Annotated in this window: 191 protein-coding genes, 3 tRNA genes and 9 pseudogenes (1 of these 203 cut by a window edge); 73 read left to right on the top strand and 130 right to left on the bottom strand. The window is 34.9% G+C overall.

Features of this window, described 5'->3' with window-relative positions; genetic code table 11:
• From AC23MB_RS06215 to AC23MB_RS06200, 4 genes are all read left to right on the top strand, one after another.
• Positions 1-341, top strand: partial view of an AAA family ATPase gene (locus tag AC23MB_RS06215; RefSeq protein WP_487786774.1) — the final stretch only. It extends 1,021 nt beyond the left edge of the window; the window shows 341 of its 1,362 coding nt (coding positions 1,022-1,362); the start codon falls outside the window, past its left edge; its stop codon occupies positions 339-341.
• A gap of 58 nt (positions 342-399) precedes the next feature.
• Positions 400-1,509, top strand: coding sequence for a peptide chain release factor 2 (gene prfB, locus AC23MB_RS06210; RefSeq protein ID WP_409507775.1), 1,110 nt, complete (start codon positions 400-402; stop codon positions 1,507-1,509).
• Positions 1,510-1,594: 85 nt separating this feature from the next.
• Complete coding sequence (locus AC23MB_RS06205; RefSeq protein WP_419309916.1) at positions 1,595-2,281, top strand: VTT domain-containing protein; 687 nt, start codon at positions 1,595-1,597, stop codon at positions 2,279-2,281.
• A gap of 101 nt (positions 2,282-2,382) precedes the next feature.
• Entirely contained in the window at positions 2,383-3,063 is a 681-nt protein-coding gene (locus AC23MB_RS06200) for a Bax inhibitor-1/YccA family protein (protein ID WP_487786773.1), read from the top strand.
• A gap of 35 nt (positions 3,064-3,098) precedes the next feature.
• On the opposite strand, the gene AC23MB_RS06195 is transcribed toward AC23MB_RS06200, so the two are convergent.
• Positions 3,099-3,413, bottom strand: a complete 315-nt coding sequence (locus AC23MB_RS06195; RefSeq protein WP_487786772.1) for a DUF4286 family protein — start codon at positions 3,411-3,413, stop codon at positions 3,099-3,101.
• A 172-nt stretch (positions 3,414-3,585) separates the two neighbouring features.
• On the opposite strand from AC23MB_RS06195, the gene gyrA reads away from it, so the two are divergent.
• From gyrA to fsa, 3 genes are all read left to right on the top strand, one after another.
• A complete protein-coding gene (gene gyrA, locus AC23MB_RS06190; RefSeq protein ID WP_487786771.1) occupies positions 3,586-6,177 on the top strand; it encodes a DNA gyrase subunit A in 2,592 nt (863 codons plus the stop codon).
• Positions 6,178-6,189: 12 nt separating this feature from the next.
• Positions 6,190-7,572, top strand: a complete 1,383-nt coding sequence (locus AC23MB_RS06185) for a tetratricopeptide repeat protein (RefSeq protein ID WP_374329857.1) — start codon at positions 6,190-6,192, stop codon at positions 7,570-7,572.
• Positions 7,573-7,659: 87 nt separating this feature from the next.
• The gene (gene fsa, locus AC23MB_RS06180) at positions 7,660-8,313 is read left to right on the top strand and encodes a fructose-6-phosphate aldolase (RefSeq protein ID WP_312322456.1); all 654 of its coding nucleotides are present in this window, start codon (positions 7,660-7,662) and stop codon (positions 8,311-8,313) included.
• A gap of 62 nt (positions 8,314-8,375) precedes the next feature.
• On the opposite strand, the pseudogene AC23MB_RS06175 reads toward fsa, so the two are convergent.
• From AC23MB_RS06175 to AC23MB_RS06155, 5 genes and pseudogenes are all read right to left on the bottom strand, one after another.
• Positions 8,376-9,206: pseudogene (locus AC23MB_RS06175) on the bottom strand (GLPGLI family protein).
• A gap of 79 nt (positions 9,207-9,285) precedes the next feature.
• Positions 9,286-11,406, bottom strand: a complete 2,121-nt coding sequence (locus AC23MB_RS06170; protein ID WP_487786770.1) for a M56 family metallopeptidase — start codon at positions 11,404-11,406, stop codon at positions 9,286-9,288.
• Positions 11,406-11,765, bottom strand: coding sequence for a BlaI/MecI/CopY family transcriptional regulator (locus AC23MB_RS06165; RefSeq protein WP_079668116.1), 360 nt, complete (start codon positions 11,763-11,765; stop codon positions 11,406-11,408). The genes AC23MB_RS06170 and AC23MB_RS06165 overlap by 1 nt, the downstream gene beginning before the upstream one ends.
• Before the next feature lie 230 nt (positions 11,766-11,995).
• On the bottom strand, positions 11,996-12,223 hold the full coding sequence (locus AC23MB_RS06160) for a hypothetical protein (protein WP_487786769.1): 228 nt from the start codon (positions 12,221-12,223) through the stop codon (positions 11,996-11,998).
• Positions 12,224-12,279: 56 nt separating this feature from the next.
• Positions 12,280-12,352 (bottom strand) — tRNA-Met (locus tag AC23MB_RS06155).
• 227 nt (positions 12,353-12,579) lie between these two features.
• Between AC23MB_RS06155 and AC23MB_RS06150 the strand changes: the two genes are divergently transcribed.
• On the top strand, positions 12,580-13,527 hold the full coding sequence (locus AC23MB_RS06150; protein WP_313028661.1) for a hypothetical protein: 948 nt from the start codon (positions 12,580-12,582) through the stop codon (positions 13,525-13,527).
• A 280-nt stretch (positions 13,528-13,807) separates the two neighbouring features.
• Here AC23MB_RS06150 and AC23MB_RS06145 read toward each other — a convergent pair.
• From AC23MB_RS06145 to AC23MB_RS06135, 3 genes are all read right to left on the bottom strand, one after another.
• A tRNA-Met gene (locus AC23MB_RS06145) sits at positions 13,808-13,880 on the bottom strand.
• 192 nt (positions 13,881-14,072) lie between these two features.
• Positions 14,073-15,224, bottom strand: a complete 1,152-nt coding sequence (locus tag AC23MB_RS06140) for an efflux RND transporter periplasmic adaptor subunit (RefSeq protein WP_487786768.1) — start codon at positions 15,222-15,224, stop codon at positions 14,073-14,075.
• Positions 15,225-15,228: 4 nt separating this feature from the next.
• Positions 15,229-19,563 carry a CusA/CzcA family heavy metal efflux RND transporter gene (locus AC23MB_RS06135; RefSeq protein ID WP_487786767.1) on the bottom strand — a complete coding sequence of 1,445 codons (4,335 nt, stop codon included), beginning with the start codon at positions 19,561-19,563 and terminating at the stop codon, positions 15,229-15,231.
• A gap of 730 nt (positions 19,564-20,293) precedes the next feature.
• On the opposite strand from AC23MB_RS06135, the gene AC23MB_RS06130 reads away from it, so the two are divergent.
• From AC23MB_RS06130 to prmC, 3 genes are all read left to right on the top strand, one after another.
• A complete protein-coding gene (locus tag AC23MB_RS06130) occupies positions 20,294-20,905 on the top strand; it encodes an L-threonylcarbamoyladenylate synthase (RefSeq protein WP_374329502.1) in 612 nt (203 codons plus the stop codon).
• 217 nt (positions 20,906-21,122) lie between these two features.
• Positions 21,123-21,884 carry a peroxide stress protein YaaA gene (gene yaaA, locus AC23MB_RS06125; protein ID WP_313028654.1) on the top strand — a complete coding sequence of 254 codons (762 nt, stop codon included), beginning with the start codon at positions 21,123-21,125 and terminating at the stop codon, positions 21,882-21,884.
• 39 nt (positions 21,885-21,923) lie between these two features.
• Positions 21,924-22,778 carry a peptide chain release factor N(5)-glutamine methyltransferase gene (prmC, locus tag AC23MB_RS06120; RefSeq protein WP_487786766.1) on the top strand — a complete coding sequence of 285 codons (855 nt, stop codon included), beginning with the start codon at positions 21,924-21,926 and terminating at the stop codon, positions 22,776-22,778.
• 33 nt (positions 22,779-22,811) lie between these two features.
• Here the strand turns inward: prmC and AC23MB_RS06115 are convergent, their stop codons facing one another.
• From AC23MB_RS06115 to queA, 10 genes and pseudogenes are all read right to left on the bottom strand, one after another.
• On the bottom strand, positions 22,812-22,967 hold the full coding sequence (locus tag AC23MB_RS06115) for a (4Fe-4S)-binding protein (protein ID WP_312324819.1): 156 nt from the start codon (positions 22,965-22,967) through the stop codon (positions 22,812-22,814).
• Between the two features lie 90 nt (positions 22,968-23,057).
• Complete coding sequence (locus AC23MB_RS06110) at positions 23,058-23,714, bottom strand: rhomboid family intramembrane serine protease (protein ID WP_487786765.1); 657 nt, start codon at positions 23,712-23,714, stop codon at positions 23,058-23,060.
• Positions 23,714-26,329: a DNA gyrase/topoisomerase IV subunit A gene (locus AC23MB_RS06105; RefSeq protein WP_487786764.1), complete on the bottom strand. Its 2,616-nt coding sequence runs from the start codon at positions 26,327-26,329 to the stop codon at positions 23,714-23,716. Before AC23MB_RS06105 ends, AC23MB_RS06110 begins: the two co-directional genes overlap by 1 nt.
• Positions 26,329-26,823, bottom strand: coding sequence for a hypothetical protein (locus AC23MB_RS06100; RefSeq protein ID WP_487786763.1), 495 nt, complete (start codon positions 26,821-26,823; stop codon positions 26,329-26,331). The genes AC23MB_RS06105 and AC23MB_RS06100 overlap by 1 nt, the downstream gene beginning before the upstream one ends.
• A 23-nt stretch (positions 26,824-26,846) precedes the next feature.
• The gene (locus AC23MB_RS06095; RefSeq protein WP_374329506.1) at positions 26,847-28,706 is read right to left on the bottom strand and encodes a DNA topoisomerase IV subunit B; all 1,860 of its coding nucleotides are present in this window, start codon (positions 28,704-28,706) and stop codon (positions 26,847-26,849) included.
• Positions 28,707-28,810: 104 nt separating this feature from the next.
• Entirely contained in the window at positions 28,811-29,458 is a 648-nt protein-coding gene (locus AC23MB_RS06090) for a phospholipase D-like domain-containing protein (RefSeq protein ID WP_312324675.1), read from the bottom strand.
• A 99-nt stretch (positions 29,459-29,557) separates the two neighbouring features.
• Entirely contained in the window at positions 29,558-29,977 is a 420-nt protein-coding gene (locus AC23MB_RS06085) for a hypothetical protein (protein ID WP_487786762.1), read from the bottom strand.
• Between the two features lie 48 nt (positions 29,978-30,025).
• Positions 30,026-30,130, bottom strand: a pseudogene (locus tag AC23MB_RS06080) (PLDc N-terminal domain-containing protein); the annotation flags it as partial.
• Positions 30,131-30,297: 167 nt separating this feature from the next.
• Positions 30,298-31,164: a hypothetical protein gene (locus AC23MB_RS06075; RefSeq protein WP_487786761.1), complete on the bottom strand. Its 867-nt coding sequence runs from the start codon at positions 31,162-31,164 to the stop codon at positions 30,298-30,300.
• Between the two features lie 80 nt (positions 31,165-31,244).
• Positions 31,245-32,294: a tRNA preQ1(34) S-adenosylmethionine ribosyltransferase-isomerase QueA gene (gene queA, locus AC23MB_RS06070; protein ID WP_079665831.1), complete on the bottom strand. Its 1,050-nt coding sequence runs from the start codon at positions 32,292-32,294 to the stop codon at positions 31,245-31,247.
• Between the two features lie 204 nt (positions 32,295-32,498).
• Here queA and AC23MB_RS06065 point away from each other — a divergent pair, with 204 nt between their 5' ends.
• Positions 32,499-32,687: a hypothetical protein gene (locus AC23MB_RS06065; RefSeq protein ID WP_313028634.1), complete on the top strand. Its 189-nt coding sequence runs from the start codon at positions 32,499-32,501 to the stop codon at positions 32,685-32,687.
• Here the strand turns inward: AC23MB_RS06065 and AC23MB_RS06060 are convergent.
• A complete protein-coding gene (locus tag AC23MB_RS06060) occupies positions 32,650-33,159 on the bottom strand; it encodes a DNA-deoxyinosine glycosylase (RefSeq protein ID WP_313028632.1) in 510 nt (169 codons plus the stop codon). The genes AC23MB_RS06065 and AC23MB_RS06060 overlap by 38 nt on opposite strands.
• Entirely contained in the window at positions 33,160-34,533 is a 1,374-nt protein-coding gene (gene dacB, locus AC23MB_RS06055; RefSeq protein WP_487786760.1) for a D-alanyl-D-alanine carboxypeptidase/D-alanyl-D-alanine endopeptidase, read from the bottom strand. It abuts the gene before it with no gap.
• A gap of 198 nt (positions 34,534-34,731) precedes the next feature.
• On the opposite strand from dacB (AC23MB_RS06055), the gene pruA reads away from it, so the two are divergent.
• Positions 34,732-36,357 (top strand): L-glutamate gamma-semialdehyde dehydrogenase, encoded by a 1,626-nt coding sequence (gene pruA / locus AC23MB_RS06050; RefSeq protein WP_313215610.1) that lies wholly within the window; start codon positions 34,732-34,734, stop codon positions 36,355-36,357.
• Positions 36,358-36,434: 77 nt separating this feature from the next.
• Here pruA and AC23MB_RS06045 read toward each other — a convergent pair whose 3' ends face one another.
• Complete coding sequence (locus AC23MB_RS06045; protein ID WP_312323742.1) at positions 36,435-36,713, bottom strand: hypothetical protein; 279 nt, start codon at positions 36,711-36,713, stop codon at positions 36,435-36,437.
• A 242-nt stretch (positions 36,714-36,955) separates the two neighbouring features.
• Entirely contained in the window at positions 36,956-38,551 is a 1,596-nt protein-coding gene (locus AC23MB_RS06040; RefSeq protein WP_487786759.1) for a peptide chain release factor 3, read from the bottom strand.
• Between the two features lie 135 nt (positions 38,552-38,686).
• Between AC23MB_RS06040 and mtgA the strand changes: the two genes are divergently transcribed.
• Positions 38,687-39,334, top strand: coding sequence for a monofunctional biosynthetic peptidoglycan transglycosylase (gene mtgA, locus AC23MB_RS06035; protein ID WP_313028624.1), 648 nt, complete (start codon positions 38,687-38,689; stop codon positions 39,332-39,334).
• Between the two features lie 17 nt (positions 39,335-39,351).
• The gene (locus AC23MB_RS06030; protein ID WP_487786758.1) at positions 39,352-41,388 is read left to right on the top strand and encodes a recombinase; all 2,037 of its coding nucleotides are present in this window, start codon (positions 39,352-39,354) and stop codon (positions 41,386-41,388) included.
• On the opposite strand, the gene AC23MB_RS06025 is transcribed toward AC23MB_RS06030, so the two are convergent.
• Entirely contained in the window at positions 41,366-41,665 is a 300-nt protein-coding gene (locus tag AC23MB_RS06025) for a hypothetical protein (protein ID WP_313028618.1), read from the bottom strand. The two genes, AC23MB_RS06030 and AC23MB_RS06025, sit on opposite strands and share 23 nt — an antisense overlap.
• A 401-nt stretch (positions 41,666-42,066) precedes the next feature.
• On the opposite strand from AC23MB_RS06025, the gene ychF reads away from it, so the two are divergent.
• The gene (ychF, locus tag AC23MB_RS06020) at positions 42,067-43,158 is read left to right on the top strand and encodes a redox-regulated ATPase YchF (protein ID WP_079667096.1); all 1,092 of its coding nucleotides are present in this window, start codon (positions 42,067-42,069) and stop codon (positions 43,156-43,158) included.
• Between the two features lie 92 nt (positions 43,159-43,250).
• Positions 43,251-44,048 carry a T9SS-dependent choice-of-anchor J family protein gene (locus AC23MB_RS06015; RefSeq protein WP_313028617.1) on the top strand — a complete coding sequence of 266 codons (798 nt, stop codon included), beginning with the start codon at positions 43,251-43,253 and terminating at the stop codon, positions 44,046-44,048.
• An 86-nt stretch (positions 44,049-44,134) separates the two neighbouring features.
• Here AC23MB_RS06015 and AC23MB_RS06010 read toward each other — a convergent pair whose 3' ends face one another.
• The 5 genes from AC23MB_RS06010 to AC23MB_RS05990 form a co-directional block, all read right to left on the bottom strand.
• Entirely contained in the window at positions 44,135-46,393 is a 2,259-nt protein-coding gene (locus AC23MB_RS06010; RefSeq protein ID WP_313028615.1) for a zinc-dependent metalloprotease, read from the bottom strand.
• A gap of 22 nt (positions 46,394-46,415) precedes the next feature.
• Positions 46,416-46,877, bottom strand: coding sequence for a hypothetical protein (locus AC23MB_RS06005; protein WP_313028613.1), 462 nt, complete (start codon positions 46,875-46,877; stop codon positions 46,416-46,418).
• A gap of 41 nt (positions 46,878-46,918) precedes the next feature.
• Positions 46,919-47,986 carry a DUF2891 domain-containing protein gene (locus AC23MB_RS06000; RefSeq protein WP_487786757.1) on the bottom strand — a complete coding sequence of 356 codons (1,068 nt, stop codon included), beginning with the start codon at positions 47,984-47,986 and terminating at the stop codon, positions 46,919-46,921.
• A gap of 68 nt (positions 47,987-48,054) precedes the next feature.
• Positions 48,055-48,420 (bottom strand): hypothetical protein, encoded by a 366-nt coding sequence (locus AC23MB_RS05995; RefSeq protein ID WP_312323336.1) that lies wholly within the window; start codon positions 48,418-48,420, stop codon positions 48,055-48,057.
• Between the two features lie 36 nt (positions 48,421-48,456).
• Entirely contained in the window at positions 48,457-49,599 is a 1,143-nt protein-coding gene (locus AC23MB_RS05990; RefSeq protein ID WP_313028609.1) for an acyl-CoA dehydrogenase, read from the bottom strand.
• 164 nt (positions 49,600-49,763) lie between these two features.
• Here AC23MB_RS05990 and AC23MB_RS05985 point away from each other — a divergent pair, with 164 nt between their 5' ends.
• Positions 49,764-51,536 (top strand): AMP-dependent synthetase/ligase, encoded by a 1,773-nt coding sequence (locus AC23MB_RS05985; RefSeq protein WP_313028608.1) that lies wholly within the window; start codon positions 49,764-49,766, stop codon positions 51,534-51,536.
• A gap of 90 nt (positions 51,537-51,626) precedes the next feature.
• Positions 51,627-53,387, top strand: a complete 1,761-nt coding sequence (locus AC23MB_RS05980; RefSeq protein ID WP_313028606.1) for an AMP-dependent synthetase/ligase — start codon at positions 51,627-51,629, stop codon at positions 53,385-53,387.
• 50 nt (positions 53,388-53,437) lie between these two features.
• Here the strand turns inward: AC23MB_RS05980 and AC23MB_RS05975 are convergent, their stop codons facing one another.
• The 3 genes from AC23MB_RS05975 to AC23MB_RS05965 form a co-directional block, all read right to left on the bottom strand.
• Entirely contained in the window at positions 53,438-54,352 is a 915-nt protein-coding gene (locus AC23MB_RS05975) for a TIGR01777 family oxidoreductase (RefSeq protein ID WP_313028605.1), read from the bottom strand.
• Positions 54,353-54,355: 3 nt separating this feature from the next.
• Positions 54,356-55,180 (bottom strand): CvfB family protein, encoded by an 825-nt coding sequence (locus AC23MB_RS05970; protein ID WP_079665622.1) that lies wholly within the window; start codon positions 55,178-55,180, stop codon positions 54,356-54,358.
• 65 nt (positions 55,181-55,245) lie between these two features.
• Positions 55,246-57,042 (bottom strand): TonB-dependent receptor plug domain-containing protein, encoded by a 1,797-nt coding sequence (locus AC23MB_RS05965; protein WP_487786756.1) that lies wholly within the window; start codon positions 57,040-57,042, stop codon positions 55,246-55,248.
• Positions 57,043-57,437: 395 nt separating this feature from the next.
• On the opposite strand from AC23MB_RS05965, the gene uvrA reads away from it, so the two are divergent.
• Positions 57,438-60,224: an excinuclease ABC subunit UvrA gene (gene uvrA / locus AC23MB_RS05960; protein WP_487786755.1), complete on the top strand. Its 2,787-nt coding sequence runs from the start codon at positions 57,438-57,440 to the stop codon at positions 60,222-60,224.
• An 82-nt stretch (positions 60,225-60,306) separates the two neighbouring features.
• Here uvrA and AC23MB_RS05955 read toward each other — a convergent pair whose 3' ends face one another.
• From AC23MB_RS05955 to AC23MB_RS05945, 3 genes are all read right to left on the bottom strand, one after another.
• Complete coding sequence (locus AC23MB_RS05955; protein WP_374329521.1) at positions 60,307-60,588, bottom strand: GNAT family N-acetyltransferase; 282 nt, start codon at positions 60,586-60,588, stop codon at positions 60,307-60,309.
• A gap of 11 nt (positions 60,589-60,599) precedes the next feature.
• The gene (locus AC23MB_RS05950) at positions 60,600-60,998 is read right to left on the bottom strand and encodes an OsmC family protein (RefSeq protein WP_374329522.1); all 399 of its coding nucleotides are present in this window, start codon (positions 60,996-60,998) and stop codon (positions 60,600-60,602) included.
• Positions 60,999-61,295: 297 nt separating this feature from the next.
• Complete coding sequence (locus AC23MB_RS05945; RefSeq protein WP_487786754.1) at positions 61,296-64,532, bottom strand: hypothetical protein; 3,237 nt, start codon at positions 64,530-64,532, stop codon at positions 61,296-61,298.
• 242 nt (positions 64,533-64,774) lie between these two features.
• On the opposite strand from AC23MB_RS05945, the gene AC23MB_RS05940 reads away from it, so the two are divergent.
• Both AC23MB_RS05940 and AC23MB_RS05935 read left to right on the top strand, forming a co-directional pair.
• The gene (locus AC23MB_RS05940) at positions 64,775-65,530 is read left to right on the top strand and encodes a T9SS-dependent surface endonuclease, AS87_RS02955 family (RefSeq protein WP_431411984.1); all 756 of its coding nucleotides are present in this window, start codon (positions 64,775-64,777) and stop codon (positions 65,528-65,530) included.
• A gap of 293 nt (positions 65,531-65,823) precedes the next feature.
• Positions 65,824-66,612: a T9SS type A sorting domain-containing protein gene (locus tag AC23MB_RS05935; protein ID WP_487786753.1), complete on the top strand. Its 789-nt coding sequence runs from the start codon at positions 65,824-65,826 to the stop codon at positions 66,610-66,612.
• Between the two features lie 66 nt (positions 66,613-66,678).
• Here AC23MB_RS05935 and AC23MB_RS05930 read toward each other — a convergent pair whose 3' ends face one another.
• Together AC23MB_RS05930 and pyrF are read right to left on the bottom strand one after the other, a co-directional pair.
• Positions 66,679-69,498, bottom strand: coding sequence for an aminopeptidase (locus AC23MB_RS05930; RefSeq protein ID WP_487786752.1), 2,820 nt, complete (start codon positions 69,496-69,498; stop codon positions 66,679-66,681).
• 165 nt (positions 69,499-69,663) lie between these two features.
• Positions 69,664-71,022 (bottom strand): orotidine-5'-phosphate decarboxylase, encoded by a 1,359-nt coding sequence (gene pyrF / locus AC23MB_RS05925; protein WP_487786751.1) that lies wholly within the window; start codon positions 71,020-71,022, stop codon positions 69,664-69,666.
• Positions 71,023-71,207: 185 nt separating this feature from the next.
• Here pyrF and AC23MB_RS05920 point away from each other — a divergent pair, with 185 nt between their 5' ends.
• Positions 71,208-71,984: a TIGR02757 family protein gene (locus tag AC23MB_RS05920; protein WP_487786750.1), complete on the top strand. Its 777-nt coding sequence runs from the start codon at positions 71,208-71,210 to the stop codon at positions 71,982-71,984.
• A 245-nt stretch (positions 71,985-72,229) separates the two neighbouring features.
• Here the strand turns inward: AC23MB_RS05920 and clpP are convergent, their stop codons facing one another.
• Complete coding sequence (gene clpP / locus AC23MB_RS05915; RefSeq protein ID WP_313216248.1) at positions 72,230-72,913, bottom strand: ATP-dependent Clp endopeptidase proteolytic subunit ClpP; 684 nt, start codon at positions 72,911-72,913, stop codon at positions 72,230-72,232.
• A 67-nt stretch (positions 72,914-72,980) separates the two neighbouring features.
• A complete protein-coding gene (dnaG, locus tag AC23MB_RS05910) occupies positions 72,981-74,903 on the bottom strand; it encodes a DNA primase (protein ID WP_487786749.1) in 1,923 nt (640 codons plus the stop codon).
• 110 nt (positions 74,904-75,013) lie between these two features.
• On the opposite strand from dnaG, the gene tsaE reads away from it, so the two are divergent.
• The 4 genes from tsaE (at position 75,014) to AC23MB_RS05890 (ending at position 78,053) form a co-directional block, all read left to right on the top strand.
• Positions 75,014-75,421, top strand: a complete 408-nt coding sequence (gene tsaE / locus AC23MB_RS05905; protein WP_409506892.1) for a tRNA (adenosine(37)-N6)-threonylcarbamoyltransferase complex ATPase subunit type 1 TsaE — start codon at positions 75,014-75,016, stop codon at positions 75,419-75,421.
• A 60-nt stretch (positions 75,422-75,481) separates the two neighbouring features.
• Positions 75,482-76,678, top strand: coding sequence for an alanine dehydrogenase (locus tag AC23MB_RS05900; protein WP_487786748.1), 1,197 nt, complete (start codon positions 75,482-75,484; stop codon positions 76,676-76,678).
• Positions 76,679-76,687: 9 nt separating this feature from the next.
• Entirely contained in the window at positions 76,688-77,059 is a 372-nt protein-coding gene (locus AC23MB_RS05895; protein ID WP_487786747.1) for a hypothetical protein, read from the top strand.
• Positions 77,060-77,204: 145 nt separating this feature from the next.
• Positions 77,205-78,053 (top strand): prephenate dehydrogenase, encoded by an 849-nt coding sequence (locus tag AC23MB_RS05890; protein ID WP_487786834.1) that lies wholly within the window; start codon positions 77,205-77,207, stop codon positions 78,051-78,053.
• 79 nt (positions 78,054-78,132) lie between these two features.
• Here AC23MB_RS05890 and AC23MB_RS05885 read toward each other — a convergent pair whose 3' ends face one another.
• The 5 genes from AC23MB_RS05885 to AC23MB_RS05865 all read right to left on the bottom strand — a co-directional run bounded on the left by AC23MB_RS05885 (position 78,133) and on the right by AC23MB_RS05865 (position 82,810).
• Positions 78,133-79,551 (bottom strand): L-serine ammonia-lyase, encoded by a 1,419-nt coding sequence (locus AC23MB_RS05885; protein WP_313028579.1) that lies wholly within the window; start codon positions 79,549-79,551, stop codon positions 78,133-78,135.
• Between the two features lie 66 nt (positions 79,552-79,617).
• On the bottom strand, positions 79,618-80,262 hold the full coding sequence (locus AC23MB_RS05880; RefSeq protein WP_312324758.1) for an alpha/beta hydrolase: 645 nt from the start codon (positions 80,260-80,262) through the stop codon (positions 79,618-79,620).
• An 83-nt stretch (positions 80,263-80,345) separates the two neighbouring features.
• On the bottom strand, positions 80,346-80,915 hold the full coding sequence (locus tag AC23MB_RS05875) for a YceI family protein (protein ID WP_374329453.1): 570 nt from the start codon (positions 80,913-80,915) through the stop codon (positions 80,346-80,348).
• A 136-nt stretch (positions 80,916-81,051) separates the two neighbouring features.
• Positions 81,052-81,630: a hypothetical protein gene (locus tag AC23MB_RS05870; protein WP_312323811.1), complete on the bottom strand. Its 579-nt coding sequence runs from the start codon at positions 81,628-81,630 to the stop codon at positions 81,052-81,054.
• A 157-nt stretch (positions 81,631-81,787) separates the two neighbouring features.
• Positions 81,788-82,810 carry a 3-oxoacyl-ACP synthase III family protein gene (locus AC23MB_RS05865; protein WP_487786746.1) on the bottom strand — a complete coding sequence of 341 codons (1,023 nt, stop codon included), beginning with the start codon at positions 82,808-82,810 and terminating at the stop codon, positions 81,788-81,790.
• 222 nt (positions 82,811-83,032) lie between these two features.
• On the opposite strand from AC23MB_RS05865, the gene AC23MB_RS05860 reads away from it, so the two are divergent.
• Positions 83,033-83,941, top strand: a complete 909-nt coding sequence (locus AC23MB_RS05860) for a magnesium transporter CorA family protein (RefSeq protein ID WP_312323812.1) — start codon at positions 83,033-83,035, stop codon at positions 83,939-83,941.
• A gap of 37 nt (positions 83,942-83,978) precedes the next feature.
• On the opposite strand, the gene AC23MB_RS05855 is transcribed toward AC23MB_RS05860, so the two are convergent.
• The 5 genes from AC23MB_RS05855 to AC23MB_RS05835 form a co-directional block, all read right to left on the bottom strand.
• Positions 83,979-85,517, bottom strand: a complete 1,539-nt coding sequence (locus tag AC23MB_RS05855; RefSeq protein WP_374329451.1) for a serine hydrolase — start codon at positions 85,515-85,517, stop codon at positions 83,979-83,981.
• 78 nt (positions 85,518-85,595) lie between these two features.
• Entirely contained in the window at positions 85,596-86,510 is a 915-nt protein-coding gene (locus AC23MB_RS05850) for a ribonuclease Z (RefSeq protein ID WP_487786745.1), read from the bottom strand.
• Positions 86,511-86,519: 9 nt separating this feature from the next.
• Positions 86,520-87,098, bottom strand: a complete 579-nt coding sequence (gene rdgB, locus AC23MB_RS05845; protein ID WP_079665645.1) for an RdgB/HAM1 family non-canonical purine NTP pyrophosphatase — start codon at positions 87,096-87,098, stop codon at positions 86,520-86,522.
• A 10-nt stretch (positions 87,099-87,108) separates the two neighbouring features.
• On the bottom strand, positions 87,109-87,936 hold the full coding sequence (locus AC23MB_RS05840) for a CPBP family intramembrane glutamic endopeptidase (protein WP_487786744.1): 828 nt from the start codon (positions 87,934-87,936) through the stop codon (positions 87,109-87,111).
• Positions 87,936-88,982, bottom strand: a complete 1,047-nt coding sequence (locus AC23MB_RS05835; RefSeq protein ID WP_313028562.1) for an ABC transporter substrate-binding protein — start codon at positions 88,980-88,982, stop codon at positions 87,936-87,938. Before AC23MB_RS05835 ends, AC23MB_RS05840 begins: the two co-directional genes overlap by 1 nt.
• Positions 88,983-89,041: 59 nt before the next feature.
• Here AC23MB_RS05835 and AC23MB_RS05830 point away from each other — a divergent pair.
• The 4 genes from AC23MB_RS05830 to AC23MB_RS05815 all read left to right on the top strand — a co-directional run bounded on the left by AC23MB_RS05830 (position 89,042) and on the right by AC23MB_RS05815 (position 93,932).
• Positions 89,042-89,115: transfer RNA gene (locus AC23MB_RS05830), tRNA-Arg, on the top strand.
• A 320-nt stretch (positions 89,116-89,435) separates the two neighbouring features.
• Complete coding sequence (locus AC23MB_RS05825; protein ID WP_487786743.1) at positions 89,436-91,151, top strand: sensor histidine kinase; 1,716 nt, start codon at positions 89,436-89,438, stop codon at positions 91,149-91,151.
• Between the two features lie 3 nt (positions 91,152-91,154).
• The gene (locus AC23MB_RS05820; RefSeq protein ID WP_312323529.1) at positions 91,155-91,808 is read left to right on the top strand and encodes a LytR/AlgR family response regulator transcription factor; all 654 of its coding nucleotides are present in this window, start codon (positions 91,155-91,157) and stop codon (positions 91,806-91,808) included.
• A gap of 108 nt (positions 91,809-91,916) precedes the next feature.
• Complete coding sequence (locus tag AC23MB_RS05815; protein WP_487786742.1) at positions 91,917-93,932, top strand: LamG-like jellyroll fold domain-containing protein; 2,016 nt, start codon at positions 91,917-91,919, stop codon at positions 93,930-93,932.
• 387 nt (positions 93,933-94,319) lie between these two features.
• Here AC23MB_RS05815 and AC23MB_RS05810 read toward each other — a convergent pair whose 3' ends face one another.
• Entirely contained in the window at positions 94,320-95,870 is a 1,551-nt protein-coding gene (locus tag AC23MB_RS05810) for a recombinase family protein (protein WP_313028554.1), read from the bottom strand.
• An 8-nt stretch (positions 95,871-95,878) separates the two neighbouring features.
• Positions 95,879-96,757 (bottom strand): IS982 family transposase, encoded by an 879-nt coding sequence (locus AC23MB_RS05805; RefSeq protein ID WP_487786741.1) that lies wholly within the window; start codon positions 96,755-96,757, stop codon positions 95,879-95,881.
• Between the two features lie 510 nt (positions 96,758-97,267).
• Between AC23MB_RS05805 and AC23MB_RS05800 the strand changes: the two are divergent.
• The 5 genes and pseudogenes from AC23MB_RS05800 to AC23MB_RS05780 all read left to right on the top strand — a co-directional run.
• Positions 97,268-97,345: pseudogene (locus AC23MB_RS05800) on the top strand (TetR/AcrR family transcriptional regulator); the annotation flags it as partial.
• Positions 97,346-97,363: 18 nt separating this feature from the next.
• Complete coding sequence (locus AC23MB_RS05795) at positions 97,364-97,738, top strand: hypothetical protein (protein ID WP_374329096.1); 375 nt, start codon at positions 97,364-97,366, stop codon at positions 97,736-97,738.
• Positions 97,739-97,778: 40 nt separating this feature from the next.
• Entirely contained in the window at positions 97,779-98,636 is an 858-nt protein-coding gene (locus AC23MB_RS05790; RefSeq protein WP_487786740.1) for a tail fiber domain-containing protein, read from the top strand.
• An 83-nt stretch (positions 98,637-98,719) separates the two neighbouring features.
• On the top strand, positions 98,720-104,158 hold the full coding sequence (locus AC23MB_RS05785; RefSeq protein WP_487786739.1) for a beta strand repeat-containing protein: 5,439 nt from the start codon (positions 98,720-98,722) through the stop codon (positions 104,156-104,158).
• Positions 104,159-104,481: 323 nt separating this feature from the next.
• Positions 104,482-104,736, top strand: a complete 255-nt coding sequence (locus tag AC23MB_RS05780; protein WP_313029790.1) for a hypothetical protein — start codon at positions 104,482-104,484, stop codon at positions 104,734-104,736.
• A 52-nt stretch (positions 104,737-104,788) separates the two neighbouring features.
• On the opposite strand, the gene AC23MB_RS05775 is transcribed toward AC23MB_RS05780, so the two are convergent.
• From AC23MB_RS05775 to AC23MB_RS05740, 8 genes are all read right to left on the bottom strand, one after another.
• Positions 104,789-105,280: a cupin domain-containing protein gene (locus tag AC23MB_RS05775; protein WP_312323414.1), complete on the bottom strand. Its 492-nt coding sequence runs from the start codon at positions 105,278-105,280 to the stop codon at positions 104,789-104,791.
• 19 nt (positions 105,281-105,299) lie between these two features.
• Complete coding sequence (locus AC23MB_RS05770; RefSeq protein ID WP_487786738.1) at positions 105,300-107,570, bottom strand: GH92 family glycosyl hydrolase; 2,271 nt, start codon at positions 107,568-107,570, stop codon at positions 105,300-105,302.
• A gap of 13 nt (positions 107,571-107,583) precedes the next feature.
• A complete protein-coding gene (locus tag AC23MB_RS05765; protein WP_487786737.1) occupies positions 107,584-108,450 on the bottom strand; it encodes an ROK family protein in 867 nt (288 codons plus the stop codon).
• Between the two features lie 108 nt (positions 108,451-108,558).
• Positions 108,559-109,104, bottom strand: a complete 546-nt coding sequence (locus AC23MB_RS05760; protein WP_312323411.1) for a T9SS type A sorting domain-containing protein — start codon at positions 109,102-109,104, stop codon at positions 108,559-108,561.
• Positions 109,070-109,168 (bottom strand): hypothetical protein, encoded by a 99-nt coding sequence (locus tag AC23MB_RS05755; protein ID WP_409456520.1) that lies wholly within the window; start codon positions 109,166-109,168, stop codon positions 109,070-109,072. Before AC23MB_RS05755 ends, AC23MB_RS05760 begins: the two co-directional genes overlap by 35 nt.
• A gap of 33 nt (positions 109,169-109,201) precedes the next feature.
• A complete protein-coding gene (locus AC23MB_RS05750; RefSeq protein WP_312323410.1) occupies positions 109,202-109,393 on the bottom strand; it encodes a hypothetical protein in 192 nt (63 codons plus the stop codon).
• 591 nt (positions 109,394-109,984) lie between these two features.
• A complete protein-coding gene (locus AC23MB_RS05745) occupies positions 109,985-110,668 on the bottom strand; it encodes a glycoside hydrolase family 18 protein (RefSeq protein WP_374329097.1) in 684 nt (227 codons plus the stop codon).
• A 75-nt stretch (positions 110,669-110,743) separates the two neighbouring features.
• Complete coding sequence (locus tag AC23MB_RS05740; protein ID WP_312323409.1) at positions 110,744-110,944, bottom strand: hypothetical protein; 201 nt, start codon at positions 110,942-110,944, stop codon at positions 110,744-110,746.
• Between the two features lie 432 nt (positions 110,945-111,376).
• Here AC23MB_RS05740 and AC23MB_RS05735 point away from each other — a divergent pair, with 432 nt between their 5' ends.
• Entirely contained in the window at positions 111,377-111,517 is a 141-nt protein-coding gene (locus AC23MB_RS05735; RefSeq protein WP_374329089.1) for a hypothetical protein, read from the top strand.
• Positions 111,518-111,686: 169 nt separating this feature from the next.
• On the opposite strand, the gene AC23MB_RS05730 is transcribed toward AC23MB_RS05735, so the two are convergent.
• On the bottom strand, positions 111,687-112,424 hold the full coding sequence (locus AC23MB_RS05730) for an AraC family transcriptional regulator (protein WP_487786736.1): 738 nt from the start codon (positions 112,422-112,424) through the stop codon (positions 111,687-111,689).
• A 317-nt stretch (positions 112,425-112,741) separates the two neighbouring features.
• Between AC23MB_RS05730 and AC23MB_RS05725 the strand changes: the two genes are divergently transcribed.
• Positions 112,742-113,218: a SixA phosphatase family protein gene (locus tag AC23MB_RS05725; RefSeq protein WP_312323373.1), complete on the top strand. Its 477-nt coding sequence runs from the start codon at positions 112,742-112,744 to the stop codon at positions 113,216-113,218.
• A 52-nt stretch (positions 113,219-113,270) separates the two neighbouring features.
• Here AC23MB_RS05725 and AC23MB_RS05720 read toward each other — a convergent pair whose 3' ends face one another.
• The 4 genes from AC23MB_RS05720 to AC23MB_RS05705 all read right to left on the bottom strand — a co-directional run bounded on the left by AC23MB_RS05720 (position 113,271) and on the right by AC23MB_RS05705 (position 114,631).
• On the bottom strand, positions 113,271-113,561 hold the full coding sequence (locus tag AC23MB_RS05720) for a T9SS type A sorting domain-containing protein (RefSeq protein ID WP_312323375.1): 291 nt from the start codon (positions 113,559-113,561) through the stop codon (positions 113,271-113,273).
• 89 nt (positions 113,562-113,650) lie between these two features.
• A complete protein-coding gene (locus AC23MB_RS05715) occupies positions 113,651-113,800 on the bottom strand; it encodes a hypothetical protein (protein ID WP_312323372.1) in 150 nt (49 codons plus the stop codon).
• A gap of 51 nt (positions 113,801-113,851) precedes the next feature.
• Positions 113,852-114,427, bottom strand: a complete 576-nt coding sequence (locus tag AC23MB_RS05710; RefSeq protein WP_487786735.1) for a hypothetical protein — start codon at positions 114,425-114,427, stop codon at positions 113,852-113,854.
• A gap of 12 nt (positions 114,428-114,439) precedes the next feature.
• A complete protein-coding gene (locus AC23MB_RS05705; RefSeq protein WP_487786734.1) occupies positions 114,440-114,631 on the bottom strand; it encodes a hypothetical protein in 192 nt (63 codons plus the stop codon).
• 595 nt (positions 114,632-115,226) lie between these two features.
• Here AC23MB_RS05705 and AC23MB_RS05700 point away from each other — a divergent pair.
• Together AC23MB_RS05700 and AC23MB_RS05695 are read left to right on the top strand one after the other, a co-directional pair.
• The gene (locus tag AC23MB_RS05700; RefSeq protein ID WP_487786733.1) at positions 115,227-118,652 is read left to right on the top strand and encodes a hypothetical protein; all 3,426 of its coding nucleotides are present in this window, start codon (positions 115,227-115,229) and stop codon (positions 118,650-118,652) included.
• Between the two features lie 18 nt (positions 118,653-118,670).
• Positions 118,671-119,816, top strand: coding sequence for a hypothetical protein (locus tag AC23MB_RS05695; protein ID WP_312324512.1), 1,146 nt, complete (start codon positions 118,671-118,673; stop codon positions 119,814-119,816).
• Positions 119,817-120,168: 352 nt separating this feature from the next.
• Here the strand turns inward: AC23MB_RS05695 and alaS are convergent, their stop codons facing one another.
• From alaS to queG, 4 genes are all read right to left on the bottom strand, one after another.
• A complete protein-coding gene (gene alaS, locus AC23MB_RS05690; protein ID WP_487786732.1) occupies positions 120,169-122,772 on the bottom strand; it encodes an alanine--tRNA ligase in 2,604 nt (867 codons plus the stop codon).
• Positions 122,773-123,278: 506 nt separating this feature from the next.
• Positions 123,279-123,851, bottom strand: a complete 573-nt coding sequence (locus AC23MB_RS05685; protein WP_312323456.1) for a murein L,D-transpeptidase catalytic domain-containing protein — start codon at positions 123,849-123,851, stop codon at positions 123,279-123,281.
• Positions 123,852-123,930: 79 nt separating this feature from the next.
• On the bottom strand, positions 123,931-124,608 hold the full coding sequence (locus AC23MB_RS05680) for a TIGR02117 family protein (protein WP_313029835.1): 678 nt from the start codon (positions 124,606-124,608) through the stop codon (positions 123,931-123,933).
• Between the two features lie 204 nt (positions 124,609-124,812).
• Positions 124,813-125,739, bottom strand: a complete 927-nt coding sequence (queG, locus tag AC23MB_RS05675; RefSeq protein ID WP_312323454.1) for a tRNA epoxyqueuosine(34) reductase QueG — start codon at positions 125,737-125,739, stop codon at positions 124,813-124,815.
• A 130-nt stretch (positions 125,740-125,869) separates the two neighbouring features.
• Here queG and AC23MB_RS05670 point away from each other — a divergent pair, with 130 nt between their 5' ends.
• Together AC23MB_RS05670 and AC23MB_RS05665 are read left to right on the top strand one after the other, a co-directional pair.
• The gene (locus tag AC23MB_RS05670; RefSeq protein ID WP_312323453.1) at positions 125,870-126,163 is read left to right on the top strand and encodes a rhodanese-like domain-containing protein; all 294 of its coding nucleotides are present in this window, start codon (positions 125,870-125,872) and stop codon (positions 126,161-126,163) included.
• A gap of 20 nt (positions 126,164-126,183) precedes the next feature.
• Entirely contained in the window at positions 126,184-126,675 is a 492-nt protein-coding gene (locus tag AC23MB_RS05665) for a DinB family protein (RefSeq protein ID WP_312323452.1), read from the top strand.
• Positions 126,676-126,719: 44 nt separating this feature from the next.
• Here the strand turns inward: AC23MB_RS05665 and AC23MB_RS05660 are convergent, their stop codons facing one another.
• The 7 genes from AC23MB_RS05660 to dnaA form a co-directional block, all read right to left on the bottom strand.
• The gene (locus AC23MB_RS05660) at positions 126,720-126,893 is read right to left on the bottom strand and encodes a phosphatidate cytidylyltransferase (protein WP_312323451.1); all 174 of its coding nucleotides are present in this window, start codon (positions 126,891-126,893) and stop codon (positions 126,720-126,722) included.
• A gap of 105 nt (positions 126,894-126,998) precedes the next feature.
• Entirely contained in the window at positions 126,999-128,192 is a 1,194-nt protein-coding gene (kbl, locus tag AC23MB_RS05655) for a glycine C-acetyltransferase (protein ID WP_374329320.1), read from the bottom strand.
• 167 nt (positions 128,193-128,359) lie between these two features.
• Positions 128,360-128,737: a hypothetical protein gene (locus AC23MB_RS05650; protein WP_313029844.1), complete on the bottom strand. Its 378-nt coding sequence runs from the start codon at positions 128,735-128,737 to the stop codon at positions 128,360-128,362.
• 122 nt (positions 128,738-128,859) lie between these two features.
• Positions 128,860-129,927, bottom strand: a complete 1,068-nt coding sequence (locus AC23MB_RS05645; RefSeq protein ID WP_312322584.1) for an AI-2E family transporter — start codon at positions 129,925-129,927, stop codon at positions 128,860-128,862.
• Positions 129,928-129,949: 22 nt separating this feature from the next.
• Positions 129,950-130,648 carry an SAM-dependent methyltransferase gene (locus AC23MB_RS05640; protein WP_487786731.1) on the bottom strand — a complete coding sequence of 233 codons (699 nt, stop codon included), beginning with the start codon at positions 130,646-130,648 and terminating at the stop codon, positions 129,950-129,952.
• A gap of 3 nt (positions 130,649-130,651) precedes the next feature.
• Positions 130,652-131,116 (bottom strand): low molecular weight protein-tyrosine-phosphatase, encoded by a 465-nt coding sequence (locus tag AC23MB_RS05635; protein ID WP_312322588.1) that lies wholly within the window; start codon positions 131,114-131,116, stop codon positions 130,652-130,654.
• 71 nt (positions 131,117-131,187) lie between these two features.
• Complete coding sequence (gene dnaA, locus AC23MB_RS05630; RefSeq protein WP_313215265.1) at positions 131,188-132,639, bottom strand: chromosomal replication initiator protein DnaA; 1,452 nt, start codon at positions 132,637-132,639, stop codon at positions 131,188-131,190.
• A 136-nt stretch (positions 132,640-132,775) separates the two neighbouring features.
• On the opposite strand from dnaA, the gene AC23MB_RS05625 reads away from it, so the two are divergent.
• From AC23MB_RS05625 to AC23MB_RS05610, 4 genes and pseudogenes are all read left to right on the top strand, one after another.
• The gene (locus tag AC23MB_RS05625) at positions 132,776-133,189 is read left to right on the top strand and encodes an acyl-CoA thioesterase (RefSeq protein ID WP_374329239.1); all 414 of its coding nucleotides are present in this window, start codon (positions 132,776-132,778) and stop codon (positions 133,187-133,189) included.
• A 16-nt stretch (positions 133,190-133,205) separates the two neighbouring features.
• Positions 133,206-133,469 carry a hypothetical protein gene (locus AC23MB_RS05620; RefSeq protein ID WP_374329240.1) on the top strand — a complete coding sequence of 88 codons (264 nt, stop codon included), beginning with the start codon at positions 133,206-133,208 and terminating at the stop codon, positions 133,467-133,469.
• 231 nt (positions 133,470-133,700) lie between these two features.
• Positions 133,701-134,550: pseudogene (gene pheA / locus AC23MB_RS05615) on the top strand (prephenate dehydratase).
• 129 nt (positions 134,551-134,679) lie between these two features.
• Positions 134,680-136,935: a DUF2339 domain-containing protein gene (locus AC23MB_RS05610; RefSeq protein WP_487786730.1), complete on the top strand. Its 2,256-nt coding sequence runs from the start codon at positions 134,680-134,682 to the stop codon at positions 136,933-136,935.
• Between the two features lie 97 nt (positions 136,936-137,032).
• On the opposite strand, the gene AC23MB_RS05605 is transcribed toward AC23MB_RS05610, so the two are convergent.
• A complete protein-coding gene (locus tag AC23MB_RS05605; protein ID WP_487786729.1) occupies positions 137,033-138,313 on the bottom strand; it encodes a replication-associated recombination protein A in 1,281 nt (426 codons plus the stop codon).
• 267 nt (positions 138,314-138,580) lie between these two features.
• On the opposite strand from AC23MB_RS05605, the gene AC23MB_RS05600 reads away from it, so the two are divergent.
• The gene (locus tag AC23MB_RS05600) at positions 138,581-139,276 is read left to right on the top strand and encodes a hypothetical protein (protein ID WP_487786728.1); all 696 of its coding nucleotides are present in this window, start codon (positions 138,581-138,583) and stop codon (positions 139,274-139,276) included.
• Between the two features lie 9 nt (positions 139,277-139,285).
• Here AC23MB_RS05600 and AC23MB_RS05595 read toward each other — a convergent pair whose 3' ends face one another.
• The 4 genes from AC23MB_RS05595 to rlmN are packed head-to-tail and all read right to left on the bottom strand — an operon-like array spanning position 139,286 to position 143,217.
• Complete coding sequence (locus tag AC23MB_RS05595) at positions 139,286-140,263, bottom strand: polyprenyl synthetase family protein (protein ID WP_487786727.1); 978 nt, start codon at positions 140,261-140,263, stop codon at positions 139,286-139,288.
• A 60-nt stretch (positions 140,264-140,323) separates the two neighbouring features.
• Entirely contained in the window at positions 140,324-141,199 is an 876-nt protein-coding gene (locus AC23MB_RS05590) for a hypothetical protein (RefSeq protein ID WP_487786726.1), read from the bottom strand.
• A gap of 6 nt (positions 141,200-141,205) precedes the next feature.
• Positions 141,206-142,159, bottom strand: a complete 954-nt coding sequence (locus AC23MB_RS05585; RefSeq protein ID WP_487786725.1) for a sterol desaturase family protein — start codon at positions 142,157-142,159, stop codon at positions 141,206-141,208.
• 23 nt (positions 142,160-142,182) lie between these two features.
• Positions 142,183-143,217, bottom strand: a complete 1,035-nt coding sequence (gene rlmN / locus AC23MB_RS05580; RefSeq protein ID WP_313216256.1) for a dual-specificity RNA methyltransferase RlmN — start codon at positions 143,215-143,217, stop codon at positions 142,183-142,185.
• Between the two features lie 147 nt (positions 143,218-143,364).
• On the opposite strand from rlmN, the gene AC23MB_RS05575 reads away from it, so the two are divergent.
• Complete coding sequence (locus tag AC23MB_RS05575) at positions 143,365-145,698, top strand: GAF domain-containing protein (protein ID WP_487786724.1); 2,334 nt, start codon at positions 143,365-143,367, stop codon at positions 145,696-145,698.
• Between the two features lie 68 nt (positions 145,699-145,766).
• Here AC23MB_RS05575 and AC23MB_RS05570 read toward each other — a convergent pair whose 3' ends face one another.
• On the bottom strand, positions 145,767-146,969 hold the full coding sequence (locus AC23MB_RS05570; protein ID WP_487786723.1) for a Pycsar system effector family protein: 1,203 nt from the start codon (positions 146,967-146,969) through the stop codon (positions 145,767-145,769).
• A 24-nt stretch (positions 146,970-146,993) separates the two neighbouring features.
• Here AC23MB_RS05570 and AC23MB_RS05565 point away from each other — a divergent pair, with 24 nt between their 5' ends.
• The gene (locus tag AC23MB_RS05565) at positions 146,994-150,668 is read left to right on the top strand and encodes a metallophosphoesterase (protein WP_487786722.1); all 3,675 of its coding nucleotides are present in this window, start codon (positions 146,994-146,996) and stop codon (positions 150,666-150,668) included.
• Positions 150,669-150,726: 58 nt separating this feature from the next.
• Here the strand turns inward: AC23MB_RS05565 and AC23MB_RS05560 are convergent, their stop codons facing one another.
• The 20 genes and pseudogenes from AC23MB_RS05560 to AC23MB_RS05465 form a co-directional block, all read right to left on the bottom strand.
• Positions 150,727-152,652: a M1 family metallopeptidase gene (locus tag AC23MB_RS05560; protein WP_374329225.1), complete on the bottom strand. Its 1,926-nt coding sequence runs from the start codon at positions 152,650-152,652 to the stop codon at positions 150,727-150,729.
• A 51-nt stretch (positions 152,653-152,703) separates the two neighbouring features.
• A complete protein-coding gene (dacB, locus tag AC23MB_RS05555; protein WP_487786721.1) occupies positions 152,704-154,155 on the bottom strand; it encodes a D-alanyl-D-alanine carboxypeptidase/D-alanyl-D-alanine endopeptidase in 1,452 nt (483 codons plus the stop codon).
• 152 nt (positions 154,156-154,307) lie between these two features.
• Positions 154,308-156,755, bottom strand: coding sequence for a replication restart helicase PriA (gene priA / locus AC23MB_RS05550; RefSeq protein WP_487786720.1), 2,448 nt, complete (start codon positions 156,753-156,755; stop codon positions 154,308-154,310).
• A 290-nt stretch (positions 156,756-157,045) separates the two neighbouring features.
• Positions 157,046-157,954 carry an AEC family transporter gene (locus AC23MB_RS05545; protein WP_312324231.1) on the bottom strand — a complete coding sequence of 303 codons (909 nt, stop codon included), beginning with the start codon at positions 157,952-157,954 and terminating at the stop codon, positions 157,046-157,048.
• A 279-nt stretch (positions 157,955-158,233) separates the two neighbouring features.
• The gene (locus tag AC23MB_RS05540) at positions 158,234-159,157 is read right to left on the bottom strand and encodes a glycoside hydrolase family 2 protein (RefSeq protein WP_313030494.1); all 924 of its coding nucleotides are present in this window, start codon (positions 159,155-159,157) and stop codon (positions 158,234-158,236) included.
• 201 nt (positions 159,158-159,358) lie between these two features.
• On the bottom strand, positions 159,359-159,877 hold the full coding sequence (locus tag AC23MB_RS05535; RefSeq protein WP_312323770.1) for a glycoside hydrolase family 2 TIM barrel-domain containing protein: 519 nt from the start codon (positions 159,875-159,877) through the stop codon (positions 159,359-159,361).
• Between the two features lie 24 nt (positions 159,878-159,901).
• A pseudogene (locus AC23MB_RS05530) lies at positions 159,902-160,630 on the bottom strand (glycosyl hydrolase 2 galactose-binding domain-containing protein); the annotation flags it as partial.
• A 106-nt stretch (positions 160,631-160,736) separates the two neighbouring features.
• A complete protein-coding gene (locus AC23MB_RS05525; RefSeq protein ID WP_487786719.1) occupies positions 160,737-161,399 on the bottom strand; it encodes a copper homeostasis protein CutC in 663 nt (220 codons plus the stop codon).
• A gap of 60 nt (positions 161,400-161,459) precedes the next feature.
• Positions 161,460-162,008: a hypothetical protein gene (locus AC23MB_RS05520; protein ID WP_312323767.1), complete on the bottom strand. Its 549-nt coding sequence runs from the start codon at positions 162,006-162,008 to the stop codon at positions 161,460-161,462.
• Between the two features lie 53 nt (positions 162,009-162,061).
• The gene (locus AC23MB_RS05515; RefSeq protein WP_312323765.1) at positions 162,062-162,568 is read right to left on the bottom strand and encodes a hypothetical protein; all 507 of its coding nucleotides are present in this window, start codon (positions 162,566-162,568) and stop codon (positions 162,062-162,064) included.
• Positions 162,569-162,579: 11 nt separating this feature from the next.
• The gene (locus tag AC23MB_RS05510) at positions 162,580-163,392 is read right to left on the bottom strand and encodes a hypothetical protein (RefSeq protein WP_313030509.1); all 813 of its coding nucleotides are present in this window, start codon (positions 163,390-163,392) and stop codon (positions 162,580-162,582) included.
• Between the two features lie 13 nt (positions 163,393-163,405).
• A complete protein-coding gene (locus AC23MB_RS05505; RefSeq protein ID WP_313030512.1) occupies positions 163,406-164,101 on the bottom strand; it encodes a hypothetical protein in 696 nt (231 codons plus the stop codon).
• A 3-nt stretch (positions 164,102-164,104) separates the two neighbouring features.
• Entirely contained in the window at positions 164,105-164,758 is a 654-nt protein-coding gene (locus AC23MB_RS05500; protein ID WP_487786718.1) for a hypothetical protein, read from the bottom strand.
• Positions 164,759-164,789: 31 nt separating this feature from the next.
• Complete coding sequence (locus tag AC23MB_RS05495) at positions 164,790-165,332, bottom strand: hypothetical protein (RefSeq protein ID WP_312324568.1); 543 nt, start codon at positions 165,330-165,332, stop codon at positions 164,790-164,792.
• Between the two features lie 165 nt (positions 165,333-165,497).
• Positions 165,498-166,154 (bottom strand): annotated as a pseudogene (locus AC23MB_RS05490) (isoaspartyl peptidase/L-asparaginase family protein); the annotation flags it as partial.
• A 57-nt stretch (positions 166,155-166,211) separates the two neighbouring features.
• Positions 166,212-166,685 (bottom strand): annotated as a pseudogene (locus AC23MB_RS05485) (family 20 glycosylhydrolase); the annotation flags it as partial.
• Between the two features lie 4 nt (positions 166,686-166,689).
• On the bottom strand, positions 166,690-166,893 hold the full coding sequence (locus AC23MB_RS05480; RefSeq protein ID WP_487786833.1) for a glycoside hydrolase family 20 zincin-like fold domain-containing protein: 204 nt from the start codon (positions 166,891-166,893) through the stop codon (positions 166,690-166,692).
• A gap of 37 nt (positions 166,894-166,930) precedes the next feature.
• On the bottom strand, positions 166,931-167,101 hold the full coding sequence (locus tag AC23MB_RS05475; RefSeq protein WP_487786717.1) for a hypothetical protein: 171 nt from the start codon (positions 167,099-167,101) through the stop codon (positions 166,931-166,933).
• Positions 167,102-167,192: 91 nt separating this feature from the next.
• Positions 167,193-168,209: a T9SS type A sorting domain-containing protein gene (locus tag AC23MB_RS05470; RefSeq protein WP_487786716.1), complete on the bottom strand. Its 1,017-nt coding sequence runs from the start codon at positions 168,207-168,209 to the stop codon at positions 167,193-167,195.
• 116 nt (positions 168,210-168,325) lie between these two features.
• A complete protein-coding gene (locus AC23MB_RS05465) occupies positions 168,326-169,495 on the bottom strand; it encodes a proline dehydrogenase family protein (protein WP_487786715.1) in 1,170 nt (389 codons plus the stop codon).
• A gap of 131 nt (positions 169,496-169,626) precedes the next feature.
• Between AC23MB_RS05465 and aroB the strand changes: the two genes are divergently transcribed.
• The 3 genes from aroB to AC23MB_RS05450 all read left to right on the top strand — a co-directional run bounded on the left by aroB (position 169,627) and on the right by AC23MB_RS05450 (position 172,297).
• Positions 169,627-170,670 (top strand): 3-dehydroquinate synthase, encoded by a 1,044-nt coding sequence (gene aroB, locus AC23MB_RS05460; protein ID WP_487786714.1) that lies wholly within the window; start codon positions 169,627-169,629, stop codon positions 170,668-170,670.
• Positions 170,671-170,890: 220 nt separating this feature from the next.
• Positions 170,891-171,520, top strand: coding sequence for a porin family protein (locus tag AC23MB_RS05455; RefSeq protein ID WP_312322934.1), 630 nt, complete (start codon positions 170,891-170,893; stop codon positions 171,518-171,520).
• A gap of 165 nt (positions 171,521-171,685) precedes the next feature.
• Positions 171,686-172,297 carry a porin family protein gene (locus AC23MB_RS05450; RefSeq protein ID WP_312322935.1) on the top strand — a complete coding sequence of 204 codons (612 nt, stop codon included), beginning with the start codon at positions 171,686-171,688 and terminating at the stop codon, positions 172,295-172,297.
• Between the two features lie 48 nt (positions 172,298-172,345).
• Here AC23MB_RS05450 and AC23MB_RS05445 read toward each other — a convergent pair whose 3' ends face one another.
• From AC23MB_RS05445 to rpsA, 3 genes are all read right to left on the bottom strand, one after another.
• Positions 172,346-173,104 carry a T9SS type A sorting domain-containing protein gene (locus AC23MB_RS05445; protein ID WP_312322936.1) on the bottom strand — a complete coding sequence of 253 codons (759 nt, stop codon included), beginning with the start codon at positions 173,102-173,104 and terminating at the stop codon, positions 172,346-172,348.
• A 105-nt stretch (positions 173,105-173,209) separates the two neighbouring features.
• Entirely contained in the window at positions 173,210-174,172 is a 963-nt protein-coding gene (locus AC23MB_RS05440) for an EamA family transporter (RefSeq protein ID WP_312322937.1), read from the bottom strand.
• Positions 174,173-174,314: 142 nt separating this feature from the next.
• On the bottom strand, positions 174,315-176,105 hold the full coding sequence (rpsA, locus tag AC23MB_RS05435; protein ID WP_487786713.1) for a 30S ribosomal protein S1: 1,791 nt from the start codon (positions 176,103-176,105) through the stop codon (positions 174,315-174,317).
• A gap of 518 nt (positions 176,106-176,623) precedes the next feature.
• Here rpsA and AC23MB_RS05430 point away from each other — a divergent pair.
• Positions 176,624-177,931 carry a DEAD/DEAH box helicase gene (locus AC23MB_RS05430; protein WP_487786712.1) on the top strand — a complete coding sequence of 436 codons (1,308 nt, stop codon included), beginning with the start codon at positions 176,624-176,626 and terminating at the stop codon, positions 177,929-177,931.
• 76 nt (positions 177,932-178,007) lie between these two features.
• On the opposite strand, the gene AC23MB_RS05425 is transcribed toward AC23MB_RS05430, so the two are convergent.
• Positions 178,008-180,407, bottom strand: coding sequence for a TonB-dependent receptor plug domain-containing protein (locus AC23MB_RS05425; protein WP_487786711.1), 2,400 nt, complete (start codon positions 180,405-180,407; stop codon positions 178,008-178,010).
• Between the two features lie 91 nt (positions 180,408-180,498).
• On the opposite strand from AC23MB_RS05425, the gene AC23MB_RS05420 reads away from it, so the two are divergent.
• A complete protein-coding gene (locus AC23MB_RS05420) occupies positions 180,499-180,840 on the top strand; it encodes a MerR family transcriptional regulator (RefSeq protein ID WP_487786710.1) in 342 nt (113 codons plus the stop codon).
• A 40-nt stretch (positions 180,841-180,880) separates the two neighbouring features.
• On the opposite strand, the gene AC23MB_RS05415 is transcribed toward AC23MB_RS05420, so the two are convergent.
• Positions 180,881-181,465 carry an OmpA family protein gene (locus AC23MB_RS05415; RefSeq protein ID WP_487786709.1) on the bottom strand — a complete coding sequence of 195 codons (585 nt, stop codon included), beginning with the start codon at positions 181,463-181,465 and terminating at the stop codon, positions 180,881-180,883.
• 2 nt (positions 181,466-181,467) lie between these two features.
• Positions 181,468-182,013, bottom strand: a complete 546-nt coding sequence (locus tag AC23MB_RS05410) for a hypothetical protein (protein ID WP_487786708.1) — start codon at positions 182,011-182,013, stop codon at positions 181,468-181,470.
• A gap of 153 nt (positions 182,014-182,166) precedes the next feature.
• On the opposite strand from AC23MB_RS05410, the gene AC23MB_RS05405 reads away from it, so the two are divergent.
• On the top strand, positions 182,167-183,480 hold the full coding sequence (locus AC23MB_RS05405; RefSeq protein ID WP_487786707.1) for a helix-hairpin-helix domain-containing protein: 1,314 nt from the start codon (positions 182,167-182,169) through the stop codon (positions 183,478-183,480).
• A 108-nt stretch (positions 183,481-183,588) separates the two neighbouring features.
• Here AC23MB_RS05405 and rluF read toward each other — a convergent pair whose 3' ends face one another.
• From rluF to AC23MB_RS05375, 6 genes are all read right to left on the bottom strand, one after another.
• Positions 183,589-184,311, bottom strand: a complete 723-nt coding sequence (gene rluF, locus AC23MB_RS05400) for a 23S rRNA pseudouridine(2604) synthase RluF (RefSeq protein WP_313030547.1) — start codon at positions 184,309-184,311, stop codon at positions 183,589-183,591.
• Position 184,312: 1 nt separating this feature from the next.
• Positions 184,313-184,876 (bottom strand): hypothetical protein, encoded by a 564-nt coding sequence (locus AC23MB_RS05395; protein WP_487786706.1) that lies wholly within the window; start codon positions 184,874-184,876, stop codon positions 184,313-184,315.
• Positions 184,877-185,578, bottom strand: coding sequence for a tRNA pseudouridine(55) synthase TruB (truB, locus tag AC23MB_RS05390; RefSeq protein WP_312324564.1), 702 nt, complete (start codon positions 185,576-185,578; stop codon positions 184,877-184,879). It lies immediately after the preceding gene.
• 318 nt (positions 185,579-185,896) lie between these two features.
• Positions 185,897-186,718, bottom strand: a complete 822-nt coding sequence (locus AC23MB_RS05385; RefSeq protein ID WP_313030551.1) for an undecaprenyl-diphosphate phosphatase — start codon at positions 186,716-186,718, stop codon at positions 185,897-185,899.
• 86 nt (positions 186,719-186,804) lie between these two features.
• Entirely contained in the window at positions 186,805-187,113 is a 309-nt protein-coding gene (locus AC23MB_RS05380) for a DUF3098 domain-containing protein (protein WP_312323269.1), read from the bottom strand.
• A 2-nt stretch (positions 187,114-187,115) separates the two neighbouring features.
• Positions 187,116-188,015: a cell division protein FtsX gene (locus AC23MB_RS05375; RefSeq protein ID WP_487786705.1), complete on the bottom strand. Its 900-nt coding sequence runs from the start codon at positions 188,013-188,015 to the stop codon at positions 187,116-187,118.
• 496 nt (positions 188,016-188,511) lie between these two features.
• Between AC23MB_RS05375 and rsmA the strand changes: the two genes are divergently transcribed.
• The 5 genes from rsmA to AC23MB_RS05350 all read left to right on the top strand — a co-directional run bounded on the left by rsmA (position 188,512) and on the right by AC23MB_RS05350 (position 192,477).
• Positions 188,512-189,282, top strand: coding sequence for a 16S rRNA (adenine(1518)-N(6)/adenine(1519)-N(6))-dimethyltransferase RsmA (rsmA, locus tag AC23MB_RS05370; protein ID WP_312323274.1), 771 nt, complete (start codon positions 188,512-188,514; stop codon positions 189,280-189,282).
• Positions 189,283-189,379: 97 nt separating this feature from the next.
• Positions 189,380-189,631: a hypothetical protein gene (locus AC23MB_RS05365; protein ID WP_312323276.1), complete on the top strand. Its 252-nt coding sequence runs from the start codon at positions 189,380-189,382 to the stop codon at positions 189,629-189,631.
• Between the two features lie 9 nt (positions 189,632-189,640).
• Positions 189,641-189,946 (top strand): hypothetical protein, encoded by a 306-nt coding sequence (locus AC23MB_RS05360; protein ID WP_312323277.1) that lies wholly within the window; start codon positions 189,641-189,643, stop codon positions 189,944-189,946.
• Between the two features lie 284 nt (positions 189,947-190,230).
• Positions 190,231-190,749, top strand: coding sequence for an isopentenyl-diphosphate Delta-isomerase (idi, locus tag AC23MB_RS05355; protein WP_312323278.1), 519 nt, complete (start codon positions 190,231-190,233; stop codon positions 190,747-190,749).
• Positions 190,750-190,830: 81 nt separating this feature from the next.
• Complete coding sequence (locus AC23MB_RS05350) at positions 190,831-192,477, top strand: peptide-N-glycosidase F-related protein (RefSeq protein ID WP_374329411.1); 1,647 nt, start codon at positions 190,831-190,833, stop codon at positions 192,475-192,477.
• A 62-nt stretch (positions 192,478-192,539) separates the two neighbouring features.
• On the opposite strand, the gene galE is transcribed toward AC23MB_RS05350, so the two are convergent.
• Complete coding sequence (gene galE, locus AC23MB_RS05345; RefSeq protein WP_313030575.1) at positions 192,540-193,553, bottom strand: UDP-glucose 4-epimerase GalE; 1,014 nt, start codon at positions 193,551-193,553, stop codon at positions 192,540-192,542.
• Positions 193,554-193,583: 30 nt separating this feature from the next.
• Positions 193,584-194,714 (bottom strand): DegT/DnrJ/EryC1/StrS family aminotransferase, encoded by a 1,131-nt coding sequence (locus tag AC23MB_RS05340; RefSeq protein WP_313030577.1) that lies wholly within the window; start codon positions 194,712-194,714, stop codon positions 193,584-193,586.
• A gap of 67 nt (positions 194,715-194,781) precedes the next feature.
• Here AC23MB_RS05340 and AC23MB_RS05335 point away from each other — a divergent pair, with 67 nt between their 5' ends.
• The gene (locus AC23MB_RS05335) at positions 194,782-196,377 is read left to right on the top strand and encodes a S8/S53 family peptidase (protein WP_312324458.1); all 1,596 of its coding nucleotides are present in this window, start codon (positions 194,782-194,784) and stop codon (positions 196,375-196,377) included.
• Between the two features lie 30 nt (positions 196,378-196,407).
• On the opposite strand, the gene AC23MB_RS05330 is transcribed toward AC23MB_RS05335, so the two are convergent.
• From AC23MB_RS05330 to AC23MB_RS05320, 3 genes are read right to left on the bottom strand one after another with little or no spacing between them, the layout of a single operon-like run.
• Positions 196,408-196,785, bottom strand: a complete 378-nt coding sequence (locus AC23MB_RS05330; protein WP_313030581.1) for a response regulator — start codon at positions 196,783-196,785, stop codon at positions 196,408-196,410.
• A 16-nt stretch (positions 196,786-196,801) separates the two neighbouring features.
• Complete coding sequence (locus AC23MB_RS05325) at positions 196,802-199,027, bottom strand: PAS domain-containing sensor histidine kinase (protein WP_487786704.1); 2,226 nt, start codon at positions 199,025-199,027, stop codon at positions 196,802-196,804.
• Positions 199,028-199,063: 36 nt separating this feature from the next.
• Positions 199,064-201,613 carry a phosphoenolpyruvate carboxylase gene (locus tag AC23MB_RS05320; RefSeq protein WP_487786703.1) on the bottom strand — a complete coding sequence of 850 codons (2,550 nt, stop codon included), beginning with the start codon at positions 201,611-201,613 and terminating at the stop codon, positions 199,064-199,066.
• Positions 201,614-201,712: 99 nt separating this feature from the next.
• On the opposite strand from AC23MB_RS05320, the gene AC23MB_RS05315 reads away from it, so the two are divergent.
• Positions 201,713-202,159 (top strand): DUF1648 domain-containing protein, encoded by a 447-nt coding sequence (locus AC23MB_RS05315; protein WP_313030590.1) that lies wholly within the window; start codon positions 201,713-201,715, stop codon positions 202,157-202,159.
• Here the strand turns inward: AC23MB_RS05315 and AC23MB_RS05310 are convergent.
• A complete protein-coding gene (locus AC23MB_RS05310) occupies positions 202,140-203,627 on the bottom strand; it encodes an NAD(P)H-hydrate dehydratase (protein ID WP_313030593.1) in 1,488 nt (495 codons plus the stop codon). The genes AC23MB_RS05315 and AC23MB_RS05310 overlap by 20 nt on opposite strands.
• A 140-nt stretch (positions 203,628-203,767) precedes the next feature.
• Between AC23MB_RS05310 and mscL the strand changes: the two genes are divergently transcribed.
• Positions 203,768-204,157, top strand: coding sequence for a large conductance mechanosensitive channel protein MscL (gene mscL, locus AC23MB_RS05305; RefSeq protein WP_312322464.1), 390 nt, complete (start codon positions 203,768-203,770; stop codon positions 204,155-204,157).
• A gap of 70 nt (positions 204,158-204,227) precedes the next feature.
• Here the strand turns inward: mscL and AC23MB_RS05300 are convergent, their stop codons facing one another.
• Positions 204,228-206,624, bottom strand: a complete 2,397-nt coding sequence (locus AC23MB_RS05300) for an alpha/beta hydrolase family protein (protein ID WP_313030597.1) — start codon at positions 206,622-206,624, stop codon at positions 204,228-204,230.
• A 338-nt stretch (positions 206,625-206,962) separates the two neighbouring features.
• Here AC23MB_RS05300 and AC23MB_RS05295 point away from each other — a divergent pair, with 338 nt between their 5' ends.
• The 3 genes from AC23MB_RS05295 (at position 206,963) to AC23MB_RS05285 (ending at position 211,352) form a co-directional block, all read left to right on the top strand.
• Positions 206,963-209,101, top strand: a complete 2,139-nt coding sequence (locus AC23MB_RS05295) for a S46 family peptidase (RefSeq protein ID WP_487786702.1) — start codon at positions 206,963-206,965, stop codon at positions 209,099-209,101.
• Positions 209,102-209,224: 123 nt separating this feature from the next.
• Positions 209,225-210,226 (top strand): polysaccharide deacetylase family protein, encoded by a 1,002-nt coding sequence (locus AC23MB_RS05290; protein ID WP_487786701.1) that lies wholly within the window; start codon positions 209,225-209,227, stop codon positions 210,224-210,226.
• A 52-nt stretch (positions 210,227-210,278) separates the two neighbouring features.
• Positions 210,279-211,352 (top strand): GNAT family N-acetyltransferase, encoded by a 1,074-nt coding sequence (locus tag AC23MB_RS05285; protein WP_487786700.1) that lies wholly within the window; start codon positions 210,279-210,281, stop codon positions 211,350-211,352.
• Here the strand turns inward: AC23MB_RS05285 and AC23MB_RS05280 are convergent.
• Positions 211,349-212,794 carry a hypothetical protein gene (locus AC23MB_RS05280; RefSeq protein ID WP_487786699.1) on the bottom strand — a complete coding sequence of 482 codons (1,446 nt, stop codon included), beginning with the start codon at positions 212,792-212,794 and terminating at the stop codon, positions 211,349-211,351. The two genes, AC23MB_RS05285 and AC23MB_RS05280, sit on opposite strands and share 4 nt — an antisense overlap.
• A 328-nt stretch (positions 212,795-213,122) precedes the next feature.
• On the bottom strand, positions 213,123-216,038 hold the full coding sequence (locus AC23MB_RS05275) for a M16 family metallopeptidase (RefSeq protein ID WP_487786698.1): 2,916 nt from the start codon (positions 216,036-216,038) through the stop codon (positions 213,123-213,125).
• 411 nt (positions 216,039-216,449) lie between these two features.
• On the opposite strand from AC23MB_RS05275, the gene AC23MB_RS05270 reads away from it, so the two are divergent.
• From AC23MB_RS05270 to AC23MB_RS05255, 4 genes and pseudogenes are all read left to right on the top strand, one after another.
• Entirely contained in the window at positions 216,450-217,475 is a 1,026-nt protein-coding gene (locus AC23MB_RS05270) for a hypothetical protein (protein WP_487786697.1), read from the top strand.
• Between the two features lie 306 nt (positions 217,476-217,781).
• The gene (locus AC23MB_RS05265; RefSeq protein WP_312324359.1) at positions 217,782-218,255 is read left to right on the top strand and encodes a hypothetical protein; all 474 of its coding nucleotides are present in this window, start codon (positions 217,782-217,784) and stop codon (positions 218,253-218,255) included.
• Between the two features lie 474 nt (positions 218,256-218,729).
• Positions 218,730-219,074, top strand: a complete 345-nt coding sequence (locus AC23MB_RS05260; protein WP_487786696.1) for a transposase — start codon at positions 218,730-218,732, stop codon at positions 219,072-219,074.
• Positions 218,986-219,309: pseudogene (locus AC23MB_RS05255) on the top strand (transposase); the annotation flags it as partial. The gene AC23MB_RS05260 and the pseudogene AC23MB_RS05255, both read left to right, overlap by 89 nt.
• 53 nt (positions 219,310-219,362) lie before the next feature.
• Here AC23MB_RS05255 and AC23MB_RS05250 read toward each other — a convergent pair.
• From AC23MB_RS05250 to AC23MB_RS05230, 5 genes are all read right to left on the bottom strand, one after another.
• Complete coding sequence (locus AC23MB_RS05250) at positions 219,363-219,659, bottom strand: hypothetical protein (RefSeq protein ID WP_312324279.1); 297 nt, start codon at positions 219,657-219,659, stop codon at positions 219,363-219,365.
• Between the two features lie 435 nt (positions 219,660-220,094).
• Positions 220,095-221,339, bottom strand: a complete 1,245-nt coding sequence (locus AC23MB_RS05245) for a DUF1015 domain-containing protein (protein WP_374328985.1) — start codon at positions 221,337-221,339, stop codon at positions 220,095-220,097.
• The gene (locus tag AC23MB_RS05240; RefSeq protein ID WP_313216376.1) at positions 221,339-222,298 is read right to left on the bottom strand and encodes a D-2-hydroxyacid dehydrogenase; all 960 of its coding nucleotides are present in this window, start codon (positions 222,296-222,298) and stop codon (positions 221,339-221,341) included. The genes AC23MB_RS05245 and AC23MB_RS05240 overlap by 1 nt, the downstream gene beginning before the upstream one ends.
• Positions 222,299-222,478: 180 nt before the next feature.
• Entirely contained in the window at positions 222,479-223,537 is a 1,059-nt protein-coding gene (gene serC / locus AC23MB_RS05235; protein ID WP_374328984.1) for a 3-phosphoserine/phosphohydroxythreonine transaminase, read from the bottom strand.
• A 36-nt stretch (positions 223,538-223,573) separates the two neighbouring features.
• Positions 223,574-223,924, bottom strand: coding sequence for a 4Fe-4S dicluster domain-containing protein (locus tag AC23MB_RS05230; protein ID WP_312324298.1), 351 nt, complete (start codon positions 223,922-223,924; stop codon positions 223,574-223,576).
• Between the two features lie 50 nt (positions 223,925-223,974).
• Between AC23MB_RS05230 and AC23MB_RS05225 the strand changes: the two genes are divergently transcribed.
• Positions 223,975-225,009, top strand: coding sequence for an acyl-CoA reductase (locus AC23MB_RS05225; RefSeq protein ID WP_374328983.1), 1,035 nt, complete (start codon positions 223,975-223,977; stop codon positions 225,007-225,009).
• Positions 225,010-225,240: 231 nt separating this feature from the next.
• Here the strand turns inward: AC23MB_RS05225 and AC23MB_RS05220 are convergent, their stop codons facing one another.
• Together AC23MB_RS05220 and AC23MB_RS05215 are read right to left on the bottom strand one after the other, a co-directional pair.
• Entirely contained in the window at positions 225,241-225,861 is a 621-nt protein-coding gene (locus AC23MB_RS05220) for a DUF6266 family protein (RefSeq protein ID WP_374328986.1), read from the bottom strand.
• A 357-nt stretch (positions 225,862-226,218) separates the two neighbouring features.
• On the bottom strand, positions 226,219-226,497 hold the full coding sequence (locus AC23MB_RS05215) for a hypothetical protein (RefSeq protein WP_374328982.1): 279 nt from the start codon (positions 226,495-226,497) through the stop codon (positions 226,219-226,221).
• Positions 226,498-227,098: 601 nt separating this feature from the next.
• Between AC23MB_RS05215 and AC23MB_RS05210 the strand changes: the two genes are divergently transcribed.
• Positions 227,099-229,783, top strand: coding sequence for a T9SS type A sorting domain-containing protein (locus AC23MB_RS05210; protein WP_313032186.1), 2,685 nt, complete (start codon positions 227,099-227,101; stop codon positions 229,781-229,783).
• Between the two features lie 195 nt (positions 229,784-229,978).
• Here the strand turns inward: AC23MB_RS05210 and AC23MB_RS05205 are convergent.
• Positions 229,979-230,608, bottom strand: a pseudogene (locus AC23MB_RS05205) (IS256 family transposase); the annotation flags it as partial.
• Between the last annotated feature and the right edge of the window lie 78 nt (positions 230,609-230,686).

Raw genomic sequence — 230,686 nt, 5'->3', positions numbered from 1 at the left:
CAGCGCAAAAGATGAAAGTTTTTTCCAATACGATGATTATTGACTTTACGCAAAGTCTCAAAAAAAGAATCCGTAATCTTTATCTTAAAAAAGAAGTTATAACTTTAAAAATTAATCAGACAATTTTGGATGCTGCGCTCAAAGAAGCTGCCGGCAAATTAACACAAGAATATCTCAGCAGTATACATTTATTTTTGCAAGAAGTAAGCATTAATTCGGAAGAAGAATTTTATCCAAGAATTTTGACCTTGCAACAAGAGCTTCAATTCTACGTTAGAAAAGAAGAACATGTGCGAAGTATAGGTTTTAATAAAGAAGAAAATCCCGAGAATAATTCATAGAAAATAGCCTTAAATATTTTTGAATGTCTAATTTTGCAAAACTAATTGATAAAAACCCGTGATCAACAACGACCAGATAAAAGACATCAGTGCCAGAATTAAGGATTTGCACAAGTATCTTCAAATCGAAAAAAAGAAAATCGAAATAAGTAATGACGACGAAAAAACGGCGGCTCCAGAATTTTGGGATAATCCAAAAGAAGCCGAAGTTTTCTTAAAACAGCTTCGATCTAAGAAGAAATGGGTGGAAGATTACGAAGATATTTTTAGTGAGTTCGAAGATTTACAAGTTTTGATAGAATTTGCAAAAGAAGATGCAGACAGCGAGAAAGAGTTGGACGAAAACTTCCCAAAACTTGTCGAAAAAATTGAAAACTTAGAATTCAAAAACATGCTTTCTAATGAAGGTGATGAACTTTCTGCAGTGCTTCAGATTACGGCTGGCGCCGGCGGAACCGAAAGCTGCGACTGGGCGGGGATGTTGATGCGTATGTACATCATGTGGGCAGAAAAGCAAAACTATAAAGTTAAGGAGCTTAACTTCCAAGAAGGTGACGTGGCTGGTGTCAAAACGGTGACTTTGGAGATAGAAGGCGAATTTGCTTTCGGTTATCTAAAAGGTGAAAATGGCGTCCATCGTTTGGTGAGAATTTCGCCATTTGATAGTAATGCGAAGCGACATACGAGTTTTGCTTCGGTCTACGTTTATCCTTTGGTGGACGACACCATAGAAATTAATATTAACCCAGCAGATATTAGTTTTGAAACTATGCGTTCGTCAGGCGCTGGTGGACAGAATGTTAACAAAGTAGAAACCGCCGTTAGACTTCGACACGCACCGACTGGCATTATCATAGAAAACTCCGAATCCCGCTCTCAGCTTCAGAATAAAGAAAAAGCCATGCAACTCTTGAAGTCTCGACTTTATGAAATGGAACTTGAAGAAAAAATGCGTGCGCGAAACGAAATTGAAGCTAACAAAATGAAAATTGAATGGGGAAGCCAAATCCGAAATTACGTTATGCATCCTTACAAATTGGTAAAAGATGTACGATCGGGATATGAGACTTCGGATGTCGATGGCGTGATGAATGGCAACATAACCCCTTTCTTAAAATCCTTTCTAATGGCGGAAGGGCAAGCCGAAGCTGATGAAAATCAGTTTTAAAAACCGATAAATTTTAACTAAAATTAACGCCCCTTATCATAGATAAAATTAATCAATTAAGTATATTTGCGACACAAAAATTAATATGGAACACTTTGAAAGCTGGAAAGACTTGTTAAACCCCGAGTTTTACATTAAAATGGGTGGGTTTTGGCTAATATTATTCATCATTTTTGCAGAAACTGGCCTTTTCGTTGGTTTCTTTTTACCGGGAGATTCTCTATTGTTCGTATCGGGAATTTATGCAGTAGAAATTGTTAAAGAATCACTTGGTGGGACGGGCAACGACCTTCTAGACACGAGCATTCTTGCAAGTTGTATTTCTTTAGCTGCAATCATCGGTAACGAAGTTGGATATTATTTCGGCGTTAAAACTGGACCAGCTTTGTACAAACGTCCTGACACAATGCTTTTCAAAAAGAAGTATCTTTATCAAGCACATGATTTTTTCGAAAAACACGGTAGTATGGCTGTAATTATGGCAAGATTTTTACCCGTTGTAAGAACTTTCACCCCGATTGTTGCTGGTATTGTTAAAATGGACAAGAAAAGATTTTTGCTGGACAACATTATTGGTGCAGTGCTTTGGTCATTCAGTTTGGTATTTGCAGGACATTATTTGGATAAAGTTTTTAAAGATCAATTCGGAATCGATCTTAAATCTCACCTAGAATGGATCATTATTATCATTGTTCTTGTTACGACACTTCCTGTCTTAATCAAATTTGTATTTGGAGGTCCAAAAGAAGAACCAAAAGGTCCACAAGAATAATTTTTTCTTAAATTATATACAAAAGAATCTCAAATGAGGTTCTTTTTTTGTTGGAAAGTAATATTTTTCTATATTCGAAAAAGAATAAAAAATAACGCAATATGCAAACATTAGTATCACAAGCTACCGACCTAGAAAAGGCGGAGTTTTACAAGAAAACCTACGGACACGTTGCTCTAGCTATCTTGGCTTTCATCGTTGTCGAAACTGTATTAATTAATATCGTCCCAGAACACTATATTTTTGCAATGTTTCAGCAGAAATTCACTTGGTTATTTATCCTTGGTGCATTTTGGTTGGCATCAACATTAGCCAACAAATGGACACTGGCGCAAAGTCGATCTACACAATATATGGGGCTTGGTTTTTATGTATTATTAGAAGCGATCATCTTCTTACCAATCATGTATATTGCCGTTGGATACACTGGTCTAGATGTCATCTATCAAGCTGCAATTCTTACATTAGCTTTATTTATTGGACTTAGTGCTTACGCTTTCTTTAGTAAAACTGATTTCTCTTTCTTAAGATCCATCATCGTTATTGGAGGATTTGTCGCTTTAGGACTTATTATTGCAGGTGCAATTTTCGGATTCAACTTAGGCCTTTGGTTTTCTGTAGGGATGATTTTGATAGCATCTGCGAGTATCCTTTACCAAACCAATAAACTAAAAGACACTTATACTACAGACCAATATGTAGGGGCATCTTTACAATTATTCTCATCAATTATGTTATTATTCTGGTATATTCTTAGAATCTTGATGAGTAGAAAGGATTAATCAAATCGCTATATAAAAAAGAAAAGGCTCGGATGTTAAAATCTGAGCCTTTTTTGATTTAGCATGGTTGGAAAAATCATCACCTCCTGTCCAAAAACCTTGTCGATGCGTTCAGCAATATTTGGAAGCTCACTTAAGAGAAATCCTTCTCGAAGTTCCTCATTTGCGAAGACCAAAAGAAGATTAGTATTACGACCTTCCCTTACCATGTCCGTACTAACTTCTGACAGAATATATTTGTCCACATCTATTAAGTTTTCGACCATGTTATGAAGCTCATTATCACAATATTGGTCCCATTCTGGGAGGCGATTTTCGGTTGTATGAAAAGTGATACTTAAAATACTCATTTATTTGATTTTAATTAGACAATAAGTTGAATTTGATAGGCAATATTAGGCAAAATTTTCGTATTTTAGCAGATGCGTTTGCTAATGGAAAATTTTAGCAAAAATAGCATTAAAATCAATTTTAAAGAACTAAAAAATAGGGAATTTTCCCGGTTAATTTTAAAGAATATAGATGAGATCAGAAGGAGAAAAGTTAATTCCTATCAACATTGTTGATGAAATGAAGTCCTCTTATATCGATTATTCGATGTCGGTAATTGTGTCCAGAGCCTTACCTGACGTAAGAGACGGATTAAAACCAGTACACAGAAGAGTACTTTACGGGATGTATGGCTTGGGTGTTTTTTCTAATAGAAAATATTTAAAATCTGCCAGAATTGTTGGGGATGTTTTGGGTAAATATCACCCACATGGCGACCGCTCGGTTTACGATGCAATGGTACGTATGGCTCAACCTTGGAGCCTTCGCTACGAGCAGGTAGATGGGCAAGGAAACTTCGGATCTATGGACGGTGACCCGCCAGCAGCAATGCGTTACACCGAAGCTAGACTTAAAAAAATCTCTGACGAAATCCTTGCAGATCTTGACAAAGAAACTGTAGATTTCCAAAATAACTTCGATGACAGCTTAACAGAGCCAACGGTTTTACCAACGAAAATCCCTAACCTATTGGTGAATGGTGCATCTGGTATTGCGGTTGGTATGGCAACTAATATGGCGCCACACAACTTGTCAGAAAGTATTGATGCAATTTGTGCATATATCGATAATCGCGAAATTACGATTGATGAATTGATGAAGCATATTATTGCGCCTGACTTCCCAACTGGTGGTATTATCTACGGTTACGATGGCGTTAGAGATGCTTTCCATACAGGTCGTGGGCGTATTATTTTGAGAGCTAAAGTTGGCTTTGAAGAAATCGGAAACCGTAATGCAATTATCGTTTCAGAAATTCCTTATCAGGTTAACAAAGCTGAAATGATTGCAAGAACTGCAGAGTTGGTTAAGGATGATAAAATCCCTGGAATTTATGAAATCCGTGACGAGTCTGACAGAAACGGTCTTCGTGTTGTTTATGAATTGAAAAACGACGCGATCCCGAATGTTGTACTTAACTTATTGTACAAATATACTGCACTACAAACTTCTTTCAGTGTTAATAATATTGCCTTGGTTAAAGGGCGTCCAGAGCAACTTAATTTAAAAGACATCATTCATCATTTCGTAGATCATCGTCACGTTGTGATCGTTAGACGTACAGAATACGAATTGAGAAAAGCGCGTGAAAGAGCGCATATCTTAGAAGGATTCATGAAGGTAATCGGAACGCAAGAGTCTTTGGACAAAGCGATTTCTATTATTCGTCATAGTGCAAATCCAGCGGAAGCAAAAGAAGGATTAATTGCAGAATTCGATCTTAGCGACATCCAAGCTCAAGCGATTCTTGACCTAAGACTTGCTCGTCTTACAGGAATGGAATTGGACAAAATCCGTGATGAGTACGAGCAAATCATGGCTTTAATCAATGACTTGGAAGATATTTTAGCAAACGAACCGAGAAGATATCAAATTATTAAAGATGAACTTCTTGAAGTTAAAGAAAAATATGGTGACGAAAGACGTTCAGAAATCGATTATTCTGGTGGAGAAATGTCAATCGAAGACCTTATCCCAGATGAGAAAGTTGTATTAACAATTTCGCACGCTGGTTATATTAAAAGAACACTTCTTTCAGAATACAAAGTTCAGTCAAGAGGTGGCGTAGGTAACCGTGGCGCAACAACGCGTGACGAAGATTTCTTAGAATACATCGTTACAGCAACCAACCACGAGTATTTATTATTCTTTACTGAAAAAGGAAAATGTTTCTGGTTAAGAGTATTCGAAGTTCCTGAAGGTTCTAAAACGGCTAAAGGTAGAGCGGTTCAAAACCTTATCAACATCGAACCAGATGATAAAATTAAAGCTTACATCCGTACCAAAGATCTTAAAAACGAAGACTACACAAGCCAAATGAATGTTGTGATGATTACCAAAAACGGAACCATCAAAAAAACATCATTGGCTGCATATTCTAGACCAAGAACTAATGGTGTTAACGCGATCGAAATTCGTGAAGACGATATGCTTTTAGGTGCTAAATTAACGAACGGAAGTTCTGAAATTATGATCGCTTCTAAAGGTGGTAAATGTATTCGTTTCCCAGAAGAAAAAGTACGTGCTGTTGGTAGAACATCAATTGGTGTACGTGGTATCGACCTTGGAGCGGGTGACGAAGTAATAGGTATGATCGTCGTTAATGATTTAGAAAATGATACTGTATTAGTTGTTTCAGAAAAAGGTTACGGAAAACGTACTGCTGTTGAAGATTATCGTATCACAAACCGTGGTGGTAAAGGTGTTATTACACTTAACATTACAGAAAAAACGGGCGATCTTATCGCCATCCAATCAGTTACTGACGAAGATGGATTAATGATTATCAACCGTTCTGGTGTTGCTATTAGAATGAACACTGCCGAACTTCGTGTGATGGGTAGAAATACACAAGGTGTTAAATTGATTAACCTAAAAGGAAATGACGAAATTGCTGCGATTGCAAAAGTAGAAATGGACAAAGAGGTTGAAGATGAAGAATCTGAAAACGGAGAAGCAACAACTAACGAAGATGGTACAACAATTGTAAAGGAAACATCTTCTGAAGAAAATCCAACATCGGAAACTATGGAAGAAAACCAAGACAACAATAACGAAGAATAAATTTTAAAATAAATGAAAAAAATATTTTTAAGCTTAACAATGATTGCGGCTTCGCTGTCATTTGCTCAAAAAAAAGAAATCGCTAATGCAGTAAAGGCTGCAGACCAAGGCGATGTTAACGGAACTGCGGCTGAAGTATCAAAAGCTGAAGCTATTTTCGGAGACAAAATCTATTTATTAGAGCCATCTCTTCAAGAACAATATTATTATGCTAAAGGTCTTGGCCTAGTAAAAGCTGGAAAAATTGCGGAAGGCGCACAAATCCTTTCAAAAATTACAGATTTAGGAAAGTCTACAATCTATTCAGGTAAAGACAATGACAAAAACAAAGTTTACTTTGTTGGAAAAGAACAAGCTGATAAGCTAGGTGCTGGATTATCTTTAAAAGAAGAAAAGTATTCTCCATCTTTAGCTAGTAAATTGGGTAACCAACTCAATGCGTCATACCAAACGATTAACAAAAAAGCTTATGACCTTTATCAGGCTAAAGATTTAGCTGGTGCAGCAAAACAGTTCGAAGAAGCTTACTATTTATCTAAAGCTGCAGGTGCCGAAAACCAAAGTTTGCTTTATTCTTCAGCTGTGTCTTATGCGCAAGGTAACAAGAAAGAAGAATCTGCAAGAGTTTTCGATCAATTAATCGCAATGAATTATACAGGTGTTGAAACCGTATATACTGCTAAAAATAAAAAAACTAATGCTGTTGACAACCTAGATAAAGCGACTTTTGATCTTTATAAAAAGATGGGCGCTTCTAGTGATTATACTGACTTTAAAGAAGAAAAAACACCAAGCAAAGAAGAGGAAATGTACGACATCCAATCTGCTTTGTTAATGGAAATGGAAAAGTATGATCAAGCCATTGATGTTGCACAGAAAGGTCTTAAAAAATTCCCGAACAACGCAAAACTTGGTAATACTTTAGGACTTGCTTATTACAAAGCTGGAAAAACTGAAGAATTTGTAAATTCATTAAAGTCTCAAATTGCTAAAAACCCTAACGATGCAGTTAATTACTACAATTTAGGTGTCGTTTTAAGCAAAGATGCTTCTAAACAAAAAGAAGCTGAAGAGGCGTTCAACAAGTCAATTAGTCTTGATCCTAGCAATAAGAATGCATTAACCAATATGGTATATCTTATCATGGGGGACGACTCAAAAACAGTTGATGAATTCAACGCCCTTAGAAAAGCTAAGAAAATCGATGAAGCTAACAAAGTGATGGAATTACGTCGTGCAAGGTTTGCAAAAGCAATCCCATATGCAGAGAAAGCTTATGCATTAGACCCTAAAGATGCCGACATGGTTTCTTTACTAAAAGGACTTTATAATGCGACGCAAAACACAGCGAAGTACAACGAGTTTAAAGCTAAAGAAGCTGAACTAAAAAAATAAAAAAATTGGAGGCCTTGGCTTCCAATTTTTGTTTAAAGGAAAATAATTAAACTATCTTTGTAATTAAGATTTTAAAACTAAAAAATAATGAAATTTTTCATCGACACTGCTAATTTGGAGCAGATTAAAGAAGCTCAAGACTTAGGAATTTTGGATGGTGTTACAACCAATCCATCGCTAATGGCTAAAGAAGGTATCGCTGGTAAAGAAGCAATCAACAAGCATTATGTTGACATCTGCAACATCGTTGATGGTGACGTTTCTGCAGAAGTTCTTTCAACAACTTATGAAGAAATGATCAAAGAAGGTGAAGAGTTAGCAGCTTTACACGAAAGAATCGTTGTTAAAATCCCAATGATTAAAGACGGTATCAAAGCGCTAAAATACTTCTCTGACAAAGGCATCAAAACCAATTGTACATTAGTATTCTCAGCTGGTCAAGCCTTGTTAGCTGCTAAAGCTGGCGCTACTTATGTTTCGCCGTTTTTAGGAAGATTAGATGATATTTCTGTTGATGGTATCGAGTTAATCCAAGAGATCAGAACAATCTACGATAACTATTTATTTGACACTCAAATTTTAGCAGCGTCTATCAGAAATCCAATGCATATCATCAATTGTGCAAAAATTGGTGCTGATGTTATCACTTCGCCACTTCCATCAATCCTTAACTTGTTAAAACACCCATTAACAGACAGCGGATTAGCACAATTTGTTGCTGATGCTAAAAAAATGAACTAATCATTTTATTTATACATATAAAATCCGAAGTTTTTAGCTTCGGATTTTTTTGTTTTAAAAATTTATTTAAAAGACAATTCTATTTTGTTATTGTCTTTTTTAAGTTCTTCTTTTAACTGAGCTTCGCGCTCCTTCATCCAACGATTATCGCCTTCCGCTGGCATCATGATAATCCCGCCCATAGTTGCTTGTTTGAAGCCTTGTGTGGGATCTTTCGCATAATCATCCAGCAACTTTTGATATTCTTTCATATTTAAAGTCAATTCGTTTTTTGGTTTTTTGAAATTTTTAACCTCTTCAGCAGTTAAGGTTTTAATACCTTTCAGTTCCAAAATATGAGATTGCGTCTTATCTTCAATTTTAACAATTAAACCAGGAAGTCCAGAAAACTTGTAAGGATCGTCCTGCAACGGAATTTCGTTAGCAAACCACGCCGTCCATTCTCTTCCCGAAAAATCTAAAGTTGCTTTTTGCGTCTGCCACTTCCCTATTTGTTATTTATCCGGAAGTATTTTCCAAGTTAGTTTTCTTTCGTCTGCAATTTTATAGCGATTCATTCCGATACGGTTATGCAATTCTGTTTTAAAATCAGGGTAAGTTTTTGAAACCGAATAACGTTCTGCATCGACCTTCATATTAGGTTTAATATTAACCATCCCTGTTGCTTTTAACTCCATTTCTAAAGCTGCACGAACCAACGAATCCGAACGATAAGCCGTATAACTGTAATATTCTGAACCTTCTTTGGATGTATCCAAATACATCATTTCGATACGTTGATTAGCCTTATTTGTGGAATCTTTGACCAATTTGTATTCATAAATGTAACGCTGATTTTGCGCGAAAAGGTTTAAAAAATTTAATGCTAAACAAAAAATAAGTAATAATCTCATAGTCTTAATTTATTAAAAAAACTGCCTCATAATTTAAAATAAAATAGAGGCAGTATGTGTAAATATAACTGTGTGTGGTTTATTTAGTTTCGATTCTTATTTCACCTTTGTCATTGTATTTATTAACATTAACATTTTTGATATCTTTTGGTGCAATTTTATCCATTTCCGCTTTTGTAACTTCTTTACCATTGATGAAAAACTTCATTTGTCCTGAAGAATAATTTCTAAAATCTAATCCATCAATTGTAAAAAGATTATCATTTTTGAATAACGTAATTCCGCTAGAAGGCGCAGCAAAGATTCTTGGCGCAGCAATTGTTTTTGCAGAACTAACAACCCAAGGACGATCAACCATTGATTTTTCGCTTCTCAAATCTTTACGCTTTTCGTTTATTTTTTTCTGAAGCTCTTGGATTTCTTTTTTACGTTTTTCGTACTGACGTTTTTCTTTAGCCGTCATCTCTCTACCAAACCCAATGTCTTCAAAACCAAAATCCTTGAATTCGAAAGTCGGTAAATCCTTCAGTATTTTTTCCAATTCGATATCTGACATTGCAAAATCAGAAAGATTTAAGACGCGATTTAGTTTAGACCCATCATTTGCACTTATATAATCTTTTCCGTTGTAGATATAGACATTGCTACCACTTTTAGCAGCTTCTTCGATTTTCTTTTTCCATTCTGGCGAGTTGAATTTTTCCTCCATTTCTGCAGAACGCTTTTCGATATCAGCCATTTTCTTTTTCCACTCAGGAGAGTTGAATTTTTTCTCCATTTCGGCAGCGCGTTTTTCGATATCAGCCATTTTCTTTTTCCACTCAGGAGAATTATATTTTTTCTCCATTTCTAAAGCACGTTGCTCCATGTCTGCGATTTTCTTTTTCCACTCAGAAGAATTGTATTTTTTCTCAATTTCGGCAGCATTTCTTTCAATTTGCGCTACTTTTTGTTTCCATTCCGCAGAATTGTAATACGCATCAATTTGTTTGGCATAGTCGTCTGATCTTTTTAACATCGCTTGATAACGGTCAGAGTTGATGATTTTATCAGCTTCATTTGCTAAAGCTTCAACTTCTTTCGTTTTTGCAAGATACTCTGGTGAGTCATCTTTTTTTGCTTTTATTAAATCATTGATTGCTTTGTTTTTATCAGAGATTTTTTTATTGATTTCAGAAATCAATTTGTTATCATTACTAATCTGATTGTTAACAGACGAAAGTCCTTCCTGAGCAGACTTAACCGCTTTAGGCATCGAAGACAACGATATTGTATCGACAATCGTAGTATCTTTTTTCATACCTTGGATTGCTTGTTCAATTTCAATATTTGTCTTTTTTATTTTTTGGTTTTTCGCGTTAACGAGGTAGGCGAAAGACAGCATAAACAATAGCGGCAAAGCAAAAATCCTGCGCGCATAACTGTATTTGGTTTTACTTTTAGTAAGCATTTTTAATCTTTTTTTGAGGTTAGATGATAAAAATGGACTTGTCGCTGGCAAAGTCGTCCCCGGAAAGTGACTCTCCAAAAGCATCTGCGCAAATGCCTTGGTGTCAGAACGTTTAACAGCTTTGTTGTCCGCTAAGTATTCGTGTATAAGATTGATTTCTTTATTAATGATATAGAAAATGGGATTCATCCAAAAAACAGACTTCATGATTTGCATAAACAGCTTATCCCAAGTATGTTTTTGCTCGATGTGTACCATCTCGTGCTTTAGGATTTGTTGTCCTACAGCAGATTCCATTTGGATCGATTGCTTCCAAAATAGATTTCTAAAAAACGAAAACGGTGCTTCGTCTAGGTTGGTTTGGTAAAACTTAATACCCTGCAATTCCTCATGAGGAAATAACTTTTTGATGTGATTGATTCTTATTAAACTTATTACTAATTTTGCTATAAGTACGACTGAAACAAGTCCAATAACAGCATAAAAAATTTGATGAATAGTGATGCCATGATTAATAGGATTTTCGGTTGATTGTAAATTTTGAAACAAAAATATAAGCTTCGGATTAACATCTATCGTGAAATACGACAGCTTTAACAATGGCAGACTAACACTTATTATTACCGTTAATAGTAAATAAAACCGGTTATAATGGTGAAAAGTTTTGTCTTTTAAAAACAACAAATAGTAAGCGTACATCACCGCTGAGCAAGTGATCATCTTGAGACAATATAATAGAAAAGCGTCCATTAGTCTTTGTTTTTGAGTTCGTCCAAAAGTTTTTCTAAATCTTCAACGCTGATTTCATTTTTTTCGACTAAAAACGACACCGCATTTTTATAAGAGCCTTCAAAATAGTTTCTTACGAGACTTTTGATGCTTCTACCACTGTAACTTTCTTTAGACACCAACGCAAAATATTCGTGTTGTCTTCCAAAAGTTGTATAGTCGACAAATCCTTTTTCCATAAGGATTTTAAGGATGGTAGATACGGTGTTAGTGTGCGGTTTGGGCTCAGGAAAATGTTCTAAAATATCTTTTAGAAATCCTTTTTCTATTGTCCACAGATACTGCATGACTTGTTCTTCCGCTTTTGTCAACTTGTTCATAATCTTCAGTTTAATATATCAATCAATCTTATATCACTAATTTCTTAGTAATACAAATGTAGACTAATTTTTAATTCGTACAACTATTTTTATAGTTAAAGCATGTTAAAATTTACAACTAACTAAAAATCAATTATTTAAAATTAAAACTAGAACTTAACCAACCAATAAGACACTAATAATAACCACTGAATAGCAATAAGAATCCAGGTTGGCTTAAGAGAAGCGTCTTAAAAATCTTCGATTACACCAAGAATTTTGTACGATATTAACATTTTACGCGTCAAAGTTTTGTCTTGAAAATCCACATCATCGAAACTAATTTTCTTAATTCCAAAAGCGAAAATACGTTTCATCCTCTTATTCTCTGGCTCTTGTTTTAATTGGTTGAGCATTTTCAACTTCCACAGGGCGTAGTCAGCACCTTTGCTCATGAAGATGTTGTCGGGCAAAACCATATTTAGAATTTTATCAATAACAAAAAAAGGAGACTCTTCTTGAATCTCCTTTGTAGTAGCGGGAACCGGACTCGAACCGATGACCTTCGGGTTATGAGCCCGACGAGCTACCTACTGCTCCATCCCGCGATATTGGACTGCAAATATACAACAATATTTTAATACTGCAACTAAAATAGATGAAAATATTATTTTCAATATTAATTGAATTTAAACCATTGAAAATGAACTCTAAATTAGAATATAAAAAAAAGTAATTTTTACTGTTTAGTTTTAAGTCTTTTTTAAAAATTTCAATTACAACCGCAAATAAATTCTGTTTTTTTTTATCTTTTTTTATCTAAGATATCAAATAGATGAGCTTAAAAATTTTTCTTATACTTTTTTTCTCAGCTATATTTTTTAGTTGTGATAGCAAAGACAAAAAATCAGTTCCAACCACAGATTATCCAATCGTAAACAACGAACAACCAGCGAACATTAATAATTATAATGACGATATTAAAAAGATTTTAGAAATACCAACTAATAGGTATTCGCAGAATTTAGATGGCTACAATTTTAACCTTCCATTTAATTTTAGGATCAACGAATTGTCCACAGAAAATAGTCCAAATCATTCTTTCAAAATGCGTGGGAAAGTGAAACCTGATTTTGAAATTGACAGTCAATCCGAGGGTTTTAGACGATTCCAAGTTTATAATTTCATAAACATAATACCCTTTTCGTCTGACCAGGGTGAGTTTAATATCTTCAAGAAAACAAATTCTTCTGTCGTTAAAATTGAAGATTTAATTAAACCTGCTGACAAAGTATTTTACAAAGACGACAACAGCGCAATCTTTAAAATTGATGGTAAATACAAGGCAATATATTTTGATTATTTAGCGGATAAGAAAGAATACATCTTATTTTCTAGCAACTCTCCTTTTTGGAATATCCAGCCAGAATTAAATCCGGAATTAGAGATTAACCAATTGGCTTATCATTTAAGAATGGCAAAACATATCCTAAAGCCTATAACCACTCAAAAAGAAAGTTGGTCGATGTACAAATCTCAACTATCACTTTTAGAAAATAGCTTTTTTGAAAAATTGAATTCTGAAGTGTTGGCTGCTTTCAAATCTGATCCCAACGAAAAAGTTTTCTCTCCTGCCGATAAAGGAAACATCAAATATTATAGCGTCTTCAAATCAAATCCTGAAATTAATGAGGTTTGGAAAAAACTTAGTTCCGTCACCATAAACACAAATCTTAAGATCAACGAAAAGGATTTTCAATATTTGTTTGATAATGATTTCTGACTTTTTTACTCAGAAAATTGTAAACTTATTTCTAAATCCAACAAAAGTCTAATCTTCCCTAGAGGCGATCGACAGATATTATGTTTGTTTAGCAAATCAAAAAGCGGCGATTATTTTATCTTTAAAGATTTCCCAGAGCTTCAACAAATGCATTCTGATTATTATAAAAACGAAATTAACTTCTACAAAGAATTGTTCGAAAATAGTTTTTAAATTATAAAAGATTAAAGCGCTTAAAAAAAGTAAAAAGGAGAATCATTTCTGAATCTCCTTTTCGTAGTAGCGGGAACCGGACTCGAACCGATGACCTTCGGGTTATGAGCCCGACGAGCTACCTACTGCTCCATCCCGCGATATTGTGGTGCAAATATACAACTATTTTTTACAATTACAAATAAAATTTAAAATAATCTAGTATTAATCACTATTTAAATACAACATTAACTAAGAACAAAATTTTAAAAACAATTGATTTTTCTGAAAAAATTGTTTCAATTTACATTGATTATAAATTCAGGTAATTTGCACCCTTAATGACATTACATCTACTCCTCTTCCTCCATATTTTTAAGTTTCATCAAAAGCGTGTATGCATTTTTGGTTACAATTTTTTTCCCGCTAAAATCTGTGGCATTTTGTATTTTCACAAAACCATTTTCCGATTCTCCTAATTGTACTGGAGTCATTTTGTAAGTTTGTTTTTTTAATTCTACAAAAACGAAATCTTTACCTTCAAAACTAACGATACTTTCTTCAGGAATCGCATCAACAAAGGAGTTTTGAGTTTCAATTACAGCATTCATATACATTCCTGGAATTAAACTGTGGTCGTAGTTTTCGAAATGACAATGCACTTCTGCAATACCGTTAGCGCCAACATCTTTACTGGTAAGCAGAATTTCGCCATAGTATTTTTTATTGGGTTCGCTATTGGTAAAAGCAATAAAACGTTGACCAGTTTTTAGAAGTTGCAAATCCTTTTCGTACACCTTTAAATTTAGATGAATATCATTAGGGTTAATCAACTCGAAAAGTATGTCCGATGGCGTTACATATTTACCAATATTAACGTTCACTTTGCTTACATAACCGTTGATACTGCTGTACACAGGAATACTACGTTTAATATTCGAAGAAGTTACAGAAGATGGATTAATATTAATAATCTGAAGTTGTTGTGCTAAAGCATTCATAGCGATTTGTTGATTGCTTACCTCAGATTGTGCTTGCTGTGTTACCTTATCACTACTTGCTTGGCTTTGGTTCAAGGTTTTTTGGCGTTTATAATCCAAATCTGCAAAATGAAGTTTAGATTTTGCCAATAAATAATCTTGTTGAAGTTGTACAAATTGGGGGTTTTCTATAATGGCAATCACCTGACCTTTTTTCACTTGCATACCAGGTAACAGAGACGTGCTACGAAGATAACCGCCCATTGGCGTACTTACAGAAACTAAATTTTGTGGTGGCACATCCACTTTTCCGTTGAGTTTTAAAGTAGTCGAAATACTTTGCTCGCTCAAAATTGCGGTTTCTATTGGGGCATTTTTTAATTGCGCATCGGTTAGGTGGACGATGGTTTCGTCTGTCTTAATTGTAGGTTTTGGGTTAGCTTCTTCGTTTTTGTTACATTGAAAAAATAAGAATAAAGCTATAAAAGCTACAGAAATTTTATAATATTTAAAATAGGTATTCATGAGATTAATTAAGGCTTAAATAGTTCAACAAAATGGCACTTTCATTCAGTTTCCAAACAGCATCAGTATAATTACTTTTCAAAGCAATTGCTTGGTTAACGAGCATTACAAATTCTAGATAATTAATCTCTCCATTTAGAAATTGCTTCTTCGAAGTTTCCGTGATAATATCAGCGTTTTTTAGCTCTGTAGATTGGTATTGTTGAACGATTTTAAGATTAGACTGATACAAGTTGTAGGCTTTTTCTTGTTTGTTTTTTAAATTAAATTCAGCATTCTGAACATCGTTCACCGCAATATTTTGTGCCAATTTAGAAGCATCAATTCTTGCTTTTTGAGCAGATGAAAAAATTGGTAAAGTTATCCCTAACTGCACCGAATGGAATTGAGGAGTTCCTGTGTACAACTTGTCATCTGGACCAAGGCCTTTGAAACTATTTAAATTATAACCGAAAGATAAGCCTGGCAACAACTTTGACTTTTCAACTTCGGTTTGATTTTCAGCCACTATAACTTGCTGCTTAAGAATCGCTAACATGGGATTTTCTGTATCCTGATTACTGTTGATGTAGAAAGCTTCATCTTGTGCATTCCAATTTTGTGAAGAATTAAGAAGATATTGTAACTGCAATTCGCTTTGTCGAATTTCTTCCTGTACTTGTTTTAGTTGAATATCAATTGCTGCCTTTTGATTATCAGCCGTTGTTTTTTCCAAAAGATTACTTTCGCCAACTTTCAATCTCAATTTTGCCTTATCCGAAAACTCCGAATACAATTCATACGCTTCGCGCAATAACTTTTCTTTCTCCTTCCAATAAAGTTGGTTGTAAAATACCAAACTCACTGCTTTTTTAATTTCGAAAACATTTACAGCGACATTTAATTCTGATTTTTTCCATTCTTCGGTCAAAAGATTTCTTTGTTTTTTATAAACACCAGGAAAAGCAAAACCTTGAGACAAACCCAATTTAACATCCTTATAAGCAGAATTTATCTGTCCATAATCGGCAGAAACAGAAGTTTGAGGAACATCCGAAGCCGACTTTATCAAAGCTTTGGAATACTCTGATTTTAATTTTTCATTTTTTAAAATTCGATTGTGCTGCTCTGCCATTTGGATCGCCGATTTCAAATCGATTGTTTGTTGGGCTTGTAAAAGATTAAACCCAGACATCCCCAATAAAATAAGGATTGGAAGACTATGTTTTGAGATTTTATTGTTCATTTTAAAACCTTTTTCGAAATTAATAAATAAGAGAGGAAGTACGAATAATGTAAGGAAAGTTGCGATTACCAAACCGCCAATAACTACTGTTGCTAAAGGTCTTTGTACTTCGGCACCTGCTCCGTTACTCAATGCCATTGGGATAAAACCAAGCGATGCCACAAAAGCCGTCATCAACACTGGGCGTAATCGCGCTTCGCCACCATTTACGACTATTCTCACAAGATTTTTGATACCAGCCTTGCGGAGCCTGTTGAATTCTGAAATCAAAACTATACCGTTAAGTACTGCAACACCAAAAAGTGCGATAAAACCGACACCTGCACTGATGCTAAACGGCATCCCCCGAAGCGCTAAAAAGAAAACACCACCAATAATAGACAACGGAATAGCAGTATATATTAAAATACTTTCCTTAAGAGAGCCAAATGCTAAAAAGAGTAATAAAAATATTAAACCTAATGCAGCTGGAACTGCAATCATTAAACGATTTTTTGCATGGTTCAAATTTTCAAAAGAACCTCCATAGGTAATAGAGTAACCTGGTTGCAACTTTACATTTTTATTTACTTTCTGCTGCAATTCTTCTACAATGCTTTGTACATCTCGGTCCTTGATATTAAAACCAACAACTATTCTACGTTGCGTATTTTCACGCTGAATTTGGTTAGGACCTTGCACAATGTCAACTTGCGCCAATTGTGACAAGGGTATTTGGTTACCAGACGGCGTTGGCACCAAAAGATTGCGAATGTCATTAATGTTTTTTCGACTCGTATCTTTCAAACGAACCACCATATCAAAGCGTTTTTCTCCCTCGAAAACCATACCTGCGCTTTGTCCTGCAAATGCCGCATTTACAATTCTATTAACATCAGAAATCGATAATTTATATTGTGCCATCAAAGGTCGATTGTAATTGATGACCACTTGTGGAAGGCCAGAAATAGGTTCAATATATAGATTTTGAGTACCATCAATTCCTTCAATTATTTTTCCTAATTCTTGTGCTTTTTTAGAAAGTTCATCAAGATCGTGCCCAAAAACTTTCACCACTACATCTTGGCGCGCACCCGTCATCAATTCATTAAATCGCATTTGCACAGGAAACTGAAATCCGACGGTTATCCCAGGAACGTCTTGTAGAGCTTTTGACATTTTCTCGGACAATTCGGGGAAGGTCTTGGCGGAAGTCCATTCTTTTTTATTTTTTAGAATCACCATCATATCTGCAGCATCCATTGGCATTGGATCGGTTGGAACTTCTCCACTTCCGATTTTGGTAACTACTTTTTCTACCTCAGGAAATTGAGATTTTAAAATATGAGCGGCTTTTTGAGTGCTTTCTAAAGTTGTTTTGAGATTAGATCCAGATAATACTCTTGTTTCTACAGCGAAATCGCCTTCTTCCAAAGATGGGATAAACTCACCACCAAGTTGACTCAATATCGCAATAGCTGTTATAAATAATGCCATAACGATAGCAAAAATTGTTTTTGGAATTCGGATAACTTTTAGAAGCATTTTAAGGTACCAAGCCTCTACTTTCTTCATCATTCTATCGGAAAAACTTGGTTTTAAACTTCGTTTTTTTAACAAAATAGAACTCATCATCGGGATGTAAGTCAAGGATAAAATAAATGCGCCTAACAAAGCAAAAGCAACCGTTTGTGCCATTGGTTTGAACATTTTTCCTTCGATACCTTGCAAAGTGAGAATCGGTAGGTAAACAATTAAAATAATTATTTGTCCGAAAACCGCACTGTTCATCATCCTTCCCGCTGAAGAGATGACGATAGGATCCATTTCTTTAGTTTTAATTTTTTGAATGTTATTAAACTTTGTATGATGCGCAAAATAATGCAAAATTGCTTCAACAATAATCACAGCACCATCAATGATTAAGCCAAAATCCAAGGCGCCGAGACTCATCAAATTTCCACTAACACCAAAGAGATTCATCATACAAATTGCAAATAACATAGACAACGGAATGACCGATGCTACCAAAAGCCCCGCCCGGAAATTTCCCAAGAAAATCACCAATACAAAAACTACAATTAAAGCACCTTCTAACAAGTTGGTTTCTACAGTAGTAATAGCATTATTCACCATTTTGGTTCTATCCAGGAAAGCTTCTATTTGTACGCCTTCAGGCAAGTTTTTTTGGATGTCTTCAACTTTTGTTTTAACATCTTTAATCACTTCACTACTATTGGCGCCTTTTAGCATCATCACGATACCACCTGCCACTTCACCATCATCGTTATAAGTTAAAGCGCCATAACGTGTGGCAAAACCCATTTCTACTTTTGCAACATCCCGAATAAATAAAGGTGGCGCATCTTCACTGGTTTTTATGGCAATATTTTCAATGTCTTCGGCATTGGTTACCAAACCCTCGCTACGGATGTAGAGCACAGTCGGTCCTTTTTCGATATATGATCCTCCAGTGTTCTGATTGTTGGCTTCCAAAGCATCAAAAACATCGTTAATGCTGATGCCATAAGCATTGAGTCGATCGGGTTCAACAGCTATTTCGTATTGTTTCAGTTTACCTCCGAAACTGCTGACTTCGGCAACACCTTTTACCCCTAAAAGTTGTCTTCGAACAATCCAATCCTGAATGCTTCGTAGTTCAGTAACATTGTATTTTTGCTCGTAACCTTTCTTGGGGCGAACAACATATTGGTATATTTCCCCCAAGCCCGTGGAAATAGGACCAAGCTCGGGAGTTCCGATTCCTGCAGGAATTTGTGTTCGTACTGTTTGTAGGCGTTCTGCAACTTGCTGTCGCGCCCAATATACATCAACATCATCATCGAAAACAATGGTTACTAAAGACAATCCGAAGCGTGAGAAACTCCGTATCTCTTTTAGTCCAGAAATGTTGCTATTAGCTTGTTCTATCGGGAAAGTTACCAAACGTTCGATGTCTGTTGCACCAAAAGATGGTGCAACTGTAATTACCTGTACTTGATTGTTGGTAATATCTGGGACAGCGTCAATTGGCAGTTTTGTAACTTGATAACTACCAACCAAAATAAGCCCCAATATCATAATGGAAATGATGAGTTTATTCTTTACAGAAAACTCAATAATTCTTGTAAGCATGTGGAATTTTAGTTAAGCTTAAAAAATAGCTATAATATACTTTGTGTACTTCGAAAAACTAGATAGAGAAATCCCGATCAATAATTTTGAATAAACAAAAGTCTATTACAACGGGTAAAAAATTTCAGAATTTTTGTGACTTGTTTAAATTTTAATACTAAAATTATTAAACAAGTGCTTAACTAAATTTGGGGGGGTTGCCAAATGGCATTGAAATAATCTACATCCAAGAACAAGTCATCGTACGCAACGATCTTGTCTTTAGAAAATAAATGTAAATGATGAGACTCTAAATCGAGATGTAATCTGGGTGTGATCGTAAAAACCACGACCATGTGCTCGGAATGCACGATAAATGGCAACTTCTGATCCTTGTCATAATCTGCATCTTTCACAGGGTTTTGATAGTGCATTTTTATAAACTGAAAGAAGCTTATTGTATTATTCTGTGACTTGTGTTCTATGAAATGCTCAATAAGTATCGGTACTTTGAGGAACTGATAAAGCTCCGTCGTAGAAAACAGATACAAACTAAGCATCAATATAGAAAACCATTTCTTCACGGTGCAAAATTACAATATATCTTCGTTAGAATGGTTCTAAATTTCTATTGAATAACAATTAAACAACATTTGATACATGATATTTATTTTATAATTATTCTATTTTCTAAAATAAGTCTGCAATTATAGCTTGTAATTTTTACCTCCTAATTCACTAACTTTGCCTTATGGCAAAAATTCTGAAAATCTATCCAGACAATCCGCAAGAAAACTACATCGACCAAGTCGTGAAAACCTTGCGGGACGGCGGGCTTATCATCTATCCCTCCGACACAATCTATGCGCTAGGCTGCGACATCAACAACCTAAAGGCCATGGAAAAGTTGGCAAGTCTAAAAGGTATAAAGCTAGAGAAAGCAAAGTTTTCGATTATCTGCAACGACCTTAGTCATTTGTCGGAGTTCACCAAGCCTATTGAGACGTCGACTTTCAGATTTCTAAAAAACCATTTGCCAGGGCCATTCACCTTCATTTTGGACGCCAACAAAAATCTGCCTCTAGCTTACAAAGGCGCTAAAACAGTGGGTATCAGAGTACCCGACCACAGCATTCCGCAACTAATTGTGCAGAAGCTTGGCCATCCCATTGCCTCGACATCCATCCGCGATGATGACGAAATTCTCGAATATTCTACCGATCCCGAATTGATCGCCGAAAAGTATGACAACCTCGTAGACATCGTTATTGACAGCGGTTATGGCGACAACGTGGCATCCACCATTGTGGACTTAACCTCTGGCGAACCCGAAATTATCCGTCAAGGAAAAGGCGAAATATAGAATTTCAAAATTATTTTGGGCGCACATTTCCGTCTTCGTCTCCCACTCTTTTGCTCGGCAAAGCCTCTCGCAAAAGGAGTTCCGACTACGTCGGGGCGCAATCCCGCATAGTTGAAATTGACATGGCAGATTTTAGTTTTTATTTAAAATCTTAAAACTAAAGAACATAAAATTTCAAAAGTAAAAATGCAAGCGCATTAGAAAACTTAAAAAAATTATGAAAATACTAAGCTCACCAGCCAAATTGATGAACATCGAAAATCAAACCGATCTACTGCGCTCCACAACGCCAAAATTCATCAAAGAAGCCGAAGAAATACAATCTTACCTCAAACATAAAGACCCCAAATATTTGTCCGAACTTATGGAGATTTCTTCCAAATTAGCGGACGAAAACTGGGAACGTAACCAAAACTGGAAAGCTAATCCAAAACCTAAAGAATCAGCACCAGCAATGTTTGCTTTTGTTGGAGAAGTTTACAGAGGTTTGGATGCCACAACTTTGGACAAGTCAGCCATCGATTATTTACAAAAAAACTACAGAATGTTGTCGGGACTTTATGGTTTGCTAAAACCGTCTGACCGCATTATGTTGTATCGACTAGAAATGGGACGTCCTTTTGCGTTTGACAAAAACAAAAACCTTTACGATTTTTGGACAGAGCGTGTGACAGAGCAACTTAACTCAGAGCTGGAAGCCAAAGATTTAATTCTAAACTTAGCCAGTAACGAATACGTAAAAGTTATCGATCGCAAAAAGATAAAAGCGCCAATCATCGATTTTGAATTCCGACAAATACAACCCGACGGAAAACTAAAAACGATTGTTGTGTACACCAAACATGCGAGAGGATTAATGATTCGCTTTTGTGCCGAAAGCAATGCTAAAACACTTAACGACGTTAAAGCATTCAATTATGAAAATTACTTAATCGACGAAAAACTGTCAACCGACACCAATCTTGTCTTCACAAGATAGTTTTAATTAAATCAAATAATTCATAATTCGTATATCCAATTGACCATTTCAGATCTTAAGAAACGTTTTCAAAATGAACTTTCAGAGCAATATTCAACTTCCGAAAGCATCATTCTATTTTATATTTTTGCGGAAAAAATCTTTGGATTTAAAAGATATGAAGATTATAAGTTTGAAAATCAAGAATTACTAAATGCCGATAAAGAAACATTTAACAGTATTTTAGAAGATTTAAAATCAGGAAAACCTTATCAACAGATTACTGGTGAAACAGAGTTTTATGGTAAATTATTTAAGGTTAACGAACATGTTTTAATACCACGACCTGAGACGGAAGAACTTTTAGAATTGGCTTCGCATTACATCAAAGAGTTTCAAAAAGAAAATGCCATTCAAAATCTAAAAATCCTTGACATCGGAACTGGAAGTGGCATTATTCCTATAATTTTAAAATTAAATTTCCCAGACGCGCAAGTTCATGCATTAGACGTTTCCGAAGAAGCTTTAGAAATAGCTAAGCAAAATGCGGCTTTACATGAAGTTGACATTCAAATTCATAAAAAAGATATTCTTAACGAAAGTCCAGAGGATGTTTACGACATTATCATCAGTAATCCGCCTTACATTGGCATTGAAGAGAATATCAATATCGAAGATTCGGTAAAGTCGTTTGAACCCAATTTAGCTTTATTTTCGCCAACAGAAGATGTGTTGATATTTTATAAAAGAATCGCAGAACTCGGGAAATCTCACCTCAAAGAAAAAGGATTAATCTTCCTGGAAATTAATCAAAAATATGGTCCCGAAACTTTAGAATTATACAGAGAATTTAAAGTTTCAAAACTTATAAAAGACCTCTCAGACAACGACAGAATGATCTACGTCAAAAAATAAAGCGAACCAAAATAGTTCGCTTTTCTTTGTATTTTATTTAGAATTACCTTCTACAACATAACCTAAAGCACCTGACGGACAAGCGTCAATTTGAGCAATAAGTTCTTCTTTTGTTGCGTTTTCTGGAGTTATCCAAGGTATAGCTTTGTGATCATAAACTTTTTGAAGCGTCTTAACAAACTCCCGCATGCTTGCATTTATCGGGTGTTCAAAGCACTGTAATGTCTTTGTTATTGGTTATCTTTTAGTTTCCATATTCTTTGTATTTATAGTTTAAAGTTAACCAATTTTTTTCTTTGTAAAAATTTGATAAGCTAAATAAACCAGCGGTAAAGACATTATTCCTAAATACATCGCATTTTCAAGGACTAAATCTAAATGGAAAACAATCGCATACAACAATCCGAAACCTGCACCACCCAAATGCGCCGCATGACCAAGATTATCCCATTGTTTAGGATTTAACATCATATAAACTGAATAGGCAAAATACAAGGCTCCAAATATGTAACCCGGAATCGGCAACGGAATAAACATAATACCAATACCAATATGGGGATACGCTGCAATTGCTGCAAACAAAATCCCCGAAACTCCTCCACTAGCACCAATTGCCGAATAATAACTTTGATGTTTATAAATATACAAACTGAATAAATTCCCAAGCAAAATTGATCCGAAATACACCACCAAAAATCCGATTTCTCCAAATGCTGACATCACAATCGGCGCAAAGAAATACAGCGTAAACATGTTGAAAAACAAGTGCATAAAGTCGCCATGCAAAAAACCCGCTGACAACAATCGGATATACTCTTTTCGTGATTGGACTGCACCTACATTGAATTTATACTTTTCAAAAAAAGCTTGATTTTGGAATCCGTAAATACTGATTCCGCAAGTGATGACAATTAAAGCTAATAGTAATGGTGGCATTATTCTTCGTTATTTTCAGGTTCTGAGTCTTGATCTACTTCTGGTTCATCAAAAAGGTCTCCAATGGTTCCACCTTCTTCAAACTCTGCCGAATTGACAGCATTTGCATCAAACTCCTCTTCTACTTCTGGTTCTTCAACCGGTTCAGGAATAATGATATTGATGTTTTTAACCTTGTCTTTTATAAACTGATTGCCCATCGCTTTGATGCCTTTAACAGAGATAAATTCGTCAAGGTTGATGCTTTCTGCTTCTTTTTCTTTTCCTGTTTTATCTTTAGCAAAATTAATTTCCGCAATGCAGCCATCGTTAGTCCCAACAAATTCTATAAAAGATTTCGGATGCTCAGACGGCATAAAGGTCTGTACACTTGGCGTATTTTCGAACAAGAAACGCTTGATGAAATAAATTGCTTTTTCTCCATCAAAATAGATACAAGTCACAGGTTGCTCAGGTTTCCATTTTTCTAAAATTAAATATTCATCATCAAAACGATTACTCAGATCAAACGACACCAACTTGGCTTCACCTTGCGTATTAATCGTTAAAATTTTGTCCTCACCTTTAAAACTTCCTAATAAAGTTCCGCGTCCATCAGCATTAAGACGGCGCACACTTTCATCAAACCAAATTTTTCTTGGTGCTAAAGTCGAAACCCCTTCCTCTTTTAAATCAACTTTTTTAACAGCATATTTTGTCACCAAATTTCCACGAGAATCACGACCTTTAATCGCTAACTCAGAAAAATCGACTTCAATTCTATTCTTACGGATACGTGCGTTCGGTTTTAATAATACCGAAACAACTTCAGCTTCACCATTAGGATTTGCTGAAAAATAAAGCACTTCCGAACCTCTTTTATCCGAAGCTAATTTATAATCATTCGCTCTGATAACACCTGTCACCGCAAAACGCTTCATGTAATATGGACCTTCTTTACCTTCACGATAAATCATGTTGTAAACGGTGCGCTTATCATTCTTCTTCCAAATACCAACATGCAAAATATTCTTACCAACGAAAGTTTTACTTTCAACTTTGGTGACTTGCATACCGCCATCTTTTCGGAAAGTGATAATATCGTCAATATCCGAACAATCGAAAACATATTCGTCTTTTTTAAGTGAAGTCCCGATGAAACCTTCTTCCCTATTCACATAGAATTTCTCGTTGGCTACAGCAACTTTCGTCGCATCAATTGTATCAAAAACTCTAAGTTCTGTACGACGTTCTTTGTTCTTCCCAAATTTCTTTTGGATGTTTAAAAAATAGTCAATCGCATAGGACACCAAATTTGCAAGATGATGTTTAACTTGTTCAATTTTACCTTCTAAGGCTGCAATATTTTCCAAAGCTTTATCTTGGTCATAACGCGAAATTCTCATAAATGGCAACTCGGTCAATCGAATAATATCCTCGGTTGTCACCGCTCGCATCAAATGTTTAGTAAAAGGCTTTAAAGCTTTATCAATTGCTGCATAAACTTCTTCTTTGGAAGTTCGGTTTTTAATTTCTTGGTAAATTTCGTTTTCGATGAAGATCTTCTCAAGTGATGCGAAATGCCACTTCTCCTCCAATTCGCCCAACTCAATCTCAAGTTCGAGTTTTAAAAGAGAAACTGTATGATCAGTATTTCTTCGGAGAATTTCTGAAACCGACAAAAACATCGGCTTATCACCAACAATAACGCAAGCATTCGGCGAAATTGCCACTTCACAATCCGTGAAAGCATACAACGCATCAATCATCTTATCCGGCGAAACATCATTCGTCAAATGAATGATAATCTCCACCTTGTCAGATGTATTGTCTTCAATTTTTTTAATTTTAATCTTACCTCTTTCATTAGCTTTGATGATGCTATCAATAAGGTCTCCAGTATTTTTAGAAAAAGGAAGTTCTGTTATGCAAAGCGTATTTTTATCTTTTTGGATAATTCTTGCTCTAGCACGAAGTTTTCCGCCCCGATGTCCATCATTATAATTGCTAACATCGAGCATTCCGCCCGTTAAAAAGTCTGGAAAAATATCGAACTTTTTACCTTTAAGATGAGCTATAGATGCATTGATTAACTCATTAAAATTATGAGGCAAAATCTTTGTCGAAAGACCAACACCAATACCTTCCGCACCTTGTGCCAACAACATCGGGAATTTAACAGGAAGATCGACTGGCTCGTTGTTACGACCATCATAAGATTTTACCCAATCTGTTGTTTTCGGATTAAAAACAACTTCCAGCGCAAAAGGCGTCAAACGTGCTTCGATATAACGCGCAGCAGCCGCAGAATCTCCAGTAAAGATATTCCCCCAGTTACCTTGCGTATCGATCAATAACTCTTTTTGACCAATCTGCACCATTGCATCTGTAATCGACGCATCACCGTGCGGGTGGTACTTCATCGTGTTACCAACGATATTTGCAACCTTATTGTAACGACCATCTTCTAACTCTCGCATCGAGTGTAGAATACGTCTTTGTACTGGTTTGAAGCCATCAAAAACGGATGGAATCGCACGATCCAAAATTACATAAGATGCATAATCTAAAAACCAATCTTTATATAATCCCGAAACTTTTTTCAGGCTTTCTTCTTGATAATTATTCTCTTCCATTATACTGTTTCGGTAACCACTTGGTTTTCTTCTTTATTAGCCTTTAAAACCTTTCGCAATGATATTTTTAAGTCTTTAACTTCTTTATTCCTTAGATAAGAAACATCGTATTTTAAATGTAAATGATGGTTCTTTTTACTATGTATCGTTATAAGAAGTCTTTTAATAATAATCAAATTCACAACTTGAAAATTCTGTAGTTTGTACTTAGGAAATTCGTCTTTTTTTTGATCTTTAAAAAAAGGGACAATACTATAATTGTTGATCGTCAAAGTTTCGCCATCGCTATCATATTCAAAAATCTGCTTGCCTCGAGTCCAGTACAAAATCCCTATAAAAACAGGAATTACAATAAGAAGGTAACTTTCCCAGCCTAAAAAATCAATCTTATAACGCTCGACAAAAAATGCTACCATCCCCAAAATAATCCCCACAAAAAGTATAGTTTGGATAAAATTATATATCGGAGTTCTCTTTTTATTACTTAATCTCATGAAAAACAAAGCCTTTATTAAACCTATTTTTGATCAATATCATCATTTTCTACAACAAGATTATCCAATATGAATAACTGTCTTTCGGGCGTGTTTTTTCCCATATAAAACTCTAAAAGTTGCTCAATTGTTTGGTCTTTACCCAAAACAACTGGCTCCAATCGAATGTCTTTTCCTATAAAATGCTTGAACTCATCAGGCGAAATTTCTCCCAAACCTTTGAATCGTGTGATCTCAGGGTTTTTCCCAAGTTCGTTAAGCGCTCTAACACGCTCTTCTTCTGTATAACAATATCTCGTTTCCTTTTTATTTCTTACCCTAAACAATGGCGTTTGTAAAATAAAAAGATGTCCATTTTTAATAACATCTGGGAAGAATTGCAAGAAAAATGTAATCATCAACAATCGAATGTGCATACCATCGACATCGGCATCGGTTGCGATAATCACGTGATTATAACGCAAATCTTCCATACTTTCTTCGATATTAAGAGCAGCTTGTAACAAGTTGAACTCTTCGTTTTCGTATACAATTTTCTTTGTTAAACCATAAGTATTAAGTGGCTTACCTTTTAATGAAAATACCGCTTGGGTTTCTACATCACGAGATTTTGTAATCGATCCCGAAGCCGAATCTCCCTCGGTAATAAAGATCATTGTTTCAGCCTTACGAGCCGCCTTTTGATCATTGTAATGATGACGACAATCTCTCAGTTTTTTATTATGAAGCGACACTTTTTTTGCACGCTCTCTCGCTAATTTCTGGATACCAGAAAGCTCTTTTCTTTCACGTTCAGAAATTAAAATTTTTCTCTGAATAGCTTCCGCCAATTCTGGATTCTTATGTAAAAAATTATCTAATTTACTTTTTAAGAAATCAATTATAAAAGTACGAACCGTCGGTCCATTTGGTCCAACATCGTTAGAGCCAAGTTTGGTTTTAGTTTGAGATTCAAATACAGGTTCTTCAACATTAATGGAGATAGCTGCAATAATCGATTTTCTAATATCTGACGCATCAAAATTTTTATTGAAAAACTCACGAATGGTTTTAACATAAGCCTCGCGAAAAGCATTAAGGTGCGTCCCTCCTTGCGTTGTATTTTGCCCATTAACAAACGAAAAATAAGTCTCGGTCTGCGACTTGTCAGAATGCGTAATGGCAACTTCTATGTCATTATCTTGCAAATGGATAATTGGATAAAGGATTTCGCCTTCTAGCTCCTCATTCAAAAGGTCTTTCAATCCATTTTCGGAATAAAAAGTTTCACCATTGAAAAGGATTTTCAATCCTGGATTAAGATACGCATAATTGCGAAGCATTCTTTCGATATACTCTTTTCTAAATTTAAAATTTAAGAAAATATCTGCATCAGGAACGAAGGAAATTTCGGTACCGTTTCTGTCCGAAGTTTCTTTTTCTTCATGGTTTTCAGTAATAATTCCACGCGAAAACTCGGCAACTTTCATCTTCCCATCACGGAAAGATCTTACTTTAAAATATCCTGAAAGTGCATTAACCGCCTTTGTACCAACACCGTTAAGACCAACCGATTTTTTAAAAGCTTTGCTGTCGTACTTGCCGCCGGTATTCATTTTAGAAACAGCGTCAACCACCTTCCCCAACGGAATTCCACGTCCAAAATCTCGGATCGAAACCTTGCCTTCATCAACTTTGATTTCGATTCTTTTCCCAGATTTCATACGGAATTCATCGATAGAGTTATCGATAATCTCCTTCAGCAAAATATAAATCCCATCATCCGCCGATGAGCCATCTCCCAACTTCCCGATGTACATCCCAGGACGCAGTCGAATGTGCTCTTGCCAATCGAGGGTTCTGATATTGTCTTCGGAATAATTAACTGCGTTATTTTCTACCATATTATAAGCTCTCGCGCCACTTTTAGTCTTAATTTCTAAAAAATTTTGACGCTCTTTACAAAAATAAAGATTAAGTTTTAGAATTGAAAATTATTGTTAAAAAATCATAATACTGGTGAGAACAAACGTGCCAAATGTTCGAAGAAAGATTTTAGTTTTGGGCGCGCTTTCCAGTCTTTTAAAAATATCTCTTTAGACTGTTTTAAATCTTCAAAATAACTGGCAGCCAATTTTTCTGTAATAATCTTATCATACACCATGGTGTTAACTTCTAAATTGAGTTCTTGACTTCTCACATCCATGTTTGCAGTCCCAACAATTGATAAATCATCGTCAAGAACAATCGTTTTTGCATGTACAAAACCTTTTTCATAAAAATATATTTTAACCCAGGACTCTAATAATTCCTTATAATAAGAATAGGCAGCCGCATTAACAATCATCGAATCGCCCTGCGCAGGTACCAGCAATCTAACATCAACACCAGAAAGAGAAACTTGTTTGATCGCCTGCAACACCGACTCTACAGGAATAAAATATGGCGTGGTAATAAACACCCTTTTGGTTGCAGAATAAATTGCAGAAACTGTAGACATCATAATCGCTGGTTTGGTGTCTGGTCCACTCGCTGCAACTTGGATAATTTGATCCCCCTCAAAATCTGAATAATTAAACGCACCTGTTCCTTTAATATAAAGATGCGTATCGCGCCAAAACAACTTGTCAGGTTTATCATTAACATACTTTTGCAAAACATTGATACCATTTGAGAAAACCTCGCGTCCGTCAACAATAATTATCTTACTGTGATCCCGATAATTAACGCGATTAGTGAAAAGTCGGAACGTAATTTAGTTAAAAGGATAAAGCTCTACGCCTGCAGATTTTAATTCATTTTTAAGTGATTTTGATAATTTACCACTTCCAAGATCATCATAAAGCATCCTTACAACGACATTATTTTTAGCTTTTTCAATTAAAATATTACTAAGTTCTTGCCCAATGTAATCGTCTTCGAAAATGTAATATTCTAAATGGATGTGATGTTTTGCAGATTTTAAAACTTCAAAAACTTTAGGAAATTTTTCTTCACCATTGATTAATAATTCTACAGTGTTGCTATCTGTAAGCGGAGATTGCGTCGCATTGAACAAAAACGAAAAAGTCGAAAAATACTTTTGCAATTCCTTCTGGTGCGATTCCAAAACTTTATGATGAGAGCTTTTAATAAATTTTTTAATATCGTCATAAATCTTCTTATTTCGCTCCACTTTAAAATCATAAAACTTATTCTTGCGGTAATTAACACCGAAGAAAAAGTAAATTAAAATCCCAATAATGGGTAAAAAAATGATTAATAAAAGATAAGCTAAGGTTTTACTCGTACTTTTGGTATCAGTAATAATCTTTGCAGAAAGTAAGATAATACCCGCGAAATAAAGATTTCGAGAATTAATATTAAAATATGATGCAGTTCTAGAAATTCTTTTATAACCGAGATTTGAAATTAAAAGTAAAAAAATTAAGTTTAGAAATAAAAAAAAACGTCATTATCGACGGCTGTATTTTTTTTAGAAAATCAAAGAAGATTTTATTTCAGTTGTAAACGATATAGAAAAGATTTGCCTTTTTTGGCAGCTTCGTCGGTAATCAAAAGACTGTCGTTGCTCTCGAAAGTCAAACCTTCTTTTTGTGTAAAATGATCCAACTCAATCATCTGAGATTTTCCAGAAAAGAAATCATCCCCTTTGAAATCTGTAAAAATCCAAACTTTATCCGAACTCAAAATCGCAACTTTCTTTTTATCAGGACTCATCGCAGCACTTGTCACCGCGCAATGGTTGAAGTTATCGCAAGTCTTAAAACTCGAAATCTTTTTAGCAGGTAATCGTTGCCCAGGTTTGTTATCAACGCGATACAAAGATGTTGTGCCATCAAATTTTGAACTTCTATTTTTTGTAAACAAATAAAATTGATTATTGAAAATAAAAAATGACTCCGCATCGTAAATTCTATCTTTTTTCTTGGCAGGAAATTCGGTTTGCTCTGGATAATAAAATTCGACAATCCCCGAAGCCTCCGTTTGATCTTTCGTCAAATCCAAAGCACTAATTTTATAGATCGCTAGGTTTTGTCTCTTGTTATCGTTGTTTCCAAAATCACCAATGTAGATATTACCAGCGTCATCTGCTGTTAGATCTTCCCAATCATTATTTTCTACATTGTTAATTCGGATTTCTTTTTTTAGTTCTCCATTTTTAGTAAAACCAAATAAGATATTATCATTTTTTTGATCTTCTATCGTCCAAACTAAATTTGGCGACGCTGGTGTAATCTCGGCTGCAGAAGCTTCTTTAATAACTTTTGGCAAGGTCGTTAACACCTCCAACTTGCTGTCTGTTGGCGATTGACAAGAGAAAAGACCAATAGTTGCGACGCTTAATAATATTGCTTTCATAATTTTATTTTTAAAATAGCTAAAACAAAAAATGCACAGCTATTATCAACTGTGCATTTGTATCAAATATGTTACCAATCTTAGATAATCAACATGGCATCACCATAAGAATAGAATTTATACTTTTCTTTAATCGCTTCTTCATAAGCTTCCATGATAAAATCTTTATCAGCAAAAGCTGCAATCATCATAATTAAAGTTGACTTCGGTGTATGGAAGTTAGTAATCATTGCATTAGCAACGCCAAAATCATGAGGCGGATAGATAAATTTGTTAGTCCAACCATTGAAAGGTCCTATCTTACGGTTAGATGACACAGAAGTTTCGATAGCACGCATTGTTGTTGTACCAACGGCACAAATTCTTCTTTTCTCCTCTACAGCTTTGTTGATAATGTCGGCATTATGTTGATCGATAATAACTTCCTCAGATTCCATTTTATGCTTTGACAAATCTTCCACTTCGATTGGATTAAATGTTCCTAAACCAACATGCAACGTGATTTCTGCAAAGTCAACACCTTTTATCTCAAGACGTTTCATCAGATGTTTTGAGAAATGCAGACCTGCAGTGGGTGCTGCAACCGCACCTTCAACTTTGGCGTAGATTGTTTGGTAACGTTCTGCATCTTCTGGTTCAACTTCTCTTTTAATATATTTTGGAAGTGGCGTCTCTCCAAGTTCGTTCAACTTAGCACGGAATTCCTCGTAAGAACCATCGTATAAGAATCTCAACGTTCTACCTCTAGACGTCGTGTTATCGATAACTTCGGCTACCAAAGACTCATCTTCTGTAAAGAACAATTTGTTACCAATTCTTATTTTACGAGCAGGATCAACCAATACGTCCCAAACTCTAGTTTCTTTATCTAATTCTCTCAGCAAGAAAACTTCAATTTTGGCACCAGTTTTTTCTTTGTTTCCGTATAATCTTGCAGGAAAAACTTTAGTGTTGTTAAAAATGAACAAGTCATGCTCATCAAAATAATCAATAACATCTTTAAAAAGTTTGTGCTCGATCGTTCTATCTTTACGGTTAAGAACCATTAGTCTTGCTTCGTCTCTGTGTTCTGATGGATGTTCTGCCAATAACTCTTCTGGCAAGTCGAAATTAAAATCTGAAGTTTTCATTTTTTTTAAATTACGGTTTAAAAATTTGTGAATAATAGAGTTGCAAAGATACGATATTAAAAAGCCTTTGTCAAGCCTTTAAAATTTTATAATTTTTTTTTTCTAAAAAACATCTTTTTTAAGAATAATATTTCTAAATTCAATCCACTTTTACAAAAATTAATATGGCAACTAACAGAAGAGATTTCATAAAAACAGCCAGTCTTGCCGCCACTAGAAATTGAGCACTTCAATTTTGCACCGAAAATTATTGTCCACATCCACGCCATGCGTTTTTTGGTTGACTATATAAGAGGCGATATCTATTACGGTTTGAGTTACGAAGGACAAAATCTTGTCCGTGCAAAAAATCAAATTAATCTTCTGAAAGGCATGATGAAGCATGATCTTTAATCTGTTGCCAAACTTCCAATTTTTTATCAAACGAAATCGTATGTAAAGGGCTTGTAGAAGGCAAAGCAACAACTGGAACTTCAATTTCTTTTCCGAAAGTTTTTATTAAATTTTTGTAAGATTTTTGCCCATTACAAAAGATGACTTTAAGATTAGGATAATCTTTTAAAAGTTTTAAAATGTCATTTTCCTTTTCGTTTTTAATTTCAGAATCGAGACTTCCTTTGCGTTCGCAAGAGTCGATGACATCCCAAAGCGCAATTTTATTCTTCTTTAAAATTTGAAGTTTTCTTTGATAATCTTTAGTGAAATCTTCATTAAATAATTCAAAAATAATCGACCAAAATTTATTCTGAGGATGCGCATAATATTCTTGCATCTCCAAAGACTTAACACCCGGAATTGATCCTAAAATCAAAATTTCGGAATCTTCATGAATAACCGCCGGAAACGAGGAAATACGCTTTGACATTTACTTCAAATTATCCAAAACATTGAACAAAGCTTGGCTGATATCGCCCGATTGATAGTTGTTGAGAATAATCGCGTAGATATATTTTTTACCCGCTTTCGAAGTGTGATAGCCTGCAAAAGATTTGGTATCGCGGATGGTTCCACTTTTCATTTTCATAGCATTTTGCGTTGGAAATCCTTCAAAATAAGCCGAAAACCAAGGCTTCTTTTGCGCATATAACAAAGCTTGAACTTCCGCTTTTGCAGACACATAATTTTGTGGTGATAAGCCGCTTCCATCCGCAAAATTTATCATAGATGCGTTAATCCCTTTTGACTTCCAAAAATCTTTCAAAAACTGAACGCCAACTTTATAAGATGGATTTCCTTTCTTCTCTTTTGCCATTGTTTTCAAAAAAGTTTCGCCATAGAAGTTGATACTCTTTCTTAAAAACCAAAATACCATTTTGTCCAAAGTCGGCGACTGGTATTCGAAAAAATTATTTTTGACAGGATAAGAATTCATTTTTTTACCAGACAGTTGGTTGCCGTAATAGGTTTCCACATTTCCAGAAACACTAATATTTTTAGAATTTAAAAATGATTTTAATTCTGCTCCTAATTGCAAAGGCGGATTGGGAACCGAACCAGAAACCGTCATCGCCTTCCCTGCTGGCAAACTTCCATTAATTAACGCAACATCCGAATGTGGCGCCGTAAAAATCAAACTTTGATCTGAAGAACCTGCAGCTTTTAGCTCATTAATCCATTTTACATTTTCTAAATCGTAAGAAAAATTCTTAAACTGCGTACCGTTGGTATTGATGTCAAACTGATTTTCGCGCCAATTGATTCCCCATGTTCCGGCACCGTAATAATTCCCGATATCGTCCCAAGGCCACCCACCTGGCACCGACTGAAAATCGAAATAAGAATCATCAATTATAATATTTCCTGCAATAGATTTTATGCCTTTTTGTTGTAAAGCATGATAAAGTTTTTCTTTAAACTTTTCGGGTTTGTAATCATCATAGCGCCAACTTCCCAAAGTGGGATCACCGTTAGAACTTACCCAAAGATCGCCTTCCAAATTACCATTCTTGATTTGTCCAGAGTAACTTGCAGTCGTCGTATATCGATAATCTTTTCCTAAAATTTCTAAAGCTGCTGCTGCCGTAAAAATCTTTTGCGTACTTGCCGTAGAAAGACCTTTGTTGGGTTGATATTCGTACACCACATTCCCGTTATCATCAGCAACATAGAAAGATAAATTTGCAGAATATGCTCCCGAAGAATTTAGAAGTTTCTGCGTCGATTTATCCAATTGATCTGCAACATTTTGTGCCATAGCAACTTGCGTTACCAATACCAAACTCAAGAATATCCTTTTCATTTAATAAAAACTTTATGCATTTCAAATATAAGAAATGCAGGATAAATCATGCGGCTAAGAACTTTTTTAATGTCTATATTCTTTTTAAACAATACATTTAAGTTTGTTGTAACAAACATTAGGTATTTTAATTTTTTCTTTCATTAAATATTGGGTAAATTTGTAAGACTTTAATTCGAAAATTAAAAATATTACAATATGTCAAAAGCAATTTCGCAAGTTCCTATTGCGATTAATGAACCTGTAAACTCTTACGAACCAGGATCTTCAGAAGTAAAAAGCTTAATCGCCACTTACAAAAAAATGTGGGCAGAAAAGATCGAAATCCCAATGGTTATCAATGGTAAAGATGTTAAAACTAATAACCACGTTAGATTGCAATCGCCACAAGATCACCAACATGATTTTGGATTTTATCACCAAGGTGATATGTCGCACGTTGACCAAGCAATTGACACAGCCTTAGCTGCGAAAGCAAAATGGAATGCGCTAGGTTGGGAACAACGTGTTTCTATCTTTTTAAAAGCAGCTGATCTTATTGCAGGACCTTATAGAGATATCATCAACGCAGCAACGATGATTGGTCAATCTAAAAACGTTCATCAAGCTGAGATTGATGCTGCTTGTGAGTTTATTGACTTTTTAAGATTCAATGCGGAGTTTATGACAGAAATGTATGCTGAGCAACCAATTTCTGATAACGGAATTTGGAACAGAGTTGAATACAGACCTTTAGAAGGATTCTGTTTTGCGGTGACGCCTTTTAACTTCACAGCAATTTCTGGTAACCTACCAGCTTGTATGGCGATGATGGGTAACGTTGTAGTTTGGAAACCATCTGACAAGCAAATCTACTCTGCAAAAGTTATTATGGACGTCCTAAAAGAAGCTGGTCTTCCTGACGGAGTTATCAATATGATCTTCACTGACGGTAAAGAAACTGCTGAGAAAGTAATGGCTCACAGAGATTTTGCTGGTCTTCACTTTACTGGTTCTACTAAAGTTTTCCAAGGGATGTGGAAAATGATTGGTGATAATATCCACAACTACAGAACTTATCCAAGAATCGTTGGTGAGACAGGTGGTAAAGATTTTGTAATCGCACATCCATCGGCTAATGTAGAAGCTGTTGCAACTGCTTTGGTAAGAGGTGCTTTCGAATACCAAGGTCAAAAATGTTCTGCGGCATCTAGAGCTTATATTCCTCAATCGCTTTGGAACGATGTTAAAAAAGTAATGGAAAACCAAATGTCAACTATTAAAGTTGGTTCTCCAGAAGATCCTTCTAACTTTGTTAATGCTGTTATTGACAAAAATTCTTTCGAAAAATGTAAAGGTTACATCGATAGAGCTAACGCATCTTCTGAAGCAACTGTTGCAATCGGTGGTAAATATGACGATGCTAAAGGTTGGTTCGTACATCCTACAGTTATCGAAACAACAAATCCTCAATACGAAAGTATGGTTGAAGAAATCTTTGGTCCTATCCTATCTGTTTATGTTTACCAAGATGCAGATTGGGCAGAGACATTGAAATTAGTAGATTCTTCGTCTCCATATTCTTTAACTGGATCTGTATTCTCACAATGTCGTTATGCCATTGACGAAGCTTACAAAGCTTTAGAAAATGCATCTGGTAACTTCTACATCAACGACAAGCCAACTGGTGCAGTTGTTGGTCAACAACCTTTCGGTGGTGGTAGAGCATCAGGAACTAATGACAAAGCAGGTTCTAAAATGAATCTTCTACGTTGGGTATCTGTACGATCTATTAAAGAGACTTTTGTATCGCCTAAAGATTATAAATATCCTTATTTAGGTTAATCCTATTTAATTAAAAAAAAATAAAGAAAGCCAGTCCGCAATTAGACTGGCTTTCTTCTTTATTAAAAAAACACAAACTATTCTAGTTTCTTCCTAGAGATTTTTACCTCTTTACCTAGTAATTTAGAATTTACAATAATTTCGTCAGTCGTTGTACTTTTAGTTTGTTTAATCTTCTTTCCATCGCCAAAATCTACTTCGAAATCATCTTTTGTTGTAATGTAGAATTTAACATTAGCGTCATCGGCCAGATTAGTTACAAAACTAATTTTTGGTACCCCTGCGTCATTTGGATTATAAGGATTATCATCATCGTCATCTCGACATGACAAAATTGTAAATCCTAATTCCAACAACAATAGGTAAATAATTTTACTACTTTTTTTTCACTATTTATAATTTTTTTTTAGCTTGTATTAAAACAATATTAATAGTTAATTATTATTTAGTTATTTACAATTTATAATATTTTAAAAGCTTTTATAATATTTTAACAAAGCTTTATTTCTATTTTTTTAGCCTAAAATTCAAAATATATAAACAAAAAAAAGCCAACTTGTTTCCAAATTGGCTTTATATAATTTATCTGAAATAAAATTTAATATTGATTTCTAAACTCACTTATGAAGTGCAATTTAATGTTCGGGAATTTCTCCTGCGTCATGTGGATCGTAAATGAAGAATCTGCCAAAAAGACCAATTGATTGTATTTATCTCTTGCTAAAAAACGTTGTTTAAGTCTCGCAAACTCACGGAATTCCTCCGACTTTTCATCCGCCTCAACCCAACAAGCTTTGTGGATTGACAATGGCTCATAAGAACATTTTGCACCATATTCGTGCTCTAGACGATATTGTATAACTTCAAACTGAAGCGCCCCAACTGTCCCGATAATCTTACGACCATTCATTTCCATGATGAATAACTGCGCAACGCCTTCGTCCATTAATTGATCAATACCTTTGGACAATTGTTTAGCCTTGAGAGGATCATCGTTATTAATGAAACGGAAATGTTCTGGCGAGAAACTCGGAATACCTTTAAAGTTTAGCTTTTCGCCAGCGGTCAAAGTATCACCAATTCTAAAATTCCCCGTATCGTGAAGACCAACAATATCACCTGGGAAACTCTCTTCAACAATTTCCTTTTTGTCAGCGAAGAATGCATTAGGTGACGAAAATTTCATTTTTTTGCCATCTCTTACCAAAAGATAATTTTCATTTCTTTTGAAAGTACCAGAAACGATCTTCACGAAAGCCAAACGGTCACGGTGTTTTGGATCCATATTCGCGTGGATTTTGAAAACAAAGCCAGTAAAGTTTTTCTCTTCTGGTTTTACAATCCTAAGATCTGACTCTTTTGGTTGAGGCATCGGCGCGATTTCAATAAACGCATCCAAAAGCTCACGAACACCAAAATTATTTAATGCCGAACCAAAGAAAACTGGTTGTTGATTACCATTAACATAAGCCTCTCTATCAAATTCTGGATAGACAGATGCAATCAATTCCAATTCTTCACGAAGTTGAGCGGCAGCTTTTTCGCCAATCATTTCATCGATTTTTGGATCGTTGATATCATCAAATTTTATTGAATCTCCAACTTTTTGTTTTTTCTCTTCTAAAAATAATTGAATGTTCTTTTCCCAAATATTATAAATCCCTTGGAAGTCGCTCCCCATACCAATTGGCAAAGAAAGTGGTACAACGCTAAGACCTAATTTTTGTTCAACTTCATCCAAAAGATCAAAGGCGTCCTTCCCTTCTCTATCCAACTTGTTGATGAAAACCAACATTGGAATATTTCTCATCTGACAAACCTGAACCAATTTTTCAGTTTGTTCCTCAACACCTTTTGCAACGTCAACAACCACAATCACCGAGTCAACCGCAGTTAATGTTCTGTAGGTATCTTCCGCAAAGTCCTTGTGACCAGGCGTATCGAGAATATTGATTTTATGATTTTTATATTCGAAAGCCAACACCGACGTCGCTACAGAAATCCCTCTTTGACGTTCGATTTCCATAAAGTCAGACGTTGCACCTTTTTTTATCTTGTTGGATTTAACCGCACCTGCTTCTTGGATCGCTCCACCGAATAGTAGTAACTTCTCCGTCAAAGTCGTTTTACCAGCATCGGGGTGCGCGATGATCCCAAATGTTTTTCTTTTGCTAATTTCTTTTTCTAAAGACATAATAAAATTTCAGATTGCAAAAATCGTGATTTTTATTCAAAAACTAAAATTAGAATTGATATGAATTTTTCTTGATACTTTATCATTTGAAAATTATTAAAATCTAAGTATTTTTGCCCATGAAAACAGTATAAAATGTTTAAATTTTTAAAGAAATTAATTTTAGTAATAATCATTGCTAACATCCTATTCATAGCACTTGGCCTATTTTTTAATCCACCAATAACGTGGACGCAATTGGGTGGTATTATTAAATACGGAAAACTAGAGCGCGATTATATTTCTTATGACGACATGGGAAATAATGTAAAAAAAGCGGTGATAGCGTCCGAAGATCAATTATTTTTTACGCATAACGGTTTCGATACAAAAGCCATACAAAAGGCATTAAAACACAACGAAAAGAAGGGTGAAATCCGTCGTGGCGGAAGTACGATTTCTCAACAGACTGCAAAAAATGTTTTTTTGTGGCAAGGTAGAAGCTGGTTCCGAAAAGGATTGGAAGTTGTTTATACATTTATTATCGAAAAAGTTTGGGGCAAAGACGTTATCCTTGCGCGTTATCTTAACTCTATCGAAATGGGACAAGGCGTTTTTGGTGTAGAAGCAGCATCTAATTATTACTTTGGTAAAAGCGCTAAAGATTTAACAAAAAGCGAAGCCGCTTGGATCGCTGTTGTGTTACCTAATCCAAAAAAATACGATCCAAAAAATCCTACACCTTATTTGCGCAAAAAGCACAATTGGGTAATGCGCCAAATGAATAACATTGTTCTGAAATAATTATCTTTGCAAGACTTATGGCTTTAAGATTAAAAAACAGAGACAATTTTAGTATGGTTCTAAAAAAATATTTTAGTGCCAAAAACGAAACTTTTTCTCTAGATCCGCTTGCTGAACTAATAGCTGCGGTAAAAAAAGAAGACATCGGCGTTTTTGTAGCTTATCTTAAAGATAATCACCATATTACAGAAAACCTTAGTTATTATATTCATAATATTTTTAAAGATAAAACCTTCAATCTATCTTTGACAGAGGCGGATATTTTATCCGAAAACGCTTTCTTCCCTGAACTGAAAAAACGACTTCTAAATAAATTTCTGCCAAGCATCGAAAACGAAGACACTATTTGGTACCTCGTAGATGTTGTTTCGGTTACACCAAAAAAAGATTTAGATTTTTTCATTAATTCGCAAGAAGATAAACTAAGTGAGCTTTTTAGACTTTTGAAAGTTGACCGCTTTGTTGCTAATCCTTATGTGAAACGAGAATTGCTTTTTGCTTTCAATGTTTTAGCATGGCGCGTTATCGGGAATGCGATGGATGTGGAAGTTATGAAGATGGTACCTAAGTATCGTAATCTCGATAATCCATTTTTGGCTTTACAAAACGAATTGGATATTTTAATAACACAATTCAAAGAAGATCCTAACTTCCAACTCAACTCAAAGGATGAAGTTTACAAGCAGATAAAAGTCTATCTACAACAATGTCAAGATTTCGTAAATATCGCTTTTAAGAACAGCGGAAAATATGGAATTTCTAGTAAGATTAATCTTTATCTTTTAAAGATTCGTCAGCAGTTGACGAGGATGTCCGATATCCTACAAATCTTTGTTATTGACACACCTGAAGATTACGTCGTACGATCAAAACAGTTGTTTCTCAATATTCTTCGCTACAAATCTCATAAGAATAATGTACAAGATTTGATCTCTGACAGCACACGATTGATGTCGCACCTAATTACCAACCACACGGCAGAAACAGGAACGCACTATATCACCTCTAACGCTAAAGATTACATGAAAATGTTTTGGAAAGCTAGTGGTGGCGGTGTTATCGTTGGAGCACTTTGTGTTCTCAAAATGTTGTACGGTAGTCTCGAAGGTAGCGATTTTAGTCACGCATTTTTGTATTCGCTTAACTATGCGATGGGTTTTGTGATGATCTACCTCATGCATTTTACACTTGCGACCAAGCAACCTGCAATGACAGCGGCGACTATGGCAAAAGTGCTTGCTGATGGAGAAAGTAGAAAATCAAACTTTACAGATTTTGCGCATTTGGTTTCAAAATTATTTAGAACGCAGTTTATTGCCTTTGTTGGAAACGTCTTGCTGGCATTCCCGATTGCGCTGGCGATTGTATATGGACTCGAAGTTTTATTTAAACAAAATTTTGCCATCGACAAATCGACCAAGTTGCTGACCGATCTCAACCCTTTTGAATCAAAAGCTATTTTCCATGCTTGTATTGCTGGCTTTTTCTTATTTATTTCTGGCATTATTTCTGGTAATATTGGCAACAACTCTATATTTTACAAAATACCTGAACGTATTGCGAAGAATCCATTTATCAACTATTTCTTTGGAAATAAGTTTGCAGAAAGCCTTTCTCAATATTATTCTAAAAACTGGGCGGGGATTGTCTCTAACTTTTGGTTCGGGGTTTTCTTAGGTGCGACGGCGCCTATCGGTTTATTTTTCGGATTAGACCTGGATATTCGACACATTACCTTTGCGGCTGGTAACTTTGCACTAGGACTTTATGGTAAAGACTTTTCTGTAGATTCTTACACGTTTTGGATAGGCTTTGTCACCGTATTTTTAATTGGATTTTTCAACTTTATTGTCAGCTTTGGACTATCGATGATCTTGGCGTTCCGTTCAAGAAAAATGAATACTACAGAAGTGGGCGCCATCTTTAAAGAAATCTTTAATTATTTTATCAAAAATCCTTTGAGATTCTTTATTCCGATACGCTCAAGACTAGACGGAAAAGCGCAAGAATTAATGGAAAAATCAAAATCTTCTACAAAACCAAAAGATCTTTAAAATCGAAATCGTCGCCAAGATTGGTTTTAATTTTATTTAAATAAAAACTTTTTCGAAGTCTAAAATCATTTTTTAACAAAGGTGATTTTATCTTTATTAAAAGTTGATCTGCATCAATATTAACCGATTCTATCTCATTAAAAAGATTAGTAGAAAGATAATCTTGTAAGAAATCTTTAACCTCAAAGGCCCGAAGTTTTGACTCAAATCCGTGGATTCTTGCAAAACTCTTTACCAATTCCGAAGACAAAAACTCTCTTTTCTTTTTCTTTCCCATTATTAAAGCTTTTCAACAATATTTTTTTTCACTTAAATATTAATCACAAAGGAATACGGAGGATATAACCAACATCTTTTCGGGGATAAAACACTTTTTTTATACGAGCTGTCATTTCATAGAAAAATCAACTCGAACTGACGTTAGTTTATACCGAACGAAGCTTAATTATATTAAACTACCAAAACCTTAAAGATGTCATGTAAAGTAGCTCCTTTGATCTAAAATTAAAAAGTATAGCTATTGCGTTTTAATTATTTTTTAGCCAAGCTACAATCGCTTTTCTGCGACGATGTAAAATTAAAATTTAAAAAACAAAATCACTATCTTTGCACGCGATTATTTGAAGCAAATTCAATATTCAAATTATTAAATATTAACTAAATAAACATCGACATATAATGAAATGTGGAATTGTAGGACTACCTAACGTTGGAAAATCAACACTTTTTAACTGTCTTAGTAATGCCAAAGCGCAATCTGCGAACTACCCTTTCTGTACTATCGAGCCTAATTTAGGGACGGTTTCGGTACCAGATCCACGACTTTTCGAACTTGAAAAAATCGTAAATCCTGAGCGTGTTTTGCCAGCAGTTGTTGAGATTGTTGACATCGCAGGACTTGTAAAGGGTGCGAGCAAAGGTGAAGGTCTTGGTAATCAATTTCTGGCTAACATCCGCGAATGTGAAGCGATTATCCATGTTTTGAGATGTTTTGATAATGGTAATATTATCCACGTAGAAGGTTCTGTTGATCCACTTCGTGACAAAGAGATTATCGATATCGAGCTTCAGCTTAAAGATCTTGAAACAATCGGAAAAGCAGTTGACAAAGCAAAAAAATTCATCAAATCTGGTAAAAAGGAAGATATCTTGACGTACGAAACTTTACAAAAGCTTCAACAATTTGTAGAGGACGGAAAAAACGCAAGAGAATTCCCAGTGGATGATTTAACAAAGTCGATTATCGACGAAGTACAGTTGTTGACAAATAAGCCTGTTCTTTACGTTTGTAATGTTGACGAAAACTCAATTAAAAACGGTAACGACTGGATTGCTAAAATCGAAGAAATGGCGAAAAATGAAGGCGCTGAAGTTGTTGTTCTTGCAGCACAAATCGAAGCTGACATCAACGAGCTAGAGTCTTATGAAGAGCGTCAAATGTTCCTAGAAGAGCTAGGTCTAGAAGAGCCAGGCGTTAATAGATTGATTCGTCAAGCCTATGCATTATTGAAACTTCAAACTTACTTTACGGCAGGTGTTAAGGAAGTTAGAGCTTGGACAATCGGGAAAGGTTGGACGGCGCCACAAGCTGCTGGTGTTATCCATACAGACTTTGAGAAAGGCTTTATCCGTGCCGAAGTTATCAAGTACGACGACTACATGACTTACGGTTCTGAAGCTAAAGTAAAAGAGGCTGGAAAGCTTTCTGTAGAAGGTAAAGAATACATCGTACAAGATGGTGATATTATGCACTTTAGATTTAATGTTTAATTAAATTTTTAGTTTAAATAAATTATCAAAACACTTGCTTTTAGGCGAGTGTTTTGTTTTTTAGTACATTTGGTCAACTTAAAATATTATTTATGATTAAAAAACTATCTTTTGCAGCTTTATTTTTAGTAGGCTTTGCAGGTTTCTCACAAACTGTAATTTTCAGTGAAGATTTTGAAACAGAATCTGGGCGTAATTCCTGGATTAATGAAGATCGAGACGGTGATGGCGAAAAATGGGAATTTGACAATTCAGAAGTTGATGCTTTTTCTGGATATTATGCTACATCATGGTCATGGTTCATGGAAGCTTTTACACCCGACAACACATTGACAAGCCCTATTATTAATTTGCCAAACAATGCAGATAAAACATTGTCCTTAAAGTTTGATATTGGCGCTTTTGATGCTGACTACTTTCAAGAGCATTATGCTGTTTATGTGATTCCGGCAAGCTCAAATTTTACAGGAACTGAAACGCCTGTTTTCGAAGAAACGCTTGATGCTGGATATATGCAGGAAGCAAAACACGTTAATGTCGACATTAGCCAATATGCGGGACAAGCTGTACAAGTTGTATTCAGACATTATAATTGTACGGATCTTTTAGTTTTGATATTAGATAATATCCAAGTTATTGAGGAAGCTAAACTTGCTACATCTGATGCAAACAAAATTGGTATTAAAATCTACCCAAATCCAACTTCTGATTTAATAAAAGTTGAAGGTCTTAACAACATCGAAAAAATTCGTGTTTTTGATATGTCTGGAAATATCGTTTTGGAAACAAAAGCTTCTGAAGCCAACATCCAAAACTTAACTTCTGGTCACTATCTTGTTAATATTTATTCTGGTAAAGATGTAATCTCTAGAAAGATTATTAAAAAATAACTTTTCATTAAATTAAGGAAACAAAAAAAAGCTACTCAAAATTGAGTAGCTTTCTTATTATGTGTTTTTGCCTGATTGATTATTTATTATTTAGCGATAACTAATTTCTTAGAAGTCGATTTACCATCGTAATCCACTTTTAAGAAGTAAACTCCAGAACCTAATTGAGATAAATCAATTTTATCCATGCTCTTACCTGAAGATTTTACATCTTTTTTTGATGAAACCAGACGACCTTCTGCAGTGAAGACTCTGTATGATACATTTTTAGCATCAACTTCCATGGTAAAGATACCATTTTTCGAAGGGTTCGGATGGATAACGACCTCTTTAGCAGCATCTACATTACTTGTTGCTAAGTCTGAGTTAATTTTAAATTTAACCTTGTTAACGTTTAAGAATACATTATCAATAGCCTTGATCATGATTCTTGCATTATCGCTTACACCTAATCCTCCAGGGACTGTAAATGTATATGTACCATTATTTGGTGTACTCGCTACCAACTCATGAGGGAAGGTTAAACCACCATCTGTCGATAATAAAATCTGCACATTGGCAGTATTAACTGGGGCAACATTTGTATTTGCAACATCCCAAGTAATTGTTTGTGTTGAACCTAAATTCCAAACGATATCTGCGGCATTTTGAGAAGTTACAAGGAAAGGTCCAGCTTCAACAGATACCGTCAACTTAACATCATCTCTACCAGACTGTCCACCAACCGGATTGTTATCTCTAACTAAAAGTGAGAAATTAAGAGATCTTGCTACGTTAGAAAGTTTTTCCCAAGATCTATAATTAGCTTGGGCATTCATGTTAGGATTATAACCTTCGATAATCGTTGATAATCTTGGGAAGTAACGCTCTGGAGAAACTGTCGCAGTCATTGATCTAAACATTGGGCCTACCGCGTTCGCAGGTCTTGGCGGCATTGTTGCTGCACCAGTATCTATTTGTTCCCAGTTATAAGTAATGGTATCACCATCTTGGTCAGAGCCAATCCCTTTAAGTACAAAAGGTGTTTCTTTAGGGATCGTTCTATCTGGACCTGCATCTGCAGTTGGCGCATTGTTACCTGTGGGTGTATTAACACTACAGCTAGCTGCACCTGTAACATGAGCGTACATCTCTCTTATACTCACCGAGTGGAAGTAAGCATCACTATTACTTTGAACATTTGGCGAACAAATACCAGCATACCCCATAATAGTACTAGCACTACCTGGCTCAATTGATGTTCCATCGTTTCTATTACAGTTATTATTTTGTGTATGGTTAGCACCAAACTGATGCCCCATCTCGTGTGCTACGAAGTCAATAACAAATGGATCGCCCACGGGATTTGCAGAACCCGTTACACCACCTGCTTTCAAATTGCTATTACAAACAGATCGAAGATAAGCTACACCATTGTCATTTCCTTGTTGTGCTTGGAAATATACGTGACCAATATCGTAATTTGGTTTTCCAATTAAGTTATCAACAGCCGTTTGGTTAGTCCCAAGCATAGAAGATGCACTTAATGGATTATAATTATCCGAATCGATAAAGATCAATAAATCGTTATTAGGCACTAATTCTAGTTTAACAGATAGATCGTTACCGTATACTTCGTTAAGTCTATTAACTGTTAAGTTAAGAGCTGCCATAACTGCTGTTTTCTTCTCAGCATCAGTACCATTACCAACTCCAGCTGCATTTGCTGTATATGACGTGTATTCTACAGCAGTAGCCAAAGCGAGTCTATACTTACGCATTTGACCGTCTTTAACTGTTTTGCTTTGGCTAGCATTTTCCATTGTTTGATGGATTTCCTTTTCGCCGTGCTCATCAAAAAGACAGTTAAAATTACGTGCTGAAGACGCATTCTTACGATTATACATCATGTAAATCTTATTATCTTTAGAATAAGAATCAATGTAATAAATTCCTTGCGAATTTCTTACGCTTGCATTAAATCCAAAATATGGATCGTATGTAAATGTAATTCTCGTTAAAGGATCTCCAACTTTAACCCCTGTGAAAGATCTAACATCAGCATATTTTGCTTGTAGATCTGGGTGCATTGTAGAAGATTCTACCACTTCAAAAGTATCTGTAGTACCTTGCTCATTAGGGAACTTCATTAATGTTTTCCCTGAGTTTTTTCCGATAGCTGATAACTGCGCTTCAAACTGAGAATTGTTAAGACTCACTAATTTGTAATCTGTTACAGTAATTGATCTTTCTCTTGCATTAGACACATTCTTTGTAGCAATGTTCATCCAAGAATTTTGTTGAGCGTAGAAAGCTCCAGTAGACATTAGAGTTACCCCTAACCCCAATAATAATTTTGATTTCATTAAAATTTATTTTGCGACTATATTATTTTATTTTTTCTAAAATTAAATTTTTAGGACTACTTTTAATTTTTAAAATTAAAACAGGATGCGTTTGTTTTGCTTCCTTATATTCCCAGTTTTCAATTTTTTTATATTTTACAATAATATTTTTTTCATCATTTTGAATACTTTCGATTTTAATATCTGAGTAATCTGTTGCAGAACTTGCCTTTGGCTTTACAACTAATAGACTTTCACCAGCTTCTATAATAGGAATAGGCGCAGAACGTTTGAATTGTGGATCTTGCAGTTTATTATAGAGATTTGTAACTTCATCCATTGTTGATAATGCAAAAATTTCTTTTGAATCAAAATCTTTGTTCAACCTCCGCTCCTCTGTATATTCTACTTTTTGCATTGTTTTACCTTTTTGCGCATGCATGCTAGAAGTGCCATTACATGACATTAAAGACAATCCAATTGCTATTGTTGTAAATATTTTCATCTTTTTCGGTAAATATAGAAATAATATAGCAAAAAATAAAATTAATCTACATTTGAAATAGCAAAAACGGCAAAACTAGCTAACCAGTGATCACCGCCATAATTACTACTAAAGATTAATGGCATTCCGTTTTTTAAGAAATGTTCCGCCGTATCTTCAAATTGCTTTTTAAGTGGATGACTATTTGATAAAGCTCTGGAAATCCCCTTCATACACCAAGCTTTACTAAAGGACAAGCCCGCCAAATGTACCGTTTGATAATCTGACAAATCGCTTACAATTGGTATTTGAGAAATATTTTCGAGACTTCTTTTATCATAAAATTGATCCAACCAATTTTCAAAATCTTTTTGTGAAAGTACACGACGCATAAGATCATCTATCTCCAAACTTGGTGAGAAAAAGTCCGAACCATCTGGCTCTAAATAGGCAGGCGTTTTTTCATCTTTTAAATAAAAATTTTTAACCTTTTGTACCAATTGATTTTCAAAATCTTTATCGCCAATTTTTCTCGCCCAATCGATGGCAAAGCCTATTGCAAAAGCAGAATTGGGATGAACGCCTGTTCTGTTAGGATAAGTTTGTTTAGGAAGATAATCTTTCCACATTCGCAAAATCTCATCTGTAAGAGGTTTCATATTTTGATGCCAAGTCCTAGCTTGTGGTGTATCCCAAGTTGCTAATTCTTCATCAAGTTTTAGGATCCAAGCCCAACCGTAGGTTCGTTCAAAGTTTTTTGCGAGATCATATTTAGTAAAATATTGTGCTTCCTTTTTTAGAGATTCGGCATTGAAACTTTTGTCTAAAATCTTTGTGATGCGCCAAGATTGTGCAAGATTTGGTTTCTCTTTTAAAATTTTCAATAACATCCAATGTCCATGAACAGAACTATGCCAGTCAAAACAACCATAAAAAGAAGGATGCAGATCTTTTGGTGATAAGCTAACTTCTTGTAAAGAGTTGATAATATGAGCAGTCTTGTTTGGATATTCTTGCTCAATGCATTTCAAAGGCATCTCGGATAACTTAGTTGCTAACGCATCTGTTAATTGAGTTTTTTGTGCAGATAGACTTATCGATGCAAAAGCTAAAAGGCTTAGATATTTCATTAATAATGATTTAATACGAAGTTTAAAAATACAAAAATCCCTTTCATTACTGAAAGGGACTTTTTTTATTATTTCATGCTGATAACTTTATCAACGACATACACTGTATTTCCTCGCCACGGCAAGCTACCATGATATTCTTTGTAATGTAAATCGAAATACTTTCCGCTATTAAGTTCTAATTGTTTGAAAACAGCTTCATCTTCGATAGAAAATTCAAACTGATTGCTTCCAAGTGCACCACCAACTTTGGTAGTACCAAACCCTTCTTGGATCAACTTTCCTTCATAGGTTTTGAAAACATTTCCTTTTTTAACAGCATAGTTTAGATAACCAGATTTAACGCCTTCTCCAAATACAAAATAAAATTTATACCAAATAAAACCACCTAGTAAAAGCACTGCTACCGCCAAAAAAATCCAAAAATATTTCATGATAATTTATGTTTAATTGATAAAGATAACAACAAATTATTTCTTAGCAATACTTCTAGAGATCACAATCTTTTGGATTTCTGAAGTACCTTCGTAGATTTGTGTAATCTTCGCATCACGCATCAATCGTTCTACGTGATATTCTTTAACATAACCATATCCGCCGTGTATTTGTACCGCTTCGATAGTTGTATCCATCGCAACTTGAGACGAATAAAGTTTTGCCATAGCGCCACTTTCTGAGATATCTTTACCAGCATCTTTCTCAACTGCCGCTTTGAAACAAAGCATTCTAGCCGCTGTAATGTTAACGTGCATATCAGCTAATTTGAAAGCAATCGCTTGGTGGTTGATAATCTCTGTACCGAAAGCTTTTCTTTCTTTAGCATATTTAAGCGCCAATTCGTAAGCACCAGAAGCGATACCTAAAGCTTGAGACGCGATACCAATTCTACCACCGTTAAGAACCGCCATTGCAAAGTTGAATCCGAAACCATCTTCGCCAATTCTGTTTTCTTTTGGTACTTTAACATCTGTGAAAAGTAAAGAATGAGTGTCACTTCCTCTAATTCCTAATTTGTCTTCTTTAGGACCAATTTCGAAACCTTCCCAACCTCTCTCTACGATGAAGGCGTTGATACCTTTATGCTTTTTCTCTGGATCTGTCTGCGCAATAACGATATAATAAGCAGCGTTACCACCATTAGTAATCCAGTTTTTAGTACCGTTTAATAAATAATAATCACCTTTATCCTCTGCAGTTGTACGTTGAGATGTTGCGTCAGATCCAGCTTCTGGCTCAGACAATGCGAAAGCTCCGATAACTTCTCCACTTGCAAGAGGTTTTAGATACTTCATTTTTTGCTCTTCGCTAGCAAATTTCTCTAGGCCAGCACATACTAAAGAGTTATTAACTGACATTACTACCGCAGCAGAAGCATCAATTTTTGCAATTTCTTCCATTGCAAGAACGTAAGATACACTATCAAGACCAGCTCCTCCGTATTTTGGGTCAACCATCATACCTAGGAAACCAAGTTCTCCCATTTTCTTAACTTGTTCTGTCGGGAATTTTTGATGTGTATCTCTTTCGATAACACCAGGAAGTAATTCAGTCTGAGCGAAATCTCTAGCTGCCTGCTGAATCATCAGTTGTTCTTCTGATAAATTAAAATCCATATCAATTACTAGTATTAATTGCTCGTAAATTTACGATTTTTACGAAAATTATAACGATATGTATCGAATAAAATACATTTTTGTCATTTAGTTAAAAAAAACTATATTTACGAAAATCTACTTTTTATTAAATTCAATTTAAAAATTATCAAATATTTAACGATATGTCTGTTAAAAGAACGTTTGATTTTGCTCATAAGGCTCTAAATCAATATCCTAAAAATGATGCTTTGGTTACGAAAAAGAATGGGGAATGGAAAAAAACGTCCACCTTAGAGTTTATTAACCAAGCAAACAAAATTTCTCGAGGACTGTTAAAACTAGGGATAAAACCTGGTGACAAAATCGGATTAATTACAAGCAACAACCGTACAGAATGGAGCATTATGGACTTGGGGATTTCTCAAATCGGCGCTATTTCGGTGCCTGTATATCCAACCATTTCGGAGGAAGATTATGTGTATATTTTTAATAATGCCGAAATAAAATATTGCTTCGTATCAGATGTTGATTTATACAAAAAAATGCAGGTTGTAAAGCCTGAGGTGTCATCTTTGGCTGGTGTTTTTTGTTTTGATGATGTCGACGGCGCACCTAATTGGAAAGAAATATTAGATCTTGGAGAAGATGATGCGACACAGCAAGAGGTAGAAGATTTATCAAAAGGCATACAAGAAGATGACGTAGTGACATTAATCTACACTTCTGGTACAACTGGACGTCCTAAAGGCGTGATGCTGACACACCAAAACATCGTGTCAAATGTATTGGGAAGCGACTCTCGAATCCCTAGAGATAAAAGCATTAATTATAAAGACCTTCGTGCATTAAGTTTTTTACCGATTTGTCATATTTTCGAAAGAATGGTTTATTACATTTTCATCAATAATGGATTTTCTATTTATTATGCGGAAAGCATTGAGAAAATCGGAGAAAACGTGAAAGAAGTAAAACCAAATTATATGACAGTTGTTCCGCGTTTGGTAGAAAAAGTTTACGATTCCATCTATAATAAAGGAACTGCAGCTGGTGGTCTTAAATCTAAAATTTTCCTTTGGTCAATTTCGATTGCCGAAAAATACAATCTACAAGCGCCAAAATCTTTTGCGCACATTATTGCTGACAAACTGGTTTTCAAAAAATGGAGAGAAGGCTTGGGCGGAAATTTAATAACATTAGTTTCAGGTTCTGCGGCGCTTTCTTCAAGGTTAAACAGAATGTTTCAAGCTGCGGGAATCCCAGTTTTGGAAGGTTATGGCTTAACAGAAACATCACCAGTTATTTCGGTTAACAGTTTCGAAAAAATGAGATTAGGCTCTGTAGGCGTTCCACTAAGTAATGTCGATGTTAAAATAGCTGCTGATGGGGAAATTACAGTAAAAGGACCTTCTATTTTTGGCGGTTATTATAAGGACGACGAAAAAACGCAGGAAGCCTTCACAGAAGATGGTTATTTCAAAACGGGCGATATTGGACACATTGACGACGATGGATTCTTATTTATCACCGATAGAAAAAAAGAAATGTTCAAAACTTCTGGAGGAAAATTCATTGCACCTCAAGTTATCGAGAATCATGCTAAAGCTTCAAAATTCATTGAGCAAATTATGGTCGTTGGCGATGGTGAAAAAATGCCAACCGCTTTGGTACAACCAGATTTTAATTTTGCGCAAAACTGGGCTAAAATTAAAAATCTCAACATTGGTACTACACTAGAAGAAATGGCAAAGAGCCCAGAACTAAAGGAAAGAATCATGCAAGAAATGGAAACGCTTAATAAAAAATTAGGCAAGTGGGAGCAGATTAAAAAGATTGAACTCACACCAAAAGTATGGTCAATAGATGATGGACTACTAACACCGACTCTTAAACTTAAACGTAAAGCCATCAAAGAAGCTTTCAACGATTTGTATGAAAAGTTGTACGACAGAAAATAGTTAACATAAAAAGCTATCCATTGGATAGCTTTATTTTTTTGAAAAAACTCATAATTGTTATATTTGCATTCAATCTTTGTTACAAGCAACATGACATTAACTCGAATTTTCGATATTCCTTATATTACACTAGAAAAATATCCAAAAAAAGACTACATCAATGACAAAATTGGTGGAAGTTGGAGAAATCTTTCAACTGAAGAATTCATTACAAAAAGCAATCAATTTTCTAGAGGTTTAATAAAATTAGGTTTAAAAAAAGGTGACAAAATAGGACTTATCACCACAACCAACAGAACCGAATGGTGCATTATCGACCAAGCAGCTTTACAACTCGGTATTATCACGGTTCCTATCTATCCATCGATTTCGAAAGCGGATTTCGTCTATAATCTTGACGATTCGGATTCGTTATTTTGTTTTGTATCAGATGAAAAATTATTTAATAAAATTAATGAAATCCGTGATCAACTTCCCTTGATGAAGGAGATTTATACTTTTGATAAAGTTAATGCTGCTAAACATTGGGAAGATATTTTAGAACTTGGGAAAGACGACAGTCTTCAAGCTGAAGTTGACCAAATAAAAAAAGAAATTTATCCAGACGATTTAGTGTCGATTATCTACACTTCTGGAACGACAGGAAAACCAAAAGGTGTGATGTTAACGCACAACAATATCGCCCAAGACATCATTGGTTGCGAAGACAGAATCCCGCGCAGACAGGGCAACGACAGTCGTGCATTAAGTTTTTTACCAATGTGTCACGTCTTCGAAAGGATGATTTTCTACCTTTTCACTTACAATGGTTTTGCTATTTATTTCGCTGAAAGCACAGACAAGCTTAGTGAAAATCTTCAAGAAGTAAAACCGCATTATATGACTGTTGTTCCGCGTGTTATCGAGAAAGTTTATGATTCAATTTATAAAAAAGGAACCGAAGCTGGCGGCATCAAAAAAAGTATTTTCTTATGGTCACTCAAAATTGCCGAAAATTATAAACTTGGAGCACCAAAAAGTTTCTTCCACAAGATTGCTGACAAATTGGTTTTCTCTAAATGGAGAGCTGGTATTGGAGGTAATATTTTAACTTTAGTTTCTGGATCTGCGCCACTTTCTACACGACTTAATATTATGTTTCAGGCAGCTGGCATTCCGATTCAGGAAGGTTATGGTTTGACAGAAACTTCGCCTGTAATTTCGGTTAACAGTTTTGACTTTATGAAAATGGGTTCCATCGGAAAACCTCTTTTTAATGTTAATGTTAAAATAGCCGAAGATGGCGAAATAACGGTTAAAGGACCAACGGTAACCCAAGGTTATTACAAAAATCCAGAACTAAGTAGAGAAGCTTTTGATAATGAAGGCTACTTCAAAACAGGTGATATTGGACATTTAGATAAAGATGGATTCCTTTTTATTACAGATAGAAAGAAGGAAATGTTCAAAACGTCGGGCGGCAAATATGTTGCGCCACAAGTCATCGAAAATCTTGCGAAGGCTTCTTTATTTATTGAACAAATTATGGTTGTTGGCGAAGGTGAAAAAATGCCAACAGCACTTATACAACCCGACTTTGACTATGCTAAAAAATGGGCGAAAGATAACAATGTCAACATCGGGACGACGCCTGAAGAGATTGCGAAAAGTCCAGAACTAAAAGTTGCCATCGAAAAAGAAATGAAAAACATCAACAAGGATCTTGGCCATTGGGAACAAATCAAAAAAATAGAATTAACGCCCGAGATTTGGTCTGAGGAAAACGGTATGTTGACACCAACTTTGAAGTTAAAACGTAAAGTGATTAAAGAACATTTTATGGATCTTTATAACAAACTTTATGATAGATAATATAAATAAAATGGCTACCAAATTTGGTAGCCATTTTTTTTAATAAATTATTATTTCAACAAATTCTTCAAAGCATCTTCTAATTTTGGAAACTTAAATTGAAATCCTTGTTTTAAAATCTTTTCCGAAGAAACGCGACTTCCTTTTAAGATTAAATTCGCCATTTCGCCAAACATTATTTTTAATCCAAAAGCAGGAACATTCGGAAACCACAGTTTCTTTTTAAGTTGTTTCGCGACGGCTTTCGTTAAATCTTTATTGGTGATATGCTCAGGCGCAGCAGCATTGTAAGCGCCAATCATTGTATCGTCCTCGATCGCTTGCAAATACATCGCAGACATATCATCGATATGAATCCATGGTACATATTGCTTTCCACTTCCTAATGGTGCACCCGAATTTTTCTCGATTGGTGTTTTTAATTCTGCTAAAAGTCCTCCTTTGTCAGACAAAACGCCAGAAGTCCGCAACATCACCACTCTATCGGCAACATTCTTAAAATCCAAAGCTTTATTTTCCCAAGCTTGACAAACTTTACCAAGAAAATCCTCGGCAGGCGAATCTGTTTCAACAAAGATTTTATCAGACGTTATTGCACCATAATAGCCAATCGCCGACGCAGAAATAAAAGCTTTAAGTGTTATATTTTGTTTTTCAATTTCAGCTTTGATAATGTCCGCAGAAATTACACGACTATCTACAACTAATTTTTTGTAAGACTTTGTCCAACGCATCGCAATGGGCGCGCCAGCAAGATGTACAACATACTCAACGCCGTCCAAAGCACCATCTTCGATAGAATTATTATCATAATCTAATTTAAAAGCTTTATAAGGACTTTGCTGCTTTTCGTCGTTGAATCTTACCAAAACATGAACGTCGTAACCTTTAGAAACGAGCAATTCACACAATGCAGAACCGATTAAACCTGTAGCGCCAGTGACAAGAACTTTAGATTTCATCATCAATTATAGTAATCTGATTTTATCATCTTCAATTTCGATTATTTTGTCTTTATAAAGACCGCCAATCGCCTTCTTGAAGTTCTTTTTACTCATTTGCAATTCATCTTTTATCTCTTCAGGAGATGATTTATCCGACAAATAAATCAAACCGTAGTTGTCATTTAGTTTATCAATAATTTTTTGTTTGAACTCATCGATATTTTCAAAACCTTCTGGTTGTAGAGACACATCAATCTTACCATCTTCACGAATCGCCTTAATATAACCTTGTTCAGTAGAAAGTGGATATAACTTTTTATAAACGTCAGAAGCGTAGATTAATGCAATATATTTTTTATCAATGATAACATTCCATCCTAATTCGGATTCGCCAATCATTAATAAATCGACTTTATCACCTTTTTTAAATGGTAAATCTGTGTATTGCGGATTACGTTTAAACTTGGTTGTACCCGTAATTCTACCACTCTCTTCATCAATATAGACGTAAACGATATAACGTTTGCTTTCAAGAATTTTCCCTTTTTGTTGTTTATAAGGCACGAACAAATCTTTGATAATTCCCCAGTCCATAAAAGCACCACTCGGCAAACTTTGCACACAAGTCATCACGGCAAATTCGTCGACTTCGCATAAAGGCGTTTCGGTAGTCGCTTTTAATTTGTCATCATCTTGATACACAAAAACGTCAACATCTTGATCAACTTCTAAAGTCGAATTAACTAGAATCTTAGATAAAAAGGCTTTCTCACCTAATTCATCTATCAAAATGTAACCTGAATTATTAACTTCTGAAACCTTTAGCGTCTGGAATTTTCCTACTTGCATTGTAAATATTTGTTGCAAAATTAAGTAAAATAAAAACATCCGCCTTAATGACGGATGTTGTGTTTCTAAAACTTATTTTTAAACGTAAATCCTAGCATAAACCAACGACCTGGCATTGGCACTAGGCTCGTTTCGGTATATTCTGCATTTGTAATATTATTGACTAGAAGATAAATATTAAGCTTATCTGTTTGATAATTTAACTTCGCATCTAGAAGATTATAACTTCCCAAAGCGATTCTCTCATTGTAACGATAGACAACTTCTGTCCCGAATCGCCAATATTTTGCTTGCAATTTTGCATTGAATTGATGACGAAGATTATCTAAAACATACTTGGAAAAGGCTTGATCTTCACGATTAATTTTGTTATCCAAATAAGTATAACCTACAGATAGATTATTAACAATCCAATTAAATTTTTGAGCGACCTCGGTTTCAAAACCAAGTGTTTTTACATTGCTAATATTTTCGGCACGCCAAATAGCAGCCAACGAATCCTTTGTCCAGTCAATGGCGTTATCCGTATTTCTACCGAAACCACTTACTTTCAAAAGAGAATATGCACGTTGATATTGATAGCCAATTTCGTAATTCCATGCATTTTCTGGTTTTAAGTTAGGATTACCAATTTCGGTTTTACTAACATAATAAAGATCTGTGTATGTTGGGATACGGTTGGTTTTAGCAAGATTTCCGTAGATTTTGTTGTGCTCATCTAGATTATATCCGACATCCAAACCTGGATAAAAAAAGTTGCCAGTCCTTGGATAATTCGCCCAACTTACACCTGGGATAATGTTAAGTTTTTGATCTAGCAAACTAATGTGATGTTCAAAAAAAACTTGCGTGATAAAACGCTCTCTTTCGCCTAGATTATTGCTGCGAAGCGCTTCGTTACGGAACTCGACACCCAAGCCAGATTTCCCCAAACTTGACACGTAAGACGTATTCAACTCACCGCCAATATTGTTACCGATGTGCATATTACGGTAGATTTCGGGCTTAACACGGTTAAACAAATACATATCCTGTCCTCTTCTCCAATACACATTGGCGTTGACTCCAAAATTTCCAAAAGACTGATCGTAAGACGCACTCACCAAAGATGTTTGTGTCTCTTCATATTGATCCTTGGCTAGTGGTGAAGAATAAAATCCATTTGCACCAAATTTTTTCTCTGTAAAACCAGCTTGCATTTTGAAGTTTGCATCTTTAATTTTAAACTGATTTTGATACCAAACATTTTGCACATCGGAATCTGTGTTAAAACGATAACCTGCAGATTCTGCTTTACCAACTTGAATAAAATTTCCGAAATTTTCGTTTCCAAAATCAGCAGAAGCACCAAGAGACCAAGTTTTGAAATCCCCACCTGCAGCATTAATTTGATAAGCATTGTCTTTACCAACATTGGTAATAATATTAATAACACCTCCGTAAGCATTCTGTCCAAAACGTCGTGCTGCAGGACCTTTTATAATCTCAACACGATCGATACTCGCCATATCAAAAGGAAGATTAAACGTGTTATGTCCCGTTTGTGCATCATTCATTTTGATACCATTTATCAGAACCAAAACCTGCTCGAAAGAGCTACCACGAATACTAAGATCTGTTTGTACATCATTCATCCCACGGCGACGCATATCCATCCCAGTGAAATATTGTAGCAAATCAGCAACGCTTCGTGCTGGTGATTCTTGAATTTGTTTTTTAGAAATAACCGTAATATTTTCCGCAACTTTAGTAATTGGAGTTGAAAAAAATTTTCCTTTTACGACGACTTCTTCTATGTCTTGCTGTTGTGCCGAAAAAAATGCACAAGACAACGCAAAACCCGTTAACAAAAGCTTTTTCATAGTTTTTTACAATTTTACGGGGGCAAAGCTATGCAATAATTAAAAAAATCAACAACAAAAAATAATTTATTTTAAGATTAAATTAAAAATTTACTTTAAAAAAATATTTTAAAGAAAAAAATATTACTTTTATATTTCAAAACAAAAAAAAATATCAATACCTAGCATTATCCTTTGTTAATATGTTGACAGAAAAACGAAACAATTTTCTTCATAAGCAATTGCTATATTTTAAGTTATCATTTGAGCAGTAATTTATTTTACTGCTCTTTTTCTTTAAGAAACTGTTTATAATTTAAACCTAAAATTTTCAATGGATTTCTAAATAAACATTAACAAAATATCTAGCTGAAAAAAACGCATTTTTTCGTAATTTTGTGGGTCTTAATTTTAATATGGCTACAACTGCAGAAATCGATATAAAAAAACAACTTTTTGTTAAAAACGCACATCTTAACAATCTGAAACACATTGATGTTTTAATACCAAAAAACAAACTCATTGTGATAACGGGCGTTTCGGGAAGCGGAAAATCTTCGCTAGCTTTCGACACGATCTATGCGGAAGGTCAACGTCGCTATGTTGAAAGTTTGAGCTCTTACGCGCGACAATTTTTAGGAAAATTAGAAAAACCAAAAGTTGACGACATCAAAGGTCTTGCGCCCTCGATCGCGATTCAGCAGAAAGTTATTTCGTCAAATCCACGTTCTACAGTTGGTACATCGACTGAAATCTATGATTATCTAAAGTTGTTGTACGCCAGAATTGGCCATACTTTTTCACCAATTTCTGGTGAGGAAGTCAAAAAAGATTCTGTAACTGATGTTATCGATTTTATTAAGGCTTCAAAAAAAGACACGAGTTTTATCTTGATGGCACCTTTGCAATATGAAGTTGACAACTTTACCGAACAACTAAAAACTTTAAAGGTTTCTGGTTTTACACGTTTGGAAGTTGGCGGAAATCTTGCTAATATTGAGGATTTAGAAAGTTTTGGTTTCGTACCAGAAGCTAATACAGAAATATTTTTGGTTATCGACCGTTTCAGTTACGAAGAGGACGAAAACTTCTTGCAACGTTTGGCGGATTCTATCCAAATGGCGTTCTACGAAGGTCACGGACGTTGTCTTTTGAAAAATACAGAGAACAACGAGGTTCGAGATTTCTCTAATAAATTTGAGTTAGATGGCATCGATTTTAATGAACCGAATGTACATTATTTCAGCTTTAACAATCCTTATGGCGCTTGTCCAACTTGTGAAGGTTACGGCAAAATAATTGGCATTGACGAAGATCTTGTCATTCCAAATAAAAATCTGTCTGTTTTTGAAGATGCCATTGCACCTTGGAAGGGCGAAACAATGAGCGAATGGAAACGCTCTTTCATTAAAAAAGCAAAAGACTTCCCTATTCATAAGGCTTACCACCAACTCACAAAAGAACAAAAACAATATTTGTGGCGTGGCGACAAGTCTGCAAGTTTCCCAAGTATTGATAATTTCTTCAAAATGTTGGAGGAGAATCTTTACAAAATTCAATACCGTGTGATGTTGTCACGTTATCGTGGTAAAACGACTTGTCCGACTTGCGAAGGTCTTAGATTGCGTGAAGAAACATCTTGGGTAAAAATTGATGGGCACAACATCCAGTCTTTGATTGAATTGCCTTTGGATGAGCTTTCACCGATTATTGAAAGTTTTAAATTATCAAAATATGATGCCGAAGTTGCGAAACGTCTCCTTTACGAAATAAAATCTCGAATCGGATTTTTACTAAAAGTTGGTTTGGGTTATCTTAATCTTAACAGAACGTCCAACACGCTTTCTGGTGGTGAAAGTCAACGTATTAATTTGGCGACAAGTTTGGGAAGTTCTTTGGTGGGTTCCATTTATATTTTGGACGAACCAAGTATTGGTCTTCACTCTCGCGACACCGAAAATCTCATTGAAGTTCTAAAAAATCTTCGCGATCTTGGCAACACGGTTATCGTTGTAGAGCACGATGAAGACGTGATGCACGCTGCGGATTACATTATCGACATTGGTCCAGAAGCTGGATATCTTGGTGGTGATTTGGTATTTGCTGGAGATTATAAAGATTTGAAAAAAGCAGATACTTTAACGTCTAAATATCTTAACAACGAACTAAATATTGAAGTTCCGAAAAAGCGTCGTGTTCCAAAAGAGTTTATAAAAATAAAAGGTGCTCGTCAAAACAATCTTAAAAATATTGACGTCGATGTCCCATTGGAAGTTTTAACCGTTGTAACGGGCGTTTCCGGAAGTGGAAAATCAACTTTGATGAAGGAAATCCTAACCAATGCGGTGCAAATTCAGTTGGGAATGGGCGGCAAAAAAGCCGATTATGACAGTGTGGAGTTTCCAAAAAAATTGATTAAAAACATTGAGTTAATCGACCAAAATCCCATCGGAAAATCTTCACGTTCTAATCCTGTCACTTATCTAAAAGCTTATGACGACATTCGTGATTTATTTTCGAAACAAAAATCGGCGTCGCTTATGGGACTAAAACCTAAGCATTTCTCTTTCAATGTGGATGGTGGACGTTGCGACGAATGTAAAGGGGAAGGCGTGATTACAGTGTCCATGCAATTTATGGCGGACATCGAATTGGAATGCGAACATTGTCACGGCACACGTTTTAAAAGTGAAATTCTTGAAGTTAAAGTTGACGAGAAAAGCATTTCGGATATTTTAAAAATGACCGTTGACGAAGCAATCAACTTTTTCACAGAATTGCAAGAATCCAAAATTGTACAAAAGCTAAAACCATTACAAGAAGTTGGACTTGGTTATTTACAACTAGGACAATCCTCTTCTACCCTTTCTGGTGGCGAAGCGCAACGTGTAAAACTCGCGTCTTTCCTAGTAAAAGGTGTTACGACGGACAAAACTTTATTTGTTTTTGATGAACCGTCGACAGGATTGCACTTCCATGATATTAATAAATTGATGAAATCGCTGCAAGCTTTGATCGAGCTTGGACATTCGGTGATTGTGATTGAACATCAACCCGACATCATCAAATGCGCTGATTATATTATCGATATTGGTCCAAATGCTGGAAAACATGGTGGCGAAGTGGTTTTCACTGGAACGCCTGAAGATTTAGCAAAGAATAAAATATCGGCAACCGCAAAGTACATCGCTGAAAAACTTTAAGTTTTTTTGAAGTTTTAAAAATAAAAAAGGCTTTCAGAGTTTTGAACTCTGAAAGCCTTTTTATTGATAAATAGTCCTATTTTTACGCTAAAACGTCTTGCAATTCTGTATGTTTTTTGAACATTGCGCTTGCAAAAGGACAAAGCGGAATCACTTTTTTATTTTCTTTTCTAGCGAAATCTACCACTGCATTTAGAAGATTCATTCCGACACCTAGACCGTTGTAAGCTTCTTCTACATCAGTATGATCGATGATAAATTTATCTTCTCCAGCCCAAGTGTAAGTCATTTCGCCAGCATGTCTTCCATCTATAAAAGCTTCGAACATTCCATTTTTTTCGTTGTTTTGTTGTTTGATTTCCATTTTTATATTTTTTATTTGAATTCAGAATTTATTGTAATTGAACCTTCCAAAATCTTGTGAACTGGACAAGCATTCGCAATATGCTGAAAACGCCTCATTTGATCTTGCGGAATATCAGTTTTCGAAAATCGAATATTTCTATTAAGTGTCGTTTTCGTTTTGTCATCGCTATCAACTAAAGTCACATCAACAAAAATTTCGCCAACATCCCAAGTTTTTCTCTCAGCGTACATTTTCAGCGTAATGGCTGTACAACTTGCCAAAGATGCCGCAAGAAGTTCTGTTGGTTTTGGAGCTAAATCTTTTCCACCTTTATCAATTGGTTCATCCACGATAAACTCATGATTTCCTGTTGTGACTTTGGTTAAATAAAGTTCGGTTCCTATTGTTGCAGTTACATTAACATCCATATCGTTTTATTTTTTACAATATTAAGATTATCATTCTATATCCCAATTGATATGAGATAAGAATTAGCTTTTCTATTCCGAAACAAATGCGAGTCCGTTTTTTATGAATATCATTTTTAAAATTAAAAAACTAAAATTTCCCTAATCTTTCGAAAATATAAAATTGGTATCCGAATCTGCGGCCGGGATAGTAAGGGCGCGACTGAAAGAAGCGGTCCGAAGAATAGTTTGGAAAAAGGTTTGGGCTTCTGAGGACGAAACCCCTGAATAGCCCGAAATGCCGCCCAAATAAAAAAACTAAAAGCTCGCACGAATCTGCATACTGCCCGTGTGGATCGTACGTTCGCCAGAGTTACGACCTTCGTAGTTGATGTTAAGTTGTAAAAACGAGTTGAGGCTTTGTTGCCAATAGACGCTCCAGACTTGGTTTTTGCCAGCTTTGAGACCTTCCAACATTTGGTTGCCAACAATGCTGAAACTGTTACCTGTAAAATCGTTCTTGATAAATGAGAAATTGGCTCTGACAGAGGTTTTCTTGTGGTCCCATTGCAAAGTTCCTGACAATTCGTAAGCTTTTAGTTTTTCGTCGCCGTCGGTTCTTTTCTTTTGACGAAGCGCACCGAAAAGTTCAGCTTGAAGACTTTCTGTTAAACGATAAGTGGCTTTGGGCTTGGTTTCCCAGTTTTGAAGAAGATAATTGCGGGTGCTAAACATCTGCGAATGATTGGTGACATTCTGAAGTTGGTTTTCCCAATCGGTGCGGAAATTTTTGTTAAACCAATATCCCAAATTAAAGAAGTGCGAATCTTGGGAACGTCCTTCTACACTGTAATTAGCGTTGAGTAAATTGTCGTTTGCCGTGAAGCGATAATTTGCATTCCATTTAGATTTGTCTGTAGAATTAAACAAAGCCGAAAACAAGATGTTCTGGGTTTTCATAATTTGATCATTTTCTTTAGCAAAAGGATTAAGAACAACAACGCGATCGCCTTTCATAAAAGCGTTTTGCGATAATAATGATACATTGAAATTCCATCTTTTTAGGAAAGCATTTTCGGAACTAAAAATAACTGCTGGATTTACAAACAAAGCCAATTGCAATTTGTTTTTGTTGGATGCCAAATACTTCACAGTGTTGGTGTAGACGCGAATGTATTGCGCCTGATCCATATATTCTGCAACTTCGAACTCGTCCAACTGCTGAATACCATCGCCATTATAATCCGTCCATTTGTAAACGCCTTGCCCATCGGTCACTTTAATATATTGAAACTCTCGTTGCGCTTCTTGGCCATTTCCTAATTCATAAAAAGCTTGCAAACGCATACCGTTTCGGAAAAGTTGTTGGTTGTACATCAAGTTACCAACCACGAAATCTTGGTTTTGATCATTCGTTAAAGTTTGATCTTTATAGAAAAACTTGCGATAATGCAGCAAAGCAGACAACTGAGTTTTTTCGGTTTTAATGATTTGACTTTCCGCCATTATCCCGAGAATGTTGTTCATCTTTTGTAAACGATTATCTCGAATAGAGTCGTTATCTCGAAGATAGAATTTCATCAAAAATTTTGTACGTGTGCTATCTGCGATTTTCTTTTGTAAGAAAATTTCTTTCCAGCTAAAACTCGTGACATCGTAAAGTTGCGTGTCGTTATACTTTTTAAGGTTATGCTCCATCGCGCCACCAACAGACCAACTTCCTTGTGTACCTAGTAATTCGGCAGAAGCATTGGCTCGAATAAACTGCGAGTTAACCAAAGTGGATTTGGTATCCAAATAAGAAGCGCTGGCTTGGGTTATCCATTTATCGTTTTTCCATCCGAAACCTAAATCGTTTTTAATGCCTTTGTACGTTGCTTTTTCGTCAAGATAATTGAATTTATAATTTAAAAATGTAGCATTATTCCAAAGGTTGTCAAAACCAAATACAAATCTGTTTTGAGTAATGTGACTAAATTCTTCCGTTAAATTAAAATCTCGCCAAAAATCAACATTGTTAATTCGGTCTAAGACTTTAAAATTCTTTTGGATGTGTTGATATTCAAACATCGGCGTGCCTTTCCAATTGTTTTTAGTAAAACTTTTATGAGCATAAATTCGAGCGGCGTAACCAATATTTTCATTATTATCTTTTGATGAAAAAAGGTTAAGATCGTTATTGCTAATCGAGGCATCAACGCCAATTACACCATTTTCTAAAGCATATTCTGCATTGGTTGAAAAGACTTGCGTCTTCTCAGGAGCTGGCAATCGTCGAACCGCTTGATAATCGCCCAAACCTTGTCCTACAAATTCGAAAACGCGACCATTATTAGTGGTTTGCTGTATTCTGTAATCGCCTTTTGCAACTCCAAAAAACGTAAAGCTTACTTGATACAATTCATCATCTTTGTTGGTTGAGAATTCGTAATGATAAGCCGAACCGTCAAAGATTTTTTTGTAGAGAATTTTGTTAACGTCGTATTCGGTTTTAACACCAGAAGGCGCATACATCATATCGCCGTTGTTACCTGCATTGATCAGATATTGCTTGTCCTCATCACTTAGATTAAGAGATAAAGGAGCATTTTTATTATCATTTTCCATAAACCACGAAAGCCCAACTTTGAGACGTTCGCGCTGATGTTGGAGATTTCCTGTTACCAAAAATCGGGTGTAATTTCGATTCGTATAATTATAAGTTATGGTAATGAAATTCTGTTTATAAATTGGTCTAAAACTCGTAAATGTGATTTCGCCCGTATTATAATTAATGATATAATCGAGGTTTTCGCCACGCTTCATCAACACACCATCGATGTATACTTGCTCCGAGCCCGAAATAATAGTGATAAATTGTTCGCCGTTTTTTCCTAAAAGTCGATAAGGACCTTGGTTGCCTTCGATGCCTTGAAAGCGCATTCTGTTGAACTCACTTCTCGCAATACCTCCCGAAATATCTAGAAAAGTTTTGTTGCCATTATACTCCCAATTGGTTTTTAATTGCAAGCCCATACTGCGACGTTGGTATCGTCCAAAAAATGTTCGGTTGTCATCTAGATCGAGATGGCCCGCTCGGATAATGCTGTGTTTTTTAATATTTAATTGAACATAAATCTTATCAAACTCTTGTAAAGTCTGCGTATAACCATCCGCCTGTATTGGTAAGTTGTGATCCGAAATGGAGGCTAATACCGAAACATCATCGCTTAATTTCCCCGAGATTTGCATGTCCATTGAGCTTTGTACCGAAGAGCCTTGGTTGTTGCCAAATGTTATCCCTCTTACAATGGAACCTTTTGTATTAAGGTCACCGAGAATACGAGATTTTGTATTTTTTACTAAAACTTCTTCATCATAAACAAGTTGCGGCGATTTTATAATAAAATCTAAAGTATCTTTAACAAAGAAGTCTTTGTTAAGTTTAGCTGAAATTAAGCTGTCTTTTTTGATAGAGTCCTTAGGGAGATTGGGATTTTTCCATGAAAAAATTTGAGCTTGTAAAAGTCCACAAGCTAGGCAACACAACAAAATAGTAAAAATCTGTCGATACAATTTCAAAATTTTTCCAGCCGTAAATCTACGAATAATACAGATGAATAAAAGATTTACAAGTGATTAACGAGAATTTTGAGCAAAAATTTTATAATCAATTTAAAAGTTTATATTTGTAACCCTTTCTTAAAAAAACGAGTTTATATAAATCCTTAACCATTTATTAACCTTTAAAACTTTAAGATTGGGGAACATAACTTTAACTTTGCACAAGATAAACTTAAACTTAAATATTTTTTTTTATGAAAAAACTTTATTCTTTATTAGCAGTTGCGGCAATCGCGACGAGTGTTAATGCACAACAAACAGTTTTCGAAGCAACTTTTGATGATGTTGACGGAACTGGTGGTAACTCTGGCGGTTGGTCTGGTGGTGCAGCTTCTGTAGCATTGGCTACTTACACAACAGGGGGTACATGGACACTTGCTAATGCTTACAAAGGTGATACTTCTGTAAAACTTGGTACTGGTAGCAAATTAGGAGAAATAACGACGCCATCTATTAACGCAACAGGTGTGGCTACATTAACCTTCCGTGCTGGTGCTTGGGATGGTAATGGCGAAAAAACAACACTAAAGATTTCTGCTACAGGTGCTACACTAGATTTAGCGACAGTTACTTTACAAAAAGGTGCTTTCGATACTTATACTGTAAATATTACTGATGCAAGCGGAGATGTAAAAATTAAATTCGAAGGAGAAGTAGCTTCTAAATCTAGATTCTTCATCGATGACATTAGAGTAACTGTCCCTACGCAAGCTGTTGTAGGTACAAATGCAGCTAAAGTTAACTTAGTTAAAAACACAGTTGTTGCTAACGAAATCATCTTCGGTCAAGATGCTAAAGTATCGGTAATCAACATGGCTGGTCAAGTAGTTAAAACTGCTGAGGTTAAAGAAAATGCTAGACTAGATGTTTCTAACTTAGCTAAAGGAACTTATGTAGTAACTGCAATAGTTAACGGTAAAGCGGTATCACAAAAGATCATCAAAAAATAGTTTTTCACGCCGAAAAACAAGCTAGCCTCCTATTTTGGGAGGCTTTTTTTATTAATAGAAACATAATATGAATCATGTTTTTACAAAAGGAATAAGACGTAATTTTGTACCAGAAATAATTGCTTAACTATTTCTGCTGCGATGATATTTTGATTGAATATAAGACTAATGTTATAATGAGAATTTAAATTTCAACATTAAAAAATTGTTAAATTTTAATTCATTTGTTTTTAAATTCAAATAATTTGTAAATTAGCAGTCCAATTTTTAACAAAACTTAAATTTTTTATATTATGAAAAAAATCTTTACAATTTTAGGCGTTTCAGCGGCAATGTTTGCTAGTGCTCAAAGTAATTTATTTGATGGTTCTGACTTTAATGACTGGACAGCTTTCGAATCAAGCTTAGGTTTTACTCTTAAATCAGGCGAGCAAAGTGTAAATGGTGGTATCGGTGGATCAGGTGCTTTAAAAATCATCGACAACTCGACAACACAAAACATCTATGTAATGACTGCTAACAAAAACATGAATGTTGCGGGAGCTAACTTTATTACATTGAAAATGAAAGGTGTTTCTGGTGGTATTTCTTTCAACGCTGGTGATGGTACTAATGCAGGTAGTAAGTATTTTAATGTCCCTGCAGGAACAACTGGTGATATTACTTTAACTGCTAGTGGTTCTAATTCTTATACAGGAACCATCAATGCTAGTGATTGGATTACAATTAAATTAGACCTTGCAGGTGTTAACTGGGGATCGACTCCAAGTTTCTCTATCAAACTTCAAAAAAATTCTACTAATGCATTGTTCGTAGATGATATTAAAACTGATAAGAATCTTAGTGTTGGTAATGTTAACGCTTCTAAAGTTAACTTGGTTAAGAACACAATCGTTGCTAACGAGTTAATCTTCGGTCAAGCTGCTAACGTATCTGTAATCAACATGGCTGGTCAAGTTGTTAAAACTGCTGAAGTTAAAGAAAACACTAGACTAGATGTTTCTAACTTAGCAAAAGGTACTTACGTTGTAACTGCGACTGTTAACGGTCAAGCGGTTTCTCAAAAAGTTATCAAAAAATAATTGAATTAAATTTCAATAAATAATGAAGACCGTTCTTAGGAGCGGTCTTTTTTTTTTTTAAATATCTTAATAAACCCCTCTACGAAGATTACTCAACAGCGAGCCAAGATTAAGGATAAGCGTGTATCGAATTCTGTAGCCATAATCCTTCATCGCAGGTTCGAAACCAAGAGAAGACTGAACAGGGAAATAAACCTCCAAAAAGTCTGGAATAATTTTTAGTTTAACCCCAGAATCCCAAATAAAGTCTGCCCCTTGTCCTTTGCTTTTATAAAGTCCAAAATCTGCATACAAGTTAAACATCTTCCAAATGTGAGAATCGACATTAACACTTGTAATCCATTGGTTAGCTTTGGTTTTAAAATCAGATTTGAAACCGCCTTCCGCCAAAATATATTGTTGAGACAAAATTCCCGTTGTAGCACTTTGTCCTAACAAACCGTAAGAAAAAGCATAGTTTGACACTTTAGAAATCCCGTAATCGAACGTACTATTTTGCGTATTGTTATTGATGAAAACGCCTCCAAAAAATCTAAAACTTATTTTTCGATCCTTCATATATTCCCAACGGTAAAAAGCTTCAGTCGATAATTTCTGAAAATCTTCCATCCATTGGAAACCTGCATTGATGTATTTTTCGTGGATTAAAGCATTATCGCTATACGAGTAACCGACATTCCACAAGTTATATTTTCCGTATTCTTTTGCTAAAATACGTTTCGCGTCCAAATCTTTTTGAAAATGGCCATAACTGAAATACAGATTTCTTCCAATCGCACTTCTAGGATTTTTATTAAATGAAAAATTAGTAAAAAAGCTGTAAGTCTGATATGCCAAATCATAATCGTAATGGAAATACGACGCCGAACCACCAATTTGCCAACTTCTAAAAAAGCTGTCCGCTGGCATAATGTTGTAAGAAACGCCAGCTTTACCAGTCAATTGTCCAGTCCCGGTACTGTAATACGGCGAAACAGAGTAGACAAACTTTTGATCAAAAACGCCTTTATTAACAAGATTAAAACCTAACATCACTTTATCATAAGCATTAAAACTTAGTCGTGGCGAAATGTAAAGCTCATTAAATTCAGGATTTGGAATATCTTTTATCAGTTTTAATTTAAGCCTTTTCATATTAGAAAAAAAACCTTTGGTATAAAGATAATTGTCTCTGAAATTGGTTTCGGGAAAAGAAAAATCGTCATTCACAATAATCTTTTCGGCATCGTTGGCTTTTATTTGATATGTTTTAGATTCAGAATCTGCGTACTGCCATTGCGTTTCTTTTTGTCCAGATTCGGTTTCAGCTTGTAGTTTAAATGGTAGGTTATACTTTCCGAGTTTATTTATTTTAACGTCGAAAGCCTCATCTTTTCGTACAAATTTTTTAAGATTAAAATTGACACGATTTTTTTCTTCAATTAAAGATGATAAAAAACGAGAATTTCCGCCACTTTCCCACTCTAATTTTGACAAAAAATCACTTGCAACAACTGGTTTCTGAAAATGATCTGAGAAATACGAATTTAAAAATGAATTAAATTTCGCAAAACCCATTTGATCAGCAACAAAATAAAACAGAATTCCTGTTTCAAAATGGCTGATTGCAAAAGCATTAAACTTACTTAGATCTTCATAATTTTCGCCGATTTTTTGATCCAGATTTTGTGTCAAAATATATTGATAAGCCAATGGATAACGTTCTGTCAGCTTAAGATCCGACGCATGGAAAATCTTCAAAGGTTTCATCCCAAGTATTTTTGCTTGATTAGGAAGGTCGCCCAAAAGTTTATGCTCTGGATAAAACTCTTTTAAATATTGAAATTCACAATAAGTTTGTAATCCATTTTTTAACCAATGATCTACATTTTTTTCGTTAACAAAAAGATTATTAATGATTTGCTTGGACACAATCCCAAAATAATTTAAATCTATTTTCTCTGGATCTGCAAACAATTTGTAATGAAATTTCCAAAACTTGATATCATCAATTCCCACAAACTTCTCCGCGGAACGGAATTTTTCACTAATAAATATTTTGTCAGGAAGGTGACCAAAACGCTTTTTTAAAAACTTAAGATGAAGCGGCAAATAAAACTCTAGACTTGCTCGATCGTCTTGTGTAATTGGATAACCAAAAACAACATCAATCTTTTGTTCATCAACATTGACAGAGATTTTATTAATATTATCTAATGAAATATAAAACTCTGGATCATTGACAGAAACACCAGCAAATTCGGTTTTTAAGATCCCAGTATGATGAAGATTCGATTCAACTTTAAAAGCCTCGTGAACATCAAAATTAACATCCCAATATGAAGCGCTATTTAAGTTTTGTTCGGTGTCTAGAAAATGTTTTGGATATTGATCTCGATTTTCAAAACTATCGGGAACTATGAAAAAATATTTGAGATTAAGGTCCGTTTTATCAATACCATAACCCGTAAATTTTGCATTTGGAAGTTTGACTTCGTAACGTAATTTGATGGTTTTTGAAGATTGAGGTTCTAGTTTTTGGTCTAAATCTAAATACAAAAATTCTTCTTGAAGTTTCTCAATGTCTTTTGTTTTTCCATCAAATTCAACATGAAGATTGTTGAGTGCGCCAAGTTCTGTAGGTTTTGCAAAATATAAATCCTTTTTTCGATCTTTAAGTTTGCGTTTAAGAAGTGGCGTATTTCGATTTTGATAAGCTGCAACCCAATTAAGAAGTTTGATTTTATCAATCGAAACCTCATGCGGATTATGATATACAATCTGCTGCTCAACAATCAAGTTTTGCACATCAGCAGACAATTTTGCAGAAATCCGAATGCTATCTTGCTGACCATAACACCAAATCCCCTGCATCAAAAACAAGCTACCAAAAAATAATTTATTCATCAAATATTTGCAATACTCAAATTTAGCAAAAAAACTTTCGAAATTCGTTATCAAGTCTGCATTAATTCTAGAAAAAGGAATTACATTTTAAAATTTAACATTAAAACAAAAAAAAAAGTTACCGAAAATTTCGATAACTGTTTCTGTATTTTAAAAAAGATAATTTTACAAAGCGTTTTTGTAAGCTTCCCAACCTGCCATTTTGTATTTAACGGCTTCCTGTTCAGGATTTTCGGCTTTATAAATTCCGCGACCAACGATGATAAAATCCGTATGGTAAATATTAATCACTTTTTCTGGTGTGTTATATTGTTGACCTTTGCTATCTCCGGAATCCGAAAGATTAACGCCTGGCGTCATCAAAATCAAATTATCTGGAATTTCGTTTTGCGCAACACAAGCCATAACGTTAGATTGGTTTTCGATAATTTTCATTGCTTCTTCACGATAATGCGCGTCGGTCAAAGTACCTTTAGAAGACATCCCCAAAATCGCTACAACACCAACATTAAGGAAACCATCTAGACTTGCACTTCCACCAATTACTTGCGCCGTAACAAGGTCTGCCCAGTTAGAAATCTTGTACATTCCGTATGAAAATTGCAATTCTTGCGTGTTACCAATATCAGCAAATTTGCGATCTTCCATAATTAAGAAATTATGTTTTTGCGCTAAATCTTTTAATGGTAAAACCGTAGAATCTGCATCAAAATCTGTCAAAATATCGATATGCGTTTTAAGCGCAACAATGTGTGGACCTACCATATCAGCAAAGTCTAAAAGCTCTTTAGTTGACAAAACATCAGCTGAAGCGATAAGGTTAGAATTTTTTGCAATAGCGATTTCCAAAAGGCGCTTCGCCATCGGATGCTCTACTTTTTCTAATTTATTTTCGTAAGAAATTTTCTTTTTTTCTTGAAACTGAACTTGGTTTCCGTTTAAGAAATCATTTATTCTAGCAACTTCTTCGTCAGTAAGATGTTCAACTTCTTTCAAAATTTTCACAACTTCCGAAATCGTAAACAGCGTATGAACTTTGTAACCTTTGGCTTCTAATTTTTCTTTTCCGCCTTGTTCTCTATCCAAAACAACAACAATATCGGCAACTTTTAAACCTTCATTTTCAACTTCTTCTATAGTTTCGACAAGCGATTTTCCTGATGTAATCACATCTTCCACCAAAAGACAATTGTCGCCTTTTTTATAAATACCTTCAAGAAGTTTTTTTGTACCATAAGTTTTAGCTTCTTTTCTTTTAATAATCAACGGAATGTAACTTTCCAAAGACATCGCTGTTGCCATCGGAAGCGCTGCGTAAGGCACACCGCAAATCACATCAAAATTATCCAAAGGCAACATATCCAAAAGATAGTTGGCAAGATTTTTTAAGATTTTTGGTTCTGATGCCAAAGGACGTAAGTCAACATAAAAAGGACTTTCGATGCCACTTTTCAATGTAAATCTTCCGAATTTGATAATGCCCAATTTGTAGCATTCTAAAAAAAATTCTTTTTTACTTTCCATTTTTACTTTTCACTTTCTACAAAGTTAAAATTTAATTTTCAATATTGTAATTTTGCACCGTCAGAAATTGAATTTTTAAACACAAATTTTCTAATAAGGCTTTCAGAGTTTCAATCTCTGAAAGCCTTAATAAAAGCAACATTTCATATTACAGCCGCTGACAAAAAATTTAATAAAAATAAAAAATGCTTCAACAAGACATTATTGATCTTCTTAACGAAAAAGCTGACTTTTATAATAATACATCATTTATTGAAAACGATCCAATCCAAATTCCGCATCGTTTTGATAATAAGCAAGACATAGAAATTGCAGGTTTTCTGTCAGCTAGTATCGCTTGGGGAAATAGAAAGGCGATTATCAAAAATGCAGATTTGATGATGGAACTTATGGGAAACTCGCCTTATGATTTTGTTTTAAATTTTATAAATTCGGATTTAGAAAAGTTTCCAGACAAAGCGGCGCATCGTACTTTTCATATGGAAGATTTTAAATATTTTCTGAAACAGTTCCAAAGAATTTATCGAGAACACGAAAGTCTGGAAGATTTATTTCTTTTAAAAAATAATGAAACCAACTTTTATCACAGCATCGAACGTTTTAGAAACGAATTTATAAAAGAAGAACATCGTGCTCACAAACATATTAGTTCGCCTTACAAAAACTCGGCATCTAAAAGGATTATGATGTTTTTGCGTTGGATGGTACGCGAAGATAATCGCGGTGTCGATTTTGGAATTTGGAAGAATATTGACCAAGCTTATCTTTCGATTCCGTTGGATGTGCACACGGCTAACATTTCTAGAAAACTCAATATTGTTACACGAAAACAAAACGATTGGAAAACTTTGGAAGAATTGGACTTGGTTTTGAGACAACTTAATTCTAAAGATCCAGCGGTATATGATTACGCTTTATTCGGACTTGGCATTAGTAAAGAGTTGAATAAAAAAAAGAAGTGATTCTTTAGAAACCACTTCAATAGAAAGACATCTCATTTTGTTTTAGTTAGTACCTATAAAAAAAAGAGACGGCTACCCAGCCATCTCAAAATGTATCAAATTAAGTTTAGTAATATCGAAAATATGTCTTGCCAAACGTATCATTTCCATTATTTCTAGACTAAAGATATAAATTAATTCAACAAACAAGATGAATTAAATGTTAAAAAATAAAAAAACTCAGTTCACACCGAGTTTTTTTTATTTTATTTTTCAATTTTTCTTTGCAACACCTCATCGACCATCCCATAGCCTTTAGCTTCTTCGGAGGTCATCCAATAGTCTCTGTCAGAGGCTTTTTCTACCCAATCGTAAGTTTGTCCAGAATGTTGAGAAATAATATCGTAAAGTTCTTTCTTCAACTTCAACATTTCTCTAAGGTTGATTTCCATATCCGAAGCGACACCTTGTGCACCGCCACTCGGTTGATGGATCATCACACGAGAATGCTTAAGCGCCGAACGTTTTCCTTTTTCGCCTGCTACTAACAACACAGCGCCCATTGATGCGGCGATACCTGTACAGATGGTTGCAACATCTGGCTTGATAATCTGCATTGTGTCGTAGATACCTAAACCTGCATAAACACTACCGCCTGGCGAGTTGATATAAATCTGAATATCCTTCGATGGATCAGAACTTTCTAAGAATAACAACTGAGCCGTCACGATATTCGCAACTTGGTCGTCAATCCCTGTTCCTAAAAAGATGATCCTGTCCATCATTAATCTTGAGAAAACGTCCATCTGTGCAACATTCATACGACGCTCTTCCATAATGTACGGCGTCAAATTAGTTGGATTGAACATTCCCATATATTGGTCGGTTGCAAGGCCATTGATACCTTGATGCTTCACCGCGTAATCTCTAAATTCTTTTTTTAAGTCCATATAAATTGGTATTTTTTTCGAGTTTGTATTTGCAATTTCTGTTCCTTTGCTAAAGTACGCCATTCTGTCACAAAATCCTATACAACATGGCGTCTAAGTGGTTACGAAGTTGAGAAAGTTTAACGATTTTAAAATAAATTTCTTCTTTTTCTTCTTCAGTTTCTAAAGCTTTTTTAAGATCCCCAATAATCTTCATGACGTATTCTCGTTTGTAACGCAAAATGGTGTCACTGACCATTTTGGGAACAACTTCTTCTTCACTACTAAAATAAATATTAAACTTCGCCCAATTGCTGGTTTCGTAAGGATTAATCAGGCTATCTGCCATTTTCCCAGAAATGTCTTCGTCCATTAATTTAAAGAAAAATGAACTCGATCGCAGCTCATCTTCTTGAAGTCCAGCTTTTATTTCGTCAACAATTTTTTGGTTGATTTCGGTTTGCAACTGACAATCATCTTCTTCTAAATGTTGAATAATCTCTTCAATAACCGATATTTTGTAAGTTTCACCTTCCGCATCTTTTCGCTCGATAACAACATCCCCAAACTTCATCATCAGCTCAATCAGCTTTTCTTCCAAAACAAAAAGCGGACTGATTTTACTATCAATATTAGGGACAATTTCTAACTTTTGTTCAGGTTGCGCAATTTGAGGTCGAGGACGATGCTCTTTATTTTTGTAATCTTTTTGGAGTTGTAACTCATTAAACAAATTCTGCTCACTAAGTTTAAACTTATTGGCAACTTCTTTAAGGTAAATCTCTTGTTTAAGACCATTGGTCACAAAAGCAACAGACTTTACAATCTCACGAATTGCTTCTGCTTTTCTAATTGGGTCGTTATCGGTATTTTGAAAAAGAATTTCTGCTTTAAAATCGATAAAATCCTGCGCATGTTTCTGAATAAAATCTTCGACATAATCTTGTGGATGCTTTCTCGAAAAACTGTCTGGATCATCACCATCAGGAAATAACAGAACGCGAATATTCATCCCTTCTGACAGCAACATATCAATACTTCGGAAACTCGCTTTAATCCCAGCTGCATCACCGTCAAACAAAATCGTCACATTCTCTGTAAGACGTTTAATCAACTTAATTTGCTCGACTGTTAACGCCGTTCCACTACTTGCGACAACATGCTCAATCCCGGCTTGATGAAGCGCAATAACATCCATATAACCTTCCACCAAAAGACAAAGATTCTGTTTAGAAATCGCTTGCTTGGATTGGAAAAGTCCGTAAAGAACATTGGATTTATGATAAATTTCGGTTTCTGGAGAGTTGAGATACTTCGCCGTTTTGATGGTATTATTAAGAATCCGTCCGCCAAAACCTAGAACACGTCCCGAAAAACTATGTATCGGAAACATCACACGCTCACGAAAACGGTCAACACCTTTTGGTGCATTTTCAGGGAAAACGGAAAGTCCAGACTTTTCGAGAATGTCTTTGTCATAGCCTTTTGCTAAAGCATATTCTGTAAAGGCATCTTTCTTCTCGGGCGAATAACCAAGCTGAAATTTTTTAATGATATCTTGACGAAGCTCTCGCTCTCTAAAGTACGAAAGTCCAATCTGTTGACCTTCTTCTGCGTCCCAAAGTTGCTCGATAAAAAAGTCATTAGCAACCTCATGTATTTTATAAATTAAATCCTTTTGGTCACGTTGTTGCTTTTGCTCCGGCGACATTTCGACAATATCTTCCTCCACAGGAATACCATATTTCTTTGCCAGATGTCGTAAAGCTTCGGGATAAGAAAAGCCTTCTAATTCTTTGAGAAAAGTGATGACACCACCACCTTTTCCGGAAGAAAAATCTTTAAAAATCTGCTTACTTGGTGATACAATAAAACTTGGTGACTTCTCATCCACAAAGGGACTCAGACCTTTTAGGTTAGAGCCAGCGCGCTTTAGTTGTACATATTCGCCGATGATTTCTTCAATGCGGGCTGCAGAGAAAATTTTATCTATAGTTTCTTTAGTAATCACGATGTAAATTTAGTGATTGGTTTAGGATTTAAAAAATAAAAAATATCGGAAACTTTTTGTTTAAATAAAATCAACTTCAAAATCCGTAATTTTACCAAAATTTTTAAAAGATGGAATTCAAGATTCGAAGCATCGAAGAATGGCAAGAAGTTGTTGACTATGTAAAATCTCAGTTGGACAGACCAATCCTTTTATTAAAGGGAAATTTGGGTGCTGGTAAGACAACTTTTTCGCAACAATTGGTTTCCGCATTGGGAAGTGAAGACGAAGTAAGTTCGCCTACCTACTCTATTGTAAACGAATACAATACTCCGAAAGGAAAAATATTTCATTTTGATCTTTATCGTTTAAAAAATATTGAAGAAGCTTATGATTTTGGCATCGAAGAATATCTTGACAATGCTTATCTCTGCATTATCGAGTGGCCAGAAATCTATGAAAGCGAGCTTCTACCCGAAGAATTCCACGAAATGCAAATTACCAACACAGGCGAAGAAAGGATTATTAATTTCAATTAATGATATAATAAGCAAGTTGATTATATTTGTATCTTTAATCTAATAAAAACTGCAGACTGCATGAGTCACACTTCTACCATATTTACGCCCTTTAAAGAGGAAGAACTTATCCCAAAAGAGGAAAAGCTTGAGGTTGTACGCAAAGGAAAAATGCATAGCATTGGCATCCCAAAAGAAATTAGCCTTTCCGAAAAGAGATTATGTTTAATCCCTGATGCGGTACAAGTTCTTGTGCAAGCGGGACACAAAGTTGTCATCGAAAAAGGTGCTGGCGAAGGTGCGCATTACACAGATTTGCAGTATGCAGAAGCTGGTGCCCTCATCGTTGATAATCCGCAAGAGGCTTTTGTACAAGATATTATTCTTAAAATAAACCCTCCTATTAACGAGGAAATTGATTATCTAAAACCACATACTTATCTCATTTCGGCGTTGCAGCTCAATCTTCGAGACAAAGAGTATTTTGTAAAATTATCTGAGAAAAAAATAAATGCCATCGCTTTCGAATTTATCACTGATGAATATGACCAACTATCGCTTGTTAGACTTATTGGTGAGATTGCAGGAAGCGTTTCTATTTTATACGCATCAGAACTTTTGGCATTGTCTAGCGGTTTGATGTTAGGTGGTATCACAGGCGTTCGTCCAACCGAAGTTGTGGTTATCGGCGCTGGTATCGTTGGCGAATTTGCGACTAAAGCTGCAATCGGATTAGGCGCTAATGTTCGCGTGTTTGATAATTCTTTATCTAAACTTAGACGTTTGCATTCTATTGTTGATCATCGTGTACCGACTTCTATTATTGATCCTCGCGAATTAACAAAAGCTGTACGTCGTGCTGATGTTGTAATTGGCGCGTTACCAAGACTTAACCTTCCACCAGTTGTGACAGAAGATATGGTTTTGAAAATGAAAAAAGGTAGCGTTATCATCGATATTACAGTTGACAACGGAAAAGCCATCGAAACTTCTGAATTGACAAGCCTTGAAAAGCCTTTCATTATAAAACATGACGTTGTACATTGCGGACTTCCGAATTTAACAGCGAGAATGCCAAGAAGTACAACTAAAGCGATTAGTAATTTCTTCTTAAGTTACATCCTTGGCTACGACGAAGATGGCGGTTACGAGAATATGCTGCTTAGCAAAAAAGAGGTTAAACAAAGCCTTTACATGTACAAAGGTCGCCACACAAAGTTGGTGATTTGTAAAAAATTCGATTTACCATATCACGACATTAACTTGTTGATTTTCTAAAATTAAATAATGCTCAAAAAACTTAAATTCTATCTTATTGGATTTCTTCCAGGACTTATTATTGTCTTTTTCATTTTAAATAAAAAAGGTGCGAGTTGCTCTTACTTCCCAAACGACAGGGTTATTGGAGAAAGTATGACCAAAGAAGTGTCTATACCAATTGCTTTGAAAGCTCAACTTGCTTCGCAAAATATCGATGCAAAATATCTGAAAGATTCCATTATCGCAAAAGGAGCCATTGACTTTGACAAAAGCCAAGCGCAAAAGCAACCTTTCCCAGAATATTATATGACATCGCCCGAAAAGAATCCGAAATACGAATTGACTTACGAAAAGACAAAAGATTCTGTAGTGATAAAAACTTTTAAAAAATTAAACTAAAATTTGAAAGTCTTTTCATAGCTTTGCAACAATGTTAAACCAAGCAACATATTATTACGAATTAACAACCTAGACTAGGATGGAGATCTCGTATGCAATATAATAACCTCGTCCTAGGACGGGGTTTTTTGTTTTTAAAATTAAAATTATGACAATAGGACTTATTGGTGTCGGACTTATCGGCGGATCGATGGCTTTAAAATTAAAAAATAAAAATTTCGTTGATAAAGTTTTAGCTTTTGATATAAGTGAAGCCCATCTCTTAACAGCAAAAGACCTGAAAATCATTGATGAAATCACGACTTTTGAAAATCTTGTTCAGGATTCGGATTTAATAATCATTGCTTTACCTGTTGAAGCGACAAAAGTTGTTCTGCCAGAAGTTTTGGATAGGATTTCGGATAAAACCGTCGTGATGGACGTTGGATCTACGAAACAAGAAATAATCAACATCGTCGAACAACATCCGAATCGTAAAAACTTTGTGGCAAGTCATCCCATGTGGGGAACCGAAAACAGCGGTCCAAAGGCAGCAACTTCCGAAGCTTTTAGCAATCGCGCCGCTGTTATTTGTAATCACGAAGATTCTTACGATTTCGCAGTGGAATTAGTGAAGCAAGTTTACGAAAATTTAGAAATGAACATCCTTTACATGGATGCTGATAAACATGATGTCCACACCGCTTACATTTCGCATATTTCACATATTACGTCTTATGCTTTAGCAAATACCGTTTTGGAAAAAGAACGGGAGGAAGACACAATTTTCCAGTTGGCGAGTTCTGGATTTTCGAGCACGGTTCGTCTTGCAAAATCGCATCCAGAAATGTGGGTTCCCATTTTTAAACAAAACAAAGAAAATGTTTTAGATGTTTTAAATGAGCATATTTCTCAATTGAAAAAATTCAAATCAGCTTTAGAAAAAGAGAACTTCGACTTTTTAGAAGAACTTATCATTAACGCAAATAGAATACGAGGAATTTTGGATAAATAAAAAAAAACCGCAAATTCGATTTTATAAATATTAAATTAATACTTAAAAAATCAAATTTGCGGCTTCTATATTTTTTATTTTAACATTCTGCAACGTTAACTGCGACAGCCAAACCGCCTTCAGACGTTTCTTTGTATTTAGAATTCATGTCCAAAGCCGTTTCCCACATCGATTTGATAACGTTATCAAGAGAAACACGAGCTTTACTCGGATCACCTTCTAATGCTAAATTGGAAGCCGTAATAGCTTTAATCGCGCCCATCGAATTACGTTCAATACAAGGAATCTGCACGAGACCGCCAATCGGATCACAAGTCAAACCAAGATGATGCTCCATAGCAATTTCTGCAGCCATCAAAACTTGCCCAGGCGTTCCTCCAGAAATCTCGGTTAATGCAGCTGCAGCCATCGCTGACGAAACGCCAACTTCTGCCTGACAACCGCCCATGGCAGCAGAAATGGTTGCATTCTTTTTAAATAAAGTTCCGATTTCGCCCGCCGTTAAAATAAATCTGATAATATCTTCTTCTTTATTAAATTCCGTAAAAGTCTGTGCATACATTAAAACCGCAGGAATAACGCCACTTGCGCCATTAGTAGGAGCCGTGATAATTCTTCCAAAAGCAGCATTTTCTTCATTAACAGCTAACGCAAAACAACTGATCCATTTGGTAATAGAATTGAAAGTTTTTTCCTCCTCGCAAACCATTTGGAACCATTGATCCATATTTTTATAAATTTTGGAACCGAGAAGTTTTTCATTCATTTCGGAAGCGCGACGTGTTACATTAAGTCCACCTGGAAGAATTCCTTTTTTGTTAACGCCTTTGTAGACGCATTCTTTAATATTCTTCCAAATTTCTAAAGCTTGTTGGTTGGTCTCTTCACGAGTTCTCCAAGATTCTTCATTTAGATAAATTAAATCAGAAACTCGTGTTAAATTTAGTTGCTCAATATATTTAATAATGTCGCTTCCGTGATGGCAAGGATACAACGTACGAACACACATTTCGCTGTAAGTGTTGTCTTCTTTAGTCCCAACAAAACCGCCACCAAGCGAATAATAATCTTGACTTAGCTCTTCACCATCGTTGAAAACCACTTTGAAAATCATTCCGTTTGGATGAAAGTCAAGCGTTTTTTCTTTATTTAAAATTAAATGATGACCGTAGATAAAGGTTAATGGATGTTCGCCACCAAGATTAAGAATTTGCGTTTCCTTAATATGTGCAATTTTTTCATCAATTTTTGTTGTATCGATGGTTTTAAAATCTTCACCAGAAAGTCCCAACATCCCAGCAATGTCTGTTCCGTGGCCAATTCCCGTTTTTGCAAGCGAACCAAAGAATTCTACAAAAACTTCTTTAACATCAGAAAGTTTTCTGTCTTTTTTAATAAGGTTCAAAAACATTTCTGCCGCGTTCCAAGGTCCCATTGTATGCGAGCTTGACGGGCCAATTCCAACTTTTATAATTTCAAAAACACTGATCGATTCCATTCAATAAAATTAGGGCTCTAAAGATACTATCAATTTACAAATTAAAAAGTCAATATTCAAAATTTGTTAAGATTTGAAGACTTCTAACAAAATTGCTGACACTTCTTTTGGTTTTGTCGCTGGGAATAAATGGGTTGCATTTTTAATAACGAAATCGGGTTTCGAATTTTTTATCGGAAAAACAATATCTTTATCTGCCATCACTTGGATAATATTGGGCATTTTTTGGAATTTCCACTCCGAAATTTTCTCGATTGACCACTTGAGATAATAAGGATGACGCACTCGGAAATAGTTATTAATATGAGGATTTTTGGGATCGAATAACTTTCTTAAAAAAGAATACACCACCGCCGAGTTTTCATTAAAAAAACGTTCGGGCACCAATCTTGGGATTTTAGTAAAACCTCCTAATTTTATAAGTGGCGACTTTTCTTCATCGCTGCGAATACTTCCAAGAATTACAACTTTTTTGGCAGGTTTAAGACGATGAATTTCTTGTACCATAATGCCTCCAAAGGAATATCCTAAAAGATAAAAATCTTCTGCATCTTCGATTCTGTCCGCCATTCTTTTTACATAATGCGAAAACTCTTCTTGATTTTCGGGAATTAACCAATCTAGAAATTCGACTTCGATATCGTGGTCAAAAGTCAATTTTTCTAAAACGGTAAAATCAGCACCAAGGCCACTCACAACATATAACTTCATAATCAAAACTACTATCAAAAGTAGGAAACAAAAAAAGAACAGACAAGCTGTTCTTTTTTAAATATTCTTAAAATTTTAGCAAATTATTTTGCAGTTACTTTAACTTTCATATCGATATCATCTTTAACCAAAACGTCAGCCATAGATGATTTGTAAGCTACATCAAATTTTTGACGATCAAAGCTAAATTTATCTGTAACGATAGATGCTACACCTTTGCTAACACCAACTTTTGCTGGGAAGCTGATGGCGTTAGTTTTTCCTTTTACAGTTAAATTACCAGTAATTGTAGAATTCCAAAGTTTACCAGAATTCGGTTTAACTGCAGTAATTGTAAATTCAGCTGTTGGGAATTTTTCTACCTCGAAGAAGTCACCATTTTTAAGATGCCCATCCAACTTAGCTTTTGTTTCTGGATCTTTAACATCTGTCGCGCTAATTGTTGTCATGTCTAATACGAAAGTACCACCAACAACTTTATTATCTTTAACAACGATGTTACCTGATTTCACATTAACCGTCCCATCATGAGATGATGCTTGAGATTTTGCGATTTTGTAACCCCACCAATGTACATCAGATGCTACTACTTTTTTAGTTTGTCCAAATGCTAAACCTCCAATCATTAAAGCAACTAAAGCTAATTTTTTCATTTTTTTAATTATTTATAATTTTATAGTGCAAACTTAGCCATAACCATTCAGAATAAAAATTGATTTATGATAAGAAAACATGATTACAACAAAAAGCCCATCCGAAGACAGGCTTAGTAAGATTATAATAGATTGATTATTTCCCTAACGGAATATTGTATGATACACCAACACCTACTGAACCGGCATTAAATTTTTGGTCAGCAACTTGTCCTTTATCACCCGTAAATACTTTTGTATAATGTGCAAAGAAGTTCCAATCTTTATTATGGTAACCGATTTCTGGTTTTAAATAAAATCCACCATCAGGTCTTTTTGCGTTGTACGCCGCATTATCAGTAACATTATCATCGCCAACAATAAAACCGTAACCTAAGTCAGCACCTAGATAAAATCCATATTGCTGAGGATAAATTCTAAATAATGCTGCTACAGGAACTACCCCGAAGTCATTATTATCAACTTTAACATTGTTAATAGTCGCAGACTTTCCAAAGAAGTGGTTATATCCTGTCGCAATACCCAAACCAAACCCTGGCGTTACTAAATTTTGATAAGAAACATCTAATCCTACATTAGCGGATGTGTTACCTCCAGTAGAAATACCACCGTTAACACCGACTTTAAGCATGTTATTCATATCTGAATTTTGTGCGAATGTCATACCTCCTGCTAATACACCTATTGCTAAAATTGCTTGTTTTAAAGATTTCATAATTCAATTTTTTTCGTTTTACGAGAAACAGACTTGAAAAATCTATGCCAAAATAACTTTGCATTGCAAATAAAGCTTTAAACAAAAGATTGTCAACGATTTAAAAAAACAAAAAAAGCGCCCGAAAAGACGCTTTTTTATTGATATTTTTAAAATTTTAGTATTCGAAAAGGACACTTCCCCATGTAAATCCGCTTCCGAAAGCTGACATACATACCAAATCGCCACGCTTCATACGACCTTCTTGGATCGCCTCACTCAACGCAATTGGGATGGAAGCTGCCGTTGTATTACCGTATTTTTGAATATTGATAAACACTTTCTCATCCGGCAAATGCAACAATTGTTGAACATATTGTGCAATACGAATATTCGCTTGATGTGGGATTAAAAGATCAAGATCTTCGATCGTTTTACCAGCTTTAGTCAACGCTTCCATAATACTTTCTGGAAAACGCGTCACCGCATGTTTGAACACGAAATTACCATTCATAACAGGATAAATATCTTCTGGCGTTATCGCTTCTGGTTCTGTTAACAGACGATCTGCCCAACCAAATTTTGATCCAGGGAATTTAACTGCAAGCTCTTCCGCATATTTACCTTCAGAATGCATATTTACAGATAAAATACCTTGTATATTTTTATCTTCTGTCGCTGACAGAACTACCGCACCAGCACCGTCTCCGAAAATAACTGAAACACCGCGACCTCTGTCGCTAAAGTCCAATCCAAAAGAATGAATCTCTGCACCGACAACCAAAATATTTTTGTAAGTCCCTGAAACAATCAGCGCATTCGCAATGCTCATAGCATATACAAATCCAGAACATTGGTTTCTAACATCTAGCGCACCAATCGTATCGCAACCAAGCATCTCTTGTAGCAAAACACCGTTACCAGAGAAGAAATAATCTGGAGACAAAGTTGCAAAAACAATATAATCGATATCTTTACCCGTAAGATTTGCATTTTTAAGCGCCATTTCGGAAGCTTTAAAACCTAAGAAAGCACTTGTCTCTTCGCTGTCATTTCTATCTTTACGATGACGTCTTTCTTTAATACCTGTTCTTTCGGTTATCCATTCGTCATTGGTATTCATCAATTTTGACAAATCATCATTTGTCACTATATTTTCAGGGACGTAATGTCCTACACCTGTAATTTTACTTTTATACATTTTCTAAATTTGTAAATCGCTTTGCAAAAATAATATTTTATTCATTACATAAAACTTTATTTAAGATATTATAATAGAATTTCGAAAACATTAATTAATAAAAAGTTTTTAAATTAATTTAATATTAAAAACAAAAGTGATTAAAGCTTTCATTAAACTATTAGAAAACCTTATTTTTAGCATAAAATACAAATAATTCCAAAAAATATTTAGCTTTGCGCTATGGCAATTGAAAGCATATTAAAAAACGAGCACTGCGAATGGTTGGACGTCGAAATGGCGAGCGAAGATGACCTAGCTTTTCTCCATAATCGTTATCATATTAACAACCTGCTTTTGGAAGATACCATCGATCCCAACCACTTACCAAAATATGAGGAAGTGGACGGGGTCAAATTCTTTCTGATGCGTGAAAACACCGATCTGGAGCGCCAAACACTTAACTCTATAAGTGATGTTAGTACCAAGTTGAGCCTTTTTGTGCTTCCGAAGCTTATCATTACGATCCATCGGATGAAGAGTAAAAGCATCCGCGAGGTGAACGAAGAATTTGAAAAGCACCCAAATTTGAAAGAAAAAATAACTTCAGATCAACTTGCTTTGAAACTTGCTTTACAAGTTATGAAAACTTATGACGATGAAAGCCAGCATCTCATGGAAGTTCTCGACAATATGGAGAACGAAATTTTCTTAAAAAATACCAACCAAACCAACCAAATAAGACGCCTTTATAAACTGAAACGAAAATCTGGACTTAACACCAGAATCCTAAATATCTCGTCGGATTGGATAAATAAATTCCATACTTTAAAGTTGGAAGATGTTGAAGTTATGGACTTAATCGACAAGCAAAAAGATGTTATCGCAGATTTTGATCATCTTAATGCGCAAACAACCAACTTAATATCGATGTTTCTGGCTTTATCCGACCAAAAGGCCAATCAAGTCATGAAGCTTTTAGCGATGTTTTCGGTTTATTTTTTACCGCTAACCTTTATTGCGGGAGTTTACGGTATGAATTTCGACAACATGCCCGAACTAAAATATCCGTATGGCTACTACGGAACTCTAAGTTTTATGGCGCTTATCGTCATTGTGACCTTTATTTATTTCAGAAGAAAAAAATGGTAGCCTTTATAGACTACCATTTTATTTTTAATTAAGATTCTTATTTCACTTTTTTCAAATCCAAATCTCCAAAGTCAAAACTGAAATCCGTAACATCAGAAATAGACTTCATAGTTGCAGATTTTGCTTTCGCATTTTCATCAAAATCAACAACAAAAAATGCGTCTGCATCATAACTTCTGTCGTCCCATTTAACAACAAAAGTATTGTTGTTATAAGGTAAAAGATCACCTTTCAGTCTTGGTGAAGTTTTACAATACAATCTATACTTTTTGCCTTCTTGTTTAATTTCGACATCACCAAACCAAGCATCATTATAAGTTCCGACAAATTGTTCAGCCTTTAGACTAAATGTTTTTTCAGCAGTTTTAATTTGATCATAGACATCTTTCTTTTGTTTGTTAAAACGCTCTTCGTTTTTCGTCATTCTTTCCGAATAAGTTTTTAACCAATTGCGATCTTCGATGCCCAAATAACTGTCTTTAATTGCGTTAGTCACTGTTGTGAAAGCCGCACCAGATTGTTGATTTGTTAAAGCTACAATCCCCAATTTTAATTCAGGAATCATTGTAAACAAAGTTACCGTTCCTATTAATCCACCACTGTGCTGAACTTGTAATTTCCCTTTAATATCGGTCAAAAACCAACCTAAACCATATCCGTAAAAATGAGAATCATAAGGATTTTTTGGCGCCACTTTATCTGAAATTTGTAACGACCAAAGCTCGTGCGCATTCTTTTCAGAAACCAAACGCTTACCTTCTTTATTAACGAAATTATTCATTAAGAAAGTTGCCCAAGTCGTCATGTCTTCAACATTACTCATAATTCCGCCTGCTGCGTTCGCTGTTTCATTCCAATCATGAGGAACAGCAATCGCTTTTCCGTCAACTGGTGCATGTGCATCGATAATATTTGATGAAGATTTAGCACGGTTATAAGAACCAAAACTTGCCGTCATACCAACAGGTTTTAGGATTCTTTGCTCGATAAAATCAGCCCACGACAATCCACTAATTCTCGTAATAACTTCACCTGCGACAATAAACATAATGTTGTTGTATTCCAACTTTGTACGGAACGAATGGTCAGGCTTGAGATAACGAACATTGTGTACAATATCTTTGATTGTTTGCGTTCCGCCTTCTGGGAAAAACATCAAATCGCCTTGTCCTAGACCAAGTCCAGCGCGATGCGTAATCAAATCACGAACCGTCACTTCTTTAGAAACATAAGGATCGTACATTTGGAATTCTGGGATAAATTTTGAAACTTTATCATCCCAATTTAACTTACCGTCATCCACCAACATCGCCAAAGCCGTCGCTGTAAAACCTTTAGAATTGGAAGCAATTCCCACCAAAGTTTTGCTGTCCATAGGAAGATTATTCTTCAATGATCGAACACCGAATCCTTTAGAATAAACCATTTGACCATCTTTAACAATACCAACTGACATCCCTGGTACGTCAAAAGTTTTGATGGTATTTTTGATGAGTTCGTCTAGCTTCGCTTCTGGCATTTGCGCCCAAAAAGTCGAAGTCGCTAAGACCAACGTCAACATTAATCTTTTCTTCATAGTTAACTTATTATGAAGCCAAAGATATTGAATAAATAAGGGAAAACTAAATAATTGTCTTTTTAAAATACCGAATTTCTAAAGCTTAATACATTCTAAAGCCTTTGGGAGATAAGAATTTGGGAAAACTTCACGAGCCTCAGTCGTCATCACTGTCAAATCATCATAACGATTAGAGAAATGCCCCATGATCAATTTACCAACCTCAGCTTTCTTCGCAATAGTTGCAGCTTCTTGCGCTGTTGTGTGACCTGTGTAGTCCGCCATTTCTTTCAGTTCGTGTAAAAAAGTCGACTCGTGATACAATACGTCTACATTTTTTATTAAAGGAATAATATCTTCTTTGTAACGTGTGTCACTACAAAAAGCATAAGAAACCGAAGGTTTTGGATCTGTTGTTAATTCCGCATTTGGGATTGTTGTTCCGTCTTCACAAACGAAATCTTTTCCGTTTCTAAGATTTTGATAATCACAAATTTCGATTTCAGGATATTCAGAAATTGCCGCCATGTTAAGATGACGCTCTTTCGGTTTTTCTTTAAATAAATAACCGTTACAATATATCCTGTGATCCAAAGGAATTGTGAACACCTCTAGCCTTTTGTCCTCATAGATTTTTTCCGAAACTTTCTTATCCAACTCGTGATACACGATTTCGAAACCGCGATGTGTTTCAGTAATTGTAAAAATTGTTTCAAGCATTTTCTTAATGCCTTTTGGACCGTAGACATGCAAAGGTGTCGTCCTACCCAAAAGTCTGAAAGACGCTATTAAACCAGGCAATCCAAAACAATGATCACCATGAAGATGCGAAATAAAAATATGATTAAGCTTAGAAAACCTCGCTTTTGCTTTCCGTAACTGGACCTGAGTTCCTTCTCCACAATCGATCAAAAACATACGTTCTTCCATCTCCAAAAGCTGCGCTGTTGGCGACGAATTAATTGTCGGAATTGCGGAATTAAAACCTAATATGGTCAGATATGTACTCACGAATTTATTTTACAAAGGATTTACTGAAAGATAGTCTAAAAATGTTTTAAGTGCTTTACTTCTGTGCGAAATTTTATTTTTTTCTGAAACTGGCATTTCTGCAAAAGTTGTATTATGATCGTCTGGCATAAAAATCGGATCGTAACCGAAACCACCTTCACCAAAGACTTCTTTAGTTAAATTACCATAAACACGTCCTTCAAAATAATGTTCTCCAGAAGCATCAACCAAGCATAAAACTGTGATAAAATAAGCACGACGATTGGTTTCGTCTTTCATTTCGTCAAGAACTTTCTCGATATTTTTTTTGAAATCGTGATCGCCAGCGTAACGTGCAGAATAAATGCCTGGACGACCATCCAACGCTTCTACAACCAATCCGCTATCATCACCAAGACTTGGTTTTCCTGTTTTTTCGAAACAATATTTAGCCTTTATTAAAGCATTTTCTGCGAAAGAATGTCCATCTTCAACAATTTCTTCGTTTAAGTCATAATCTGTTAAACTTAAAACAAAATAATCTGAGCCTAAAATCTGTTGAATTTCTTCTTTTTTGTGAAGATTGTGTGTCGCAACCAATATTTCCATCGAGCATAATTTATCCTTCAAAGATACTAGCTTTTCTTCGAAAACAGAAAGTAAACGCCAACATAAATATGTTAAAAATCCCTACACCAATCAAAAAACTGTAGATTGGCTCAATCGGAAGAATGCCTTGTGTTGTATCTGGACCATACTTCATCATGATTAAAGCAGAAATCAAATTATTGAAAGCGTGTAAAAGTATTGGTAACACGAGAGATTTTGTTTCTTCGTAAACAATTCCTAAAACTATACCCAATAAAAAAGCTCCGACAAACTGCCATGGATAGACATGAAAGGCACCAAAAATAAAAGCGGAAATAAGAATGCTTATTTTATGATTTAAGCCTGTTTTAATAATCGATTTTTGAATTAAACCTCGGAATAAAAATTCTTCTAAAAGTGGCGCCAAAATCACCGTTAACAAAATCATTGTCATATTATCCACCGCTAATGATGACATTTGATTGGTAAAATTTTTGTACAAATTACCGAAGAAATAACCACTGGTTGGGACCAAAGTCACCAAATATTCGGCAATCAACATCATCCCAAACATTAACGGAAACGCTAATATATAAGTAACGAACGTATTTTTTTTAAAGTCAAATTTTAAATCGAGACCTTTGGGTTTTAAAACAAAAAATTGATAAAAAATAAGTGGCAAAACCATACTTAACATATAGCCAATCAGCATAAACCACGATGACGAAGCATAATCGATATGAAAAACGTAAATGCATAAAGCGGCCGCAAATGCAATAATTGTTTGCCCAGCCATAAGACCGAGAAACAGCATAACTGCCGAGAAAAAATTAAGCGGTTGAACTGTAGATTTCATCATTATTTCAATTCTTTAAGATAATAAAGATTCTCTTTCGGAAATAATTCTGGATGAAAAATTTTGATATAATCTTTTAAAACCAAATCCGCACGCACAGCACCACTTTGGAAATAATCGTTTGCCATCCCAACTTCGCGGTTGTTAATCATGTACAATTTTCCATTTTGGAAAACCTTCATTTTCGAATAATTAGGATTGATATTTAACATCGCTTGCTTCGTTTGATAAGCGCCAATATTCACCCAATATTTTGCATTTTCAGATTTTTTGTAAACTTCTTCAAAACTAAGTGGAATTGCATTAATTTCCGTATTTTCTGCTAAAATATAATTAGCATTCGCGTCTCGAAAATAATTAGCTGCTGCAGATTTTCCGCCTGGTAAAAACCATTGACTTCCGTACATTTCGTTGCAAAGAACAACCGGTTTTTCGGCACTTTTTAATGCTAACTGTTTCAGATATTGATATCCTGTTTCAATAGATTTGTATTTCTGTTCCGCCAAATCTTTAACACCGAATAATTCACCAAACAACAACAAATATTTTGACTTGTTAAGTGGCGTCGTTTCCAAATATTCGTCAAGGAAAATAATTTGAATATTGGTTTTTCTAAGGATCTCATAAGTATTTTCGAAGCTCGGAACATAGTTTGTAAAAATCGCGTCTGGTTTTAAAGAAAGAATTCTTTCGACGTCGTATTTTTGTTCGTTACCGATATTTGCGATTTTGTTAGAAGCTACAGATTTTCTAATATTTTCATCAAAAACATACTCTGGACTAGAAAGTCCAACAATTCTGTCCACCAAATTAAGCTCTGTAAAGAAGCCTAACAACGAAGAATTGAGCAAAACCACTTTTTTGAAGCCTAATTTTGAGGAATTAAAAGAATTTTCGAATTTTCCTGACTTCAGGACAAACTGCTTTCCGTCATTTTTATAACTTAAACGTTCTGAAATAATTACAGCGTTTTCGGCAGTTGGAATTTCTTTTTTCTTACACGATGTTAAACAGAAAAATGAAAATAAAATAAAAAAAAGTGCTTTCATATTTCAAAGAAAAGAAAAAAGTGTTATATTTGCAAACCCTTACGAAACAAGGTAACAACGGCCTCGTGGCGCAACTGAATAGCGCATCTGATTACGGCTCAGAAGGTTATAGGTTTGAATCCTATCGAGGTCACACACATTGCCAAATGGCGCCAACTGATGACAGTTGGCGCAATTTTTTAAAGATGGTTCTTTCGAAGCTATAAATTCTCAGCAGAAATAAAGTGTTTCGTAATTATTCTCTATAATTTTTTTCTAATATTTAAGCAAGGTTTTATTTTAACACCTAGCATTATTTACCATTAAAAATAGATTCGGAACTGTGATATAGCGCTTTATACCTTACAGGAGATATTGAATTAATAATATATTAGAAAAGTCGGTTAAGTTTAGATAAATTTGATATTGTTATAAAATACCTTTATTTTGTAAATTGATTTACAGATTGTCAAAATGAAAAAAATAATTCCAAAAATTTATATAATTCCAAAAATATTCGGATTATGTTTTTTGTTGAGTTTTATTTTTATAGATGCTAATGACAAAAATCCAATTCAATATTCGCACCAGCTCATTCGCCAAAATAAAATTGATTCTGCAATTGTTTACATTAATCAACACATTTCAAAATCAAAATCCGAAATCAGCAAAGCCTTTTTATATGTAGAGCTTGGAAATGCCTACAAGCTGAAGCAAGAGTATGAAAAATCTCCCGAGGCTTATAAAAATGCACTTCGGATTTTCAAACAGAAAAAACTTTTGCAGGAAGAGTTTTATGTTTACACACATCTGGCAGAATTTTACAGATACCGCAGATTGTTCAAAAAAGCTGAAGAATATTTTAGTATCTGTGAAAACATTTTAAGAAACCACAAAATCAAGGATTTGTATCTCATAAAATATTACAACAGGAAGGCCGCTCTTTTTTCAAAATATAAAGTCAATTCCGACAGTGTCCTGATATATTCACAGAAATCTTTGGTCCTTTCAAGAGAATTAAAAGATTCTGAAAACGAACTGATCTCTATGATGGAGATTGCAAATATTTACGAAGGCAGGAAAAATTACCGAAAAGCTATAGAGCAGTTACAACAGGTTATTAACTTGGCGAGAAGAAATTCCAATATCCAGTTGCAATCCGATGCGATGATCAATCTTTCCAGAAATTTGGATTTGACCAAAGATTATGATGAGTCAATCAACGTCGCTATTGCAGGTTATCATCTTTCCGAGGCAAATAAACTCAGCTATAATCAACTTGTTTTTGCGGATCATTTGCAAAACGTCTATGAGAAAACGGGCGATTATGTACAAGCTCACAAATACCTGAGAATCAGATTAAACCTGACAGAAGATTATTATCACAAATTGTATGATGATAAAGTTTTGGAATATGAAGAACGTTTTAAAATTGCCGAAAAGGAAAAAACAATCGAAGAGAATAAAAAGCTTCTTTTGCTAAAGGAAGAAGAAATCAAAAGACAGAATCTTCTAAAATATGCTATTCTTTTTGGATTGATTGCAATTCTGATTTTCACTGTTATCTTGCTTAATTATGTCAAGATTATCACAAAGCAAAATAAGAAATTGACCGTTGTTTCTCAGCAGAATGAGTTCCTGGTTTCCGAAACGCATCATCGCATCAACAATAATCTTCAGCTTGTGAGGATTTTGATTGATAATGAGCTGAAAAAGAATTCTAATGATGATCTGAGTAACAAGAGAATCATTGCGAAAATCGATTCTTTGGGGATTTTGCATCGTCAATTGTATGATAATCAAGACAAGAAAAATCTGAATCTGAAATCGTTTTTATTGGAAATTAAACAAAATCTTGATTTCCTGTTTGTTGAAAATCATATCAAAGTTAAGTTTGATGTGAAAGATTTGGTGATTCCTGTCAATAGCGTGATGTATCTCGGATTGCTGGTTACAGAGCTTTGTATGAATTCTATGAAACACGCTTTTCCGAATCAGGATAATAAAAATATAGATCTCAAAATTGATACTGACGAAAGTAAAATCTATTTTCAATACGAAGATAATGGCGAGGCGAAAAATGAAATCACGAAACTGAATCTCGTGGAAAAACTCTGTCGTCAATTAAAAATAGAATATAGAATCGATTTGGAAAATGGTTTTAAGTTTAGTTTTAATATGAAATTGTAGGTTGTGAATTTTATCAAAATTTTAATTGTTGAAGACGAGGTTCTGATTGCAGATTACATCAAAGATATTTTGGAGAGCAATGGTTGCGAGGCTATTTCTATGGCTCATTCTGTGAAAGAAGCTCAGGAAAAAATGGAAATAATGAAGCCGGATTTGATTTTGATGGACATCAATCTGGAAGGCAATCTGGAAGGTATAGCGCTGAGCCAACAAAAAAGTGAAGATTGCAGTATCATTTTTATTACTGGACAGACTGATTCTAAAACGATAGAAGATGCACTCAAAATCTCTCCAGAATCTTATCTCACAAAACCAATTAGAGAAGTGGATTTGCTGACTGCGATTAAAATCATCATCCAGAAAAAACAAAAGCAATATGTCTTTGTGAAAGATGGTTACAATGATATTAAATTAAAATTGGACGACATTATTTACATCCAATCCGATCGAAATTATCTTGATATTATCACTACAAATTCTAAGTTCACTATCAGAAATACTTTGCTGGAGTTTTCGAAAGAATTGCCTTCAACCTTTAAACAAATCCATCGTTCTATTTTTATAAACTCTTCTTTTTTGGAAAAAATATCATCCGATGAAGTGGTTGTAAAAAGCTTTAGACTACCACTTTCTAGGAATTTCAGACAAAATTTATAGTCAATTTTTTCCTTTCATCTACAAAGTTCTGCATTTCGTCCCAGTTTTATATTATGTCAAATTAGCTGTGATTATTTTTGCTTCAACAATTAGTAAAAATAAACGATTATGAAAACTTTTTTCCAAATGGTTTGTCTGGGAGTTTGCCTATTTTTAGGTATTCCTATCTCAGCTCAAACAATCTTAGTAGATAATCTCAACGCACCTTATGATGTGATTGCAGATCAGGATGGTAGCATTTACATCAGTGATACTGGAAACAGAAGAATTATTAAAACCAATGCCGACGGAAGCAATCCCATTGTATTGAATACTTTTTCAGGCAATGTTTACGGTCTTTTGATCAGTAATAACAAATTGTTTGCTCTGGTTGGCGGAAACCTAATGAAAATGAATCTCGATGGGACTAATCCAGAAATTATTGCACCTGCTCCGGGTGTTTATTATCTAACGTCTGGTAATGATAATCATATCTATTTTATAGGCAATCAGAGTAAAAATCTTCAAAAAGTAAAAGAAGATGGAACTGGCCACACTAACATTGCTAGTTTGATAAGTCCTATGGGTATTACCTATGATCCAAATTTGGATTTGTTATATTACACGGATAATGGTGCAGTCTATTCCATAAAAAAAGATGGTACGGATAGACAATTACTGGTAAACGGATTCTATAATCCTCATAACTTGAGATTAGATTCTTCTGGAAATATATACCTCGCTGTTACAAGCAGTAATTGGATTAGAAAAATATCAGCCGATAGAAAAACAGTGACGACATTTCCAAACACAACCTTGAATGCTCCAACTTCTACATTTGTAACAAAAAACGGAAGGATTTTAGTTGCTGATACTTGGGGTGCAAAAATCCGATATATAGATGCGCCCGCTGCAACTACTCTTAATTTTGACGGGATTAATGATTATATCTCGGGAACAAATTCTTTTCTACCACAAGGTTCGGCAGAAAGAACAATAGAAGCTGTTATAAAAGCGCCATCAGTAAGAACAAGCCCTTATACATCATCCGCGATTTTCAATTATGGAACTTACGCTAACTCCAAAAGATTTTGTTTAATGCTTTCTAATGGCAATTTGGCCTTTGTTGGCGAATTTAATGATACAACTAGTCCATACAATTTACGAGATGATCAATGGCATCATGTGGCGGTAACGCTAAAAAATAGTACAATAAAGTTATATGTGGATGGTGTACTTGTGCAAAGCGCGACGATGAATCTAAATACAACAGGTACTTCATTTCTCATTGGAGGTAGCCAGAGAAACGGTATTGATGAACACTTCGAAGGCGATATAGATGAGGTTCGTATTTGGAACAGAGCACTCAGCGAAAACGAATTGAAAAATAGCAAAAGCTGTGAAGTTGCCAATCCAGTTTCTCAGGATGGATTGGTGAGTTATTTCAAATTCAACCAAGGGAACAATGAAGCTGATAATAGCGCTGTGACCACATTGGTAGATGAAACAGGAAAAAGTAACTCCGTAACATTGAATAACTTTGCATTGGCAGGAACAAAGTCCAACTGGCTATTGGCTTCTCCAATTGTAACAGGTAATTCTTGTCCGCAATATGTTTCGCCACTTTCTTGTGCAACAGTAACACTTCCTTCTAATGGAACATCTCCAAACGGAGTTCCTACTGTGAGTTGGCTAGCAGTAAACGGAGCGACCAGCTACAAAGTTTTCGTAGGAAAATCCTCTGGAAAATATGATTTAGTGTCAGCTTATGTCACATCAACAACTTATCAATTACAAGGTTTAGAAGAAAATACAACTTATTTTGTAAAAATTGTTCCAGATAGTTCTACTGAAACAGCCATTGGTTGTTCGGAATCTTCTTTCACTACAGGTTCATTTTTGTCTATTAATGATTTGAATAAAAAACTGATTAGCATTTATCCAAATCCATTTGTAGATGTTATTAATATATCGAACCTAGATTCTATCGCATCAATTTCTATTAATGATAACTCTGGAAAAACGATTAAGAATCTTAAGCCTGAAAAATCATTAAACCTATCTTCATTATCAAAAGGATTGTATATTATCAATTTAAAAATGATGGATGGAACTACAAAATCTTTCAAAGTCATCAAAAAATAAAACAAAACCATCAGAACCCAAGTTTTGAAAAGGCAGCTCTCGGGCTGTCTTTTTTCATTATTAGATATGTTTAGAGAAAAAAGTAAGATAACATCAAATTTTTGTGAATTAAATTGAATGGACGATCTTGTATGAATTAGAAAATATAATATTATTTTCCAAATGATAATAAGTTTTCGGCAAAAGCATTGTTTTAATTTTTATTTACTCAACAATATACTTCAATGTACCAAGTTTCATCTTTGTATAAACGCTATTAACTATACACAAATTAAATACTGGAGTTAAAATCTTTATGATAAAAAGGGAAAACCAATCGAAGTAAAATGAAGTTAAACGATTCCAATTTCGATTATTTCAAATATATACAATCATCTTGCAAAAAATTTATAACTGTAAAAAATTAAATTCTAAATTAGGAAGAGGTAAATCCTTTTTAATTTGGCTCAAACGAACCAAATCATCCATAAAAGTGTTTGAAGATACGCTCGTCAAGGTCACAAGACCGACATTTGTAGATTTTTTTCTCTTATGTCGGTTTTTTTTATTTCCTAAGCCGTTGTTATACTGATAGATACATTGAGCGACAATATTCATTTTAGGTGTTTGAAAACTTTTTCCGTCAAATTCGACTTTTTGAGGAAATATCAAACACCCTATCGTTCTTTTTGTCTGTAAATCACCCTGTTGATAGAGATTTGCAAGGTTTTCCATTGAGTCGAGAGCATTTTCTATTTTTGTTTTTATATCAAGTATTTTACTCTCTGAAACAATATGCTGGAGCTCTTGTTCCAGCTGTTCAATTTGTGCTTTTGTTATTTTTTTTACCTCTTTGTAATCTTGTTCATCTAATTTATCTGCAAGATATTTATCTCTTGCATTAGCAACTTTCTCATTCAACTCATTAATCTCTTTTGATATGGACTTCCTTTTTGCATCTATATCAAAGGTGAATTGTTTGTAGTTATCTAAAAGTATATCTTTCATCAAATCTTTGATGATAGGATTGTATTCCAATTTCGAAATTTCCAATTCGAATAGTTCATTTAATCGATCTGAATCAAAACGAAATCCGTATTTATAATGGCAATGATAATAGTAATACGTTTTAGACTTTCCTTTAGCCCCACTTGCCGTAAGATTTTTGCCACATCTTGGACAACGCAAAATTCCACGTAATGGAAAACGTTCATTTTCTAATACTCTTCCGCCCGGTCCTTCTACTCTTCTTTTTTTGTCCATAATCTGTTGAACCTGATTAAACAGTCTTTCTCTAATCAGTGGTTCATGTTTTCCATCAATGTAATAGGCCTCTTCCTGTTTATATTCCTCAATATATATTTTACCACAGTAAACCGGATTTCTCATAGCTTTTGCAAATGCACTTCTTGACATTGAAGCACCCTCTCTTTTGTTCATCTGCAATCGAACATGATCTGCGGGAATATGTCCTTTTGCAACCTCGTTAAATGCCCAGGCTATATTAGATCCTTCTGGCTCTTTGATGGCAATATACTTTTTGCCATCTTCATGGCTTCTATTGATATATCCATATGGAGCAATTCCCATCAATCTACCTTCATTTTTTGCTCTCCGCATACCGTGAAACGTGTTGAGTGCCCTTCTGTCATTTTCTACCTCCGGAGTGGATACATAAATCGCAAGCATAAGCTTGTTTTCAGGAACAGACATATCCAATGGCTGTTCAATAGATTGAGGGATAATGTGATTTTTATGAAGTAAACTTATCATTTGATAAGCATCTGCTGTATTACAACTGAATCTGTTCCACTTGGTAAATAAGACTAAGTTGATTTTATGGCTTTTGTCTCTTATTTCAAGAAGGTATTTTTTCCACTCAGGGCGATTAAAACTTTTCGCTGAATGATCTTCATAAATTACTTTGTTGATCGATATATTGTTATTAGCACAACCCATTGTACATTTTAAATGATACTTACTTTTAAGTTGTTAATGTTTCTGTTGAAGTATTCTTTGTTCATAAACTGTACAACTGTTAATGCTGTTATTTTGGCCAAAAGTCTGGTTTTAAATCCTTGAAAAGTTTTAGCATAATTACGTCTAATCATAAATTGGTCGCATTGTTGAGAGAAGAGTGTCTCAATCCTTTTTCTTTGCTTTTTAAATAAATAAAATTGGGGTTTATAGTCTTTTTGATTCACTCTTTTTGGTGTTTCCAACTCTATATTTGCATAGTTGAATAAGTCAATTTGAATTTCGGAAGATAAATAGCCTTTATCACCCAGTAATGTGCAATTGGATAATTGTTCTTTAATGTCTTTTAAATAGTGAATATCATGAACGTATGCAGGGCTAATGTTTATACTTTGAAAAATACCACTAATATAACAAACCGCATGAAGCTTATAGCCATAAAATGAAATTTGCTGAGAAGCACAAAATCCTCTATTTGGATAGCAATATTCCATCTCTTTACATATTTTTGAGGTGTTGCTTCTGGAAAGTTTACAAACTTCTAAAGGCATACTGTCGATGATAAAGTAATTTTCAAACTCATTAAAATATTGAACTAACTTTAAACGAATTTCATTTATACTATCAGAAAGTCTTCTTTTGCGAGGATTATAAACACTTCGTTCTATTTTATTTTTAATTACTTGAGGAATATGACGAAATAGATGATTTTCACTATCAATACCCATATATTCTGTCGTTAATGCGAGACTTATTAATTCTAAATCGCTTAGTTTAGGAATTCTTCTTTGGTAAGATAGAAGAGTTTCATTTGATAATTTTTTCAAAACTTCCAAAATTCTTTCGTAATTTGGAAGTAAGTTGTTCATTGTAAATGTTTTGTAGGTAATTCAATTTACTGATTTTCAATCAAATGAACAACTTTTTACTTTTTAATTCATAATGCACAACGGGTAAGATTGTTTATCTATTTGTATCTTTCATTTTTATGTCATGACGCTTTATACCTTAGAACGATTTTTGCAGATTGACAACAGTGAAAATATCCATAATATGATTTCTGATCCCTCATATTTTAATTGAAATAAAACTTTGAAGGACTATTTTTTTTTTTTTAATCTTAATACTTTTTTGTACAAATTTTATTAATATATTTCTATAACCTGCGTGATCATTGTTTATATTCTAATAAGAAATAAGATCGGATTAAATTAAAAAACAACACCTTGTTATGTAGAAATTTAAAGTTCTAAATGTTTAAAAAAAAAACAGACCAATATGTTCGATTTTTGTTAAATTTGTTAAAAAAAATAATGCAACTTCCACGGGAAAGAATTTTAATAACTGCGAGTGATTTATTTGACTGACAAGGCTTCAGTAATACAGGAATTAACCAGATCATACAGGAAGCTAATGTTTCTAAAGCCACATTTTATGCCCATTTCAAGTCGAAAGACGATTTGTGTATAGAATTTTTGGAGAGAAGATTTGATTACTGGGTTGCAGAGCTTGAAAAATTTACCGACGGATCTCCCAGTCCTAAAATTAAAATTCTCAAGTCTTTTGATTTTCTGATGCATATGAATGAAAAAGAAAATTTCAGAGGTTGCAGCTTTCTAAATATACTTTTTGAAGTCCCCGAAGATAAAACAGAAATTCATTATATTATCAGAGAGCATAAGAGGAGATTAAGAATTTGTTTTGATAATGAAATCAATGATGAACTTCTGTCTGCACATATTTACCTGCTTTTTGAAAGCTGCATCATTACCAGCAAGATTTACCGGTCCAATGAACTCATTGAGAAATCTAAAAGTATCCTTTATGATAGCTTAAAGCATTTAAACTGAAAAAAATAAACTACTAAAAACTACTAAAAACTATTACATTATGAAACACACGATGATTCTGAGCTCATCTCGCAACACATTACTTAATGCACCTTTTTTAGTTGCATTTTTTTCCGGCTCGTTCTTATTTTCCCAAGTAGGAATCAATACTGTAACACCTAAATCCACGTTAGAAGTTGTCGCAAAAACCGATGGTACTGCACAGACCGAAGGCCTTATGATACCAAGACTCACTGGGGATCAAATCAAGACAATGACTAACAACCTGCAATCAGGAACAGAATCTCTGATGATATATGCCACATCAGCCCCTACGGTTTCTAATGCAAGCGTTGCAAAGATTATCCAACCCGGTTACTATTATTGGAATGGAACAATCTGGGAAAACATCGGCGGAGTAAATTCCAATATTTATACAGCTGATGGAACAATTACAACAGCTTTGGCAGCAAGAAATGTTGACTTGAACGGTAAAAATCTAATTTTTTCGGGGATTGGAAGTGTCGGAATCGGAACTAATACTCCCTCTCCTTCTGCTAAGCTAGATGTTGCAGGAACGGTGAAAGCCAGCGCTGTGGACTATAATTCGGATGCAAGATTAAAACAAAACATCACTCCGATTTCTAATGCAGATGAAATAATATTAAAACTAAATCCTGTTTCTTATTTCTGGAACGAGAACGGAAAAAAGAAAGGTGGAAATGCCCAGCTTCAATACGGGCTTATCGCTCAGGAAGTAGAAAAAGTACTTCCCAATATCGTAAACAGCGATTCGGAAACCTATAAATCGGTAAACTATAACGAACTGATTCCTATTTTACTGAAAAACGCTCAGGATCAGAATATCAAAATCAAAGAATTACAAAAAGAAATAGAACTCCTGAAAAAAGGAAAATAATCCAAAATTAATTCTGTACAATCTATTTATTCAGTTGAAGTATAACTATTCTTCAATTCTTTTTATAATGTAATTCTCATCAAATGAAACTAAAACTATATCTCATTTTCTTTCTGGCTCTCTGTCAACAGATCCTTGCACAAAGCGATTATTACTGGGTTGGCGGTGCAGGCTCCTGGAGTGACCTCAACCATTGGCGGATCGGCTCGTCAACGGGACCACAAGCGACTATTATTCCTTCCAGATATGATAATGTTTTTATTACCAATTCTAGTGGGTTTACGGCATCTATGGCTAGTATCTCCAGTTCGTCAGCAATATGTAAAAATTTTACTGTTCAGGATGGCTTTACCGGTAATTTTACACTAACCGCTGGTATTCGTATCTACGGAAATGTACAATGGCGGAAAGGTGCTTATCTATCAGAGAATACTGGTATGACGCTAATGTATGATAATACACAGATCACACCCAATCTTATAGATATACCCTCGGATATCTACTGGATAAATAATACTTCTTACGAATATGGTGGTGGTTGGGGTAATACTAAATCGGCGTATGTTTTTCTCACAGGAAACGGAAAATGGAAACTGATCAATGACCTTGGCGGTGAACATTTCGATATGATATTGACGATACAAGATAACGCTTCGCTGGATACCAATAGTAAAAATATTACTGTAAAGAAATTCAATTACACTTCAAGCACCGTTTCTGATTTCGGAAATATCGTCATTAACACAACCTTTGCCAACATCAACGATAAGGTTAATCTTTCTAATTCCACAATCGATAATACTACGCACAGTTATTATAGTAATTATAATATTAATAGTCCTGGATTGACCTTTACAAAACAACAGACCGTAAAAAAAATTACTTCGAGTTCCAATATGTACAAGCCGGTAATTAGCTCTACAATAGGAGTTTTGAATGTTGATGAAATGGTAATGAACAGTAATGCAACATTTAGTGGTTTGATTTCTGTAAATAATCTTAACCTTAATAATTTGATTTATTCTTTAGACAATACTAATATTAATTACTATCTTCAGATAAACCAAAGCTTTACCGCCAATGTATCTTGTAAAGGAATATCGCCGTCACTTGGGATTTCGAATAATGGCTATATTTATAAAGGAAAAATAATAGCACCGAAAGGCGTGGCAATGGATTTTCCCAATTATACCTTTACCAACATTAATGCAGGCGGAGGGGCTAACTATACTGCCGCAACAGACGGTGGCGGAAATATCGGCAATATTACCTATAACAATTACACTTCCCATACGTACTACTGGATAGGCGGAGCCGGCAACTGGTTCGATCCTTCTCATTGGTCTTTGACCTCTGGAGGTACACCTGCAAATTGCGTCCCGATGAGATGGGATGATGTCTTTTTCGATCAGAATTCCGGGACAGGGCTAATTGTTTCTGCAAGTAATGGTCAAAATGCAGAATTCCGGGATATGAAATGGCTGAATGTTCCTGGAATCCCACAATGGAATGTATATACCGCAACCTCTTATGGCAGTGTTTACCTGCAAAAGAATATGCAAATAAATACAACCAATACCAGTTTTAATTTCTCAGGAACATCTTCATCTGCGAATTATTATATAAGCTTCGAAGGAAACACTATGGCATATATTACTGTTAATGGAGTGGGGAATTATTATCTGGTTGCTCCCAATACAGCTGGTGATTATCATTTAAAATCCATTGGAGCCTTTAATTTCAGTTCCAATGGGGCAGCCAATCTTTTTGCTGATAACAGTAAAATAAGTGTTCAGCAAATGACTTTGGGCGGGAATTCGGTTTCAATAAGCAATTCGGATATTACTGCAACCAATATTACTATTTCCTCTATACAGGCTATTAATGCTCAAAATACTACTGCCCGAGTTGGCGGAGTTACAGTTAATAGTGATACCAATAATCATTTCATTGATACTATTATTTTTAATGGCACTGGAAGCGTAGGTGTTCGGGGAAAAATTTCTGCCAATACGATGCAGGTCGTAAGCGGAACAGATTTTCTTCTTAACGGGTATAATACATCCAATTCTACAATTTCTACCAAAAGCTTTATTCACAATGGAACCGGAGGGATAATTTTCGGTAATTACGGTTACAGTCCCTCTTTCTCTGTTACCGATGTATTTCTTTTTAACAGAAATGCCTGTTCTTCTATGCAGAATATGAGCGGGATCTCATCTGCGCAAAAGGGAAAATTGGTGTTGGGAAGTAATGTCAATGGTAACGGAATTGTTCAGCTCAACAGATTAAATATAACCAATATAACGGCGAGTGGAGCAACTGTATTAGCAGATAATTCTATTGATAATGGGAACAATACAGGAATAACATTTACAGCACCTACCGGAAAAAACCTGTATTGGGTTGGTGGTGCAGGCAATTGGGATGACGAAACGCACTGGTCTTTGGTAAGCGGCAGTACAGATTCTGCCAACCGTTGTGGTACACCTACGATATATGATAATGTCTTTTTTGATGCCAATTCAGGGTTTGCAGGTAATGGTAATACAATTTTACTGAACAGCAACGTTTTTGTAAATGATATGACCTGGACTGTTCCAGCGCCTGCAAGTGTTAGACTTTATATGGGTACTTTCTCTATTAACATCAATGGTAATCTTAGTTTACAGTCTAATTTTGCAGTAGACGGTTATTATGGAGACGGTTACAGGAATTGGAGTTTCATTAACCAGGGAAAACCGGCAGGTATCACAAAAACAATTAATACAGCAGGAATAAGCGGCATCACTTCAATTAATTTTACAGGAAATGCTATCTGGAAAGCTACCAATATAATAAAATCAAATCTCAATCTCCGGCAATATACTGGTGCGACATTAGATTTTACAGGTATTACAGTACAAGCACCGGCTATGTCCTTTGCCGGGGAAAAGCTTATACTGAATAACAGTACAGTAAATACTAATTCTATCATAGTAAATACCGTTCAGCCAATACAGGATATCAATAGTGTTATTAATATTACACCAGCATATTACCAATACCTGGCATCAAGCTTTAATGCGCTTAATCATTATATCGAAAAGATAAATATTACACCTTCCTATCAGGATAATTCCTCTAATTCAGGATATTATGCTACTTTTAGTTTTCCACAAGGTACAATCAATGAACTTAATATTCTTCCTTATTCTGGTTCCACTGCTTATGCAGGGCCAGGGTTTCGTACATTGGCTCTTGGAAACTTAAATAAAGTAAATACTCTTAATATTAGCGGGAAAAATACGATTTCCCTTGGAAATGATATCTATGTGCAACAAAAAATGAATCTGATAGGAAACTGCTCTTCCGATAAGCTGGCAATAATTGGTAATGATGCATCGATTAAAAAAATTATTATCCCTAGCTATAACACTATTGACTTTAAAATTACCAATACATATCTTAGAAACCTATCGTCATCCGGAGGTCAAACCTACGAAGTAAGTGCTAGTATTGATGCCGGTAATAATGCGGGTTTTAATTTCAATACTATTCCCGCTGCCAGGGATCTTTATTGGATAGGAGGACAAGGTGATTTTGATGATGCACAGCACTGGTCTTTAACTTCGGGAGGAACACCTTTAACCGATTGTTTTCCACCGCGTGCTACGGATAATGTTTTCTTTGATGTCAATTCCGGATTTACGGCTGAACAAAACAGGATATATATATCAGCTAACAGGAATGTAAAGAATATGACATTTGATAATGCTCCTAATAAACCCATTCTACATTTTGGAACAGATCCTTATCGGGTATATTTATTATCCATAAACGGAAATCTTACATTACAAAGTGATGCAACTGTTAGTGTACCAACCGGATCTACAGTTCCTTTCAACATTATAATGCAACAGAGCGCAACTCCGGGAATTACCCGATATATTGATACCAAAGGGGTCAGCACACTAATCAGTATCGCTGCTACCCAGGATTATTTTGAGCTTCAGAGTGATTACTATGGCGGCTTGACAGGAACGAATGTGAAAAGTTTTAAAACCAATAATTATTCTTTGACTACAGTAAGCACCTCCAAATTTGAATTAATTTATCCTCAGAATATAGGTCCTGTACTAAACTTTGGACAATCAGTTGTTAATAGTCCTATCTTTACTATTGATTCCTACAACAATTACCCGGTAACGATAAATGCCATCGATTCTAAAATAACAACGGGTAACTTCTATGTTCGTGTAACAAATGTAAACAACTTCGGAGATGTGACGATAACAACGGCAGGTACATTAAATGGTGGAACTCCTGTTCATAATTTCAATAAAGTAACTTTCCTTGGAAGCGGTACACTATCATCAAAAGGCAATTACAAAACTTTATATTTCAATCCCGGAACATATACCATCGCCAGTGGACAAACGGTAACAGAAAATCTCTTTATGACAGGAACTTCATGTAATAGGATTAACGTGAGCAGAACAGCTGCTTCCGGTCAAACTATCATCAATCTTGATCCGGCAGCTGCTTATACTATATTTTACGCATCTGTAAAAGACATAAGTTTTTCACGTCCTGTCAGTGCTTATGGAAATAGCCAGGATTTGGGTAATACAACTAATCTTACCATTGTGCCTACCAATGTTCAGGCAGCAGGTTTTGGTGGCAACAAAACACTTTGTGCTTCAGAATTTCCTAAAACTTATGATGCAGCAGCATTATACGGAACAGATCCAAATGCATCATATACCTGGACAAAAATTGGAGCACCGAATGCCGGAGTCATCAGCACTTCGCCAATGGTTACTTTTACCCAGCCGGGAAATTACAGTGTAAAAGTGGTGTATGCTCAGGATGGATGTAATATTACAGAAAACTTTACGATTTCGTCCGTTGCCTTGCCTGCAGACAATACCTCTACGGCAGCATTAAATGCACTACAGCAGCCGACAGGTGATGTTACGGTAACCTTCAAAGGAAGCCTTACGAACCAAATTTATATTTTCACGTATAATATCAATAATGGTGCAGATATGGAGGTGACGTCTAACTCAAGCGGGGTGGCTACTATTGACCATCCCAGAAATATTGCAGGGACTTTTGTATATCGTTTGAAAAGTATCCGCTTTGCCAGCGGTATGGCTTGTCCAGCGATTATCAGCAACAAGAATGTTGTGGTTTATATTAATCCCGCATGTACGGCGCCAGGTGTTGTTCAATTATACGGAACAGAGTTGAGAGGCTGTACAACAAATATGGGAGCAAGACGTTTGGCAGAAGTATTACCGGTTATTATTTCAAACCCACCTGTGGATGAAAATCAAGCCCGATTGATTCCGGGAAGCGGAATTGTTATCAAAGAAGGGCCAGATGTTTTTTTATTGAGAAATGTAAGCGCTTCTCCAGAAATATTAACAGGATTACCGGCAAGCAAACCTCATATTCAGGGAGCAATTATTTATCATAACGACCATTTCTATGAAGGTGTAGAAAACGGCAGATGGATAAGGATTGATAATGATTAAAAAAGGGCTATCTCATAATGAGATAGCCTTTTTTATACAAGACTACCATACCAAATAGAGAGTTGATTTCCAATACAAATCTATATTAGTTACAAAGCAAATTTGCGATAATTACAAGTTATAAAAAAATATATGTTTATCAGTAAAGTTGCCAGTATGACAATATTTCCATATCTTTCTCATTATGAATATAGTACAATTTATTGAAATGTTCCCCACAGAAGAAAGCTGTAAGCAACATTTAAAAGAATCCATAGAAAAAGAAGGTGTTATTATGTAAAAGTTGTGGTGGTGTAGATCATTATTTGCTAAAAAACAAGTGGATGTGGCAATGTATTGTTTGTAATTTTAGAACCTCACTGAGAAGCGGAACCATTTTAGAATCATCAAAACTTCCAATTCAGAAATGGTTTTTAGCAATGGCTTTTATGAGTTTTTCAAAAAAAGGAATTTCTACTAAAGAACTTCAAAGACAACTTTCTCACAAGAATTATGAACCTATTTGGTTGATGATGCATATATTACGTGCATCCATGGGACAGAGAGACGGTCAAAAAACATTCTCACAGAATCTATGAGAATGTTTTCTTAATGAAAATTAAAATAATATTGAATTACATATTTTAAATTCTAGCGACCAAAATCGTCCTGAAGTCTTACAATATCGTCTTCATTCGAAGGATTGGAAGCGTCAACGTGCTGCCAAATTTCTGCAACAACGCCCCAATTATCCAAACCAATCAAACGATGTCTTTCGCCTTGCTTTAGCTTGATTTGATCTTTTGGTTTGTATTCAACAAGTTCGCCTTCCTCGTCCGTTGGACTTCTTTTAATACCGACAGTACCTAAAACCACTTGCCAAATTTCAGCTCTTCTGTGGTGATACTGCCAACTTAATCTAGCTTCTGGCGCCACCAAAAGAATTTTTGGACTTAGCTTTCCACCGATTCTCAGCCCGTCCACATCTATACCATCAAAATAGATGTTTGCAAAATCTTGCGCCTGATTTTCATCAATTACAAAAAAACCTCCCCACGGTCTTGTGTCGTCTTTTGTAATGATATTAAAATTTTGTTCGTTCAGCATTTTTTCAACCTCATCAAAGATTTTATTCTTTTCCATTTATTGTTTATTTTAAATTTTACTTTTCTTTTGACATTGAGTAAGGGAAATCCTTTTCCTCACTTACTCTTTGTTTATTTGGAGTTTTATCCATTTTAAAATCCAAAACCGCGCCTTTCATCAATTCTTTATGACTTAACCAGTTTTTAGAATAAGCTTGATTATTCACCTTTAAACTATTGACATAAAGATTGTCAGCATTATTTTCTGGTGCGTTGATCTTGATTGAATTTCCGTTTTCTAAATGAATAATCGCATTCTTAAACAATGGCGCTCCCAAAACATATTGATCCGTCGCTGGCGTCACTGGATAAAAACCTAAAGCCGAGAAAATATACCAAGCCGAGGTCTGTCCATTATCCTCGTCACCACAATAACCATCAGGCGTTGGTTGATACAATTTATCCATAACCTTTCTTGTCCAATATTGCGTTTTGTATGGTGCTTCAGCATAGTTATAAAGATAAATCATGTGTTGTACCGGTTGATTTCCGTGGACATATTGTCCCATATCCATAATCTGCATTTCGCGAATTTCGTGGATTACAAAACCATAATAACTGTCATCGAAAACGGGAGGAATTGTAAAAATTTCGTCCAACTTTGCTTCGAATTTCTTTTTGCCACCTATTAAAGTAGCCAATCCATCAACATCTTGGAAAACCGACCACGTATAGTGTAGGCTATTTCCTTCCGTGAAAGCATCGCCCCATTTGTAAGGATTAAAAGGCGATTGGAATTTTCCGTCTTTGTTTTTGCCACGCATCCAACCTGTTTCTTTATCAAAAAGGTTTTTATAATTATAAGCTCTTTTTTTATAAATATCAATCTCCGAAGCTGGTTTCCCCAAAGCTTTTCCTAATTCATAAATTGCAAAATCATCATAAGCATATTCTAAAGTTCTAGCAGCATTTTCGTTAATTTTAACATCATAAGGCACATAACCCAAAGTATTGTAATAATCAACGCCTTTTCTACCGACCGCGCTCATCGGTCCTTCGTTGTTTGCACCGTGTTTTACAGCTTCCCAAAGTGTTTTGATGTCGTAACCGCGAAGACCTTTAAGATAAGCATCCGCGACAACCGACGCCGAATTATTCCCAATCATAATATCGGAATATCCAGGACTACTCCACTCTGGCAAAAATCGGCCTTCTTTATATGCATTAGCCAAACCTTCTTGCATTTCTACATTAATGCTTGGATAAACCAAATTCAACAATGGATATAACGCACGGAAAGTATCCCAAAAACCTGTACCAGCAAACATTCTTCCATCCATAATTTTTCCGTTGTATGGACTCCAATGTTTGATTTTGTTTTGAGCATCAATCTCATAAAGTTTTTGAGGGAAAAATAAAGTTCTGTACAACGACGAATAGAAAGTCCTTGTCTGTTGATCTGTTCCTCCCTTAACTTCGATTTTACTTAAAGTTTTGTTCCAAATATCTTTGGCTTCGGTTTTTACTTGATCAAAAGTTTTGTTAGCGATTTCTCTTTTTAAATTTAATTCAGCTTGTTCAAAACTGATAAAAGATGAAGCCACTTTTGCATAAACCGATTCTTTATTTTTAAGTTTAAAACCAACAACTGCACCAGCATGATTTGATGTAATTTCTAGTTGGTTATTTACAAATTGATCATCCTTCCAAGTTGTTGTTAAATCAAAATCTTTATCAAACTGAACAACAAAATAGTTTTTAAAATTCTCATATTTTCCTGAAGCATATTTGGTTGTATAGCCAATAATTTTGCGTTCTTTAGGAAGGATTTTAATATAAGAACCTTTGTCCAAAGCGTCGATAACCACGTAAGCACTGTCCGTTTTTGGAAAATCAAACTTAAAAAAAGACGCTCTTTCCGTTGGCGTGAAAGCGGTTGTAACATTCGCGTCTGCTAGATAAACGCTATAAAAATAAGGTGTTGAAATTTCAGCTTTGTGGCTAAACCAACTTGCTCTATCTTCCTCCTTAAATTTCGGTTTTCCAACACCTGGCATAATAGCAAAAGCGCCATAATCATTCATCCAAGGCGATGGCTGATGTGTTTGTTTAAAACCTCTAATTTTGTCTGCATCGTAACTGTAAGCCCAACCGTCGCCCATCTTTCCCGTTTGTGGCGTCCAAAGATTCATTCCCCACGGAAGTCCAACTGCAGGATACGTATTTCCGTTTGACAAAGACGGCTTCGACTGCGTCCCCATAAAAGGATTAACATAATCGACTGGCGAATTTTGACCAAAAACGATAAGATTAAAAAAAACAAAAAGTGAAGTAAATAAGAATTTCATTTTCATAATTTTATTAATAATTTGACGATTGTTTCAAGGCATAACTTGCGGCGCCAAGAATGGCTGCATCTTCAAAAATTGCAGATATTTTTATTGGTAAATTAATGTTATTATTCTCAAGATTATTAGTCAGTTTTTCCTGAAAATAAGGATAAGCTTTTGCAATATTACCGCCAATCACCAAAACTTTCGGATTATAAGCTTTGACATGTTGCACAACAAAATCACTGAAGTGATCCGCGTACTCATCAAAAATTATAGTTCGGAGGTCTTCTGATTTTTCTCGTAAATCTTTAGTACCAGAAATATCTGCGCCTGTTAATTCTTTATAACGTTTAATAGACCAATTGGTTGTCAAATAATTTTCAAAAATACTTGTTTTATATGGCGAATCCCACAAATCTTCGTCTGTTGTGATTTTGCCATCATAAAAAGTGCTCCCAAGTCCAGTTCCTAAAGTAATCCCAAAAACTCTTCTATGATTTTGAACTACACCATCAAAAATTTCGCCTTCCAAAAATGCAGCGGCATCATTAATAAAGTGAATTTGCTTCTCAGAAATCGAAAGTCGTTGCGCTAATTCTTTTTTAACATTCAAATTAATAATATTGAAAAATTTGACATATGCCATCAACGAAATTCCGATTTCGTAATCGAAAGGTCCACGCATCGCAACACCTAATAACACTACATTTTTATCGAGATTAGCAATAAGTTTTTGTATCGCCGAAACCCAAGCTGATAAAATAACTTGATTTTCGGCTAAAGAATCGACATGTTCTCGCAGATAAGTTGAAGCGATTGTTTCGCGGTTTTCGGTTGTTACTTGTGCCATCGTAATATGCGACCCACCAATGTCTATTCCTACAATTTGTTTCATTTTATTTTGGCTTAAAAATAAGATAAACAAGCGCAAATCTGACATTTTTAAACGTCAAATTTGCGCCTTGATTTTAAAAAAAAAATTTAAATATATATGAAAAAAGTGTTATTTAACCCTTGTTTTTCGAGAATCAATAATATTATTATCTGTTGACTGAACCTTGTACATGTAAAGTCCTGTACCTAAGTGAGAAGAACTTACCGAAGCCTTTTCTCCTGACACTTTTTGAGTTTTCACCAACTTGCCAATAGCGTCGTTAAGCGAAATAGTTGCAGACTTTTCTTTAGTTACAAAGTGAATATCGTGACCTTTTTTAACTGGATTAGGATAGATTTTAGTTTTAGCAGAAGCAACATCATTAACTGCCATATCTACCGCACAAGCTACATCTGTACTCCAGTTAGCATCTGTCATACTACTCAAAATTGCGAAATGCGTGATAGCCGTTTGGTCAAAAGCCTCTACACCACTATCTTTGTTGAACTTCCAGTTAGCCTCTAATCCAGCAGCATTTGGTGCTACAATACATTGCATTGCTACAACTTCCTCTGCAGATAAAGCTCTTGTCCAAACTCTAAATTCGTCCAAGAAAGCGTTAAGTCTTCTGTCGTTATTATTAGAATTTCTTGCCGGTAAAAAAAAAATTACCATTTGCGTTAAATGCTCCCGAAACTGCAGCTGTTGCATCTAAAGCACCATTAAGATAAAGTTTCATAGCTGTAACATCGTAAGTTGCTGCAATGTGATATCAAGCATTTTTGTTAAATTTAGTCGCGGATTTCAATTTAACTTGCGCTCCACCAATACTTATAACAAATTGTAAATAATCACCCGTTGGGATATCACCATCACCAAAGCGTAATAAAGCCAAGTTGTTGTCACCTCCTTCGATACCTGCAACAGATGAAATATATGGGAAATTTGCTTGGAAAGCATTCATTTTAACCCAACCTTCAAGCGTTAATGCATTACCACTAATATTAAAACTACCGGCATCAAGATAATTGGTGGTTCCATTGAACGAAAGCGAACGATTACCTATACTTTGTACCGGTGTGAAACCACTTTTGAATGTAGACTCTGCAGAATAAGCACTTGATTGTCCTCCACAAGATCCTTGTACTTTGGCAGGATCAGTTGTATTAGGTGTTAAACCTTGTAAGTCATAATTATTACTCGTTACATTATTAACTGTTGTCTAATCTGATGCTGTTGAAGCTTTGTACTGAATAGTATAAGAACCTACATTGGTAGCCGTTCACGACACAATTGTAGATGTTCCTTTATAATTAGAGGAAGACAAATTATATGGAGGAACGCATCCATTACCACTATTAAAACGAGGTGCAAAAATATAAGTACTCGTTAAAGAAGCCGAACAAGAAGATTGAATTCTCTAGTCATATTCTGTATTTGCCGTTAAATTATTAATCGAAAGACCACTTCCAGAATAATTAGTAGCTGCTGATATCCAATTTGATAAGTTTGCTAATTTATAATCGATGTTATAAGTTTTAGTAGAGTCGCCAGTTCAAGAAAGCGTTGCGAAAGTTCCTGCTAAATTAATAGCATCTAGACCAATTGGTGGTTCGCAAGTTACTCCCGATGTCCAAGCATAAGTTTGTCCTGACAAAGTCGTTGCCTCACCATACAAATTATTAGTAGAAGTAGAAATCTTAGCCGATGCATCTCCTTGACGAAGGTCGTACCAAACAATCACGCCATAACCATCGGTTTTTGTTCTTGTAGATTGTGTATTAATAGTAGCTGTAGAAGTCGATTGTACATTAAAAGCTGCTGCACCTAATTTTGATTTTGTTAAAGGTGGAACTGCAGTCGACATCTGCGTCATGTATGTTCCGTACAACCCATTGTAAGCATAATTGATATAGTTACCCGCGCGATCAGCCCCACTTGTCAAATAAATTGTTGGTATTGGCGCACCAAACGCGTCAGAATAATCATATAGCGTGAAAAGTTTATCTGGCATCGCTGCTTTTAACTCTTGTAAAAGCATTGTGAAAGATGCAGGATTTTTGATATTACCCGTTTTGGGATATCCCGCATATTCGTCATCAAAGTCAATACCCTCAAGACCATAAGTATAGACTGTATTTGCTAATTGAAGTGCAAAATCTTTCGCAGCTTCTTGTGTCTGAAAGTTAAGAATTCCAGCGCCTTGATAGTTACCTATAAGACTCAAAAGAACTTTAATACCTTTAGCTTGTAATGGTCTTACATACGGACTAACATCGTTAAGAACTTTTGTAACGTTGTTATTTTTGTAAATTTAAGCACGAACTTTAGCAGCATCATAATTAATATTTCCAGCAAAAATTATCGCCGAATCAAAGGCTTGCTTTCCAGACGTTGCCAAAGTGTAAAAACCTACGTTAAGTAAGTTATTATTGTTAACTTCTACATAGCAGAAGGTTTGAGGATTTTGCTGTGCTTCAACTTGTGTCGATAACAAGCCTGCAAGCAACATCATAAGAAGAGATTGTTTCTTAATATTAGATGTTTTTTAAGTTAGTAAAATTTGAAATAGGTGTATATATACATTTGTGTGTTCTTATTAAAATTACAATCGTTTAATAATTAACCTAAATTCGGGATGAGAAAGTTATCGTCAGTTCGAGTAGATTTTGCTAAAAATAGTATCGAAAACTTATCAATAAAACTTCTCGATACTAAATCTTTAAGATTTTTACTCCTTTAGATTTGTAACAAGAAAAGAGATAACTTTAAGATAAAGAGAAAAGTGTTTAAGTAAACTAATATTTACTCAGAGTTGTGGCTAATATTTCGATTTATACTTAAACACTTCTTATCATAAAATCCAATAGAAATTCGGGTTTAAAACCCATTATAAAGGAGTTGAGCTATTGATAAGTTTCTCTTTAAAATCTTAAAAATCAAAGTTATGGAAAAAGTTTTTATTGCAGTAGATGTTAGCAAATTTACCTTGGATTTATTTGTAAAATCCAACAAAACGGAAAAGCATTATCAAATTAAAAACGATGTTAAAGAGATTAAAAAGTTTCTCAAATTATTAAAATATTAGAAAAAAAGAGGCTTTGTCTACAAATTGTAGATGCTGTCTATCAAAAATACTATTCAATTTTCTTAATTCCGGCAAATTGTTCCTTAAAACCGGAAGGCGTTGTATTCTTAACCGACTTAAAAATCTTGTTGAAGTTCGCGATATTTTTAAATCCTGCTTCAAAAGCAATCTACGAAATTGTCATGTTGCGATCCAACATCCAACGCACCGTGTAACTCACCCGAATATCATTAAGATAATTAATAAAAGTCTTTCCTGTCCTTTGTTTTATAAAACGGTTAAAAGTCGGGATACTTATGTTAACCAATGCTGCGATATCGTTTAACATAATTTTGGATTTAAAATTTTGATGCACATAATCATGTACAATTTGCATCGTGTATTTATATGAAAATTTCTCCTGCTCTATGCTGTACGAAGATAAAAGCGTGCGGTCTTTAGAATTAGCGAGTTGGTTGAGAATTTTCATAACCTCAACAAAAGAATCGAAACTGTTCATTTTTGATAAATTCAAAAGCGAATTCTTTAGTTTTTCGGCAGTTTCTTGGGAAAATAAAATCCCTTTGATCGAATCGGGCATCAAATTACTAATCGGTTTAAAAATATTTTTAGCCATTAATGCCTGCGAAAAAAAATCTTGATTAAACTGGATTGTAATCTCGTGCGATCTCTTACTTTTACAATTATGATTTGCACAACAATGCGGCAGATTGGGTCCAATTAAAACCAGCTCTAGGTCATCGATTTCGTCAGAATGATCTCCCACAACTCTTTTATAAGCTTTCCCATGAACGATAAAATTAAGTTCGACTTGGGGATGATAATGGTACGGAAATTCAAAAGATTTATGAATATGATCAAAAACCAAAAAGCTGTCTTCTGACGACAAAGGCGTTATCTCGCGCAATATATTTTCTAAATGACTCTTGATTTCGTTACCATTTCAATTATAATTTCCGTAAATATATACTTAAATTAATAAATTTAATATACTTCTTTATTTATATGAGAGTTTAATTTCAAAAATAATCCAACATTACAAATCACCACAAAGCATTCATTATCAACACTTTAAATTTAAACGAAATTAAATTTAGAAAAATAAATAAAATCTGCTTTTTTAAATTAAAACAGAAAATTTTATGCATATCAGATTGATTTTCAAATTAATTAAATTTTGAAAAGATTTTTTTCCTAATTTTATTTCTAAAGAAAAAAAAGCACATGAAAACAATTTTACTCATAAGACATGCCAAGAGCGACTGGCCAGAAGGCGTGGAAGATTTTGACCGCCCACTTACCGAAATAGGAGAAGAAAATGCCCCAAGAATGGCGAATTTCCTAAAAAATAAATCCGTTAACATCGATACTTTTATTAGTAGTCCTGCTAAAAGAGCACAGGATACTTGCGCGCTATTTTCTAAAGTTTTCGACAAAAATTTTTCGACTGAGCATCAACTTTATAACGCGCGAGAACAACATTTTGAAAACGTAATCTACGGACTTCCAAAGGATAGCAATTGTGTCGCTATATTTTCGCACAATAATGGTATTTCGAATTTTGCAAATTATTTAACGGACGAAATTATAAATCTTCCAACTTGCGGTGTTGCAGCCTACCAAGTAGATTGCGAAGATTGGTCAGATTTTGAAATGGCCAACAAAAAATTCTTGTATTTCTACTCTCCCAAAAATATTTGATAAAAAAGGCTTTCAATTTAAATGGAAAGCCTTTTTCTTCACACACTTGTAATTATTTAATTACCAACTTTTTAGAAATCCTGTTACCTTCTGGTGTATTAATAACCAAGATAAGATTCTTAGTTCCTTTTGCAGCTTGAGCAAAAACAACTTTAATGTGGTTAATACCATTTGATAAATTTTCATTTTCATATTTTATAAGTTTACCATCAAGCGAATAAAGCTCGATTTTTGCAACGCCATCTTTCGAAGTTCTCAGATCAATATTAATGTCATCAATAACGAGATTAGGATATACATTAACTGTCAGTTTACTGGCCTCCACCCCATTGCTAGCTACCACCAATTCTGGGATATTAACAATCCATCCGTAAGCAAAAACTGCAGATCCATCTTCAAAACTAATAATAAATTTTCCATTTGGAGAAAGTGCTAAGGCTGGCCCATATTGTTAGCAGTACCACCACTTTGGACTGTAACGCCTCTCGATTCTAAATATGCTTTCATATCTAATGGTGTAGTACCCAAATTCGGATGATATATCGTTGCAGAACGGTTACTTTGCCCAGCAGTATACCACATTCCTATAATAGTCCCATCCTCTGAAATGCTTGAAAACGCACCTCCAAAATATTAAGCGTGATTAGGGTTTGCAAACTGCGTATATGTATCTTTGGCAGGATCGTAGATAAATGGTAAATTATCAAGTTGTCCAACCGCTACCCCATTATTATTATTAATGGCTTTAACTTCGTTATTAATAACCTGTGGCAAATTCCCGTTGTTATTTTTGATGCACTTAAAAACACCAGAATTACTATATAAAGTCGGCACTCTTCTCGTACTCGTCAACGGAATCTCAATCCATCCTGCAGTATCTCCGGCATTATTAACTGTTAAAAAAGTTCCGTCTACGAAATCGGAATTCGACGCTCTACTGGTAACTCCTATTGTTGTATCGAATATGAAAGATAGTACAATATCTTTTTGTAATTGATTATTAAATAAGCCTATACTTCCGACAATATACTTTCCATTTTCTGAAATTTGATACGGAACCCCTTCTGTATATAAAGTTGAATTAACCGTATTTGGTGGCAATGGTATTGAAGTCCAAGAATCGTTACCATTCAGCTTGTAAGACGCAACCTTTTGAACACCAACAGTAACAACGGCAGTCATATCGCCATTATTATTAATAGACCTCAATCTATAAACTACTCATTCTTTAGGAGTTACCACCTTCGTAGTCCAATCATACATTAATCCAAAACCAACTGCTACGCCATTATCATTAATATCTTGAAACGCTGAATTGGGTTGTGTAATCTTTCTATATTCTTGCGCACTCATTGTAGAAGACACAAGAAGCATTGCTCCACAAAGTTGTAAAAGTAAATTTTTCTTTTTCATATTATTTAAGTTGTTATTTATCTCAACAATATTAAAACAAGCATCGAAAAGCTACATTTAATGCTATTTTAAAATGCCTGATTTTTTAAACAAAAATTTAATAGATGATTAATATTTAACCTATTAAAAAAATAATTTTGATAAGTAAAATGGCAGTTAATTCCGTTTTAAAAAGTCTTTAGGTTACCAATTTTAACAACTGAAACGCAAGTATTTTAATATCTATAGAGCACAAAAACCTAAGTTATGATTATCAATAAAATCTCTAATAATCTTCCAAAATATCAAAAAACAGTTTTTGACAATCTGTCTACAAAAACAAAAACAACTGTCAACAAAAACCAATCAATATTCTGATAAACAACACATTAAACAGACTACCCTTCTAGGTAGTAGACGGAACTACCTTATAACTACCTCAGTGAAGTTTAGTTTTAATTTTAAAATAAAACATCTTTGTCAGCAAGATTGAAACACCCGAGTTAAGTACTTATAAATGTCTAACTCAAAACCATTAACCAACTAACGAAAAACTAAAATTATGCTGAGAAGAAAATGTTCAATTCTCCTCCTGTTTGGGGTGACGTTATTTCCCATGACACTAGTCAACGCTCAACTTGGCCAGATTACATCAGTTATTAGTATTGCAAGCAAGTATGCAACCTTACTGAAGTCTAACCAAAATGACGTTATATACGCTGATGAGAATCTCAAAGATGAAATCGACGAGCATGTCAAGATTGCGATTATTCCTTTTAATACAGCGATATCGTACATCAAACCTTTAGATTACACCGAAGAAATTGCTGAACAACAATTTGAAAATCAACAGATGATTGGTAAATTGTTGCAAGAACAGTTTTGGGATGTATTTGATAATTACAAATCCGAAATCTATTTACAAGACATAAGAATAACAAATAAACTTCTTCAGGATATTGGCTACTTCTTACATCCAGGCGACTATCCACCATCATATTTAGCTAAATTGTTAAATGTCGACGCCGTGCTTATTTGTACGTATGACCTAGAAGTCGATAATCAAAAAACTGGTTGGCAGAACCTTTCTAAAGCTTTAAGTGATTTAGCAATATCTCAGCTTAAAGGAAATATTCCTGGGCTACAAGCGCTTAAGTTTATAAAAAATCCAAATGCTTTAATAGACGCAATTACAAAACCTGGTGAGTTTTATCAAAAATTAAAATCTGGAGATATTGCCGCAATTACGTCAATTGCTGGATCTCTTCTTCCCGAAGGTAATTGGCAAAAAGTTGCAGAAATTGCAGCAAAAAATTCAAAAACGATAACTAAACTTACGAAAGGCGATACCTCAAATTTATTTAGTGATTTAGTTTCCAATAATGCTAGCTTATTAGGCAGCGAACTTAACCTTAACCCTCAAGTTGTCAAGTTGATACAAAACAACACCAAAGTTGTACAGAATGTAATTGACGGCAATACGAAAGGGATTATGTTCGATATTATTTCTAGTAATGTAACGAGTATTACGAGCAAATATGCAGGTGAGCAAAATTCGTTTTTGACAACGGCGCTTAGCAACAATGCAAGTATTATTGCAAAGTTAGCGACGGGTGACACTAGCAATTTGTTAAATGATGTTCTTGACAAAAATATCGGTCAAGTAACCAACATGATTGGCGGTAATAATGCGTCTTTTTATTCTAATTTAATATTGAATAATAAAGAACTAGTTGGTAAAGCATTGAAGGGTGACTTCACAGCATTGACAACAGATTTATTAGTTAATAATATTTCTTTAATTGGTGAAAAACTTCCACTAGGTGAAGCTCAAAAATATGCCGCTTTATTAACCAATAAAGAAGCTATTAAAGGATTATTGTCTGGTAATACGCAATCAATTATTTCGACTTTAACACAAAGTGGAGCGCAGCTTTTCGGAGATCAAATAGGAAATGCGGATGTACAAAAATTTGCAAAACTCATTGCAAACAATAGAGAATTTATCCAAAGTACTATCGATGGCGATCCAAAAAAAATACTGAATTCCTTATTAAGTAAAGACAGTAATATTCTTGGGACAGCACTAGACGCAGCACAGTTGGGAAAATTTGGAGAAATCCTAAGTAACAATTCTGATATTATTGTCAAAATAGCTTCTGGCGATACTTCTAATCTTTTGCAAGATATGTTAAGCAAAAACATTTCTACCATATCAGGAATGGTGCCGGCAACTTCTTCTAATTTTTACACAGATTTAATTGTAAAAAATAAAAATCTTTTTGCGAAAGCTGTTAGTGGTGATTTTACATCTTTCACAAGTGATTTACTAAGTAACAATGCTTCTTTAATTGGTGAAATTTTACCATCAGAAGAAGCAAAAAATTACGCTTCTCTTCTTACAAACAAAGAAGCTATCACCGGGCTTTTATCTTTTGATACACAAATGATTGTAACTAATTTGACAGAAAATGGTTTGAAAATCTTCGGAGATCAAATACAAAATGTTGATATTCAGAAATTTGCAAAACTACTTGGCAACAACAAAGATTTTTTACGAAATGCGATGAATGGCGATGCTAAAAGTATGATGACATCCTTACTTAGCAAAGATGCCAATATCTTCGGAACTGTGCTGGACAAAAATCAGTTGGGCGAATTCGGAAATATTTTAATTGACAACCAAGAGCTTATCGGCAAGCTAGCATCTGGAGATACGTCTAATGCTTGGCAAGAGGCTTTGGGTAATAATGTTGGGCGATTGGTAGGTAGTTTCGGAGACGAGTCAACTTCATTTTATACCAATTTAATTTTAAAAAATAAAGACCAATTGGGAGGAATCATCAAAGGTGATTATTCTGGATTGGTGAATATGGCTCTAGCGAATAGCAGTCAAATTATTGGTAACAAATTATCGACAGATGGCGTCCAAAAATATGCTTCAATATTAACGGATAAAAACAACATCAGCAGTTTAATAGATCTTGATCAAGAATCGATTATTAATAATCTTAGCCAAAACGGAACTCAACTTTTCGGAAACAAATTAGAAGGTATCGATATCCAGCAACTTGGTTTATTTATCAGTAATAACAAAGATTTTATCAGCAATATCAACAGCGGAAATATCCAAAACATTATCACTGGTTTATTACAGCAAAACAGAAATCTTTTTGGTGTAGAACTTAACTTCAGCCAGATTGGACAATTCGCTCAGATTATCGGCAGTTCGACAACTTTGTTAGGCGATTTACTTAATGACAATTCGCCTTCAGGAACGCTTAAAGTTTGGTTTTCAGGTTTAAAAACGGGGCTTAATGACAATGCTATTTCCAAAGCTTCGGACTTGTTACTTAATAATAAAGAAGGTATTTTGTCTCTTCTAAAGGGTGATAAAATCCAACTCGCAAATCTTCTTGGTAACGACGAAGCCACAGCAAATATTCTAATTGATAACCGTTCAAAAATTAATCAATTATTAGGTATTGCAGCCGACGAAGATTTTACAATTCTTAATAAAACACCAGAAGAATTGGAAGTACTTGCGTACAGATTATCTGATACCAAAGAAGTCCTTAATGGTATTGTAAAAGGCGATCATCAGGAGATTATGGCAAGTTATGCTAATGATAATTTAGGCATTGATAAAAACTTGTTTGCACAAATTTCTAAAGGATTAACGCAAGAACAAAAAACTGTTGCCGAAGTTATCGTGAATTCTAAAATCAACCAAATGTTATTAAATGACATGATCGATTTACAATTCTTTGATTTTGGAAAAGATGCATTATCTCACAAATATGATACGGTAAGCCTGCGTGAAAAAACATTTTCGCAAACGACGGCTTCTATCCTAGATCCAACATTAGATCCGAAAGACAAATCAAAATTTACCATTAACGTCTTCGGAAAAGATAGCGACAAAGTGCTTTGGCAATACATCAACGAGAATTCTAAAACCAGAATTTACGACATGTCAAAAACCGTAGTCAATGTTATCAAGAGACTCAACAAGAATTTCCCTTATTTCAACAATAACTAACAAACAAATCTTAACATCATGAAAAAATTTTTACTTTCTGCGCTTCTCCTTGTAGCAGCGTCACAAGTTAATGCCCAAATGGCGATGCCTCCAACAAAGGCAGTTACCAAAGCTATTAAGAAAAATCCACAAATCCTTAATGCAATTAATGCTAATCCACAGTTAATCAATTCATTAAACATGAATGAAAAATTATTGGATGCAATTGTGGACGAACCTCAAGTTCTAAATTTAATAATTGCTAACCCGAACATTATCAATACAATCAATGCAAGTCCAGATTTTTTAAAATTATTGACTAAAAATGAAGATGTTGTTTTAGCACTTAGTCTTAATCCAAATATTGTTAATACATTAAATAGCAATCCAGCATTGATTAATAGTTTAATCAAAAAACCAAAAACAATCAGCCAAATCGCAGGTTCTACAGCTAATCTAGGTAATATGATGGTTCAGTCGACTGGTACAGTGACGACAAAAGCAACTGAAGAAAAGAAAAAACCTAGTCTTGGAAACATGATTGTGGGTGCTGCAACTAATGGAATTATTGGTACAGATCCTTTTACTTCAGGAAAATTATTCCAAAAAAGTACTGAGCTACAAACGAGTTTGGATAAGTCAAAAAACAAAAATATTTTCCTGTCAAAACGTTATGACGACTATATTACAGCACATAAGACTGTAGCAATTATTCCTTTTTCTGTTGACATAGAAGGTGAAAACAAAAAACAAATTACCAGTAAAAAAGAACGTGTCCGCAACGAAAAAGAAATAGAAGAAAAAGTACAAGAAAGTCTTTACAAATTTTTGTTAAGAAATCAAAATAGTTACTCTATTGAATTTCAAGACATTAGCACAACTAATCTTAAACTAAAAAATAGCGGCATTATGTCGACACTCTATACAACGAGCAAAGAAGAAATTGCGAAAGCATTAGGAGTTGACGCTGTTATCGCTGGAGATTATGTGCAAAAAATGAACAACAAAGAAAGCAAATCAGGTATCATCAAAATTACCTTATTCGACGGTGCTTCTGGCGATTGGGTTTGGAAATTGGACGAGAATGCTGGTTCTAAATATTCTCTAATCGATGAAACTGACAAACTAATGAATAATCTTATGGACAAAGTGGTTAACTACTTCCCATACAGAATGGCAAAATAAGAGCAAGTAGGTGATTTGTATTGTTTGAAAAAGGAAACTGTAACAATCATTCGACAATAATTTTCATTTGTAAAATCTCTATGTCTGCCTTTGAACACGCAACTTTATCATAGATTTCAGTATTTCAATCTAACTTACAAATGTATTTTAAAATCAAATTCATTGGAAAACTTCTACTTGCTTTATCGTTTTCTTTTGGAAGTCGAATGATCTGTTACTTTTTCTTTTCTTAAGATTAAAAAACGCTAAAAATCATCAATATATTTAACCTTTTTTCAGTTCACGGAAAAGCAAAATCGGGAGCAACTTTGTTGCTCCCGATTCTTTATTTTTAATAAGCTTTTAGACTATCTTACAATCCTAAAGCCTTTTGATAAGCATTTTCCAATCCATCCAAATTCTTTCCACCAGCAGTCGCAAAACCTGGATTTCCGCCACCGCCGCCTTGGATTTCTTTTGCCAAATCTTTTACAATCGTTCCAGCTTGGTAATTTGATTCCAAATCTGCTGAAACACCAACAGTTATCATTGGTTTTCCGTCAGCGTCAGAAAGGATAATCGTTACAGAATTTGGAATTTCACGTTTCAATTCGAAAACGATGTCTTTTACAGAAGCAGCGTCCAAAGAGGTTTTCTTTACTAATAATTGTTTGTCGCCTTTTTGTTCGTAAGCGTTTTTCCAATCGGAGATTTCGCCTTTTGCTTTTTCTTTTTTGAAAGCGTCTAATTCAACTTTTAAAAGGTGATTTTCTTCCATTAATTTCTCAACAGATTTCAAAACATCTTTTGATTTCAATAATTGAGAAAGCTCGGAAATCTGATTTTCTAAAGACTGATAATATTCTTGCGCTTTATCGCCCGAAATAGCTTCAATTCTTCTAATTCCAGCTGCCGCAGAAGCTTCTGAAACCAATTTAAAATGTCCGATTTCACCAGTTGATTTCACGTGCGTTCCACCACAAAGTTCTTTCGAACTTCCAAACTGAATCATTCTAACATTATCGCCATATTTTTCACCAAATAAAGCCATCGCACCTTTATCCAAAGCTTCCTGAATTGGGATATTTCTGAACTCTTGAAGCGCAATATTTTCTTTGATTTTATCGTTTACTTTTTCCTCAACCAGAGCCAATTCTTCCTCATTCATTTTACTGAAATGCGAGAAGTCGAAACGCAAATAATCTGGACCAACATAAGAACCTTTTTGCTCAACATGCGTTCCCAAAACGTCTCTCAAAGCTTCATGCAATAAGTGTGTACCCGAGTGATTTCCTTGAGAATTTCTTCTATCAGCCGAATTTACTTTCGCATAGAAAACTGCAGAAACGTCTTTCGGAAGTTCTTTAATTAAAGAAATAATTAAATTATTTTCTTTTTTAGTTTCTAAAACTTCGATGTTTTCAACCGCATTTTCGATAGTTCCTTTGTCGCCAACTTGTCCACCTCCTTCTGGGTAGAAAGGCGTATTGTCTAAAACAATTTGATAAAACTCGCCGTCTTTATTTTCAATTTTTCGGTAACGAGTGATGACAACTTCGTTTTCCGTTTTGTCATAACCAACGAAAGTTTCTGGCTTTTCTTCTAAAACAACCCAATCATAAACTTTCGCTGCCGAATCTTTTTTAGAACGTTGTTTTTGCTTTTGCAATTCAGCTTCGAAACCTGCCTCATCAATCGTCAAACCTTTTTCTTCTGCGATAATTCTCGTTAAATCATCTGGAAAACCGTAAGTATCGTACAATTCGAAAACTTCTTCGCTTGGAAGTACTTTTTCTCCTTTTGAAATCGTTTGTTCAATTAGTTTTTGTACTCTTACCAAACCGTTTTCAATCGTTCTTAAGAAAGAAATTTCTTCTTCTTTAATAACTTCTGTCACCAAGGTTTCTTGCTTCACGATTTCTGGGAAAGTTGCGCCCATTTGGTTTTTCAAAACATCAACCAACTGATGAAGGAAAGCTTCTTTCATGCCTAAAAAACGATAAGCATAAGAAATTCCTCTTCTCAAAATTCTACGGATAACATAACCCGCTCCGTTGTTAGAAGGCAGCTGTCCATCGGCAATTGCAAACGAAACTGCACGAATATGATCCACCACAACACGGATTGCGATGTCTTTTTCGTCAGTTAAAATTCCTGTATATTTTTTCCCTGAAAGTTCTTCAACCTTCGCAATTAAAGGTGTGAAAACATCAGTATCATAATTTGATTCTTTGTGTTGTAAAGCCATACAAAGACGCTCGAAGCCCATTCCGGTATCGATATGTTTTGCTGGAAGATTTTCTAAACTTCCGTCTGCTTTACGGTTGTATTGCATGAAAACGAGATTCCAAATTTCTACAACTTGCGGATGGTCGTTGTTTACCAATTCAAGACCAGAAATTTTTGCTATTTCTTCAGCACTTCTCAAATCTACATGAATTTCCGAACATGGTCCACAAGGTCCACTTGCGCCCATCTCCCAGAAATTATCTTTTTTGTTTCCGTTGATAATGCGGCTTTCATCAATATGAGCTTTCCAAAAATCATAAGCTTCGGTATCTCTATCCAAATTTTCGGAAGCATCGCCTTCAAAAATAGTTACGTAAAGATTTTCCTTTGGAATTCCATAAACTTTTGTCAACAATTCCCAAGCCCAGTCGATGGCTTCTTTCTTGAAATAATCGCCAAAAGACCAGTTGCCCAACATTTCGAACATTGTGTGGTGATAGGTATCACGACCAACATCGTCCAAATCGTTGTGCTTTCCTGAAACTCTTAAACATTTTTGTGTATCAGCAATTCTTGAAGCTTTTGGCTCTTTATACCCTAAAAAATAATCCTTGAACTGCGTCATCCCCGAATTGGAGAACATCAAAGTAGGATCATCTTTCAAAACAATTGGCGCAGAAGGCACAATAAGGTGCTCTTTGCTTTTGAAAAAGTCTAAAAATTGCTGGCGTATTTCTTGTGAAGTCATATTTATTCAAGTTTTGGAGTTTTGAGTTTTAGGTTTAAAGTTTTTCAACTTAGTTCTTGGCTCTCAACTCTTGTCTTTGTAATTTACAAGATGCAAATTTAGTGAATTTTATCATCTTTTTGGATAGAAAAAATAAGAGCCTGCTTAAAATTTTACCAAAACTTTTTTTTGAAGCGTTCCAACCTTATTTGCTAAATTTTCATGCCTCTTTGAGCCTATTTCTCACTTCATATTTTTGATTTATCCCGATAAATCTTCAAATATGAAGCAAAAAATCCATCTCAAATTGTCTATAAAAATTTTAGCAATAAAATATAAACAGACTCTAAGCTTTTCGATGGAAATAAAACTAAAAAACCAAAATCCTCAACGAATCCGAAATTGCGGCCGGGATAGTAAGGGCGCGACTGAAAGGAGCGGTCTGAAGAAAAGGCGTTGGAAAAGCGGAGCTTTCTGAAGACGAAACCCCTGAATAGCCCGAATTGTCCGCAAAAATAAAAATTAAACTAATTGTAAATCCACATCAAAACTGGCTTTTTGGAGGCTTTAAGTTGTGGATCGATTTCACGAAATGAGTTGTTAGAAATCGTTGGACAGCCCCAACCTTCGGGCGAACCTTTCGGAAAAACCTCTTCGTCGCTCATCTTCTCCCACGAATGGAACACGATAATTCGCTTGACCGCATTGCTGTTGGAGTCCTCCAAACCGTGCATCAAATATTTGGTATTGACGCCCCAGTTGCTGTAACCACGCGCGCCCAATTTGTACTTGCCCAACGACGTGCGATGGCTGTCCTCAACATTGCTGAATGTGGGATTGTCTTTGGTCTCGTCAGCACTCCAAGATGCATCGCCACAACCGTGACCGACAAGATATTGATTGGTTATCTCTTGTTTTTTGAAATCATAAACGAGGAATCTTTTAACACCCGAATGCAAACTCATATCGATAAGAATGCAAAAATCTGTATTAAAATTTTGCTCTTTGCAAAAAGCTAAAGCTTTGTCGGCTTTTAGTTTTGTTTTTTCTAAATCGAGTTCTGGTTTCTCTTGTTTAATGGAAGTTTGATCTGTAATCATCAATTTTTTCTGTTCTAAAATTTCTTTTGAACAACTAAAAAATGACACCAATAAAAACACGAAACAAAGCGTCCTCATTCTATTTATAATGTTGGAAAATTCCGAAATCTGATGGCGACCAAATTGCAGCCTTTTGTCCAGCGGCTTTTAGCGCATTATTTGCCCATGTATTGCAAGTATACAAAAAGCTATAACTGCCTTTTGCATCGTAGAATGCATCATTATTTCCGTAAACTGCATCTGTCGGAATCAAGACATAATTTCCGTTAGAATCATAATCAAATCGCGCATCGATAAACTTAATAAGGCTTTGATATTGCTTTTCGGTCAACATAATTTTTTTGCAATCGTCGCCTTCTTTCATTTGGTTATAAAAAGTAACGTGCATCGCCGAGTCGCTCAACCAAAATGCGGCATTAAAAGCTGTTGAAAATTTAAGATCCGCCCAAGTCGGCGTGTCCAAATAAAAGCCTTTGTCTCCCCAACCAAACGAGGTGTATTTGAAATCTGTTTGCTTTCCTTTGGTATTAGCATACAAAATTTTGGTACTCCAATCCATTTGTTCTGTTTTGGTCGGCACCACAATATCGGTGTGTACACCGTTGGTCAAAATATATGCTTCTATGGTTTTGGGATCGTTGGTTTGTTCGGCGTTAACAGGAATCATCGGTAGAAAATACGCAACAATTACATACAACAAAACGATTCCGATAATAATGCCTATCATCTTAAGAATACTAAAAAGTACTTTTTTCATCAATTATTTAAATTAATAATTAAATATAGGATAAAATTTAAGATGATTGAAACAAAAAATTAACATCGGAATTAACTGATATTAAAAGCTTTTCATTAAATTTAGGAAACCAATCAAGCAAATATTTATGCAAAAAAATCAGAAAAACAACCGTCGATTCAAATTCCGAGTTAAAGTAGCGCCAAAAAGATTTCAGAAAAAATATTAATCTGACAGGAAATCCAAATTGCGCTTAAGACCCGCAAATTTGGTTCTTTTAACCGGTGACTTTCTGAAAACCGAAGAAAAAATCTCTTGGGTCATTTCTTTCCACTCCGTTTTGGTGAAGTTTTGTAAGGCTTCATTCGGGTGGAATTTCTCTTCTAATGTCGGTGCCGAAAAACGATTCCAAGGACAAACATCTTGACAAATGTCGCAACCGAACATCCAATTTTCCATTTTATTTTTGAACGAATCAGGGATTTCTTCCTTTAATTCGATGGTTGCATAAGAAATACATTTGGAGCCGTCAATTAATTTATCACTGACAATTGCATCTGTTGGGCAAGCATCGATGCATTTTCTACAAGTGCCGCAATGATCGGTTGTTGCATGATCATATTCTAAATCTAAATCGCAAATAATCTCCGCTAAAAAAAAGAAAGATCCACTTTGTTTTGTGATGATATTCGCGTTTTTACCAACCCAGCCAATACCGGACTTTTTTGCCCAAGCACGTTCCAGAACTGGCGCGGAATCTACAAAGACACGAAAACTAAATTCTCCAATTTCGTCTTGAAGTTCCGAAATCATTTCTCGTAAAATATCTTTTATAACTTCATGATAATCTTCACCATAAGCGTATTTTGAAATCTTTTGTAATTTATCTTTAAAAATATCTTGCTTCGGAAAATAGTTGTAACTGAGCGAAATAACAGATCGCGAACCTTCTACCAACAATCGTGGATCGAGACGTTTGTCAAAATAATTTTCCATATACTTCATCTCGCCATGGAAATTATTTTTCAACCAAGCTTCCAACTTTGGCGCTTCTTCTTCCAAAAATTCTGACTTTGAAATACCACAAGACTGAAAGCCAAATTTCTTGGCTTTATCTTTAATTAATCTCGTCAGTTTTTCGGATAAATTCACGATTGCAAAATTAAGTTTTCTAAAGCATTAATAAAAAGTATAGTAATTTTAAATAAAATTTATAATTTCTAAAAAGATGAATCCAAAAATTAAGTTGTAGTTTTGTTTAGAATCAAAAAAATTAAATAAAATGGCTATAGAAGATGTATTATTAGCTGGTAATTATCACCTAATCGATGTTCGCGAACCAATGGAATTAGAAATGGATGGACACATCGAGGAAGCACAAAATATTCCACTTGGCGAGCTTGAGGATCGTAAACAAGAAATCCTAAACCTTAGCGGAACAAAAATTTTCTTTTGTAGAAGCGGAAACAGAAGTGGAAAAGCTGCAGAATACTTTAAAGCAGAAGGTTTAACTGACGTGTACAATGGCGGTGGTTATAATGATCTAAGCGAAGTTTTGGAAAATTTAAAAAAATAATTTTATATAATCCTATAAAAATGAGCATTAAAGACGGAATTATAGCGGAACTAAAACACGAGACTAACAATACAAAACGTATTCTCAATAACCTGAACCAAGATCACTGGACTTGGAAACCTCACGAAAAATCGATGTCAGTTGGAGAATTGGCTATCCACATTGTAGAATTACATTCTTGGGTTGCTGGTGCTGCGGATAAAGATGTTTTCGATTTTCATGTAGATTATAAACCAATGGGAAATTATAATCTTGATGAGCTAAAAGCAATGTTGGATGAGAATCTACAAAAGAATATTGATTTTGTTAATTCTAAAGATGAAGCCTTTTGGTTACAAGATTGGACTTTGAAAGCTGGCGATAATGTTATCTCTCAGTTGCCGAGAATAGGTGCGGTACGTTACATTATCACCAATCACCTGATCCACCACAGAGGACAATTGACAGTCTATATGAGAATGCTAGATCTTCCTCTACCAGGAATCTACGGACCATCTGCCGACGAAAAATAAATATAAAATCCGATGATTAATCATCGGATTTCTTTTTATAATTGTTACTTCTTTCCTCCCATAAATTTGGATAAGATCCAAATAATTAAGGCAATACCTGCGAACATTAAGATAAAAGCCCACCACATTCCGGCTTTAAAAACGGTACTTACTGCTTCACAACTTGTCAACATCGACAACACTAAAACTGCAAAAAATCCAAGGCCTACTTTCTTCATTTTTATTAAATATTAAAAACATCAAACAATTTGCAAGATTACTGCCAATAAATAAAAAATTCTACAGTTGATGTAGGATTTTAATTGTATTTTAATATTTTTAAATTAGATAACACCTAATTCTTTTCCAACTTTTTCGAAAGCAGTAATCGCTTTATCCAAATGCTCTCTAGTGTGCGCTGCAGAAAGCTGAACTCTAATTCTCGCTTTACCTTTTGGAACAACTGGATAGAAGAATCCGATTACATAAATACCTTCATCCATAAGCATTTCCGCCATTTTTTGAGAAAGTGGCGCATCATACAACATTACAGGAACAATTGCAGCGTCACCATCAGGAATATCGAAACCTTTAGCTTTCATTTCGGTTCTAAAATATTCTGCGTTGTCCATTACTTTATCGCGCAAAGATGTATCATCAGAAATCATATCCAAAACCTTCATCGCAGCACCAACAATACCTGGCGCCAAAGAATTTGAGAACAAATAAGGTCTAGAACGTTGACGTAACATATCGATGATTTCTTTTTTACCAGAAGTAAATCCACCTAAAGCACCACCTAAAGCTTTTCCTAAAGTTGATGTAATGATGTCTACTCTACCCATAACGTCGTTAGCTTCGTGCGTTCCACGACCTGTTTTACCAATAAATCCTGTCGCGTGAGAGTCGTCAACCATTACTAAAGCATCATATTTATCTGCTAAATCACAAACACCTTTAAGGTCAGCAACAATACCATCCATCGAGAAAACCCCGTCAGTAACGATGATTTTGAATCTATGATTTTTCTTCGAAGCCTCAATTAATTGTGCTTCTAGATCTTCCATATTGTTGTTTTTATAACGGTATCTAGCAGCTTTACACAATCTAACACCATCAATAATTGATGCGTGGTTAAGCTCATCCGAAATAATTGCATCTTCGTCCGAGAATAATGGTTCGAAAACCCCGCCATTAGCATCGAAACATGCAGCATAAAGAATAGTGTCTTCAAGTCCTAAAAATTTAGAAATTTTAGCTTCTAACTCTTTATGAATATCTTGCGTTCCACAAATAAATCTAACCGAAGACATCCCATAACCATGTGATGCAATCATGTCTTGCGACGCCTTCATCACTTCTGGATGGTTAGATAATCCTAAATAATTGTTGGCACAGAAATTAAGAAGTTTTTTTCCATTAGCTTCAATCTCCGCAGATTGTTGTGAGGTGATAATACGTTCTCTTTTAAAGAGACCTTCGTTATCGATATTTTGTAATTCGTTTTGTAAATTCTGGAGATACTTTTTAGAGATCATAATTTTCTACTTTTCAGTTTTAACAAAAGTACAAAAAAAGCCATCAACACAACGATTGAAAAGCGATTAGAAAGTGTTAATTTCATTTAAAATATAATCCTACAAAAACAAAAAAACCACTCTTACGAATGGTTTAATATTGAAAAATTTAATTTGATATAAATGACTTAGACACCGTAGTGACTTTTAACTTCATTAAGAACTTCTGCATCGTTAAGCTGCGAATCTGTGCCTAAAGTTATCTTTAGATTTTTGTATTGAGGCGTTTCTAAAAGGTAGTTTCTAAGTTCCTCTTGCGCAGTGCCAGGACCAGTAATATAAAGCTCTGTACTGTTGGTGATTTCTTTTTCTATTTCTTTATAGAATTTTATTCTGTTGGTTTTTTCAACATTATTAGCAGTATGTTCGTTAGAATTCCCGACTTGTACTTCAACTTTTAGATTTCCTTTTACTTCAAAATCAGAAATAGTTTCGGCATTGTGATTACTTACAACAATTGCTTTTCTCCCATCGATCCAAAGACCGGCTACTTTTTTATTTAACATGATACTGTGTTTTATAATAATAGTATTTGCAAAGTTGGTGCAAGTCTTACGTTAACAAAGGTTAAATGTTTTACAAAGATTTCACAAATAAAAAATCTCAGAATATTCTGAGATTATAATTATTATTTTTCGGTTTCATCATCGTGATCTTCGCCCATTAGATAACCCCAAGCTTTGGTATTGTCGATACGGTCAAATACAATTTTTGCAATGGCAAGAATCGGAATCGTTAACAACATCCCCGAAATCCCCCAAAGCATCTCTCCAACTACCAAACCAATAATCACAATAAGTGAATTAATCTTGACTTTAGAACCGACAACTTTTGGCATAATAATATTGCCATCTATCGCATGGATTACAACTATAGAAATCACCAAGAATAATACACTCGACAAACTTGATGTTGCAAATGTGATGAGAACGCCAATAAGCAAAGCCGTAAAAATGCCGATGTATGGTAAAATATTGAAAACGCCCGTCAATACTGCTAACATGACATTGTATTTAATCCCAATAATTGTATAAGCAATAAAGGACAAAATTATCACTATTATCATTTGTAAAAACAAACCTACTAGATATTTTTTTACCATAAATTGAATATTTTCAACAACTTCGTACACAACATTTTTATGTTCGTCTTTGCTAAAACTTAATACTAAAAAATGAACTAATCGAGTCCTATACAACAAGAAAAATAAAGTGAACAAAAATGTAAACGCTGATATCATCAAGACATAAGAAACCGAGCTGACAATCTTTTCCAAAATAGCCGTCCCTGTACTAATGCTTTTTTTGGCAGTATCATTAATATATGTTAATTGCTCACTACGTTTAACGCCAAATGTGTTGTAAAACCAACTCTGCAACTGATCAAACAGATCTGTAATTTGCTTTTGGAAAGCTGGCCAATCTTCGGACAACTTACCAATCTGAACCGCCATAATATAAACAACACCCGAAATCGCTAACATTGCTAAAATGCTAACAAATATTGATGACATACTCCTAGAAAACCTTAATTTCTTTTCTAAAAAACGACTAGTGGGCGTTAACAAAATTGAGAATAACAAACCCAAAATCATGGGTACAATAATGCGTTCGCCAAGTTTAGCTAAAAAACCTAAAATCACTATACTTACAAGCACACTCGAGAGTTTTAGATAAAATGGAAATGTGGTTTTCATAGTATTTGTGTTTGGTATTTTATTATTTTCCGATTAAAAAAACGGCTGGGATTTTATGTAATTCTGGTTTAGATTTTGACCAATCTTTAGCAGATTTTGTTTTGATAAATTCGTGCTCAGGATCGTTGATGTTTGCCGCGATACACAGCTGAGTATTTGGTTGTAAATACTTAATTAAATCCTCCAACATTTGGTTATTACGATAAGGCGTTTCCATAAAAATTTGGGTAAAACCTGTCTTCTGCATCAAGCTCTCTAGATGCTGAATCTGTTTTTTCTTTTCTTGCTTATCAATCGGCAAATAACCACTAAAACTAAATTGCTGTCCGTTAAAACCACTCGCTACCAAAGCTAAAACAAAAGAACTTGGGCCATTAACTGGGATAACTTTTATATTGTGTTGATGCGACCATTTCACCATAATATTTCCGGGATCGCCAATGCATGGCAAGCCGGCTTCTGATAGCAATCCAAAATCCACATCCGACTTCATCAAGTCTTGCGCTTCTTTAAGGTCCGAAGTTTCAGAATATTTATCGAGTAAATATAATTTTAATTCCGACTGCTTCTTTTCAGGGGCAAAAAATTTAATAATACGTCTTGCCGTTTTTTCGTTCTCTACAAAAAAATGATCGACATTCATAATTATCTCACGAATTGTTGGCGCAAAATAATCAAGCGGCGAATTTTCTGACAAATAGGCTGGCAACAAATATAACATGCTTTAGATTGTTTTTGAATTAAAATTAATTTCCTTTGCAATCACATCGCAGGCTTCATCCAACATTTGATAAACCTTTTCAAAATCGGATAAATCGCCCCAATAAGGATCGGGAACTTCATTGCTTTTTCCAGAATTAAGAACATCCAAAATTAAACTAACTTTTGCACGTTGTTCATCATTTTTCGCCATTGATAATGCATCTTCAAGATTATGCAAATCCATACAATAGATTCTATCGAAATTTTCAAAATCTTTAGCAGTAATCGGGCGCGAGCGATGTTCGTTAATATCGACATGGTGATTAGCAGCCACTTTTATAGAACGCTTATCCGCTTTTTCACCTTCGTGCATCGAGATTGTTCCGGCGCTATCAACCTCAAAGTCAGAGGACAATTTACTTCTTAATATTCCTTCTGCCAATGGACTGCGACAGATATTCCCTAAACAAAGCATTAAAATTTTCATGTTGTGAATTTATTAAAAAAAGAAAAGGCTTTAAAATAAATTAAAGCCTTTTCTATATTATTTATCATCGATTAATGATTGATACGCTCTTTCAAATCTTTGATATATTTTTTGATTTCTTTATCGATTTTAGAAACATCACGAATCGTGTCACAAGCGTAGATTACCGTCGAATGGTCTTTTCCGCCCATTTCTTCACCAATTTTGGTATAGGTAGAATTGGTCAATTCTTTTGCAAAATACATGGCTAACTGTCTTGGTAAAGCCACTTCTCTTTTTCTAGATTTTGACAACAACAACTCTCTGTTGATCCCGAAATATTCGCAAACCACTTCTTGAATATATGGAATATTGATCGTTTTCTTCTGAGTCGTCGCGATTTTGTTAATCGTTTCTTTAAGTAATTCTAAACTTAAATCTGATTTATAAACTGTTGAGTAAGCAATCACCGAATTGATAACGCCCATCAACTCACGAACGTTGGTTTTAACTTCTGTTGCTAAGAAATCTAGCATATCATCTGTTAAAACGATACCGTCACGACTTAGTTTATCAACGATAATTTGACGACGTGTCTCGAAGTTAGGCGATTTAATTTCTGCTGTTAAACCCCATTTAAAACGAGAAACGATACGCTCCTGAATATCCATAATATCAGCAGGAGCTTTATCAGACGTCAAAATAATCTGTTTTCCGTTTTGATGTAGATAATCAAAAATATGGAAGAAACTATCTTGTGTTGCTGCTTTTCCCGATAAAAACTGAATATCATCAATTATTAAAACATCAACTAACTGATAATAGTTTTGGAAATCTGTTTTGTTTTGAGATTTCGCCGCCTTAATAAAATCTTGAATAAATTTCTCAGAAGATTGATACAAAACTACTTTATCTGGACAAGAATTTTTAACTTCTAGACCGATAGCTTGCGCTAAGTGCGTCTTACCAACACCATAACCACCATGTACAAACAATGGGTTAAAAGCCGTCGCACCAGGACGTTTAGCAATAGTTTTACCAACCGTCGCAGCCAATTTATTACTCTCTCCTTCTACAAAATTATCAAACGATAAATCTGCTTTTAGGTTAGATTCTATATTAACTTTTTTGATACCTGGAACCACGAACGGATTAATGTTCGTTTCTTTTTGGATTGGTAAAGCTTCCTGGATTTTAGGCGTTTGTGTACTATTACCTTTTACATTAACAGTAATTGGAGCTTCTTTACCAACTGGTTTGTTTTCCATAACAGAATACCAAAGCTTAACTCCTTTACCAATGTATTTTTTAAGCGCAGCAGATAGCAAAGACAAATAATTGTCTTCGATATATTCTTTATAAAAGTCACTAGGAACTAATAAAGTCAAATTATGATTAACTAGAGATAATGGTTTAACTTTATCAAATAATAAATCAAAAGAGTTTTCTAATTTTTTAAGGTCCGAATGATCCTCGGCAGCATTGAGATTATCTCGCATGAACTGAAGACATTTTTCCCATATCAAAACTAAATTTTCATCCATTTTTCTTGCTGCTTTTTCCAGGTTAGACCACTAATTTTCATAGGGGTGACAAATATCTAATTATAATTTAATAAAAAAAATTTTTGCTCTATTGCTTATTAAAAAATATATTTGTATGTATTAATAATCGCTTAAAATGATACACACAACAACCTCAATAAGAGTACGTTACGCCGAAACCGACCCTATGAAATATGTCTACTATGGTAACTATGCTACCTACTTAGAAGTAGCCCGAGTAGAGCTATTTCGTTCACTTGGAATATCTTATGATGAGATAGAAAAGAAAGGTATTTCTCTTCCCGTGTCGGAATATCAAATCAAATATATAAAACCTGCGTTATATGACCAAGTTTTGAATATTAAAACTTATGTTAAAGCAAAACCTGGCGTAAGAATCTTCTTTGATTACGAAATATATAATGAAAATGATGAAAAAATTACAGAAGCCCGCACTACTCTATTCTTTCTGAATGCCGAAAATAATAAAATTATTAAATGTCCAGAATTTCTTATGGAGTTAATCGAAGAAAGATGGACGGAACAATAATTGCTAAAAACAAGACGTGAAAAAATTATTTTGGATTTCACTTTTTTGTATAAACATTTTAAGCCACGCTCACACTGCTGTTCCACAAAATACACTAATTATTATTGTTGATAATGTTATTGTCGATCGTCTTTTTATACATGATCTAGATCCTAACAAAATCGAAAAAATAAACGTCTATAAATCAAAAATTGAAAACCGACCAATTCTTGACGATTTAACACAAAATGGAATTTTAGATATAACCTTGAAAAGAGAAAGTTTTTATCCCAAAACTTAACATCAAAGAAGCTAAGCAAATATTAAAATTAGAAAACAATGCGCCAGTTTTTCTTAATAAAATTAAAGTCAATCGTGATGACATTTTAGTTACGGAGGATCTTCTAAAAAGAGCAAAAATTATACAACCTGACAAAATCAACGGATATCAATCTGCCGCTTTAAGTTTGGAAACGGGCGTTTTCTAGTGTGAACATTTTGAAAAAAATAATTTTACGTTTAGATTTGTTATATGAAAATCGCATTCCTAGGTCCAGAAGCCTCTTTCACACAATTGGCAACGACTCAACTTTTTCCGAAAGAAATTAAAATTCCGCAGGTTAGTATTTTGGATTGCTGTACGGCAGTCGGATAAGGAATCGTTGACAAAGCCGTTGTCCCGTTAGAAAACTCAATTGAAGGAACAGTTTCTATGACCTTAGATTATCTTTATAAAACACCTGAAATCCAAATAGAGGCCGAAGCTGTTATGCCAATTGCTCATCATCTCATGATTCATAAATCACAAAGTAATGATGCTGATTTAGAAAAAATATATTCGCATCCGCAAGCTCTAGCGCAAAGTTTCCATTATTTGGATCAGCATTATAAAAATACGCCAAAGCAAGATTTTTCATCAACAGCGGCAGCAGCAAAACATGTTTCTGAAAATCCAGACAGAAAACTTGCGGCAGTTGCTAATGAGTTTGCTGCAAAGCTTTATGATTTATAAATCATCCAAAGCAACAATCACGATTTTGAACAAAATGATACGCGTTTCATCCTCATTTCTAAATCAAAAAACCCATACGTCAATTGGAATTCGGAAAATATCGGTCGCAAGTCGGGCTTGCTTGTTAGTTTGCCCGAAGACCATGCCGGAGGTTTGCATCAAATACTTTCAGTTTTTACTTGGCGTCATATGAACCTAAGCAAAATAGAATCTAGAACGTTAAAAACTGGTTTGGGCAACTATTTCTTTTCTTAAATATTGTTGGCGATTGGCATTCTATTCTTCATTAAAATGCTTCAGAAGAACTAAAAGTATTTGGAACAAAAGTGGATTTTTAGGAAATTATAACGAATATCTTTTGGAAAATTAAAGATTTAGTTTTTAGTTCTTTGTTCTTTATTCTTGGTTCTTTGTTCTTTGTTCTTTGTTCTTTGTTCTTTGTTCTTAATACAAAATCTACTTTAACGAAAATTGATATATTTGAGTAATATTAAGACAAATGGAATTATTACTCCTATTTTTTATCGTCATCGTTATTTGGATTTATTACCATTTTAATGGACGAATAAAAGAGCTCGAAGAAGAAGTATCGCGATTAAAAGGTCAAAATACGAACGCAAGTCTTCCTTTTGAAAAACCCGTTAATCCTCAGGAGGCAAAGCTCGAGCAAAAACCAATCGAAGCCCCAACAACAGCATTACGACCAGAGTTTATTGTTAAACCCGACCCTCCAAAACCAAGCTTTGAGGAAAAAATAATCCCAAAAGAACCCAATGTTTTCGAAGTAAAACTAGAACAACTCATGTCATTTTTAAAACAAAATGCATTAAGTATTATAGGTATTTTCACATTGGTTTTAGGTATCGGTTATTTTGTAAAATACGCGATCGATCGCAATTGGATTGGCGAATCGGGACGTGTCGCTTTAGGAATGATAACTGGTGGAATTCTTTCTGTTATCGGGCATTGGCTCAGAAAAAATTATTCAAATTTCGGATCAATTATTACAGGTGGTGGCATCAGCGTTTTTTATTTGACAATCACAATTGCTTTTCAAGAATATGGCATGTTTTCGCAAAATGTCGCATTTGGGATATTGGCAGTCATCACGCTAGCTTCTGTTGTTCTTGCTAATTTTTATAAAAGTGAAGTCTTAAATACAGTCGCATTAATTGGCGGTTTTTTAGCACCGATTTTAGTTAGTACTGGACAAAGTAATTATCTATTTTTATTCAGTTACTTAAGTATTCTCAACATCGGAATGCTTGTTATTGCTTTCCTTAGAAATTGGAAAAGTCTGGGCTGGCTCGCCTTTTCCTTCACTTCCATTTATTTTTTAACGTGGATAATTGACGCGCCAAGTACGAAGATCTTTTATTTTATTATATTATCGTATTTGATATTTTATGCTTTTGCGTTACAAAATTATTTTAAAACAAAAATTATTTCTACTGCCGAAATATTACTTTTAATTTTCATCAATATTTTTGCTGTCTTAGGAGGAGTCTATGTGCTGTGGAGCGAGAATATTAAAGGATTTAGTCTACTTCCAATTGGTTTTGCAATCATTAACGCATTACTGATTTTTAGAGATAAGAAAACGACTTCTAAAAATTTGAATTTTGCAATATTTAACAGCATCGCCATAAGTCTTGTTACAATAGCTGTCGCCCTAGAATTAGAGACTTATTTTGTGACGATAATTTGGGCGATCGAGGCGAGTTTACTTTTATTTATCTGGAAAAAAACGGGACAAAAAATTTTCAAACAATGTTTTAATATTTTATTTCCTATATTGATTGTTTCGCAAATCTATACGTGGAGCAATTATTTTTCAGAAACACGATTAGCGATAGCTTTCAATCCAATTTTTCTGACAAGCCTGGTTGTCATTGCGTCGTTTTTGTTCAATTTATTTTACATTAAAAACCTTAGCGAAGATGTTCTTAAAAAAAGCAGATTTCAATATGTGAAGTTTTTTGCGGGACTAAGTTACATTGTCATTTATTTTTCGATTTCGTTTGAGATTTGGTATCACATCCAAAATCAGTCGGACACATTCATCTATTGTATTATCCTTGTTTACACGATTTATTATTTGTTCGTCATGTTAGTTTTACGACAAAAACTCAACTTTCAAGCAGCATTTGTCAACATTTTAATTGGCCTTTTATTTTTGTTTGCACTCATCCATGTTTCGGTGACAGATATTAATTACAGTATTTTTAAATACGAGGTCAGCAAAATTTTTTACCTAGTCTATCTATTGTATTGGATTCCTGTTTTACATTGTTTAATTGGTATTATTCCTAAAACGAATTTCGTGAGCGAAAAATTAGCGTATTGGGCAATTGGTTTTGTATTAGTGTATTTGATAAGTTTTGAATTTTACCATATTTATATTTTACTAAAACTGAATCATCTCAAAAATTATGCGTGGCTACAAAGTCATTTTATCGTACTTTATTTACCAATTATTTGGACAGTTTTAGCAGCAAGTTTTATCTATTATGGATTACAAAAATCAAAGTCTGAAATCAACAAAATTGGTTTTGTATTGATAGGTATCACGATTGCAAAGCTATATCTGTATGATGTGTGGCAGTTGGATAATGTATCAAGAATTGTCGCATTTATCCTACTTGGCGTATTGTTGTTATTAAGTTCGTTCTTATTCCAAAGGCTTAAAAAAATCATTTCTAAAATGGTGGAAACCAAAACAGAAAACCATAAAACTGAGAATAATGAAGCTTAAGAAATGATTTTAATTAAAAACGAAAAATGCTTCATTTATAATAATTTTAAAACTACTATCGATGAAGCGTTTATTTATATTTAAAAAAATCTAAAAGCTAGGTGTAGCGACTTCCCCACTTTTTATTGAGCTGATCTTTAATTTTTTGCTCAGTTGAGTTTTGTCCAGGTTGATAAAGTTGTAATCCCGAAATAGCTTCTGGCAAAAACTCTTGATCAACAAAATTACCTTCATGAGAATGGGCGTACTGATAGTCTTTTCCGTAGTTCATATCCTTCATCAACTTTGTTGGTGCATTCCTAAGATGTAATGGCACTGCAAGATTTCCAGTTTTTTTCACTAAAGCCATTGCTTCGTTAATCGCCATATATGCCGAATTACTTTTTGGGGAAACCGCCAGATAAATTGCCGTTTCGCTAAGGATAATACGTGCTTCAGGATTTCCAATAACATTAATAGCTTGGAAACAATTATTCGCCACCACCAAAGCATTTGGATTCGCAAGACCAATATCTTCGGATGCTAAAATTACCAATCGTCGCGCTATGAATTTGATGTCTTCGCCGCCCACTAACATCCGCGCAAGCCAATATACTGCAGCATTTGGATCACTTCCTCGAATGGACTTTATGAAAGCAGAAATAATATCATAATGCTGTTCACCATTTTTATCATAAAGCGCCATGTTTTCTTGTAAAACCGACAAAACTTCATCATTGGTGATGTGTGTTATTTTCGAATTTTTAAACTGATTAAGCACCAACTCAATCGAGTTAATCAATTTGCGGGCATCACCACCAGAATATTGTATAAAAGCCGCCTTATCATCGAGAACAAAATCGGTTTTGTTGAGTTCATTATATTTTTGAAGACTTGTATCGGCGAGTTCTTCCAATTTTTCAAACGTTAAAGCTTTAAGAACATAAACCTGACTTCGCGACAAAAGTGCTGAAACCACCTCGAAACTAGGATTCTCGGTTGTGGCGCCTACCAATACGATCCAACCTTTTTCGACAGCGTGTAACAAAGAATCTTGTTGAGATTTATTAAACCTATGAATCTCATCAATGAATAAAATGGGAGATTTTCCAGAAAAAAGATTTTGTTTTTTAGCATCATCAATAACATCACGAACATCTTTAACACCAGAAGTAACCGCACTTAGTTTATAAAATTTCCGTTTTGATTGTTCAGAAATAATTTCTGCCAAGGTCGTTTTGCCTGTTCCTGGAGGTCCCCAGAAAATCAGAGAATTAATGGTATCATTCTCCAACATACGACGTATAGGACCTTTTGGACCAGTTAGATGTTCTTGCCCAACAACTTCTTCAAGCTTTTTGGGACGTAAAATTTCTGCTAAAGGTGAATTATTATTCATACTTTAAAATTACAAAATAGAAAACGAATTCAATTTCAAAAAAAACACACAATTTAATTCAGATATTAATTTAAAAGGAAAAATAAATTTATAAACGATTACAAACCAATGAATAAATTACAAAATATTAAATTATAATCAATATTTATTAAATATATCGTTAAAATAAATAATTAAAGCAAAATTACAACTAAAAGTATTATTAATTTTATAAAAATAAATCAAGCCAATGTAATAAAAACTTATAAACTAAAAAACAAAACCACCATGAAAACAAAATTACTAATTAGTCTTAGTGTAATTTTTACAATTACATTAAATGCACAAGTTGATATTAACACCACCAACCCTGAAGCAACTTTGCACATCAACGGAAACACAAAAATAAATACTGTCCCAGAAATTACTAGTCTCAGCAATACCAAAATTTTAACTTACAACCAAACAACTTCCGAAGTAACAAAAGCAGATATCTCTTTAATACAAGCCTACGTCAATACAACAATTACAAAGGCGACATCGTCTGGTGGCACAATTCTTAGCGGAAATCTTTTCACGGGATGGGATCGACTGAGTTTCACAAAAGATCCAAATTTCATCAGCAACTTTAATGAGACTACATCCACATACAAGGTGCCTGCAAATGGCGTTTATGCTATCAATTTTAAATTCAGATACGGAACTGGTGTACAGTTGTCAGTATTAAATTTTGGAGGAACGCCGAAAATTGGCATTCTAAAACATTTGGCAACTGGTGGTTATACAGAAATTAATAAAAAAGACTTTAGTGGTGCTACTTTGCCGCTAGTTTTAAGTTTACTAATAAGCGATACCGAAATAAATTCAATCCACAAATTGAACAAAGATGACATACTTTCTTTTGAGTATTATCGAGGTGGAATCTCACTAAATCTTCTTAGTGGGAGCATTTCTGAAATAAGTATTTATAAAATATCTGACTAAATTATACAATTACAATTTTCTGCTAATCACATAATCTAGCATCAATTCTAATGATTTTTTGGCTTCAGAATCAGGAAATTCAGAAAGAATGTCTAAAGCTTTTTGTTGATAATCTTTCATGACTTTGATGGCGTAATCCATCCCGCCAGAAGTTTTTACATAATCAACCAACTCGCGAACTTTTTTAGGATCGTTGTTGTAACGCTTTATCGTATTAAAATACTTTTTGTAATTTTCAGGTGTCGAAGTTTTAAGCGCATGTATTAAAGGTAAAGTCATCTTTTGCTCTTTAATATCGATGCCTACAGGTTTTCCGATGATATTACTACTGGTATAATCGAACAAATCATCTTTAATCTGAAACGCCATCCCAGTGTAAGTCCCGAAGTCTTTCATTTTCTTTGCAAGAACTTCGTCTGCGTCGTTGGACAAAACACCAACTTCGCAACAAGCCGCAATTAAAGTGGCTGTTTTTTGACGAATAATCTCGTAATAGACATCTTCGGTGATATCTAGTTTTCTAGCTTTTTCTAGTTGAAGCAACTCTCCTTCTGCCATTTCGCGGATCGTGCGAGAGATAACGGAAAGCAAATCAAAATCTTTATTATCTGTAGACAGTAGAACCGATTTTGACAATAGATAATCACCGACAAGAACAGCGATTTTGTTCTTCCAAAGTGCATTAATGGAGAAGAAATTTCTTCTTTTAAAACTCTCATCCACAACATCATCATGCACCAAAGTCGCCGTATGGATCAACTCGATCATCGAGGCGCCGCGATAGGTTTTCTCGTTAACGTCACCAACTAATTTTGCACAAAGAAAAACAAACATCGGACGCATCTGCTTCCCTTTTGTTGTCACGATAAAACGAGTCACTTTATCCAACAAAGACACGTTACTCTTCATCGATTCATAAAACTTTTGTTCAAAAAGTTTCATCTCGGTACTTATCGGTCGTTTGATTTCTTCTACAATATTAGCCAAAGCAAGAATTATTAGGTAATACGCAAAGATAAATTTTTCTTAGCGAGAAACGAAATTTCGTTATTTTAATTTTTCAATTGGGATAAAATACAATCGTGGCTTCACAGTTCCTAAAGGCGTCTTAAAAAGTTCGCTCGAAATAAAGATTCCATCGTGGTTAACAGCAATTCCTTCGATTTGCCCAACAGACAAAGCACTTCCCAAGTGGTACTTTTTCCCTTTTTTAGAAAAGAAAAATCCATCTTCTGATTCTTCAAAAACCATTAGAAAGACTTGCGTCATCTTCGTATAACCTACAACATACAGTTTTTTATCAAAATAAGAAGCGTCGGTCACAACAAATCCTGTATCATAAGATTCGAGCTTTTTTGCAGGTTGTTGTTCAAAAACATTAGGATCAATTTCGTAACGTGTCACTCTTCTACTCTTCCACTCTTTAGTAAAAACTTGGAGTTTATCCTTGTAAAAAATGATAGCTTCTGCATCGTAATCTGTGTTTAGATTTTTTGCAATAAAATCTTTTTGATCTGAATAATAATAAGAAATTACTTGTGTTGAATCAACTTTGAAGTTCTCCCCAGAAAAAGGTATTTTATATATTTTTAAATCTCTTCTTGTTCCGTCATTATTTCCGACATCTGCAACATATAGATTCGTGGAATCTTTTGTAACAGCTTCCCAATCGCGGTTGTTAAGTTGCGTCGGGAGATAATCTGTTATTTTTCCAGTTTTTGGATTTAGTAGAAATAAATCTCCAGCATTTCCGCTATCATTAAAACTTATAAGTTTATCTCCAATAAAATCCAAACCCGAACTTTCTCTCAACGAATCCGAAAGCTCTGCAACTTGATAATTTTTAATTTTAAATATCTCAGCTTGTTGCGCAAATCCAAGAGTCGTACAAAAAATAAAGATTAATAAAATTTTACATCTCATAGAGAACTACGCAATTTTTGATTCCTCTTTGTGCGCTTCTTTAGCTCTAGCTTGCGCCTTTTTTTTAGCCCAATATTCGCGTTGATAGTCGCTAACGGTTTTTCCTTTTCCGTCATGGCGCCAACCTGGAGAATTAAAAATATAATTGAAACGGTCTTTAATGGTCAAATTAGGTTGACGAAGATCTTTTGCAATTTTTCGCCATTCGTACAATAAAGTCGTCACAGGTCCATCATCAGGCATCTTGGGATAGATACCGAATTTTACAGGAACTTTTGGATCTTCAGGCTCGAATGTTCCAAAAATTTTATCCCAAAAGATAAACACCATTCCCATATTTTTGTCCAAATATTTGATGTTACAACCATGGTGTACCCGGTGATGCGATGGCGTTACCAAAATATATTCTAAGAATCCCATCTTCTTAACCGTCTGCGTGTGCACCCAGGTTCCGTAGACTTGGCCAACGGCGTAGCAAACCATAATTGACCAAGGATTTAATCCTAAGAACGCCAATGGCGAAAAGAATAAATAACGGTATAATGGCTGGAAAACTGGACTTCTAAATCCTGTTGTTAAATTGAAATATTCCGAGTTGTGGTGCGTGATATGCACCGCCCAAAATGCTCTTGATTTGTGATCGACCAAATGATGGAAATAATAAGCTAAATCGGTTGCCATAAAGCAAAACACCCAATAATACCAAGTCCCCATATCGAAATCAAAAATGCGGAAACTATAAAAGAAAAACATCACGCCCATCGCGAAAGCCTTCATTATCAAGTCAAGGCTAAAATTCATTAAAGCGAGATAGATATTTGTAAATAAATCTTTTCCACTATACAACTTGGCTTGTGCAACACTGCTGTATATCATTTCTGCCAAAATCACCGTAGCATGTAGCGGAATTGACCACATATAAACACTTTCTAAAGCATTTTCTCCAAATACAAAATCCATGGTAAAATAAATTTATATCTATATTATTCTGCTCTTTTATTTGCTAATTGTCCACACGCTGCATCAATATCGCCGCCACGACTTTTTCTGACCATAACTGTAACGCCAGCTTTCTCCAGCTCGCGGACATAACGTTCTTCTGCTTCGATACTTCTATGATCGAACTTACCTTCGCCAATTGGATTATACTGTATCAAATTAACTTTTGATGGTACTTGTCTCGCATATTTTATCAATGCTCGGATATCTTCATCTTTGTCATTAATGCCTTTCCAAACGCAATATTCGAACGTGATCACCGAGCCCGTTTTTTGATACCAATATTGCATAGCTTCCATAATATCTGTCAACGGAAACTTATCCGAAAACGGCATAATCTCATTTCTGGTTTTCTCAACTGCGGAATGTAATGACAACGCCAATTTGACGCGAAGTCCTTCGTCCGCTAACATTTTTATCATTTTAGGAATTCCAGATGTTGACACTGTAATTCGTCTTGCAGACATCCCCAAACCTTCTGGTTCTGTTATTTTTCGAATGGCTTCAACAACGTTTTTATAATTCATCATCGGCTCGCCCATTCCCATAAATACGATATTGGAAAGCGGACGATCGAAGTAGGTTTTACTTTGGCTATCAATTAATGCAACTTGATCTACAATCTCGGCAACTTCTAGATTTCGCATTCTTTTAAGTTTTGCAGTTGCACAAAATTCACAGTTAAGCGAACATCCAACTTGTGAAGAAACGCATGCTGTAGTACGAGTTTCGGTTGGTATTAAAACCGATTCCACCATCAATCCGTCATGAAGTTTAACACCATTTTTGATGGTTCCGTCCTTTGATTTTTGCAAAAGGTCAACAGCAATAGGATTGATAAAAAAATCACGCATCAAGTTTTCTCTCAAATTTTTTGAGAGGTTGGTCATATCTTCAAACGAATGTTGGTTTTTACTCCAAAGCCAATCATAGACTTGCTTGGCGCGAAAAGCCTTCTCACCAATACTTTCGAAATAGTCTTTTAACTGGTCAAGAGTTAACGTACGAATATCTTTCAAATTATATTAATTTTCTGGTGCAAAGATAAGGCTTTTCATATAGAGCACATCTACTTGTAGAATCGATTTCGAATATTAAAATCATATTAATACTAAAATATAGAGCCTTGATATTATGTATCTTTGCAAATACAAACTTGTGAGCTTATGACGTTTAATCAACCTTTTGATTCTCCTTTTCAGATTACTTTTACTTTTAAGACTTTAATTGATGAAATAAAATCCTTGGCTAAAGTTGATAAATTGTATGCGGAGCGACATGAGTATATACTTACCGAACTTGAAAAAAATCCAAATCTTGGGCTCGCCTTATCCGATAGATTGCTGAGTGAGAACGATTATTTTTATAAGCAACTGCTAAGTGAACTTTTCCCGCCATTATTGACAAACAATGAGATAAAAGCTGTAGGTATTCCGTTTGCTAATTTCATATATAACCCAACAAAGCGTTTTCAGAAAATCATTGAAAATGCTGGTGAAGAGTTTTACTTACAAATTAGTGGCTTTACTGCAGAACAATTTTATGTATTAAGTTGTTGTGTGATTTTGGAGTCATATTTTGAAACACCTGTAAAAATTGATTTTCCTTTTATATATGATATTCCAAATAAAGACGGTTATCTCAACCATTATCGAATCTTAACCAATGCGGACTTTAGCGAAATAAAAACAACCGAAACTTCAAAAATTTTAACACAAGAAGAAATTGAAGAACTGGTCGATAACTTCGATAACATTGATCTTTGGAAAGAAAAATTCCCGCCAAGCTCTTGGGAGCTCACAGGTTTTGGGATTGTGTCGATGTACGATGCCACTTCAGAAATCGCAGTTTCTAACCTCAAAAGTCAGTTGATACAAGCTAAAGATGATTATCGCAACATCAAATCTGACATTACGAATATTTTCCGATCAATATTCCGACTTTCTGATTTAGAAATTGGTTATACCGCTATTAATTATAAAGAAAATAAATTTGAGATAACGCCTATTAATACAGTTATCGAGAGTAAAATTCTATCAACAATTCCGAAACAATTTTTGTCAGACAAAGTGCACGAAGCTTTGTTACAAAATGCTAAAGACCAACGTAGATATTTTAGTATTTCGGATATTGACAAAGTAGAACTTCAAAAAACCGATGCTTTCATAGTTTCGACTTTTAAAAATTTAGGAATAAAAAGCGCCATTTTTGCACCACTTTATAAAGATGGAAAACTTCTTGGTATTATGGAGCTGACCTCTTCTAAAAAAGTGCTTAACAGCATTAATGCTAACAAAATGGACAGCGTTATTATCTATATAGAAGACACAATTAACCAACTCTACGAAAATCTCGAAAACCACGTTGTTGCGTTGATACAACAAGAATATACGGCGATACACCCAAGTGTCTACTGGAAATTCCACGATGAAGCGATGAAGCACATTAATATCGCTAACGAACATGGTGATAAATCGCCCTATAAAAGTATTACGTTTGATAATTTAATCCCTTTCTACGGACAATCGGATGTTAAAAATTCTAGTAACGAACGAAACCAAGCAATTGTAAAGGATATTAAAAACAATCTCGATATCCTCAACAACTTACTAGCAACTTTAACGTCTTCCGAAGATCTTCAACCAATTTTTGATAAACTCACTTCAAAAAAGAATGAATTAAAATTTGGTCTTAAAGCCAATACTGAAAGCGAAATCCAATCTTTTTTGCAGGAGGAAATCTACCCAACGCTTAACCGATTAAAGTTCGAAAATCTTAGCAATAACGAGGAAATCACGACTTATTTTAAACAATTAGAAAAAAATTCGCCAGTTATTTATCATCACAGAAAGCAGTTTGATGACAGTATTTCGATGATTAATAAAGAGCTCAGCAATCTACTAGACAAGCGCCAAGACGAGCAACAGAAGCGCTTCCCATTCTACTATGAACGTTTCAAAACGGATGGTGTCGAGCATAACTTCTACATGGGCGCAAGCATCGCACCTTGGCTAAGTTTTGACAATGTATATCTCAAAAATTTGAGACTTTGGCAGCTTCGCGTGATGACCGAAAGCGAAATTAAATTCCGAGAACTTACCAAAAAACTTCCTATGAAGTTAGATATCACATCTCTTATTTTGGTCTACAGTGCGCCAATTAGCATAAGATTCCGAATGGATGAAAAACGATTTGATGTCGACGGAAGTTACAATGCACGTTATGAAATGATTAAAAAACGCATCGATAAATCTTTAATTAAAAATACGACAGAACGCCTTGTACAAACAGGAAAACTGAGTGTTGTTTTCTCTCAAGAAACCGAAAAATACGATTATCTTAAATTTATCAAAATCCTTCAGAACGAAGGTCATCTAGAAGATAATATTGAGATTGTAGATATCGAAGATCTACAAGGTATCGCCGGTCTACAAGCGATAAGAGTTGGTATCAACTACGATCCAACGCCAATGCAATACGATTTTTATCCTGAAATTTAATTTTATTTGAAAACAAAACGACTTTATAAAAAAAGCTTGTAGTAAAATTCTACAAGCTTTTATTTTTTTTAAATAATTTCTCGGAAAGCCAAATAAAACGTAAGCACCGAAACCAAAATCCCAACTGTGAAAATAGTGTAAGTTGTTCGCAACAATTTGTATTTTCGATTCAGGACAATGCCGAGATAGTACAAATCTTTAACAAGACTATCATACAGATAAGTTCGGTCTTTCATCATTTCCTTCATCGCCCACATATATTCGTCAATAGGCATTTTGTGGAAATTTCCAAAAAACAGAAGATTCACTTTTCGTTCCTCGATTTCTTTTCTAGTGAAAGTTCCGCTTGATATTTTTGGACGCGTCGACATAATCGCCATAATAATAGTGGCTACGCTAAAAGCGATCATCATAAAAGTCGGAATCACCAAATGCGCATTTTTTGGCGAGTCAAGCTTCGGAATAATCGTCGATAACGCCACCGAAATAATAATCGCATTAACCGATAACAGAATGTTAGCTTTCGTATCTGCAATTTGACTTAGACGCGTATGGTTATTCATTGTCACACGGAACATCGTTTCTATACCACGTTCTGGTGAATCTAATTTTTCGAGTTTTTTCTTGTTAAGCAACGCCTTTTCTTCCTCAGTATTTTTCGATTTTTCCTTATCCTTAATAAGGTCAGCAATTAGCTCTAACGTTTTTTCTATATTTTCAGTTTTAGTCTCTTCCCAATTTTTTTTAGCGTAATCCGTGTAGAAGTGGTGATGTTGTGTCAAAAACTGCAAATTTGTATTTGCCCAATCCAACTTGCTTATTTTCTTTTGATAAACTTGCTTACATTCTTGGCGTAGAGTTTCTGTAATATTAAAAAAGTCTTCCGATCCAATGTGTGAGCAATCGGCATCTTTCATAATTTTTTCTAACAAATTTTGCGGTTGATATTCCATGGAAGTTGCATGGATCAATTGTTTAACCGCATCAATTTCTTCTTGCGAAATATTTTCTTGTTTTAAAAAAATTTCTGCTTCTTGCATACCAACATTCTCATGGACTGTACAAGTTTGACAATAACCAACATCATGAAACCACGCTGCCAACGTCAAAATCTCCATGTCTTTTTCGTTAACGTTCTCTTCTTTGGCCAACAATTCTGTAGCAGCAACCACTCTTTTGGTGTGCTCAAGATTATGAAAAGAATAAACTGGAGAAAGCTTATCTTTGAAAAGTTGAATAACGTATTGCTCCGCTTTGTGTACGATGTTCATTTATAAAATGTTTGATTCAAATTTATGAAAATATTTGCTGCAAAATATACCATGCTTTCTGCACTGGCAATTATAAGCATTTCTTGTGCTACAGAAAAAGCTCAATATGGAAAAAATATCAAAAACTTTAATACTTCACAACGTGTAAAAGACGAAGATATTGCCCACACTTTTTATCTCGTTGGCGACGCTGGTAATGCCGATCAAGATCATTCAAAGAAAATTCTGAATCAATTAAAATCAAAACTTGACTCCGCCGACCAAAACAGCACGCTATTATTTCTTGGTGATAACATCTATCCGCGCGGACTTCCTAGCAAAGATTCTAAAGACCGAAAATTAGCAGAAGAAAAACTCGACGACCAAATCGCGTTAGCAAATAAATTTAAAGGTCAAAGTATTTTTGTGCCCGGCAACCACGATTGGTATAGCAACGGCATTATGGGATTAAAAGAAGAACAAGATTACGTCATTGAAAAATTAAATGACAAAAAAGCTTTTTCTCCAAAAAATTCTTGCGCCATCGAAACTCGAAAAATCGGAAAAGATATCGCTTTAATAACCATCGACTCCGAATGGTTTTTGGCAGATTGGGACAAAAACCCAGGTATTAATGAAAAATGCGACATTAAAACAAGGGAAGATTTTTGCACAGAGTTTGAAGATCAAATTTCGAAAAATCAAAACAAAACAATTATCGTAGCTGTCCATCATCCATTAATTGACCACGGCTCGCACGGCGGTTATTACTCGATGGAGAAACAATTATTCCCTTTAGAGAACAAAATTCCGTTGCCAATCTTAGCAACTGGAATTAATCTAATAAGAGCAACTGGCGGTATCACGCACCAAGATTTATCAAATCCTAATTATCGAAAATTAGCAGCTCGAATCAAAACTTTAATTGCTGATAAAGAAAATGTGATCCTTGTTTCTGGACACGATCACAATCTACAATATATCGAACAAGGCAACATCCGCCAAATCATCAGCGGCGCGGGATCTAAATCCGAAGCTGCCGCAGCTATTTCTCCTAACGATTTTTCTTACGGACAAAATGGTTATGCTGTTTTGAAAATTTCAAAAAAAGGAGAAGCTTTCGTTGACTATTTTGGAAGAGAAAACGAACAAGAAAAATTGCTTTTTAGCCATTCAGTTTTAAAAGGTGACAATTATACCAAAACCGATTATCCAAAAGACTTTCCAGCGACAACAACTACAAGTATTTACAATCAAAAAGACACCAAAAAGTCTGGATTTTATAAAATGCTTTGGGGTAACAACTATCGCGAAATGTATGGCACGCCAGTTTCGGTTCCTACTTTGGATTTGGACACGCTTTATGGTGGCGCAAAAGCAACCAGAGCCGGTGGCGGACATCAGACCAACTCTTTGCGATTGGACACGCCAAAAGGCGAATATGTCATCCGAGCGCTTCATAAAAGTGGTGTAAGATTTTTGCAATCGGTGGCTTTTAAAGATCGTTATGTAGTTGACGATTTTGCAGACGGATTTGCAGATCAATTTTTATTGGATTTTTATACGTCTTCTAATCCGTACACGCCTTTAGCAATCGGCGCAATGGCAGAATCTATCGGGGTTAAACATACGGATCCGAGTTTGGTATATGTTCCGAAACAAAATGCACTTGGTAAGTACAATCAAAATTTTGGAAACGAATTATATTATCTAGAAGTTCGACCTGCCGAGACCGAAGAAAATCCTAACAAAGTCTTGAGTACAGAAGATGTTATTAAACTTTTGGCTAAGGATGAAAAATATAAAATGGACGAATCCGCCTACATTCGCGCACGTCTTTTCGACATGTTAATCGGCGATTGGGACAGACATTACGACCAATGGAAATGGGAACAAAAAAATGTTGGCGACAAGGTTTTAATTTCTCCGATTCCTAAAGATCGTGACCAAGCTTTTGTTAAGTACGATGGCTTGGCAACCCAAATGTTTTTAAACTTTCCGGGACTTCGTCACATGCAGAGTTTTGGACCAAAAATCAAAAATGTAAAATGGTTTAATATGGAGCCATACCCTTTAGATTTGGCATTTACGAACAATGCAACCGAAGAAGATTGGAAGCGCGAGGCAGATTTTATTAAAGCTAATTTAACAAGGAATGTTATCGAAGATGCTTTTAAAAATTTACCAAAAGAAGTACAAAATGCCGACATCGAATCTATAAAACAAAATCTTGAACTTCGTAAAAATGATCTTGCAAGCTACGCTTCCGATTATTATAAAGTCTTAAGAAAAACTGTTATTTTGACGGGAACTAATAAAAAAGATAGATTCGAAATTACACGTCTTCCAAATCATGAAACGCAAGTAAAAATATTTAGAAATAAAAAAGAGGGCGAAGCGTTGACCTTCGAAAAAGTTTATAATAAAAAAGAAACTTCCGAAATTTGGGTCTACACTTTGGGCGACGACGATGATTTTATTGTAAAAGGTGATCAAAACCATCCTATTAAACTGCGTCTTTTGGGCGGTCTTAACCATGACAACTACAATATCGAAAGAGATAATCGTGTCAAAATCTATGAGTACAAATCTAAAAATAATACGATTTCTAAAAATGCGTCAGCAAAATTAACTGACGATTATGACCTTAACGAATATAATTACAAACGCCTTAAATACAGTTTTTGGACAGCGACACCTAACCTTGGTTACAATCCTGACGACGAAATTGTGCTGGGTATGACGACGAGTTTTGTTAAAAATGGTTTTAAACGAAATCCTTTTGCGGCAAAACACAATCTAAAGACCAATTACTTCACAGGTTCTCAAGGTTACGAAATCGCTTACGAAGGGATTTTCCCAAGATTGGTTGGTAATTGGTATTATGGCTTAAATACAGGATTCACGAGTTCGCGATTTATCAGAAACTATTTTGGAATCGGGAATATAACAATTAATGAGGAAAAGATTTTTGACGAAGATTTTTATCGTGTTCGTGCAAAAGAATTCTATGTCAAACCTTCTATTAATTGGAGAAAAAATTCTAGTTGGTTTACAGCGAATTTAGCCTACGAAGCTATCAAAATCGAAAAAACAGCTGATCGTCGCATTAGTCTTCCAAATGTTGTGGACGAACAAGTTTTCAAGACGCAACATTTTTCAGGAATTGATTTAAAATTTGATTTTGAAAATTTAAACAAAGACGTAAATCCAAGTTTGGGAATGAAAGTCAAGGCCGCCTTTAGCTATCGTCAAAACCTTGAAAACTCTGATAACAAACTTCCAACTCTCGAGACAGGATTAGGTTTTATCCATTACATCACGAACAACGAAAAAATAATTGTCAGCACTTATGCAGAAGCAAAATGGCTGTTATCCAACGATTATCAATTCTTCCAAATGGCGACTTTGGGTGGCAATCGAAACTTGAGAGGATATAGATTCGATCGTTTTTACGGTAAATCTAGTTTTTATCAAACCACAGATTTGAGATTCGATTTAGGAACTATTAAAAATGCTTATTTACCAATAAATGTAGGTCTGTTCGCAGGTTTTGATTACGGACGCGTTTGGATCCCGAACGAAATCACCGACAAGTGGCACAACTCTTATGGTCTTGGACTTTGGCTAAACGCTTTGGACAAAATTGGAGTCCAAGCTAGCTATTTCCGATCTAGTGATGGCGGTAGAATTGCCCTTGGATTCGGGGTTGATTTTTAAAAATATAAAAGGAGAAACTTACTAAAGCTTCTCCTTTTTGTTTGGATTAATTTTAAAATTAATGTTTTAAGAATTTGATTTGATCATCGTTGGTTTTTAGAATGTATTCACCTTTTTCGAGGTTTAAAATATTAATCGTTTTATTTGAGTCTAAATTTCCTGATTTAATAAGACGCCCATCAATACTAAAGATTTGATAAGCTGTATCTTTTTTAAGATTTGAAATAATAATCTCGGTTGTTGCAGGATTTGGATAGACCATAACTTTTAAGCTTTTAAGATCATCTACCGCCAAAGAATTGTCCTTAACAACCGTTGAATTCTTAGTTAAAATATGTAAATCTTGATTAAAATAAACCGCCGTCACAGGAAATCCAACTTCATTTGTAAAATACTGATTATTTGATGTATTATTAAGCACCAAATCCATAGATTGTCCATTGGCACCAACAACTTTAACTGGCAAAGGCATCTCATAATAATTAACAGAGTTATGACTTTGCGTTTGGGAAATCTTAAATGTTACATTAGTTGTACCAGGCTTCCAACGCACTGTATAAGTTGGATAGCCTTCGCCATATACCCAATCATTAAAAAATTCTGTTAGATTTTCTCCAGTAAAAGTATTTGCAAAAGTAACGAAGTCCGCAGTTTTTGCATAAGTATTTGCAAATTGCGGTGCCGTTGTATAAGCTTTCAAGAGATTATAAAACTTTTGCTCTCCAAGTTTCCATTTTAACATTCTTAAGACAAAACCTCCTTTTGCGTAGGTTAATCTTCCATCAAAAATTCTGTTCGAACTTGGTTCTGGATCTTGGATATATACACTACCAGTAGGATACATCGATATATAATCAATTTGATTTTTTAGGTAATTCTGAAAGTTGCTAGAAGTCATCAATAACTTTTCATAGACAAGATGTTCTCCAAAATTTGCAAAACCTTCGTTAAGCCAAATGTCATTCCATGTGGCACAAGTTACTTTATCACCAAACCATTGATGCGCCAACTCATGTGCAATTAAGCCTTTCGAAAAAGAGCCCATACTACTCATCGTGGTATGTTCCATTCCACCTCCAGCATTGAATTGCATATGTCCATATTTTTCGCTTCGGAAAGGATAAGGTCCAAAATATTCTTCAAACTTTGCCATGCAGGTTTTAGTCCATTGGATATTACTCATCTCAGAAGGGTTGTTATTGGTAGATGGATAAATGTAATTCACAAACGGAAAAGCGTCCGATCCAGTCCCAAAAGTATCATTTAGTTTGACATAATTCGTAATACCTAAAGCTACCAAATAAGCAGGCGTTGGGATATTAGTTTTCCAATAAGTCAATTTTTTTCCTCCACTGAGAGAAGTTTCCGATTGCAAAACGCCATTTGCCGCGACATTATATTGAGACGGTGTTGTAATTTTAAGATCGATTTTTTCAATCTTGTCATTAAGACTTTGCTTAGTTGGCCACCATTCTTTTGCACCAAAAGGCTCTGATAATGTTGCTAAGATTGGGACTCCATTTTGCATCTGCGATGAAAAAGCATCATCGGAATCATCTGGCACACCGCTGTAAGAAATCGTTAAAGAGTCTAAAGTCGCAGCAGGAATATTTGTAGGAAAATTAATTTTCAATTCCTTGGTTGATAATTGCTGGTAAGTCAAATTCTGATTGTGATATTTAACTTCACTCACATTAAGATTATTTGACAAGTCAAAATAAATAGTTGATGACGGGCTTAACATTTTAAAATGTGATGTTACTTTTCCTTTAACAAATTGTTGCGCTGGATCAAGATCCAATTCCATGCGGATGTAACGAAGATCGTAATTAAGCGTATTTGGATTTTCGTTTTCGTTAAAAAGCATTGCTTTAGAAGCTTTTTTACGTTCACTCTCAATCAGATTATCTTGCTCGGTTCTGCTTTGAGCTAAACTCAAAACCGAAATCATAGATAAAATTAAAATGGTAAATTTTGTTTTCATATAAAAAAAATACTCGCAATGTTGCGAGTATTAAAATTATAAAATATTATGTTACAAATCTAAAGTAGGATCCAAAAGTTGCTCCATTCTATCTTTGACTTGGGCAACAGACCCCGTGTAATTATTGATTAACAGTGAGAAAACCAATGTTTTCCCACTTCTAGTTTTTATGTAACCTGCAAGAGTTTTAACACGACTTAAAGTTCCTGTTTTAGCAAAAATTTGTCCATTAGAGGTATTCAAAAACATCTTTTTTAGCGTCCCAGTTTGTCCAGCAATAGGCAGAGATTCAAAATAGTCTTTATAATAAGGCTCCTTCATCAATCCAGTTAAAAATTTAACCTGAGCAATTGGCGTCACGAGGTTGCTGCGAGAATAACCGCTACCATCAACATAGTTAAGACCATTGGTATCGAACGATTTTCCTTCAAGATGCTTACGGACGACTTGTTTTCCAGCTTCTGCGACTTGATCTCCAGAAACATAAAATCCTAAACATTTTAATAAAGCTTCCGACAAGGCATTATCACTATGTTGGTTGGTATAATGTACTATCTCCGAAAGCATTGGCGACCTGTAATTGCTAAGTATTTCTCTTGGTTCAGGCGTTGGATCGATAAATCTTGCTGTTACTTTTCCAGGAACTGCAATGCCAGATTTTAACATCGATGCTCTTAAAGAATTTGCTAGCGTCGTTGGTGGATCAGCTAATTTTGTTGTTAATCCTCCACCTTCAAATTTGTCGGCATATACCATTTTATTATTGTATGGCGACATATAGAAGTAACGTTTTTCGTTGTTAAAAGGATTATTTTGTTTAACAATTAACTTCTCATTTCTTGGATTAATATCTCTTGTTGTCCCAACAGGCAAATAATAATTATTGTGGTCTAACCAAACGATATTAGATGGCAAATCCGTTTTGTTTTCTTTAAAAACGCCAGTTTCTACGATAATCTCGCCATTTACTTTTTTTATTCCCTTATCGCGAATAGCATTCATAAATTGCGAAACCAGACCTGAAACCGATGTAGAACCAACGCGCAAAGCTCCAAAAGAAGGATCACCACTTCCAATAATGTAAAGGTTACCATCTAACACACCATTTTCATCGATGTTTCCTGAAAACTCCAACTGCGTATTCCATCTGAAGTTTCCTCCAAAATAAGAATAAGCCGTTTCTGTGGTTAACAATTTGGTCGTCGAAGCAGGAATTAATGGTGCTGTTTCGTTGTAAGATGTTATAACCTTGTTGCTTTTGGGATCGTAAACAACAAATCCCCAATTTGCAGTTCTTAGAACAGGATCCGAAAACATTCTGTTGATGTTAACTTCAATATTCTCTTTAGGAGACAACAAAGATTTTTCGGGAGAAATTTCTTTCGCCAAAAGACCTGGTTGCTCATAAAATTGAGGAATTGAAGATACTGCAGATGTCTGTGCAAAAATGCTAATGGAAAAACCTAAACTAAGTACGCTAATGTATTTCTTAAATTTATTCATTCTCAAACATTTAGATAAAAAAGTTGAAAATTTGACAATTCTATATTTATCAAATAAAATCAACCTTTCTCAAAACGAAGTAAAGTTAGACATTATTGCTTCCGACAATGCTCTTCCAGGTTATAAAAGCTTTTAAACTTTGTTAAAAATAGTTAAAAGTCGACAAAAACATGCTTTCTGATGCTTCTATAAGCCGTTATTTCTTCGAATTCTTCAAAGCTCTTGCGGATGTAGTCTTTAAATACTAAATAGTTTTTGCCGCGCGGAAGTTTTAGCAAAATTTGAAACTGATACATATTATTCAAACGTGCTATAGAAGCTGGTTCTGGACCCAAAATACAATCTTCGGGCAAGTATTTTCCAAGGATCGAACCTAAAAACTGAGACGCACGATTCACTTTGTCTTCTCGGCGGTGTTTTAGTTCTATCATTATCAATTTCGTAAATGGTGGATAATGGAACTTTTTGCGTTCGGTCAAAAAATATTCGTAAATCCCTTGAATATCATTTCGTTGAATCAATTCAAAAACGCGATTTTGTGGATTATAAGTTTGAATTAAAACTTTTCCTTGCCCAGAAACCCGACCAGCACGTCCAGAAACCTGCGTCATCAACTGGTAAGCTCTTTCTTCCGCCCTAAAATCTTGAACATACATCAAAGAATCCGCTCTCGGAATGGCAACCAACTCGATGTCGTCAAAATCCAAACCTTTGGAAATCATTTGCGTTCCGACGATAATATCGGTTTCTCGGTCTTCAATTTTTTCGTATAATTTTTCGTAGGCAAATTTCTTGCGCATGGAATCTACATCCATTCTATCGACCTCAGCTTCTGGGAAAAGTTTTTGCAATTCCTCATGAATTTGCTCCACGCCAACACCTCTTTCATTCAAATTTTCGGAATGACATTTCGGACAAATTTTCGGTTTCGAAGCACGTTGACCACAGTAATGACATTTCATCTCGTTCGAATACTTATGATACGTCATCACGACATCACAATTTGAACAATAATTAACGTAACCGCAAGACTCACATTCCACAACATTCGCATAACCACGGCGGTTGTGAAGAACAATGGTTTGATTTTTATGTTCTAAATTTTGTCTGATATTTTCCAACAAATGAAACGAAAAATCTCCCGAAACATTCTTGGAATCTTGAGCTTCTTTAAAATTAATAAGTTCAAACTTCGGCAAATCTACTTTTCCGAATCTTTCACCTAAAAAAACATATTGTAATTTGTCTTTCCGAGCTGCAAAATAGCTTTCAACAGACGGTGTAGCAGAACCCAAAATAACATTAGCATTATATTTTTGACCTAAAATCTGTGCAGCATCTTTAGCATTAAAAAACGGCGAAACTTCTCTCGGACGATACGCCGAATCGTGTTCTTCATCGACAATAATTAAACCTAAATTTTGATAAGGCAAAAACAAAGCATTTCGCGTTCCGATAAGGATTTTAAGTTCGTCGTTCTTTACTTTTCGCCAAACTTCTACCCTTTCAAAATCGGTCAATTTTTGATGATAAAATCCAAGCGCGCTGCCATATTTTTTCTCTAAACGCTTCGTAATTTGCTTGGTTAAAGCAATCTCGGGAAGCAAAAACAAAACATTTCTACCTTCGTTGATGCATTCTTCAATTTTCTCTAAATAAATATGTGTTTTCCCCGAAGAAGTTACGCCATGCAAAAGCACATTTTTGTTTTCAGAAAAGGCTTCATCCACCAAAACCAAAGCTTGTTTTTGGGCAGAAGTCAACTCTTCTAAATCTTCGGTATCGCCGTCGTAGTAATCAATTCTATCTTTCTGAAGGAAATATTCTTCAACCCAATTTTTATCAATTAAAGATTTGATGTGCGAATGGGCAAAAAATCCATCATCAAACAATTCCGATTTTTTTATCAGAGAATCTGGATTTTCGGTTTGTTTATCCAAAATCGCCAAAAACAAATCTTTCTGTTTTGGCGCTCTTTTCAGCTGTGAAAGGATTTCGGTGAGTTCAAAATTCTTTAAAACTTCATCTTTTATCCTCACATAAGCCACTTCCTTGGCACGATATTTTTCCGCAACTTGCTCATCAATCTCAATATATTGCAAATCGATAAGCGAATTGATGGTTTTAATAATGTCTTTTTTCGGAATAAAAGCTTCAATGTCCGTCAAATTGATCAATTGTCGAACTTCCAAAGCTTGAATTAAGTACATTTCGTTGACATCCAAATTCTGAAAATCGACAACTGCATTAGGTTTTAATTTAAGATAAGTTTCGCTCTCCAGTTTTAAAGAAGACGGAAACGCAAAACGGTAAATTTCGCCCAAATTGCAGAGATAATAATCGGAAAGCCAGTTCCAAAACTCAATTTGTTGAATGGGAAGAATCGGCTTTTGGTCGAGAATATTAATGATATCTTTCGGGACAAAAGTTTCGGGTTCATTTTGATGCAAATCCCAAACAATTCCTGTATAAATTTTCTTACCACCAAACTGCACCAAAACCCGCATTCCGAGCTGAATTTCGTCCAATAAATCATCGGGCACTTTATACGTAAAAGAACCTGCAAGATTGAGCGGTAAAATAACTTGGGCGTAATGCAAAATCTGAATTAAAGCGTAAAAATAGAGATTTTTTACCGCAAAAGAAACAAAAGAATTTTATAAACGTAATGCTGTAAAGGTTTTTAATTAATAGATACAGCTATCGTACTTTATTTCCACAGCAGAAGAGTTAAAAATTTTTTCTTAATGCAAAAGAATATAAAAGATTTTATAAAAGTTAAGCATATAACATGACAAAAATTTAAAAAATAATTTAGAAATTGCTTTGTTTTACTTTGCGTTTTACTAAACTTTTGTAGTTTTTGTTGTAAAAAAAATATGACTTTGTTTTAGAAAAATAAACCAATCAACTCATACCATATCGCCGAGGTAAAAAAGCCAATAATAATGCTGATTCCAATAATTAAATTGGTGAGTTTTGTATTGAGTCGGAATTGTTCTGCGATAATACTAGAAGTTACTAAAGTTGGCATTGCAGCTTCGAAAATACTGATTTTAGCAACATCGCCTTTAATTCCGAAAATTAAAGCCAATCCAAAAACGATCGCTGGAGCTAAAATAAGTTTGTACAACATCGAAGTAGAAATCTGAGGCATTAATTTTTTCCAACCATTAAATTTCAATTGAAGTCCAACGGAAAATAAGGCTAAAGGACCAACTGTTGCCGCCAACTTATCGAAAAACGGTTCTGCAAAGCTTAAATCTACAAATTGAGAAATCACCAAAGCGCCAATGCAACCGAGAAAAGGCGGAAAAGTAAATAATCTTTTCAGAATAAATTTTGCGCTGATATTTCCAGATTTACTTCCTCCTTTTAAAGCAGAAATAATTCCTAAAGTTGATAATGCCAAAAACATCGTTTGGTCGCAAATAATGGCAATACTCAGCAAACTTTCTCCATAAAAAGCGGAAATCAATGGAAAACCGATGAAAGACGTATTACTGTAACCGCTTGCTAAATCCAAAGTGCTCTGCGAACGTCGGGAATAACCTTTGTATTTGCAATAATATTTCATGAAAATACCACTTCCTACTGCAATTAACAACGTTGAAAAAATTGGAAAAAGCATTTCCGTTGACCACTGAACTTTCGGTAAATATTTAAACGAAACTGCAGGTAACGCTAAATATAAAATCCAAGTATTGATGCCTTTGTGCGCATCGGGATGTATCGATTTTGTTGCTTTGAAAAGCATTCCGGCAATAATGCATACCGCAATCAAAACAAAATTTACCATTTTCTGAACTGAGATTTAAGATTTGATGTTGCAAAGTTACAATGCCTGAAAAAACTAGAACAAAGTCTTAACTAATAATTGAAAAAATGTGTCGAAAGTCATTGTTTGAGATACAAGAGTCAAGAGCCAAGAACCAAGAATTACGAATCAGGTTTTAAGAATCTCATTCATAATTCATAATTCATAATTCATAATTCATAATTCATAATTCATAATTCATAATTCATAATTCATAATTCATAATTCGTAATTCATAATTCATAATTCACAATTAAAAAACTACTGCATCGTATCCCACAAGCTCATCACTTCAATTTTATCCAAAGCTTTTGAAAGTTTAATTGTTCTTTTCTCGTTAGGAAGTAAATCAAAGAAGTTATCGGAAAAATGTGTGTCGCCCATCAAATAAATATCTTTTGCTAAAACATCTGTAGAAACTTCGATTTCGGTTGGTGAAATTTTCTTGATTTTGATATTGGGTTTTGGAAGTTCCAAATCTTTTGGTTTTTCCAGAAACAGGTTATTTTGAACTAACAATTTATCATTTACATCCAAAAGTTTTACAACAATCAAACTTTGTTTTCTTTCAGTTTCATCAAATAAATTTTCCACTTCTATTGGATCAAATTTTAATTGATCTTTAAGAACCTTCCCATTTGGAGCGCTTGAAATTTCATTAATTAATTTACCATCAAAATCAAGAACCTTAATTTCTATTCGAACATCTTTATAAGTTCCTAACCCGTCATTTACAGCATAAAAATTCAGAAGATTATCCTTTTCAAAACCAAAAACAGCAATATTCTCAAAACTTCGTTTTGTTTGATAATGCAAAGCTTTCCAGTTTCCCAAATAGTCAATCGCCGACCACGAAACCACTGGCCAACAATCGTTAAGTTGCCAAATTAAAGTTCCCATATTGTAAGGCTTGTTTCGGCGGTGCGCTTCGATGGCGATTTGCATTCCGCGAGCTTGCAACAACTGCGAAACGTAATTGTATTGCACAAAATCGGTCGGGACTTTATAATCCTTTTCCATATATTTATTAATGATTTCCCAACCTCGAGGCTGCTTGTGATGCGCCTGAATAATTGGAATTTTCAAATTCAAATCTGGCGTTCCCGAAAACATTGCTTTTATAGCTTCCAAGCTTGGCATTCCTTGAAAACCATATTCCGAAGCGAATATGCGGTACTTTTTCATTGTAAATTTCAAAAGGTTGTTCGCCCCACCAAACGCCCAATTATGTGAATCGCGTTCGGTAGGACTTTCTTTATGTCCCCAACCAATCGATGGCGAGCTCGTCCCGTAAATCGCATTGGGAGAAATTTTTTATAAAGTTTTGGGAATTACTTCATGAAAAATCGTTTTTTAATCCTTCCAAACTTGTAAAGAATCGGCTTTTTAATAGTTGAATTGTTTTTGATAACCCCAATTGACAATCGCTTCGTCCGCTTCATTATTTCCACACCACAACGCCAACGACGGATGATTTTGCAAACGTTTTACTTGACTTTTAACTTCTTGTTTCACATTTTCTTGATATGATTCATCGCTTGGATAAAAACTTCCTGCAAACGCAAAATCTTGCCAAACGAGAATTCCATTTTCGTCGCAAGCCTTGTAAAATTCGTCGTCTTCGTAAATTCCGCCACCCCAAACACGAATCATATTCATGTTGGCTTCTTTGGCGTCAGCAATTAATTTATGGTATTTTTCTTTGGTAATTCTCGGTAAAAAACTATCGGCCGGAATCCAGTTACTTCCTTTGATGTACAAAGGTTTTCCGTTGACTTTGAAGTAAAAAGATTTTCCTTTTTCATCTTTTTCTTGAACCAACTCAATCGTTCGAAGTCCAATTCTTTCGGTTTGAGAATCGATGACTTTGCCTTTATTAATGACCGAAATTTTAAAATCATACATCGCAGGCTTCCCTACACCATTGGGTTACCACAATTTTGGTTTTTTAATTTCAAAAGGAAAAGAAACTTTGTTAAGTTCTCTTTTTAGTTTTAAATTTTTATAGATTTTCCCATTAATAGAAACCTGAAGTTTTTCTAAATCATTATCTCCTACTTGGTCTACATTTATTTCGTTATGAAAAACCAAATCTGATTTTTTATCAGTTATTGATTTTTGTTCAACTCGAATATTTTCGATTGTGGCTTCATCCCAAGTAATGAGTTTTACATCTTTCCAAATTCCAGCGGTTACCCAACGCGGTCCCCAATCCCAACCGAACTGATATTGCGCTTTTCTAACCAAACTTCTCGGACTTTCAGGCAACTGAAACGGAATTTCCTTTGCTAATTCTTTTCCTTCTTTAACGCCTGATGTAAATCTTATCGTCAAAACATTTTCACCTTCACGGAGATAATCGCTCAAATAAACAACTTCTGGCGCAAACATATTCAAGGTTTTCGTTAGCGGACGACCATTGATATGGATTTCTGAAAACGCATCTAAACCTTCAAAAATCAAGACTTTATTAAGATTGCTCCACTCTTTATTGGTTATCGTAAAATGACTTCGATATTCCCAATCTTCATTTTCTATCCATTGCACTTTTTTCTCATTTTCGTCTAAAAAAGGGTCTGGAATAATTTTGTGCGTCATTAAATCGGTATGAACTGTCCCAGGAACTGAGGCTTTCAGCCATTTCTCGTCCTTCACATTTTTGAATTCCCAATTTGAGGAAGAAAGACTTCACTTGGTGGCTTGAGACGACATAAAATTTAATCCTATTAAAAAAATGATGAATGAAAAAAAACTTCATGGCAAATTATCTAAGTTGTTGTAGTAATTTCCTCAATTCTTCAACATCGATATTTTCTGAATCTGCCGAAATACAAGCCGAATGCAAATAATCAAAATCTTGCTTTAGCTCTGCTATATTAGTCGATCTAACGCCACCGCCCACTAAAATTGTTATACGATCGCCAGCCAAGTTTTTAAGTTCTTTTAATTTATCCAAACCTTGCATTGCCGAACTTGTGCCGCCAGAAGTCAGGATGGTTTTAAAACCGCATTTGATAATGTCTTCCAAAGCTTCTTCTTGATTCTCGATGCGGTCAAAAGCGCGATGGAATGTACACGGAATGCCTGCTGCGTGGCTCATCATTTCAAGATTTTTGTCAAAATCAAAACGATTATTTTCATCCAAAATGCCGAATACGAAACCATCCGCACCAACTTCTTTTAACATCATAAGGTCGGATTTCATATGTTCTAATTCTTTTTCATTGTAAAGAAAATCGCCACCACGAGGACGAATCATGGCATAAATAGGTACGTCTGATTTTTGTTTTAATTTAAGCAAAGTTTCGATATTTGGCGTAATGCCGCCCAAAGAATAATCTTCGCAAAGCTCGATTCTATCGACATTTTCTTGAATGGCTAAAAGTGCGGAAGCTTCGTTAAAACAAGCGATTTCAATTTTTGACATAATTTGACTTTTCACAAATATAAAAAGTAAAGGCTCTCAAAATTTGAAAGCTTTATGGGTTTATTCATCTTCTAAAACATCGGCAATTAAAAACTTGCCATCTTGCGCTTTGACTTTGATAATGCGCGGATAATTCTCATTAAAACCGACATCGCGAATATTAACATCAAAAATTAGAGTATCATTTTTCTGGCTAATTACATCAGATTTTGTTACTTTGATGTCTTGCCAATCTTGACCAGAAATTAAAAATCCAGTGCCAATTCCTGCTTTTTTAGTATCAAATTTTGGTTTCCATTTTTTATCAAACTCTGCTTGTGTTAATGCATCATCGACATCCAAATCAACATTGGTTGCATCCGTTTTGTAATCGTAATAATCATTAGTGGTCATCGTTTGCATCGCTTTGTTATAATCGTTATCCGATTTAAAAAATGCTTCGATGGTTTTCTTAAGCCAATCTTTTGCTAAAGTTTCGTTTATTTTAGGCGGATCCATTGTTTCAACTTTTACAGAATCTTTTTTAACAATAGGTTCAGTAGCAATCGTCTCTTTTTTATTTTGACAAGCTAAACAAAAAATTAAAATAACAGGAAGTAAATATTTCATCGTATGTGTCTTTAAAAATTGCTTCAAATTTAATTTAAAAAATAAAAAAACGTTTATTGTTTATGAAGATTAAAAGTTACATCGGTCTCGACGCGATACATTTTTTTAATTTCTTCAAGAGATTGACCTGTATAAAAAACCAACATTTGATAATAGTCATTTTTCAGATTGGTCAATTTCATATTTTTTCCATCGTTAAATAATTCGACAGTCATCACGCCGGGATACCAAGTTACCGTCACTTTATTATCGTTAACATTGTATTCTCCCATGTCGTTTACTTCTATGTCACCATCATACAAATATAATCGGTTATCTTTGGTGAAATAAAATGTTTTGCCTTTCCAATAAGTATTCAGAGGGACTTCGACCTCGGGCGTACCTGGAACAGTCATATAAAGTTTGCCGTCGACATTGTCAACAATCCACTTGCCACGAAGACTTTCTCGAGTTATAGTCGGTGGTAAATCGTCATCTGTTTTGTCACCGCAACCCACTAGAACAGCAATGCTAAGACATAACATCGAGATTAAAATTAGTTTTAAATAATTGTTTTTCATAATCTAATATTTTAATTGAAAAATGAATTAATATTACTAGTAATAAAGTTTTTGTAATCAGCGGCATTGGTACAATGTCCTTCTCCAGGCGCAATTAAGAATTTACTTTTAGCTTTAACATTAGCGTTTGTATTCGATTCAATCCCAGCTTTAAAATCTGTCCCATTACCGCCTGTCGCCCCGTCAGTCGCATTTGCCATGTACAACACGGGCAACTTTAGTGCGCTGCCTTTCCATTGGTCGCCGCCGCCACACTCAATAATTAGCCCTTTGATGCCCTCAATCGGTTGGCCGCCGCTGCCCATCTGTCCCGGAAGGCTGATGCCAAGACTAAGGTTACCACCTTTAGAAACGCCTCCTACAACAACATTGGATCTTGAAATGTTGTACGCAGGAGCTTCTTTACTTATAATTTCCTCAATATTTTGTTTGAATTTTATATTGCCGTCTGCGTAAGAGCTTCCTTTCTCATAAGTCGTTACAATGGCAACAAATCCCATTTTAGTAATGGCTTCGCATTGATTGTTTAACGAGGCATCATTAACATTTCCGCCATCGCCAACACCAAGAATGACAATACCTCTGCGCGCATCTGTTACAGTTGATTCTGGATAGTATGCTCGGTAATTAAAATTGCTTGCTTGGATATCTTTTGTCAAAACCTTGTATACTCTAGGCAACGGAAGCGGTCTTTTTGTTGCTCCCTTTTTTAAAAGTTCGTAATATCTATCTGTTATTTCTTTCGAAATAGTTTTTTGACTTTTAAAATTTCCAATTCCTAGAAGTGACGCCATAATGACGAATAATTGTGTTTTTGTTTTCATGGTAATTATTTTTTTAATTAGAGTTTTTAAATTGTAAATCATAAATGATATTTGATAAAGTTTTAGCATTCTTATCCGTTTTAATTAGTCTCGCATAACCTAAATTGTTATCTATAAAAAACCAATATGAATTGTCTAGTTTTAAAAAATGAGCATTTAGAATTTGTCGTTTTGAAATTGTGTTTGAATCCAAATTAACCGTGTATCTATCAAGAGCTGATATTTTAAAAGTTTGAAGTAAATCGCCTTTCTTATTATATTTTTGAAATCCATTTTTGGAAGAAACTTTAACAATATTTTGTTTTGAAAGACCTAATGGATTAATCTTTTTGGGTGCGTCAATAACTTGATAAAAATCTCTATCCGACAACAAATTAAAATCTCGAATCCACAAAGTATCGGTTACAATTCCTTTTTTTGAACCTTTCATTAATCCAGCATAACCGTAGCTAAGGTGTGCTTTTGTTTCGCAGTTTACGTCTTTGTAAGCTTGAGATGATCGATCTGGTGTTGCAAATTTTTGTTTGTGCACCAGCATAAAAAGCATCTCGCCCTCAACATCTACTTTGTACAAAGCGTTTGCAGTAGGATCTGTATCTATAATCTCTTGAAAGCATTTTGGAATAGTTTCTTTTTTTTGTCCAAAAGCAAAACATGAAAAAAGTGCAAAAAGAAGCGTAATTGTTTTAAAATTTAGTATCGTAATCATTTTTTATTTTAATTCTAGTTCGTATTGTAACATGATTTTTTCTTCGCCTTTGTTAAAACTTAAATTTCGATAATGCGTCACTTTTCCTTTATTGAGAAGTGATTTGACAAGATAATCGTCTGCTGGATGCTGATCTAGCACAAAAGAACGGCCGTCTGCAATTGTAACTTTGGCGCTAGAAGTCGCAAAAATGATATTGGTATAATCATCAATATCTGTTATTAAAAGAGGAAGCGATATCCCAAGATTAGCAATATTTGCAGAACTCGTAACTTCCAAAGGCGGAAGATTGTTGGCTGAACAATTTTTCTCCGCGGCTTGTGGCGCAAGTTGATAACCAAAATTAAAAGTCGGACAAAACTCCGCATAACTCCATGTAGAACTGTGGAAGGGATACAACAAAGTATTACCGCGCATCACCGCAATGGCTTCGTAAATACTTAGGCTAACTTTGGAAGACGAATTGGTCTTGTACCAAACCTTTACCAATTTGACACTTAGTTTTTTTCTAAGCTTAATGACCTGTCCTGTAATAATTGGTTTTACCTCTATTTTTTTTACATTCTCTATTTTTCGAGGTCCGCTTTTTTCTTGTGCAGAAAATGTTTGGCTTATTCCGACAAGTAATAATGCTAGGATAACATTTGATTTTTTCATGATATGTGTTTTTTAAGATTTTTAAATAATTTTATTTTTTAATTAAATGAAAAACAATATCACTAGGCACTCGATAGATGCTCTTCACTTTGTCTAAAGGTATTTTGGTTTGTGAAGCCAGAATTGCGTAGAAAGATTCTGGACTTTGTGTCATCGTCATATTTTGTCCAGAATTTGTTACCGAAAACGGCATCGAAAATTGGCCACTGTATTTCGGAATACTAAAAGCTTTACCGTTGTCAACGATTGTATAATCACTACTAATCATCACCGAATTACCATTAATAACATTTACTTTTCCATTGTTTTGAAACTTAAATATTTTCCCAATCAAAAAGCTAATCGGCGCCTCGATTTCCATGCTACTCTTCTCAGGTTTTACATAGATATGACCATCAACTCTTGCTATTTCCCAAGAACCAATAACCTGCATTGGTAAGAGATTAGTATTAGCTTTAATATTTGATGTTTTCGGGAGGTCTTTCACCTTCTTAACACTAACTTTTTGCGCATTGGCAAAATTGGTTGACAAAATCCCGAGCAACAACATAAAAATTTTAATCTGAGTTTTCATGATACTTGTTTTTATAGTTTAAATGTCAGAAGATTTGTTGCTAAGTTTCGGTACCAATTGTCTAATGGTTGCTTTGACTTGTCGAATGGCGAAGATTTGCACACAAAACACAAAAATGCCTCAGAATAACTTCCAAAGCATTTTTTATTTTTTATGAATTAAAATTTATTTTAAACTAAATTCTGGTTTTTCTAAACGATTTCCCTTTTGATCATGCACTGCAAAGCTAAACCCATCCTGAATACAATATGCGCCATACTCACCTATTTTGTTTAAGGCTACAAAGCCAACTTGGATATCTTTCAAATTTTTTCCTCGACGTTTTGCGATGTTTACAATACGTTCCACAGCTTCTTTACAAGCTTTTTATGGAGTGCGGCCTTGTCGCATTAATTCCACAACGAGGTGCGTCCCAACAGTTCTTATAACTTCTTCGCCGTGGCCAGTTGCCGTTGCAGCACCAACTTCGTTATCGACAAATAATCCAGCACCAACAATCGGCGAATCGCCTACTCTCCCATGCATTTTGAAAGCCATTCCGCTGGTCGTACACGCACCCGACAAATTGCCATTCGCGTCCAAAGCAATCATTCCAATTGTATCGTGATTTTCGATGTTGACAATCGGTTTGTACTTACTTTCTTTTAACCATTCTTTCCATTCTTTCTCGGATTCTGGCGTTAGTAGATTTTCCTTTTTAAACCCTTGCGAAATCGCAAATTCTAAAGCACCATCGGCAACTAACATCACATGTGGCGTTTTTTCCATAACCGCACTTGCCAACGAAATCGGATTTTTGATATGTTCCAAAGCTGCAACCGAAAGTGCCATCATTCTTGGAAAAACCATATTTTCAACATGTTTGAAATCCAAAATATATTCTGTCCAAAGGTTTCCTTGTGTTCCCCAAATAAGTTCACTTTCCTTCTCCGACAATTCACTTGGAATTGGGTTATAATTATAAACTTTTTGCAATCTCACATCGCCACCAATCGCGATTGGTTCTGTATCTGGACTTCCTTAATAGTAACCGAAATAATTGGTAGAAGTTGGCGTCATAATCGCTTTGTGGCCATTTTTTGCAGCATGAATTCCACCTTGAATTTCGGTCCAGCTCATCACCGTTGCGTTGGGCGCTAAACCGCCTTCCAAAATTTCGTCCCAACCGATGATTTTTTTGCCTTTGGAATTGATATACTTTTCCATTCTTGTAATGAAATAGCTTTGCAAGCAAATTTCGTCTTTTAAGTTTAGTTTTTTAATCAAACTTTGACAAAACTCGCTTTGCTTCCAACGGATTTTAGGTGCTTCATCTCCTCCAATATGGATATATCGATACGGAAATAGTGGCATCACTTCATCTAAAACATTTTCTAAAATCAGATTGATGCTCTTCGATCAATTGTAAAAGTGTCTGCACACCGCGGAAAATTCCAACATTGGTGTAAGCCGTGATCGAAATTCCGTTTTTATCGATTTTAAGACTGTACGATTCTGCCATTTTATCGGAAGGTTCTTTTATTCGTAGAACCGCCAATCTAATTTTTCCAGATTTTCCAATTTTAAAATCTTTTACAGTATTTTTTTTAGTTGATTTTTTAGATAATCTGCTTCTGAATTTGAGTCAAGACTTTGAATTCCAAAATCATGGGATAATTGTAAAAACCTTCATTAATTTTGACGGTTTCAGGTTTGGGAATAAATTGATTTTGCGTTATAATTTGACTTGACAACAATAAGACAGCAACTGAAAGCAGAACCTTCTTCATTTTAAAAACTTTGATAAAATAAATATACTTATTTAACACAAAAAAATCCCCATCAAAATTTGATGAGGATTTGCTTTTTATAATTATAAGTTTAATCTTTAATAAGACGTAAGACTTTAGATTCTGTATCAGTTTTAATTTTAATAGTATAAACTCCAGATTTCAAATCAGAGACATTGTAGTTTTCTGAAATTGGTAATATTTTTACCAATCTTCCACTAGCATCAAAAATCTCCACATTCTTACTTAAAATTTCTTTAGGAATACTTAATTTGAAATCATTTTTAGCAGGATTTGGATACAACCTAACACGATTATCATATTGTAAAACTTCTGTGGTACCTAGAGTCGTTTTAGTATATGTTATTACAAAAGGCATATCTAGTGGATAATCGGGCGCTGAAGCTGGATTTCCATTATCAATTATTGAAGTCCAAGTATTACTAATTGCATCATTTTGTTTTGCATTAAAAGTCGGTAATCCTCTAGATCCGACAACCGTTACTGAAGGAAGAAACCCCGCATTAGCCATTACAATATTTTGAAGTTGATATTTTATCCAATATGTTCCAGCATTAAGTTTTACAGGAGTATTTGCTTTAACTTTCCAAATCGCACGCGTAGTGCCTGGTGTAACAGTATTTGGCACCATTGTGTTACTTGTTCTGTACATTAAAGCATTTACCGAGGAGGCAAATCGATTAGTTGTATCATCTCCAAAAACAGATGTTGCACCTGAGACCGACGGATCCGAGCTAAAAATATTAACTCTTACTGTGTTAAAAGGGCTCGTAGTACCTGTATAGCCAGTTTGATAAGCAAAAAAATCTATGGAAACGATATCCCATTGCTCACCTGTTGGGATAGTAAAATCATCTGCCAAAAAATAAGATGCTGTAGAAGAAGAAGAAGTACCTCCTAGTCCAAGACTTGTATTAGATTCGGTAGTGTTTCCTGTATTATTTTGCAATTCTGACCAAGTATAACCTGCTGGTGCCATTGTTCCATTTTTTGCAGTTGATCCAGTTGATAGCTCTCCGTTGCTATAAGATTGTGCGATTGTAAAGTTGGCCATAGCAATAGCCAAAAGAATAGATGTTCTTTTCATGGTAAATTAATTTTAGTTTTAATCAAAGTTAACAGTATTTTTCAATTATGCAAATAATTTTAACAAAAAAATCCCCACCAAAACTGATGAGGATTTATTTATGTTTAAAACAAAATTTAAACTTGTTTTCTACGTTTCAATTCTTTTTCGATAAGCCCAAGCTCACGCCCAGTTTGTCCAGCAACAGACGTATTTTCTTGTGCTCTTCTTGTCAAATATGGCACCACATCTTTCACAGGTCCATAAGGAAGATATTTCGCAACATTATAACCTTTGTCCGCGAGATAATAACTGATGTTATCACTCATCCCGTACAATTGTCCAAAATATACATGCGGATTGTCGTGCTCCAAACCTTTAGCTTGCATTTTGTCCATAATTAGTTCAGTTGACTTTTCGTTATGCGTACCAAAAAACGCAGAAACTCTATCAAGATTATTCATCATAAAGTCGATACCAGCATTGTAATTAATGTCCGATGCTTCTTTATTTGGCTGGATTGGATCTGGATAGCCTTTTTCCGTAGCACGCGCTCTTTCTTTCTCCATATAAGCGCCACGAACAATTTTATAACCGATGAAGTAGCCTTTTTCCTTCGCTCTTTCAAGATGCTCAGCCATATATTCTAAACGACCAGTTCTGTACATTTGGATGGTATTCCAAACGATTGGTTTTTCCTTATTGTACTTCTCCATCATAACTTCGCAAAGTTGATCTGCAGCACCTTGCATCCAAGTTTCCTCAGCATCAACCATTACTTTTTTGTCGCTTTCGTAACACAATTTACAAACATCATCAAAACGCTTAACAACACGCTCCCACTCTGCTTTTTGACTTGTGGTCAACTCTGCGCCTTTACCCACTTCTTCATATAAGTCGATTCGACCAAAAGCGGTCGGCTTGAAAACCACAAACGGAATCGCCGGATTACCAACCGAAAAACGAACAATATCTTTAATTTCTTTACAAAAAGCATCAAAAGTCTCTTCATCAACTTTTCCTTCGATAGAGTAATCGAAAATACTTCCTATCCTGTGTTTGAATAAAGTTTTTACAACTTTCATACTTTCCTCACGCGTCTCGCCACCGCAAAATTGCTCGAACAAAGTTTGCTTCACAATACCATCAACAAAAGGAAAATTATTTCTAACCACAAAGTTAAGCATCGAAACGCCCACACTTGTCAAACTTGGATTTTCGATCGCCTTGAACATCCAAAAAGCCTTTTTAAGTTGTGCATCTGTTTTATCTGCAAAGGCCAATTTAGTATCATTAAAAATACTCATATCTTGAATAAAATTTGAATCTTCAAAATTAAGCATTCCTACGCATTAAAACTTGTATTAAACCAAAAAATAATACATTCTAAAAACCTATTCTTGCTGAAAATTCTCATATTTTTGCAAAAAGGCATTTTATGATTACTTTATTAGACGATGATTTCTCGGGATTAAATCAATTTTTAAAAGAAAATTCGGCGAGCAAAATATTTATTTTGGTTGATGAAAATACCCACGAATATTGCCTTCCTACTTTGCTTGGCAATATGGAAACCAATGTTCCGTTTGAGATTATCGAAATAGAAGCTGGTGAAGAACATAAAAATATCGGAACTGCGATTCAACTTTGGGAAATCCTTTCCGAGTTTGAAGCTGACAGAAAAGCTTTGGTCATCAATCTTGGAGGCGGCGTTATCACTGACATGGGCGGTTTTGTCGCGTCGACTTATAAAAGAGGAATTAAATTCATCAATATTCCGACAAGCTTATTAGCAATGTGCGATGCTTCCATTGGTGGGAAAACAGGAATCGATCATCAATTTTTAAAAAATATAATTGGCACTTTTGCAGAAAGCGAGCAGGTTTTCATTTATCCTAAATTTTTAAAAACATTAGATTTTATCCAACTCAGAAGTGGTTTTGCAGAAATGCTAAAACATGGTCTTATTGCAGATGCCAAACATTGGGAAGATCTCATTAATATTACAGAACTGTCCGAAAACAGTCTTGAACCATACATTCTTAAAAGTACAGAAATAAAACAAGACGTTGTCGAAAAAGATTTTAAAGAACAAAATATTCGTAAAAATCTAAACTTCGGACACACCGTTGGTCACGCCATCGAAAGCCTTTACCTCGCCAATCATCAATTACTTCCTCATGGTGAGGCTGTAGCTTCGGGCATGATTATCGAGACGCATTTATCTTACCTAAATCAATTAATAACTGAAGAGATGAGTTTGGAAATCATTAATACTATCCGGAGATTTTTCCCTTACGTTGATATTTCTCAATATAAAGAAGAAGATATTTTGGCGCTGATGTTTAATGATAAGAAAAATACGGAAGGCAACATCAATTTTTCATTAATAGAAGGCATAGGAATTGGAGTTTTTGATCAAAAAGTTAGCGAATCTAAGCTAATTTCTGCCTTAGATTTTTACAAAAACCTAAAAAATTAGTCAAAATTTGGGATCATTTTCAACTAAAATTCGACTGTTTTTGACATTTTTGTAAACAAATTACAACCCATTAAATATCAATATTTTAAACTCAAAATTTTAACAAATAATGAAGAATAATTAAATTAAATTTCGAAATAAATAAAGATTTTGGCAAAGTATTTGAAAGTACTCTTGGCGTAAAACAAAATTTAAAATTGAAATTTAAAAATTTAATATTATGAAAAAGTTATTTGTAGGATTAGCAGTTGTAGTAGGATCAATGTCATTCGCACAACAATTCGGTATCAAGGCGGGAGCTAACATTTCATCAATTTCAAAAGACGGGTTTGAGGACTCAAAATCAAAAGTAGGATTTTACGGTGGTCTTTTCATGAATGCACCACTTTCTGAACAATTCAGCATCCAACCAGAGGTTTTATATAGCCAACAAGGTGCTGAGGTTAAAAGAACTTACACAGCTTTAGGGAATACAACAACAATTGATGGTAAGTTAAATTTGGATTATATCACAGTACCTGTAATGTTCCAATTCAAAGCGACTCCAGAATTTTATATTGAAGCTGGACCAGAATTTGGTTTCCTAGTTAACGCAAAGCAAAAAGGAGATATCAAAGTTAATGGTAATACTGTAGCTTCTAATACTTACGATGCAAAAGACAACTATAACAGCTTTAACATGGGAGCAGCTTTAGGTGTTGGTTTCAACGTTACAGAAAACTTCGGAGTTAATGCTAGATACGTTGCTGGATTTACAGACATTAATAAAGATGGTAACACATCATTGCAAAATGATGATAACAAAAACAGAAATAATACGTTCCAAGTTGGATTGAATTATAAATTCTAAAAAACATTAGTTTAATATAACAGGAAGCTCCAAGAGGGCTTCCTTTTTTTATGAAAAATATCAGCCTTCTATCATTGAGTAACATAAAATAGTTAAATTGCAGAGCATTTAGTATAATTCAATAACTAAACAAATATCTATTTGAAAGTATTTTAACTCTATATTATGAAGAAATTATTTTTAGGAATTGCGACAACGATAGCTTCGTTAAGTTTTGCACAGCAATTTGGTTTTAAAGGAGGACTTAACGTATCATCAATAACTAAAGAAAAAGATTTGGATGACACAAAGTCAAAAATTGGCTTTCATGCTGGGGTTTTTCTTAATATACCTTTCTACAATTCGTTTAGTATTCAACCAGAAGTTATCTATAATGATCTAGGATCAAAAGTTACCTATCCTAAAGATAAAGGTTCTTATAGTACTAATTTGGGATATATTTCTATACCAGTAATGTTTCAGTTTCGACCGGTTCCTAATTTCCATATAGAGGCGGGACCAGAATTTGGATTTTTAGTAAATGCCAGTACAAAAGTTAAAGATAGCAACGGTAACTCGACGACATCTAACTTTACTAAAACTGCTAAAGAAGATTTTAATAATATAAATATGGGATTAGGAATCGGAACAGGATTTTATTTCTCTAAGAATCTTGGTTTAAATATTAGATACACTTTAGGCTTTACAGAAATCGGAAAAGCAGACCGTCCACTAGGAAAGGTTTACAAAGACTCTAAAAACAATGTATTACAAATAGGATTAAATTATAAACTTTAATTCAACAAATAAAAAAAGGCTGTCAATTGACAGCCTTTTTATTTAGTGTTAATTCTTCACGAACTTAGAAGTCGTTTGTTTAGAATTTTCGTCGGTTACTGTGATCATGTAGCTTCCCGCTTTAATAGAAGAAACGTCGATTTTATTATCTTTCAAACTTTCTGCTTTTATCAATCTACCAGAGAAATCGGAAATTTTCGCCTCTGTCAATTTGGAAGAAGACTTAATGATTAACATATTCTTGACTGGATTGGGATATATTTTAACATCATTTTTAGCAACATCAGAAACCGCTAAAGTACCTTGGGAAATTTTAAAATCATCAAGTATTAAATAGAAATCCCCTGTCCCAGCTTGCTCTCCAGAAACACGAAGTTTGAAACCCGCATTTTTAAGCACCTCACCTTGCGGAATTTGGTAAGAAAAAGTTGTGCAAGTCATCACTTTATCCAAAGTAAAATTGCCTATCTCCTTATAAGTTGTACCACCATCGGCAGAATATTCTACTTTCATACTTCCTTCTACTTTCCCAGAAGTACCCAATAGGTAAGTTCTGTATTTGAAATCGACAGTAATTGAAGCTCCATTAGACGAAAATGATGAAAAAGTCGTAGAACCAACTTTTCCACCGCTCCAAAAACTACGGATAAGAGCATAAGAGCCTTCACAAACTGGTGTTGTTTTACTTCTAAAAAAACTAACATTACTATAGTTTCCATTATCAACTTCAAAACCTTGGTTATCGTTAATTTGACCAAAAGATAAAGCAGCAATCCCGACTGCTAAAGAACATAAAACTTTTTTCATGAAATTATTTTAAATTTAGGATTGCAAGAATAATCAAAATTTTAGAAACAAAAAAATTCGCAAGTAAAAACGAGCGAATTTCATAATATTTAAAGCAAAAGCTTATTAATTTAGTTTTTTCTGCGGTAGATTCATTAAGACTATCGCAAATAGTATCATTGCAATTCCGCACCATTGGATGGCTTCTACTTTTTCATTTAAAAGGATGAACGCCATGGCAACAGAAACTGGCAACTCCATAGAGCTGATAATACTTCCCAATCCTAAACCGGCTTTTGGAAACCCAGAATTAAATAAAATTGGTGGTAAAATTGTTCCAAACAGAGATAGAATTAATCCATATTTAATAAAAATACTAAAATCAAATGCTCGGATATTAGCGGGATTATCCGAAAAATTAAAATAAAAAGCTTTTAATCCATCAAAATAATAAGGTCCAATCTGTCCAAAGAATAAAAACAAACTTACAATAATCCCTCCACCGCAAAGCATGAATAAAGTTTTACGAAGTGGTGAAGCATAGGTTGCAATCGTATTGGCAGCAAACATTGTTGTAGCAAACGACGATGCAGCTAACAATCCCCAAATAATTCCTCGCCAATCCATTGCAATATCCTGATTGATAATGTTGGTTGCCAAAAGTGTCCCTGCAAGTACAATTGCGACAGAAATCATTTTTCTAAGACTTGGTAATTCTTTTTTAATAAAAGCTTCGATTACAACGCTGATCCAAACCGACTGCATCAATAGCACAATCGCCACCGAAACATTAATATATTGTACCGCTAGATAATAAAACAAACTGGTACATCCCATGGAAGTCCCTGCAAGCAGTAACTTCTTTTTATCAACTGCAGTGATGCTTGGATAAGCTTTTTTTGAAAATTTAGCTTGATAAAGATTTAACAATAGCATACCTAAAATCCCTAAAACAAATTGAGAAGTTGTTACTTCGGCGGTTGTATATCCTTCTTTGTAAGCCAACTTAACAAAAGTGGCTAACATCCCATAAAAGCTGGCTCCTAGTCCTACTAAGATCACACCTTTCAAAACATTATTCTGTTGCATAATTTCTTTTTAATCCAATGTCTTTTTGATATTTAAAAACAAAGGGCGACAAAATTACGCCTATTTTTTGAATCCTAAAAACATCCCACAAAAAAACCGCTTCATTTCTGAAGCGGCTTAGTATTTAAAAGTGGATTAAGGATTATTTACCTTCTTCCATTCTCTTTTTCAATTCTGCTAGAGCGTCGATATCTCCAAGAGTTGATTTTTCTTCATTGCTAGAAGATCCAGCAACTGCTTTGTTAGAAGATTCTCTTACAGCTTTTTTCTCCTCATCTCTGAAGATACCTGTGTGAGATACAACTACTCTCTTGAATTCTTTGTTGAACTCGATTACTTTGAACTCAGCAGTTTCTCCTTTCTTGATTTTAGATCCGTCTTCCTTCTCTAATAATCTTGATGGGCAGAATGCTTCAACTTCAGCATCTTCGAATTGTACAGAAGCTCCTTTATCATGAACTTCTACTGCAGTACCAGTGTGTACAGTTCCTTCAGCATATTTAGTTTCGAATTTATCCCAAGGATTTTCTTGAAGTTGTTTGTGACCTAAAGAAAGTCTTCTAGCTTGAGTATCTAATTCTAATACAACAACATCTAACTTATCTCCTACGTTGCAGAACTCAGATGGATGTTTGATTTTCTTAGTCCAAGAAAGATCAGAGATGTAGATAAGACCGTCGATACCTTCTTCTAACTCTACGAATACACCAAAGTTAGTGAAGTTTCTTACAGTTCCTACATGCTTAGAACCTACTGGATATTTAGTTTCGATATTTTCCCAAGGATCTTTAGATAATTGTTTGATACCTAAAGAGATTTTTCTTTCTTCTCTGTCAAGAGTTAAAACTTCTGCTTCAACCTCATCACCAACTTTCACGAAGTCACCTGCAGATCTTAAGTGAGTTGACCAAGACATTTCAGAAACGTGGATAAGTCCTTCTACACCTGGAGCGATTTCTACGAAAGCACCATAATCAGCAAGAACAACTACTTTACCTTTAACTTTATCACCAACTTTTAGGTTAGCATCTAGAGCATCCCAAGGGTGTGCTTCTAATTGCTTCATACCCAATTGGATTCTTGTTTTCTCATCGTCGAAGTCAAGGATAACCACTTTAACTGTTTGTCCATCTTCAAGGATTTCTGATGGGTGGTTAACTCTAGACCAAGAAAGGTCAGTGATGTGGATAAGTCCATCAACACCTCCAAGATCGATAAATACACCGTAAGAAGTAATATTCTTAACTGTACCTTCAAGAACTTGACCTTTTTCAAGTTGAGCGATAATTTCTTTTTTCTGTCCTTCGATATCAGCTTCGATAAGCGCTTTGTGAGATACAACAACGTTTTTGAACTCAGGGTTGATTTTAACAACTTTGAATTCCATTGTTTTACCAACGTATTGATCATAATCTTTGATTGGCTTAACATCTATTTGAGAACCTGGTAAGAATGCTTCGATACCGTGTACGTCAACGATCATACCACCTTTAGTTCTTGACTTAACAAAACCATTAACGATTTCTCCAGTTTCGTGAAGCTCATTAACTTTATCCCAAGCTTTAAGCGTTCTAGCTTTTCTGTGAGATAATTGTAATTGTCCTGTTTTGTCTTCTCTTTTGTCAACCATTACTTCAACCTCGTCACCTACTTTAAGGCCTGAGTTGTAACGGAATTCGTTAAGAGAAATAACACCTTCTGATTTGAAGTTGATATCAACGATAGCTTCTTTATCTGTTAATCTTACAACTTTACCAACGATAACGTCGTTTTCTGCAAGATCGTTAAGAGAACCATTGTAGATTTCTTCTAATTCTTTCTTCTCAGATCTGTCTTCTGCGTTAAGACCTGATTCGAATGAATCCCAATCAAATTGTTCTGGTGCTACGTTTTGGTTTAATAAAACCTCTGCTGAATTTGTCTCTTTTGACATAATTCTAATTTTAATTTGTATTCCTATTTCTTTTTAGTTTCAGCTAAAATGGACTAAAGAAATTCGGAAGATGTTAATTTATAATCATTTACCCCGCTGAAATCATTCCATAAAAAGTGGTGCAAAAATACAAATTTTATTTGAATTAGGATTATTTTACAAATTCTTTATTACTTATTTTTTAAATCTAGACTTCCTATTTTTATGATCTACCTCCTCAGAATGAAATAATACCTCTAAAAAATCAAATCATCTAAATGAACAAACCCAATTAATACAATGGATTAATACAAAAAATAATGGGTACATTTTTTCATTTTTATATTAATAAATTACTACTTTTTTCTATAAATAACATTGAACAAGTTACCTATTATACAGACGGATTAAGAAATCCAAATAGCCCCCGGATCTAGATTTTGATGGTTTTGTAAACTTGAATTTTATTAAAGACTTTCAAACAACATCTTTGTTTCATCGAAAAACAATTCCAAGAAAAATTCTGTTACCTTTGCAACATGAATACAGAAATTATTCTTAAAAATTTGCAGATTCGGGAACTGAATCAAATGCAAAAATCTACTTATAAAGCTGCCGAAAACAACCAAGACATTGTCTTACTCTCTCCTACCGGTTCAGGGAAAACTTTGGCTTTTCTGTTACCTGTTCTACGAAATTTAAAAACTGGTAAAAAAGGTGTTCAAGCTTTGGTGTTGGTTCCTGCACGAGAATTGGCTTTGCAAATTGAGCAGGTTTTCAAATCTATGAAAACCGATTTTAAAGTAACAGTTTGCTACGGCGGTCACGACAAAAAGATTGAAGCCAACAATTTAATTGAAGCGCCTGCTCTATTAATAGGGACGCCAGGACGTGTTGTAGATCATCTAAAAATGGAAAATTTTGACCCTTCAACAATTTCTACTTTAGTTTTGGATGAGTTCGATAAGTCATTAGAATTTGGTTTTCAGGAGGAAATGAGCTTTATTATTGAATCTTTAGAAAATTTAAAACAAAGAATTCTGACTTCTGCAACAGCCATGGAAGAAATTCCTGAATTTACAGGTTTACAAGGCGAAAAATACATCGACTTTTTGAAATTGGGTGAAGTGAAACCTGATATTCACTTCAAAAAAGTGATGACAACGGCCGAAGAGAAATTGGATACGCTTTTCCATTTAATTTGTAAAATTGGGAACAAAAGAACCTTGATTTTCTGTAATCACCGTGAAGCTGTCGATAGAATTTCGGAACTTTTAAAAGAAAAAGGCATCGAACGAGAAACCTTCCACGGCGGAATGGAACAAGACGAACGCGAGCGCTCTTTATTAAAGTTTAGAAACGATTCGGCGAGAATTTTAATTACAACCGATTTGGCGGCGCGTGGCTTAGATATTCCTGAAGTGGAATCGATTGTTCATTATCAACTTCCTGCAAAAGAAGACGCGTTTATCCACAGAAATGGCCGAACAGCACGTATGAATACGAAAGGCTTCGCTTATCTAATCATGAAAGAAGGTGATAATTTTCCTTTTTTAGAAAACGATATTCCTGTTGTTAATGTGAATGACGAAACTAGAATTCCGGCACCTACACCTTTTGAAACCTTGTACATCAGCGCAGGAAAAAAGGATAAAATCAACAAAGTAGATATCGTCGGATATTTGATGAAGAAAGGTGAATTAGAAAAAGATGACGTTGGGCTAATCGAAGTTAAAGATACAACCTCCTACGTCGCGATTTCTCGAAAGAAGATAAAGGACGTGATTAAAAAATTAGCCAATGAAAAACTCAAAGGCAAAAAAATAAAAATGGAAATTGCTTATTAATTTCTCATTAAAAAAGCCAATAGTTCTTTGCTATTGGCTTTTTATTTTGAATAAAAATTTCAATCTTATTTTAAAATTAAAACTCGACAATAATTCCCATATAAGGCAAAACGTGCTGTCTGTCTTGCTTTTCGTAAGTTAATTGATAAGTTTGATCCTGAATTGGCGCCGAAGGATTGCTCACAATTCCGTTACCGTTGCCATCTCTTTCGATGTTGATGACGGGTAAATTACTAGGACTTTGGGATCCGTAAAGATTTACAACATCTACATAACCAGTAATTTGCCATTTCTTGAAAATCCATTTTTTCTCTGCACGAACATCTAATTGATGAACCAAACGACCTCTTCCGGTGTTGAGTAAGTTGTAATCATACACTGGTCCGTTCGCAACATTCCAAATACTTACCATGCTGGATCTAGAAGTATCATATGGTGTTTCTGGAAAACCGCTTTGCATTCTGAAACGGGCGCTTAGGTTCCAATTTCTACCAAAATATTTGCCAGCTGTTAAAGACGCAATATGTCTTGCATCCCAAGATGAAGCTAGCATTTTGCCATTTTTGTCATTAAATCTAGAATACCCAAATGTATAAGCGAAAATTCCGTAAAAATCGTTATCTGTACGTTTTTGAGCTAGCAACTCAAGTCCATAAGCTTCACCTTTTGAACGCGAATCCAAAGGTTCGAGACCAACAGCACTTCCCGAAGCTCCTAGATTGGCTAGACTGACTTGATTTCTCAATGAAAAAGGATACTGACTGTATTTTTTGTAATATCCTTCCAGCGTGATTCGTAAATTTTGATCGCCGTTATATTCTGTCCCAACAACAAACTGATGGTTTTTAATGTACTTTAAATCATCTTTATTGACGTAAGAATTATTAATTGTAAATCCTAAAGCGGTAAACGGTGGTAATTGATAGTAAATCCCGGTATTAAAGCTCACTCCCCAATGTTCATCAATTTTATAATTGAAAGCAATTCTTGGTGAAAATTGATCCAAAGGATTGCTTGTTAATTTTGAGTAGGAAGCTGCATCTAGCCGAATTCCTGCCGAAACACTCAATTTATTATCGAAAAATTTATTGGCAGTTTGCGCATAGAAGCCGTATTGCATAAAATTAAGGTCGGTTTCGTAAGCGTCGTTATTAATGCTATTTTGAGAAATATAGCGGTTGACAGAATGGTTGTAATAATTTAAAAATCCAAGATTGGCACCCGCACTCCATTTAAAACTTCCCATCGTCCAATTTCTGTCGATTCTTAGTTTGTGTTCCAACTCTTTAGAATGATAATCAAGGATTAAATTTTGAGGTTCTTCAATGTTTTTAAAATATTTTGTAGCTTTATTATCAAGCCAATTTCGACTGAGCGTAAAAAGCCAATTTCCATTTTGTGCAAGATGACGGTAACCAACGCCTAACGTATAATTTCTTTGCGGAGAAATAGGAAGTCTATCCAGCAAAGCGTCATTTTCAGGTGTTTTCTTTGCATTAAAGTTAAGTTTAAAATCATCAATAGCTCCAATTCCTAAAAAATACAATTCATCACCAGATTTATATTTTTTTGATACCTTAAACTGTGCGTCATAATATGAAGGTAAAAACGGCAAGCCAATCGATTTAAACATCATCTGAAGATTGGAGCGACGCGCAGAAAACAATCCTGTCCAAGATTGATCTTTACTCAAAGGGCCATCCGCCATCAGCTGCATATCATCTATTCCCAAAACAAATTTGTAGCCTAATTTATCCTTTCTTGCTTCTCGAAAATTAAATTCAAATAAAGAAGAAAGTACGCCATTTCTTTTCGCCGGAAAAGCGCCACTGTAAAAATCAACATCTTTCAAAAAATCAACGGTGATAATGCCGCGTGGCCCACCAGAAGCACCTTGCGTTTGAAAATGATTAATGGTAGGAACTTCAATGCCATCGATGTAATATTTATTTTCCATGGAAGAACCTCCACGAATCAGTAGATCATTTCTGAAACTTGTGGTTGTAGCAACACCTGGAAGCGACAAAAGAGCTCTAGAAACATCTCGATTAGAACCTGCATTTTTCTGAATTTCTTCGCTGGTAATAGAACGCAGAGAAACTGGACTTTCGGGCGTGGTTTTGTATTTTCTTTTGCTAAGCACGACTTCAGCAATATTAGTTTCGCTAGCTTGCAGCTTTGTTAAACCTACAGAATAACTTAATTTTTGGTTCGGAACAATGTCTATATCATACAAATAAGACTTTTGATAATCGTCTGCAATAATTTCGAAAGTATAATTTTTAGCGTGTAAAGAATCGATAGAGATGCTTCCAACACCTTCGTACACGCGGTCGGTCTTTACATCTCTTACTTTTCCGGAAAGTGGTTTGTTATCGAATTGATCGTGCAAAGAAATGCTAATTCCGCCAGTTTGCGCCATTAATCCCACAGAAGCGAAAGAAACTCCCAGAGCTAATAAACTTTTTACTTTCATAAATTTTTATTTCCCTCAAAGATAAGATTTACTTCTACAACAAGCTTTCATTACAGTAATTTCACTAATTTTGTGCTTATTTACATTTTTCATGAAAATTAATTTACCGGACAAACTTTATTATTCAATAGGCGAAGTTGCAAAAGCATTTGACGTAAATACTTCTTTAATAAGATATTGGGAGCAAGAATTCCCGATTATTAAACCTAAAAAGAATAAAAAAGGGAACCGATATTTTACACCAGAAGACATTAAAAATTTAAAGATGATTTACCATTTGGTGAAAGAAAAAGGATATACGTTGGACGGAGCGCGGATTGCATTAACAACGAATACCAAAATTTCTGAAACTGTTTCTATAATTGAGAGACTAGAATTTGTAAAAGCTGAACTTAGAAAGTTAAAAAAATCCTTAGATACGATTCCGGAATAAAAAAAATGCTAGCCTTGTGGTTAGCATTTTTGTTTAAAAATTAAATAGATTTCTGTGTGGTTACTTTTATTTCTACCCGTCTATTTTTTGCTCGTCCCTCAGGATTATCCGACCCATCGGGATTCGTATTAGGTGCTATTGGATCTTTTGCACCTTTTCCGTCCGTTAAAATTTGATTTTTTAGGCCTTTATCTTCTAACCATTTTTTAACAGCCATCGCACGCTGATCCGATAATCTTTTGTTATAACTATCAGAGCCTTTTGCATCGGTATATCCAAGAACCAAAACATTAGCCTCTGTTTTTCCGTTGATATCGTCAAATGCTTTTTGCAATTCTGCGTCAGCTTCAGGTTTTAGAACCGCTTTATCAAAATCAAATAATTGATCAGCAGACAAATTAATTTTAATATTAAGGTTGCTAACACTTCCCGTCAAACTACTTCCTCCATTATCAGAAGATTCCGTTGTAGCCGTAGGTTTTGTATCGCCAACAATTTCGCTTTGGTTTTCCGACAAAACATTTTGTTGAACAGAATCTGATTTGATAACAACTGTTGTTTTTTCAGTTTTAGTACAAGCTATAAAACCTAAAGTAGACATTGCTAATATATATGAAAACCTCATGACTATCGTGTTATTGGGATTGAGTCAAACGAACCAAAATCTGGAATATTTAACGTAATCGTTTTGCTTGTTTCTGGTGGTGGTGCAAATTTTAAACTAACTAAAACAGCATTTTTCTTATAACTTGTTGAGAACTGTATTCTGCCAGAACCTGAAGATTGTAAAGGCGATGCTTGATAATTTCCTTCATCATCTTTTAGAACATCATGCTTTTTTGCTTCTGCATCGTCCACGTAATTAATCTCGCGAATATTGATTACGTGAAGAGGAGTATGCTCATCACCTTCTTTTTCTGCCTTAGCAATTAATTCGACATATAAAACTTTACCAACAACTTTAGCTTTCGTTACAGAAATTACCTCACCATTTAAAGATTTTGTACTTAATGCAACAGGCGCTTCAGCTTTTGGTGTTGCGGTATCATCAGGAGCTTTCTCTTCAGATTTTGTAACCTCAGAATTTGATGTACTTTCCACCAACTCCTCTTTTTTCGCCTCTTTACAAGCAACAAGTGCAAGAGAAGCAAGGACAAATAATAACTTTTTCATAATTTTTTATTTTTTGGTGTTTGTAAATTTTATTTTAAATCATTACGAGCATTTCAGTAAAGTATTCGTAATTAAATTTAATCTTAATTAAAAAAGAAAACAAGTGAAATATATTCTATAAATATTGTAATTTTAACAATAAATACTAACATCATGAAAACGCAATTTTCCTATCAAATAAGACGGAAACAAATAATTGCTTTATTAATAAGTAGTTTGTTTCTTTTAAGCCTTCAAATTACATTCCATTTTTACAAAAATCAATTTTCTAAATCCTCAGAAAACATTGAAAATCTGACTTTTGCGCCAACCGAGAAGATACAAAAATCAATAACGCCGTTTAACCCGAATGATTTACACATCGAGGATTGGCAAGATTTGGGGTTTTCGGAAAAGCAAGCTTCAACCATTCTGAAATACAAAGATTTGGTTGGTGGAAATTTTATTTCGAAAGAGCAACTAAAAAAATGTTATGCTATCTCGGACGAAAAATTCAAAGAGCTTGAAGCATTTATTTTGTTGGAAAATAAAGAATCGACAGAAAAGTCTAGCCACTCAAAAATTGCAAAAAATTTAAACATAAATGGGAAGTTCAATCCTGATAAACTCTCGCAACAAGATTGGCAAAATATGGGATTTTCGGAAAAGCAAGCAGCAGCGATTTTAAAATATAAAAACTATCTCGGCGGAAGTTTTGTGTCAAAAGAAAAATTAAAAGATTGTTTTATCATTAATGATGAACAGTTTTCTCAAATGAAACCTTATTTACTTCTTCCTGAAAAAACGCCTGACAATTTCAAAGCTTTTGCTAAAACTAAAAAAGAAATTAAATACAAAAATTTTGATCCAAATCTTTTAGAAATTGACGATTGGAAAAAGCTTGGTTTTAGTGATAAACAAGCGCAAGTTATCGTTAATTATCGCGATAAAAACCTTAAAGGAAGTTTTCGAAGTTTAGAAGATTTTAAGTCGTGTTTTGTGATTTCTGAGGAGAAATTCAATGACTTAAAAGCTCATATTATTCTCAATCCTAATAATTTTAAAACAACAAATTCTGAAAAAATCATTGCAAAACAAGAAACCGACTTTTCGAAATTAGACTTAAATAAAATTACATTTAAACAGCTAATTGAATTTGGTTTTGATGAAAAAGCAGCAGGAAGTTTTATTGGTTTTCGCAAAAAACTTGGCGGATTTATGAACACACAACAGATGCTTGACACTTATAATATTGACAAAGACCTCATGCAAAAGTTGATAAACACTTGTAAATTTTCAACAGACGATGTGCAAAAATATACTTTGGTTGAAGCGCCTGAAGAATGGTTGAAAAATCATCCTTACTTCAAATACTCAGCGGACAAAATTATCTTCTACCGAACAACATATCCAAATGATGAAAAAATCTGGAAATTTTTAAAACTAAAACCAGAATACGAAACGAGAATGCGTTGGTACACGAAATAGGTCTTGGTTGATGGTTTAATAAGGTTTAAGGCAAACTTAATTCATAATTCATAATTCATAATTCATAATTCATAATTCATAATTCATAATTCATAATTCATAAAAAAATTAATCAAATGTTTTGGAAGAACCTTCTAGAAGTTGATTAAGTTCTGATAATTCTTCTTTTGTAAGATCTCGCCATTTGCCAATCGGAAGATCAAGCTTGATATTAAGAACTCGAATACGTTTTAACTTTTTAACATCGTAACCAAGATACTCGCACATACGACGAATTTGGCGGTTAAGACCTTGTGTCAACACGATTCTAAAACTCATGGTATCGATTTGTTCCACCTCACATTTTTTAGTCACTGTGTCCAAAATAGGTACACCATTTCTCATTTTATTTAAGAAAACAGGCGTAATTGGCTTGTCCACTCGGACAATATATTCTTTCCCGTGGTTGTTTTTAGAACGAAGGATCTTGTTAACAATATCGCCATCAGAAGTCAATAAAATTAAACCTTCACTAGGTTTGTCCAAACGACCAATTGGGAAAACACGTTTTGGATGTTGGATGTAGTCGATAATGTTGTCTTTTTCGCGCTTTGTATCTGTAGTACAAACAATGCCGACAGGTTTATTAAAAGCGATGTAGACATGTTCTTCTTCAGTTTTCCTGATTGAAACACCATCCACACAAATTTCGTCTTCGTCAGAAACTTTAGTTCCCAATTCTGGTTTTACACCATTTATTGTAATTCGTCCTTCTTCCAAAAGCTTATCAGCAGCTCTTCGCGAGCAATATCCAACTTCTGACAAATATTTATTAATACGCGTTTTTTCCATTTTAATATCTTTTATTCGAAAACAAAATCAAACCATAAGTTAAACCTACAAAGAAAGTACCTTCGCCATCCAAAACTTGATCCTCCAAATTAACCGAAAAATATTGTCCTAGATTATTAGTCATTGGTTCTATTTTTCCTAAACTTAAACCAATAAATCCTGCATTCTTCGCAGCCGTTTGATTGATTTTATTACCATATTTTGCACTTATAAAAAAGAAATCATCATCCGTTATATCATTTACAAAAAAGTAAGGCTGAATTGTAATATACAACAAATGATAATTGGGATCGATGTAACTGTAACGTAAACCTCCTGCCAAAGCAAACCAACTTATCGGCTGATAACCAACTTGCGAAGAAAATCCGTAATTATATTTCCCTGGCGGAACTTGCCTCAGTTCGTAATCTGTTTTGGCTTGACTATTTTTAATAATGGAAGCCAAATCGAAACCAACACAAGCATCCAAAGTTGTAAAAAATCCTAATTTCTTCCTTGGCGGATAATCTTGCGAAAAAACAAAACGTGAAAATACCAGCAACAAAAAAAATAAATATTTTTTCATTTACAAATCTTCAAAATGATAGTCGTTATCAAGAAATTTCGTAGAAGCATTTTCTAAGCTGTAATCGCCGATTTTGGTACGACGCAATTGCGTGAGATATGCACCGACTCCCAAATTTTGACCAATATCATGTGCCAAACTTCGGATGTAAGTCCCTTTGCTACAACCAACGATAAAGCTAACCATAGCGCCATCAATTTTAATATCATTAATATAATGAATGGTCGTTTTTCGGGATTTCATTTCGACTTCTTCACCAGCGCGTGCTAGGTTGTACGCACGTTCGCCATCGATTTTTAAAGCTGAGAAAACAGGTGGTTTTTGATCGATTTCGCCAACAAATTTTTCTAATGTTTTATGAATATCTTCTTCTGTAATATGTGAAAAATCCTGATGTAGAATTTCGGGTTTTTCAGTATCATAAGATTCTGTCTGAACACCAATTTTCACTTCTGCCCAATATTCTTTTGGTGCATCTTGAATTTCGGGAATTCTTTTCGTAAACTTCCCTGTACAAACAATCAAAAGTCCAGTTGCGCGTGGATCCAAAGTCCCAGCATGACCAATTTTGAATTTCTTAGGAAGTTCTTTATATTCTCTTTTTAGTTTGTATTTTAGTTTGTTAACCGCTTGAAAAGAAGTCCAATCCAAAGGTTTGTCCACTAAAAATATATATCCTGATTGTAATTGTTCTGACGTCACAAAATTGTGTTTAGTTGATGGTTGACAGTTTTTGGTTTTTAGTTTTTAGTTTTGGGTTTAATGTTTAAGCAAAGTTAATTAGTAAATCGTAAATCCTAATTCGTAAATCTTAATTTCTAAATCCTAAAAAGTAGAATTTTTCTACTGCTTAGAATCGGCAGCCTGACTTATATCATTTCTTCCGTTTTTTTTTTGATTCGATGAATCTACTTCCTCGATTTGAGCGGAGATATTTTTGTTTTTTTTAGAAAACAAAAAAGTGAGAGCACTTCGACTTCACTCAGTACAAGCTTAGGCGGAAAAGCTGTCCAAATAATTCTATTTATTAAACCATTGGAAGTAAATCAACAAAGCAACACCGACAAAAATCCTATACCAACCCCACGGTTTGAAACCGTATTTGTTAAGCAAGCCGATGAAAGATTTGATAGCGATAAGTGCCACAATAAAAGCCACGATATTACCAACAATGAAAGCGATAATATGATTTTGAGATTCCATAATCATCTCATAACCTTTCATAGGTGTTGCCGTTTCTTTACCCCACGTTTTTACAAAAACTGAATAAACGGTCACCGCCAACATCGTAGGAACCGCCAAGAAAAATGAAAATTCAGCCGCCGCTTTTCGTGTTAAACCTTGCGTCATACCACCAATAATAGACGCGGCACTTCGACTCGTCCCAGGCATCATCGCAAGACACTGCCAAAAGCCGATGGTAACAGCTTTCTTGATAGAAATGCCTTTTTCGTCATCGATTTTGGGATTCTTGAACCAACTATCAGCAAACAATAAAATAACACCGCCCAAAACCAAAACCGATGAAATTGCTATTTGGTTACCAAGAACAGCTTCAATTTTATCATCGAATAAATAACCTAAAAATAAGGCTGGAATAACCGCAAAACCTAGTTTAAAATAGAATTTAAGATTATTAAAATCAAAAAACTTTTTCCAATAGGCGACAACCACAGACAAAATTGCCCCAAACTGAATCGACACTTGGAACATTTTTAGAAATTCGGTTTCTTCCATCCCCATAAGGTTGGCAGCGAATCCCATGTGTGCCGTTGAAGATATTGGCAAATATTCGGTTAAACCTTCAACAATAGCGATGATTATTGCTTTTATTAAATCCATAGTTTTTTATCGTTAAATTGAAAAAACTTTGAAAAAGAACAGAACTCTTCCAAAGTTTAATATGATTTTATTTTATAAAATTCTAGTTATTTTTTGTCACGTTTCAGGATAGCATAAATCTGAACCACAAATCCTGCAATCACCAAGAAAGGTGCGATACGGATTCTGACTACAGAAAAAATCCCTTCGTTCCAGTAATTAGGATCAAACTTCCCTTCTGGTGTTGTGTTAGCGTCAGCACCCATCATCAGGACAAATCCTAAGATAATACAAGCCAAACCAATCAACATCCATTTGAAGTTAGTTTTCCCAAAATAAAAATTATTTTCTTTTGGCGTTGGCGCAGAAGCTGGGCTTCCGAATTGATCCGCTGAAAATTTATTCTTTTTAGCCATAATTATGAATAATACAAGTCGTCAACATGAGATCTTAAGAATCTCCAAGTTGCATAGATAGTACTTAGAACTGTAATTAAAACACCCACTGCAAAAACAGCAATCACTAACAATAAGTATTGATTAGGATCATTAACGAAAGGCGTTCCGATCTCGTTTGTGAAGAAATACCAAAGTCCACCCAGCGCCGCAAGCCCGATTAAAGCGCCTAACAAACCTAATATAATCGCTTCGATTACGAAAGGCTTCAAAATGAAACGTCGTTTCGCACCCACCAACTGCATCGTCTTGATAATAAAACGCTTAGAATAAATCTTAAGACGAATCGAGTTATTGATCAATACAATCGCTAATATCAAAAACAAAATAGAAAATCCGAAAATCCATTTCAAAATTCTGTTAAGATTATTGTACACATATTTGGTTAGCGTGTCGTCATTTTTAACTTCCTTCACACCTTGCACTTTAGAAAGCTCTTTTACAACTTGTTCTATTTTTACAGGATCCACGTACTCTGGCTTCAAGGAAACCTCTACAGATGGCGGAAAAATATGCGAATCAAACAAAGCTTCGGAGTCAATTCCCATACTTTTTCTAGCTTCTACAGAAGCCTGCTCTCTTGAGATAAAAGTTGCCTTTTTCACAAACGGAAGCGTTTTGATAAGTTCATAACTCACCTGATTGGCTTTTTCGATTTTTGCAGAATCTTTTAAATCAAGATCCTCATCAAAATAAGCTTGTACAACCAATTGCTCCTTAATATAATCCGAATATTTTTGAGCATTAATCAGGATTAACCCGAATAAGCCCACAAGAAAAAGAACTAAAGCAATACTTATAACTACGGTAATGTTACTGGATCGTAATCTACTTTTGTTAATATCCTCTACAGTCTTTGGCATTAAATAAAAATTTTCTGCTAAAATAGAAAATAATATTCACTTAAGCCTTGAAAATAGGGCAAAGTATTGTTAATAAAATCATAAAAAGCAAACATTCTAAATCAATTTTCGAGGATATTTTTTGGGCAATCCCGCAAAAACCAAAGCTTTAGGCCAGCCCATTTTGCGGTCGGGCTGTCCGCTATATCTTTGTAGTGGCACTCGGACGACTCCGCTACGCTCCGTCGCCTCGCGCCACCACAAAGGATGCCGCTTCCATCCCTATTGCAAAACAACCGCTTCGAAATTAGATTTTAGATTTTGGATTTTGGATTATGGTTGTCGGTTGATGGTTGTCGGTGTTTTGCTTAAGAATAAACAACCTCGAAGATTTCTTTAGATTAAGCCTTTCTTATAAAATAATTCGTAAATCACCACTTATAACTTGTAATACATAATTCATAACTCATAATTCAAAACTCGTAATTCCTAATTCAAAAATAAATATCTTTGCAAAATGAATGTACGTGCCAAAAAACACCTAGGTCAACACTTTTTGACGGATCAAAATATTGCAAGAAATATTGTCGATGGACTTTCTTATCAAGGCTATGACCAAGTATTGGAAGTTGGTCCTGGAATGGGCGTACTAACAAAGTCTCTTTTGGACAAACCAACCGAAACCTTTGTTGCAGAAATCGACATCGAATCTATCGATTATCTCAAGATTCATTATCCGAAATTGCAGGAACAACATTTCGTTGGTGACTTTCTGAAAATTGACATTCCGACAGTTTTTAAAGGGCAGCTGGCTGTTATCGGGAATTTCCCGTATAATATATCGTCACAGATTTTATTTAAAATAGTTGACAGTTACGAAGTCGTGCCAGAGATGGTCGGAATGTTCCAAAAAGAAGTTGCAGAACGTACCGCAGCAAAACCACGCACCAAAGATTATGGAATATTATCCGTGATGATCCAAGCTTATTACGATGTTGACTATCTTTTCACGGTTCACGAAAATGTTTTTAATCCGCCGCCAAAAGTAAAATCTGGCGTCATCAGAATGCTCAGAAATCCAAAAGAAGGTTTGGCAGGCAATGAGGAGCTTTTCAAGAAAATTGTGAAAGCAGGTTTTAACCAAAGACGTAAAAAACTGAGCAATGCCCTAAAAGTTCTCAATATCCCTGAAAGTATGAAAGCACATCCTTTCCTTGATATAAGAGCTGAAGAATTGTCTGTAGCAGATTTCATCGACTTCGCTAACGAGTGGAAAAACGCCAAGTAAAAAGCATTAACTAAAATATTTAATTCGCCCAGAAAATTAATTTTCTGGGCGAATTTGTTTAGCAAAAAATTGTATTTTAGAAACATAAAATACAATTATGAAAAAACTTCTTTTACTAACGCTAATCCTTCCATTTGCATTATCGTGTAAAAAAGAAGAGAAATCGGAAGCCGACTTTCAAAAAGAAATTGTAGAATATCGTAAAAAATTAGTAACATTTGATATCGGCGAAAAACCTAAGAATTTTTCCGCAAAAACGTTTTCTGGCGCTACTTTCAATTTAAAAGATCATTTGGGAAAAACTATAGTCATTTTTGGTTACAATCAAGATTATTTGCAAGCTTGCTAATATTATGACATGGTAAAAGAAATCCAAAATGCCTATAACAAAACACAAGGAAAAGCCGAATTCATTGGTATACTTGATGATTTGGTAGATGATGAAAAAGCACTTCATATAAAAATGAAAGCTGCCAATCTACCTTTTGATCAAATCGATAATTCTAGGAATCCAAACAAATCCAAACAAGTGCAATTAAGCATTGGTTGTTTACCTGCTAGATATGTGATTGATAAAACGGGTAAGGTCGTCATTGCTGTTTGCGGCGGTCACGGCGAAGAAAATTTAATTCCTATTATAGACAGCTTGACGCAAGTAAAATAAACATCAGAATAAAATGAGTTTTTCAATATGTATTGATTTCAGCGACCAAGAAATGTAACCTAATGTAAATCAACATTTATAATTTATAATTCACAAATCATAAATCTTCAAAAAAATCAATTTGTCAATTGCGCAGAATATCCTAGCCCTGATGGAAGCGGCATCCTTGCGGCGAGTGAGGCGGCGGAGCGCAGCGGAGCCGTCTGAGCGAGACCGTCAAGATACAGCGAACAGCAGGAATAGCTTCTAAAAAATGTTCTGAAAATTTTGATTAGCTTTGTGATATGGAAGAACGCGTAGTTTTAGTAAATCCGCAGGACGAGGTTTTGGGATTGATGGAGAAGATGCAAGCGCATGAGAATGCTTTGCTACATCGGGCTTTTTCGGTGTTTTTGTTTAATGACAAAGGTGAAATGCTATTGCAACAACGTGCCGCCGGAAAATACCATTCGCCGCTACAATGGACCAACGCATGTTGTAGTCATCCGCGCGAAAACGAATCTTACCTAGATGCCGCAAAACGCCGTCTGCAAGAGGAACTAGGAATTTCGGCAGAGTTAACAGAGCGTTTTAATTTTTTGTATAAAGCTGATGTTGGACAAGGCCTTTGGGAGCATGAGTTGGACTATGTTTTCACAGGGGAATACAACGGTGATTTTACACTAAATCCTGAAGAAGTGGCGGATATAAAATACATCTCCATCAACGAGCTAAAACGCGAAATTGAAGAATTCCCGCAGCGTTATACGGAGTGGTTCAAAATCATTTGGGATGAATATCGAAATCATCTAGAAATTTCTTAATTCTTTTTATTTTTCGTAATTAAAATTAAATACGTTAGTATTTTTTTTATATTTAGATTCAATTTTACAACTAAATCTAATATGAAGAAAAAACTACTAACTGGCATCGCTGTGCTAAGTCTTGGACTATCGTTAAACGCTCAAAATGTGACAGTTTTTAATGATGTTCCGTTCTACAGTATGTACCATTATTTGGGTGAAGGACAAAGTCTTCCGCCTGAAGCCTACTCACAAATTCCGACAGGCGCCATCCGACTTCACGGTTATGAGCGTGATATAATTTCTAGAAAATTAACGCCCGAAGAAATCGCAAGTATTGGCAGCAGTGTTTCTGTGGAGGTTGATCTTATCGCTGCATGTGATAATTATGATCGTCTAGCAGGTATTAATATAGCTTTAGTTCCGAAAGGTTTGACGACTTATACCTGGGAGCAAACAGATGTTAAACGTATCGAACTTGGTCGTTTTATAACACCATTTATGAACAAGAATAAAACGCCAACCACGGTGCCTTATCAATTTAAAACTGATAATCTTGCGAATCTTTTACACGACACCTCGATAACTCAGAATTATGACATTTGGATTGAATTCCGTGCGGATGGTTATTCAGCAGCAGCTAACACACAAGTTGCTGGTTGTGCAGATAGAACAGATGTTTTTAGAGGAAATTTAAGATTTGTCTCTACAGGTTCTGCACCGACCAACTCTAATTTTTTCATGCCTTTACTTTATCGTTCAAATCTTAATAAATACAATTCAACAGATGAACCTGGCACTACAACACGAACCGTAAATTTCACATTAGATACTCCTGTTGACAATGCGGTTTTACATTTAATTTCATCTAATCACGGCGCCAATACCAATGGTGAAGAATATGTAAGGCGTGAGCATTATGTCTATCTCGATGATAATCTTGTGCATCAATACAGACCTGGTGGCAAATCTTGTGAGCCTTTCCGTGTTGTAAATACGCAAGGCAACGGCATCTACGGTTCGACCGAAAAAACATTACGCAACTGGTTATCTTTCAGCAACTGGTGTCCTGGTGATGCCATTCCAAATCGAGAGATAAAACTTGGAAATCTAGCTGCTGGGCAACATACGATAAAACTAAAAGTTCCTGATGCTGTTTTCGCCAATAATGAAGGCTACTTCCCTATTTCGATGTATCTTCAAAACGCAAGTAACGGTGAGGTTATATGTAATGGTCCGACTAATTTTAAGCTAAGTAATCAGGTTAATCAAAGCTATGATCTAAGCTGGACGCCCAATCCAACTGCTGTACAATCGCAAGTTTTATATGGACGTCGAGGTGGCTACTCTACGAGTTTGGAAACTTATGTTGACACAGACCAAAGTAATTTGAGCGTGAATAATTTAACGGTATATTGGACCTATGAAAATTACATCAAATCAAAATGTACAGATATTAACAAAGAAAGTCTGTGGATTGGTCCAGTTTTATCACAAACTATTGTATTAGGAACGAGCGAAACTACTAAAAAAGACGTAAGCATCTATCCAAATCCTAGTCAAAATGAAGTAAATATCCAATCAAACGATAAAATTAAAAACATCGAATTATACAGTATTGACGGCAAAAAATTAAATAATTACCAATCGAATAAAATTGATATTTCTAAATTGAATAAAGGTGTCTATAGCTTGAATATCCTTTTTGAAAATGGTGAAACATCCAACCAAAAGATTATTAAAAATTAATTTTAACTCCATCAAAATTAAAACCCAATAAAAAAAGCGATTCGTAGGAATCGCTTTTTGTTTTATCTTGTTTCTAAATATTTTTGCCACTGCCAAGTTGTTCTCAGCGCTTCTTCGAGTGAAGTGTCAGCTTTCCAATTTAATTCTTTTTCAGCCTTATCAGCGTTAGCATAAGCAATTGTAATATCGCCGGCGCGACGATCACAAATCTGATACGGAACGTCAACATTATTCGCCGATTCAAAAGCTTTAACAACTTCCAAAACCGATGATCCTTTTCCAGTCCCTAAATTATAAATATCTATAACCGTTTCTTCTTTAGAATCGATTAGTTTTTTAAGCGCCGCAACGTGAGCTTTCGCCAAATCTACAACATAAATATAATCGCGCACCGCTGTACCATCTTCTGTTGGATAATCATCTCCCCAAATGCTTAACTTCTCACGAATTTTCGCAGCAGTTTGAGTTACATAAGGCACCAAGTTATTTGGAACTCCGATTGGTAATTCGCCCAATTTAGCTGATGGATGTGCTCCAATTGGATTAAAATATCGTAGCAAAGTGATTTTCTTTTGATTCGCTAAAGCAAAATCTTTCAGAATCTCCTCGCCCATTTGTTTGGTCTTTCCGTAAACGCTTTCTGGCATTTTAAGAGGCGTATTCTCGTCGATTGGCATTTGATCCGCTTGACCATAAACCGTACAAGAAGAACTAAAAATAAAATTAGATACATTTCTAGTTTTAAACTCCTGTAAAATATTAATCAACGAAAACAAATTGTTTTCATAATATTCCAAAGGTTTTTCTTGACTTTCGCCCACCGCTTTGAAAGCTGCAAAATTGATACAACCTTCAATATTATGTGCTTCAAAAACTTGAGATAATAATTCTTTTCGTCTTAGATCAAATGGATAAAAAATTGGTTTCTTACCCGAAACTTCTTCAATATTATTTAAAATAAATTTTTCAGAATTAGATAAGTCGTCAACAATTATCACTTCAAAATCATTGTTAAGAAGTTCTACAACCGTGTGCGAACCAATATAACCTAATCCTCCGGTTACTAGTATTGCCATTATTTTTTTTGTGTTTTATTTAATTCGAAATTATTCTACAGACATAAACTCCAAAACTGCGTCTGTAATATATTTCAGTTGCTCTTCGTCCAGCTCTGTATGCATTGGTAGAGAAATAACTTCATTCAAAAGTTTATCTGTATTTACAAAATCTGCATCGTTACTTTCTTGGTAATAAGCTTTTTGTTTTCTAAGTGCAACTGGATAATAGATCATCGCAGGAATGTCCTTTTCAGATAAGAATTTTTGAAGTTCGTTGCGTTTTCCGTTCGTAATTCTTAAAGTATATTGATGGAAAACGTGGTTAGTATCATCAGCTGTAACTGGTGTCAAAATATCCGCATGACCAGCAAATGCTTCGTTATAATAATTAGCCGCCCATTGACGCGCTTCGTTGTAATTATTTAATAATGGAAGTTTTTGTCTTAGCACAACCGCTTGGATGCTGTCCAATCGAGAGTTAACACCAACTTCGTCATGGTAATATCTTTCGTACATGCCGTGGTTAACAATGCCACGAAGTCTGTGCGCTAAGTCATCATCGTTAGTGAAAATCGCTCCACCGTCACCATAACAACCTAAATTTTTAGAAGGGAAAAATGACGTCGTACCAATCGTTCCCATAGTTCCAGATTTTTTAACTGTCCCGTCTGAGAATGTGTAATCTGCACCGATAGCTTGGGCATTATCTTCGATAACGTAAAGATTATGTTCTTTAGCAATTTTTAGGATTTCTTCCATATTCGCGCATTGTCCAAACAAATGCACAGGAATAATCGCTTTAGTTTTTGGTGTAATTGCTTTTCTAATTTGTTCTGGATCGATGGTAAATGTATCGTAATTAACATCTACTAGAACAGATTTTAATTTTAACAAATGAATAACTTCAACTGTTGCAGCAAATGTAAAATCTGCAGTGATAACTTCATCGCCTTCTTTCAGATCCAGTGCCATTAGTGCAATTTGCAAAGCATCTGTCCCATTTGCACACGGGATAACATGCTTAACATCTAAATAATTTTCTAAATCTGATTGGAAAAATTTAACTTCTGGCCCATTAATAAACGCTGCCGAATTCATAACATTGATTACAGCGTTATCCACTTCATTTTTTATTTTATAATATTGACTTTGAAGGTCAACCATTTGAATTTTTTTCATAACGAAACTTTGATTTTGTAAATTTAAGCTTAATTTAGTTATACAAAAAATAACCTGTCATAAATCTATGAAAAAAATCTTTACCAGCTTGATGCTTGGCGGACTCTTTTTCGCCCAAGCTCAACAAACGGAATTGGTTTTTGTCTTTTTTAAAGATAAACCTAACAAAGCAACATTTTATGCAAATCCTTTATCCGAATTATCGCAAAAATCTTTGGATCGAAGAACTCACAAATCGATTGCTCTCAACGATCAAGATGCTCCTATTGAAGCTTCTTACATTCAAAATGTGAAAAATTTAGGATTCACCGTTAAAGACCATTCCAAATGGTTAAATGGTGTTGCTGTTAATGCAACCGCAGCACAAATCCAAACTTTAAACTCGCAGCCTTACGTCTCGCATGTGGAATCTTTTGTGAGAAATCCCAACGGCGGAAAAAAATCGGAAGCCGAACGTCCTAACAAATGGCAAAATTTAGAAGCAAATAGAGCCAACTTTAACTATGGTGAAGCAGCTTCACAAATTGACCAAATGAATCTAAGAAGTTTACATGTTGCTGGTTACACCGGAACAGGAATGACGGTTGCGGTTATCGACACTGGCTTTCCTAGTGTAAATACAGGAAGTGCTTTCAAAAGGTTGAGAGATAATGGACAAATAAAAGGTGGTTATAATTTCGTTTCAAAAAACAACGATATTTATAATCAAAATCTCAACTCGCACGGTGCTGTTTGTTTAGGAACAATGGGCGGTTTTATTCTAAATCAATTTGTCGGTTCTGCGCCAGACGCTAATTTTTATTTATATGTTTCTGAAGATGCAGACATCGAAATCCCAGAAGAGCAACTCTATTGGATCGAAGCTGCCGAAGAAGCAGATAGAAAAGGCGTTGATCTTATTTCGACTTCGTTGGGCTATTACGAGTTTGATGATAGTCGCTACGATTACACCTACGCAGATATGAATGGCACAACCAGCTTTATTGCTCGAGGTGCGCAAATTGCTTACGAAAAAGGAATTTTCATCAATTTTGCGGCTGGTAACGAAGCCGATAATTCTTGGTTTTACATCATAACGCCAGCCGACAATGCAAAAGTCTTCTCTATTGGTGCTGTCGATTATAATGGTGTTAGTGCAAGCTTTTCATCCTACGGACCCAATTCTGTGGGAGTTATTAAGCCTGATGTTTGTGCTCGAGGTGTGGCGACGGCAACTGTTTTCAACAATAATGTGACCCAAGCAAGCGGAACTTCATTGGCAAATCCTTTGTCGGCTGGAGGTATCACTTCATTGCTACAAGCGCTACCAAAAAGTGTCAATCTTGATGATGTTAAAAATAAACTTCGTTCGACTGCTTCTCATGCTACTGCGCCAACAGACCAACAAGGTTATGGTATTGTTAATTTTGGAAAAGCCTATAATCAATATTTAATGGTGGATAATGTGAAGCAAAGCAACTTTAGCATCTATCCAAATCCTGCTAAGGATTTTATCGAAATTAAAACCAATTCTAAAATCGAAACCGTGCAAATTTTTGATAATCTAGGAAGACTTCTTAAAACTGAAAACTCTGTGAAAATAGACATTTCGAATCTTGAAAAAGGCGTTTATTATTTAAAAATAAACAATGGCGAAAAGATTGAGAAATTTATTAAAAATTAAATTAAAAAGACTGTCTAGAAAGGCAGTCTTTTAATTTTTATCACTATACTTTTTAATTTTATCCAAAACATCGAAAAGGTCAAAAGGCTTGGCAACAAATTCGTTGGCACCACTTTCTATAGCGGAATTTGCGAGGCCTCGACTTGCAGACATGATAATAACTGGAAGTGACATAAAATCTTCATTGGCACGAATTAATCGACAAATATCACGTCCGTCTTCACCAGCCAACCACATATCCATAAGGATAAGATTGGGCAAATTGCTTTTGTCAAGTTGTTGATACATTTCAGAACCTTTTTCGAAAATCTGAACATCATAACCTTCCAAATCCAACATCATCTGCAACGAATCCAAAATCGCAATATTGTCATCAACGATGATAATTTTTTTATTTAATTCCAACATTGGAGAAAAGATTGTATTAGTTTTTTACAGGAAGTTCAAAACAAAAATTAGACCCTTTTCCCCTCTCAGAATTAACATAAATGTTACCATTACTTCTTTTGATGATTTCGGCAGAAATATACAAACCAATTCCCAAACCCGGAATTGTATGTTCTTTCTCACCACTCACACGATAATATTGTTTAAAAACGTGTTCAATTTTTTCTTCAGGAATTCCAATGCCGTAATCTTGAACACAAAATCTAATTTTACAACCCAAATGTTCAGCAGTTACAACGACTTTGTCAGCATCTGGTGAATATTTGATCGCATTACCTATCAAGTTGCTCATGACTTGCGACAGTCGATGACGATCGGCTTCTATCATCCCAACTGGCTTAGCATTAACCAGAATCTGATGTCTACTTGCCATTTGTTGTTCTTCTACAACTTCATTCACCAAGTCATTAAAATCAAATTTACTAGATTTTAATTCTATTCTTCCGTTTTGGATTTTTGTAACGTCAAGAAGTTCAGCAATTAACTCTGTCAATTTATTAATCTGCTCGTCCATTTTTCGAGCAACACTTGCATTAGCAGTATCTCCCAGATTTTGCAGATTTCTTCCCATGTACTGAGAATATAATTTTAGACTGGTTAGCGGGGTTTTTAGCTCATGACTTGCAATCCCCAAAAAGTCATCTTTCTGTTGTTGTAATTGTTTGAAATCGTCGATATCTGTACAAGTTCCGATCCAAGAATCGACCATTTTTTCGTCATTATAAATCGGAATTGCTCTCACTAAATACCAGTGTTTTTTACCCGTTTTTTTATAATTATTAAACAACATTTCCTTTTCATAAACTTTTTTATTGGCGATGCAATTGTACCATTCTGCGGTAAGAACTTTAGCTTCTGAGGGCGAAACACCTAATAATTTCTCGAGGTTTCCCCAAGGATTTTCGCCATACGGAATGTCAGTTACCGTATACCAATTACTATTAAAATAATCAGCACTACCCTCATTATCTGCAGTCCAAACCAATTGCGGCATCGACTCTGCCAAGGTTTTAAATTTCTTTTCGTTTTCTCGAAGTTGTTTTTTATATTTTAGTTCTTCCGAAACATCATAACCCAAAGTCATCACATACTTTACATTACCATTAACATCTCTAATTGGCTGAAAAATATAATTAATATATTGTGTATTTCCTTTCGCATCAACATATTCGTACTCCTTTTTTTCGTACTGAATACCTTCATTAAAAACCTTTTGTAAATTTTTAAAAATAGGACGTCCTTCAATACCTGGGACAGTATCAATAACGCGAGTTCCTATGTCTATTTTGTATCCCCAAACACTCTCCGAAATCTTATTAGAAACGCGATAAACAAAATCTTTACCTTCTAAAACATTAATGGCAACTGGTAAATTTTCGATAAAATGTTTGAGCAAAGCTTCTCTATCATACAACTTTTGCTTTGCAAGAACCAAATCGGTAATATTAAGAACGGACAACAAAACTGCCTTTTGATCTCCCTTTTTGTTTGTTATCGGTTTTAAAGCAAATTTTAAAAATAAATGTTTGAGAACACCATTAATATTGATTTCTATGGGAATACACCTTTCGAAAATCTTTGTTTCTTCTTCCAAACAAAGCTTGTATAACTCAGCGATTTTTTGAGATTTTAATTCTGGGAAAAGATCAAAAATAGAAGAGCCCAATATATTATAACCTTTACCCAAAGTCAAAATCATACGTTCATTAGCGATCTCGATTTGCGCATCTTCGCCAATCAAAATTGCTTTCGAAAACAATGAACCCGCCACCTGATAATCGAACTTTTCTTTAGATTCAGCCATGCGTTTTTCGAAGAACAATCGCTCTCCAATTTGACGCAGCGTTATCATTAGTCCAAATTCATTTTCAAAATTAACACGAGAAATTTCTAAAACAAAAAATTGTACATCATCTGACTTCTCCGCATCATTTTTTAAAAGTTGAATAACATGTTTATGTTTTCCTCCATTAATAATAATATCCGAAATTATCTCTACATTATCTTTCAGAATTAAATCTGGAAAAACGTCTAAACCACTTTTGCCAATACAATTTTCATCAAGATCAAAGACATCAAGAAGTGCAGGATTTATGGTTTTAATTTTAAAATTCTCCGAATCCATCCACACGATTCCGATGGAAGTATTCATTAATATGGTTCGAAAAAGCTCTGAAGAAACGTCTGATATTGAGTCTGCCATAGTCAATAGATTTTTGTTTTATGTTAAATTAAAAAACTAAGCAGAATTACGACTTGCATTAATATTACCAAACAAAGATCGAATCACTAATTTCTCATAAACGGCTTTGTTATCATGATTTTTCTGTATTTGCATTAATGCATATTGCTGAATACTCAGAAGCGGAAGTACTATTTTTTCCCTTATTAAAACCGATTTTCTGTTAAGCGGTTCTTCTTGCATCAAAACTTTGAAACCTGTTAATTCTAACATTAATTCTTTCGACAAATTGAATTCATCAAAAAGGACATTCCAAAACTCACCAAACTTTTTATTTTCTTTCATATAATAAGTTAATGGAAAATAAGTTTTGTTCATCGACATCATTGAGTTGAGCACCAAAGTTTTGAAAAAATCCGAATGTTGGTACAAGAATTTAACCTCATCAAATCGACCTTCATCTTTCAAAATTTTAAGCGCAGTCCCAAATCCATAAAAGCCAGGAACATTCTGCTTAAGTTGCGACCAAGAACCTACAAAAGGTATCGCCCGCAAATCTTCAAATTTTAATTCGCCATCTGCGCCACGTTTGCTCGGACGACTTCCAATATTGGTTTTTCCGTAATATTCGAGTGTGCTCATCTCTTGCAAATACGGCACAAACATCGGATGCGCTTTTAATTCAGAATATTTTTCGAAACTAAGTTCCGCTAAATTCTCAATTAAATGACGCTCTTTTTCGGTCAAATCTTTTTTAGAATTTTCAAAAACATCATTTTCAATTCCTGCTGTCAGTAACTGTTCAAAGTTGTATTTAGCTTGGTCTTTATTCCCGAAAACACTGGTAATCGTTTGACCTTGTATCGTCAATTCTAACTCGTTATTAGCGATTGTTTTACCTTGCGAAGCATAGAAATCATGCGTCTTGCCACCACCTCTTGCTGGCGGACCACCACGTCCGTCAAAGAAAATAACTTTAATTCCAAATTCTTTTGCAATGGCTGTCAAACGCTCTTTTGCCCGATAGATTTCCCAATTCGCTTTCAAATAACCGCCATCTTTTGTCCCATCCGAAAATCCTAACATAATGTATTGTTGATTGCAGCGTCTGTTAAGATGAGCTTGATAAAACGGAAGTTGATACAAATCTCGCATCACAGCTTCGGCGTTAATAAGACCTTCCATGGTTTCAAAAAGTGGAACAATATCCATTTTGATGTCGTCATTTTGATAACCGCTAATTTTGAACAAAGCTAAAACATTCATTACATCTTTAACCTCATCCGAATTAGAAATAATGTAACGGTGCAATCCTCGTTCGCCATTTTGTTGTTGAATTTTAGTAACATTCAAAATATTTCGCAAAGTATCTTTTACAATTTCATCTTCAAAATCATTAGGTTTAACATGATTATCAGAATTTAGTAAACTTTCAAACTTTTGCTGATTAGAAATTTCAGAATCCTCTTCATTTTTAAATAAATGATTGTAAATAGAATCTACAATTTTCTGATGAACACGGCTATCTTGACGAATATCTAAAGTCGCAAAATGTGTCCCAAAAATCTTTACACGATCACGATAATCGTCCAATAATTCTCGGAAAAGCGACTGATGGTCTGTAATTAAAATATGTTCCGCCTGATCGATTTTAGCAATAATTTCTGTTTCAGAAATTTCAAAATCTTTTTGGAAAATCGCTTGATATAGTTGATGGCTCAAATCTTCCAAAACTTCGGAAACACCTCTAAAACTAAGTCTTCTTCTCAAATTTTTAAGATGTCCGTAATAACATTTAAGAATCGAACTTCGCAGCTCTTTTGCGACTTCCAAGGTTACATCAGCAGTCACAAACGGATTTCCGTCACGATCGCCACCTGGCCAAAAACCAAGTTTTATAATATCGGGATGTAAGTGATAATCATCGGTTCCGAAGGTTTCCTTCAGTTTTTTGTACAAATCGCCAATGCTTTGATAATAGACGTATCGCAAATAATACATAATGCTCATCGCCTCGTCCAAAGGCGTCGGACGTTCTTTATTAACAAATGGCGTCTTGCCCAACTGTTGCAAAAGCACATCAATATTCGTGACTGAATCATTCTGGATGGCATCTCGTAAATCATGAATTATCCGCTGAACTGCGTTTGGATAAAACTGTGTTGGATGCGCCGTAAAAACGATTTTAACAGAGAAATCTTTTAACTTTTTTCGAACATCGGTCAAACGATGGTCTTGCAAAGCTCGTTCGTAAAGATTAAGAACTGTGCCCGAATCGGCATCCGAATGTAACTTTTGGAACGCAGCATCTTCTATACTATCAAACAAAACCACTTGTCGTTCGATATACTGAACGATCTTGAAAAGCAGTTCTAACTTTTGATCTTCGGATTCGAGGTCTGTATGGTTTTTAAAAAACGAATTAATAATCTCTTCCGGTGACAAAGCTTTGTCGTAACCGTCTTTACTTTCTTCATATAAAAAAGGCAGCAACATGCCGATATTCGTCATTTTGTCATAAGGCAAGCTCATGAAAAGCGAATTGTATATTTGGAATTTGTTTTCAACTAATTGTCGAAAAATTTCATTCTTTTTATCATTTATCATATAACAAATTTAACGATAAAAGAATTCCGTTTTTATTAAAATAGTTTTAAATTGCTATAAAATTTAAATATTTTTTTCATCCAAATTTTCAATTAAAAAATGATAATTCTTTTAATACTCATCAATTCTTTATTATTATTTGGGCTGTTATTGTTCAGTGCGCTCACCTACCGTAGTCTTCCAGCAAGAATACCCACACATTTTGGATTTAATGGCGAGGCTGATGGATTTGGTAACAAACTATTCTATTGGTTAATGCCAATTTTAGGATTAATATTTTTTTTAATTTTTAGTACACAAATCGCTGATTTAAAATCTTTAAAAATATCCGATGTTTCTTCCATTAGACAAAATTGGAATCTCGATTTGAAATCTTCTTTTGGAATGCTGATTAATACTTTTGTTTTAATTATATTCTTTGAAGTCCAATCTAGCATTTATAAAGTAGCAATGGGACAACAAACAAAAATGTCCAAATCGGTGTGGATCTGGACATTTTTAATTATTATATTTAGTGTTTTAACTTCTACTTTGACAGATAGTTAAAGACTTTACCAACGCTTTCGATAACATCTGATGCGAGAAGACTTTCTTTAGACTGTCCTTTAAGCGCTAAATCTGCGGCTTTACCATGTATCCACACGCCAAAAATGGCTGCTTCTTTTGGTGAATATTTTTGTGCTAAAAGAGAGGTGATAATTCCCGTTAAAACGTCACCACTTCCTCCTTTTGCTAAACCAGAATTACCCGTAACATTATAATAAACTTCTCCAGTGTGAAGAACTATTTGCGTATGATGATCTTTAAGAACAAAATTAAGTTGATGCTTTTTTGCCATTTCTTTTGCCAATTCTAATCGCACAAAAGAATTAAGTGAAGCACCAAAAAGACGATCAAATTCTTTAGGATGCGGCGTCAAAATAGAATCTTTTGGCACCCATGATAGTAAATTAAAATGACTACAAAGCAATGTTAAAGCATCTGCATCTAACACAATAGGACGGCTATGATTTCTTAAGAAATTCTCGAGTGCTAATCTTGCTGTTTCAGTTTTACCGAAACCAGGTCCAATACCATAATTACCATCCTCGATAGTAGTAATTATATCAACTTCTCGAGCACCAGCAAACTCGAACATAGCTTCTGGAAGTTGCATAAGACTTGCGGAATAAGCACACTCAGGCGCATTGATAAATGTAAGTCCAGCTCCTGTTTTTGAGGCTCCACGTGCTGCTAAAATAATAGCTCCTGTTTTTCCATAGCTTCCGCCAACAAGTACGGCTTTTCCAAAATTACCTTTGTGGGTAAAATCTGATCTTTTTTTATATATTTTCCTAATAATATCCTCTTCAGACACATAAGAATCAACTTCGGCATTATCTATATAAGTTTTACTTAAATCAATATCTAATACATGGATTTTACCACAATTGATACCTGTTTCTGGATGAAAAAATATTTTTTTATAAAATTGAAAACTTAATGTATCGGTGGCTTTAATTTTAACATCACTATTTCGGTCTCCATCAGGAATAAAACCAGAAGGAAGATCAATAGATATAACCCGATTATCAAGCTTATTAATATCATCAATTATAGCCTCCCAAGGTTGTCCAATATTTTTATTAAGACCAATACCAAAAATGGCATCAATAATAATTGTAGTATTTCTAATAATCGATATTGAAAAATCACTAGTATCAACAATAGGTACGTTTTCAGGAATTTTTTGAAGATTAGTTAACGCATCTTTTGCAAATTTTTTACCGTAATTAGCAACAACCTTCACTTTTCTATTTTGTAAAGACAGTAATCTTGCAATCGCCAAACCGTCTCCTCCGTTATTACCATTTCCGCAAAAAACTACAAAATCCTCACTAGGAGATGTGTTGTTTAAAAGCCATTCACAACTAACTTTAGCAGATTTTTCCATCAAATTAATAGAAAAAATCGGTTTATTTTTAATAGTGAACAGATCACATTCTTTTAACTGATTGATATTGAGTATTTTCATCGTTTAGCATTTTTTGCAAAATTAATAATTTTTCGCATTCAAAAATCAGACAATTTCTTAATTCATGCAATTTTTTTAGTAAATACTTGATTGTGTTTACAATTTTTTAATACTTTTACAGACACATTAAACAAAACACTATGGGATTTTTTAAAGAATTTAAAGAGTTTGCTGTTAAAGGTAACGTGATCGACTTGGCTGTCGGTGTAGTTATCGGTGGAGCATTTGGTAAAATTGTAACTTCATTAGTTGAAGACCTTATTACTCCTGCTATCCTTAATCCAGCTTTAAAAGCAATAAATGCTGAAAACCTATCACAACTTGTTATTCCTGGCACCGCAATTAAGTATGGTAACTTCCTCTCTGCAGCAATTTCATTTACAGTGGTGGCTTTCGCTTTATTTGTAATGATCAAAGGTATCAACAAATTGAAAAAACCAGAAGCTGTTGTTGAGGAAGCTCCAGCTGGTCCAACTCAAGAGGAACTTTTGACTCAAATCAGAGATTTATTAAAAGAAAAGAATGCATAATTTTTTTTAATCTAAAACATAAAAAACCATCGGACTTCCGATGGTTTTTTTTTATTATTAAAATCGATGTTTATTTAGTTTTTAAACATTTTTCTAAAAACTGATCTTGCTCCCAAAGTAGGTGAAGAATATTTTCTTTCGCAACATAGCCGTGCGATTCTTTAGGCAACAACACCATTCTAACTGGCGCACCTAGGTTTTTCAATGCTTGGAAATAACGCTCTGTTTGTAGTGTGAAAGTCCCAGGATTGTTATCTGCCTCACCATGAACCAATAGCATTGGTGTTTTCATTTTGTTAGCATTCATGAAGGGTGACATCTCATTGTAGACATTCGGAACATCCCAATAGTTACGCTGTTCACTTTGAAAACCGAAAGGTGTTAATGTTCTGTTATAAGCGCCGCTTCTCGCAATACCACAAGCGAATAAGTCCGAGTGCGTCAATAGATTTGCTGTCATAAAAGCACCATAGGAATGTCCGCCAACTGCCACTTTTTTTCGATCGATGTAACCTAATTTGTCCACTGCATCAATTGCTGCTTTTCCATCAGCAACCAATTGCGTGATAAAAGTATCGTTAGGTTCAGTTTTGCCTTCACCAATAATCGGGAACGAAGCATCATCCAAAACTGCATAACCTTTAGCCGCCCAATAGATAAATGATCCATAGCTTGGGAATGTAAATTCGTTCGGATTTTTCGAGTTTTGTCCCGCGGTTGCTTTATCTTTAAACTCTTCTGGATACGCCCAAATCAACAATGGCAATTTGTCTTTTTTGTTGTAGCCAGCTGGTAAATAAAGCGTCCCAGTTAAGTCAACACCGTCATTTCTTTTGTAATGAATCACTTCTTTAGTGACATCTTTAATACTTGCAAAAGGATTCGAAAATTGCGTAACTGGCGTTAGTTTTCCTGATTTAAAATTTTTGATATAATAATTCGGATACTCATTTTTTGACTGTTCACGGACAAGAATTTCGTTCTTTTTAATATTAAGAATATCGATTAAATCTTCTTTCTTGTCTTTAACATTAGACGTGTACAACCTTGTCGTTTTCAAAGAATTCCAATCAAAAGAATCGATGAACGGGAATTGCCCTTCTTTTGTAAAACCATCTCCTAAAAGATAAGACTTGTTAGCCTCGACATCGATAACATCACGACCGAACTCATTTCTTTTGGTTTGAAACTCTCCTGGATCGCTGTAAATATCTTGGAAATTACGTTTAGAAATCAATTTCGTATCGCCAGTTGAAGGATTCAAAAATTGAGTTGTGACATTTCGCGTATCATACCAAGAATCACTAACAATCGCATGTTGATCGTCTCCCCATTGGATACCTGCGAAACGGTCTTTTACTTTCACTAAAGATTTTGGTGCTGTATTAAAAGGCGCTTCCCACGTGAAAACCTCATCTCTAAAATCCACATTTTTTGCTGGATCGCCACCATCCAAAGCTTGAACAAAATATAAAACCGCTGGCTTATCAGAGCGCCAAGTCATATTACGTTTTCCTTCACGCGTTGCTGAAAAACCTTTTGGCATAATCTCCGTAAGAGGAATTTCATTTACTTTCTTAATTTCGTTGCCAGATTCGTCGTACACAACGCTTGTCATCGGGAATCTTGACAAAGGAACGATGTACGAAAAAGGCTTTTGTAATGTTGTAATATTGACGTATTTCCCGCTAGGAGAAAAGCTTTGCCCAGCGTACATATCTGCTTTTTTGAACAAGCTAGAAGTCCCATCAACATTAACTTTATATAATTCTGAAGTTACTAAAGTTTCAAAATTCTTTTCGTCTTGTGGATTTTTAAGAAGGTCTTGATAAGTTCTGTTTTGAGATACTTTTCCGTCACTTGTCGATACCGTTGGACCTGTCGGAAGATTATTTTTATCATCCAAAAGCGCTGGACGATTTGCTAACAATTGATTCACCAATAAGGCTTTAGAATCTCTAAACCAAGAATATGGCGACCCCATATTAGCATTCAGATTATCAGAAGTTAGCTTTTTTGCGCTTGCTGAAGCTAGATCAACGATCCAAAGTTCTACTCCTTTTGCCGTTGTGTTGGTGAATGCCAAAAATTTTTCGTCTGGCGAAAATTGGAAATAAGCCAAACGTGCATTCTGAGGAAGTCCTGTAACTTGGGTTTCAGATTTAGCATTAACTTTTTTAATTTTCAAGTTGTTAGAATACGTCATCGTACTCGAAATATTAGTCACAGGATTTATCCTAAGTCCTCCTAACTTCATCTCATCCTGAATAAGGTCTTCCAAGGTTTTGTAAGTAGAACGGTAGGTCAAAATCAGAGTTTCGCGCTTGCTATCCATCATAATGGATGGTGGACGATCATAATCTGCTAACTTCAAAATCTCTGCGGAAGGTTTTTGGTAGCTGACATTTTCTTGTGCAAAACCTAAGGTAGCAACCGCCAAAAACAATAAGGATAATCTATTCTTCATAAAACTATTTATTTCCTTCGAAAATACGAATAATTGATTTTTAAAAAAAATAGGGTTGTTATTATAAATGCTAATTGATTAAGATTGTTAATGACAATGTAATTTCTAAAATTTTCAAACGAACTATAAAATCGAATACCAGCTCCCCTAGCCCCGATAGAAGCGGCATCCTTTGGGATTGGCGTGAGGCGACGGAGCGTAGCAGAGCCGTCCGAGCGACAAGACGAAAGATAAAGCTGATAGCGGGATTAGCTCCTAAAAAACAATTTAGTTTTCAAAGTATATAAAATCCCGTTCCGATAAAAATGCGTAAATTGGCTCAATTTTAATGCTAAGAAATGAAAAGTAAACTTCTATTATCAGCAATCTTACTACCTGCCGCAATGGCTTTTGCTCAACAATACGGCGGTATGTGGATGCCTACAGAACTTAATGAAAAGGAAATGAAAGATTTGGGTATGAAAATCTCTGCGAAAGATATTTTTGACCCTAGCAAAGCGAGCATCAAAGATGCTGTGGTACAATTCGATGGTGGATGTACTGCCGAAGTTATCTCAGGGCAAGGTTTATTATTGACCAATCACCACTGTGGTTATGATAATATTCAGTCACATTCGACGGTAGAAAACGATCTCTTAACCAACGGTTTTTGGGCTAAAAATATGGAGGGTGAACTTCCAAATCCTGGCGTAACTGTAGACTTTATCGCGGACATCAAAGAAGTGACGCCACAGATTTTGGCTGGGACAGACGGACTAACAGGCGCTGCTCTTGATGCGAAAGTAAAACAAAATACAGAGGCCTACATCGCTTCTCAAAAAGTTGAAAATTATCAAAAAGTTACTGTAAAATCGATGTATTACGGTAACAAATATTATGCTTACGTTATCGAGACCTACAAAGACATTCGCCTAGTTGGCGCACCACCGCAAAGCATTGGTAAATTTGGTAGCGATACTGACAACTGGGTTTGGCCACGTCACACAGGAGATTTCTCGATGTTCAGAATCTATGCTGACAAAAATAACAAACCCGCGGAATATTCGAAAGATAACGTCCCTTACAAACCAAAACACTTCTTGCCTATTTCTATCAAAGACAAACAAGAAAATGATTTCACGTTTGTATTTGGTTTCCCAGGAAGAACTACGGAATATCTTCCAGCTATCGCAGTGGAAAAAATCATGAACGAAACCGATCCAGCAATGATTTCGGTACGTGATGTAACCTTGAAAGTTCTTGACGAAAAAATGAGAACGGACAATGCAACAAGAATTAAATACGCTTCTAAATACGCTCGTATCGCTAACTCTTGGAAGAAATGGATTGGCGAGGTTGAAGGTCTTAAAAAATCTAATGCTGTTGGTAAAAAACAACAATACGAACAGTCTTTGATTTCGAAAAACCCTCAAATAAAAGCAACAATTGACGGATTAAACAAAGTTTACAACGAGCAAGCACCTTACGCCCTTAACAGAGCTTATTATTCTGAATTACCACGAAATGCTGAGACGCTAGCCTTGGCAAGTTTGTTCTCTAGCTATGTTGAAGCTGTTGACAACGGGACTTTCAATGCGAAGTCTTTGGACGGTTTCAAAACCAGATTGTCAGATATCTACAAAGATTATGAAAGCGATTTGGACGCCAAAGTAACGGCTCAAGTTTTGGCTTTGTATGCTACTAAATCTGCACCTCAGTTTTTACCAAGTGGTTTAGAAAAGTTTAAAGATGCAAAAGCGAATGTTGCCGTACTGGAAAACTATGCTAAAAACTCGATTATCACAGGCCAAGCCCATGTAAACGGCGCAACAACTTATAGTGACATCAACAAAGTATTTGCTGACCAAGCGAGCCTTGTTAAAGCTTTGAAAAACGATCCTTTAATCCAACTTTGGAATAATATTAAAGGCGCTTATGTTAGCACAACACACAGCAAAGTTACAAGTCTACAAGCTGAGATCGATACCTTGCAAAAGACCTTTATGGCACAACAAATGGCAACGGATAAAGACAGAAAATTCTTCCCAGATGCTAACTCAACACTACGTGTAACTTACGGAAAAATAAAAGGGTCTAATCCTCGCGATGCGGTTAACTACGGTTACAAAACCAATCTAGCTGGCGTTATGGAAAAATATGTTCCTGGAGATTACGAATTTGATGTTCCTAAAAAACTAATCAGTCTTTACAATGCTAAAGATTACGGTATCTACAAGGACAAAACTGGCGAAGTTCCGGTTAACTTCACTGCAACCAATCATACAACAGGTGGTAACTCGGGTTCTCCAGCTTTGGACGCTTATGGTAACTTGGTTGGTCTTAACTTTGACAGACAATGGGAAGGTACGATGAGTGACATCAACTACGATCCGAAATTCAGTCGAAACATTATGGTGGACACCAAATACATCTTATTTATCGTTGATAAATTTGCAGATGCTAAATGGCTTCTTAACGAAATGAAAATTATTAAATAGTTTTTAAAATACGATTACAAGTATTAGATAATATTTTCTTAACATTGTCAAGGCGAAAGCTTTGACAATGTTTTTTTTATAGTGAGCGCAAAATCTATCTTTTATAAATCGGCTTCAATTTTTTTGAGTTCTTTTTCTTTGGAGACACTTGCAAAGTATCCTCCTTACCGAGATCTAGTTATCGTCTATCACAGCGTAAGTGACGAAAAGCTAAAACATGTCCAACACCTTTTCCCCTATCGAAGTTCGAAAACTTTTATTAAAGATGTGGACGAGCTTTCTAAAGCTTTTGACTTTATCGATTGGGAGACTTTTTTAGAAAGAAAAACAAGCAAAAATAAAATAGGAAAACCAAACCTATTATTGACTTTTGATGATGGCTATTCTGATTTCCATGATGTCATCGCACCTATTTTAAAACAAAAAGGAATCTACGCGATCAACTTTATCAATCCCAAATTTATTGATAATAAAGACCTCATGTGGCGTTGCAAAGCAAGTCTTTTGATTTCAAAAATTGAAGAAAATAAAGATCTTCTACAACAGATTTCAAGTTTTAAAAGTTTACAACTAAATCCAGTTGTTTCGGATATCAAAAAAAATCTTCTTTCCATTAAATTTGAAAATCAAAATCTTCTGGATGAGCTTGCAACTTTTTTGAACATCGATTTTAAAACTTATCTAGCGCAAAATAAAGTCTATCTCACGACGCATGAATTATTAAAATTAAAACAAGATGGCTTTGGGATCTCGTCGCACGGCTGGGATCATCCTTTGTATCACGAATTAACTCTCGATGCGCAACTCGACAACACGCAAAAATCTTTGGATTTTCTAGAAAATCTAGGATTAAATAATGATTCGTTTGCTTTTCCATTCACGGACTTTGGAGTAAAAAATGATTTCTTCGAAAAACTATCAAAAGCTAATCCACGACTTCAATATACTTTTGGTGCAGCTGGTCTTAAGCTCGATTCACGTTTCAAAAACTTGCAACGGATTCCGCTTGAAGTCGAAAATTATTCTGCAAAGCAAGTCATCAAAAACGAAATCATCTATTACAACTTGCTAAAATTAATTGGAAAACACCGAATTAAATTAGAAATCATTAGCCTTTTGCGATGATTAGTTTCGTTTTAAAAATCAAGTTTGTTATATTTGTTTAAAATTGAAAACTGTGATAGAAATTGTCGGACTTAAAAAAAAGCAACTTAAAGGATTTACAACTTCGGAAGCCTTTAAAAAGTTTGAGTTTGCGCCAATTTCTGAACTTCGCGAAGTTTCACACATCGCAAATCCTCGCGCAACGGATGACGATATTTTATTATTTTTAGCCTACGAAGGCGAAGAACTTACAGGTTATCTTGGGATTTTGCCAGACGACATCGCAAAACCAAACGGTGAAGTTTTTCATTTCGGATGGTTTTCGACTTTGTATGTCAGCGAAAAACATCGTGGCAAACAGATTGCGCAAAAACTTCTGTATGCAGCCGAAGCTGCTTACAATGGAAGGATGATGATCACCGAATTCACGGATAGTGCGCATGGACTTTACAAAAAAATTGGGCTTTTTGACGATCTTGAACCTAAACAAGCGGTTCGATATTATTTTAAATCCAATCTTGCGGAAATTCTTCCAGGCAAAAAAGAGGTTTTTAATCGAAATAAAAAATGGATTTTAAGATTTGACAAGTTAATAAATCCAGTCATTCCGTATCTTTCTAAATCATCAAAATTAAGTTATTCTATCGCTTACCATTGGGATGACGAATTAAAAAACTTTATTGATAAACAAACTAAAAATCCGTTACACAGAAGCTCAAAAGAATTCGAATGGATTTTGAAATATCCTTGGCTTTCCACCCAAAAAGAGCAAGCGAATTATTTGTTTTCATCTTATTCGACTTCCTATCAAATGTTTTGGGTAAAGCTTTACGAAAATGAAATTTTGACAACTTGTTTTTTATGCTCAATCCGAAATTCGCATCTTAAAGTTCTTTATTATTTTGCAGATGATATTTCGAAAGTTGCAATTTCACTTCCTGCAATTATTAAAAATTACAAAGTGAAAATGATGACAATTTATGACGACCAAATTAACGAAGAATTAGCAAAAGGACAATCGGTAAAAGCTTTGTACAAACGATATTTTAAAAGAAATTACCTTATCACCAAAACGCTAAAACAAGAGCTTGGCGCCAACTTCCATTACGAATTTGCGGATGGCGATGGCGATTTTAGTTTTACTTAATCACAATTACATTTCGCACGACGATGTCTTTTGAAGTCGTTGTCCCAAAATGGATACAATTTTAATCCTATAAAAAAGTTGGCAGCGTGTAATTTTTTATGATTAAACAAGAGCGGAAAAATATTTTCGCTTCCCAATATAAGTGGACCAAGACGTAGATAGGCGCCAAATTGCAAATTTTTATAATCATACAAAGCGGTTGAAAAACCATAGGCAATTGCAGGTTTTTGAACTGAATAAGTTGCAGAAAATGTATTAATTCTTTTAAGACTATTTTCAAAAATCGGTGTGCGTTGTATCCAATTAAAACTCAAATAGTGATTCGGTCTAATATTTTTACTCAAAGCTAAATGAATGCTTGTTGGTAACCCAATTTTGAAACCGTCAGAAATGTGAGATTTATTAGGATCACCATAAACTTCAGTACTCAACAATCCTAAATACTGCTTAATCGACTGGAACTTGGTGTTATCAAAAGTGGAATTATTATCCAGCAAAACTTTTGTATCGCCGATAAATACATGATTTTCACCATTAAATTTAACATAACCAACATCCAAAATATTAAAATCTACTTTAAGATCGTAAGTCTCGGAATCAGGAAATTTATTAATAAAACTCAGGCCTAAATCTAAACCCAAACCACTTCCCTGCTGTTTAAAATCATATTTTTCGGTTTCGAAATTATAGTTGGTCACGTAGCTTGCAGCAATGTCGTAACTGGTAGCAGTTGTCTGGTCATGATTTTGCGCATTAACTTCTGTACTTATATGTAAATCCTTATTATTCTGAAGATTATAAGCATCAAAACCCATTTCGTATTTTAGATTAATACCCAAAACCCATTTGTAATCTGACTGACGAAAAATTTCTGTTGCAAAATTTAATCCCAATTCGCCCCAATTCATAAAACTAGTTTTGAATGGACTGACAGCATACTCTATTGGTCGTGATAAATTTTGATTCTGAAATCTAAAATAATTGTCAAAATCAACAACTGAGGTTTGGGTTCTCAATCTTGTAAAAAGTCCAATATTAAAATCGGTTTCTCCTATTTTTGATTTAAAAAAAAATGACGGTCCCAATACATCGGAATTGAAGAAAAGATTCGCTAAGTCCTTATTGTAATAATCGAAAACGTGGGCCTGGTTAGCGCCTGTTATTCCTTTTTTAGGATCAGCAGCGACAATCTCCTCTTTTATTAATCCCAATAAATTCCCCTTTGAAATATAAGCGTAATCATTGTAAACATTAATATCTTCAGAAAATATTTGGATATCCCAAGGATTTGGGTTGATGTAAGTTTGTGTTGGCGAGAGCGAGCTTGCACTAATCCCACTATAGATATCATTTGAAAATAATAGGTTTTGTTGCGCTTCTACTTTTTGTAAAATCAACAAAAGCGTTATTAAAAACAGTTTAAGAAAATCCGTTTTTTCCACTCGCACACAATTTCACTTTTTAGTGAAAACGAATTTAATACTAATTTCTTATAATATGTGAAAATAATCTAATGAACTTTAAATTCATTTAATCTTTTCTAATTATTCCAACTTTGCGTGAGGGCGAAGCGCATTGTTGGAGCTCGTGATGTGAGGCGGCGGAGCGTAGCGGAGCCGTCCGAGCATCACAGCGACTGTGCGGAGACCGACCTGAAGCGCGAACGCGGGCGACGCGCAGCGTCGAACCAAGTGAGCGCAAATGGGCACGCCAAAAAAAAGCGACTCCTAACTGAATAGAAGTCGCTGCAAATAATTTAATAACCAAAAATTAGTAACCGAAAATCTCTTCCAAAGTTACCTCTTTGAAGTCGCCCATCTTGTTGATAGCGTCCATATTTAGGTTTTCCTTTTTCCCGATGATTGCCGTGTTGTATTTCAATGGTTTGATTTGTCCGTTGTAGAAATTGGTCAACTCTGGTAGAGTCAACGACTGAATTTCTGCATACGTGTCTTTTCTGATGTCGTAGTTAATGCCCAACTTCGCCAGCGCCAATTGGTTGAAATAAATGTTAGTTCTGTTGATTCTGTTAGACGCAATCTGCTTAAGCGCCGAACCTTTTGCATTTTCAAACTGCGCCGGAATCTGCGGAAGTTCTGCCATCAAATCATTCATCGCGCTAACGGCTTGTGGCAATTTGTTAGCTTGCGTACCGATGTAAGTCGTCACATAATTCGGGTGATTTAATAAATTACTTGGCGCATACGAAACGTAAGCAGAATACGCCAAAGACTTACTTTCTCTGATCTCTTGGAAAACAATTGATGACAAACCACGCCCAAAATATTCGTTAAACACATTGATCTTCCCGAAGTCTTTTGTATTAACATTGCTGGCTTTCGCTACTCTTGACATTTCGGTTTGTACCATGTCATAGTTCGTGAAATATACATGTCCAGACGTTGCTGGTTCTGGATATTCTTTAGCTTTTGGCGCTGTTAAACTTGCTGTTTGGATGTAAGGTTTAACATCGTTTTTCAAAGATTTTTCGTCTTTTCCGTACAAGAAAACTTCGTAAGGATATTTGTTAAGGTTTTTAATTTTTGACATCAAATCAGCAACCTTAATACTTTCTAAATTTTCTTTAGAAATAACATCGCTAAAACGGCTTTCTTTTCCATACTTCGCATAGTTGCTCAAAGCAGCCATAATTCTTGTTTTGTCTTTTTTTGCGACTTCGCGACCTTCAAGAATTGTTTTAACCGTTTTGTCATAGATGGCTTGATCTGGTTTAACATCAGCAATCCAATGGTTAAGAAGTTCTACACCTTTTTTCATGTTGCTTTCTAGACCTGTCAACGTAATGATGATTTGGTCATTCCCAGTTCTAAAACTGTTAGCAATTCCTAGTTTATAGAACTCTCCTTTTAACTGCTCAGGTGTATATTTGGACGTTCCTAAATATTGTAAAACTGAAACTGCTAAAGACATTTCTTTGTCATTGTCGGATCCCATTGGATAGACATAACTAACTTGTGCAACTTCGTTGTATTTGTTATCAACAAAGCTGATTTTTTTATCTTTTATTTTATCTGTTTTTATCGCCGTTTGATAATCGATAAACTGAGGTTTGATATCGCCAACTTTTGCGTTAAGAATATCTTTAAGGAAAGGCGATTGTGCTTCTCTATTTAGTTTAATCGGTGTAATACCTGGATTTTCAACACGAACCAATTTGTCATTAACACCTTTTTCTTTGTACACAACCGCGTAGTTATCTTTGAAGAAGTCGTTAGCAAATTTAACAACATCGGCTTTAGTAATTTTTTCGTATTCGTTGATATCATTTAGTTCATCCTCCCAATTTACATTTTTAATGTAAGCATTGTAAAGTGTTGTTGCAAGCCCATCCGCAGTCTCCCAACCTTTAAGACGTTGAACCTTCATATCATTGATAATCGCTGGCAACATCCAATCTGGGAAGTCTCCTTTTTTAATCAAATCAATTTGATTTAACAATAATTTTTTAGCATCTTCCATAGATTGACCTTCTTTCGGAACAATCGCCATCGTCATATTTCCATAATATTTAAAAGGCGACGCATAAGCATAAGCTCCCAAAGCTTTTTGTTGTTGGTTGATGTTAAGGTCGATAAGTCCAGCCTCACCATTGTTACTCAAAATATTAGCAACCATATCAGCAAGGCGTGCTTCTTTAGTTCCGTAAGAATCCGTTCTCCAAGCCATTGTCAATCGTGGTGTAGATGGACTTTTCACTGTTCTAGAAACCACTGAAGTCATTGGCGCTTCTACTGGCAATTGCTTTTTCGGAAGTTCTTTATATTTAAAAGTTCCAAAATATTGATCGACTAACTTAATCGTTTTATCAAAATCGATATCGCCTACTAAAACAACCGCCATATTATTAGGCACGTAATAAGTATCAAAATACTTGTGAATCGCCTCCATAGAAGGATTTTTCAAGTGTTCTGAAGTACCAATTGTTGTTTGTTGTCCGTTAGGATGTTTTGGAAACAATGCGTCCATCAACTCGTAGTTAACCAAACGTCCATCGTTATCTTGCGCACGGTTGTACTCTTCGTAAACGGCTTCCAATTCGGTATGGAATAATCTCAACACCAATTCTGAGAAACGCTCTTTCTCAACTTTTAGCCATTTTTCTAATTCGTTAGATGGAATATTATTTTTGTAAACCGTTTCGTCTAGCCAAGTGTGCGCATTAGTTCCTGTCGCTCCCAAAGACGAAATCGCTTTGTCATACTCGTTAGCGATGGCATATTTTGAAGCCTCTTGCGAAACCTCATCGATTTTTTTGTAAAGCGCTTTCTTTTTCTCTGGATCTTTCTCAGATTTATGCTGCTCATAAAGGTCTGAAATCTGTTTTAGCAAAGCTTTTTCTTTTACCCAATCTTGCGTCCCCAACTTTGACGTTCCTTTGAAAACCATGTGCTCCAAATAATGCGCAAGACCAGTATTGTCCGCAGGATCTTGGTTAGAGCCCGTTCTTACAGGGATGTAAGTTTGGATACGTGGCGCATCTTCGTTTTTGGCAAGATAGACTTTTAAGCCATTTTTAAGAGTATATATTCTAACACCATTAGCGTCATTTTTTACGCTGTCATATTGATATCCACTAGGATCGGTAAGGTGTTGAAGTTCGTATTTTTGTGCATTCACTGCTGTCATCATTAATAAAATTGAAACTGTAGTAATTATTTTCTTCATAATAATATTTAAGTTATGTAAAGTTACTCATTTTTTTTGGCGTGTCCCTCGTTTCGCCGAGCCAAAATCCACAACTCAACGAGGGTCGCTACGTCCGCTACTATCTTTTAGTGTGTCGCTTGGACGGCTCCGCTGCGCTCCGCCGCCTCGCGCCACCCCAAAAGGATATCCGCTGCCATCGCTCACGCGACTATGCAATGGTACTTGAATGTAGCCGAAATCACTATTCTAAACAAAAGCGCTTTGACTTCGCTCAGCAACCAATAAATATCAGATCGTAAATCAAAATTCTTAAATCGTAAATAAATAAGACGCTTCAGAAACCGAATTTGTTACATAAAGCCAAGAATTAATTTAATACCGATAAAAAGCCAAAAGTCTTATATTTAATCTCGATGAAAAAATAAAAAGATGAAAGTCATTACACCTCTCCGAATTTTAATTCCGATTGTGATACTAAATATAGTTTGGTCATACAACAAAAAACCAGAAACCAAACCAACACCAAAAGCTCAAAACATAACTGGCGCTTGGATACTTTCTGGACTTTTGCAAACCAACAATAGCTTTCACGCCGGAAAGGACTGGAAAAATAATCATGCTGCCATCATGAAAAGCGATTCTATAGAAATATTCTACAACCAAAGATCTGATTTGTACACCAAACTGGATTTGAAAGCCAACAATCAATTCACGACACAGCTTTTTGATATCAAAACAGATTCTGCCTTTGACAAAGCAATTTCTGGAACTTGGAAGCTCGAAAATAATCAACTAAAACTCTCTGCTAAAGCCACAAAAGCACAAGCTAGCCTCGAACAAATTTTCGATATAACGGACTACAATGACAAAGTTTTAAAACTAAAAATTATCAAAGAAGTAACTTCGGAAGTCGGCAAAAGCAATCCAAATTATGATCTTGCTGATCGACAAAAGAAGTTCGACAACATCATCAAAGAAATTGGCATTAATCAAAATGATTTGACAACAAAAGATTTAGAATACAACTCCGATTTTTGGACCGTTAATAATTTCAATGACCACCAACTTCTTACTCGACGTATTGGGCAGGATCAAGACATTTCCAAATACTCGAAAGACCTACAAAGCTTAATCTACGGCGTTCCTTGGGATTATGTGCCTTACTATGAGCCCATCTTTGAAAATCGTAGTGTTCGATTTAGCTTTCTGCCAAAATCCAAACTTGATATCGAATATCAAATAGATGGTTCGGCTTCGGGTTGGTGCGGAACGCCCGCGCAAGGACATTATTTCGGGACTTATCATTATAATAAAACTAACAAGCTTATGGAAATTAGTTTTACAGATCCAAAAATTCCAAAAGAAGTCCAAAGAACTTTCCGTTACGGAAATAAAAGCCAAAAGTATCAAATCCTCGCCAAGAACGACTATGTGATGATTTGGAAGAAGTTGTAGTTTTGAAAACTTATATTAGCGTGTTCTTTTATTTTAAATAAAATTTATGAAAGTTGTCCTAACATTCTAAATTCTTATTGCAATTGCAGTCTCCTTACAGTTGTTAGTGGATTATCTCAATTTGGGTGTTTTCATAAATAGTTTCACAACACCTGCAACGATTACATTATTAGCATCCTGCATATTTTTAATCAGTAAAAACAATACCAATGAAAAGAAAATATTTAAGCTAACAAGTATCGCTTGTGGAGCCATAACTTTGGTATGGATAGTTCTTTTTAATTTACTTTATTATTACGGAAAAGGATGGAATCATTAAAATCAAACAGCGGCTTGTACGATCGACAGAATATCATAAATTTAGTTTTAGGACTTATACTTTTAGCAATTGTTGCGACATTACTTTATTTAAAAAATGAAAACAGAGATTTCAAAAAATATAATTGGAGCGCTAGAATCTATACAATTGGCTTGTATAATGGTACAAACAAAAAAGCGGCAACTTCAGAAAAATTTGATACCACAGAAAACAATATCGAATTGCTGAAATTTCATTTTTATAACACCGAAGAAGTATCGTCAAGTTTACTCTGGGACAAAAACTTTTATGGAGATATCCTCAATAGTAAAGCACAAAACCAAATAAACCCAGATGCTATTTTTGGACTCTACCCGAATCATGCAAGCATGAATTACTTTTCTTACAATGACAATGCTTTTTATGAACTTGACCAAGCACTAGATTATGCGAAAATTAAAAAGATCGCAAGAAAATATTGATACAATAGAGAAAGCGAAACTTCTTGTTTTGTGGATATTTTAAGTCATAATAAAGTCATTTTATTCCTCGGAGTCAATGGTGACGAAGATAGGTTACACCAACATCTACTAAAATAAATGAAAACTGGGCAATCCTGAAACAAAATGCACCGTCAAGGAAGAATATTAGAAATCTTGAAAGTCTACAAGAGTTAGTACTATCAAGAAAATATTGGGGCGTCCATCTCGAGCTTCCGAAAGATGCAGATTTGGAAAGTATTAGCATGACAGGATTTGATAATTCGGAAATTAAAGATATCGTATCTAGCGAACTTGTTATGCCTTTCAAAAGGTAGTATCTCACTAACTGTGTAAGTTGAAAAGTTATTCTGAAAAATTTTGATCTCTCAAAGCTCAAAAAAAATTTTCGGAAACCTAACGAAGTGGTTCGGCGAAGCCAAATAGCTTTTTACTATTTTTAAACATTGTACAGTTATGATCGACAAAGAAGAATTATTAAACAGCAAGGATTTCTACAAATCCTTTAAGAATGGAGAAGATTTAACCTCGTTCCTCAAACAAATGCACAAACGGGCGGTAGAGCACATGCTCGAAGCCGAACTGGACGCTAATATTGACAACGAAAAACACGAAAAAACCAAAGAAGGGAATTATCTCAACGGGCACGGAACCAAGAAGATAAAATCCTCTTTCGGCGAGTCCGAGATCAAAGTTCCGCGTGACCGAGAAGGAAGATTTCGCCGAGAAATGGGAAAGCAAATATCTGTACGCAATACAGTCCTGGAGAAACAATTGGGACGAGCTGACCATGTTTTTTGATTTTCCGGTAGAAATCCGTAAGATCATCTATACCACCAACTTAATTGAAAATCTAAACGGAAAAATCAGAAAATACACCAAAAACAAAATGTCTTTCCCAACAGATGATGCAGTAATGAAGTCCGTTTATCTGGCTTTAAAGGAAGCCGCCAAAAAATGGTCAATGCCCATTCAAAACTGGGGATTGGTTTTAAACCAATTTATGCTTATTTTTGAAGAAAAGCTCAGATTATAAAATCCAAGCCCTAACTTTTTAACTTACACACTTAACGGGATAGTGTCTTTTTATTATAAATTATTTGTTTTCTTTTTTAATTTTTGCTGCGCTATAATAAGAGAAATGGCAACTACTCCTAATAAAGGTAAGGCGTTATTAATGGGAGATGGCGGTTCACCAGGTCCACCAGGTCCAGATTTTGCTAATTCTTGATCGCGTGTCTCAATCTCTTCAGCTACCTCAGCTTTTCTAAAATTATTTTCTCGCTGTACTGGATTTTCTTGGTTGAACCTATTGTCGTAATCTCTATACTGACTAAATAAGACACTAGACACAAAAGTCATTATAAGGAGTAGTTCTTTTCTCATTGTTTTATTCTTTCACGGAGGAAGATGTTAATTTCCTAAATACTTAATTTTATATTGATCCTTGTGTTCTTGTACGCCCAATTTATTTACTTATTGCAAAAATATTTCAGTTAATTTTAAAACGTGTTAAATATCTATATTGATTGTGTGAATAATATTTAAAGTTCATGAATTTTCTATTTCTGCATAAATATTAAATTTTTATGATAAAAAATTTAATATTTGTTTTAAATATCATTCTTTTATGTTGTCATAATAGCTATTCTATCTCGTCTCTAAAAAACGGGTGGTAAATATACAATTTAATTTTACCTGACAATACATCTTAATAATATTTTAATGTTTTAATTTCTAAGATGTTATCAAGTACGATTTACTAACAAAAAAAGGATAACAACTTGCGTTATTATCCTTTGTAATATGTTTAATGAAGAATTATTTCATATCGTACATCATTAATGCGGTGATAAGTTTTGGTTCGATGTAGGTGCACTTTGGCGGCATCTTAATCTTTTTATCCGATATCTTTATCAAATCTTGAAAGCTTATGGGATAGACTCCAAAACCAGCTTCGTACTTTCCAGAATCTACTTTTTCCTTAATTCTTTCGATGCTTTCTTTGGTTGAGTTACCTTTGATGTAATCTATTTTTTCAGCACGTTTTTCTTCGGTATCAAGATTTAAAATCTTTTCAAAAACATACTTTTCGAGTAGATAATGATCCATATCGTTCACTTCTTTTTCGGAAAGACGTATATCGTGTTTAACATGAAGGCTGTAGAATTTACCATCCAAATACATGCTGATATGGAATTTTTGAGAAGGGTAGTAAATCTCTTCGCCTTTATCATGGATTTGGAAATCCTGTGACAATGCGTCTAATAAAGCTTCTTTACTTACGCCATTTAGATCTTTTAAAAGTCTATTGTAATCGTGGATTTTAATCGACTGGTTGGATACAATAAAACTGTACACAAAGTTGAAATGTTCACTACCAGAATATTTTTTATTTTTTTCGCGAAGACGTTTTGCATGCTCGCCAACACTTCCGATACGGTGGTGACCATCTGCAATGTAGAAAGAATCGATAGGATCTAATACTTCTTTAAATTGTTGAAGCTTTAGGCGATTGTCAATTTTCCACATTTTGTGTCTTACGCCACGATCATCAAGGTAGTTAAGAATTGGTACATTTTTTTGCTCGTGGGACATTAGAAGTTCCACTTTTGCGTTGGCGTTATAAGTTAAAAGTACAGGCTCCGCTTGGATGTGTACTTTCTCAAGATAATGTGCCATTTTCATTTTACGTTCTGTAATTGTAGACTCATGTTTTTTAATCTTACCATTAAAGAAGTCATCGACACTTACTAAACCAAGAAGACCTCGGAAGCTATGCTTATTTGGCATAATCTGCTCGTACAAGTAGTAAGAAGAATCGTCTTGCAGTAATTTTTTTGCAGCCAGAAGCTCTTCAAAGTTGGTACGAACTTTTCTCAAGTTGCGGTCAACATCTTTAGACTTGCTGACAACAGCAGGCTTAATCATTTGGACATAAGAATCCTCAACGTTGGCTTTGTTGTTAATTTCGTCTTGGGAATAGTTGTCGAGAGAAGGTGTAGGGAAGGTGTCCAAAATCTCTGGACGAGGTCTTACACCTCTAAAAGCTTTGAAAGTTGGCATTATTCTAATTCCTTTTTGATGTTGATGATTTGGTCTGCAAGCTCTAAGCCGATACGCTCTTGCGCATCTATGGTATTACCACCAATATGCGGTGATAATGATAAAGCTGGATTCATGAGTAGCGGTAATTCTGGTTTTGGTTCGCTTTCGAACACGTCCAAAGCAGCACCAGCTACTTTTCCGTTTTCAATATAGTCTACTAGAGCCACTTCGTTAATAACACCACCACGCGCTGCATTAGCTATAAAGACGCCATCTTTCATCATTTCGAATTGAGGCGCATCAATAATATAAGATTTCAGTTTGCTTGTGTTCACCGTGATAAAGTCTGCTTTTTGTAGGACCTCATCTAAAGTTACAGATTTTATTTCAAACTTTAAGCTTTGACCATCAAAAAAGTTAAGTTCTACGACTTCAGTTTTTGGTGTTCTGTTATAAGCAACAATGTTCATTCCTAATGAAATCCCTAGTTTAGCCACTTCTATACCTATTTTACCAAGACCAATGATACCTAAAGTTTTTCCTGAAAGTTCATAAGCTTTTGCAAATGATTTTTTAAGACTGTCAAATTTAGTATCACCTTCTAGAGGCATTAGTCGGTTAGACTCGTGAAGGTTTCTCGCTAATGAAAAGAAATGGGCAAAAACTAATTCTGCTACAGATTTGCAAGAAGCAGTTGGCGTGTTAATGACATAAAGACCTTTTTCAATTGCGTATTCTACATCAATATTGTCCATCCCGATACCACCTCTACCAATAATCTTTAGGCTAGGTGCAGCATCAATAAGTTCTGCACGTGCTTGCGTTGCACTTCTTACAAGTAATACATCAACTTGGTTATCGTTGATGAATTGCATAAGTTGCTCAGGAGCGACACGATTGGTAAGCACTTCGATACCTGCGTCGGTTAGTCTGTCTACTGCGGATTGAGAAATCCCATCATTTGCTAGAACTTTCATTGTTTAATGTTTGGTGTTGATGATCAGTTGCCTGATACGTTCTGTTTAGTTTTTAAAATTGCACAAAAATACGAAAGTTTAAAAAACTAGCCAATATTTTTTTGTGAATTCATATTAATATATGAAAACGCCTTCTATTATTGAAAATAGAAGGCGTTTTTTTGTAATATCTTTAAAAATTTAAGCAAGGTTTTTCATAACATCAACTAAAACCTGTACACTTTCGATTGGCATTGCGTTATAGATACTTGCTCTATAACCGCCTAGGTTTCTGTGTCCGTTAAGTCCGCTAATGCCAGCCGCTTTCCATGCAGTGTCAAACGCTTCTTTCTTACTCTCGTCTGTCAATTTGAAAGACACATTCATTAAAGAACGATCTTCTTTAGCTGCATAACCTTCGAATAATGGATTGTTGTCAATCTCATCATAAAGAAGTTTTGCTTTAGCTTCGTTTTTAGCTTCAGCAGCTGCGATACCACCATTCTCTTCAAGATGTTTAAGTGTTAAATAAGACACATAAACTGGGAATACTGGCGGTGTATTTAACATTGACTCTTTAGCAATGTGTAAACCTAAATCTAAGTAAGATGGCAGGTTACGACCTGTTTTACCAAGAATATCTTTTTTAACAACCACTAAAACCGCACCTGCAGGACCCATATTTTTTTGAGCACCAGCGTAGATCAAATCAAATTTTGAAAAGTCTAATTGGCGGCTGAAGATGTCAGATGACATATCGCAAACCATAAGAGTGTCCACTTCTGGGAAGCTCTTTATTTGCGTTCCGTAGATCGTGTTGTTAGATGTACAATGGAAGTAGTCATAGTCTGCTCCAACTTTGTAATCTTTTGGGATGTAGCTGTAGTTATCCTCTTTAGAAGAACCTACTACATCGATGTTACCTACTTTTTTAGCTTCTTTAATAGCACCAGCTGCCCACGTCCCAGTATCGGTGTAAGCTGCTTTGCCATTTTCGGTAAGAAGATTCATAGGTGTCATTAAGAACTGAAGACTTGCGCCACCTTGTAGATAAAGCACTTCGTAGTCATCGCCAAGATTCATTAATCTTTTTACGATGGCTCTTGCTTCGTCCATTACGGCAACAAATTCTTTACTTCTGTGTGAGATTTCTAGCAAAGAAAGCCCCATACCGTTAAAATCCAAGATCGCCTCAGAAGCTTTTTGGAAGACTTCTTGTGGAAGGATACTTGGTCCAGCACTGAAATTGTGTTTTTTCATTTTATTTTATTAGATTTCGGTGTCTAAAGTTAACGATTACTCGTTATGTAGGAAAGCTTTTTTTGCTAATAAAGATTCTTCCGACTCTACATGGTCATCATCTGGTACACAACAGTCTACAGGACAAACTGCAGCACATTGTGGCTCTTCGTGGAAGCCTTTACACTCTGTACATTTGTCTGAAACGATGAAATAAACATCGTCACTAACTGGCTCTTGAGGATCATTAGCATCTATGGTTAAGCCCGATGTCAACGTTACGCGTCCTTCTAGAGCTGTTCCTTCGGAAGCCTTCCAGTCCACTGCACCTTCATAAATTGCGTTATTTGGGCATTCTGGTTCGCATGCCCCGCAATTAATACATTCATCAGTTATTTTGATAGCCATTGCTATATTATTTTTAATTTTGTGCAAAATTACGAAAAATAAGATAAGTAATGATTAATCAAGATAAAATTTCTGGACTGACAAATGTCGGTAGTTTTTTAAACAACTATTTAACTCAATCACCTGATACTTATAATACTAAACAACAAGAATTGCAAGCCATCCTTAAGCGCTCGGAGGTCGAAAACCCTTGGTTTGATGAGTCTAATTTGCGTTTTGCTTTAGAAAGTTGGGCATCTTTGCTTAATACCTCAGCTCTAGAGATATGGTTGTCGAAGTATCATTTTGAATCAAAAAACAAAAGAGTAGGCCTTATCTTGGCGGGTAATATCCCTATGGTTGGCTGGCATGACGTGATGTCGGTGATATTGTCTGGCAACATTCCGATTATAAAACTATCATCTAAAGACCGATGGTTAATTCCATTTTTGTTAAAACTTTGGAATGACAACACCGAAGCTGGTGTCAGCTATGAGTTGGTAGAAAGATTAGAGAATTTTGATGCTGTTATTGCGACCGGTAGCAACAATACGGCGCGTTATCTTGAATATTATTTTAAAGATCATAAAAGCATTATCAGAAAGAACCGAACTTCGGTAGCAGTTGTATCGGAGAAGGATAGTGACGAGGATCTTAGAAAACTGGCAGATGATATTTTTATCTATTATGGTCTTGGTTGTCGTAATGTAACACGATTGCTGATCCCTGAAGATTATAAACTCGATCGCTTTTTTGAAAATTTTATTGGATATCAATCAATTATTAATCATAATAAATATGCCAACAACTATGATTACAATCGCGCCGTTTTTCTACTAAATCAAGATAAGTTTTGGGACAATAATTTTGTGATGCTAAAAGAGGATGATAAGTTGTTTAGTCCTTTGGCGGTTATTAATTTTAGTCGTTACAAAAGCCTAGATGAGGTTAAGGCTTACATTAACGATAACGAAGGCGATATACAGGCGGTGGTTACCAATCTAGACTTGGGTACAGAAACCGTAAAACTAGGGGAAGCGCAACAACCAGCATTGGATACCTATGCTGATAATGTCGATACAATGGCATTTTTGGCAGGATTGTAAAACTAATTGGGTACCTATTGATTTTTGAGTTGACTTATTAACTTGATTATAGGTAGCTGAGGTGCTTAGTTATTTTAATTTTGAAACGCCACTAGTCTAAATGCTATTTTTAATTCCCAATTTTAGTATAAAGTTTCAAAGATAAAAAACACTTCGCCCTAGCTATAGCTAGGGCGAAGTCAACAATATTATAGGAAAAATTAAGAAACGCCTTAATATTAAGTAGTAAAATTACTGGAGTTGTACCTCGCCAAGATAAAGACTGTTGCAAGCTTGCTCCCTTTGTGAGCTGTTGATGTAGGCCCAGACCTGCATACTTTGCCCGCTGTAGATACTTGGTAGGTTAATACTTATACTTTCGGCGTCGCGTGTTGCAATGTTTTCAAAAATTGCAAAAGCCTTATCGATACTGCTGTAGGATACGATATTGATTTGCTCGTCTATTGATGCATTACCTTGGTCGGCGTTGTTGGTCCAGGTAAGATTGAGTACTTCGTTGGCTGCAGCTGTGATATTGGCATTCTGAAAGCCTGTTAAGTCCCCTTTGGTTATAAGAACTTTGTTGTACATTAACTCTGGTAGACCTGCTACGATCTGTACAGCTTCGTACAAAATATAGGATAACGCTAAGTTAATTCTCGACTTCGCACCTCTTCCATTGACATAAAAGCGCGATTGTATAGCATTGAGGGGTGTAAGAAAAGCAATTGTTAAAGCAAACTTTAGCTGTTGTTGGACTTGCTTCTCTATTGGTGCTTTTTGTGATGGTTTTGGAAGGCTTCGGATAATGTCTTTGCCTCTCCAAATAGCGCCCACTATGATGCCAACTTTACCTGAGAATCCGCCAAGTATTCCTTTGTGAATTTGTGCGATAATTTGTAGTTTTTATATGTTAGTAGAGCAAATTTATATCAAAAAAACATTGCTTTTTCGTTTTTAAAATTTTGGATTTTTTATATTGGCTTATGACCAATATCGACCATATTATTATAAGCTTTGTTCGGTGCTTCTTCGGTACTTGTTCGATAATTACTCAATAAAATGCCATTTTTAGGAACAAGACTCGAACAAGACTCGAAGGAAACTCAAATGGTTGTGAGTTTTTGTTTAAGCTTGGTTGCTGAGCGGAGTTGAAGTGCCGAAGTGCCAAAGCATGGATATTGCGGTAAAAAACAACTTCCCAACATCTAGTGGTGTTGGGAAGTGTTGTTAGAGTTGTGAGGCTTTTATTAGTTGTTCAATAAAAGAGCGTGGGCAGTATATCTTGCGACCGATACGGATCTTAGGGATTATGTTGCGCTTACGTTGGCGATAAGGTGTGCTGTCGATACAATGTAACATCTGTTTGAGATCTGCATTGTCTAGTAAGCTTATTGCTGATATATCTTTTTTAATGAATTTTAGTAGTCTTTCATTAAGTTGATCAATACCACGGGATAGCTGGTATAGTGCCTCTTCTACACTGAGGCTTTTGTTTTTTGTTTCCATGATTTGTTTTTTTTCTATCAATAAAGTTAAATAATATTTTTCTCTTAAATACAAATTGTAGTGTATAAAATTAAGTATGATTTTGCTTTTTTAATAAGTATTATTGGTTGAGGTCTTATCCGTGTTGAACATTAGGTATAATTACTATAAATAAAAATGAGGTAAAAACCCCTAATGTTTTTTGGTGAAGAAGAACCAATTTAGTTCCGTGATAAAATGGATTTGTTTTGATTGTAATAAAATCCTAAAACGTCTTTATGTTTTAAATTAAATAGGAGTGTTCTAGATTATTTTTGGGTGTTTTTGAGTCTACAATTAGTTATAAAAGATGTTTTTTATGCAAAAAAGAGATGTTCTAAATAAAAAAACAAGCCAAAGTAATATGATGGATTTTTTATAAGTAACTGATAATCACGTGTGCTTTTTTGTAAAATAATTTGTCCACCCCTTTGTCCACCCCTATTTTTTTCTTTTTTTAATAAATAATTGTTGATTTGATGAAAATAGTGTTAGAAAGTATTAACAATCATAATAAAAGCATTAAAAACCAAGCTTAAAAAATCTATAATAAATACAAACAATAATAACTAAAAAAAGCATCATGAAAAACAACTACATTTTAAGCCTCATCTTGATGATGATAAATCTATTGGGCTATAGCCAAACAAGTACAGAGACTTTTGAGACAGAATCCCATGGTAGTACCTCTTTTACGGATAACGGGGTTGTATTTAACATTAAATCAAATGTTGGTACTTTTAAAGTACAAGGAAGTTTTCCAGGTACTGGTTGGAGTGGTACAGCTAATGATAATAAATATATCGATAATGATAATAGTTCCGGTAGCGCTCAATCTTTTAGCATTAAGACCACCTCCAATCTCTTCAAAGTGAATAGGTTTTGGATGTACCTTTCGAGCCCTACGCTTGACTTGACTGTAAGTGGAAGTTTAACAGTAACTGGTAAATTGAGTGGTGTTACTAAGTTTACTCAAACAAAGACCAATGGTTTTACAACTTCAATGCAGAATTATAATGGTTTTACGTTAATAGATTTGACTAACCTTAATGGGCAGAATTACTCTAACATCGTCATCGATGAGCTGGTACTTACTCTTGGTGGAAATTTTACTTATGCGAGTTTGGATGCCTTTACGTGGGTAAAAGATTCTGATACAGTCAATCCAAAGGTTACATTATCTAACCAAACCAATGTAAGTTGTAATGGTGGAAATAATGGCTCGTTAACAGTAAGTGTTACTGGAGGTAGTGCTCCTTATAGTTATGCTTGGTCACCAAGTGGAGGTACATCTGCTACAGCAACAGGATTGTCAGCTGGTACATATACTGTTACAGTGACAGACGCTCATGGAGGCACGGGAAGCGGATCATATACTATCACCCAACCAACAGCTTTAGCAGCTACTATAGCAAAAACAGATGTTAGCTGTAATGGAGGTGCTAATGGTACAGCAACAGTAATACCATCGGGTGGAACAGCAGCTTATACTTATTCTTGGGCACCAAGTGGTGGTACGGCAGCAACAGCAACAGGATTACCAGTAGGTGTTTATACATGTACAATAACAGATGAAAAAGGATGCAGTATTACAAGATCTGTAACGATATTGCAACCAACAGCATTAACAGCCACTACGTCTCAAACTAATGTAAGTTGTAATGGCGGTGCTCATGGTACTGCAACAGTAACACCATCGGGTGGAACAAGACCATATAATTATTTTTGGTCGAATGGCGTTACAGCTGCAACAGCAACAGGCTTATCCGCAGGGACATATACTTGTACAATAACGGATGCTAATGCTTGTCAAATTACAAGATCAGTAACGATTACTCAACCAACAGCATTAACAGCCACTACGTCTCAAACTAATGTTAGTTGTAATGGTGGTGCTAATGGCACAGCTAGTGTAGCCGTAACAGGAGGTACACCTAGTTATACCTACTCTTGGGCACCAAGTGGTGGTACAGCAGCGACCGCAACAGGCTTAGCTGTGGGGACATATACTTGTACGATAACGGATGCTAATGCTTGTCAAATTACAAGATCAGTAACAATTACAGAATCCCAACCAATAAGTGTTAGTGTGACAGGTAATGAAACCTGCGAAAATAATGTTGCGAACTTAACAGCCACGGGTGCCGATGCATATAATTGGTATAACCAAGTTACTGATGTTAATCCTTTTTATATAGGATCAACCTTTGTAACACCAGTCTTGACAAATAATGCTAACTATTATGTGAAAGGTCTAAAGCTAGACACAGCACAATCTTTAGAAACAACATTTGTTGCTGGTAATAACCATAGAGGTAATATGATTAATGTGACGGCACAAAAAGACCTTTTAATTGATTCTTTTGATGTTTCTCCACAAGCAAATACTACAATAGAAGTTTATTATAAAGAAGGTACTTATAATGGATATACGGCTACTCCTTCAGCTTGGACCAAGTTAGGAAGTGTCCCGGTAGTCTACACAGGTAATCCAGTTAATTTAAAGCCAGGATCTATTACAATACCAGCTGGTAAGACGTATGCATTTTATATTACATCAAGTAATATTAACGTTTCGTTAAACTATTCAAACGGTACAGGTAATGATGTTTTTGCAGATGCTAATATGACAATTAATGCTGGTATTGGATTAGAGTATCCGTTTACTGCTGGTACCAATATAGTGTATAACCCTAGGATATTCAATGGTCGTATTCATTATCAAGTGATCGCTTGCGCTAGTCCTATGCAGTCAGTTGTAGTAAATGTAACATCGACTGATGCACCAACAGGCGATGCAGAACAAAGCTTTAATCTAAATGATACGTTAGCAACACTTGTGGTTAATGGACAAAACATCAAATGGTATGCGACGCAAGCGGATGCACAAACACACGTTAACGCATTAGCAAACACAACAGTTATTGTGAATAATACCACTTATTATGCAACACAAACTGTAGGACAATGTGAGTCTAGTACTGCGTTAGCTGTGAAAGCTTATAATGCGACTTTAGCAGTTGGCGCAAGCAATAAGACTAAAGCAATACAACTATATCCTAATCCTGTTAGAGATATCTTAAATCTAAAAACAGATGAGAAAATAATAAGTGTCGATGTTTTTGGTATCGATGGCAAAAAACTAATGAATAAAGCACGGGTAACTACTAATAACCAACTGGATGTCCATAACCTAACACAAGGTACATACATCCTTTATGTAACAACCGAAACTAAAAAGGAGACGATTAAGTTTATAAAACAATAGTGATTTTTAAGTATGTTTGTTATGAAGCAGACCGCCTCGGCGGTCTGTTTTTTTTTATTTTTTCTCAGGAATGGCTTCGTTGGTGGTTTTTATTTGGATATTGTTGCCATCTTGTTTTAGAAATAAAGAAGCTGGTTTATTATTATTAGACACTATCCCGTTAAGTGTGTAAGTTAAAAAGTTAGGTCTTGGATTTTATAATCTGAGCCTTTCTTCAAAAATAAGCATAAGTTGGTTTAAAACCAATCCCCAGTTTTGAATGGGCATTGACCATTTTTTGGTGGCTTCCTTTAAAGCCAGATAAACGGACTTCATTACTGCATCATCGGTTGGGAAAGACATTTTGTTTTTGGTATATTTTCTGATTTTTCCGTTTAGATTTTCAATTAAGTTGTTGGTATAGATGATCTTACGGATTTCTACCGGAAAGTCAAAAAACACGGTCAGCTCGTCCCAATTGTTTCTCGAGGACTGTATTGCGTACATATATTTACTTTCCCATTTCTCGGCGAAATCTTCCAAGGCAGCTTTTGCAGCCTCTTTGGTGGGAGCCGTGTATATGTGCTTCATGTCTGCAGAAAACGCCTTCCTGTCCTTCCAAACCACGTATTTGCAAGCATTTCTAATCTGGTGAACGACACAGATTTGGGTTTGAGATTCCGGGAAAACCGAGCGAATGGTCTGGGTAAATCCGTTCAGGTTATCAGTAGCGGTAATCAAAATATCTTCCACGCCGCGCGCTTTTAAGTCTGTTAAAACGCTCATCCAGAAGCTGGAGCTCTCATTCTTTCCAAGCCACATTCCAAGAACTTCTTTTCTGCCTTCTGGTGGTCTCAAATTGCTAGTGCAACTTTTGTTTTTGTAAAAGTATTATTTTTTTTGAGTGATTTTAATAAAATATGG

The sequence above is a fragment of the Soonwooa sp. T0.1_25 genome (genome assembly GCF_057652215.1).
This window is presented reverse-complemented; position numbering and strand designations above follow the sequence as displayed.

Bases quoted from the DNA above. Each gene is read 5' to 3' on its own strand.
- AC23MB_RS05990 (WP_313028609.1), bottom strand. From the start codon at position 49,599: ATGGATTTTAATTTATCAGAAGAACAACTGATGATTCAGCAGGCAGCT.
- AC23MB_RS05740 (WP_312323409.1), bottom strand. From the start codon at position 110,944: ATGATGTTGCTTGCAGGCTTGTTATCGACACAAGTTGAAGCACAGCAA.
- AC23MB_RS05995 (WP_312323336.1), bottom strand. From the start codon at position 48,420: ATGAAATATTTTTGGATTTTTTTGGCGGTAGCAGTGCTTTTACTAGGT.
- AC23MB_RS05420 (WP_487786710.1), top strand. From the start codon at position 180,499: ATGAAAATTAATTTACCGGACAAACTTTATTATTCAATAGGCGAAGTT.
- AC23MB_RS05330 (WP_313030581.1), bottom strand. From the start codon at position 196,785: ATGTTGGAATTAAATAAAAAAATTATCATCGTTGATGACAATATTGCG.
- AC23MB_RS06140 (WP_487786768.1), bottom strand. From the start codon at position 15,224: ATGAATACCTATTTTAAATATTATAAAATTTCTGTAGCTTTTATAGCT.
- AC23MB_RS05440 (WP_312322937.1), bottom strand. From the start codon at position 174,172: ATGCAACAGAATAATGTTTTGAAAGGTGTGATCTTAGTAGGACTAGGA.
- AC23MB_RS05885 (WP_313028579.1), bottom strand. From the start codon at position 79,551: ATGGAATCGATCAGTGTTTTTGAAATTATAAAAGTTGGAATTGGCCCG.
- AC23MB_RS05425 (WP_487786711.1), bottom strand. From the start codon at position 180,407: ATGAAAGTAAAAAGTTTATTAGCTCTGGGAGTTTCTTTCGCTTCTGTG.
- uvrA (WP_487786755.1), top strand. From the start codon at position 57,438: ATGGCTACAACTGCAGAAATCGATATAAAAAAACAACTTTTTGTTAAA.
- AC23MB_RS05775 (WP_312323414.1), bottom strand. From the start codon at position 105,280: ATGGAAAAGAATAAAATCTTTGATGAGGTTGAAAAAATGCTGAACGAA.
- AC23MB_RS05920 (WP_487786750.1), top strand. From the start codon at position 71,208: ATGCTTCAACAAGACATTATTGATCTTCTTAACGAAAAAGCTGACTTT.
- AC23MB_RS05970 (WP_079665622.1), bottom strand. From the start codon at position 55,180: ATGCAAGTAGGAAAATTCCAGACGCTAAAGGTTTCAGAAGTTAATAAT.
- AC23MB_RS05380 (WP_312323269.1), bottom strand. From the start codon at position 187,113: ATGGCTAAAAAGAATAAATTTTCAGCGGATCAATTCGGAAGCCCAGCT.
- AC23MB_RS05700 (WP_487786733.1), top strand. From the start codon at position 115,227: ATGACACTAGTCAACGCTCAACTTGGCCAGATTACATCAGTTATTAGT.
- AC23MB_RS05725 (WP_312323373.1), top strand. From the start codon at position 112,742: ATGAAAACAATTTTACTCATAAGACATGCCAAGAGCGACTGGCCAGAA.
- AC23MB_RS06105 (WP_487786764.1), bottom strand. From the start codon at position 26,329: ATGGAAGAGAATAATTATCAAGAAGAAAGCCTGAAAAAAGTTTCGGGA.
- AC23MB_RS05750 (WP_312323410.1), bottom strand. From the start codon at position 109,393: ATGAATGCTTTCCAAGCAAATTTCCCATATATTTCATCTGTTGCAGGT.
- AC23MB_RS06030 (WP_487786758.1), top strand. From the start codon at position 39,352: ATGGCTTTAAGATTAAAAAACAGAGACAATTTTAGTATGGTTCTAAAA.
- dnaA (WP_313215265.1), bottom strand. From the start codon at position 132,639: ATGGATGAAAATTTAGTTTTGATATGGGAAAAATGTCTTCAGTTCATG.
- AC23MB_RS05475 (WP_487786717.1), bottom strand. From the start codon at position 167,101: ATGAAGAAGGTTCTGCTTTCAGTTGCTGTCTTATTGTTGTCAAGTCAA.
- gyrA (WP_487786771.1), top strand. From the start codon at position 3,586: ATGAGATCAGAAGGAGAAAAGTTAATTCCTATCAACATTGTTGATGAA.
- AC23MB_RS05275 (WP_487786698.1), bottom strand. From the start codon at position 216,038: ATGAAGAAAATAATTACTACAGTTTCAATTTTATTAATGATGACAGCA.
- AC23MB_RS05650 (WP_313029844.1), bottom strand. From the start codon at position 128,737: ATGTTAAATAAAAAAGTAGCCGGTCTTTGGATCGATGGGAGAAAAGCA.
- AC23MB_RS06165 (WP_079668116.1), bottom strand. From the start codon at position 11,765: ATGAACAAGTTGACAAAAGCGGAAGAACAAGTCATGCAGTATCTGTGG.
- mscL (WP_312322464.1), top strand. From the start codon at position 203,768: ATGGGATTTTTTAAAGAATTTAAAGAGTTTGCTGTTAAAGGTAACGTG.
- yaaA (WP_313028654.1), top strand. From the start codon at position 21,123: ATGAAAATACTAAGCTCACCAGCCAAATTGATGAACATCGAAAATCAA.
- rpsA (WP_487786713.1), bottom strand. From the start codon at position 176,105: ATGTCAAAAGAGACAAATTCAGCAGAGGTTTTATTAAACCAAAACGTA.
- AC23MB_RS05395 (WP_487786706.1), bottom strand. From the start codon at position 184,876: ATGAAAAAATATTTATTTTTTTTGTTGCTGGTATTTTCACGTTTTGTT.
- AC23MB_RS06040 (WP_487786759.1), bottom strand. From the start codon at position 38,551: ATGTCTTTAGAAAAAGAAATTAGCAAAAGAAAAACATTTGGGATCATC.
- AC23MB_RS06025 (WP_313028618.1), bottom strand. From the start codon at position 41,665: ATGGGAAAGAAAAAGAAAAGAGAGTTTTTGTCTTCGGAATTGGTAAAG.
- dacB (WP_487786760.1), bottom strand. From the start codon at position 34,533: ATGAAAAGGATATTCTTGAGTTTGGTATTGGTAACGCAAGTTGCTATG.
- AC23MB_RS05245 (WP_374328985.1), bottom strand. From the start codon at position 221,339: ATGCCAACTTTCAAAGCTTTTAGAGGTGTAAGACCTCGTCCAGAGATT.
- AC23MB_RS05565 (WP_487786722.1), top strand. From the start codon at position 146,994: ATGAAAATATTTGCTGCAAAATATACCATGCTTTCTGCACTGGCAATT.
- AC23MB_RS05640 (WP_487786731.1), bottom strand. From the start codon at position 130,648: ATGTTATATTTGTTGCCAGCCTATTTGTCAGAAAATTCGCCGCTTGAT.
- AC23MB_RS06015 (WP_313028617.1), top strand. From the start codon at position 43,251: ATGATTAAAAAACTATCTTTTGCAGCTTTATTTTTAGTAGGCTTTGCA.
- AC23MB_RS05665 (WP_312323452.1), top strand. From the start codon at position 126,184: ATGAGCATTAAAGACGGAATTATAGCGGAACTAAAACACGAGACTAAC.
- AC23MB_RS05340 (WP_313030577.1), bottom strand. From the start codon at position 194,714: ATGAAAAAAATTCAAATGGTTGACCTTCAAAGTCAATATTATAAAATA.
- AC23MB_RS05385 (WP_313030551.1), bottom strand. From the start codon at position 186,718: ATGGATTTAATAAAAGCAATAATCATCGCTATTGTTGAAGGTTTAACC.
- idi (WP_312323278.1), top strand. From the start codon at position 190,231: ATGGAAGAACGCGTAGTTTTAGTAAATCCGCAGGACGAGGTTTTGGGA.
- AC23MB_RS05405 (WP_487786707.1), top strand. From the start codon at position 182,167: ATGAAAACGCAATTTTCCTATCAAATAAGACGGAAACAAATAATTGCT.
- AC23MB_RS05575 (WP_487786724.1), top strand. From the start codon at position 143,365: ATGACGTTTAATCAACCTTTTGATTCTCCTTTTCAGATTACTTTTACT.
- AC23MB_RS05805 (WP_487786741.1), bottom strand. From the start codon at position 96,757: ATGAACAACTTACTTCCAAATTACGAAAGAATTTTGGAAGTTTTGAAA.
- AC23MB_RS05300 (WP_313030597.1), bottom strand. From the start codon at position 206,624: ATGAAGAATAGATTATCCTTATTGTTTTTGGCGGTTGCTACCTTAGGT.
- AC23MB_RS05495 (WP_312324568.1), bottom strand. From the start codon at position 165,332: ATGAAAACTCAGATTAAAATTTTTATGTTGTTGCTCGGGATTTTGTCA.
- AC23MB_RS05270 (WP_487786697.1), top strand. From the start codon at position 216,450: ATGAAAGTCATTACACCTCTCCGAATTTTAATTCCGATTGTGATACTA.
- AC23MB_RS05985 (WP_313028608.1), top strand. From the start codon at position 49,764: ATGTCTGTTAAAAGAACGTTTGATTTTGCTCATAAGGCTCTAAATCAA.
- tsaE (WP_409506892.1), top strand. From the start codon at position 75,014: ATGGAATTCAAGATTCGAAGCATCGAAGAATGGCAAGAAGTTGTTGAC.
- queA (WP_079665831.1), bottom strand. From the start codon at position 32,294: ATGAAAACTTCAGATTTTAATTTCGACTTGCCAGAAGAGTTATTGGCA.
- rluF (WP_313030547.1), bottom strand. From the start codon at position 184,311: ATGGAAAAAACGCGTATTAATAAATATTTGTCAGAAGTTGGATATTGC.
- AC23MB_RS05215 (WP_374328982.1), bottom strand. From the start codon at position 226,497: ATGGAAACAAAAAACAAAAGCCTCAGTGTAGAAGAGGCACTATACCAG.
- AC23MB_RS05705 (WP_487786734.1), bottom strand. From the start codon at position 114,631: ATGAAAAAGAAAAATTTACTTTTACAACTTTGTGGAGCAATGCTTCTT.
- AC23MB_RS05415 (WP_487786709.1), bottom strand. From the start codon at position 181,465: ATGAGGTTTTCATATATATTAGCAATGTCTACTTTAGGTTTTATAGCT.
- AC23MB_RS06130 (WP_374329502.1), top strand. From the start codon at position 20,294: ATGGCAAAAATTCTGAAAATCTATCCAGACAATCCGCAAGAAAACTAC.
- AC23MB_RS05715 (WP_312323372.1), bottom strand. From the start codon at position 113,800: ATGTGGTATACTGCTGGGCAAAGTAACCGTTCTGCAACGATATATCAT.
- AC23MB_RS05895 (WP_487786747.1), top strand. From the start codon at position 76,688: ATGCTCAAAAAACTTAAATTCTATCTTATTGGATTTCTTCCAGGACTT.
- AC23MB_RS05570 (WP_487786723.1), bottom strand. From the start codon at position 146,969: ATGAACATCGTACACAAAGCGGAGCAATACGTTATTCAACTTTTCAAA.
- AC23MB_RS05965 (WP_487786756.1), bottom strand. From the start codon at position 57,042: ATGAAAAAGCTTTTGTTAACGGGTTTTGCGTTGTCTTGTGCATTTTTT.
- AC23MB_RS05825 (WP_487786743.1), top strand. From the start codon at position 89,436: ATGAAAAAAATAATTCCAAAAATTTATATAATTCCAAAAATATTCGGA.
- AC23MB_RS05535 (WP_312323770.1), bottom strand. From the start codon at position 159,877: ATGTATGATTTTAAAATTTCGGTCATTAATAAAGGCAAAGTCATCGAT.
- AC23MB_RS05465 (WP_487786715.1), bottom strand. From the start codon at position 169,495: ATGAGTATTTTTAATGATACTAAATTGGCCTTTGCAGATAAAACAGAT.
- AC23MB_RS05585 (WP_487786725.1), bottom strand. From the start codon at position 142,159: ATGGATTTTGTATTTGGAGAAAATGCTTTAGAAAGTGTTTATATGTGG.
- clpP (WP_313216248.1), bottom strand. From the start codon at position 72,913: ATGGACTTAAAAAAAGAATTTAGAGATTACGCGGTGAAGCATCAAGGT.
- AC23MB_RS05790 (WP_487786740.1), top strand. From the start codon at position 97,779: ATGAAACACACGATGATTCTGAGCTCATCTCGCAACACATTACTTAAT.
- AC23MB_RS05810 (WP_313028554.1), bottom strand. From the start codon at position 95,870: ATGGGTTGTGCTAATAACAATATATCGATCAACAAAGTAATTTATGAA.
- AC23MB_RS06185 (WP_374329857.1), top strand. From the start codon at position 6,190: ATGAAAAAAATATTTTTAAGCTTAACAATGATTGCGGCTTCGCTGTCA.
- dacB (WP_487786721.1), bottom strand. From the start codon at position 154,155: ATGAATAAATTTAAGAAATACATTAGCGTACTTAGTTTAGGTTTTTCC.
- AC23MB_RS06100 (WP_487786763.1), bottom strand. From the start codon at position 26,823: ATGAGATTAAGTAATAAAAAGAGAACTCCGATATATAATTTTATCCAA.
- AC23MB_RS05680 (WP_313029835.1), bottom strand. From the start codon at position 124,608: ATGAAAAAAGTACTTTTTAGTATTCTTAAGATGATAGGCATTATTATC.
- AC23MB_RS06095 (WP_374329506.1), bottom strand. From the start codon at position 28,706: ATGGTAGAAAATAACGCAGTTAATTATTCCGAAGACAATATCAGAACC.
- AC23MB_RS05865 (WP_487786746.1), bottom strand. From the start codon at position 82,810: ATGTATAAAAGTAAAATTACAGGTGTAGGACATTACGTCCCTGAAAAT.
- AC23MB_RS05430 (WP_487786712.1), top strand. From the start codon at position 176,624: ATGAATACAGAAATTATTCTTAAAAATTTGCAGATTCGGGAACTGAAT.
- AC23MB_RS05560 (WP_374329225.1), bottom strand. From the start codon at position 152,652: ATGAAAACAAAATTTACCATTTTAATTTTATCTATGATTTCGGTTTTG.
- AC23MB_RS05880 (WP_312324758.1), bottom strand. From the start codon at position 80,262: ATGAAGTTATATGTTGTGAGTGGCCTTGGTGCTGATTTTACCGTTTTA.
- AC23MB_RS06200 (WP_487786773.1), top strand. From the start codon at position 2,383: ATGCAAACATTAGTATCACAAGCTACCGACCTAGAAAAGGCGGAGTTT.
- AC23MB_RS05315 (WP_313030590.1), top strand. From the start codon at position 201,713: ATGATAATTCTTTTAATACTCATCAATTCTTTATTATTATTTGGGCTG.
- AC23MB_RS05590 (WP_487786726.1), bottom strand. From the start codon at position 141,199: ATGAGATGTAAAATTTTATTAATCTTTATTTTTTGTACGACTCTTGGA.
- AC23MB_RS06160 (WP_487786769.1), bottom strand. From the start codon at position 12,223: ATGGTTTTGCCCGACAACATCTTCATGAGCAAAGGTGCTGACTACGCC.
- AC23MB_RS05900 (WP_487786748.1), top strand. From the start codon at position 75,482: ATGAGTCACACTTCTACCATATTTACGCCCTTTAAAGAGGAAGAACTT.
- AC23MB_RS05240 (WP_313216376.1), bottom strand. From the start codon at position 222,298: ATGAAAGTTCTAGCAAATGATGGGATTTCTCAATCCGCAGTAGACAGA.
- AC23MB_RS06010 (WP_313028615.1), bottom strand. From the start codon at position 46,393: ATGAAATCAAAATTATTATTGGGGTTAGGGGTAACTCTAATGTCTACT.
- AC23MB_RS05950 (WP_374329522.1), bottom strand. From the start codon at position 60,998: ATGGATGTTAATGTAACTGCAACAATAGGAACCGAACTTTATTTAACC.
- AC23MB_RS05520 (WP_312323767.1), bottom strand. From the start codon at position 162,008: ATGAAATATTTACTTCCTGTTATTTTAATTTTTTGTTTAGCTTGTCAA.
- AC23MB_RS05815 (WP_487786742.1), top strand. From the start codon at position 91,917: ATGAAAACTTTTTTCCAAATGGTTTGTCTGGGAGTTTGCCTATTTTTA.
- AC23MB_RS06195 (WP_487786772.1), bottom strand. From the start codon at position 3,413: ATGAGTATTTTAAGTATCACTTTTCATACAACCGAAAATCGCCTCCCA.
- AC23MB_RS05935 (WP_487786753.1), top strand. From the start codon at position 65,824: ATGAAAAAAATCTTTACAATTTTAGGCGTTTCAGCGGCAATGTTTGCT.
- AC23MB_RS05410 (WP_487786708.1), bottom strand. From the start codon at position 182,013: ATGAAAAAGTTATTATTTGTCCTTGCTTCTCTTGCACTTGTTGCTTGT.
- AC23MB_RS06150 (WP_313028661.1), top strand. From the start codon at position 12,580: ATGAGCTTAAAAATTTTTCTTATACTTTTTTTCTCAGCTATATTTTTT.
- AC23MB_RS05635 (WP_312322588.1), bottom strand. From the start codon at position 131,116: ATGAAAATTTTAATGCTTTGTTTAGGGAATATCTGTCGCAGTCCATTG.
- ychF (WP_079667096.1), top strand. From the start codon at position 42,067: ATGAAATGTGGAATTGTAGGACTACCTAACGTTGGAAAATCAACACTT.
- AC23MB_RS05455 (WP_312322934.1), top strand. From the start codon at position 170,891: ATGAAAAAGTTATTTGTAGGATTAGCAGTTGTAGTAGGATCAATGTCA.
- AC23MB_RS06000 (WP_487786757.1), bottom strand. From the start codon at position 47,986: ATGAAATATCTAAGCCTTTTAGCTTTTGCATCGATAAGTCTATCTGCA.
- AC23MB_RS05450 (WP_312322935.1), top strand. From the start codon at position 171,686: ATGAAGAAATTATTTTTAGGAATTGCGACAACGATAGCTTCGTTAAGT.
- AC23MB_RS05875 (WP_374329453.1), bottom strand. From the start codon at position 80,915: ATGAAAAAATTAGCTTTAGTTGCTTTAATGATTGGAGGTTTAGCATTT.
- AC23MB_RS05855 (WP_374329451.1), bottom strand. From the start codon at position 85,517: ATGAAGAAAAGATTAATGTTGACGTTGGTCTTAGCGACTTCGACTTTT.
- AC23MB_RS06135 (WP_487786767.1), bottom strand. From the start codon at position 19,563: ATGCTTACAAGAATTATTGAGTTTTCTGTAAAGAATAAACTCATCATT.
- AC23MB_RS05605 (WP_487786729.1), bottom strand. From the start codon at position 138,313: ATGAATAATAATTCACCTTTAGCAGAAATTTTACGTCCCAAAAAGCTT.
- AC23MB_RS06170 (WP_487786770.1), bottom strand. From the start codon at position 11,406: ATGGACGCTTTTCTATTATATTGTCTCAAGATGATCACTTGCTCAGCG.
- AC23MB_RS05685 (WP_312323456.1), bottom strand. From the start codon at position 123,851: ATGATTACAGATCAAACTTCCATTAAACAAGAGAAACCAGAACTCGAT.
- AC23MB_RS05225 (WP_374328983.1), top strand. From the start codon at position 223,975: ATGATTAATCAAGATAAAATTTCTGGACTGACAAATGTCGGTAGTTTT.
- AC23MB_RS05325 (WP_487786704.1), bottom strand. From the start codon at position 199,027: ATGGCAGACTCAATATCAGACGTTTCTTCAGAGCTTTTTCGAACCATA.
- AC23MB_RS05780 (WP_313029790.1), top strand. From the start codon at position 104,482: ATGTGGCAATGTATTGTTTGTAATTTTAGAACCTCACTGAGAAGCGGA.
- AC23MB_RS05670 (WP_312323453.1), top strand. From the start codon at position 125,870: ATGGCTATAGAAGATGTATTATTAGCTGGTAATTATCACCTAATCGAT.
- AC23MB_RS05980 (WP_313028606.1), top strand. From the start codon at position 51,627: ATGACATTAACTCGAATTTTCGATATTCCTTATATTACACTAGAAAAA.
- AC23MB_RS05660 (WP_312323451.1), bottom strand. From the start codon at position 126,893: ATGAAGAAAGTAGGCCTTGGATTTTTTGCAGTTTTAGTGTTGTCGATG.
- AC23MB_RS05765 (WP_487786737.1), bottom strand. From the start codon at position 108,450: ATGAAACAAATTGTAGGAATAGACATTGGTGGGTCGCATATTACGATG.
- AC23MB_RS05955 (WP_374329521.1), bottom strand. From the start codon at position 60,588: ATGGAAATCAAACAACAAAACAACGAAAAAAATGGAATGTTCGAAGCT.
- AC23MB_RS05515 (WP_312323765.1), bottom strand. From the start codon at position 162,568: ATGAAAAACAATTATTTAAAACTAATTTTAATCTCGATGTTATGTCTT.
- AC23MB_RS05365 (WP_312323276.1), top strand. From the start codon at position 189,380: ATGAAAAAACTTCTTTTACTAACGCTAATCCTTCCATTTGCATTATCG.
- pyrF (WP_487786751.1), bottom strand. From the start codon at position 71,022: ATGGAAAGTAAAAAAGAATTTTTTTTAGAATGCTACAAATTGGGCATT.
- AC23MB_RS06005 (WP_313028613.1), bottom strand. From the start codon at position 46,877: ATGAAAATATTTACAACAATAGCAATTGGATTGTCTTTAATGTCATGT.
- serC (WP_374328984.1), bottom strand. From the start codon at position 223,537: ATGAAAAAACACAATTTCAGTGCTGGACCAAGTATCCTTCCACAAGAA.
- AC23MB_RS05375 (WP_487786705.1), bottom strand. From the start codon at position 188,015: ATGCCAAAGACTGTAGAGGATATTAACAAAAGTAGATTACGATCCAGT.
- pruA (WP_313215610.1), top strand. From the start codon at position 34,732: ATGTCAAAAGCAATTTCGCAAGTTCCTATTGCGATTAATGAACCTGTA.
- AC23MB_RS05975 (WP_313028605.1), bottom strand. From the start codon at position 54,352: ATGATGAAATCTAAAGTTCTTGTCACTGGCGCTACAGGTTTAATCGGT.
- AC23MB_RS05505 (WP_313030512.1), bottom strand. From the start codon at position 164,101: ATGATTACGATACTAAATTTTAAAACAATTACGCTTCTTTTTGCACTT.
- galE (WP_313030575.1), bottom strand. From the start codon at position 193,553: ATGGCAATACTAGTAACCGGAGGATTAGGTTATATTGGTTCGCACACG.
- AC23MB_RS05540 (WP_313030494.1), bottom strand. From the start codon at position 159,157: ATGAAAAAGTACCGCATATTCGCTTCGGAATATGGTTTTCAAGGAATG.
- AC23MB_RS05610 (WP_487786730.1), top strand. From the start codon at position 134,680: ATGGAATTATTACTCCTATTTTTTATCGTCATCGTTATTTGGATTTAT.
- AC23MB_RS05445 (WP_312322936.1), bottom strand. From the start codon at position 173,104: ATGAAAAAAGTTTTATGTTCTTTAGCAGTCGGGATTGCTGCTTTATCT.
- kbl (WP_374329320.1), bottom strand. From the start codon at position 128,192: ATGATCTCTAAAAAGTATCTCCAGAATTTACAAAACGAATTACAAAAT.
- AC23MB_RS05755 (WP_409456520.1), bottom strand. From the start codon at position 109,168: ATGAAACTTTATCTTAATGGTGCTTTAGATGCAACAGCTGCAGTTTCG.
- AC23MB_RS05600 (WP_487786728.1), top strand. From the start codon at position 138,581: ATGAAAACAAAATTACTAATTAGTCTTAGTGTAATTTTTACAATTACA.
- mtgA (WP_313028624.1), top strand. From the start codon at position 38,687: ATGTTTAAATTTTTAAAGAAATTAATTTTAGTAATAATCATTGCTAAC.
- AC23MB_RS06075 (WP_487786761.1), bottom strand. From the start codon at position 31,164: ATGAAAGCAATATTATTAAGCGTCGCAACTATTGGTCTTTTCTCTTGT.
- AC23MB_RS05510 (WP_313030509.1), bottom strand. From the start codon at position 163,392: ATGAAAACAAAAACACAATTATTCGTCATTATGGCGTCACTTCTAGGA.
- alaS (WP_487786732.1), bottom strand. From the start codon at position 122,772: ATGACTTCACAAGAAATACGCCAGCAATTTTTAGACTTTTTCAAAAGC.
- AC23MB_RS06115 (WP_312324819.1), bottom strand. From the start codon at position 22,967: ATGCGGGAGTTTGTTAAGACGCTTCAAAAAGTTTATGATCACAAAGCT.
- AC23MB_RS06060 (WP_313028632.1), bottom strand. From the start codon at position 33,159: ATGTCAAAGCGTATTTCCTCGTTTCCGGCGGTTATTCATGAAGATTCC.
- AC23MB_RS05210 (WP_313032186.1), top strand. From the start codon at position 227,099: ATGAAAAACAACTACATTTTAAGCCTCATCTTGATGATGATAAATCTA.
- AC23MB_RS05625 (WP_374329239.1), top strand. From the start codon at position 132,776: ATGATACACACAACAACCTCAATAAGAGTACGTTACGCCGAAACCGAC.
- AC23MB_RS05265 (WP_312324359.1), top strand. From the start codon at position 217,782: ATGGAATCATTAAAATCAAACAGCGGCTTGTACGATCGACAGAATATC.
- AC23MB_RS05525 (WP_487786719.1), bottom strand. From the start codon at position 161,399: ATGTCAAAAATTGAAATCGCTTGTTTTAACGAAGCTTCCGCACTTTTA.
- AC23MB_RS05735 (WP_374329089.1), top strand. From the start codon at position 111,377: ATGGAAAAAGTTTTTATTGCAGTAGATGTTAGCAAATTTACCTTGGAT.
- AC23MB_RS05470 (WP_487786716.1), bottom strand. From the start codon at position 168,209: ATGAAAAGAACATCTATTCTTTTGGCTATTGCTATGGCCAACTTTACA.
- AC23MB_RS05500 (WP_487786718.1), bottom strand. From the start codon at position 164,758: ATGAAAAAATCAAATGTTATCCTAGCATTATTACTTGTCGGAATAAGC.
- AC23MB_RS05335 (WP_312324458.1), top strand. From the start codon at position 194,782: ATGAAAAAAATCTTTACCAGCTTGATGCTTGGCGGACTCTTTTTCGCC.
- AC23MB_RS05860 (WP_312323812.1), top strand. From the start codon at position 83,033: ATGGCAATTGAAAGCATATTAAAAAACGAGCACTGCGAATGGTTGGAC.
- AC23MB_RS05770 (WP_487786738.1), bottom strand. From the start codon at position 107,570: ATGAAATTCTTATTTACTTCACTTTTTGTTTTTTTTAATCTTATCGTT.
- AC23MB_RS05320 (WP_487786703.1), bottom strand. From the start codon at position 201,613: ATGATAAATGATAAAAAGAATGAAATTTTTCGACAATTAGTTGAAAAC.
- AC23MB_RS06205 (WP_419309916.1), top strand. From the start codon at position 1,595: ATGGAACACTTTGAAAGCTGGAAAGACTTGTTAAACCCCGAGTTTTAC.
- AC23MB_RS05695 (WP_312324512.1), top strand. From the start codon at position 118,671: ATGAAAAAATTTTTACTTTCTGCGCTTCTCCTTGTAGCAGCGTCACAA.
- AC23MB_RS05645 (WP_312322584.1), bottom strand. From the start codon at position 129,927: ATGAAAACCACATTTCCATTTTATCTAAAACTCTCGAGTGTGCTTGTA.
- AC23MB_RS05835 (WP_313028562.1), bottom strand. From the start codon at position 88,982: ATGAAAGCACTTTTTTTTATTTTATTTTCATTTTTCTGTTTAACATCG.
- AC23MB_RS05870 (WP_312323811.1), bottom strand. From the start codon at position 81,630: ATGAAATCTTTAAAACAAGCAATTTTAGCAATAGGTGTATTAGCAGGA.
- AC23MB_RS05350 (WP_374329411.1), top strand. From the start codon at position 190,831: ATGAAGAAAAAACTACTAACTGGCATCGCTGTGCTAAGTCTTGGACTA.
- AC23MB_RS05360 (WP_312323277.1), top strand. From the start codon at position 189,641: ATGGTAAAAGAAATCCAAAATGCCTATAACAAAACACAAGGAAAAGCC.
- AC23MB_RS05840 (WP_487786744.1), bottom strand. From the start codon at position 87,936: ATGATGAAATCTACAGTTCAACCGCTTAATTTTTTCTCGGCAGTTATG.
- AC23MB_RS05230 (WP_312324298.1), bottom strand. From the start codon at position 223,924: ATGGCTATCAAAATAACTGATGAATGTATTAATTGCGGGGCATGCGAA.
- fsa (WP_312322456.1), top strand. From the start codon at position 7,660: ATGAAATTTTTCATCGACACTGCTAATTTGGAGCAGATTAAAGAAGCT.
- AC23MB_RS05545 (WP_312324231.1), bottom strand. From the start codon at position 157,954: ATGGTAAATTTTGTTTTGATTGCGGTATGCATTATTGCCGGAATGCTT.
- AC23MB_RS05260 (WP_487786696.1), top strand. From the start codon at position 218,730: ATGATCGACAAAGAAGAATTATTAAACAGCAAGGATTTCTACAAATCC.
- rsmA (WP_312323274.1), top strand. From the start codon at position 188,512: ATGAATGTACGTGCCAAAAAACACCTAGGTCAACACTTTTTGACGGAT.
- AC23MB_RS05310 (WP_313030593.1), bottom strand. From the start codon at position 203,627: ATGAAAATACTCAATATCAATCAGTTAAAAGAATGTGATCTGTTCACT.
- AC23MB_RS05785 (WP_487786739.1), top strand. From the start codon at position 98,720: ATGAAACTAAAACTATATCTCATTTTCTTTCTGGCTCTCTGTCAACAG.
- AC23MB_RS05250 (WP_312324279.1), bottom strand. From the start codon at position 219,659: ATGAGAAAAGAACTACTCCTTATAATGACTTTTGTGTCTAGTGTCTTA.
- AC23MB_RS05940 (WP_431411984.1), top strand. From the start codon at position 64,775: ATGAAAAAACTTTATTCTTTATTAGCAGTTGCGGCAATCGCGACGAGT.
- AC23MB_RS06110 (WP_487786765.1), bottom strand. From the start codon at position 23,714: ATGCCACCATTACTATTAGCTTTAATTGTCATCACTTGCGGAATCAGT.
- aroB (WP_487786714.1), top strand. From the start codon at position 169,627: ATGATTACTTTATTAGACGATGATTTCTCGGGATTAAATCAATTTTTA.
- rdgB (WP_079665645.1), bottom strand. From the start codon at position 87,098: ATGGAAATATTGGTTGCGACACACAATCTTCACAAAAAAGAAGAAATT.
- AC23MB_RS05930 (WP_487786752.1), bottom strand. From the start codon at position 69,498: ATGAATAAATTATTTTTTGGTAGCTTGTTTTTGATGCAGGGGATTTGG.
- AC23MB_RS05760 (WP_312323411.1), bottom strand. From the start codon at position 109,104: ATGGTAATTTTTTTTTTACCGGCAAGAAATTCTAATAATAACGACAGA.
- AC23MB_RS05295 (WP_487786702.1), top strand. From the start codon at position 206,963: ATGAAAAGTAAACTTCTATTATCAGCAATCTTACTACCTGCCGCAATG.